Origin of the sequence: Chelatococcus caeni (assembly GCF_014196925.1) — a bacterium.
In the GTDB taxonomy this organism is placed as follows: Bacteria; Pseudomonadota; Alphaproteobacteria; order Rhizobiales; family Beijerinckiaceae; genus Chelatococcus_A; species Chelatococcus_A caeni.
In genome coordinates this window covers 279662-503078 of the sequence record NZ_JACIEN010000002.1, presented here as the reverse complement: position 1 = coordinate 503078, position 223417 = coordinate 279662, and the positions used below count along the sequence as shown (strand labels likewise).

Sequence of the window (223417 nt, the reverse complement as noted above, 5' to 3'; positions counted from 1 at the left end):
AGGGCCTGCGCCAGGCGGACAGGATCGGTGAAATGGTGCGCGGCCATGCCCACGGCACGGGCCGCCGCCACGTTGGCGGGGCTGTCGTCGATGAACAGGCACTCCGCGGCATTGAGGCCGTAGCGGTCGACGAGCAGGCGATAGATCGCCTCGTCCGGCTTCACCAGCCGCTCGTGCGCCGAGACGACCGTGCCCAGGAAGCCGTCGAGGAAGGGAAAGCGCGCCCGTGCCAGCGCGAATTTCTCGGCGGAGAAATTGGTGATGGCATAGGTCGGCACGCCCGCGGCGCGCAGCTCCTCCAGGATGCGTACCGTGCCCTCGATGGCACCCGGCACCATCTCGTGCCAGTGCCGGTCATAAGCCTCGATCTCGGCCCGCCATTGCGGGAAGGCCGCCACGCGTTCGGCAATTGCCTCGGCGAAGGAGCGGCCGCGATCCTGCTCGAGGTTCCATTCCGGCGTGCAGACCTCCGCCAGGAAGCGCTCGACCCGCTCCTCGTCGCCGTCGAAGATGCGGCGGTAGAGGTGGCGCGGATCCCAGGAAATGAGAACGTTGCCGACGTCGAAGACGACGGTGGTGATGCGCGTCCTGGTTGCGGCCTCTTGGTCGATCATGGTGCGGCGCGGGCTCCCTCGGGATGGCTCGTCGGCCGCAATCTGCGCCACGGCGGCGGTGCGCACAAGCCGCCGGCGCGGGTCCGCGTTCAGCTCACCTTGCAGGTCGACTGGCCGTCGCGCGCGACCTGCGCCACCGAGCGCGGGCGCATGTAGGTCGTCTCGCTCATGCGCAGGACGCCGTTGTCGAAGACATTGCCGAACAGGCCGAGCATCTCGAAGACGCCGGCAAGGCCGGTGGAATAGGGATAGGTCACCTGGCCGATGATGACGGAGGAGCTGACGTTGCTGGCAAGGTCCGCCGCCGAGGCCGGGAAGGTGTAGACCGACCCCGCCGCCGGCGCGATGCCGGCCCTGTTGGCGTCGGACCAGCACACGCGCGCCGCACCCTTGCTGTCGATATAGACGCTGAACAGGGCAAGCTCCGCCCCGGCCGGCGAATAGGGCGCCATCACCGCCGCCGCCGCCGCGAAGATATTGTCCTTCTCGCTGTCGCTGATGCGGCTGCGCTGGGCGGTGAGGTCGGCCAGCGCCCGCGAGGCGATGGTCAGCTTGCGGTCGATGCTGATGCCGATCGTCGTCACCGCCATGCCGAGATACATGACGAGCATGAGCGGCAGCACGAGGGCGAACTCGACGGCGGCGACGCCGCGCCGGTCACGCCCGAAGGCGCCGAGCCCCGCCGCCAGCCACCGGCTCGAGACCATCAGGAATTTGCCGGCAACGCTCATGCGCTCATGCCCCCGAGGCCTGCGGCTGCGGGAAGGGCTCGTTGCGGAAGGCCGCCGAGGACATGATCAGCCGGTTGCCATTGGCAAGATTGCCGAGGCCCGGGTTGAGCAGCGGCACGAAGATCGGCACCTCGAGCGCGACGCGCACCACGACGATATCGCCCGCCTGCCCCGGGGAAAAGGTGAAGTTGCGCGTATCGACCTCGCCCCGGTTGTTGATGGGCAGCGAGGTATCGGCCCCGGAAAAACCGGAGAAGGTGCGCACGTCGATGGCGACGCGGGCGCGGCAGTCCTCGGCGCTGACCAGCACGAAGGGGCCCTGTGCGCACACGTCTTCCTTGAACTTCTTGAGCTTTTCCTCGGTCGATCCGCCGTAGCCCCCCGCCTGCACCTGGCCGGTGAGGATGAGCCGCGCCGAATTCTGCACCGCCGTCTCGAGCGACTGTTCGGTGAAGAAGACGAGCGCCGTCTCGATCAACGTGAACATCAGGGCGATGAAGGGGATGACGACGATGGCGAATTCGACCGCCGTCGCGCCCTCCTTGTCGCGGCGGAACAGCCGCAACAGCGACACGAAACGGCTGGAAGCTCGCCTCTTCGCAGCCATCGCGGTTGCCCCCTTGCACATCATCATCGCCATTGCCCGGCGTCACATCGCCGGTGCTGCCAAGGTGCAAGATAATTGTCATGCACTCCCGCGCGCCAGCGAAAGATCAGGTTTTGGTTACGACAACTATTCGCCGGTCGCGAGCTTGTTGCGCTGCTTCGCCTGTTCCGTCCGTTCGGAGAAGTAGTTCATGTCGTCGCCCAGCGTCAGCATGGGCTGGCAATTCGGCGTGCACGACAGCGACTCCCGCCCGGTGCCGCGCATGACGGTGACGACCGTCGCCGCCGGCGCCTCCACCTGGATCAGGGCTTCGGCAACGACATTGCCGCCCGCGTCGATCGCGATGAGATTGGTGGTGCCGTAGCTCTTGCCGGTGACGACGAGGACGCCGTTGCGCTGCAGGTTCACGTCCGCGATGGCCGGATTGCCGACGACGACCGTCTGCGCGCCGGCCGGCAGGCGCACGAGCCGCGCCTGGTCGGCCGTGACCGTGACGGTCTCGCCCGCCGTCAGGGCCGGTGCCGGCGAGGCAGCCGCAAGACAGGCAAGCGCTGCGGCGACCGCGGCAAGTCCGGCCCGGCCACTGGCCGAGCCCATGTTCCGGCGCCCCATCATGCCCGCCAACCCCTCACCTTCCCACGAATATTGCCGACAACTTGCCGGAGAATGGTGAAACTTTGCCTAACGCACGTCATCCCCGTGTCCGCCGATGCAAACGGTGCAACAGCGCGGCGCTGGGGTGTGCAACTGCCCCCGCCGTCATGCCCGCGCTTGTCGCGGGCAGCCACTCCCGGAAAGTCGCGCAACGTCAAGGCGTGGATGGCCGGGACGCGCCCGGCCATGACGGGAAGGGTCTGCCCAGCGCCGCCGAAACGCTCGCATGCGGAACAACTTCGGAAAACCCGGCGCGGGACTGGACTGGACCTCCCTGCCGGACACCCCTCCTCCTGAACGGGCAGTTACTATTTGTCGACAATTGTAATAACAGCCGTTTAACTATATTGCGCAAGTCATCGCCATGTGCCACTTTCTCTGATCACTTTAACTTTGCCGAAAGAAGCAGGCGATAACGTCGGCGTCAGTTCCGAGCGGTGCAGCGAAAACAACCGGCGGACAGTGCAGCAGTGATAGCAGGAGTTCATCCATGAAGACGCTGTTTTCCCGTTTTGTCAGCGACGAGTCCGGCGCCACCGCCATCGAGTACGGCCTGATTGCCGCGCTCGTGGCTGTTGCGATCATCACTGCGCTCGGCATTCTCGGCGACGGGCTAACCGACATTTTCGAAGGCGTCGGCAAGAAGCTGTCGGCTGAAGCCGCCAAGACCCAATAACCAGCAGTCCCACGCAGGGCATCTTCTTGCGACGGCCCTGGCGGTCCCGGGCCGTCGCACCGCATCCGCATGGAGAACATATCGTCTCCAGATGTCTCCCGAGTACAGTGCAAGACAGCCAAGAATGACCGACATCGCCATCCTCACGCTCTTTCCCGCCCTCATGGCCTTTGCCGCGGCGAGCGACATTGCGACGATGACGATCTCGAACAAGGTGAGCCTTGCGCTCGTCGCCGGCTTCTTCCTCGTCGCCTTCGCCGCTGGCCTGCCGCTTCCGGTGATCGGCTTGCACCTCGCGGCCGGGGTCCTCGTCCTGGCGATCACCTTCGCCCTCTTCGCCGCCGGCTGGATCGGCGGCGGCGATGCCAAGCTCACGGCGGCGACCGCGCTCTGGTTCGGCTTCGGCCACCTCATGCCCTATCTTCTCGTCGCCTCCCTCCTCGGCGGTCTGCTCACCCTCGTCGTCCTCAGGCTGCGCAAGATGCCGCTGCCGGCCTTCGCCCTCGGCTGGGGCTGGGCGCAGCGCCTGCACGCCGCCAACCGCGGCATCCCTTACGGCGTCGCCCTCGCCGGCGCCGCGCTCTTCGTCTATCCGCAGACGGACATCTGGCAGGCGGCGCTCATGGTCCGCTGACGGACCCGCGAAAGTGTGCCATTCGAGCGGTCGGGCATACGTTCTGTTAACCATAATTTGACGATTGGCTGATCAGATTCCCGTCAATGGGGGAGTGACCCTCGTCGGGGTCTCTGATCGACATGAAGCCAGCCCGTCTCGTCATCCTCGGCGTCGCGCTCGTCGCGGGCGTGGCCGCGGCCTATCTTGCCACCGGCCGCAAGCCGCCGCCGGCACCGGCGCCCGTCGCGGCCGCCCCGGCGCAGAAGACCGAGGACGTGCTCGTCGCCGCCGTCGACGTGCCCATGGGCAACGGCCTCAAGGCGGCGGACCTGCGCTGGCAGGCCTGGCCGGAGGACGGCGTGCCCAAGGGCGCCGTCACCCGCGCGGCAAGCCCGAATGCGATGGAAGACGTCTCGGGCGCCATCGCCCGCACCGCTATCCTGGCGGGTGAGCCTGTCCGGCACGAGCGGCTGATCAAGGCCGACGGCTCCGGCTTCATGTCCGCCATCCTGCCCACCGGCAAGCGCGCCATCGCCATCAGCATCGACAACCGCGGCGCCTCCTCCGCCGGCGGCTTCATCCTGCCCAACGACCATGTCGACGTCATCCGCACCTATCGCGACGAGGAGGCCTCGAAGCAGCAGGGCGTGGACGTGACGGTGGCCGAGACCGTCCTCACCAACATCCGCGTGCTCGCCATCGGCCAGACGGTGCAGGAGAAGGACGGGGAGAAGGTCGTCACGGGCGAGACGGCGACGCTCGAGGTCGATCCCGGCCAGGCCGAGGTGCTGACGCTCGCCCAGAAGGTGGGGCAGATCTCGCTCGCCCTGCGCTCCCTTGCCGATGCCAACGATACCGGCTCGATCACCCGCGGCGACGATGGCTCCCTCACCATCGTGCGCTTCGGCGTGCCGGTGCAGACCCCGAGACGCTGAGCCATGGCGGCCCCGATGCACGAGACAGCACAGACGGCGGCGCCAGGGCCGCGAGCCACCAGAACCGCCGGGCCAGGGAGCCTGCGGCTTCTCCTGCTCGCCGGCCTCGCCGCCGCGGCGCTCGCCCTGCCGGCGGCGGCTTCCGCGCAGGGAACGATGGCCGCCCCGACGCTCGCCGTCGGCGGCGACGAGCACGCCATCGCCCGCCGCATCGACCTGTCCATCGGCCGCTCCATCGTGGTCGACCTGCCGCGCGACGCCAAGGAGGTCTTCGTCGCCGATCCCAAGGTGGCCAATGCGGTGGTGCGCTCGACGCGCAAGGTCTTCCTCATCGGCGTCGCGGACGGCGCCACCTCCATCTTTGTCATGGACGCCGCCGGCCGGCAGATCGCGGCCTTCGAGATCACGGTTGGCCGCGACCTCAACATCCTGCGCCAGACGCTGCGCACGGCGATGCCGCATGCCCAGATCGAGGTGAAGCCGGCGGGCGAATCCGTGCTCCTCATCGGCTCCGTCGCCAATACGGGTGAAGCCCAGCAGGCAAGCGACATCGCCAGCGCCTTCCTCGGCGGCGACATCGGCGGAAGCAATGGAGGCGGGGGGCCGGGCGGCGCCAGTTCCAGCCGCGTCATCAACGCACTGACCATCCGCGGCAAGGACCAGGTGATGCTCCGCGTCACCGTGGCGGAGATCAAGCGCAACGTCGTCAAGCAGCTCGGCATCGACACGACCGGCGAATGGCGCCTCGGCGACATGACGCTGACGGGCGCGATCACCAATGCCTTCGGCCTCGGCAACGAGTCGCCGTCGAGCAACATCAGCGTCAGCGGCGGCGGCAATTCCGCCACCCTGCGCGCCCTCGAACAGGCCGGCGTCGCCCGCACCCTCGCCGAGCCGACGCTGACCGCCGTGTCGGGCGAGACGGCCACCTTCCTCGTCGGCGGCGAGGTGCCGATCCCGACCGGCTACGCCTGTCAGGGCCCGAGCGGCGGTTGCACGACCACCATCGAGTTCAAGAAGTTCGGCGTCGCCCTCACCTTCACGCCGGTCGTCCAATCGGAAGCGCGGATGAGCCTGCGCGTCGCGACCGAGGTGTCGGAGATCGACAACCAGAACACCTATCGCAGCAACACGCTCATCATCCCGGGCTTCAACGTGCGCCGGTCGGAGACGACCGTCGAGCTGCCCTCCGGCGGCACGCTCGTCACGGCCGGCCTCATCCAGCAGAAGTCGCGCCAGGCCATCAACGGCTTCCCGGGCCTGCTCAACATCCCGATCCTCGGCACGCTCTTCCGCTCGCGCGACTACCAGCGCGACGAGAGCGAGCTGATGATCGCCGTCACGCCCTATATCGCCAAGCCCATGAGCGCCAATGCCGTCACCCGGCCGGATGCCGGCTTCGCCGACGCCATGGACCCGCAGACGGTCTTCCTCGGCCGCCTCAACCGCGTCTACGGCAAGGGCGGCAACGCACCGCAGCCCGCCGTGGCGCGCGGTATCTTCGGTTTCATCAATGACTGACGGGCCCAGCCTCACGCGCGGAGACGCCGCCATGCCCCGCACCCGCAGAACAGCCGTCCCCCGCCTCGCCGCGGCGCTCGTTGCCCTGCCGCTCGCCGCCTGCGGGGCCGACCGCTACGTCACCAACGCGACCTATCCGGCGGATTTCCGCGAGCGCCATCCGATCACGCTCGTCGACGCGCCCGAGACGCTGGACGTCTTCGTGACGTCGGCCCGCGGCATCGATGCCCGGCAGCGCACCGACATCCTCGCCTACGCCGCCGAATACCGCCGCCACGGCAAGAGCCTCGTCACCGCCTACATGCCAGCCGGCACCGGGCAGGAGCGCGCCCTTCACGGGGCGCTGCAGGCGGTGCGGCAGGTCTTTTCCGAGGCAGGCGTGCCGGCCTCCGCCCTGACCGTGGCGCGCTACAATCCGACCGAGCCGATGCTCACGGCGCCCATCCGCCTGAGCTATGCCAAGCTCAGCGCCCGCGTCGACAGCAAGTGCGGCGAGTGGCCTCAGGACCTCGCCAGCGGCAGCAGCGTCGACGGCTGGAAGAACCGGCCCTACTGGAACCTCGGCTGCGCCTACCAGGCGAATTTCGCGGCCCAGGTCGCCGACCCGCTCGACCTCGCCCGGTCGCGGCCGGAGGGGCGCATCGACACCGTCAAGCGCCTCAACGCCAACGAGAAGCTGCGTCGGGGGGAGGACCCCTCGACGGAATACAAAATCGACGCCACCAAGATCAGCGACGCGGCCGGAGGCAACTGATGGCAAGCGCTCAGGACCTTACGCGCAGCGAGACCGGCGAGCGCCTCATTGCGCCGGTGCCGCGCATCACCATCGAGGCCTTCTGCGAGACACCGGCCGTCGCCGCGGTGATGGAGATCGTTGCCGCCGACCGGCGCCTCGCCCGCGCCCAGACGAAGCTCGCCATGGGCGGCGCCTCGGCGGCGGTCGAGGCCTTCCGCCACGCGCCGACGCCGAACGTCATCATCCTCGAGACGAACAGCGACCGCGAGGCGATCCTCACCCATCTCGACAGCCTGTCGGAGGTCTGCGACGTCGGCACCCGGGTGCTCGTCGTCGGCCATGTCAACGACGTTCAGCTCTACCGCGAGCTCGTGCGCCGCGGCGTCAGCGACTATCTCATCGCGCCGCTCTCCGTCGTCGACACCATCGCCGCCATTTCGGAGCTGTTCGCAACGCCCGGCGCGGAGCCGCTCGGGCGCACCATCGCCGTCGTGGGCGCCAAGGGCGGCGTCGGCGCCTCCACCGTGGCGCACAACCTCGGCTGGTCCATCGCCCGCTCGGCGCATCTTGCCACCGTCATCGCCGATCTCGACATCGCCTTCGGCACCGCCGGCCTCGACTTCAACCAGGACCCACCCCAGGGCATCGCCGAGGCTGTGTTCTCGCCGGACCGGATCGACGCCAATCTCGTCGACCGCCTGCTGTCGCGCTGCAGCGACAACCTCAGCCTGCTGGCCGCCCCGGCCGTGCTAGACCGCACCTGCGACCTCAACGAAAGCGCCTTCGACCAGCTGGTCGACGTCCTGCGCGCCTCGATCCCGGCTATCGTCCTCGACTTGCCGCACGTCTGGACGGCCTGGCTGCGCCGGGTGCTGATCGCCGCCGACGAGGTCGTCATCGTCGCCGAGCCAGATCTCGCCAACCTGCGCAACGCCAAGAACCTCGCCGACCTGCTGCGCCAGACGCGGCCGAACGACCGCAAGCCGCGCCTCGTCCTCAACCGGGTAGGCGTGCCAAAGCGGCCGGAGATCGCGGCTGCCGACTTCCTGAAGGCGTTCGACGCCGAGCTCGCCGCCACCATCCCCTTCGATGCGCAGCTCTTCGGCACGGCGGCGAACGGCGGGCAGATGCTGTCCGAGGTGCAGCCCTCCGGCAAGGTGCCCGCCGTGTTCGACGAGCTCGCCGCGGCCATCACCGGGCGCGCGGAGCAGCGGCGGGCGCGGGCCGGCGCCTTCCTCTCGCCCATCATCGCCCGGCTCGCCCGACGCAAATCGTAACGGCGACACGGAAACGGAACTGGACGCGAACATGTTCGGCAAGCGGACGAGCCAGAATGGCCCCCTCGGCGGGGCGGCACCGGCCCCCCAGCCGGCGCGGCTCGGCCCGGCCGCCGCGCCGGCGAGGATCGATCCGCCGCCGCGCGCCGCGCCGCCGCCGTCCGCCCCGCAGCCCGAGCCGCCGCGGCCGGAAAAGCGCCATTCGGAGGAATATTACCAGACGAAGAGCATGATCTTCGGCGCCCTCATCGAGGCGATCGACCTGTCGCAGCTCGTCAAGCTCGACACCGAGACGGCGCACGACGAGATCCGCGACATCGTCACCGAGATCATCGCCCTCAAGAACGTCGTCATGTCGATCGCTGAGCAGGAGGAGCTGCTCGACGACATCTGCAACGACGTGCTCGGCTACGGCCCGCTCGAGCCGCTGCTCGCCCGCGACGACATCGCCGACATCATGGTCAACGGCGCGGGCTACACCTACATCGAGGTCGCCGGCAAGATCCAGCGCTCCAACGTGCGCTTCCGCGACAACCAGCAGCTGATGAACATCTGCCAGCGCATCGTCAGCCAGGTCGGCCGGCGCGTGGACGAGGCCTCCCCCATCTGCGACGCACGCCTGCCGGACGGCTCGCGCGTCAACGTCATCGTGCCGCCGCTCGCCATCGACGGGCCGGCGCTCACCATCCGCAAGTTCAAGAAGGACAAGCTGACGCTCGACCAGCTGGTGACCTACGGCTCCGTCTCGCAGGAGGGCGCCGAGGTCCTGCGCATCGTCGGCCGCGTCCGCTGCAACACCATCATCTCGGGCGGCACCGGCTCGGGCAAGACGACGCTGCTCAACTGCCTCACCCGCTACATCGACCACGACGAGCGCATCATCACCTGCGAGGACGCGGCCGAGCTGCAACTGCAGCAGCCGCACGTGGTGCGCCTCGAGACGCGCCCGCCCAACCTCGAGGGCCAGGGCCAGGTGACGATGCGCGACCTCGTGCGCAACTGCCTGCGCATGCGTCCCGAGCGCATCATCGTCGGCGAGGTGCGCGGCGCGGAGGCCTTCGATCTCCTGCAGGCCATGAACACCGGCCACGACGGCTCCATGGGCACACTCCACGCCAACTCGCCGCGCGAGGCGCTGTCGCGTCTCGAATCCATGATCACCATGGGCGGCTTCGCTTTGCCCTCGCGCACCATCCGCGAGATGATCTGCGCCTCCGTCGACGTCATCATCCAGGCCGCGCGCCTGCGCGACGGCTCGCGCCGCATCACCCACATCACCGAGATCATGGGCATGGAGGGTGACGTCATCATCACCCAGGACGTCATGACCTACGACATCACCGGCGAGGACGCGAACGGGCGCCTCCTCGGCCAGCACCGCTCGACGGGCATCGGCCGGCCCCGCTTCTGGGAGCGGGCGCGCTATTTCGGCGAGGACCAACGCCTCGCCACCGCGCTCGACGCCATGGAGCGCGCGGGCGGCGAAGCCGTGGCGTGAGGGCCGCACCATGGACGAGATGCTCCTCACCCTCTTCGGCTCCCTCGCCCCCGCGAACCTCGCCGTCGCGGCGCTGGTGACGGTCGCGGTCGGCGGCATCGCCTATGTGCTCGTCTATCCCTGGCTGTCGGGCGAGAAGCGGGCGGAGGAGCGGCAGAAGGCGCTCGTCGGCACCTCCGCCCAGCGCGCTGCAGAGCGCCTCAACGCCGCCACCGCCAGCAAGCGCGAGCAGGTGGCGCAGAGCCTCAAGGAGATCGAGGCCCGCGAGAAGCGGCGCAACAAGCTCTCCCTCGAGATGCGCATCACCCAGGCCGGCCTCGCCTGGACGAAGCCGCGCTTCTTCCTCGTCAGCGCCGGGCTCGGCCTTGCCACCGCGCTCCTGCTCTTCCTCATGACGCACCGGCCCGTCATGGCGCTCGCCGGCCTCTTCGTCGGCGGCCTCGGCCTGCCGCGCTGGCTGCTCGCCCACCTGCGCAACAAGCGCATGAAGCGCTTCGTCGAGGAGTTGCCGAACGCCCTCGACGTCGTGGTGCGCGGCGTGCGTGCCGGCCTGCCGCTCGGCGACTGCCTGAAGATCATCGCCTCGGAGGCGGCCGAACCGGTGCGCTCCGAATTCCGCGCCATCGTCGAGGCGCAGGCGCTCGGCCTGTCCGTGACGGACGCTTGCGCACGCCTGCCCGAGCGCATGCCCATCCCCGAGGCGAACTTCTTCGCCATCGTCATCGCCATCCAGCAGAAGGCGGGCGGCAACCTGTCCGAGGCGCTCGGCAACCTCTCGCGCGTCCTGCGCGAGCGCAAGAAGATGAAGGGCAAGATCCAGGCGATGAGCATGGAGGCGAAGGCCTCGGCCGGCATCATCGCCTCCCTGCCCTTCGTCGTCGCCATCCTCGTCTACATCACGAGCCCGAGCTACATCGAGCTCCTGTGGCTCAAGGACACGGGCAAGATCGCCCTCGCCGTCTCGGGGGGCTGGATGCTGGTCGGCATCATGGTCATGCGCAACATGATCAATTTCGACTTCTGAGGAGGCGCGGGTGGCGATCGTCGAGGCCCTCACCGACCGGTTGCTCGACAGCCAGTTCATGCTGGCGCTCCTCGCGGCCATCGCGGCCGCCGGCACGGTGCTGACGCTCGCCCTGCCGCTCGCCGAGCGCAACGCGCTCGACAAGCGCATGAAGGCGGTGGCGCTGGAGCGGGACAAGATCCGCGCCCGCGAGCGCGAGCGCATGATGGGCCAGCAGCGCGCCTCCCTGCGCCAGCAGCCCAAGGCCTACATGAAGCAGGTGGTCGACCGCTTCAACCTCGGCCACTGGCTCGGCACCGACACGGCCCGGGCGCGCCTGACCATGGCCGGCTACCGCGGCCAGCAGGCGGAGATCGCCTTCCTCTTCTTCCGCATGGTGCTGCCCATCGGCCTGTGCCTGTTCACGGCCTTCTACGTCTTCGTGCTCCTCAAGCTGCAGCAGCCGCTCGCCATCAGGCTCGGCATCGTCATCTTCGCCGCCTATGCCGGCATCAAGCTGCCGGAGCTCTTCGTCTCCAACGCCATCCAGAAGCGGCAGGTCTCGATCCGCCGCGCCTGGCCGGATGCGCTCGACCTTCTGCTCATCTGCGTCGAATCCGGCATGTCGATCGAGCAGGCCTTCCGCAAGGTGGCTCAGGAGATCGGCCCCCAGTCCGTGCCGCTGGCCGAGGAGCTGACGCTCGCCACGGCGGAGCTCTCCTACCTGCCGGACCGGCGCGCCGCCTTCGAGAACCTCGGCACCCGCACGGGCCTCGACATCGTCAAGAACGTCGCGACCGCGCTCATCCAGGCCGAGCGCTACGGCACCTCGCTCGGCCAGGCGCTGCGGGTCCTCGCACAGGAGAGCCGCGACCAGCGCATGAACGAGGCCGAGAAGAAGGCGGCGGCCCTGCCGCCCAAACTCACCGTGCCGATGATCCTCTTCTTCCTGCCGGTGCTCTTCGTCGTCATCATCACCCCGGCCCTCATCCAGGTCTTCGGCTGGAAGTGATGGACCGGCCTGCCGGGGAAAGGCCTTTCACGACGCGGCCTTGAGCATGGCGTAGCAGGTCTCCCCACCGGCGGAGAACGGCTCGTAGGCCTTCTGCGCCTGCTGCAGCCATTCGCGGTGCGAATTGTAGCGCGCCTCGACCGCCTCGATCGGCTTCAGCGCGAGGAACTGCCGGCCGTGGCCCAGGAAGCGGCAGGCGCGCGCGACGAGGCGCCGGCTGCGGTCGCGCAGCCAGGCGTAGTCCCACAGCACGTCCAGCACCTCGCGCTTGACGTTGGCGGCCAGCTCGGGGTCGGTGACGATCTCGTCGGGCTGGCGATTTGCGAGGACGCGCCGCAGGTCGCCATAGTCCTCCCGCAGCTGCTTGACCGCATATTGGAGATCCGCCTCGTCCTTGACCAGGCCGAACCACAGGTTCGGATCGAGCCGATGGACCAGGGGTGACGACTGGAAGTCGCTCGAGAACTGCATGGCCGCGAATTCATCGAGGTCGACCTCCCGCTCGATGAGCCTTATGGCCGCGACCTGGGCGGCAAGATCGGCGCCGGCTGCCGTCACCGCCCGGTTCGAGCCGCCATCCTCGGGATCGACATAGGCGCCGCCGTCGTCCAGCACCGGATCGATCTCGGCCACGAACTCGAGCAGCGGCGCCGCGCGGCTCAATCTCACCGCCAGTTTCGCCAGGAGCTCCTGCGCCTGCGCGTCCTGTCGCTGACGCTCCAGATAGTTCTGCTGAAAGAAGAAGATGAACAGCGATATGCCGATCCCCAGGAGGATCACGCCGAGCTGTGAAAATGTGTTCCTGTAATACTCAAGCTGCTTCTCCTTGTGCCGCTCGTCGCGCGCCGTATAGTGAACAACCTGGTTATTGATGAACAGCGACACGATCAGCAGCAAGGCGCCGAGCAGCCCGAGCATGGCGATGAGTGCATGGCTGCCACCGAATGTCCAATCGAACTCCATCGCCGGTACCTTTCGAATGCTTCGCCGGCTGCCCCGGATCACCGGAACTGCCGGCTCGCTCGTTGAAGCATCGAACCCGTCTCATAAAACCGGACCGCCGGCTTTGGGCCTCGTCCCCCTCTCAGCCGACGGCCTTGCCTGCTCAATCACCGGCGCGCTTCAGCACGCCGAGCCCCAGATCGTTGAGGTGCTCGATCTCGACCTCATAGGCCTTCCCATCGGGCCCGATCGCGAAGGTGATGGCGAGGAGCATGGCCGGCATCTCCGCATAGGGGCGATAGGTAAACAGGTCGCGGTCGAAATGGCTGAGCGGGACGACCCGGTTGCCGTCTGGACCGAGCCGGATTTCGAGCCCCCCGTCCTTCTCGGCGACCACGGCCCGTCCGACGTAAGGATTGGCATAGGTACCGGCGTAGGACGAGAGCGGGAGGGCCGGCCTCGGCGACGCGGGCGGCGTGCCGTAGCGCTTGACTGCCGCCTCGATCGCCGGCCCGAAGAGCTGATCGTAGAGCCTGCCCCAGTCCGCACTCCAGTCGCGGGTGGCTTCGCCCCGCATCACCAGATCGAAGAACGTATCGGCAAGGCCTTCCGGCACGCCGGTGGGGAAGGCGTTGGCTAGGACCGCGATGCCGAGCTCTTCGTCGGGAAGCAGGCTGACGAGCGTGCGGGCGCCGTCGCTGAACGCGCCGGCATGTCCCCAGACCTCGCCGTAACGGCCATACTCCAGGTTCCAACCGAGACCGTAGAAGACCGGGCTGCCGGTGATGGGATGCCTGCCGAGCGACATGTGCGGCAGGTGCGTCTGGCCGATCGCATCCGCATCGATCAGCTGCTGGCCGTTGTACTTGCCCTTGCCGAGATGAAGCCGCATCCACTGCGCGACATCGCGCGCATTGGAGCTGACCCCGCCGGCCGGCGATTGCGCATCGGGATCGCGCCTGGCAAGCGCCTGCCATCGGCCGTCGTGCCGCGCGTGGAGCGTGGCGCGATTGGCGCGCGCGAGGAAATCGGCATGGCGCGAACTGGTCGAGACCATGCCGAGCGGCTTGTAGAGCTTGCCCTCGGCTGCCTCCTCCCAGCTCATGCCAATGGCCGCGGCCGCGGCGACGGCCCCCGCAGTGAGCCCGAAGTTGCTGTAGGAATAGCCCGAGCGGAAGCTGCTCGACGGCTTGACCTGGCGAAGCCGGTGGAGGATCGCATCGCGCCCGTAGCCGAGCTCCTCCAGCTCGTTGCCGGCGCCGCCCGGAAGGCCGCTGCGGTGGCAGAAGAGATCGCGGACGGTCACCTGCGCGGTGGGATAGGCCTCATGGAGCTGGAAGCCCGGGTCGATGTCCGCGATGCGCGCATCCCAGCTCGTTCCGGCCTCGCCTACGATCGCCGCAACCACGGTCGAAGCAAGCGGTTTCGACAGCGAGGCGAGCTGAAAGACGGTATCGGCGTCGACCGGCGCGCCGCCGCCCTCTGCCCTGACGCCGAACCCTTTCAGGAAGACGACCTCGTCCCGGTAGACGATCGCGATCGACAGGCCTGGAACCTCGTCCTTGTCCACGATCTGCCGGGCCATCTCCTCCAGCCTGGGCAGGGCGGCCATCACCCTGTCCCTGGTCGCGTGCTCGAAGGACTGTGCGCGGCCAGTGAGTGGCGCGCTGATCAACGGCACCATGAAGAGAAGGCGCAGAGCGAGGAAGCGGATGCGCGTGACGGGGTGCTCCACTGGATGGGTCATGATGCCCCTCGCGGTGCGGCGTTTGCGCGAACTATACATGACATGAATGAGGCACGTCCTGCTTGCCGGCACACCGGCTTTGGCAGACATCCCGCCGTTTATGTCATTTCCGCTAGCGCACCGCGCCCCTAGGCTGCCGTCCGAACATCAGGACGAGAGGTGGCCCCATGAAGGCGCTGATCGCCGGTGGCGGCATCGGCGGGCTGACCACGGCCCTGTTCCTGCATGCGATCGGGATCGAGGTCGAGATCTTCGAGCGCGCCGGCGAGATCCGCGAGCTCGGCGTCGGCATCAACGTCCTGCCGCATGCCGCAAGGGAACTGGCGGGCCTCGGGCTTCAGCCGGAGCTGGACGCCCAAGGCATCCGCACGCGCGAGCTCATCTATGCCAACCGGCTCGGCCACGTGGTGTGGCGGGACCTGCGCGGCATCGAGGCGGGGCACGACCATCCGCAATACAGCATCCATCGCGGCAGGCTCCTGAAGCTGATCCACGCGGCGGTGATCGACCGGCTGGGCCGCGACGCCATCCGCACCGGCTGCCAGGTTGACGGATTTCGCCAGACGGCGGACGGCGTGGCCGTCGCGCTGTCGGGCCCCGGCGGACGCACCCGCGCCTCCGGCGACCTGCTCGTCGGCGCGGACGGCATACACTCCACGGTGCGCGCCCGGTTGTTCCCCGATGAAGGTCCGCCGATCTGGAACGGCGTGATGCTGTGGCGCGGCTGCACCCGCTGGCCGACCTGGCGCGACGGCCGCACGATGGCGATCGCCGGCGGCAATTTCGCGAAATTCGTGTTCTATCCGATCGAGGCCGATGCGGCAGAGCCGCAGACGCGCCTCACCAACTGGGCGGTGATGGCGCGAACGGGAGCCTCGGGCGCCGCGCCTCCGCGCCGGGAGGATTGGACCCGACAAGGCCGGCTGAAGGAGGTGGTGCCCTTCGTGCGCGACCGCTTCCGGCTGGATTTCGTCGATCCCGCAGAGATCATCCGGGCGACCGGGACGTTCTACGAATACCCCAATTGCGACCGCGATCCGCTCGACCGCTGGTCTTTCGGACGCGTGACGCTGCTGGGCGACGCCGCCCACCCGATGTACCCGGTCGGCTCCAACGGGGCGAGCCAGGCGATCCTCGATGCGCGCAGCCTCGCCGGCCACCTCGCCTCGGCCGGGTCGGTCGAAGCGGCGCTCGCGGCCTATGACGCGGAACGCCGGCCCGCGACATCGGCCATCGTGCTCGCCAACCGCCAGGGCGGCCCCGAAGGCGTCATCGACATGGTCGAGGCAAGGGCGCCGGACGGTTTCGACGATATCGAGGCGATCGCGTCCCACGACGAGCGGGAAGCCGTCGTGCGCGGCTACGCCCGCCTGGCCGGCTTCGCCAGCCGCGCCGGCGCAAAGCCGGCCTGACACCTGCGGGCCTTACAGCACGGCATGCATGTCGCGGAAGAGCCGCGGCGCGACGCCGAAGCGGCGCTCGAAGGCTTCCGCCAGCCGCGCGGGCGGAAAGAGGCCGACCTGCGCCGCGACCGCTTTCAGCGAGAGCCCCCGCGACAGCAGCATGCGCGCCGCATCGAGCCGCGCGGCCTCCACGAAGCGGGCGGGCGTCTCGCCCGTCGCGGCCACGAACCGACGGTGGAAGGTGCGCTCGGTCATTCCGGCGCGGGCGGCGAGCGACGGCACGTCGAGCGGTGCATCGAGGTTGGCCTGCATCCATCCGATCAGGTCCGCGAACGGGCTGTCGCCCTTGACCTGCGCCTTGAGGACCGGGCTGAACTGGGACTGGTAGCCGGGGCGGCGGGCATAGAGGATGAGCCGCTTCGCGACCTCGCCGGCGATCGTTGCGTCAAGGTCGTGCGCGATCATCGCCAGCGCCATGTCGATGCCGGTCGTCACCCCCGCCGAGGTCCAGAGCCGCCCGTCGACGACATAGAGCGCGTCCGAATCCACCGCGACCTTCGCAAAGGCGTCGGCAAATGGCCGGCAGGCGTCCCAGTGGGTCGCGACGCGATGGCCGTCGAAGAGACCGAGCGCCGCCAGCACGAAGCCGCCGGTGCAGACGGAGCCGAAGCGCTCGGCCTGCCGTACAAGCGGCGGCAGCGCGGCCCGCAACGCCGGGTCCGCCACCGCCGGCAGGAGGTGCTCCCGTTCCGCGCCGACGACCAGCACGGTCTGGACGTCCCCGGGGCGCACATCGGTAATGGACCGCGTCTCGACCGCGACCCCGCTGCTGCTCTCCACGGCCCCGCCTTCGGCCGACAGCAGCGTGACCCGGTAGAACGCGGGCTTCCCGCTCTGGCCGAGAGCACGATTGGCGCCGGTGAAGACGGAAGCCGGCCCCGAGGGGTCGAGCAGCTCGAAACCGGGATAGACCACGAAGGCGACGTGATGCATTGGCAGAAATTATCAGCTGTTTGTCATTCCTGCCAGGGCTCGCGACATCTAATGTTGCTCTGGAGGCGCTGAGAGGCGCTGGATGCCGGAGAAGCTCCGCATGTCGAAAGTGCACCTCTTGTCAGGCGTTCTGGTGGTCCTCGTCCTCTGCCTCGGGGGTTTCGGCGGCTGGATCCTCAGCCTGCCGGCCGCAACGGCGGCTGTCGAGGCGCCGCCGGTGCCACGGGAGGAGGCGGATGCCATGCTCGCTGCACTGAAACCCGTAAAACGCGAGCGTCCGCTCATAGCCGTCATCGCCCTCAACGAGGCCACGGAGACGACCGACTATCTGGTGCCGGCCGGCATCCTGAGGCGGGCCGATGTCGCCGATGTCGTGATGCTGGCGTCCGGCCCGGGGCCGGTGACGCTCTATCCGGCCCTCCGGGTCATCCCCGATGCGACGCTCGCGCAGTTCGACGCCGCGCATCCCGAAGGGGCGGACTATGTCATCGTGCCCGCCATGAGCCGCGACGACGACCCGGCCGTGCTCACCTGGCTGACGTCCCAGGCAGCGAAGAAGGCGCGGATCATCGGCATCTGCGCCGGCGCCAAGGTGGTCGCTGCCTCGGGCCTGCTCGACGGCAGGCGCGCGACGACCCACTGGTATTACCTGCGCGAGATGCTGGGCCGGAGCCCGACGACCACCCATGTCGCCGACCGGCGCATGGTGAGCGACGAGGCCGTCACGACCACCACGGGCATCTCCGCCTCCATGCCGATGATGCTGACGCTGATCGAAGCGATCGCCGGCCGGACCAAGGCAGAAGCGGTGGCCCGCGACCTCGGCATGGGAGAATGGGACGCCGGGCACGCGAGCGGCGCGTTCAGGCTCACGCGCCCCTTCGCGGTGACCGTGCTCGCGAACAGGATGGCCTTCTGGAACCGGGACGAGTTCGGCCTCCGCCTCGAGCCGGGCGTGGACGAGGTGTCGCTGGCGCTGGTGGCCGATGCCTGGTCGCGCACCTACAGGTCGCGCGTCACGAGTTTCGCCGCTTCGGCGGATGCGATCGAGACCCGCAGCGGCCTTCGGCTCATCCCCGACAGCCTTGCCCATGACTGGCCGGAAACCCGGCGCATCCTGCCCTTGCCGGCCGAGCGGCCGGCCAATGCGCTCGACCGGACGCTCGACTCGATCGCCGCGCGCTACGGAGGCGCCACCGCCGACGTGGTCGCCATGCAGCTCGAATACCCCCGCGTGACGGCAGGCCGTTAGGCCGAACAAGCGGCTCCCCCACGGCCTCCGCCTCGCGGGTCCGGCAGTGAACACCAGCAGGAGCAACCGACATGAGAAGGATCATCGCAACCGCCTATGTGTCACTCGACGGCGTCATGCAGGCTCCGGGGGGCCCGGAAGAGGATCCCACGGGCGGCTTCGCTCTTGGCGGATGGCTCGTGCCCTATTGGGACGACATGATGAACAAGCGCATCATCGACAGCATGGCCGAGCCCTTCGACCTTCTTCTGGGGCGCCGGACATACGAGATCTTCGCCGCCTACTGGCCGCACGCCGGTGACAACCCGATCGCCAACCGTTTCAACGCGGCGACCAAATACGTCGCCACGCGCAGCCTCGACCATCTCGACTGGGCCGGTTCCATCCGCATCGGCGGCGACGTGGCAGCCGAGATCACGCGGCTGAAATCGGGCGACGGCCCGGACATCCAGACCTGGGGCAGCAGCGATCTGTTGCAGACGCTGACAACCGCCGGGCTGATCGACGAATACCGCGTCTGGATCTTTCCGCTTATCCTGGGGCGCGGAAAGCGCCTGTTCGAGGACCGCCTCCCGGCACGGGCGCTCGCGCTCGCCGACACGACGACCTCATCGACCGGCGTGGTGATCAACACCTACCGGCCGGCGGGGGAGGTGAAACCGGGATCGTTCGTCGCCGACGCGCCATCCGACGCGGAACTGGCGCGGCGCAGGAAGCTGGCGGACGAAGCCCGCGCATCGTGAGCCCGGGCGGTGGCGGCGAAACGGCCTCGCCGAGGCGCCGGGCACCCGACGAAGAGGAGCACCAGCCATGTCGCTCGCCCGCGTTCAGAACTTCTCCGTCTCGCTCGATGGTTTCGGCACCGGCGAAGGCCTGAGCCGTGACGAGCCGTTCGGCCACGCCGGCGAGCGGCTGCACGAATGGATGTTCGCCACCCGGTGGGGCCGCGAGATGTTCGGTCTGCCGCCCGGCGGCACCGGCGGCGTCGACGACGCCTTCGCGCGGCAGTTCTATCCCGGCATCGGCGCCGAGATCATGGGCGCCGGGAAGTTCGGCCCTCCCGGCTGGCAAGGGAACCCGGAGTGGACGGGCTGGTGGGGGTCGAACCCGCCGTTTCACACGCCGGTCTTCGTCCTCACCCATCACCCGCGCCCGTCGATCGCGATGGAAGGCGGCACGATCTTCCATTTCATCGACGCCCCGCCGGCCGAAGCGCTGAAGGTCGCCCGCGAGGCGGCAGGGGGCAAGGACGTGCGCATCGGCGGAGGGTCGATCGTCGTTCGGGACTTCCTGGCCGCCCGGCTCATCGACCACGCGCATGTCGCCGTGGTCCCGATCCTGCTCGGCCGGGGCGTACGCCTGTGGGAGGGGCTCGAGGGCCTCGAGAGCGACTACCAGATCGAAGCCACCTCCTCGCCCGGCGGCGTGACGCACATGACCTTCACGCGGAAGGATGCGTGAAATGCCGCGGGCCCTTTCATCTCAAAGAAACGGCCTTGCGAGCATCTCCGCGCCGAGGAGGAGAAGGCACATCAGGAAGCCGCGCCGGAAGGTCGCTGGATCGATGCGGCGGCGGATCGCCTGTCCGGCCCACATCCCGGCGAGCGCTGGAACAACCGCGAGCGCCGACAACGCGACGTCGTCGACCTGGAAGACGCCCCGCGAGGCGAGCCCGGCCGCAAGCGCCACGGTGGACATGGTGAAGGACAGGCCGAGCGCCTGGACGAGATCATCCTTCGTGAGGCCGAGTGCCTGAAGATAGGGCACGGCCGGAATGACGAAGACGCCCGTGCCGCCGGTGACGAGGCCGGTCGTCACGCCGACCATCGGTGCCAGCCACGCCTCCAGCCTCCACGGCACGTGCAGCTGTTGCGCAAGAAGCGTATAGCCGGCATAGGCGACGAGCGCGGCCCCGAGCAGGGCCGTCGTCGCGCTGGTATCGCCGCCCGCCAGCAGCGGCGACGAGCACGAACGAAGGATCCATCATGGCATCCGGATAGCGGATCGTTCACCCGCCGCAATGCGGATCCGCCGCAGCCTGCCTTCGGCTAGCCCGAAGGCACGGCACCGCCTATGCTCACACCCATGCGCTTCGACCTGACGGACCTTCGCCTGTTCCTCGCCGTGCTCGATGCCGGCAGCATCACCCATGGCGCGGCCGAGGCCGGCCTGTCGCTCGCCGCAGCCAGCGAGCGGCTGCGCGACATGGAAGCGGCCGGCAAGGTCGCGCTTCTCGAACGGGGCCGCCGCGGCGTCACGGCGACGGCGGCCGGTGAGGCGCTGGCGCATCATGCCAGGATCATCCTGCGCCAGATGGCGCAGATGCGCGGCGAGCTCGGCGAGCACGCGAGCGGCCTGCGCGCGACCGTGCAGGTGGCTGCGAACACTGCCGCCCTCAGCGAATTCCTGCCGCAACGGCTCGGCCCCTGGATGGCGGCCAATCCGCGCATCGACGTGGCGCTGAAGGAGCGGCAGAGCGCCGAGGTCGCGAGAGCCGTCACGTCCGGGCTGGCGGAGATCGGCATTCTCTCGGACGCCGTCGACACCTCCGGCCTCGTGCTGCGGCCCTTTGCCGTCGACCGCCTCGTCGCGGTTGCCCCACATGGTCATCCGCTGACGGCGAGCAAACGCATCGCCTTTGCCGAGATCCTGCACGAGCAGGTCGTCGGTCTGGCCGGCGGCGCATTGCAGGAGCACATCGATGCGCAGGCCGCGCGGATGGGCGCCCGGCTCAAGATGCGGGTGCGCATGCCCAGCTTCGACGGCATCTGCCACATGGTGGCCGCGGGCGTCGGTCTCGGCGTCGTGCCCGAGATGGCGGCGCGCCGCTGCGGACGGTCCATGAAGCTCATGCGGCTTCGGCTCACCGATGCCTGGACCACGCGCCGCCTGGCGGTCTGCGTCCAGCATGAAGAGGAGCTCACGCCTCCGGCGCGCGCGCTCTTCGCGTTCCTCGCATCCGACGGTTGCGCTCCGGCCTCTCCGGGCAACTGAATGCGGCGGTTTCGGAACCCGATCGCGGAGCAGCTGTTTCAGGGACGCATTCACTCCACTTTTCGCCCGTAGGGGTCTTCCACCACGACCAGACCAAGGAGGCCGGCCGATGCTCGTGCAGATCGGAACTCTCATCGCTGCGACGAGCCTTGTTCAGCTGGCCAACGGCTTCTTCAACACCTTCCTCTCGCTGCGCCTGACCATGGAGGATTTCGGCCCGACCGGCACCGGTGTCGTCCTCAGCGCCTATTTCATCGGCTTCACCGCCGGCGCCGTCGGGTCGGGACGGCTGATCCGGCGCATCGGCCACATCCGTGCCTATGCGGCCTTCGCCGGCATGGTCGTGGCCGCGACGGCCGCCATGCCGCTCTCCGTCTCGCCCGCCGTCTGGATCGCCTGCCGGGCCGCCATCGGCCTCGGCTGCGTCGGCCTCTTCATCACCACCGAGAGCTGGCTCAACGCCAAGGCGGAGGCGAGCCAGCGCGGCCGCGTCTTCTCGGTCTACATGGTCGGCACCTTCACGGCCCTCGCCGTCGGGCAGCTGCTGATCGGGCAATTGACGATCCAGTCGGCCGCCCCGTTCTACGTCATCATCGTGCTCTTCGCCCTCGCGCTCGTCATGGTCACCCTGACGCGGGCCGAGGCGCCCGGGATCATGCCGGAGGCGACGCTGCCCTACGGCGATCTCACCCGCCAGGCGCCGGTCGCCGTGATGGGCTGCGTCATCGGCGGCATGATCACCAGCGCCTTCTATGCCTTGGTGCCGGCCTGGATGCTGCGCGACGGCATCACGCAGGACACCATCGCCATCTTCATGCTGGTGGCCGTGCTCGGCGGGCTTGCGCTGCAGGTGCCCGTGGGGCGCCTGTCCGACCGCAACGACCGCCGCCTGGTCCTCGCCGGCCTTGCGGTCGGCTTTGCGGCTTCGGCGCTGCTGCTCGCGGTGCTGCCCCCCAGCCCGGCCACGGTCCTGCCGGTCGCGGCGCTGCTTGGCGGCTTCATGTCGACCCTCTATCCCGTCAGCGTCGCCCACGCGCTCGACCGCATGCCCGCCGACCGCGTGGTGGCGGTCAGCGGCCGGCTGGTGCTCGTCAGCGGCTTCGGCTCGGCCCTCGGCCCGATGATCGGCTCCGGCGTGATGGCACGGCTCGATATCGACGGCCTTCTGTACTTCATGGCCTCGATCGCGCTCCTCCTCGCTGCCGTGGCCCGGATGCGCATCGCCTCGCGGCCGCCGCCGGCCGTGCGCGCCGAGCGCCCGTTCGACATCATCGATCCCACGACAGCCCCCATCTCGCAGGAGCCCGAGGCGACCGATCCCGACGGCTCCCCACGCGCTGTGCCTGCCTGAGCGGCCCGGCCGCCCGCTATTTCGGCACCGCCCCGTGCACTTCGCGTCAGGGGTGCGATTGACGGCGTGAAGGGCGAGTGCTTTCCTTCGCCCGGCAAAGTCGACGCGCCGGAAAGACTTGGATTCGCTCAACTTTAAATCAAATGCCGGCGCGATCCAGAAGCGGGAGGCAGATGTGAGCCGTATTCGAACGTTCCTCTGCGCCGTCGCTGCGCTGTTTGCGATCACGACCCTGGCGCAGGCCGAAACCGTCTATCACCGCGGCAACGCCGGCGACCCGAAGACGCTCGACGCGCATCAGACCTCGATCGACGTCGAGGCCAACGTCCTGTGGGACCTGCTCGAGGGTCTCGTCGCCTATGACGAGGCCGGCAAGGTCGCTCCCGGCGCCGCCGAGAGCTGGACCATGTCGCAGGACGGGACGGTCTACACCTTCAAACTTCGCGACAACGGCAAGTGGTCAAACGGCGATCCGGTGAAGGCCTCCGACTTCGTCTTCTCCTTCCGCCGCATCATGGATCCGCAGACGGCGGCGAAATACGCCTCGCTGCACTACCCCATCAGGAACGCCGAAAAGATCAACAAAGGCGAGATGAAGCCCGAGGAACTCGGCGTGAAGGCCGTCGACGACCTGACGCTGGAGATCGCGCTCGAGCGGCCGACGCCCTATTTCCTTGAATTGCTCACGCACCAGACGGCGCTGCCGATGCATCAGGCGAGCGTCGAGCAATTCGGCAAGGACTTCGTGCGGCCGGGCAACTTCGTCTCCAACGGCGCCTACAGCCTCGCCGAGAACGTGCCGGGCGACCACATCAAGGTGGTCAAGAACCCGCACTACTGGGATGCGGCCAACGTCAAAGTCGACGTGGTCATGTTCTATCCGACCGAGGACAACGCCGCCGCGGTGCGCCGCTTCATGGCCGGCGAGCTCGACACCAACTACCAGTTCCCCATCGACCAGCTGCCCTTCCTCAAGGAAAAGCTGGGCGGCCAGGTGAAGACCTCGCCCTATCTCGCCATCGAATATTACGCCATCAACAACAAGAAGGAGCCGTTCAGCGACCCGCGCGTGCGCCGCGCCCTCGCCATGGCCATCGACCGCGACTTCCTCGCCGACAAGATCTGGAGCGGGGCCGCCGTGCCCGCCTACAGCCTCGTGCCGCCCGGCATCAACGGCTACACGCCGGCCGAGGCCGAATTCGCCGCGCTGTCGCAGCTCGACCGCGAGGACGAGGCCAAGAAGCTGATCGAGGAGGCCGGCTACGGCCCGGGCGGCAAGCCGCTCAAGATCGAGATCCGCTACAACACCAACGACGCGCACAAGAAGGTGGCGACCGCCATCGCCGACATGTGGAAGCAGGTGTTCGGCGCCGAGGTCACGCTGCTCAACACCGACATCAAGACGCACTACGCCCATCTGCAGAACAGGGGCGACTTCGACGTCGCACGCGCCGGCTGGGTCGGCGACTATGCCGATGCGCAGAACTTCCTCTACCTCGGTGTCACCGGCAATGCCGTCGGCAACTATTCGCAGTTCAGCAATGCGAAGTTCGACGAGCTCGTGAAGACCTCCGACGCGACGCTCGATCCCGCGGAGCGGGCGAAGATCATGGTTGAGGCCGAGGCCATCCTGCTCGCCGAGATGGGGCTCATCCCCATCCTCAACCGCACGTCGCTCCACCTCGTGTCCGACAAGGTGAAGGGCTGGGCCGACAACGTGCGCAACGTGCATCGCAGCCGCTACATCAGCATCGATCGTTGATGACCACGGGCGGCCCCGCCGGGGCCGCCCCTCGCTGCGGAAGAGGTCATGCTCTCCTACACCCTGCGCCGCCTCCTCAGCGCCATCCCCACCCTCTTCGTCATCGTCACCGTCGCCTTCTTCCTGGTGCGCTTCGCCCCGGGCGGGCCCTTCGACCTCGAGCAGCCGCTCGCCCCGCAGGTGCTCGACAACCTGCGGCGGGCCTACAGCCTCGACCAGCCGCTCCACGTCCAGTACCTCGACTATCTCGGCAAGCTGGTGCGCGGCGACTTCGGCCCGAGCTATGTCGCGATCGACTTCACGGTCGGCGAGATGCTGCGCCGCGCCCTGCCCTATTCCATCACGCTCGGCCTCAGCGCCCTTGCGCTCGCGATCTTCGGCGGTGTCGCGGCCGGCGTCTTCGCCGCCCTGCGCCAGAACAGCGCCGCGGACTATTCCGTCATGACCGTCGCGACGGTTGGCGTCACGGTGCCCAACTTCGTCGTCGCCCCCGTCCTGCAGCTCGTCTTCGGCCTCATGCTCGGGCTGCTGCCCATCGGCGGCTGGGGCGACGGCGGCCTCGCCCACCGGCTGATGCCGACGGTTGCGCTCGCCCTGCCGCAGATGGCGGTGATCGCGCGGCTCACCCGCTCGTCCATGATCGAGGCCCTGCGCGCCGATCATATCCGTACGCTCAGGGCGAGCGGCCTGCCCGGCTATGTCATCATCCGCCATGCCCTCAAGGGGGCGCTCTTGCCGGTGATCTCCTATCTCGGGCCGGCCGCCGCCGCCCTCGTCACCGGCTCGGTGGTCATCGAGAAGATCTTCGCCATTCCCGGCATCGGCGCCTATTTCGTCGAGGGCGCGCTCAACCGGGACTACACGCTCGTCATGGGCACGGTCGTGACGCTGGCCGGCTTCGTCGTCGTCTTCAACCTCCTTGTCGACCTCGCCTATGCGGCGCTCGACCCGCGGGTGCGCTATGACTGACGGTACGCTCGCCACCGACGCCGCCGCGGCGAAGCCCGCCCCCGCCGGCCGCAGCCTCTTCGCGCTCGCCATGCGGCGCCTCCTGCGCAACCGCGCCGCCGTCGCAGGCAGCATCGTCCTTGCCCTCATCACCCTCTTCTGCGTCGCCGGCCCCTGGCTGTCGCCGCACCCCTACGACCGCGTCTACCGCTCCTATGTCGCGATGCCGCCGAGCCTCGAGCTTTATCCGAAGGAATCGGCGCTCGCCGGCGCCATGGGCGAGGCGCTGGAGCGGGCGCGCCTCGCCATGGCCAACTTCTCGGTCGACGGCGACAGCTTCCGCGTCACGCTCCGCTCGGACCGGCCGATCGACCCGCGCAACACGCGCTACATCGAAAGGCTCGATGAATTCGCCGATCCGCGCGTGGTCGAGACGCTGGATGACGGACGCACGCTCGTTGTCGCGGGTCGCGTCAACCGCCAGCTCTTCCTGATGGGGACCGACCGCAGCGGTCGGGACCTGATGACGCGCATTATGGTCGGCGGCCGCATCTCCCTGCTCGTCGGCCTGCTCGCCACCTTCGTCAGCCTCGTCATCGGCGTCGCCTACGGCGCCATCGCGGGTTTTGCCGGCGGGCGCATCGACAATCTCATGATGCGCTTCGTCGACGTGCTCTATTCCCTGCCCTTCGTCTTCTTCGTCATCCTGCTCGTTGTCTATTTCGGCCGCGACTTCGTGCTCATCTTCGTCGCCATCGGCGCCGTCGAATGGCTCGACATGGCACGCATCGTGCGCGGCCAGACGCTGGCGCTGAAGCGCCGCGAATTCGTGCAGGCGGCGGAGGCGCTCGGCGTCGGCACGGGCGGCATCCTGAGGCGCCACGTCGTGCCGAACCTGCTCGGGCCCGTCGTCGTCTTCGTGACGCTGATGGTGCCCAAGATCATCCTGCTCGAGAGCTTCCTTTCCTTCCTCGGCCTCGGCGTGCAGGCGCCGCTGACGAGCTGGGGCGTGCTCATCTCGGAAGGCGCGGCCAACATCCAGAGCGCGCCCTATCTCATCATCTTCCCGTCCATCTTCTTCGTCGCCACGCTCTTCGCCCTCAACTTCATCGGCGATGGCCTGCGCGACGCGCTCGACCCAAGGGACCGCTGATGGCCGATACCGTGCTCAGCGTCCGCGGGCTCAGCGTCCGCTTCGAGACCGAGAGCGGTGCGGTCGAGGCCGTGAAGGGCATCGACCTCGACGTCGACGCCGGCGAGACGGTGGCCATCGTCGGCGAATCCGGCTCCGGCAAGAGCCAGACCATGATGGCGGTCATGGGCCTTCTTGCCCGCAACGGCCGCGCCGACGGCTCCGTCCGCTACCGCGGCGAGGAGATCCTCGGCTTGCCGGCGCGCGCGCTCAACCGCTACCGCGGGCGCAAGATCACCATGATCTTCCAGGAGCCGATGACCTCGCTCGACCCGCTCTACCGCATCGGCGAGCAGATCGCGGAGCCGCTGATGCGCCACGCCGGGCTCTCCCGCACGGCGGCCCGTCGGCGCGCCGTCGAGCTGCTCGACCTCGTGCACATCCCCGATCCGGAGCGGCGGCTTGCCGCCTATCCGCACGAACTGTCCGGCGGCCAGCGCCAGCGCGTGATGATCGCCATGGCGCTTGCCAACGATCCCGACATCCTCATCGCCGACGAGCCGACGACGGCGCTCGACGTCACCGTGCAGGCGCGCATCCTCGAGCTCCTGTCCGAGCTCAAGGCGCGGCTCGGCATGGCCATCGTCTTCATCACCCATGACCTCGGCATCGTCCGCCGCTTCGCCGACCGCACCTATGTCATGAAGAGCGGCGAGGTGGTGGAGAGCGGCGCGACCGGCACGCTTTTCGAGCGGCCGCGGCACGACTACACGCGCATGCTGATCGAGGCGGAGCCGACCGGCCGCAAGTCCCCGCCGCCGCCGGACAGCCCGACCGTGCTCACGGCCGAGGACGTGCGCGTCGTCTTTACCCAACACGAGGGCCTGTTCGGCCGCAGGCGGCACGACCTGCGCGCGGTCGACGGCGTCGATCTCACCGTGCGCCGCGGCGAGACCGTCGGCGTCGTGGGTGAATCGGGCTCCGGCAAGTCGACGCTCGGCCGCGCCCTGCTGCGCCTGATGCCGGCGGCCGGCCTCGTGCGCTACGAGGACCGCGCGCTGATGCCGCTCGACCGGGCCGCCATGCGGCCGCTGCGCCGGCACATGCAGCTCGTCTTCCAGGATCCCTTCGGCTCCCTGTCGCCGCGGCTGACCGCGGGCGAGATCGTCACCGAGGGCCTCCTCGTGCACGAGCCGGGCCTGACCCGCGCCGAGCGTGACCGCCGCGCCGCATCCGCCTTCGAGGAGGTGTGGCTCGACCCGGCCACCCGCCATCGTTTCCCGCACGAATTCTCGGGCGGGCAGCGCCAGCGCATCGCCATCGCGCGCGCCATGATCCTCAAGCCGGCGCTCGTCGTGCTCGACGAGCCCACATCAGCCTTGGACCGTTCGGTGCAGAAGAGCATCGTGGAGTTGCTGCGCCACCTGCAGGAGAAGCACGGCCTCGCCTATATCTTCATCAGCCACGACCTCGCCGTGGTGCGGGCGCTCTCCGACGAGATCATGGTGATGAAATCGGGCAAGGTGGTCGAACGCGGCTCGGTCGAGGCGATCTTCGACAAGCCGCGCGAGGCCTACACGCGTGAATTGATCGCCGCCGCCTTCCTCGACGGGCGCGGCGTGCACATGGAGGCCGCCGCCGGACCAGGGCTCTGAGGCCAGCGGAGGAAGTCTTCCCCGTCCGTCCGAAGGCGGCGCCGCGCCTCAGACCCGGCGGCCGTCCTCGCCGAAGACATGGGCCCGCTCGACGTCGAAGCCAAGCGGCAGCCTCTCGCCGGCGCGGATGTGGCGCTGGCCGTCGAGCAGCAGCGTCGCGTTCTGGCCGTCGGCGGTGCTGGTGTAGACCACCGTCGAGCCGCCGAGATGCTCGACGAGCTGCACCGAGGCTTCACCGAGGCTCGCGCCGTTGTCGCGCGCTTCCACGTGCTCGGGCCTGAGGCCGAAGACGAGCGGCTCGCCCGTCCGCGCCGCGAGCGGCCGCTCCAGGGTGAGCGCGCGCCCGGCTACCTCGATGGTGCGGTGCGAGGGATCGCCGTCGGCGAGGCGGGCCTTCAGAAAGTTCATCTTCGGCGAGCCGATGAAACCGGCCACGAACTGGTTGGCCGGGTTGTTGTAGAGGTCGAGCGGCCGGCCCACCTGCATGATGCGTCCGTCGCGCAGCACCACGATCTTGTCGGCCATGGTCATGGCCTCCACCTGGTCGTGCGTCACGTAGATCATGGTGCTGCCGAGCGTCTGGTGCAGCTTGGCGATCTCGACGCGCATCTGCACCCTGAGCTCGGCGTCGAGGTTCGACAGCGGCTCGTCGAAGAGGAAGATCTTGGGCTCGCGCACGATGGCGCGGCCGATGGCGACGCGCTGGCGCTGGCCGCCGGAGAGCGCCTTGGGCCGGCGCTGCAACAGATGGCCGATCTGCAGGATGTCGGCCGCCTTCTTCACCCGCGCCTCGATCTCCGCCTTCGGATAGCCCGCCGTCTGCAGGCCGAAGGCGAGGTTCTTGTAGACGTTCATGTGCGGGTAGAGCGCGTAGGACTGGAACACCATGGCGATGCCGCGCTTGGAGGCCGGCACCTCGTTGACGCGCTCCCCGTCGATGCTCAACTCCCCCGCCGAGATGTCCTCGAGCCCGGCGATCATGCGCAGAAGCGTGGACTTGCCGCAGCCGGACGGGCCGACGAAGACCGTGAACTCGCCCGGCTCGATGGCAAGGTCGATGCCGTGGATGACCTCGACGGAACCGAACCTCTTCTCGATCTTCGCGAGATTGATGCTGCTCGCCATGGTTCTCGTCCTCCCGTTCAGGCGGCGGGCCGCCAGCTCAGGTATTTGGGATGCGCCGCATCGAGCGGCAGGGCGACGTCCTCGCCCGTCGCGTCGGAATGGTAGAAGGCCGTCACCAGTTCGAGCGCCCGGCGCGCATCAAGGCTCGTCACCGGCGGCGGATCGCCGGCGAGGAGCGCCCGGTGGAAGGCCTCCATCTGGCCGTTGAAGCGCCGGCCGACGGCCGGGAAGCCGGCCAAGAGCTCATCGATCTGCCGGCCCACCACCTCGTTCGCCGGGATGATGCGCCAGGGGCCGTCGCCGGGCGAATAGGGTGCGTGCGTGCTCTCGAAGGTGACGTTCTCGAAGGACAGCCGCAGCCGGCTGATCTCCTCGTGCGAGCCGAGGGTGGCGGTCGCGGAGACGAGGGCGCCCGAGGCCATCAGCCAGCTCGAGGAGACGCAGTCCTCCACCTCGATGGCGTTGACCCGCGTCGCCGTGCGGGCGAACAGCCGCTCCACCGGCCCCATGAGGAAGGTCATGAGGTCGTGGATGTGGATGGCGTGAGTCATCAGGACGCCGCCGAGTTCGGTCGCCCAGCGGCCCCGCCAGGGATTGTCGTAATAGTCGGGCCCCCGCTTCCACAGGGTCTCGCAGGTGCCGACATAGGGCTTGCCGGCAAGGCCGCTGTCGATGATGCGGCGGGTCTGCATGGCGCCGTCGCCGTAGCGGTACTGGAAGATCGGCATCAGCCGGCCTTTGGCCTTCGCCTCCGCCGCGATGATCTCGTCGACCTCGGCGAGCGAGCCGACGAGCGGCTTTTCGCAGACGACGTGCTTGCCGGCGGCGAGCGCCTTCAGGACCATCGGCCGGTGCGTCGCCGGCGGCGTCGAGATGTCGATGATGTCGACATCGTCCATGGCGAGGAGCTGGTCGAAGTCGCGGCAGCGCCGCGGCACGTCGAATTCCTCGGCGACGGACGAAAGGCGCGTCTCGTCGAGATCGCAGACGGCGAGGACGCGGTACTTGTCGCCGTGCGGCTCATAGCCCTCGACGATGTGCGAGCGGCCGATGTTGCAGCCGACGACGGCGACGTTGAAACGCTTGGTCATGATTGCGCCTCCGCGAGGGCCTGGGCCTTGAGGGCGATCTCCATGGCGGCGAAGCAGCGTGCCTGCGGCATCGCCGTCTCGGTGCGGTTGCGGATGTCGGACACGAGCTGATCGCCATAGGGCAGCGGCGTGTCCGAGCAGTCGATGTATGTCACGCCCTTCCGGTCGGTGAGGAAGAGGTGGTCGGTGCCCGGCCGCCCGGCGACGTCGATATATTTGCGCAGCTCGATCATGCCGTCCGTACCGGTGAGGAAGAGGCGCCCGTCGCCCCAGGTCGACAGGCCGTCGGGCGTGAACCAGTCGACGCGGATGAAGCCGCTGGCGTCCTTCGTGGCGAGATGGATGTCGCCCTGGTCCTGCAGGCCCGGCCGGTGCGGATGGGCGCGGTTGGCGACGCTCGCCGACAGCACCTCAGCCGTCTCGGCCCCCGTGAAGAACAGGAACTGCTCGCACTGGTGCGAGGCGATGTCGACGAGGATGCCGCCGTAGCGTCGCCGCTCGAAGAACCAGGCCGGGCGCGTCGCCTCGCGCAGCCGGTGCGGGCCGAAGCCGGTGACCGAGACGACCTTGCCGATGGCCCCGGCCGCGACGAGCTCGCCCGCCTTCACCGTGGCGCGGTTCTCGAAATGCTCGGAATAGAGGATGGAGAGGATGCGCCCGGTCTCGGCCTGCACCGCCTTGACCTCGGCGAGTTCCTTCAGCGTCACCATGCCCGGCTTGTCGAGCATCACGTCCTTGCCGGCGCGCATGGCGGCGATGGCGAGCCCCGCCCGCTCGTCGGGAATGGCCGCTGTGACGATGAGGTCGATGGCTGGATCCTCCAGCGCCCGGCGCCGGTCGTCGAGCCGCGGCGCGCCGGGATAGCGCGCGCCGAAGGCCGCCGCGAGGTCGTCCTCCCCGGCGAAGTAGCCGGCAAGCTCGGCTCCTGCCCTCAGGAGGCAGTTCACCTGCCCGTAGATGTGATCGTGGTTGAGGCCGACGGCGGCGAAGCGAACGGGTTTCATGGGACGCGGGGCCTCAGCGTTTCATGCCGGTGGTGGCGATGCCCTCGATGAGCAGTCGCTGGAAGAAGAGGAAGAAGAGGAAGACCGGCACGAGCGACAGGTTCGACATCGCGAACAGCGCCGACCAGTCGGAGGTGCCGGTCGAGTCGACGAAGGAGCGCAGGCCGAGCTGCACCGTGTAGGTGTTGATGTCGTTGAGATAGATGAGCGGGCCGAAGAAATCGTCCCACGTCCAGATGAAGGAGAAGATCGCCGCCGTCGCCAGCACGGGCAGCGAGAGCGGCAGCATGATGCGGAAATAGATGCGGAAGGGGCCGCAGCCGTCCATCACCGCCGCCTCGTCCAGTTCGCGCGGGATGCCGCGGAAGAACTGCACCATCAGGAAGATGAAGAAGGCGTCCGTGGCGAGATATTTCGGCACGATGAGCGGCAGCGGCGTGTTTACCCAGCCGAGCTCGAGGAACAGGATGTACTGCGGGATGAGCACCACGTGATAGGGCAGCATCAGGGTGCCCAGCATCAGCGCGAACCAGAAGTTGCGCCCGCCGAAGCGCAGCCGCGCGAAGGCGAAGGCGGCGAGCGAGCAGCCGAGGACGTTGCCGATGGTCGCCAGCACCGAGATGACGAGCGAGTTCCAGAAGAACTGGCCGAAGCTCACCTGCAGCCCCATCCAGCCGCGCAGGTAGCTGCCGAAATCGACGCTCGAGGGAATGAGCGAGGTCGTGCCGAAGAGCTCGTCCTGCGGCCTGACCGAGCCCGAGACCATCCACAGGATGGGATAGAGCATGGCGATGGACGCGGCGATGAGCGCCCCGTGGATCAGCAAGGAGCGTGTGCGGGAGCGCCGGCCGCGTGACGGCGGGGCGGCCGTGACGGTGGCGTCAGTCATCGTAGTGCACCCAGTAGCGCGCGCTGAGGAACGAGAAGGCCGTGAACAGCGCGATGATGACGAGCAGGATCCAGGCGAGCGCCGCGGCATAGCCCATGCGGAAGAAGCCGAAGGCCTCCTGGTAGAGGTAGAGCGTGTAGAACAGCGTCGAGTTGATCGGCCCGCCCGTGCCCTCGCTGATGATGAAGGCCGGGGTGAAGGCCTTGAACGCCTCGATGGTCTGGATGACCGCGTTGAAGAAGACGACCGGCGTCAGGAGCGGCAGCGTGATCTTGAAGAACTGGCGCGCCTTGCCCGCCCCGTCGATCTCCGCCGCCTCGTACATGTCGGTCGGGATCTGCCGGAGGCCGGCGAGGAAGATGATCATCGGCGAGCCGAACTGCCAGATGGAGAGGACGACGAGCGTATAGAGCGAATAGTCGGGATTGGAGACCCAGCTCGGCCCCTCGATGCCGAAGGCCTTCCAGAGCAGCATGTTGACGAGGCCGTCGGAGGCGAAGAGCTGGCGCCACAGCACCGCAATGGCGACCGATCCGCCGAGCAGCGACGGCAGGTAGAAGATGGCGCGGTAGACGGTGAGCCCGCGGATGCCGCGGTTGAAGGCCATGGCCACGGCGAGCGCGAAGACGAGCTTCAGCGGCACCGACAGGACGACATAGATGAAGGTGACCCGCATCGCGGCGGCGAATTTCGGATCGTCCGTCGCGATGCGCACGTAATTGGCGGCTCCCACCCAGTCCGGCGCCCGCAGGAGGTCGTAGTTCGTGAAGGACAGGTAGAGCGAGACGAGCGCCGGCCCCAGCGTCAGGCCGAAGAAGCCGATGAGCCAGGGGGCGAGGAAGAGATAGCCCGGCGCATTGCGGGCCAGCATCCGCCTCAGGGCGCCCCGTCGCGGTGCGGCGGCGGGGCGGGCCTCGTCCACCCAGACGGTGGGATGAACCGTCATGGCCGGCGCCTCAGCCGCGCTTCAGGATGGTCTGGGCTTCGCGCACCAGCTTCTCGCCGCCGGCCTCCGGCGTCGCCCGGCCGAAGCCGACCTCCTCGGCGACGCGCTTCAGCGCGAAAGCGAGCTCACCCGCGCCGGGCGGGGGCGGCGGCGGCAGCGCGCCGACACCGGGCGTGATGTCGGCGATGTATTTCACCATCACCGAATCGAGGTCGTTGAGCTTGGGCGCCAGCCCGTTGCGCATCGATTCGGAGGCCGGCACGCCGCGCTCGACGCCGAGGATCTCGACACCGGTCGGATTCGCGACGAGGAAATTGGCGAAGGCCACCGCCGCATCCGCATGGGCGGAGCCGTTCGCCACGCTGATGAGCATGGAGGGCTTCAGATAGTGGCCCGACGGCGACTCGGCGCTCACCTTCGGATAGGAGCTGACGCCGAGGCGCGACTTGTTGAGCTTCTGATAGCCGATGTACTGGTTGGAATGGGCGAAGGCGGTGGCCGCCTTGCCGGTCGTCAGCGGGTTGGTCTCGATGTTGAGCTGGTCGAGCGCCTGCACGTCGGCGGGCACGCAGGCGCCGCTCTTGCGCATCTCGGCCCACATGGCGAACCACTTCCCCGCATCCGCCGGCTCGAAGCCGAGCGCTCCGTCCGCCGTGAACAGCGCCTTGCCCTGCTGCCTCAGCCAGTTCTCGAGCGCGGGCTCGACGCCGCTCGCATCGGCCGAGGCATAGAAGCCGGGCTTCGTCTTCTTGGCGCTCAGCGCCGCGCCCTTCTCGGCGAATTCCTCCCAGGTCGTTCCCGGCTTCGGCGGCTCGATGCCGGCCTTCTCCCACGCCGCCTCGTCGTAGAGGACGATGCTCGAGTTGACCCCGAGATTGACGCCGTAAAGCTTGCCGTCGACCCGCCCGGAATCGATGTTCATCTGCCCGAAGTCGGCGATGTTCAGGGACTTGTCGAGATAATCGTCGAGCGGCTTCAGCGCCCCGCGCCGGGCGTATTCGAAGATGTAGCGGTAGTCCATCTGGATGAGGTCCGGCGCGTTGCGCCCGGCGACCTGGGTGGCGAGGCGCGGCCAGTAGTCGCTCCAGCCGGCGAACTCGCCGGTGATCGACACGTCGGAGGCGACGCCCTTGTAGGCCTCGATCGCCTTGAAGGTGCGGTCCGCCCGCTCCTGCGAGCCCCACCACAGGAAGCGCAGGCGCGCCGACTGGGCCCATGCCGGACCGCCGCCGAACGCCGCGAGCGACAGGGCCGCCGCGCCACCGGAAAGTACACTTCGCCTGCTGAGCGTGATCGACATTCGCGTGTCCTCCCTCAGGACATCCCCGCCGGAAGCGGGACGGGATATCGGCTTTTTCGCCGTTTTATAACCGTTCAGTTACAAACGTGACCGTGGCGGGGCGCTTTGTCAAGCGCCGATCGCACCCGGCGCAAAATGCCCGCTCCGGCCATTGGAGCATCCTGCGGCCGACGAGGTCCATCATGGCCGGGCTCTTGCCCTTCCGAGCCCCTGTGAAGCGGCCACGCGGGACGGTACATGGCCAAGCCCGACCGTTTGCCTGCTTTTTGAGCGGTGCGGGCATCCGGCACCGCGGGAATCGCGCGTGCCTGCGCCGCGCCCGGTGCCGCGCCGCGGCGGGAGCGCCCTTTCGCCTCTTGACAGGGAACGCTTTCGGCTTCCACAAATCACCAACCAGTTACAAAATGCCGCTGCGAACCGGCGCCCGGGAACCGCGGCGCGGATGCTGCCCCGGATGGCGTCTGCGCCTCCGGCGGAGGAGGAAACGGTCATGGCTGAGGGTTCCAACCGCACCCGTTACGCGCTCGTCGGCGTGGGCAATCGCGGCACCACCATGTGGGGCCGCGAACTGCTCGCGGGCTGGGGCGACTATGTCGAACTCGTCGGCATCTGCGATCTCAACCCGATGCGGGCGGAGCGGGCCCGGGCCATGATCGGCTCGGCCGCGCCGCTCTATGCGGACTTCCAGCAGATGATGGCCGAGCTGAAGCCCGAGCTCGTCGTCGTCTGCACGCCGGACGACACCCATGACGACATCATCGTCAAGGCGCTCGAGGCGGGCGCCGACGTCATCAGCGAGAAGCCCCTGACGACGACGGCCGAGAAGATCGAGCGCATCCGCGCGGCGGAGCAGCGCACCGGTCGGCGGGTGGACGTGTCCTTCAACTACCGCTTCGCGCCCACCGCCGCCCGCATCAAGGAGCTGATCGACGCCGGCGCCATCGGCGAGGTCGCCTCGGTCGACTTCCACTGGTACCTCGACAACCAGCACGGAGCCGACTACTTCCGCCGCTGGCACGCCTTCCGCGCCCGCTCGGGCAGCCTCTTCGTGCACAAGGCGACGCACCATTTCGACCTGCTGAACTGGTACCTCGATTCCGACCCCGTCGAGGTGAAGGCCCACGGCGAGCTGCTGCATTACGGCCGCAAGGGGCCGTTCCGCGGCGAGCGCTGCCGGACCTGCCCGCACAAGGCAAGGTGCGACTATTATCTCGACCTCTCGGCCGATCCCTTCCTCGACACGCTCTACGAGGAGCCCTCCGCGGTCGACGGCTATTTCCGCGACGCCTGCGTCTATCGCGAGGAGATCGACATCCCCGACACGATGACGGCGACGATCCGCTACGCCAGCGGCGTGCAGGTGTCCTATTCGCTCAACACCTACATGCCGGTGGAAGGCCACCACATCGCCTTCAACGGCCACCGCGGCCGCATCGAGCTGCGGCAATACGAGAAGCAGCCGTGGGAAGCGCCGGCGGTCGACGAGATCCTGCTGATCCGCAGCTTCGGCGGCGGTGTCGAGCGCATCCGCGTGCCGCACGAGCCGGGCGGCCATTACGGCGGCGACAACCGCATGCGCGACATGATCTTCAGGCCGGGCGCGGACGACAGGCTGCGCCAGCGCGCCGGATCCCGCGCGGGTGCCATGTCGGTGCTGTGCGGCATCGCCGCGCTCGAGAGCGCGACGAAGGGTGGCGCCTGCGCCGTGCCGCCCCTGCCCGCCTGAGGTCAGCTGCGCCGACCGGCCGCCTGGCGCAGATAGGCCATGTTGGCGGCGACCTCGGACGGCGGCAGGCTCTGGGCCAATACCTGCTCGGCCTCGCCCATCTTGCCCTGCAGCCCCAGCACCAGCGCCAGGTTCTGCTTCACGCGCCCGTCCGCCTGCGGATGGGCGGTCGCCTGCCGCAGCACGCGCTCGGCCTCGGCGGGCTGCTTCGACAGGGCGTAGGACAGGCCGAGGTTGGACAGCACGCTCGGCTCGCCCGGCACGATCTTGAGGGCGGTGAGGTAGTAGCGCTGGGCCGCCGCATGGTCGCCGAGCTGGTCGGCCACCGTGCCCTGCGCCGACAGGACGCGCCAGTCGGGCTTGTCCGGCGTATGGGCGCGGGCGAGCACCCCTTCCGCCTCCTTGAAGCGCCCGACGTCGATGAGCGCCTTGCCGTAGGCGGCGAGCACCTCGTGGTCCTTGGGGCTGTGCAGCGCCGCCTGCTGCAGCACCGCGACGGCCTGCGAGCGCTGGTCGAGCGCACGCAGCGCCTGCGCGTAATTGAGCGCAGCCTGTTTGTCCGTCGGCCGCGCCTCGTAGCGCTTGCCCCAGTCCTGCGCGGCGGCGCGCCACTCGGCCTCGCCACGCGCCGTCGGCGCCTGCGGCTCGGCCGCACGCGAGCCGATCAGGCCGATGGAACCGGTGACGTCCCCGCGCGACAGGCAGCCGCCGAGCGAAAGCGCAAGGACCGCCATCGCCACCGAGCGCCCGAGAACGACCGACGCACGCCGCCGAGCCGCAGTCGGCCTGCAGGATTGAGCCGCCATGATCGCCCCCATACTGACATCGCATCAATGCGCCCGATGCCATTGATAGATCGTTAACCCTAACGAGGCGTTAACCGGGGCCGGCGGGGGGAAGAACCGCGCCTCGGTCGTCGCTTCGGCTGCCCGGCGGCAGGTCGGCAGCGCCCTATGCCTATTGCGCAGGCACCCCTGCTCATTCTTCGGGCTTCCAGATTCCAATATGCGAGAACATCATTCTCATATGATGGAACAGCCGCTCACGGACGACGATATCGCCAGGGCGCTCGGGCGCAGGCTCAAGGGGCTGCGCCGCAAGGCGGGGCTGACGCTCGACGCACTCGCGGAGCAGGCAGGCATCAGCCGTGCCATGATCTCCCGCATCGAGCGCGGGGAATCGAGCCCCACCGCCGTACTGCTCGGCCGGCTCTGCGCCGGGCTCGGCGTGAGCCTCGCCTCGCTCTTTGCACGCGAGGCGCCTGTGGCGAGCCCCCTGCAGCGGGCCGGGGAGCAGCCCGTCTGGCAGGATCCCGAAACCGGCTACGTGCGGCGCGCCGTCTCGCCCTCCGGCACCGGCTCGCCGGTCGAGATCGTCGACGTGACGCTGCCGCCCGGGGCGCGGGTCGCCTTCGACCACCCGTGGCTGTCGCGCGGCATCGACCAGCATGTCTGGGTGCTCGACGGCACGCTGGAGAAGACCGTCGGCGACGAGGTCTTCCTGCTCCACACGGGCGACTGCCTGCACATGCGGCTCGACCGCCCCAACGTCTACCGCAACCCGGGCACGCGGCCGGTGCGCTACGCCGTCGTGCTCGCCCCCGTCGATGAGCGCAAGGGCTGAGACGCCATGAACGAAGCCGCCACCGTCGCCGAAGGATCACCTACTGACTCCGCCGCCATCCGCCCGCTGACGGCCGGCGAGGCGATCGCCCGCCTGGGCGAGCTCGCCGCCGTACTCGTCGATGCCGTGGTGCACGGCGCCTCGGTCAACTTCCTCGCCGGTCTGACGGCGCAGGAGGCTGCCGCCTTCTGGCGCGGCCAGCTGCCGGGCATCAGTGACGGCAGCCGCGTGCTCTTCGTTGCGGAGGAGGACGGCCGCATCGTCGGCACCGTCATCCTCACCTATGCCCACCAGCCCAATGCGCCGCACCGGGCCGAGATCGGCAAGATGCTGGTGCTCGCGAGCCACCGCCGCCGCGGCATCGGCAAGCGCCTGCTGAGGGCGGCGGAGGAGACGGCTCGCGCCGCCGGTCGCACGCTCCTCCTCCTCGATACGCAGACGGGCAGCGCGGGCGAAGCCCTCTACCGCGCCTGCGGCTGGCACGCGTTCGGGGTGGTGCCGGACCATGCGCTCGCGACCGACGGCGTGCCCGCGGCCACCACCTTCTTCTACAAGAAGCTCTGATCCATGCCGACCATTCGTCCTGCGCGCGAGGCGGACATTCCCGCCATCCTCGCCCTGCACAACCACCACATCCTCAACAGCCTCGCCATCTGGCGCTACGAGCCCGCCGATCTCGACGAGCGGCTCGGCTGGTTTCGCGAGCGCACGCAAAAGGGCTTTCCGATCCTCGTCGCGGACCTGCCCTCGGCGGAGGTCGCCGGCTTCGCCACCTACGGGCCGTTTCGCACCGGCGCTGGCTATGACGGCACGGTCGAGAATTCCATCTATGTGCGCGACGACGTCCAGCGCCGAGGCGTCGCGGCCGCCCTGATGGAGGCGCTCATTGCGGAAGCGAGGCGCGACGGGCGCGCCGTGATGGTGGCCGCCATCGGCCTGCCGAACGATCCCTCGCGGGCCCTCCACACCCGCTTCGGCTTCCGCGAGGTCGGTTGCCTCGAGGGGATCGGCCGCAAGTTCGGCCGCGCGCTCGACCTGCTCATGATGCAGAAGGATCTGTGATCCTGCGCCACGCGGCAGCGCAGATGGACGGCCGCCTCGCATGAATCTCCCCCTGCCGCAGCGATGCACACCCGTCCCGCTCGTCCGCCCCGCCGCCCTCGCGGCGGCACCGCGCCCGTGCTATCGACGACAAGTTCATCGAGGAGGACCCGTGACCGTGCACGCGCTCGTCGCCGCCATCGACACCCCTTCCATCGCCGTTCACCTCGTGCAGCCGGAGAGCTGGCCGGGCGTGCGCGACAGCCTGCCGGCGAGCGCCCGCGCCTTCGCCGAGGCGCACGGCTTCGAGCCGAAGCCGGGACGCTACCTCGCGCTGCCCGATGCCGAGGGCGCCATCGCGGCCGTGCTGTTCGGCATGGATACGGCGGACAGCCGCCGGGCGGACCCCTTCCTGGCCGGCAAGCTGCCCGGCCTCCTGCCCGAGGGCACCTATCATTTCGCCACGCTGCCGCCCGGCACCGCCGAGACGGCCACGCTCGCCTTCCTCCTCGGCGCCTATCGCTTCGAGCGCTACCGCGACAAGAAGGACGGCGGCTGCCGCATCGTCCTGCCCGAGGGCGTCGACGGCGACGAGCTGGCGCGGATCGCCGAGGCGGTGACGCTCGGGCGCGACCTCGTCAACACGCCGACCAACGACCTCGGCCCGGACGGCATCGAGGAGGCGATCCGGGCGCTCGGCACGCGCTTCGGCGCCGAGGTGCGAACAATCGTCGGCGACGAGCTCCTGAAGCAGAACCTGCCGATGATCCATGCGGTCGGCCGCGCCTCGGCGGTGCCGCCGCGCCTCGTCGACCTCACCTGGGGCGCGGCCGATGCGCCGAAGATCACCCTCGTCGGCAAGGGCGTCGCCTTCGACACCGGCGGGCTCGACATCAAGCCCTCCAGCGCCATGCTGCTGATGAAGAAGGACATGGGCGGGGCGGCGGCCGCCATCGCGCTCGCCCAGATGATCATGGACGCGCGCCTGCCCGTGCGTCTGCGCCTTCTCGTCCCGGCGGTCGAGAACGCCATTTCCGGCGCCGCCTTCCGGCCCGGCGACATCCTTCAGAGCCGCAAGGGCATCACGGTCGAGATCGGCAATACCGACGCCGAGGGCCGGCTCATCCTCGCCGATGCACTCGCCCTCGCCGACGAGGAGGCGCCTGAGCTCATCGTCGATTTCGCCACGCTGACCGGCGCCGCGCGCGTCGCCCTCGGCCCGGACCTGCCGCCGCTCTTCACCCGCGACGAGGGCCTCGCCGGCGACCTGCAGCGCCTCGGCCTCGCCGTCAACGACCCGCTGTGGCGCCTGCCGCTGTGGGGCGCCTACGATTCCATGCTGGAATCGAAGGTCGCGCAGGTGAACAACGTCTCGAGCGGCGGCTTCGCCGGCGCCATCACCGCCGCGCTCTTCCTCCAGCGCTTCGTCGAGAAGGCGACGGCCTACGCCCATCTCGACATCTATGCCTGGAACCCCTCGACGAAGCCCGGGCGGCCGGAGGGCGGCGAGGTCCAGGGCGCGCGGGCGCTCTACGCCTATCTCAGGGAGCGCTACGGCTCGCTCGGCTGACCTTCGCCGGCCTGCGCATGGCGCCGCAGGCCCTCGACGACACGCTCGGCCGCCCGTGACAGCGGGCGGTCGACGAGCGTGATGATGCCGACCGCCCCGAGGTCGAGCGTCAGCTCCACCGGCAGGACGGCGAGAAAGCCGCGCTCGATCCACGGCGCCACGGTGTTGCGCGGCAGCACGGCGAGGAAGTCGCCCGCCAGCAGCAGGTTGATGGTGATGTCGACGGAATCGGTCTCGATCGCCTGCACCGGCGAGGGCAGGCCGGCCCGGCGCAGCATGTCCTCGAAACGCGCATGCAGCACGCTGCCCGGCGGGTGCACCACCCAGGGCCCGTCCATGAGACGGCGCAGCTCGAGGTTGCGCAGCGCAAGGTCCGCCGCCCGCGCGGCGATGGGGTGATCGGCCCGGCAGACCACCACCTGCCGCTCGTCGACGAGGAATTCGAACGACAGGTCGTGCCGCTCGCTCGTCACCGGGATGCGCCCGACGACGAGGTCGAGCCGCCGCTCGCGCAGCGCCGCGAGCAGCGTGCCGCTCGTGCCGAGAACGAGCGACAGCGCGATCGGATCGCTCGCACGGTGCAGCGACACGGCCGTGGCGCTGATGAGGCCCGGCACGGCGCCGACGATGGAGCCGAGGCGCACGCGCCCGCCGCGGCCGCTGGCGATGGCCGCCAGCTCCTCGCCCGCCGCCGACAGCTCGGCGACGATGTTGCCGGCCCGGCGCAGCAGCGCGTCCCCGGCCGCAGTCGGCCTGAGACCGCGCGGCAGGCGCTCGAAGAGGCTGGTGCCCACCGCCTCCTCCACCTGGGCGAGCAGCTTGGACGCCGCCGGCTGGCTGATGTGCACCGCCTCCGCCGCGCGATGCAGGTTCGCGTGTTCGCCGATGGCGACGAGCAGTTGCAGCTGGCGCAGCTTGAACCGCCGCACGGCCGCCTCCAGCGCCGGTGACGCGGCGGCCCTCGCCCGTTCCCCTGTCGCCATGTCGATATCCATTTTCATATCGATTGATCGAAGAAAGCGATTAGGCGGTTATCGATCTTTCGTCTAGAGCCATTCTCAAGAGCTGCGCCGCCTAGAGCCCGTTCCGATCAGATTGCATCGCAATCCAGTCGGTAAAACGGTCTCTTCTTAGAGTTCAGAGCCGGCCGGATGCATCGGAGGAATGTTCGAGGATGGATCGATGACCGACTATAAGCCGACCGTCGCCTTTCTCGGCCTCGGCCTCATGGGCGCGCGCCAGGCGCGCCGCCTGATCGAGGCCGGCTGGCCGCTCGTCCTGTGGAACCGCTCGCGCGAGAAGGCCGAGGCGCTCGCCCCGCTCGGCGCCCGTGTCGCGGCGAGCGCCGCCGAGGCGGTGGCGGAGGCCGACATCGTCATCACCATGCTGGAGAACGGCCCCATCGTCGAGGACGTCGTCTTCGCCCAGGGCGTCGCCGGCGCGATGCGGCCCGGCGCCGTTCTCATCGACATGAGCTCGATCAAGCCCGCCGAGGCCCAGGACCATGCGGCGCGCCTCGCCGAAAAGGGCATCGCCTATCTCGATGCGCCCGTCTCCGGCGGCACGGTGGGCGCCGAAGGGGGCACGCTCGCCATCATGGTGGGCGGCGACGAGGCGGTCTTCGACCGCATCGCTCCCGTCTTCGCGCCCATGGGCCGGGCGACGCGCGTCGGCCCGCACGGCGCCGGCCAGCTCGCCAAGCTCGCCAACCAGATCATCGTCGGCGTCACCATCGGCGCCGTGGCCGAGGCGCTGATGCTCGCCGCGCGCGGCGGCGCCGATCCGGCCAAGGTGCGCGAGGCCCTGCGCGGCGGCTTCGCCGAGAGCCGTGTGCTCGACCTGCACGGCGCCCGCATGGTGGAGCGCGACTTCACGACCAAGGGCCGCTCCGTCACGCATCTCAAGGACATCGACAACGCCCTCGATGCCGCCGAGCGCCTCGGCCTGGCGGCGACGCCCTTCACGGCCGCGACCGCCGACCTCTTCCGCGGCCTCCTCGCCAATGCCGGCGATCTCGACCACTCGGGCCTCCTCGTGGAGCTCGAGCGCCGCAACCCCGCCAACTGATCGACGCCGGGACAAGGACCCTCACCCCATGAGCAACGGCACCAAGAAGAAGCTCCGCAGCCAGGAGTGGTTCGGCAAGCAGGACAAGCACGGCTTCCTCTACCGCTCGTGGATGAAGAACCGCGGCTTCCCGCAGGACCAGTTCGACGGCCGCCCGGTCATCGGCATCTGCAACACCTGGTCCGAGCTCACCCCCTGCAACTCGCATTTCAAGACCATCGCCGAGCACGTGCGCTGGGGCATCCTGGAGGCCGGCGGCTTTCCGCTCGAGTTCCCGGTGATGTCGCTGGGCGAGACGCTGCTGCGCCCGACGGCGATGCTCTACCGCAACCTCGCCTCGATGGACGTGGAGGAATCGATCCGCGCCAACCCGCTCGACGGCGTCGTGCTGCTCATGGGCTGCGACAAGACCACGCCCTCGCTCCTCATGGGCGCGGCGAGCGTCGACCTGCCCACCATCGGCATCTCCGGCGGCCCCATGCTGCGCGGCATCTACCGCGGCAAGCACATCGGCTCGGGCACCAACACCTGGTCGATGAGCGAAGACGTGCGCGCCGGCAAGATGACGATCGAGGAGTTCCACGAGGCCGAGGCCTGCATGCACCGCTCGCACGGTCACTGCATGACCATGGGCACGGCCTCGACCATGGCCTGCATGGTGGAGGCGCTCGGCGTCGGCATGCCGGGCAACGCCGCCATCCCCGCCGTCGACGCGCGCCGCAATCACCTCGCGCGCGAGGCCGGCCGGCGTATCGTCGAGATGGTCAACCAGGATGTCGTCCTGTCGCAGATCCTGACGCGCGAAGCGTTCGAGAATGCCATCCGCGCCAATGCCGGCATCGGCGGCTCGACCAATGCCGTCATCCATCTCATCGCCATGGCGCGCCGCATCGGCGTCGAGCTCGACCTCGACGACTGGGATGAGCTCGGCCGCGACGTGCACTGCCTGGTCGACCTGATGCCGTCGGGCCGCTTCTTGATGGAGGACTTCTACGAGGCCGGCGGCCTGCCGGCGGTGCTGCGCGAGCTCGGCGAGCGCGGCCTCCTCAACAAGGATGCGCTCACCGTCAACGGCCGCACCATCTGGGAGAACAACGAGAACGCGCCCTGCTGGAACCGCGAGGTGATCCACAGCTTCGATGCGCCGTTCAAGCCGGACGCGGGCATCGCCGTGCTGCGCGGCAACCTCGCTCCCGACGGCGCCATCATCAAGCCTTCGGCGGCCTCCCCGCACCTCATGAAGCACACCGGCCGGGCCGTCGTCTTCGAGGACATCGAGGACTTCCACGCCCGCATCGACGACGAGAACCTCGACATCGACGAGACCTGTGTCATGGTGCTCAAGAATTGCGGGCCCAAGGGCTATCCCGGCATGGCCGAGGTCGGCAACATGCCGCTGCCGCCCAAGATCCTCAAGAAGGGCATCACCGACATGATCCGCATCTCCGACGCGCGCATGTCGGGCACGGCCTATGGCACGGTGGTGCTGCACACGGCACCCGAGGCCGCCGCCGGCGGGCCGCTCGCGCTTGTTCAGAACGGCGACATGATTACGCTCGACGTCGCCGCGCGCAGCCTCACCCTGCACGTCTCCGACGAGGAGCTCGCCAGCCGCCGCGCCGCCTGGCAGCCGCCGGCGCCGCACACCGACCGCGGCTACGTCAAGCTCTACGTCGACCACGTGCTGCAGGCCAACGACGGTGCCGACCTCGACTTCCTCGTCGGCAAGAGCGGCTCGGCCGTGCCGCGCGACAACCATTGATGACGGGAGGAATGCCGATGTCCCTTCGCCTCGTTCAGTTCTTCGATGAAGCCGGCATGCGGCGCGTCGGCGTGCCTTCCGACGACGGCCGCCGCCTTGCCGTGCTCAACGATACGCAGAGCGTCTATGCGCTGGCGCTCGACGCGGTGGCTGCGAACACGCCGCTCGTCGAGCTCGTGCGCAAGCGGCTCGGCGACAAGAGCGTCGACTACGACGCCGTCATCGCCGACCGCCGCCTGCTGCCGCCCATCGACCATCCGGACGAGACCCGCTGCCACGTCACCGGCACGGGTCTCACCCATCTCGGCAGCGCCGACACGCGCGACAAGATGCACAAGTCGACGGTGGAGGCCGACGAGGCGGCGCTGACCGATTCCATGAAGATGTTCCGCTGGGGCATCGAGGGCGGCCGTCCGGCCGCGGGCGCCGTCGGCGTCCAGCCCGAATGGTTCTACAAGGGCAACGGCCGCTTCATCGTGCCGCCGGGCGCCCCTCTCGTCTCCCCGGCCTTCGCCGAGGATGCGGGCGAGGAGCCGGAGCTCGCCGGCCTCTACGTCATCGCCCCGGACGGCACGCCCGTGCGCGTCGGCTTTGCCCTCGGCAACGAGTTCTCCGACCACGTCACCGAGCGCAAGAACTACCTCTTCCTCGCCCATTCCAAGCTGCGCCAGAGCACCTTCGGCCCCGAGGTGCTCATCGGCCCGCCGCCCGCCGACATCCGTGGTACCAGCCGCATCCGCCGCGACGGCGCGGTGCTGTGGGAGAAGCCCTTCGTGACGGGCGAGGCCAACATGTCGCACAGCTTCGCCAACCTCGAGCATCACCACTTCAAATATGCCGAGCACCGGGTGCCCGGCGACGTGCACGTCCATTACTTCGGCACGGCGACCCTGAGCGTTGCCGACGGGGTGCGCACGCAGGAGGGTGACATCTTCGAGATCGAGGCCGAAGGCTTCGGTCGCCCGCTGCGCAACCCGCTCGCCATCGCCCGCGAGCCAAAGGGCCTCGTCGCCGTCCGCGAGGCCTGAGAGCCCATTTTCCGGGGCGGACCGCGTCCGCCCCCGGCGCACCACGTGCACAAGCTGCCTTCAACTCGACTGCCCGGCCCGCGCCCGTGGGCCGGGCAGTCGACTAGCAATCGACACGACGTTTGATGTGCGGCCCTGCCATGCGCCGCACGTGTCGATTGCGGGAGGGGTTGCATGGGTCACCGGCTTGGATCAGCGGCGACGGCCGCATTCCTCGCGATCTGGTTCGCCGGCTGCATGACGGCCGGCCCGGGCACGCAGGCGACCGCGACCATCGCGGCTGAGACGTCGCAGGCCGGACGCCTCATCTTCCTCGCCGAGGATATCGCCGGCCGCGGCGAGACGCAGACCGCGCTCGCGCTCTATGACCGCGCCGGCGAGATCGCCGGCGACGATGCGGCGCTCCACGCCCGCCTCGGCGACGCCTACCTGCGGCTTGGCGAGAACGAACGTGCCGAGCGCGCCTATTCCACCGCCCTCAGGCTGAAGCCGGCGGATGCCGCGGTCCTGCTCGGCCTCGGCTCGGCCAAGTTGCGCAAGGGCGAGACGGCGCAGGCCCTGGCGCTCATCGCCAAGGCGGCGCCCCAGGTTGGCAGCGCCGCCGCCTACAACCGCCTCGGCGTCGCCCACACTCTCGCCGGCGGTTTCGCCGAGGCCGAGGCGGCCTATCGCAAGGCCCTCGCGCTCGATGGCAGGGACCTCGACATCAAGACCAATCTCGCCCTCGTCGCCGCCCTCGCCCGCCGCGACGGCGAAGCACAGGCGCTCATCGCCGAGGTCGTCGCCCAGCCGACGGCGGAGGAGCGGCACGTCCGCGCCCGGGTGCTCGTGCTCGCCCTGACCGGCAAGGGCCCCGAGGCGCGGAAGACGGCCCATCGCGGCCTCGACCAGGGCGACGTCGACAAGCTGCTGTCCCAGGCGAGGACAATCGCGACCTCGGGCGATGCCAGGGCCAAGGGCGCGGCCCTCGGCGCCGTGATGATCTGAGACGTGAGGCACGGCCCGTCACTTGTCGGCCGACACGCTCTTGCCGGGGTCGCGCTCGCCGCCGGTCAGGTACTGCTGCGCCGCGCGGAAGGTCGGCAGGCCGGGCGCGCGGCCCATGCGGCGGCCGTAGACGAGGTCGCGCTGGCGCTCCGTCATGCGCATCAGGTTGTAGGCATTGGCGCAGCCCGGCGGCAGGAAGGGCCCGAGGTCGCTCGTCTCCGTGGGATCGGGGGTCATGCACGCCTCCGGGACGAGGCCGTTGACCGGCACGGTGACCGCGGAGCGCCCGGCGCGCCCGGCCGCATTGCCGTAATGGGGCGAGTAGTCGGGCGGCGTCCGCGCGCAGCCGGCAATGGCAAGGGCAGCAACAAGGGCAGCAGCAAGGGCGGCCGCAACGGCGCAGTGCCGCGAAATCATCGTCATCGTCCTTCTCCGCCGTTATTTGAAGATGAGGCCGGAGGACGGCCCCTTGACCACCCGCGCGGCGGCCTGCTGGCCGAGCGCCTGGCGCGGCCGGTCGAGCGGCGTCGCCAGGCGCTTGTCGCCGACCGGGGACACGATGTAGGGCGTGATGAGGATGACGAGCTCGCTCTCGTCCCGGCGAAAGCTCTGCGAGCGGAAGAGCGCCCCCAGGACCGGCAGATCGCCGATCATCGGGATCTTCTCCAGCGACTGGGCGAGGTTGCGCTGGAAGAGGCCGGCGATGGCGAAGGTCTGGCCGCTCGCCACCTCCACCGTCGTTTCCGCCCGGCGCACGGAAAGGGCGGGAATTTCGAGCCCGCGCAGCTGGACGGCACCGGCCGCGGACAGCGTGCTGACCTCCGGCCGCACGCGCAGCGCGATGCGGTCCTCCTGCAGGAGGATCGGCGTGAAGGCCAGGGAGACGCCGAACGGCTTGTAGCTGATGGAGAGCGCCTGGTTCTGGCCCGGCACCGGGATGGGAATCTCCCCGCCTGCGAGGAAGGTCGCCTCCTGCCCCGTCACGGCCGTCAGGTTGGGCTCGGCCAGCACGGTCATGATGCCGTTGCGCTGCAGGGCCTGCACCAGCACGTCGACATTGACGGAACCGAAGCCGCCACTCCCGCCGCCCCCCTTGTTGACCGTGCCGAGCGAGAAGAAGCCGGCGCGGAAGGCGAGGTTCCAGTCGATGCCGAGCACCGTGAGATCGTTGCGCGAGATCTCGGCGAAGCGGACGCGGATGTTGACCTGCTGGGATCCGGCGACGGTCATCCTGTTGTAGGGCGTCTGCCCGTCCGGCGAATAGGCGTTGGCCACCTCGCCGACATCGATCGCCTCGGCCACGGAGCCCGTGTTCCCGCGCGCGACGAGGCGCTTGCCGAACAGCGAGACGTCGACGTTCGACTGCGGCTGAAGCGCGCCGACGGCCTCGTTCGGCGGCGTACTGTCGACGACGACGCGCAGCCTCACCTCGGCCTGCAGCTCGTTGTTGGGGGACAGGGCGATGAGATTGGTGACGCCCGGCTTCTTGCCGAACACGTAGACCGCATTGGGCGTGACGACCTTGAGGTCGGCGATGTCCGGATCGGCCACGAAGACCGAGGCGGCCGGCCTGTCGAGATGCAGCATCCGTCCCTGGCTCACGGAGAGGTCGAGAACCCGCGGGGGCGCCGCCTGCAGGCTCCGCGCTCCGATCGTGATTGCGAAAAACACGCCGGAAACCACGACGACGAGGCGCAGCAGCACATATGTCATCGTCTGCCGGTCTATGCGCGCCGGCCCGACGCAAAGCCGGTCCCTGCGCTGCCACCATCTGGTCAGAAACATGATGATCCCCTGCTGATGTCGCAGCCCGAAGGGCCGCAGCCGGCCCGATTGCGCCAGCCGGGCATGCATCACCGATCGGCGGCGGTCCCGCTCGGCGTCCGCCCCGGTGTGCCTGTTACCTGCTGACAGGGAGCGGGAGCATCGGACCCGCCCGGCATGCGCCGGTCGGCGGCTGCTCCCTCGCGCCGGGACTGGCCCGACAACCGTGCGCAATTGGCATACAGATGCGGACGCCCGTCATGGCGGCACCCGGCGGGCAGCTTGCAGATGCTGTCACGGCGCCGGTCGTCCACAATAAACCCAGTCATCCACAGGCGGGACCGCGGAATCGCCGGTCATAGCGCGCCGGCGCGGACGAGCATCATGGCGACGGGGCGGAAGAGATTTTCCCGCAGCGGCTCGCCGAGGCCATGGGTGGCGAGGCCCGCGACGACATCGGCTTCGGCATCGGCCTCGATGCGCAGGCCGCGCTGCTGCGCCTCCTCGAGGGCCTGGGCGACCCGCGCGCCCTGGGCCTTGAAGACGACGGACGGGATCCCCTCCTCCGGCGTGTATCGGAGGCCGATGAGATGCTTGCCGTCGGTGACCACCAGCGACGTGGCGGCGAGGCCGAGCCGCACCGGCATGCGCGCCTGCTCCTGCCGCAGGCGCCGCCGCTCGGCCTGCATGTGCGGATCGCCTTCCTGGTTCTTGCGCTCCTGCTTCATCTCCGTCTTGGTCATGCGCATCTCATGCAGGAAAAGGCGGCGCTGCAGGAGGATGTCGGCGATGCCGACGGCGGCGAACACGCCCACCGCGACATAGGCCGTCGCCTTCAGCATCGCGACGAGCATCGGGCCGAAACAGGCAAGGCCGCAGGCCGGTATCTCCATCAGCGGCGAAAGCCACAGCCGGAGGACGGAGACGAAGGCGGCCGCCAGCACGACCACCTTGACGAGGCTCTTGCCGATCTCGACCCAGGCGCGCATCCCGAAGATGCGCTTGAGGGCGCTCGCGGGGCTGAAGGTTTCCGGCTTCGGCTTGATGGCTTCCATGGCGAAGAGCGGCCCGCCCGTCGCCGCCATGCCCGCCGCCAGGGCAAGGACGAAGGCGACCGCCAGGGCAGGCAGGACCAGGGAGATCCAGGCAGCCCCCGCCTCGATGAGCGCCGGCACGAGATCGTGCGGCGTGGCGGTGGCCCGCACCATGGCATCCGTAAGCGCCAGCAGCCGTTCGGCCCAGTTTTGCCAGAGGCCGCTGACGAGCAGCACGATCCCTGCCACGGTGGCGGCAGATACGAGATCGCCGGCCTTGGCGACCTGGCCTTTCTTGCGCGCATCCTGCAGTTTCTTGTCGGATGCCGGGAGTGTCTTCTCTTCGGATGAATCTGCCATTGCGCGGTACCGTTGCTCTGCAGGCCGCTGCTTTGCGGCGGAAGCCCGGTGGCAAGAGACGAGGCGGCTGCAGGGACGGGCCGCCCCGGCCGTGACGATCGATCAATACGCCGCCGCCAAATTCATTATTCACGAATATATTCAACGTATTTATTGATATAAACACCTTGAACGTTATGTTATCTACGCTCGGATGAGCGCAATGAATGATATATCACTCTCGCTCAACGCCGAGACGTAAGCTATTCACGATGGTATGTATTACCTTTGAAAGGATTTACTGATGACCATAAGCGCCCCTCCCATGACAACCCAGAGCGCGTCGTCCAGCGCTTCGGAGCTGGAGCAGTTCAGCACGCAGATGCGGCAGCTGCAGAAGGACCAGATGGCCTTCCAGCTCAAGGAAGCGCAGCGCACGATGATCGACAAGCAGATCCAGACTGTGATCGATAACAACAAGGACCGCGCGAACGCCGCCATCCAGGGCGCCCGCGTTCAGTAAGAACGGACAGTTTGCCTGCCCGCAGCATTTTATACGGTGCCGACTTCATGCCGGCACCGCGCCATTGCGATGCGCCCCTTGCCTTCACGTCATGATTTTTCGAGAGCCGCCATGCAGCTTCGAACCGCCACATCCAGCGGCCGGGCGAATGTCATCGACGCCGGACGGGCCGTCGCCACCCGCCTCGTGGCGGGCGGCGGGAAGCCGCAGGAGATGGCTGGCCAGCCTCCGGCCGGCCCCGCGCTCGCCGTCGTCAGCGGCTGCCATGCCGGCGCCTCGTTCCAGCTTCTGGACAAGGTCTACCGCATCGGCTCCACGGCGGAGGCGGACATCGTCCTCGCCGATCCCGGCATCGCGCCCGACCATGCCACCATCCGCATCGGCCGCGGCTCGATGAAGGTGGAGGCCCGCGGCGGTGACGTCGACGTCGCCGGCCATGGCCTCCTGCCCGGCGGCTACGGCCGCCTCGTGCGCCTGCCGGCGGAGATCACGCTTGGTGGCGCCACGCTGCGCATCACCGACGACCGCATGCCGCCGCTGCCGCGCGCCGTGCACCTCGCCCGCCGCGCCGCGCGCAGGCCCCTGCCTGTTGCCGGCCTCGCCCTCGGCCTCATCCTCGCGCTGTCGCTGCCGGTCATCCTGATGGAGCGGGGCCGCGGCGCCGGCGCGGATGCGGCGGGGCAGGCGGCCGGCACCGCGCCGCAGATGCGCCCGACGACACATGAAGCCGCGGAACAGCTGAAGTCGCGCATCGCTGCCGCCGATCTCGCCGGTCTCCAGGTGACGGCCGTCGACGACAGCCGGATTGTGGTCGCCGGCGTAGTCCCGGAAAGGAAGATGCCGGCCTGGACCGAGACGCGGAGCTGGTTCGACGCCACCTACGCGCAGAACCCGCTCCTGGTGTCCCAGGTGACGGCATCGGATTCCTTCCCCATCCAGGGCCTGCGCCTGCGCGCCGTCTGGTTCGGCGACACGCCCTATGTCGTGACGGGTGACGGGCGCAAGCACCACGAAGGCGCGGTGATCGAAGGCGGCTGGCGCGTCGAGCGCATCGACCGCGAGGCCGTCACCTTCGCTCGGGACGGCAATGTCGTGAGGCTCACCTACTGAAGCCCCCGCCCGACCGGGACTGAGGAACGAACGACGATGACGACGAGCAACATCGATCGGACGCGGCGCACCGTCCAGCCCGTCTCCCGGCCGGCGCCTGCGCCGCCCGCGAACCGCGACGTCGCCTCCTCCCCGGGTCGCGAGGCGCGGTCTCAGGCGAGCGGCGAGGTCCGGTCGCATCCCCTTGCCCCGGTCGGCCGCCGCCAATCCTCGACGCGAAGCAGGGCCGGCGTCGGCACGCCGCTGCCGAACACCGCCGAGGGGCTCGTCGAAAGCTATGTGCGCCCGCCGCCGGAGGACATGTCCCTGGTCGCCGGGCCGGCCTGCCTCGGGCTGCTCGATGCCATCGTGGCGGAGATCGTGCCCGTCCTCGAGGACATCCCCGGCGACGCCGCCGCCATCCTCGCGGCCGAGCGCGACCAGCGGCGCGATCTTCTCACCCGCCTCTACGCCATAGGGGGCGTCGCCTGAACGAGAAGCGGCATGAAGCGGCGCGCCTCCTGCGCGCCCTCGGACATTTCTACAGCCGCTACGGCCAGCACGGCCGGGGGCTGGAGCTGCTGCGGCTCGCCGAGCATCTCCTGCCCGACGACGTGGGCGTGCAGCGCAGCCTCGCGCAGGCGCTGCTCCTCGCCGGCCAGCCCGAAGGCGCGCTTGCCGCGATCGAGCGCCTCAAGCAGCTGGAGCCGGCCGTGCCGCCGGCCCTCAGGCTCCTCGAAAGCCGCGCTCTCTGGATGCTCGGGCGAGCGGGCCAGGCGCGCCGCGCCTTCATGGATTACGTCGAGCAACGCGGACCGCCCTGATGCCGGCAAGCTTCCTCAAGAAGATCCTCCTGGCCGCCTCCCAGCGGGGCGACATCGCCTTCGCGCTCCTGGTGGTGGTCGCGGTGATGATGATGATCATCCCGCTGCCGACGGGGCTCGTCGACGTGCTCATCGCCTGCAACATCGCTGCGAGCACGCTCATCCTCCTCGTCGCCTTCTACATCAAGCGGGCGACGGACCTGTCCTCGCTGCCGACCATCGTGCTGATGGCGGTGCTGTTCCGCATCGCGCTCGCCATCACGACGACGCGGCTCATCCTGCTGCAGGGCGATGCCGGCGAGACGGTGGAGGCCTTCGGCACCTTCGTCATCGGCGGCAATGTCGCGGTGGGCCTCATCGTCTTCCTGATCATCACCGTGGCCCAGTTCGTCGTCATCACCAAGGGCGCCGAGCGCGTGGCCGAAGTCGGCGCGCGCTTCACCCTCGATGCCCTGCCCGGCAAGCAGATGAACATCGACAACGACCTGCGCAGCGGCGCCATCGACCAGGCGGAGGCGCAGCGGCGGCGCAGCCTGCTGGAGCGCGAGAGCCAGTTTTACGGCGCGATGGACGGATCGATGAAATTCGTCAAGGGCGATGCCATCGCCGGCCTCGTCGTCATCATCATCAACCTGCTCGGCGGCCTGACCATCGGCGTCCTCCAGCGCGGCATGACCCTCGGCGACGCGGCGCTGCGCTATTCGCTGCTGACCGTCGGCGACGGCCTCATCGCGCAGATTCCCGCCCTTCTCGTGTCGATGGCCGCCGGCACGGTGGTGACGCGCGTCGGCAGCGACGGCGATCAGGACGTCGGCTCCGCCATCTTCAGCCAGCTCTCGCGCGACCCGCGCGCCTTCGGCCTCGTCGCCGCCGTGCTCGCCGCCCTCGCCCTTCTCCCCGGCTTTCCCACCCTGGTGTTCCTCGTGCTGGCGGCGGTCTTCGCCGGCGGCACATGGCTCATGCTGCGCGGCACGGCGCGCACGGCCGCGGCCGCCGAGGGCCTCCGGGCCGCCACCCGGGCGCTCGAGCCGCGCCTCGTGCTGCGGCTCGGACCGGATCTCGCCGCCGCCATCCCGCCCGCTCCCCTTGCGATCGAGATCGACCGCATCCGCGCAGGGCTCCTCACGAGGATCGGACTGCGCCTGCCGAACCTCGCCGTGCGCACGGACGCGGCCCTGCCTGGCGATGCCTTCAGCCTCGACCTCGACGGCACGCCGGAGGAAAGAGGGACCCTGCCGGCGGGCCATCTCGCCGTCTCGGCCGGCGCGATGGACCTCGATCTCGCCGGCCTGCCCTACGAGGAGGAGGGCGCGACGCAGCACCACGCCGAAACCGTCTGGGTGCCTGAGGCGCATCGGGATGCCCTGGAAGCCGCCGGCTTCACGGCCCGCGAGCGTCGCGAGGTCCTGCTGAAGCGGGTGGAGGAGACGCTCGGCAACACGGCCATGCACTTCCTCGGGCTGCAGGAGACGCGCAACCTCCTGGCGCAGATCGAGGGCGAGTACGGCGAGCTCGTCGGCGAGGTGCAGAAGCTCATTCCGCTGCAGACGCTGGCCGAGCTGCTGCGCGGCCTCGTCGCCGAGCAGGTGCCGATCCGCAACCTGCGCCTCATCCTCGAGGCCATCGTGGAATGGGCGCAGTATCACCGCGAGGTGATCACGCTCGAGGGCTTCGTGCGCAGCACGCTGCGCCGTCAGATCTGCTTCCGCTGGGCGGACGAGAACCGCGTCATCGCCGCCTACGTCCTGGAGCGCGAGATCGAGGAGCTCGTGCGTGTGGTGCTGCAGCAGGGCTTCGGCAGCGCCGGCGCCCGCGATTCGCTCGCGCTGCTCGCCGCGCGGATCCGCGAGCACCTGCAGGATCCGCCGCCCGCGCCCCTGCCGGTCGTCCTCGCCCAGCGCGACGTTCGCCTCGGCTTGCGCCAGATCCTGCTGCAGGAAGGCTTGCGGCTGCCGGTGCTCGCCTATGACGAGATCGCGCCGGACTATTTCGTCCAGACGGTCGCCACCGTCACCGTCACGCCCGACGGTCTCCTCGTCCTGCAGGCCGCCGCGCAGGAAGCGGCACGGGAGCCGCCACAGGAGGCCGGGATCGAGGCCGCCGGCGCCTGACGGCCGGATCGGCCGGACCATCATCGCCGCGGCGCGAGTTCGCCGAGCACCTGGGCGCTGTTGAGGCCATAGGCGAGGCCGTCGCGCATGTAGGTGACGAGAAAGGTGCAGTAGACGACCAGCAGCAGCATGAAGACGAGGTTCTTCAGCGCCAGCGACAGGCTGAAGGCGTTGAGCTGCGGCGCGGCCCGCGCGACGAAGGCCAGCACCACGTCGGTGATCAGCATGGCGGCCATGATCGGCGCCGCCATCAGCACGCCGAGGAAGGTGACGTCGTTGAGCAGCCGCAGCACGATGAAGGCATGCGCGACCTCGAACTGCGGCCACAGCCGGTCGAGCGGCCACAGGAGATAGCTGTCGTAGACGGCGGCGACCATCACGTCCACGCCGTTGGCGCTGAAGAACATCGCGAGCATGGCGAGCGTCAGCAGCGTGCCGGTGACGCCCGCGTCGGTGCCCGAGCTCGGATCGATGAGCGTGGCCGAGGTCGAGCCACGCTGCAGGTCCATGATGTCGCCGGCGGCCTGCGCCGCCCAGAAGGGTATCCCGAAGATGAAGCCGATGATGAACCCGACCGTCGCCTCCTTCAGGGCAAGTCCCACGCCGGCGAACATCGTCGGCAGGCTGCCATCGAGCATCGGCGGCGGCGCCACCGCGACCATGGGCGCAGCGAAGGCCATGGCGGCGGCGCCGCGCATCGTGTTGGTCAGGCCGAGCCGCTCGAAGGCCGGCGCGATGGCCATGACGCCCAGAAGGCGCGCCGAAACGAGAGCGAGCGTCAGAACGAGGGCGTGAAGCGCGTCGAGCGCCTGCGACACGAGCGCCAGGCTCACGGCCGCCCTCCGCGCCGCAAGCGGCGCACGGGGCAAGCCGTCGCCGGGCCGGGTCCACGCCCTGGAGGACATTCCGATCCAGCCGGATCGGAACGAGCGTCCACCATCTTGAGAAGGGAGCGTTTTCGCCGAACCGTTATCCCCTTCGGCGGACAAGGCTCTACGGCACCACGAAGGGAAACTCGTCGAGGATCGTGCTCGTCTCCGCAAGGAGCAGGGCCGAGAATGCCGGCCCGAGGGTGATGACGAGCACCACAACGACCACGAGCTTCACGGCCTGCGGCAGGGTCTGGTCCTGGATCTGCGTCACGGCCTGGAGAAAGCCGACGACCACGCCGAGCACCACGGCCGCCGCCAGCGGCGGCCCCGAGAGGATCAGCATGGTCACGAGCGTATTGGCCATCTTGGTGGCGAGATAGTCCTGGCCCACGGGCACCTCCGGACACGACGGCGCGCAGCGATACGGCGGAAGCGGCCCCCATCGTTCAGGCGTAGCTCAGGATGAGGCCGTGCATGAGCCGCGACCATCCGTCGACGGCGACGAACAGGAAGAGCTTCAGCGGCACCGAGATCAGCATGGGTGACACCATCATCATCCCCATCGCCATGAGGATGTTCGAGACGACGAGGTCGATGACGAGAAAGGGCAGGTAGAGCAGGAAGCCGATCTGGAAGGCGCGCGTCAGCTCGGAGCTGATATAGGCCGGCAGCAGGATGACGAGATCGTCCTCGCTCAAACCCGCCTGGGCCTGCTGCGGCCAGATGCGCTGCGTCGCCGACAGGAAGAACTGTCGCTCGCGCGGCGTCGCGAAACGCGCGAGATGCTCCCGCAGCGGGCCGGCGACCTCGCGGCCCACGCCCACGAGCCCCTGGACCGTGCGGACATTGAGGTCCTGCTCGCTCAGCTTCTGGTGGATCGTGGTGAGCAGCGGGGCCGACACGTAGACGGTGAGGACGATGGCGACGGCATAGAGCACCACGTTGGGCGGCGTCTGCTGCACGCCCAGCGCGTTGCGCACGATCATCAGCACGATCGCGATTTTCAGGAAGCCGGTCGTCAGCACGGCGAAGAAGGGCAGCAGGCCGAGAGCGACCGAAACGGCGGCGATGCCGAGGACGTTGACCTCGCCACTACCCATGGCCGGCGAGCCTGACGATCCGAACGCCGATGCTCTCGCCGATCCGCACCATCACGCCGCGGCCGATGCGCCGGCCGTTGGCGAGAATGTCGACCTCGCCGGCAACGGGTACGGCGAGCGGCAGGGTGACCCCCGGCGCCAGCCGCTGCACCTCGGCGAGCGGCAGATCGAGCCGCCCGAGCTCGAAGACGAGGTGGACCGGCACCATGGCGAGCGCCGTATCCTCCGCATCGGCTCCGGATCCCTCATCCTGCCCCGCTGTCGTCATGCACCACTCCAGCATCGATCCGGCCGCCGGCCACGGAAAGTCCTCGAGACGGATGCCGGCCTCCTCCACCACGACCGGCGCGGCGAGACAGTCCGCGATCACAACCACGGCCGCATCGGCCCCGGCCACGCAATCGACAAGCACCGCATCGCCGACCCGCAGCGAGGCGACATCCGCCACCGGAAGCGTCGTGGCGCCGATGCGGACCGCTACGGAACACGGCAGTTCGTCGTGCCCGCCCGGCGGGGGCCCGTCGCCGAGCGCGGCGATGATCTCCTCGCCCGTCTCCGGCGGCAGCAGCAGCCGGGCGGGAACCTCCTCCCGTCCGTTCCGGATGATCCTGACATCGACCCAGGGGCCCCGCGTCTCATCGGGGGCCTGCGATTGCAGCGAAACCAGCACGATCGCGGCCCCGAGCCGGTCCTCCAACGCGCGAAGCCCGGGCAGCATGGCGAATTCGGCAAGCATGGCGAGGTGTTGCGGCGACAGACGCGCAGGATCGAACTGCGGCGGCAGCACCTCCAGCACCTCCTCGGCGAAGGCGGCTGGCACCCAGGCCGTCGCCGGCCGCCCTCCGATCGTCAGATCAAGGGTGACACCAGGCACGACCGGCACCGGGCGGGGAGCGAACACGACGTGCGCCGGAACGCCGGCGAGGCTCACCTGCCAGGGCCTGCGCAGGCGATAGGCCACGTTCCACAGGTGCATGGCCTCGACGTCGAGCGCCGCCGGCACGAAGGGCAGGGGCGACGGCAGCGACGCCGCCTCCGCCGCAGCGGCGACCGGCCGCTTGCGCGGGGCGGCCCTCTTGCGCGGCGCCGGCGCTTCAGCTGCGGGGGAACGGCGTGCCATGGCTGCTCCCGGCCAGTGCGACCGCGCGATCCTCGGCCTCCGCCTCCACGAGTGCCTCGTCCCGCCGCAGCTGTTGCATCTTCCGCTCGTCGAGCAGCAGGTCGAGCTTGGCGAGCTTGCGCCGGCGCCGCTGCAGCTCCTGCCGCGCTGCGGCAAGCGTCGCCGCCTGGGCCTCCCGTTCCTCGCCCGCCGCGGCAGCGCCGGCCCGGCGACGCCCGGCTTCGGCGGCGACCCCATCGAGCACCGCCTGCTGGCGCGCAATGTCGGAAGCACCGGCGAGGCGCACGGCCATGCGGCCGAGCAACGTCTTCTCCTCCTGCCGGGCCGTCGCCGCGTGTTGTTCAACCGCCGCCTGCGCTGCGCGCACAGCGGCCTCGGCCTCCCGCAGCCCGCGTTCGGCGCGCATGATGCCTTCCTCCGCGCGCGTGAGGCCGCGCTGCCGCAGGCGTCGCAGCAGCATGAGCGTCCGCTCCTGCGTCATGGCACGAGCGTCCGCATGCGCTGCTGGACCTCGGCGAGGGTCGACCGCTCGGCCTGCCCCTGGCGCAGGAGGGCATTGATGGCATCGATGCGGTCGATGGCCTCGTCGGCCCGTGGATCGCTGCCGCGCTGGTATTCGCCCACCCGCACCAGCAGCTCGACCTCGGCGTAGCGCGCCATCAGGTCGCGCACGCGGCCGGCGAGGCGGGAATGCTCCGGCGCGACCACCGCATCCATCAGGCGGCTGCGGCTCTTCAGGACGTCGATGGCTGGGAAATGATTGCGATGGGCGAGCTCCGCCGACAAAACCACGTGGCCGTCGAGGATGGAGCGCACCTCCTCCGCGATGGGGTCCTGCGTGCCGTCGCCTTCCATGAGGACCGTGTAGAGGCCGGTGATGGCGCCGCCCTGCCCCGGGCCGCTGCGCTCGAGCAGCTGCGGCAGCACCGCAAAGAGCGACGAGGGAAAGCCACGCCGCGTCGGCGGCTCGCCGGCGGCGAGGCCGATCTCGCGCTGGGCGCGGGCGAAGCGCGTGACGCTGTCCATCAGCAGCAGCACGCTGCGGCCCTGGTCTCGGAAATATTCGGCGATCGCCGTCGCCACATAGGCCGCCTTGACGCGCTCGATGGCCGGACGGTCCGAGGTGGCGACCACCGTCACCGACCGGCGCCGCCCCTCCTCGCCGAGCTCGCGCTCCAGGAATTCGCGCACCTCGCGGCCGCGCTCGCCGATGAGGCCGATGACGACCACGTCGGCTTCGGTGCCCTTGACGATCTGGGCGAGCAGCGTCGACTTGCCGACGCCCGGTTCGCCGAAGATGCCGATGCGCTGCCCCCGCGCGCAGGTCACGAGCCCGTCGAGAGAGCGGATGCCGAGCTGCAGCGGCTCCTTGATGATGTCGCGCGCCATCGGCTGCGGCGGCGGCGCCTGCAGCGGATAGGTGCCAGCCATGTCAGGCGGCGGCCAGGCGCCGCCGTCGAGCGGCTCGCCGAGCGCGTTGAGCACGCGGCCGAGCAGGCCCGGTCCCACGGGCACGCGCAATTCGCTGCCGGTCGGAATGACCTCGGTGGCGCTGGAGAGGCCCGACACGTCGCCGAGCGGCGTCAGGACCGCCGCGTCCTCCAGGAGGCCGACGACCTCGCCCAGGACCTCGACTCCTGAAACGGGGTCGCAGAGCCGGCAAACCTCCCCCAGCCGCACCTCGGCCACGCTGGCATGGATCGTGACGCCGACGGCCCGCAGGATGCGTCCCTTGACGACGCGCGGGCTGACGGTTTCCGCCTGCCGCCGCAGCTTCGGGAGGATGCCCGCGATGCGCGCATCGATGTCGAGGGCGTCGCCCCGCATCACCCCCGTCCCTCCCGCCGCGGCAGGGCCCCGGCCAAGGCCGAGAGCTGCGTCTCGAGATCCGCGTCAACGATGGCGAATTCGCTCGCGAGCCGGCAATCCGTGGGGCCCATCGTCGGATCGCCCGCAACCGCGATGGTAACCGCGAGGCCTTCCCGCTCCACCCGTGCGTTGACCTCGTCGCGCACCTTGGCGCAGGCGTCGGGGTGCACCGTGATCTTGAGGTGTTTCGCCCGGCGGAAATTGGCCAGGGCCTCGCCGGCGAGCCGCGCCACGAGATCGGCGTTCTCGAAGGTGCCCAGCACCTGGCGCACGATACCCATGGCGAGATCGGCCACCTCGCTCTCGAGCGAGCCGAGATAGCGATCGACGGCCGTGACCGTCTGCGCCAGCTGCTCGGCCGCCGCGGCGTTCTTTTCCTTCACGCTGGCGAGGCCGTCCCGGACGCCCTTCTCGTGACCTTCGGTGTATCCCCGGCTCATTTCCGACGACGCGAGATCCTCCGCCTTGCGGAGGGTCATCGCCGCCTTCTGCCAGATGTCCACCTCCGGGCCACGCACGATCCGGCCGCCGCCACCCAGGGTCGATAAGCGATCCGTACTGTTCATGTTCATCCCGCTGCCTGACGATAGAGCCCCGGTCCGATCTCGCCGAACGGAGCCGGGATGGGCCCGGGCGTGATCGTCCCGTCCTCGAATTTGAGCATCAGCCGCGCCGTCACCGCTGCCGGAAGTTGCGCAACCCATGCCAGAAAGCTGTACCAGCCGTCGCGAGCCACCACCTCCGCCGCGCCGGCGAGAACGTCGAAGCGCATGCCCTGCGGCCCTGCGGCCCGATTGGCGAGGCCGAAGGCGATGAGGTCGGCGTCGAGCGACCCGCGCAGGACTTCCACGTCCGGGGCGAGAACCACGTTGGCGATGGCGTCCGCCCAATAGAGCGCGCCCGCACGAAGGGCGGCAGCCATCAGCTCCTCCGGCGCGCGCACGACGATCGACCGGTCGATCTCGGCGCAGTCCATCCCGGCGCCGACCGGCGGCACGAGACCGGCGGCCTCGAGCAGGGCCGTCAACCGCGTGGCGAAGCGCGGCTCCGCCTGCAGCGCGGCGCAGAGGTCCGGCGTCATGGCGCCGCCGAGCGTGTCGGCCAGGCGCCGCGGATGCGCATAGCCGCCGGGCAGGCGCAGGAAGGCGCGCCAGCGGCTCTCGTCGGCAGTGGCGGCGAGCGGCGTCATTCAGGCCGCCTCCCGCTGCTGGTAGGCGGGCGCCGGACCGGCCTCGTCCGGCCCGTCGGCATCCCGCCGCGTCGCTCCCAACGCGTAGACCCCGGACCGGCCCCGCCAGGCGAGATAGCCGAGCCCGGCCGCAAGCGCCACGATGGTGAGCGCGGACAGCCCCATCAGCAGGCGCGCCCAGCCGAGGCTGTCGGGGCGCAGCCACATGCCGAGGAAGGAAACGGGCGCGGACTCGGCGGGCGTTTCCGGCCGGTCCGGCGCGGGCACGAGCACGACGGACACGCCGTCATAGGTGAGCCCGGAGATACCGTTGGCCACCAGCGTCTTGATCTGCGGCACGTAGTCAGCGAGCGGCGCGCCGGTCTTGTGCCGGATGAGGACGGAGGCGGAGGCCGGCGTGGACGCATGCTGCAGCGGCGCGTATTCGGGCAGGACGATGTGCACCCGCGCCGAGAGGACGCCGTCGATCTCGCCCACCGACCGGGACAGCTCCTCGCTGAGGGCATAGGTCATGCGTGCCCGCTCCTGCAGCGGCGAGGCCACCAGCCCTTCCGGCTTGAAGACCTCGCCGAGCGTGGCGTGCGCCCGCCGGGGCAGGCCGTTGTTCCTGAGAATGTCGAACGCGCGCGCGAAATCGTTGCCGCCGACCGAGACGGTGATGCGGCCCTCCTTGTCGGTGGCCCGGCTGGCGCCGATGCCGTGGTGCTGCAGCGCCGCGATGATCTCGTTCGCCTGGCGCTCGTCCAGGTTGCCGTAGAGCTCGGCCTTGCAGGCCGCGACGGCGAGCGCAAGCGCGATGACCGCTGCAAGACGGAGCCGGCGCGGGCGAGACGATGACGCGGGCACGACCGGCATGGCTCATCCCCTCAGCAGCATCTTCAACGTGCTGATCATGCCCGAGAACGCCGCGATGATGAGTTGCATCGCCAGGTGGTGCTTCTGCTCCCCGCTGGCACGCTCCTTGATCTGCCCGAAGAAGGCTTCGGCATCCTCCTCGGGGCGCCCCGTATTCATCTCGGCCGACAGGTCGGCATCGTCCTGTCTGCGCTCGAAGAAGGGCAGGATGCCGTCGCGCACCGCCCCGGCGATGGCCGGCAGCCCGTCTCCGGCGTCGAGCGATCCCGCTTCAGCCGCCCACTGCGCTCTGGCGTCGTTCAGCGACCATTGGAATTCCTGCACCGACTGGGTCGGCTCGATGGGATCGACGGGCTTCACGCCGTTGTCCAGAAGGCCGCTTATGGCTGTGATGGCGTTCATGACCAGTTCCATGGCGAAAACGGACGCGCCACCGGCTGCGGGAGGCACGAAGAAGAGGTGGATCGGCGAGGCTTCAGCCTTTTGCGTCACCAGGCTCGGCGGCCGGCCCGGCGGGGCGAAGCAGGGCGAGCGGAGAGCTGTCCGCGACCGCATCGGCCGGCCCGGCGTGACCCTGCTTCGCCTGCTCGATGAAGGCCTGCATCTTGTCCAGAAGCTCCTGATCGAGCCCGCCGGGCCGTCGCCGCTCCAGGTTGTCGATCCCGCGCACCTCGTTCATGCTGCCTCGCTTGCCGCAATTTAAGCTAATGACTACAATCGATTACGCAAATTATACATGCGAAGCACCGCCGGACGACAGTCGCTGCGGGCTGAACTCTCTCTACACGCACCATGAACAATCGCGGGATCAGGACGAACTCTCGGCGCCCGCGCGAAAGACCCGCACCCGCGCCTCGGGAGTGCCACCCTTCATCAGCGACGCCAGCGTCTGGCGCACGAGGGTGCGGTAGACCGGCGGCCCGGAAATCGACAGGACGCTGCGGCCTTGCGCGAGCCGGACGGGATAGCGCGCATCCGCCACGCCCAGTTCGCGAAGCGCCTTCAGCAGCTCCTCCGGCGAGGCCGAGCCGTATTCGACGATCTCCGTCCGCTGCTCGTCGCTCGAGGAAATGTGCAGCGTCGTGCCGTCGTAGTACCAGGAGAGCCCGAAACGGCCGCAGAGGTCGTCGAGATACGTCCGCGGCGCAGCGGGCAGGATGCCGCCGCGCACGCGGCCCCGGACGCGGTCGCTGAGCTTGACCGGAATGCGCATGTGATTGCCGAACTCCGTCAGCACGTCGCGGAGATCCTCGTCGAGGGCGATGTAGTCATAGGACAGGGTAGGCCACGCAGGCTCGGTGGCCCACGCGCCCGGTGCCGCAAGCCCCGCAATCACCGCGGCGAAGGCCGCCAGCCGGTAGCGGCGCATGTGCGACATCAGCACGCCTGCACTCCATCCACGTAAGGTCATGGTCGTTCCTTCCCGATCGCGCCCAGGCGATCGATGATCGTGGCGCACCACGCTCGCGCGAGATGTCCCGCGCCCGTGGCGGCGAGCCGCACTGCATGCAGCTCATATAATTCGATGCAGGATATCTACGATCGAAGAACGGATGTGAGAATAGAGACGCTGCGAAATTGATTATTCAGGGCGTCAGGCAAAGGTAATTACCAGGATAGACTTGCAGCGAGTGCCGATCAGAAGGCATCGGGCGCCGGCCGGCGCCTCTCACCGCTCGTCGCGCGTCGCGAGGAAAGCCCGCAGCAGCCGCCGCAGCGTCACGGCCGCGAGGGTTGCGACGTCCTTCGTCTCGCCGTGGCTCGGGGTCGCGCCCTCGAGACCGGCCGCCAGGTTGGTGACGACCGACAAGGCCGCGACGCGCAGGCCGAAGCGGCGGGCGAGGATGACCTCGGGCACGGTCGACATGCCGACGAGATCGGCGCCGAACATGCGGGCCATGCGGATCTCCGCCGGCGTCTCGAAGCTCGGTCCGGAAAACCACATGTAGATGCCGGAGTTGAGCGTGATGCCGGCCGTCTTCGCCGCCAGCATCATCCGCTTGCGCAGCATCTCGTCGTAGGCCAGCGTCATCGGCACGAAGCGCCCGTCGCCGGTGTCGCCGATGAGCGGGTTGAGCCCGGAATAGTTGATGTGGTCCGTGATCAGGGCGAGGCTGCCGGGGCGGATGTCCGCCCTGAGCGAGCCGGCGGCATTGGTGAGCACCAGCGGCGGGCTGCCGAGCCCGGTCAGGAGGTTGATGGGCGCGCGCATGACGGCCGCATTGCCGGTCTCGTAATAATGCGCCCGCCCGCCGTAGATGAGGATACGGCGCCCCTCGATGCGGCCGGCGATGAGCCGCCCCGCATGGCCCGAGACGCCGCTGACCGGGAAGCCGGGGATGTCGGCATAGGGCACCTCGCGCGCCTCCTCGACATCCTCGACGATGTTGCCGAGACCGGTGCCGAGCACCAGCGCGGCATCGAAGGGCCCCGCGATGCCGCGCTCCGCGAGCAGGCCGAGGGCCTCGTCCCGCAGCTTCGCGTCCGTCCCAGCCGCTCCGGTCATGGCTTCACCCGTCGTTCGTCAGATTGTCCGGACCGAAGGAGACCGGCAGCAGCTCCCCGAGCGTGAAGCTGCGCCGCAACCCCTCCGGCCCGCAGACATGGACCGGCGTATCCTCGCGCGCGAATTCGCGCAAGCGCTGCCGGCAGGCGCCGCAGGGCGTGACGAGCGCCGCGCCCTCCCCCACCACGAGAGCCGCTGCGATGCGCCGCCCGCCCGCCGCGACCATGGCGACGATGGCGCCGGCCTCGGCGCAGGAACCGACCGGGTAGGACGCGTTCTCCACGTTGCAGCCGGCGAAGATCCGCCCGTCCGGGGTCGCCACGGCGGCTCCGACGCTGAAGCGCGAATAGGGCGCATAGGCCTTCTCGCGCGCCGCGCTCGCCGCGCGGAAGAGGTCGTCGAGGAGGCTCATCTCACCGTTCCTTGACATAGGGGATGCCGGAGGCTCGCGGCGGCACCGCCCGGCCGATGAAGCCCGCGAGCAGGACGACCGTCATGAGATAGGGCAGCGCCTGGATGGCCTGCACTGGCACCCGGCCGATGACGGGCAGGGGCACGCCCTCGATGCGGATGGCGACGGCCTCGAGCAGGCCGAAGAGCAGGCAGGCGCCGAGCGCCGGCCAGGCCCGCCACTTGGCGAAGATGAGGGCGGCGAGCGCGATGAAGCCCTTGCCCGCCGTCATGTGCGGCAGGAAGCCGGCCGCCTGCGCCAGCGCGAGATAGGTGCCGCCTAGTCCGCACAGGAGGCCGGCGAGAACCACCGCCGCATAGCGCAGCCCGGCGACGGAAATGCCGGCGGTGTCGACCGCCGCCGGGTTCTCGCCGACCGCCCGGAGGCGCAGGCCGAAGCGCGTGCGCGCCAGCGTCCACCACGTGGCGATAACGGCAAGGAGCGCGAGATAGACGAGCAGCGAATGGCCGGACACGACCTCGCGGTAGAGCGGCCCGAGCAGCGGGATGCCGGACAGCGCCTCGGCCCCCGGCAACGTGATCTCGCCGAAGCGCGCCGCCCCGTCCACCGGCGGGGTGCGCCCGCCCTGATGGTACCAGGCATTGCCGACGATCGCCGTCAGGCCGGCCGCCAGCATGTTGATGGCGACGCCCGAGACGATCTGGTTGCCGCGCTGGCTGATGGCCGAGAAGCCGTGCACCAGCGCGAAGGCGACCGACGCCGCAAGGCCGGCGAAAAGCCCGACGAGGGCCGAGCCGCTCGCATAGGCGGCGGCGCCCGCCGCAAAGGCGGCGACCAGCATCTTGCCCTCGAGCCCGATGTCGACGACGCCGGAGCGCTCGGACCAGAGGCCGGCGAGGCAGGCGCACAGGAGCGGGATGGACAGCCGCACGGCCGAATCGAGCACGGCAAGGAGCGAGGCGAGGTCCATGCTTACCCCTCCTCGGCCGTGCGCACGCGCCGCGCCGCCGCGAAGCCGGTGCCGAGTGCGACGAGCCGCGCCGCGAGGCGCCGGAACAGCCCCTCGAGCGCCCCGGCGAAGAGGACGATCACACCGCCGATGACGACGACCATGTCGCGGGTGATGGCCGGCATGTCGAAGGCCAGCTCCGCCCCGCCCTGGTAGAGCACGCCGAAGAGGAGCGCCGCGAAGATGACGCCCGCCGGATGCGCCCGGCCCATCAGCGCCACGGCGATGCCGACGAAGCCGTAGCCGGAGGTGAACTCGAGCAGCAGCCGGTGCTGCACGCCCATGATCTCGTTCACCGCGAGCCCGCCGGCGAGCGCACCCGACAGGGCCATGGCCACCATGATCATGCGCGCCGGGGACAGGCCGGCATAGACGGCGGCGGAGGGATTGGCGCCGACGGTGCGGATGGCGTAGCCGAGGCGCGAGCGGTAGACGAGCGCCCACACCCCCGCCGCCGCGGCGAGGGCAAGGAGGAAGGTGAAGTTGAGCGGCGAGGTCGGCGCCGCGATGCCGAGCGCCCGCAGCGCCTCGTGCACATAGGGGATGACGGCGTGGCGCGCGAAGGCGCGCGTCTCCGTGACGCCCCGCTCGCCGATGACGTTGACGACGAGATAGACGATGAGCGTCGCGGCGAGGAAGTTGAACATGATCGTCGTGATGACGATGTGGCTGCCCCGCCGCGCCTGGAGGTAGCCGGGCACGAAGCCCCACAGCGCGCCGAAGGCCGCCGCGCCGAGGATGCCGGCAGGGATGAGGAGGACGCCGGGCAGGAAATCGGCGTAGAGGCAGACGAGGGCCGCGCCGATGCCGGCGACCGTCGCCTGCCCCTCGCCGCCGATGTTGAAGAGGCCGGCGTGATAGGCGAGCGCCACGGCAAGGCCGGTGAAGATGAAGTTCGTCGTGTAGTAGAGCGTGAAGCCGACGCCCTCGGCCGAGCCGAGGCTGCCGGCGATCAGGAGGCGCGTCGCCATGAAAGGGTCTTCCCCGATGCCGGCGACGACGAGGCCGGCGACCGCGAAGGCCGCGGCGACGCTGAGCGCCGGCACGAGGATGACGTCCGCCCAGCGCGGCAGGTCGATCGGCGCGCTCATACCTGCCCCTCCACGCCCGCCATCAGGAGGCCGAGGTCGCGCTCGTCCGTCGCCTCGGGCCGCCGCTCTCCGGTGATGCGCCCGCCGCACATGACGAGGATCCGGTCGGCGAGGCTCATGATCTCTTCGAGCTCCACGGAAACGAGGAGGACGGCGACCCCGGCGTCGCGCAGCGCGATCAGCCGGCGATGGATGAACTCGATGGCCCCGATGTCGACCCCGCGTGTCGGCTGGCCGACGATCAGCACCTTCGGCGCCCGCTCGATCTCCCGCGCCAGCACGATCTTCTGCTGGTTGCCGCCGGAGAATTTCGAGGTCTTCAGCAGCGGGTCGGGTGGGCGCACGTCATAGGCGGCCATCTTGTCGGCGAGGTCGGCGATCATGCGGCCGCGCTCCAGCAACGGGCCGCGGCCGTAGGCCGGATCGTCGGTGAAGCCGAGCGCGGCGCTCTCGTAGGCCGAAAAGGCCGGCACGAGGCCGGTGCGCAGCCGGTCCTCCGGCACGTGCAGGAGGCCGAGCCGGCGCAGGTTGTGCGGCGTATGCGCCTCGCGCGTCAGCACCGTGCCGTCGAGCGCAATGGTGCCGAGCGTCGGCCGCCGCATGCCGGCGATGGCCTCCATGAGCTCGCTCTGGCCATTGCCGGCAACCCCGGCGATGCCGACGATCTCGCCGGCCCGGACGCTGAAGGACACATCCGCCACGCGCAGGCAGTCCCGCTCGTCGACGACGGAGAGGTTCTCGACCGTCAGCCGCGGCTCACCAGCGGCGTGCGGGCGCTTTTCCACGCGCAGCAGCACCTTGCGGCCGACCATGAGCTCGGCGAGCTCGGGCGGGGAGGTCGCGGCGGTGTCGAGCGTGGCGACCATCTGCCCGCGGCGCATCACCGAGACGCGGTCGGTCACCGCCATGATCTCCTCGAGCTTGTGCGTGATGAGGAGCACGGTCTTGCCCGCCTCGCGCAGCGTCCGCAAGAGGCCGAAGAGCGCCTTCGCCTCCGGCGGCGTCAGCACCGCCGTCGGTTCGTCGAGGATGAGCACGTCGGCGCCGCGATAGAGCGCCTTCAGGATTTCGACGCGCTGCTGCAGGCCGACCGGCAGGTCGCCGACGAGCGCATCGACGTCGACGGCAAGGCCGTGGTCGGCGGCGAGGCGCTCGAGCTCCGCCCGCGCCCGGGCGAGGCCCCGGTCGAGAAGCGGCCCGCCCTCGGCGCCGAGCATGACGTTCTCGACGACGGAAAGGCTGTCCACCAGCATGAAGTGCTGGTGGACCATGCCGATGCCGAGGCGGATCGCATCGGCCGAGCTGCGGATGCGGACCGGCGTGCCGCCGACGCGGATCTCGCCGCCATCGGCCTCGTAGAAGCCGTAGAGGATCGACATCAGCGTCGACTTGCCGGCGCCGTTCTCGCCGACGATGCCGTGCACCGTGCCCCGCGCCACCGAGAGGTTGACGCGATCGTTCGCCCGCACGGGCCCGAAGCGCTTGTCGATGTCGACGAGTTCGATCGCCGGAGGCTCGACCGCGTCCCTCATCACGCGTGACGACCCTGGCTGCTCAGACGGGGCATTTGTTGTCGGAGCGGTAGTCGTGCACCTTGATGGTACCGGCCTTGATCTCCTCGGCGGCCTTGTCGACCGCTTCCTTCATCTCCGGAGTGATGAGCGAGCGGTTGTTGTCGTCGAGCGCCCAGGCCACGCCCTCCTCGGCGAGCCCCAGGTTGACGACGCCGGGCTGCCATTGGCCGTCCTTGGCATCCATGAAGGTCTTGTGGGTCGCCGTGTCGACGCGCTTCAGCATCGAGGTCAGCACCTTGCCCGGATGCAGGCCGTTCTGGTTGGAATCGACGCCGATGCCGAGCTTGCCGGCATCCGCCGCCGCGCGCAGCACGCCGATGCCGGTGCCGCCGGCCGCGTGGTAGACGACATCGGCCCCGCGGTCGATCTGGCTCTTGGCCAGCTCGCCGCCCTTGACCGGGTCGTTCCAGGCTGCGCCCGTGGTGCCGGTCATGTTCTGGAAGATCTCGGCCTGCGGGTTGGCGTGCTTGACGCCCTGCACGTAGCCGCAGGCGAAGGCACGGATGAGCGGCACGTCCATGCCGCCGACGAAGCCGACCTTGCCGGATTGCGACGCCATGGCGGCGAGCATGCCGACGAGGAAGGAGCCTTCCTGCTCCTTGAAGAGGATGGACTGCACGTTCGGCCGTTCGACCACCATGTCGATGATCGTGAACTTGAGGTCGGGGAATTCGCCGGCCACCTTCTCGACCGCGCTCGCCTGGCTGAAGCCGACGGCGACGATGGGAGAATAGCCGTCGCGCGCGAAGCGGCGCAGCGCCTGCTCGCGCTGGGCATCGTTCTGCGGCTCGAAGTCGCGATAGGCGACACCGGTCTCGGCCTTGAACTTCTCGGCGCCGTCATAGACGCCTTCGTTGAAGGACTTGTCGAACTTGCCGCCGAGGTCATAGACGATGGCGGGCTTGAAATCCTGCGCGAGCGCGGCTGCGGCGCTGGCGGCGAGACCGGCGAGCGCGAGGCCGAGGGTCCTGAGACGCATGGAGGCTTCCCCTTCGTGGCATGCGGGCGTCGGCTTCCTGGCCGCGCCCGCTTGGCATCTACGATGGCACGGCTCGGCAGCGGATTCCAAGAGCCGCCCGACCCGCCCGGCAGGCACCGTGCACAGCCATCGCAGCGCCGCCTTCCGGCCAGTCGCGCCCGGGGCTATTGTCGCGCCATGACGAATGCCATGACGAACGCCGCCAGCCTGTCCCACGACGAGATCGAGCGCTATGCCCGCCACATCGTGCTGCGCGATGTCGGCGGCCCCGGGCAACTGAAGCTGAAGAAGGCGCGCGTCCTCGCCATCGGCGCCGGCGGGCTCGGCGCGCCGCTGCTGCAATATCTCGCCGCGGCCGGCGTCGGCACGCTCGGCATCGTCGACGACGACGTCGTCTCCCTGTCCAACCTCCAGCGCCAGATCATCCACGGCACGCCGGACGTCGGCACGCCGAAGGTCGACAGCGCCGCCGCGGCCATCGCCCGGCTCAATCCCCATGTCACCGTCGCGTGCCACTCGCTGCGCGTGAATGCCGAGAACGTGCGCGCCCTCGTCGCGGCCTATGACGTCATCGCCGACGGCTCGGACAATTTCGCCACACGCTATGCCGTGGCCGACGCCTGCTATTACGAGAAAAAGCCGCTCGTCACGGCGGCGCTCGGCACCTTCGACGCTTCGCTGACGACGCTGCGCCCCTTCGAGCGTGGTCCGGACGGCACGCCGAACCCCACCTACCGCTGCCTCTTTCCGAGCCCGCCGCCGCCCGGCACGGTGCCGACCTGCGAGGAGGCCGGCATCCTCGGGGCGCTCGCCGGCGTCATGGGCTCGCTGATGGCGCTCGAGGTCATCCGCGCCATCGTCGGCTTCGGCGAGCCGCTCGTCGGCCGGCTGCTGATGGTCGACGCGCGCTCCATGCGCTTCGAAACCCTGACCTATGGCTGGGACCCGGAGAACCCGCTGAGCGGCACGGCGGCCGTCGCCGCCGAAGGCTGAGCCTCAGCGCTTGCCGGGCGTCACGTCGAAGATGACGAAGGACTTGCCGTCCTTGCGCCGGCCGGACGAGACGGCGCCTTTCATGCCGCGCGCCGGCGCCGCCCGCCCCGCGCCCTCCGCCGCGGCGTCTCCCGCCGGCACGAAATTGCGCTGCCCCTGCCGGGGGCCGAAGGAGGCAAGACAGGCGTTATAGGCGAGCGGCTCGTCGATCCGCTCGCAGTCCTCGATCATGCGCGGCTTGCCCTGGGCCAGCGCGGCGCAGGGAAGGCAGACGAGGGCGAGGACGGCGAGAAAGCGCAAGGCGTTTGGCTCCGGCGACGGCCCTTTATACAGGCCCCAGCAGCCGGAGCGCCACACCTCCCTCCCCCCGCTTGCGGCGGGGAGGGGGACAGGTCGCTCTGCTCCGGAGACTTGATCGAGCCTATCCGGCACAGCGAGAGACGCGGGGCCAACGATGCCGCCCTACCCCCTGAGCGCCGCCCCGGTCTTCTTCGCCACCTGCTCGACGATCTTCGCCGAGACGGCCTCGATCTCCGCATCGGTCAGCGTCTTGTCGGTCGGCTGCAGCGTCACGGCGATGGCGATGGACTTCTTGCCCTCGCCGACGTGCGGCCCCTCGTAGACGTCGAAGACCGTGACCTCGGTGACGAGGTTGCGGTCCGCCGCGCCGGCCGACTTGACGATCTCCGCCGCTGCGACCTCGCGGTCGACGACGAAGGCGAAGTCGCGCGTCAGCGGCTGGAAGTCGGACAGCGCCAGCTTCGGCTTCATCTTCGTGGGCTTCGCCTTGGGCGCCGGCAGCGCATCGAGCGTCAGCTCGAAGGCGACGAGCGGACCCTTGACGTCGAGCGCCTTGAGGATGCGCGGATGCAACTCGCCAAAGGCGCCGAGGACCGCCCGCGGGCCGAACTGCAGCGTCGCCGAGCGCCCCGGGTGGTACCAGCTCGGCCCGCCGGGCACGATCTGCAGCCCGCCTGTCGGGATGCCGAGCGCGGTGAGCAGCGCCATGGCGTCGGCCTTGGCGTCGAAGACGTCGACGGGCTTCGCCTCGCCGTCCCAGCGGCGGCCGACACCCTCGGCCCGCGCCGTGCCGCGGCGCAGGGCGCAGGCGACGATCGTCTGCCCCTCCGGCTCGTCCGAGGCGAAGACCTGGCCGACCTCGAACAGCGCGACATCCGGATGGCCGCGGTCGGCGTTCTTCTGCGCCGCCTTGGCGAGGCCGGGCACGAGGCTCGGCCGCATGTCGGAGAGCTCGGACGCGATCGGGTTGGCGAGCGCGAGGCGCGGATCGCCGCCGCCGAACAGCTCCGCCTCCGCCTTGCCGATGAAGGACCAGGTGACGGCCTCCACGAGACCGCGTGCGGCGAGCGTGCGCTTGGCGAGGCGCGTGCGCTTCTGCAGCAAGGTCAGCACGGGCTTGGCCACCGCCGCCTCGAGCCGGGGGAAGGGCACGGCCGGCACGTTGTCGAGCCCGGTGATGCGCATCACCTCTTCAACGAGGTCGGCCTTGCCCTCGATGTCCGCCCGCCACGACGGCGGCATCACCTCGACCACCTCGCCCGTGCCGGCGACGAGGAAGCCGAGGGCCTCCAGCGTGCCGCGCATGGTCCCGGCCGGCAGGTCGAGGCCGGTGAGGCGCTTGACCTCGGCATAGGGGAAAGCGAGCGCCCGCCGGGTGTCGGGGATGGAACCGGCGAGCGTCGCCTCGCTCGCCTCGCCGCCGCACAGGTCGAGCACCATCTGCGTCGCGAGCTCGAGGCCCGGCTCGCAAAAGGCGGGATCGACCCCGCGCTCGAAGCGGTAGCGCGCGTCGGAGACGATGCCGAGCTTGCGCCCCGTCTGGGCGATGTTGAGCGGGTCCCACAGCGCCGATTCGATCAGCACGTCGGTGGTCGTCTCGTCGCAGCCCGAGTGTTCGCCACCCATGATGCCGCCGATCGATTCAACACCGTTGTCGTCGGCGATGACGACCATCGACGGGTCGAGCGCATAGCTGCGCCCGTCGAGCGCCAGCACCTCCTCACCGTCGCGCGCATGACGCACGACGAGATTGCCCGCGACCTTCTTCGCGTCGAAGACGTGCAGCGGCCGCCCACGGTCGAAGGTGATGTAGTTCGTGATGTCGACAAGGGTGTTGATGGGCCTGAGGCCGATGGCCTTGAGGCGCCGCTGCAGCCACGCGGGCGACGGCCCGTTCTTCACGCCGCGCACGAGGCGCAGCGCGAAGGCGGGGCACAGGTGCGCATCTTCGCCCGTGAAGGCGAGCGAGACGGAGACGGGGCACGGGCCGTTGCCGGGAACGGCCGTGACCGCCGGCGTCTTCAACCGGCCGAGGCCCGCGGCGGCGAGATCGCGCGCGATGCCGGCGATGCCGAGCGCATCGGCGCGGTTCGGCGTCACCGCGATCTCGATCACGGGATCGTCGATCCCCGCATAGGCCGCGAAGGGCTGGCCGACCGGCGCATCCTCGGGCAGGTCGATGATGCCCTCGTGGTCGTCCGACAATTCGAGCTCGAAGGCCGAGCACAGCATGCCACGGCTCTCGACACCGCGGATGGTGCCGACCGTGAGCGTGATGCCCTTGCCGGGAATGTAGGTGCCGGCCGGGGCGAAGACGCTCTTCATGCCCGTGCGCGCGTTCGGCGCGCCGCAGACGACCTGCACCGGCGGCTCGCCGCGGCCGGTGTCAACCATGCAGACGCGGAGCCGGTCGGCATTGGGGTGCTGCTCGGCCGAAACGACATGCGCGATGACATAGGGCGCGAAGAGCGCCGCCTTGTCCTCCACCGCCTCGACCTCGAGGCCGATGCGGTTGAGCGTGTCGGCGACGTCCTGGACGGTCGCGTCGGTGTCGAGGTGGTCCTTGAGCCAGGAGAGGGTGAACTTCATGAGACAGCTCCACCAGAACCGCTCTCGATGAGGCGGGACACGGAGGAAGGATAGCGGTGAGCGACGGCAGCCAGGACGGTATCGAGGACGCTGTCGAGTTCGTTCAGCACCTGCCCATTCCAGAAACGCAGGACACGGTAGCCCTGCTGTTCGAGCCAGGTGTCACGGGCGGCATCCGCAGCGCTGCGGGCCTCGAAACCATGCTGTGCACCGTCCACTTCGATGACGAGACGGGCCTCATGGCAAACGAAATCCACGATATAGCGACCGACCGGCGCCTGCCGGCGGACATGCAGGCCGTGGAAGCGATGGGCCTTCAACGCATGCCAGAGCTTTCGCTCGGCAGGCGTGAGTTCCCGGCGCAGACGCCTTGCCCTGTCGCGTTGCCCGTTGCGCACGCCGATGTCCTCCCGCGGATCCCCTCCCCCCACGTGGGGGAGGGTTAGGGAGGGGGGGAAGCTGGGCGCCATCCGGGCAGAAATCTTCCGACGGCGGCACCGCCCCCCCTCTCCAGCTCTCCCCCACGAGGGGGGAGAGGGCAGCACCGCCCCGGCCTCGGCCATCACGATCACGACGACAGCCCTCCGGCCAGCGTCGGCAGGTCGAGCGGGCGGAAGCCGTAGTGCGACAGCCAGCGCACGTCCGCCTCGAAGAAGGGGCGCAGGTCCGGCATGCCGTATTTCAGCATCGCGATGCGGTCGATGCCCATGCCCCAGGCGAAGCCCTGGTACTCGTCCGGGTCGAGCCCGCAGTTGCGGAGCACGTTGGGGTGCACCATGCCGCAGCCGAGGATCTCCAGCCAGTCCTCGCCCTCGCCGAAGCGGATCTCGCCGCCCTTGCGCGCGCACTGGATGTCGACCTCCGCCGATGGCTCGGTGAAGGGGAAGAAGGACGGGCGGAAGCGCATCTTCACCTGGTCGACCTCGAAGAAGGCCTTGCAGAACTCCTCGAGGATCCACTTCAGGTGGCCGATGTGGGAGGACTTGTCGATGACGAGCCCCTCCACCTGGTGGAACATCGGCGTGTGTGTCTGGTCCGAGTCGCAGCGGTAGGTGCGGCCCGGGATGATGACGCGGATCGGCGGCTTCTGGCCGAGCATGGTGCGGATCTGCACCGGGCTCGTGTGCGTACGCAGCACCTTGCGCTCGCCCTTGTCGTCGGGCGGCAGGAAGAAGGTGTCGTGCATGTCCCGCGCCGGATGGCCGGCGGGGAAGTTGAGCGCCGTGAAGTTGTAGAAGTCGGTCTCGATATCCGGCCCCTCGGCGATGGAGAAGCCCATGTCGGCGAAGATCGCCGTCAGTTCGTCGATGACCTGCGAGATGGGGTGGATGCGCCCGCGCGTCTGCGGCCCCTCCTGGAGCGGCAGCGTGACGTCGACGCGCTCGGCGGCGAGGCGGGCGGCGAGCGCCGTCTCCTCGAGCGCCGCCTTGCGCTCGGCGATGGCGGCGTTGACGCGGTCGCGCAGGCCGTTGATGAGCGGGCCCTTTTCGCGCCGCTCGTCCGGCGTCATGGCGCCGAGCGTCTTCAGGAGCTCGGAAACGCTGCCCTTCTTGCCGAGCGCGGAGACGCGCACGGCTTCGAGCGCGGCCTCGTCCGCGGCGGCGGCGACGGCGCCGATGAGCGTGCGTTCGAGAGTGGGAATATCGGTCATCGGTCCCTCGGGATGGTTACCGCTTGTCGGCAACGGCCGAAGGACCGTCAAGCCCTCAGGCCGCGATGAGGCGAGCGGCGCAGGGCGCCGCTCATCGCTTCCAGGGCCTCGGTAGGGCGGATGCGCTGCTGCGGCACGGCCGCGGGGCGGGATCGGATGACCCTGCCCCGGCAGGCGCCACAGGCGTCAGACTGCAGGCAGTGCAGCCTTGGCTTTCTCGCAGATCGACTTGAAGCTCTCCGGCTCGCGGATGGCGATGTCCGACAGAACCTTGCGGTCGATCTCGATCCCGGCCTTGCCGAGGCCGTCGATAAATCGGCTGTAGGTCAGGCCGTGCTCGCGCACCGCGGCGTTGAGGCGCTGAATCCACAGGGCGCGGAACGTGCGCTTCTTGTTCTTGCGGTCGCGATAGGCGTACTGCATCGCGCGATCGACAGCCGCCTTGGCGGTGCGGATCGTATTCTTGCGGCGGCCGTAGAAACCCTTGGCAGCCTTGAGGACCTTCTTGTGTTTGGCGTGAGCGGTCACGCCGCGCTTGACGCGGGCCATGAGCTAATCTCCTGGAACTGGGACGTTTGGGTTCAGCCGTTGGGCAGGAAGAACTTCTTGACGTTCTTCGCGTCGCCCTCGAAGAGCACGGTGGTGCCCCGCTGGTTGCGGATGAACTTGTTGGTCCGCTTGATCATGCCGTGGCGCTTGCCGGCCTGCGCGGCGATGACCTTGCCGGTCCCGGAGATCTTGAAGCGCTTCTTGGCGCTCGACTTCGTCTTAAGCTTGGGCATTTTGCTTCCCTTGTCCGCCGCTGCCGGCCCTTTCACGAAGCCTTGCCCCTCACGGAAAATCCCGCGGAGCCCGCTCCCCGAACGGCGCCGATCAACGGCCCATGTGCTCGAAAGCGCTGCAGACCGCCACGGCAGCCCGTAACGAGCCGGGCGATCTGAACGAGGCCGGGCTTATGCCAGAGATGGGCGAGAAAGGCAATGGGGTGGGAAATGTGCGGGAAGGCCGCGGCGCCAGATCCACGCCTGGCGAAAGAGAGCGCTGGGCCGGCCGAAGTCCGACGCCCAAGCCCGCCCGCATAGTCTCTAGTCCACGAACGTCACCACCGCGCCCCTCTCGGTCATGCGGGCGAGCGCCTCGGCGTCCCAATTGGTCAAGCGGACGCATCCGTTCGAAGCCGTCTTCCCGATCTTGTCAGGATCCGGCGTGCCGTGGATGCCGTAGGTGTCCTTCGAGAGGCCGATCCACACGGACCCGACCGGATTGTTCGGCCCGGGCGCGATCTTGAGCTTCCGTTTCCGGCTGACGCCCTTGAGCTGCACGCGGGACGGATCGTAGCGATAGACGGGGTTGTGAACCACGGCGCGCACCTTGTGGGTGCCGCTCGGCGCCGGGCTTTCCTCGCTGCCGATGCTCGCCGGATAGAATGCGATGAGGCCGCCATCCTTGTCGAAGGCGCGCACCGCCTTCTCCCGCTTGTGGACCTCGATCGTCTTCACCTTCCCCTCGGGCGGCTCCGTTGCGATGGCGGCGACGACGATCGACGTGCCGGCCTCGTCGATGTTCCGGCCGGGATTGAGAGCCTTGAGCAAGTTCTCGTTCATGTGGAACTTCTCGGCCAGAAGCTCCGCCGGGCTGGTGTAGCCAAGCCGCGCCAGCTTCGCCCGCCGTTCAAACTTCGCTGGAATGTTCTTGACGAAGGGGCCTTTCACATCCTCCTCCGCAATCGTGTATTCCTTCAGGACCGGCTCGCCCGAAACTTCCTTCAGCTTCGCCCAGCTCGTCTCGTCGAGCTTGCCGTCGCCGTCGAGCTGATGATGCTTCTCGAACGCCGCCAGGGCGTGCTCGAAATTCTCCCCGGCACGGCCATCGATCACTCCCGGCGAGAAGCGCGCTCGGTCAAGCAGGATCTGCGCCTTGATCACAACGGGATCCGGCCCCTTCACCTTTGCGGCTGATAAAGGCAACTCCGCCTTGTTCACCACATCGAGGCTCAGCGGCTCGGCAGCTGCCGCCGTGAAGGGAGCCAGAACGATCAGAACGACGAGCCTCGGCAGGTCCATGATGGACGCCTCTTCGTGAGCCGACTTCGCGCAATGGATAAAGCGCGGCCCGCCTCGTCGGGTTCCGTCACTGGCAGAGCCTCAGACCGCCCCGGCGCACGCGCAGGTCGAGGTGGAGGTGATCGGCATGGGCCTCATCGGCACCCGGCCCCAGCACGGTGGTGAAATAGGCGCAGGCTTGTGCCCGGATCGCCGCGCCGAACAGGGCTTCGGGCGTGTCCTCGGTCGCCTGGTGCGCAATCAGCAGGTTAGGCCGGCCCGAAAAGGCGAACCCAATGACATCAAGCGCGTTTGCGAAGGCATGCTCGCTGAGCTGCCCGCCCTCCTGCCGGTTCCGGTTCCGGCACTCGTAGGAGGTGCCGATCAGGATTTTTGTCGGTGGGCGCTCCATATGATGCTGCGCGGCCGGAGTGACGGCCTCCTCTGTCCAGAGCGCCAGAGCCTCGGCAACGGGGCAGACCATGGTCGCGGCAGGACTGAGCTCGACGCCCCCAGGAAGCCGCGATACGAGAAGGGGTTCGGCCGCGCCGCATGCTCCGTTCCGCAACGGAGACGCCGCCTCGAAGACGACCCCCTTGGCCGCGAGGCGATCGCGGCAGCTCGATGCGCCCGGAGGAGCGACCTCGGCCGGCGGCTGCGGAACCGGTGCCGGTGCCGGTGCCGGTGCCGGTGCTGGCACGAGATCGGCAGGACGCGGCGGCGGCAACGGCGAATTCGCGCCCTTCATCGCAGAAGCGGCGGCTGCTGGCCCGGTCGCAACCGCCATCAGCGTTGCGGAAGCGCATAGGAAGCGTAGCTTGGTATTCACAAGAAGACGAACGTCATGCGCCCGGCTCCGTTCCAAAATCGCCCTGAATTCGGGAGCTGTACCCTTGCCGGGCCCGGTGGTCGAAACGGACTCAACGTCACCGTCAGGCCGCCCCGGACCACAAGCGGCCCTCAACCGACCGTCAACCCAATCTTGGACACAAGAAAGCCGCCGGACAACGCCGGCGGCCTGAAATGCGTCCCGTGCGACCAGCGCGTCAGCGCGGCGCCATCACCATGATCATCTGGCGGCCTTCGAGCTGCGGCTCGCTCTCCACCTTGGCGATCTCGGCCATCTCTTCCTTGACGCGCAGGAGCAGCTTGTAGCCGAGGTCCTGGTGCGCCATCTCGCGGCCGCGGAAGCGCAGCGTCACCTTGACCTTGTCGCCCTCTTCGAAGAAGCGGCGCATGGCCTTCATCTTCACCTCGTAGTCATGGGTGTCGATGCCGGGCCGGAGCTTGATTTCCTTGACCTCGACGGTCTTCTGGCGCTTGCGCGCCTCGGCGGCCTTCTTCTGCTCGAGAAACTTGTAGCGCCCGTAGTCGAGCAGCTTGCAGACCGGCGGCGTCGAGTTCGGCGCGATCTCGACGAGATCGAGCCCCGCCTCCTCGGCGATCTTCAGCGCATCGAAGAACGACACGACGCCGCGGTTCTGCCCGGTCTCGTCGATGAGCTGGACCTCACGGACACCACGAATGTCCCGGTTGGCGCGCGGCCCCTCCTTCTGGGGCATCGCCATTGCTCTCATAGGCCTGCGAATGGTTCGTAACTCCTCGTTCGGTGCCGGTGCGGATGCATCCTGCGGCCTCGGACAGCGCGATGTGGCCCGACCCCTTCGGACCGATCCGCCGATGCCAAGCCGCGACGCTGCCGCGCCGGTACGCTCGTTCTGGCTGAAACGCCGACATTCTGCACAAAGGCAGGAAAAGTCAACAGATCAAGCACGCCGCCGCGGGGCGCGCGCCTCGATCAATGCGGCGTAGACGTCGAGCGTGTCGGAGACCATGCGCTCGAGCGAGAACATGTCCTCCACATGCGCCCGGGCCCTGAGGCGCAGCGCCTCCGCCTGCGTCGCGCCGAGCGACAGCACCTCGCCGAGGGCGGCGGCCAGCGCCGGCGCATCGCCCGCCGGCACGTGCCAGCCCGTGCGCGCTCCGGCGTCGACCTGCGGCGGCGCCAGCACCGTCTCCGGCACCGCGCCGAGGTCGCTCGTCACCACGGGCGTGCCCATGGCCTGCGCCTCCACGGCCACCCGGCCGAAGGCCTCCGGCTCCGTCGAGGGCACGGCGACGACGGAGGCGGCCAGCATGGCCGCCGGCATGTCGGCGCAATGGCCGACGCGGCGCACGATGCCCTGAATCCCGCGCTCGGCGATGAGGCCGTCGATCTCCCGCACATAGCCGTCGCGTCCCTGCGCGTCGCCGGCGAAGACGAAGACGACGTCGCGCAGGCCGCCATCGGCGAGACGGCGCGCCGCCTCGACGAGCACGCGGTGCCCCTTCCAGCCCGTCAGGCGCGCGGCGAGCAGCACGATGCGCTCGTGCGGCTCCACCTTCCATTGCCGGCGCAGCGCATCGACCCGGGCCGGCGAGACGGCCGAGGGCGAGAAGACGGAGAGATCCGTGCCGCGGTGGATCACCCTCATCCGGTCGCGGGCGAAGGGATGCATCGCGGAGATGAGCTCGGCCGTGTAGCGCGAATTGGCGATGACGACATCGCCGCGCGCCATCACCGAATTATAGGTGACCTTCACCTTGGAGCTGCCGGAATAGCTGCCGTGATAGGTGGTGACGAAGGGCAGGCCGAGCGCCCGCGCCGCCGTCAGCGCCACCCAGGCCGGGGCGCGCGAGCGCGCATGCACCACGTCCACCCCCTCGTCGAGGCAGATCCGCATCAGCTTGCGGGCATTGACCAGCATGGCGAGCGGGTTCTTGCTCGCCGCCGGAAAGGGGATCCACACACCGCCCTTGGCCTGCAGCTCGCCGACGAGCCGGCCGCCGGCGGTTGCCACCAGCGCCCGCGCGCCGACGGCGGCGAGGCCGGCCGCGACATCGACCGCCGTGCGCTCCGCCCCCCCGATCTCGAGCTCGGGAACGATCTGCAGCACCGTGCGACCCGTCAGCGGGTGCTCGGTCGAAGTGGGGAAAGGTGCCGGCATGCCGGGTCGCGTCAAAACTGCCACCGGTGTATGAGGCCTCCGAAACGCTGAACTTGAGAACAGCCCCTCCGGAGTGTTTAGGATGAGCGCGCCCGAACCGCAATTTCTGAAACGTCAGGAAAATGGGGACGAGTACCGCCTCGCGCTGCGCAAGCGTGAAGGCGCGGCCCCCGCCGTCGTCTGGCTCGGCGGCTTCCGCTCCGACATGCTGGCGACCAAGGCCTCGGCGCTCGACGACTGGGCGGCCCGCACCGGCCATGCCTTCGTGCGCTTCGACTATGCCGGCCATGGCGAATCGGAGGGTGATTTCGAGAGAAGCTGCATCTCCACCTGGCTCGCCGACAGCCTCGTCGTGATCGAGGCCGAGGCCGGCGAAGCGCCGATCCTCGTCGGCTCTTCCATGGGCGGTTGGCTGGCGCTGCTCGCCACGCGCGTCCTGCGCGCGAAGAACTCGCCCGCCGCACCCGGCGGCCTCGTGCTGATCGCTCCGGCGGTCGATTTCACCGAGCGGCTGATGTGGGACGAGATGCCGGAGGCGGTGCGGGACGAGATCATGCGCGAGGGCCGCTACCTGCAGCCCTCGCAATATTCACCCGAGCCCTATGCCATCACGCGCCGCCTCATCGAGGACGGGCGCAACCACCTGATGCTCGGCAGCGCCATCGCCACCGGCTGTCCGGTCCACATCCTGCAGGGCATGCAGGACCCGGACGTGCCGTGGCAGCACGCGATGGAGCTCGTCGAGCATCTGCCGGGGGACGAGGCCGTCGTCACGCTGGTGAAGGACGGCGACCACCGCCTGTCGCGGCCGCAGGATCTCGACCTGCTCGTCGCCGCGGTGGAAGGCCTCGCTGCCCAGAAGGTCAGTGGACGCTGACCGTCTCGAGGTCGTTCTCCCAGGCGTTGGCGATGGCGGCATCCTTCGAATCGGTCAGAAGGATGGGCGTGCCGTCGGCCGCCAGCAGGGCGAAGAGGTCGAGACCCGGCTGGATGTCCGGCGCCTGGGGAAAGAGCTCGCGCACCTGCTCGGAGCGGATCGGCCGCACATAGGCGACCTTGCCGCCGCCGGCCTCGGCCAGCGCCGCGACGTCATGGACGTCGCCATGGAATTCGAAAGCGTCGTTGTCGTTCATCGCACCCTCCTCATGAAGCGGTGTCGGTGGTCGGCCGCGGCTCATCCGCGCGCCTGGATGTCGATCTTGCGGATGATCCGCTCCGGTTCCGGCCTTGCGAGATCGACGGACAGAAGGCCGTTCGAGAGGTCTGCACTGAGCACCTCCATTCCATCAGCCAGCAGAAAGGTTCGCTGGAACTGCCGCGCGGCGATGCCGCGATGCAGGAAGTGACGCGTCTTGTCGTCGCTCTGCCGCCCGCGGATGACCAGCTGGTTCTCCTCGACCGTGATCTCGAGCTGGTCGCGGGTGAAACCGGCGACGGCAAGCGTGATTCGCAGCCTGTCCGGCTCACTGTCCGTGCGCGGCAGCCGCTCGATGTTGTACGGCGGATAGCCGTCCGACGTCGCCTTGGCGACACGGTCGAGCGCTCGCTCGATCTCGTCGAAGCCGAGCAGGAACGGTGAGGACAGGGACGGTACACGCGACATTGCGAAGCCCTCTCAGGCACTTCGGAACCTTGGACCCGCCTGCGGCGGCATCCTCGTTGCCAAGCATATGGCGCTGCCCCGCCAACCGGTCAAGGGCGGCGCTGGCGCGTCGCGGCCGTGGCCGCGCGGCTGGGAGGCGGCACCGGCCGGACCCGACGGGAAAGCGGAGGAAGGGTCTGCGGATCGGGCGCCGATGCAGGCCGGAAGCGCCGGCCTTCGAGGCGGCCCATCGCGAGGAGGCGATATCCTCCCGCCAACCGGGCACGTCAGAAATCTACGATGCTTGGAGGGTTTGGTGGAGCCAGGCGGAATCGAACCGCCGACCTCTTGAATGCCATTCAAGCGCTCTCCCAACTGAGCTATGGCCCCATCCGAACCGGTGCGGCTTGGGTTCCGCACGGGGCCGCCGCGAGGGCGACGGCCGGGTCTATATCCTCAACGCGTCGTCGTATCAAGCCTCTTCATCGTCGTCGATGTCGCCGTCGATGAGATCGCTCACGTCGTCGTCCGAGGTTTCGTCTTCTTCCAGGAAAGTGTCGTCGTCGTCAATATCATCTTCGATATCGACGTCGTCATCCACAGCCCCTTCCTTGGCCTTCTCGCCGGCGGCGACCTCGTCGAGGGAGACGATTTCCGCACCCGTCTCGAGCTCGGGCTCCTCGCCCTCCTCGGCCCGCGCCACCTCGGCGCGGCCGCGCAGGGTCTGGGCGACAAAGACCGTGCTGCACTTCGGGCAGACGATCGGATCCTTGTTGAGGTCGTAGAACTTGGCGCCGCAGCTCAGGCATTGGCGCTTCGTGCCGAGTTCCGGTTTCGCCACGGTGATGCTCTCTTCCGGGGTTGAAGTCGAGCGCTCCCGTTAGTCATGTGTCCGCCGCCTGTCAAACCCTAATCGCAGTTTTTTTCGCCGGCCGGCCCGGCGATTTCATCCGGCGGCGAAATGCGCTAGGGAGCGGATGCCTGCCCTTTCAACCGGAACCGAGCGCCCGTGTCTTCCCATTCCGCAACACCGCAACCGCTCACCGCCCGCCGCGGGGCCAGCCTCACCGGCCGCCTGCGCGTCCCCGGCGACAAGTCCATCTCCCACCGCTCGCTGATCTTCGGCCTCCTGAGCGCCGGCGAGACGGCCATCAGCGGGCTTCTCGAGGGCGAGGACGTGCTGCGCACGGCGGATGCCGCCCGCGCGCTCGGCGCGGATGTCGAGCGTCTCGGCGAAGGGCGCTGGCGCGTGCGGGGCGTCGGCATCGGCGGGCTCGCGAGCCCGGCCGGCGTGCTCGACTTCGGCAATGCCGGCACCGGCTCGCGCCTGATGATGGGCGTCGTCGGCGGCCATCCGATCACCGCGACCTTCGACGGCGACGCCTCCCTGCGCAAGCGGCCCATGCGCCGCATCCTCGACCCGCTCGTGAAGATGGGCGCGCGCGTCGTCTCCGAGGCCGAGGGCGGCCGCTGCCCCATCACGCTCGAGGGCGCGCGCGAGGCCGTGCCGATCGTCTACGAGACGCCGGTCGCCTCGGCGCAGATCAAGTCGGCCGTGCTGCTCGCCGGCCTCAACGCGCCCGGCCGCACCACCGTCGTCGAGAACGAGGCCTCGCGCGATCACACCGAGCGCATGCTGCGCCACTTCGGCGCCGAGGTGAGCGTCGAGCCGCACGGCAGCCACGGCCGGCGCATCACCCTCGTCGGCCAGCCGGAGCTGACCGCCAGGCCCGTCGTCGTGCCGGCCGATCCTTCCTCCGCCGCCTTCCCGCTGGTCGCCGCGCTCATCGTGCCGGGCTCCGACATCGTCCTCGAAGGCGTCATGATGAACCCGCTGCGCACGGGCCTCATCACCACGCTCATGGAGATGGGCGCAGACATCGCCGTGCTCGACCGGCGCGAGGAGGGCGGCGAGGACGTGGCGGACCTGCGCGTGCGCGCCGGCACGCTGAAGGGTGTCGACGTGCCGGCCGAGCGCGCGCCGTCGATGATCGACGAATATCCCATCCTCGCCGTCGCCGCCGCCTTCGCCGAGGGCGAGACGGTGATGCGCGGCCTGCACGAGCTGCGCGTCAAGGAATCGGACCGGCTCGAGGCCGTGCTGGCCGGCCTCCTCGCGGCCGGGGTCGATGCCGAGATCGCCGGCGACGACCTCATCGTGCGCGGCGGGCGCGTTGCGGGCGGCGGCACGGCCGCGACGCACCTCGACCATCGCATCGCCATGTCCTTCCTGGTGCTGGGCCTCGCCAGCGAAAAGCCGATGCAGGTGGACGACGGCACGATGATCGCGACGAGCTTCCCGACCTTCGTGCCGCTGATGCACGGCCTCGGCGCCGACATCGGCTGACGGGCGGGGATGGCCATGATCATCGCCATCGACGGCCCCGCCGCCTCCGGCAAGGGCACGCTCGGGCGCCGGCTCGCCGCTCACTTCGGCCTGCCGCATCTCGACACGGGCCTGCTCTACCGGGCCGTGGCCCACCGCCTCCTCGCCGCGGGCGAAGCCCTCGACGACGTCACGGCGGCGACGGCGGCGGCCCGGGAGCTCGACCTCGAGCGCCTCGACGAGAGCGCTCTTCGCGGCCGCGCGATGGGCGAGGCGGCCTCCATCGTCGCCGCCATGCCGAGCGTGCGCGAGGCGCTCATTGCCCTGCAGCGCACCTTCGCCGGCCAGCCCGGCGGGGCGGTGCTCGACGGGCGCGACATCGGCACGGTGATCTGCCCCGGAGCCGACGTGAAGCTCTTCGTCACGGCGAGCGCCGAGGAGCGGGCCCGCCGCCGCTGGCGCGAGCTCGTCGCGCGCGGCGAGCCGGCCGACGAGGCCGCGATCCTCGAGGACATCCACCGCCGCGACCGGCGCGACGCCGAGCGCCCCACCGCCCCGCTCGCCGCGGCCACCGATGCGCATCAGCTCGACACCACCCGGCTCGATGCCGACGGCGCTTTTGCGGCGGCGCTCGGCATCGTCTCGACCGTGATGGCCTCGCGCACGAAATCGTGAGCCCGCGCAGACGAGCCGTTCCATCGTTTCGCCGGGAGTGGCACACTTGATGGTCCCCCTCGCCTACCGGGAGAGAGGAGACGCGAGATGGGCCATCCGGCAATTGGGACGCTGCCGTGGGGATCGTTCGCCGGGGCAGCACTCGCCTGCCTCATGATGCTGCCGGCAGGAGCGCTCGCGCAGGCAGGGCCGCAGGAGGTCGATGTCGCGCTCGTCATCGCCGTCGACATCTCTTATTCCATGGACGAGGACGAGCAGCGCCTGCAGCGCAAGGGCTATGTCGAGGCGCTGCGCTCGACGCCCGTGCTCGACGCCATCGCGCGCGGCCCCGTCGGCCGCATCGCCGCCACCTATGTCGAATGGGCGGGTTCGAACTCCCAGGACATCATCGTTCCCTGGCAGGTCATCGAGGGGCCCGAGAGCGCCGATGCCTTCGTCGAGCGCATCGCCGCCGCGCCCATCCGGCGCGCCTACCGCACCTCGATTTCCGGCGCCATCGATTTCTCCGCCAACCTGTTCGGCGGCAGCGGCTTCACGGCCATGCGGCAGGTCATCGACATCTCCGGCGACGGGCCGAACAACCAGGGTCGGCCGGTCACCGATGCCCGGGACGAGGCCGTCGCCCGCAACATCACGATCAACGGCCTGCCGCTGCTCTACAAGCGCTCGAGCTACATGGATATCGCCGATCTCGACATCTACTACCGTGACTGCGTCATCGGCGGCCTCGGCGCCTTCGTGGTGCCCGTGCGCGAGCTCGAGCAGTTCCCGGACACCATCCGCAAGAAGCTCGTCATGGAGATCGCCGGCATCGGCGAGCCCACGCCGCAGGTCGAGCGCACGGCCGCGGAAAAGAAGGCCTCCTGCCTCGTCGGCGAATGGCGCTGGAACGAACGCATGGGGAACTGAGGCATCGGGCAGGGAGCCCTCAGCTCCGCCGGCTGAGCCAGCGGAAGCCGATGAGCGTCCCTGCCGTCGCCGCGACGCACAGCGCCAGCGCCCACCAGGTGCCGCCCCGCGTCTCGAGGAACGGCAGGTCGGCCGTGTTCATGCCGAAGATGCCGGCGACGAAGGCCGGCGGCAGGAAGAAGGTCGTGATCAGCGACAGCACGTAGAGATTGCGGTTCGCCGCCACCGCGAGGCGCGCCGAGATCTCGTCCTGCAGCAGGCGCGCCCGTTCCTGCGCCGCCGCCACGTCGTGGGCCGCAGCGTCGATGCGCTCGATGAGCGGACCGCACAGGGCGACGAGCCCGAGCGGCAGGCCGCGCCCGCCCTCGTGCGAGAGCCGCTGGAACAGCGCCCGCAGCCCCGTCAGCCGGCGGTGGCAGGCGGAGAGCTCCCGCCGCAGCGGCCCGAGCGCCCGCATCTCCTCGTCGACGTGGTCGGCGAGCACCCGGTCCTCGACGCGGTCGACGGCATCGGCGAGGCGGTCGCCGGCATCCTCCAGGTGCCCCAGCACGCGGCCGACGATGGTTGCGAGAAGATCGCCGACCGCCGGGCACGGATGGCCGTGCGACACGCGCTCGTGCGCCTCGGCCACGGCGCAAAGCTTGTTGCGGCGGCCGCTGATCAGCAGGCGTTCGCCCACGATGCAGCGCAACTGGCCGAGATCGTCGCTGCGATGGTCGAATTCGAGGATGTTGTCGCTCACCACGATGCCGACGAAGGCACCGATGGCGAGCACGCGCTGGTGGTCCTCGGCGTCGAGCATCAGCCGCCTGAGCGGTTCGGGCACGGCGGACAGGCCGGCGAGCCACTGGCGGGCACGCACGTCGACGAGATCGATGTGCAGCCAGAGGAAGCCTTCCGCAGGCAGCGCCATCGCCGCCGCCGCGTGCTCATCCACGGGGCGGGCGTTTCCCTCCGCGTCGAAGACGTGGCCCCAGACGAGGCCGGGAAAGGCGGGAAAGACGTGGCGCGGCAGCGCGACGGTCAAGGCATGCACCCCGAAGAGCGGAACGGCCTTCACCCATGGCGTGCGCCCGTGACACTTGCGTGACAGCCGGGAAGAAGGACGGGCACGGCGGCGGAAAAGGCCGATTGCGCGAAGGCCGCAGCTTTCCTAAGACCATTGCAGCGCCGCGAAAGCGGGCCTTTTTCCGGCCTCCAGCGAAAGCCGCCATGACTGAGACGACCGAGACACCCGCCGCCCCGCTCACCATCGCGCTCGTCGCCCACGACGCGAAGAAGGCGGAGATGGCCGCCTTCGCCGAGGCGCACCGCAACGAGCTCGCGGGCACGAAGCTCTATGCCACCGGCACGACCGGCGCGCGCGTCATGGAGCGCTGCCCGGAGCTCAGCGTGACGCGGCTGAAGAGCGGCCCCCTCGGCGGCGACCAGCAGATCGGCGCCCTGATCGCCGAGGGGCGCATCGACATGCTGATCTTCTTCGTCGATCCCCTGTCGCCACATCCGCACGATGTCGACGTGAAGGCCCTGATGCGCCTCGCCCTCGTCTACGACATCCCGATGGCCCTCAACCCCGCCACCGCCGCCCTGCTCCTGCCCGTCACGGCGCCGGCCTGACGGCTCACAGGCTGCAGTCGCTAGGTGCCGCGGGGCTTGGCGCGCGTCGTCGGCGCGGCGCTGACCGGATCCTCCGGCCAGGGGTGCTTGGGGTAGCGGCCGCGCAGATCGGCGCGCACGCCGGCCCAAGAGCCGCGCCAGAAGCCCGGCAGGTCGCGCGTGATCTGGATCGGCCGGTGGGCCGGCGACAGGAGCTCGAGGATGAGCGGCACGCGCCCGCCGGCGAGCGTCGGATGCCGGTCGAGCCCGAACAGCTCCTGCACCCGAAGCGCGATGGACGGTCCCTCCTCCCCGCCGTAGTCGACCGGGATGCGCGAGCCCGTGGGCGCCTCGAAATGGGTCGGCGCCTCGGCATCGAGCCGGCGCATCAGCTCCCAGGGCACGAGGCTGCGCAGCGCCGCGTCGAGATGGCCGGCGTCGATCCCGGCAAGGCCGGTCACGCCGACGATGTGGGGGGCGAGCCAGTCCTCGACGTTTCGCGCCAGGGCCTCGTCCGTGAGATCGGGCCAGGGCTCGCCCTCGGCCCGGCGCAGGAAGGCGACCCGCCCGCGCAGCTGCTGCTGGCCCTTCGTCCAGGGCAGGCCATCGATGCCGACGGCCGCGACGCCACGCGCCAGTACCGCGGCGGAGACCTCGTCCGGCGGCACGGCGAGCGGCTGCTGCGCGAGGACGAGGGCGCCGAGACGGCGCAGCTTGCGGGCGCGCAGGGCCCGGGCCGCCCGGTCGAACACCACCTCTTCCACATCCTCGATGTGATGGCCGGCGACGGCCTCGATGCCGGTCGGCGTGATCGGCGCGGCGAGCACGATGCGGGCGCACGCGCCGCCGCCGGCGATCTCGGCGACGGCAAGGAAGGGTTCGCGCGCCAGCCGATCGGCAGGTTCGACGAAGGCGCCGCGTCCGTTGGCGAGGAGGAACTCGCCCGCCTTGCCGCGCGCGCGGGCGATGCGGTCAGGATAGGCGAGCGCGACGAGGGCGCCGGGCTCGTCCTCCGCCACCTCCGCCGGCAGCCCCGCAGCAGCGGCCTGCCGCGCCCAGCCCGCCGCCGCGCGGCGCATGTCGGACGCCCGGCGCGAGCGGTCGGCCCGGAAACGCTCCAGCCGCTCGACGAGATCCGTGCCGCTGCCGCCGAGCCCGCGCTCCACGAGGACGGCGGCGATCTCCGCCGCCGTGCCGGCCGCGGCGCCTGCGGCGAGGACCATGCGCGCGAGGCGCGGCGGCAGCGGCAGGTCGTGCAGGTGCCGGCCCGTCGGCGTGAGCCGGCCGCCGCCGTCGAGCGCGTCGATCTCGACGAGGAGGCGCCGCGCCTCGGCGAGCGCGGCCGAAGGCGGCGGGTCGATGAGGCGCAGCCGCGTCGGGTCGCTGAGGCCCCAGGCCGCGCAGTCGAGCAGCAGCGGCGCAAGATCCGCGGTCAGGATCTCGGGCCTCGCGAAAGGCTCGAGCGCGCCGTTGCCCGCCTCCTCCCATAGCCGGTAGCAGACGCCCGGCTCCGTCCTGCCGGCGCGGCCGCGCCGCTGGTCGGCGGAGGCGCGCGACACGCGCACCGTCTCAAGCCGCGTCAGGCCGATGTCGGGCTCGTAGCGCGGCACGCGCGCGAGGCCCGAATCGATGACGACCCGGACACCGGCGATCGTCAGCGAGGTCTCGGCGATGGACGTGGCCAGCACCACCTTGCGCCGTCCGGCCGGCGCGGGGGCGATGGCCCGGTCCTGCTCGGCACGCTCCAGGGTGCCGTAGAGGGCCGCGACGTCGACCCGGGGGTCCCGGATGCGCGCGTCGAGCATCTCCGCCACGCGGCGGATCTCGCCCTGCCCGGGCAGGAAGACGAGGAGCGAGCCGGCCTCCGCGCCAAGCGCCGCGACCACCGCGTCGGCCACCTCGTCCTCGATGCGCCGGCCCGGCGTGCGGCCGAGATAGCGCGTCTCGACCGGAAAGGCCCGGCCCTCGCTCTCGATCACCGGCGCATCCCCGAGAAGCGCCGCGACCCGCGCGCCGTCGAGCGTCGCCGACATGACGAGGAGCCTTAAGTCCTCGCGCAGGCCTTCCTGCGCCTCGATGGCGAGGGCGAGGCCGAGATCGGCATCGAGCGAGCGCTCGTGGAACTCGTCGAACAGGACCGCCGATACGCCCTCGAGCGCCGGATCGTCGAGGATCATGCGCGTGAACACGCCTTCGGTGACCACCTCGATGCGCGTCTTGCGCGAAACGCGCGTCTCGAGGCGGACCCGAAGGCCGACCGTCTCGCCGACCGATTCGCCCAGCGTGTCCGCCATGCGGGCGGCCGCCGCGCGCGCCGCGAGACGCCGTGGCTCGAGCACGATGATGCGCCCCCCGCACCAGGCCTCGTCGCGCAGGACGAGCGGCACGCGCGTCGTCTTGCCGGCGCCGGGCGGCGCCACGAGGACGGCGGCGCTGCGGGCCGCGAGCGCGGCGCACAGGGCCGGCAACGCGGCATCGACGGGCAGAGGCTCGGTGAAAGGCGGGTGCGTCATGCCGCCCTTGATGGCGAAGAAGAATGCGCCCCGCAAGCGAAGTCGAACGGTCCGGCCGCGGATCGCCACGGAAGATGACGCGGGAACGTGAACGACGGGAGCGGCGGGGCAGGGCTTTGTTTACGCTCCGGGCGTAGTCTCGCTGCCCAGCCGCCATCAAAGCGACGACTGGAATGCCCTCGTTCAACTACTTTCTTCCGTTCGTCGAGAGCGCATCGTTTCTCGTCCTCTCCGCCGTGCTGCTCGCGGTCCTCGCGCCGTCGCTCGCGCGATGGCCGCTCGTCTGGCAGGTGGCCGTCGGCGTCGTCTTCGGCTTCGTCGCGCTGGTCAGCATGCACCGCCCGGTGATGCCGGCGCCGGGCCTGTTCTTCGATGCCCGCAACGTGATGGTGATGCTGGCCGGCCCGGTCGGCGGCATCGTCAGTGCGGTGATCACCGCCGGCATCGCCATGGCGGTGCGGTGGGAGGCGGCGGGGACCGGCCTTGCCGCAGGGCTCATCGGCATCGGCCTCAGCGCCCTGGCCGGCTCGGCCTACCACCTCTTCCTGCGTCGCAGGCAGCGCGGGCTCGACCGGCGCGACCTCCACGTCCTCGGGGCCATGGCCGGCATCCTGCCGCTGTTCAGCCTCGCCGCCCTGCCGACCTGGGAGGCGGCCGCCGATGCCCTCAAGACCATTGCCGCTCCGCATATCGTCGTGAACTGGCTCGGCATCGAGTTCGCCGGGCTGCTCCTGCTGTGGGACCGGGAGCGGCGCTCGGCCGTCCTTGCCCTCGACGAGACCGCGCTGCTGCGGCGGGGCATCGTCGACAATGCGCCGGGCGTGCTGTTCCAGCGCGTGCTGCATCCGGACGGCCGCATTTCCTTCCCCTTCGTCTCCAAGGGTGCCATCGAGATCTTCGGCATCGAGGCGGCCGAGATCATGAAGAGCGCGGACAACGTCCACCGCCTCGTCCACCCGGAGGATCTCCCGTCCTATCGCGAGGCGCTCGACCTCTCCGCCCGCGACGGCGTGCCGTGCAACGTGCAGATCCGCGTCATCCGGCCCGATGACGGCCGCACCGTCTGGCTGCGCACCCAGGCGACGCCGCGCACCGGCAACAGGGGCGAGATCATCTGGGACGGCTTCGTCATCGACGTGACCGACCGCATCACCGCCGAGGAACTGAAGGCCGAGAACGAGCGCTCGCGCCAGCGTACGCTGCGCGAGCTCGCCGACCGCTTCGAGCACGGCGTGGGGCAGGCGCTGCGCCAGCTCTCGCGCGCCGCCGACGACATGCGGGCGGCCGCCGGCAATCTCGCCACCACGGCGCAGGGCACCAGCCGCAAGGCCACCGAGGTCGCCGCCGACGCGGAGGCGACCTCCGCCCACGTGCGCACCGTGGCCGGCGCGGCCGAGCAGATCCACGCCTCCATCGACGAGCTCACCCGTCAGTCCATGGTCACGGTGGACAAGGCACGCGAGACCTCCGAACACGTCGCGATGACCCGCGCCGACGTCGACGGCCTCGTCGATGCGGTGCAGAAGATCGGCACCATCGTCGAGTTCATCGAGGACATCGCCAACCAGACCAACCTCCTCGCCCTCAACGCCACCATCGAGGCCGCACGCGCCGGCGCCGCCGGCCGGGGCTTTGCGGTCGTGGCGGGAGAGGTCAAGAGCCTCGCCGTGCAGACGAGCAAGGCGACCGCCGAGATCGCCGCCAATATCGAGACCATCCGCAGCGCTTCCGTGGCAGCCGTGCGGGCCGTCGCCTCCATGGACGGCACGGTGGCCGACATCGGCCAGGCCGTTTCCATCGTCGCCGACGTCGCCAAGGCCCAGTCCCGCGCCGCCGAGGAGATCGCCGTCAGCGCCCGCCAGGCCGCCACGAGCACCCAGGCGGTCTCGGGCAATATCGGCGACGTGCGGCTCGACGCCCAGAGCGCCGGCGTCGCCGCCGAGCAGGTGCTGCAGGCGGCGACGGAACTCGACGAGCAGGCGCTCGCCCTCAACGAGGCCGTCGACGCCTTCGTGCGCCAGGTCCGCTCCGCTTAGCGCCAATTCCGCTCCGCCCTGGCGTCACGTCCCTGTCGCTCTTCGCCTCGACAAATTATTTGACTCAGTCAAATAACAGCGGGATGCTGCCGCCATTCGGGAGGATCGAACCCATGGCAACCGCAGCGCTGCGCCAAGACGAAACGGGCGTCGACACGGGCAACACAGTCGAGGATCGCATCGCGGCAGTGCGGCGCTTCAATCGCTTCTACACGCGCGAGATCGGCTTCCTGCACGAGCATCTGCACGACAGCGGCTTCGTGCTCAGCGAGGCGCGCGTGCTCTACGAACTCGCCCATTGCGGGGAGACGACGGCCACGGAGCTGCGCCGCGAGACCGGGCTCGACGCCGGCTATCTCAGCCGCCTGCTGCGCCGCTTCGAGGACAAGGGCCTGCTCGCGCGCCGCCCCTCGCCGGAGGACGGCCGCCAGTCCCTCCTGTCGCTGACGCCGGAGGGGCAGAAGACCTTCGCCCGTCTCGATGCCGCGGCCCGCCGCGAGGTCGGGGCCCTCGTCGCGCCGCTGCCGGAGGACGCGCAGGAGAAACTCGTTGCAGCCATGGCCGCGCTCGAAGGTGTCCTGGGAACCGGCCGCCTCGACCCAGCGCGCCTTGTCCTCAGGCGCCACCGCCCGGGCGACCTCGGCTGGATCGTCGCCCGCCACGGCGCGCTCTACGCCGAGGAATACGGCTGGGACGCAAGCTTCGAGGGGCTCGCCGCCAAGGTCGTCGGCGAGATCGCCGAAAATTTCGATCCCGTGCGCGAGCGCATCTGGATCGCCGAGCACGACGGCGTCAGGCTCGGCTCCATCTGCCTCGTGCGCCAGTCGGACGAGGTGGCGAAGCTGCGGCTGCTCCTCGTCGAGCCGGCGGCGCGCGGCCTCGGCCTCGGCCGGCGGCTCGTGGCGGAATGCATCGCCTTCGCCCGCGCGGCGGGCTATGCCCGCATCACGCTCTGGACCAACGACGTCCTGACCACGGCCCGCGCCATCTATGCCAAGGCCGGCTTCCGCCTCGTCGCCTCCGAGCCGCACCGGAGCTTCGGGCAGGACCTCGTCGGCGAGACCTGGGAACTCGACCTGTAGGCCGGCCGCGCCCCTCAGCCGCCGACGTTGAAGGCCGCGAGCGCCGCCATGTTGACGATGTCGGTGTCCTTGGCGCCGAGCGGCACGATCTGCACCGGCTTGTCGAGCCCGACGATGAGCGGGCCGATGACCGTGGAGCCGCCGAGCTCCTGCAGCATCTTCGTCGAGATCGAGGCCGAGTGGAACGCCGGCATGACGAGCACGTTCGCCGGCCCGGACAGGCGGCAGAACGGATAGACGCTCATCACGTCGCGGTTGAGCGCGACATCCGCCGCCATCTCGCCGTCGTACTCGAAGTCGCAGCGCCGCCCGTCGAGGATGCGCACCGCCTCCTGCACGCGCTCGGAGCGCTCGCCCGTCGGATGGCCGAAGGTGGAGAAGGCGAGCATGGCGACCCGCGGCTCGTAGCCGAGGCGGCGGGCGACGCCCGCGGCCTCCACCGCGATCTCCGCGAGATCCTTCGCGCCCGGCATCTCCGTGATGGCCGTGTCGGCGACGAGGACGGTGCGCCCGCGCGCCAGCACGATGGAGACGCCGATGACCCGGTGGCCCGGCTTCACGTCGATGACGCGGCGCACGTCCTCGAGCGCGATCGAATAGTTGCGCGTCGTGCCCGTCACCATCGCGTCGGCGTCGCCGAGCGCAACCATGGCGGCCGCGAAGTGGTTGCGGTCCTGGTTGATGAGGCGCTGGCAGTCGCGGAAGAGATAGCCCTTGCGCTGCAGCCGGTCGTAGAGGAACTGCGCATAGGTGGCATTGCGGTGCGACAGGCGGGCGTTGTGCACCTCGATGCCGTCCTTGGCCTCGAGGTCGATGCCTGCGAGCCGCGCCGTCTCGTAGACGCGCTCCTCGCGCCCGACGAGGATGGCCGTGCCGAGCCCCTGGTTGACGAAGGAGACGGCGGCGCGGATGACCTGCTCCTCCTCGCCCTCGGCGAAGACGACGCGCTTCGGGAAGCGCCTGACGCGCTCGAAGATGCGGTTGAGCGTGCCGGCCACCGGATCGCGCCGGGCCGAGAGCTGCGCCTTGTAGCCGCGCATGTCGACGATCGGCCGCTGCGCCACGCCCGTATCCATCGCCGCCCGGGCGACGGCGGAAGGCACCACGTGGATGAGGCGCGGATCGAACGGCACGGGAATGATGTAGTCGCGCCCGAAGCGCGGACGCGCGCCCTGGTAGGCGGCCGCCACCTCGTCCGGCACGTCCTCGCGCGCAAGGTCGGCGAGCGCCTGGGCCGCGGCGATCTTCATCTCCATGTTGATGGTCGTCGCCTGCACGTCGAGCGCGCCGCGGAAGATATAGGGAAAGCCGAGGACGTTGTTGACCTGGTTGGGATAGTCCGAGCGGCCCGTCGCCATGATGGCGTCGTCGCGGATGGCCGCGACCTCCTCCGGCAGGATCTCTGGGTCCGGGTTCGCCATGGCGAAGATGATGGGGTTCGGCGCCATGGAGGCGATCATCTCCGCCGTCAGCGCCCCCTTGGCGGAAAGGCCGAAGACGACGTCGGCGCCGTCGAGCGCGTCGGCGAGGCTGCGCGCCTTCGTCTCGGCGGCATGGGCCGACTTCCACTGGTTCATGCCCTCCTGGCGGCCCTTGTAGACGACGCCCTTGGTGTCGCACAGGATGACGTTGTTGGGCGCGAAGCCCATGGCCTTGATGAGCTCCGCGCAGGCGATGCCGGCGGAGCCGGCGCCGTTGATCACGAGCCGCGTCGATTTCACGTCCCGGCCGGTCAGGTGCAGCGCGTTGATGAGCCCCGCGGCGGCGATGATGGCCGTGCCGTGCTGGTCGTCGTGGAAGACCGGGATGTCCATCAGTTCGCGCAGGCGCTCCTCGATGATGAAGCAGTCCGGCGCCTTGATGTCCTCGAGGTTGATGCCGCCGAAGGAGGGTCCGAGATAGCGCACCGCGTTGATGAAGGCGTCCGGGTCCTCGGTGTCGACCTCGAGGTCGATCGAATCGACGTCGGCGAAGCGCTTGAAGAGGACCGACTTGCCTTCCATCACCGGCTTGGAGGCGAGCGCCCCGAGGTTGCCGAGGCCGAGGATGGCGGTGCCGTTGGAGATGACGGCGACGAGGTTGCCCTTGGTCGTATAGTCGTAGGCGACGCTCGGGTCCTCGTGGATCGCCTTCACCGGCACGGCGACGCCCGGCGAATAGGCGAGCGAGAGGTCCCGCTGGGTCGCCATGGGCTTGGTGGGCACCACCTCGAGCTTGCCGGGCCGCCCCTGCGAATGGAATTGCAGGGCTTCCTGGTCGGTGAAGGTCGGGCGGGAGCGGCGCTTGGCAGTGTCCATCGTTTTCTTGTCTCGGGCGTTTCCTGTCGGGGCGAGACCTTACGGCAGTCGCGCGATGCCCCTCAAGCGAAGTTCTCCACGATTTCTGCAAAACATCCATGCAACGGTGGATGAAACACCCGTGCGGCTCTGCTAGCGTCCCCGCCCATGAGCCGGGAAGTCAGCGCCGCGACGGATGATCTGGAGCAGACGGGCGGCAGCGCCGCCGCGCCTGCCGCCACGCGCGAGGCTGCGCGCTCCGAGGCCGAGCCCCAGCGCATGACGCCGATGATGGCGCAGTATGTGGAGATCAAGGCCGCGCATGCGGACTGCCTCCTCTTCTACCGCATGGGCGATTTCTACGAGCTCTTCTTCGAGGATGCCGAGATCGCCTCGCGCACCCTCGGGATCGTCCTGACGAAGCGCGGCAAGCACCTCGGCGAGGACATCCCCATGTGCGGCGTGCCGGTGGAGCGCGCCGAGGACTACCTGCAGCGCCTCATCGCCGCCGGCCACCGCGTCGCCGTCTGCGAGCAGACGGAGGACCCCGCCGAGGCGAGGAAGCGCGGCGGCAAGTCCGTCGTGCAGCGCGGCGTCGTGCGCCTCGTCACGCCCGGCACCATCACCGAGGACAGCCTGCTCGACCCGGCGCGGGCCAACCTCCTCGTCGCCCTCGCCCGCCGCCGCACCGGCGAGGACAGCTACGCCTACGGCCTCGCCGCCATCGACATCTCCACCGGCCGCTTCACCGTGACGGAGACCGCCGCCGCCGGGCTGTCGGCCGAGATCGCGCGGCTCGACCCGCGCGAGATCGTGGTGCCGGACACGATCTACGACGAGCCGACGCTGCGTGACCTGTGGCGCGAGCAGCGCGCCGCCGTCACGCCCCTGGCGCGCGACGGGCTCGATCCGGCCTCCGCCGAGCGGCGGCTGAAGGATTTCTTCGGCGTCGCCAGCCTCGACGCCTTCGGCGCCTTCTCGCGCGCCGAGATCGCCGCGGCCGCCGCCGCCCTCGCCTATGTCGAGCGCACGCAGCTTGCCGCCCGCCCGCCCCTGTCGCCGCCACGCAGCGAGGATGTCTCCGGCACGCTCTCCATCGATGCGGCGACGCGCGCCAATCTCGAACTGATGCGCACCCTCTCGGGGGAGCGGAGCGGCAGCCTCGTTTCGACCATCGACCGCACGGTGACGCCGGGCGGCGGGCGCCTCCTCGCCGAGCGGCTCGCGAGCCCGCTGACGAGCGTCGCCGCGATCCGCGCCCGCCACGACGCCGTGGCCTTCCTCCTCGGCGAGCGGCCGCTGCGCGAGCGCCTGCGCCAGGCGCTCTCCGCGGTGCCAGACATCGCCCGTGCCCTGTCGCGCCTGACGCTCGGCCGCGGCGGCCCGCGCGACCTCGCCGCCGTGCGCGACGGGCTCGTGGCGGCGGAGGCGATCGCCTCCCTCCTCGCCAACGCCGCCCCGCCCGCGGAACTGGCGGCCGCCGCCGAAGCGATGCGCGGCGTCGCGCCGGGCCTCGCCGAAAACCTCTCCGCCGCCCTCGCCGACGAGCTGCCGCTCCTGAAGCGCGACGGCGGCTTCGTGCGCGAGGGCTATGACGGGACGCTCGACGAGGCGCGCGTGCTGCAGGTCGATTCGCGCCGCTTCATCGCCGCCCTGCAGGCCCGCTATGTCAACGAGACCGGCTGCCGGACGCTCAAGGTCAAGCACAACAACGTCATCGGCTATTTCGTCGAGGTGCCGCCGGCCGTCGGCGAGGACCTCGTCAAGCCGCCGCACAACGCCACTTTCGTGCACCGCCAGACCATGGCGGGGGCCATGCGCTTCTCCACGGTCGAGCTCGGCGAGCTCGAAGCCCGCATCGCCTCGGCGGCGGAACGCGCGCTCGGCATCGAGCTTGCCGTCTTCGAGCGGCTCGGCGATGCCGTCATCGCGGCGGGCGAAGCCATCAAGCGTGCTGCCGAGGCGCTCTCCATCGTCGATGTTACGGCGGCGCTCGCGCTTCTTGCCGACGACCTCGGCTGGACGCGCCCCACCGTCGACGACAGCCTCGCCTTCTCCATCGCCGCCGGGCGCCATCCGGTGGTCGAGGCGGCGCTCAAGCGCGCGGGCCAGACCTTCGTCGCCAACGACTGCGCGCTCTCGCCGCCCGAGGGCGAGAAGGCCGGGCGCATCACCCTGGTCACCGGCCCCAACATGGCCGGCAAGTCGACCTTCCTGCGCCAGAACGCGCTCATCGTCGTGCTCGCCCAGATGGGCGCCTTCGTGCCGGCGGCGCGGGCCCATATCGGCATCGTCGACAAGCTGTTCTCGCGCGTCGGCGCCGCCGACGACCTCGCCCGCGGGCGCTCGACCTTCATGGTCGAGATGATCGAGACCGCCGCCATCCTCAACCAGGCGGGCGAGCGCGCGCTCGTCATCCTCGACGAGATCGGCCGCGGCACGGCGACCTTCGATGGCCTGTCCATCGCCTGGGCGGCGATCGAGCACCTGCACGAGATCAACCGCTGCCGCTCGCTCTTCGCGACCCACTATCACGAGCTCACCGCGCTCGCCGAGCGCATGGCCCGCGTCGAGAACGCAACCGTCCGGGTGAGCGAGTGGAAGGGCGACGTCGTCTTCCTGCACGAGGTCATCCCCGGCGCGGCCGACCGTTCCTATGGGATCCAGGTGGCGAAGCTCGCCGGCCTGCCGCCCCCGGTCATCGCGCGCGCCCGCGCCATCCTCGACGAGCTGGAGAAGACCGAGCGCGAGAAGCCCGTCGCCACCCTCGTCGACGACCTGCCGCTCTTCGCCGCCGTGCCGGCACGCCCCGCCGCCGCCGCGGCGCAGAAGGACGAGCTCGGCGAAGCGCTCGACGGCGTCGATCCGGACGAGATGTCACCCCGCGAGGCGCTCGAGGCGCTCTATCGCCTTAAGGCGCTGCGGGCCGAACGCGACCGTCACTAGTCAGGCCGCCGCTGCGACCCGGCGCAACCGCCTCAGCCGCAGCGTGAAGAGCATGCCGTTCCAGGCAACGCAGATGGCGAGGCCGATCAGCAGCGCAGCGGTCGATCCGAGCGGCACGGCGGCAAGGTGCACCGCCGTCAGCGCGGCGGCGAAGCCGGCAAGTCCGTAGACGCTGCTCGCCGCGACGGCACCGGCCGCCGGCCCGCCGATGGCCCGGTGCGTGACGACGAGAATGCTCGAGATGACGATGGGGAAGAGGGCGAGAATGCCCGAGGCGACCGCCCCGATATGCCAGCTGACGACGCTGAGAACGCCCACGAGCGTCGCGACGGCGAGCGCGCGCAGCATCAGGTCGACCGGACGGGGACCATCCGAGGCCGGAATCACGACCCGCGAGAAGCGCCGTGCCAGCGGCACCCCCACGGCAAGGGCCGCGGCATTGACGAGCAGGCCGAACCACAGCGGCGGCGTCATCGTGCGGATGGCGAGGGCGGCGAGGAGCCACACGCCGATCGCCCCGGCGATGCTGCCGAGCCCGCCCGCGCCACGCCGGGCGAGCACCGCATAGGTCATGGCGAAGATCACCGTGACGACGTTGATGCTGACGCTGCCGACCGCGCTCTCGGCGATGAAGGCCGGGCCGTGGTCCATGGCGAGCACGACATAGGCCGGGCCGGCGGAGATCGGCAGCGTCGCGATCAGGCCGCCGACGAAGGGCCCCGCCTTCTGCGCCGCGAGCGAGCCGGAGACCACGATCGCGGCGACGAGCACCATCTTGACCGGCAGCGCCAGGAGCGCGGCATCGAATTCCATGTCCCGGACCTTCATCCCCGACGGCGCGCAGCAGCCGCCGGACAAGGGCATAGCGCGTTGGGGCGGGCGAAGCCCGCGACGTCTTTGCAACCCTGCCCTGCCGCCGCTGAAAGCGGATACCCGCCGCAATGGCGCCGGCTTTTGTTCTCTTCCTGTTCTTGAGCGGGACCGCGATCGCCGTTAAGGTGCGCCCGGGCCGGGGGATAGAGCATGGTGGCGAGGGTCGCGACGGTCGCGTTCGAGGGCATCGAGGCACGCGCGGTCGACGTGCAGGTGCAGATCGCGCCGGGCAATGTGGCCTTCACCATCGTCGGCCTGCCCGACAAGGCGGTGGCCGAAAGCCGCGAGCGCGTGCGCTCGGCCCTGATGGCGGCGGGGCTCGCTTTGCCGGCCAAGCGCATCACCGTCAACCTCGCCCCGGCCGACCTGCCCAAGGAGGGCTCGCACTACGACCTGCCCATCGCCCTCGCCGTGATGGCCGCCATCGGCGCGGTGCCTGCGGATGCCCTTGCCGGCTATACGGTGCTCGGCGAGCTCGCGCTCGATGCGTCCGTCACGGCCGTCGCCGGCGTGCTGCCGGCGGCCATCGCCGCCAATGCGCGCGGGCACGGCCTCATCTGCCCGGCCGCCTGCGGCCCCGAGGCGGCCTGGGCGAGCGGCGATCTCGACATCCTCGCCCCGCGCTCCCTCGTCCAGCTCGCCAATCATTTCAAGGGCACGCAGGTCATGGCCCGGCCCGAGCCCGCGGTGGCGCGCCCCGGCGCCGACCTGCCGAACCTGAGGGACATCAAGGGCCAGGAAAGCGCCAAGCGGGCGCTGGAGATCGCCGCCGCCGGCGGCCACAACCTGCTCATGAACGGCCCGCCCGGCGCCGGCAAGTCGATGCTGGCGCAGCGCCTGCCCTCCATCCTGCCGCCGCTCGCCCCGGCCGAGCTGCTCGAAGTCTCGATGATCCAGTCCGTCGCCGGCCTTCTCGCCGAGGGCGCCCTGACGGATCGCCGGCCCTTTCGCGCACCGCACCATTCCGCCTCCATGGCCGCGCTCGTCGGCGGCGGTCTGAGGGCGCGGCCCGGCGAGGTCTCGCTCGCCCACCATGGCGTGCTCTTCCTCGACGAATTGCCCGAGTTCCAGCCCCAGGTGCTCGACAGCCTGCGCCAGCCGCTGGAGAGCGGCGAGGTGCTGATCTCGCGCGCCAACCACCGCGTCAGCTATCCGGCCCGCTTCCAGCTCGTCGCCGCCATGAACCCCTGCCGCTGCGGCCGCGCCACGGAGCCTGGCTTCGCTTGCCGGCGCTCGCCCAACGAGCGCTGCATGGCGCAGTACCAGACGCGGCTGTCCGGCCCGCTGATCGACCGCATCGACCTCGTCATCGAGGTGCCGGCCGTCACGGCGGCGGATCTCATCCTGCCGCCGCCGGCCGAGGGTTCGGCGGAAGTGGCGCGGCGTGTCGCGCGCGCCCGTGCCGTGCAGAGCGCCCGCTATTCCGCGCTCGGCCTCGCCGAGGTCACCACCAATGCCCGCTGCCCCGTGCCGGTGCTCGAGGAGGTGGCGCGGCCGGACGATGCCGGCCTTGCCCTCATTCGCGAGGCGGCCGACGCCATGCGCCTCACCGCCCGCGGCTATCACCGGGTGCTGAAGGTGGCGCGCACCCTCGCCGATCTCGACGGCGAGGAACGGGTCGGGCGCCTGCATCTCGCCGAGGCCCTGTCCTACCGAACGGCGCTCGAGCGGCTCGCCGTGCCGGCCTGAACCGCTTAACGGGCGATTCAGCACGCCTGCCAACGCAATCTCAACGCCTCCATGGGAGTTTGCGCAGCAACGAAAAGCTGAGCTGATCCGCCCGATGGACCTTCTGACCACCTCTCATGACCTCGTGACTGGCGCCGCCGCGCTGATCGTGGTCGCGACCGTGGTGTGGCTCATCGCCCGGCGCCGCAGGACCCTTCTCGCCCAGATCGACCGGCTGGAAGCCGAGATCGAGACACTGCACGATTCGGTCTGGGAACTGTCCGAAAGTCGCGAGCACTACCGCAGCCTCGTCGAGGCGCAGGGCGACGTCATCGTCCGCCGCGCCCAGGACGGGCGCATCATCTACTGCAACGACGCCTTCGCGCGCCTCGCCGGCCGGTCGCGCGAGGAGCTCGTCGGCAGCCACTGGCAGCCGGTCGTGCGCGAGATCAGCGACGTGCGCCTGTCGACGACGGGCGCGCGCATCTTCGACGAGGCCATCGACTTCCGCAGCGGCATCGTCTGGATCTCGTGGATCGAGACCCTCGCCATCGGCGACAGCGGCGCCGAGCGCCAGCGCGTCGGCCGCGACGTGACGAGCCGCGTCGCCGCCGAGCACGACCTGCTCGACGCGCGCCACCGCGCCGAGGCGGCGAGCGAGGCCAAGTCCCGCTTCCTCGCCACCGTCAGCCACGAGGTGCGCACGCCGCTCAACGGCATCCTCGGCATGGCCGATCTCCTCGCCGACACGCGCCTCGATCCCGAACAGGCCACCTATGTGCGCGCCGTCAAGACCTCGGGCGAGGTGCTCCTGTCGCTCATCGACGACATCCTCGACTTCTCCAAGATCGAGGCCGGCAAGATCGCCCTCGTGCAGGAGCCGTTCGACCTGCGCAGCCTCGTCGAGAACGTCGTCGAGCTCCTGGCCCCGCGGGCGCAGGGCAAGGGCATCGAGATCGCGAGCTTCATCGCGCCCGACCTGCCGGCACTCGTCATGGGCGACCGCGACCGCCTGCGCCAGGTGCTGATGAACCTTGCCGGCAACGCAGTGAAGTTCACCGACCAGGGCGGCGTCGGCGTCAGCATCGAGGTTGAGGCCGACGGGCACATCGCCTTCAGCGTCGCCGACACCGGCCCCGGCATCCCCAAGAGCCGCCAGGATGCGGTCTTCCGCGAGTTCGAGCAGGTCGACGACACCGCGAGCCGCCGCCATGGCGGCACGGGGCTCGGCCTCGCCATCTGCCGCCATATCGTCGAGCGCATGGGCGGCACCATCACCGTCAAGAGCGAGGAGGGCCGCGGCGCCACCTTCCGCTTCGCCATCGCCCTCGCGAGCGTCGGCGGCGACAGCCGACCCGCGCTGCCTCCGCCGACGCAGGTCGACCTCTCCGGCAAGCGCGTGCTCATCATCGCCCATTCGCCCTTCGAGGCACCCTTCATCGCGCGCCGGCTCGCGGCGGCCGGGGCGGGCGCCGAGATTCGCGAAAGCGAAGAGGCCGCGAGCGCGGCGATGGCGGCGGGCGGCTACGACGTTGTCCTCACCGACTGCGCGCTCGGCGAGGAGGCGGCGCGGCGCCTCGCCACCCTCGCCCGGCGCTCCGGCGTGCGGCGCAGCCTCGTCCTCCTCTCGCCCTTCGAGCGGCGCGAGTTCGGCCCGCCGGCCGCCGCCGGCTTCGACGGCTATCTGGTAAAACCGGTGCGCGCCCTGTCCCTGATGCAGCAGATCGCGCACGAGCCCGCCGCGCTGCCGCCGCAGCAGACCCATTCGGCGCAGGCCCAGGCACTGCCCCGGGCGGGCGAGGGAGAGCCGCGCCGGCGACGCGTCCTCCTCGCCGAGGACAACGAGATCAACGCCCTGCTCGCCCTCAAGCTTCTCGAAGGGGCGGGGGCCGAGACGCTCTGGGTGCGCGACGGTGTCAAGGCCGTCGCTGCGATGCGGCGGGTGCTCGCCGGCCACGAGGAGCCCTTCGACCTCGTCCTGATGGACGCGCGAATGCCCGAGATGGACGGGCTCGAAGCGGTGCGCCGCATCCGCGCCGCGGAGGCCGCCCATCCCCGCCCGGTCCATGCGCGAATCGTCATGTTGACGGCTAACGCCTTCGCCGAGGACCGCGCCGCGGCCATGGCGGCGGGAGCGGACGGCTTTCTTGCCAAACCGTTTGAACGCCAGAAAATTCAAGAACTTGTCGAGGGCGCGGATGCCACCGGCGCGGCCCGGGCCTGAGCCTGTCGCCCCATCTCATCGTTGTCACAAAACTTTCCGAGGCTTATGGTTCCGTTAAGATATGCGGCGGAATGGCTGCGTCGGCAAACCGGCGCGCCGGGCTGACGACGCCGCTTTCGGGGCAGACGGTCTGGGGCTCATGGTTTACGATCCGACACAGGTGAAGACCTCGCAAGGGGCCGCGCAACCCGACATCATCCGGGTCGCGCCGCGCGGCTTTACGAACATGCTGCGCCCCAGCAACTGGGGGGCCGCGACGGCGAATGCGCTCCTGCCGTTCCGCGCGCCGGCCCCGGCCGATGCCGGCGGTTTGCCGACCATCCTCGGGCGCCTCGGCTCGCTCGAGGTGCGCCTCGCCCGCACCCGCAAGGAGATCAAGCAGGCGCAACGGCTGCGTTTCCGCGTCTTCTACGAGGAGATGTCGGCGCTGCCGAACGCGACGTCCATGCTGTCGCGGCGCGACATCGACGAGTACGACGCCATCTGCGACCACCTGCTCGTGCTCGATTACGACGTGCCGAAGAAGGCCTTCCGCAACCCCAAGCCGCAGGTGGTCGGCACCTACCGCCTTCTCCGGCAGGAGGTGGCCGACCGGCACTGGGGCTTCTACACGGCCGGCGAGTTCGACATCCAGCCGCTGATCGACGCCAATCCCGGCAAGCGCTTCCTGGAGCTCGGCCGTTCCTGCGTGCTGAAGCCCTATCGCAACAAGCGCACCGTCGAACTGCTGTGGCACGGCATCTGGACCTACGTGCTGCACCACCGCATCGACGTGATGCTGGGCTGCGCCAGCCTCGAAGGCACCAATCCCGACCAGATGGCCCTGCAGCTCAGCTTCCTGCACCATTTCGCCCGCGCGCCGGAGAACTGGCGGGCGAACGCGCTCACCGGCCGCGGCGTCGCCATGGACCGGCTGCCGAAGGAGGCGGTCGACCCCAAGGCCGCGTTGCATGCGCTGCCACCGCTCGTCAAGGGTTACCTGCGCCTTGGCGCCTCCATCGGCGAGGGGGCCGTGATCGACCATCAGTTCGGCACCACGGACGTGCTGGTAGTGCTGCCCGTCGAGGCGATCAACCCGCGCTACATCGGCCACTTCGGCCCGGCCGCGAACCGCCACGCCGCCTGACGGGGTTCAGCCCCGCCCGGCGAGCTCCGCCCGCGCCAGCTCCGCAATCCCCTCGCGATAGGTGGGATAGGCGAGCGACACGCCGAGTTCCTCGCGCAGGCGACGGTTGGAGACGCGGCGGTTGTCGGCATAGAAGCTGCGCGCCATCGGCGACAGCTCGGCCTCCGCGAAGGGCACCTCCGGCGGCGGCGCGATGCCGGCGAGTTCGGCCGCATAGGTGACGACGTCCTGCGGCGGCGCCGGCTCGTCATCGGCGACGTTGTAGATCGCCCCGGGCGACGGCCGCGCGAGCGAGGCGGCGAGCGCGGCGGCGATGTCCTCCACATGGATCCGGTTGAACACCTGGCCGGGCTTGATGATGCGCTGCGCCTCGCCGCGCAGGAGCTTGGCGAGCGGGCTGCGCCCCGGCCCGTAGATGCCGGCGAGCCGGAAGACCTGCACCGCCTTGCCCGTCTCGCGACCGAGCGCCAGCCACGCCTCTTCCGCAAGCACGCGCTGGCGCGTGCGCCCCATGGAGGCGTTGAGCGGCGCGCTCTCGTCCACCCAGGCGCCGCCGTGGTCGCCATAGACCCCGACGGTGGACAGATAGGCGATCCACCTGAGCCTCGGCGCCCGCGCGATCGCCTCGCGCGCGGCCGCCAGCACCACGTCCCCCTCCGGCCCCGGCGCGATGCTGACGATGAGGGCATCCGCCTCCGCGAGTGCCGCGGCCGCAGCCTCCGGCAGGTGCCCGTCCGCGAAGACGAAGGCCTCGACCCCGCCCGGCGCCGCATTGACCGCGGCCGCCTTCTCGGTGCTGCGCACCGTTCCCGAGACGCGGTCGAAGCGTTCGCGGTACCGGGCGACGAAATGGCCGGCGCTGTAGCCGAGACCGAAGACGAACAGGTTCACGTCAGCCCTCCCCGGCGCTCTCGCCGAGCGCCAAACGCCATTCCTCGCGCACGCCCATATCCTCCTCCCCGTCCATGCGGATCGCAGCGAGCGCCGTGAAATCCTCCGCCGGCAGCACCCGCGACAGGGCCCACACGGCCGTGCCGCGGACCAGCGCGGAGGGGTCGTCGAGGAGAGGGAAGGCCGATTCCGCGAGTTCCGGCAAGCCGGAATTGCCGATGGCGACGAGCACGTTGCGGATGAAGCGCTCGCGTCCCGTGCGCTTCACCGGCGAGCCGGCGAAGAGCTGGCGGAAGGCGGCATCGTCGAGCCGCGCGAGCGCGGCGAGCGACGGCGCCGTCAGCTCCGGCCGGGCGGCGAGGCGCGCCTCCCGCGCTTCCCGCGCGAACTTGTTCCACGGGCAGACGGCGAGGCAGTCGTCGCAGCCGAAGACGCGGTTGCCCATGAGGGGGCGCAGGTCGCGCGGGATCGGCCCCTTGTGCTCGATGGTGAGGTAGGAGATGCAGCGCCGCGCATCGAGCACGTAGGGCGCAGGGAAGGCCGCCGTCGGGCAGATGTCGAGGCAGCGCCGGCACGAGCCGCAATGGTCCTCTTCCGGCGCGTCGGCCGGCAGCTCGGCCGTCGTGAAGATGGCGCCGAGGAAGAGCCAGCTGCCGAAGGTGCGCGAGACGAGCACGGTGTGCTTGCCCTGCCAGCCGAGGCCGGCCGCCTCGGCGAGCGGCTTCTCCATCACCGGCGCGGTGTCGACGAAGACCTTGACGTCCGCCCCGCCCGCGGAAGCGAGGAGCGAGGCCACCTGCTTGAGCTTGCCCTTGATGATGTCGTGATAGTCGCGGTTGCGGGCATAGACCGAGATGGTCGCCCGTTCGGGCCGCGCGAGATTGGCCAGCGGATCCTCGGCGGGACCGTAGTTCATGCCGAGGAGGATGATGGAGCGCACCTCCGGCCAGAGCCGCGCCGGGTCGGCGCGCTCGTCGGCCCTGTCGGCCATCCAGGCCATGCTGCCCTGGCGCCCTTCGGCGAGCCACGCGCCGAGCCTTTCCGGCAGCTGCGGCACGGCGGCCGGATGCGTGACCTTGAGGACGTCGAAGCCCTCGGCCGCGGCCCGTGCGGCAACGGCGCGCCTGAGCGCCTCGCCCGTCAGAAATCGAGATCCGCGTAGTGGGCGGCCGGCGCCATGCCCGGCACCCTGTCGTTCAGCAGCGTCCGGAAGGACGGCCGCGATTTCACCCGTGCGTACCACGCCTTCGCCGTTTCGTCCTCGTCCCAGGGCACATCGCCCAGATAGTCGGCGCAGGACAGATGCGCCGCCGCCGCGAGGTCGGCATAGGTGAGCTGCGCGCCCGCCAGCCAGTTCCGCTTCGCGGCAAGGAAGCCGATGTATTTCAGATGATAGCGGACATTGCTGCGCGCCGCACGGATGGCGCTCATATCCGGCGGCCCGCCGCCGGCGTCCGCGCCCATGAAGCGCTTGTAGATCTTCTCGGTGACGAGATAGCCCGACACCTCCTCGAAGAACTTCTGGTGGAACCACTCCATCAGCCGCCGCACCTCGACCCGGTCGGCGACCGTCTGCGGCAGAAGGCGGCGCATGGCGTCGAGCCCGCCGCTCCGCGTCTCGTCGAGATATTCGGCGATGACGGAGGCGCCGGGCACCACGAGCCCCTGCTCCTCCACCAGCACGGGCACGAGCCCGGCGGGGTTGAGCACCAAGAATTCGGTGCGCCGCTCCCACGGCTTTTCCTCCACCACGGACGGTTCGGCGCCGATCTCGCCGAAGATGAGCCGGATGAAACGGGAGTGCGGACAGAAGGGATAGTGATGCAGGGTCGCCATGATACGCGCGGACTATGCTCACAGGCAGGCGGCAATAAGGCAGAAGCGGTCACCTGCCGGCATATCCGCGCGCCGCAGACCGGCTGGCACGATGGCCGCTCCCCGTATAGAACCGCTGCCGGGCTGACACAACTCGATTCGCTTTCCGGGGACGGGCCGTCCCCGCCCCGTCCCGCAACTCTTCACAGCCCGCCCACAACCTGCCGCAGGACCGCCGCATGACTCTCACGGACGCCCTCGAAGCACTCGTGCTCGGCCTCGTCGAAGGCCTGACGGAGTTCATTCCGGTGTCCTCGACGGGCCACCTGCTGCTGCTCGGCCATTTCATCGGCTTCGAATCGAACGGCAAGACCTTCGAGGTGCTGATCCAGCTCGGCGCCATCCTCGCCATCCTCTCGGTCTATTTCAGCAAGCTCCTCCTCATCGCCCGCGGCCTGCCGACGGACCCCGGCATGCGCCGCTTCGTCCTCGGCGTCCTCATCGGCTTCCTGCCGGCGGCGATCATCGGCGCCCTCCTGCACGGCTTCATCAAGGAAGTGCTGTTCGATCCGACGATCGTCTGCATCTCGCTCATCGTCGGCGGCGTGGTGCTGCTCGCCGTCGACGGGCTGACGCTGAAGGTCGAGCACCGGGACGCCATGCACTACCCGCTGCCGATGTATCTCAAGATCGGCATCTGCCAGTGCCTGGCCATGATCCCCGGCGTGTCGCGCTCGGGCGCCACCATCGTCAGCGCCATGCTGATGGGCGCCGACAAGCGCTCGGCGGCGGAGTTCTCCTTCTTCCTCGCCATGCCGACCATGGCGGGCGCCTTCGCCTACGACCTCCTGAAGAACTACAAGAATCTCAGCTTCAACGACGGCGCGCTCATCGTCGTCGGCTTCATCTCGGCCTTCGTCGCCGGCCTCTTCGTGGTGCGCTCGCTGCTCAACTTCGTCTCGCGGCACGGCTTCGCGGTCTTCGGCTGGTGGCGCATCGTCGTCGGCGCCGCGGGCCTCGCCGGGCTTCTCGTCTACGGCTGAGCCGTCGCATCGTTTGTCGCCTCAGATCGTCTTGGCCTCGTAGCGGCACAGGTCGTTGATGAGGCAGCGGCCGCAATCCGGCTTGCGCGCCTTGCAGACGTAGCGCCCGTGCAGGATGAGCCAATGATGGGCGTGGCGCCTGTAGGGCTCGGGCACGATTTTCTCGAGGCCGAGCTCCACCGCGAGCGGCGTCTTGCCCGGGGCGAGCGGGATGCGGTTGGCGACACGGAAGAGATGCGTATCGACGGCGATGGTCGGCGCGCCGAAGGCGATGTTCATGACCACGTTCGCCGTCTTGCGGCCGACACCCGGCAGGGTCTCGAGCTCCTCGCGCGAGCGCGGCACCTCGCCGCCGAAACGCTCGATGAGCTGGCGCGACAGGGCGATGACGTTCTTCGCCTTGTTGCGGTAGAGGCCGATGGTCTTGATGGCCTCGCGCAGCCGCTCCTCGCCGAGGGCGAGCATCTTTTCCGGCGTGTCGGCAATGGCGAAGAGCGGGCGCGTCGCCTTGTTGACGCCGACGTCCGTCGCCTGGGCCGACAGCGCGACTGCGACGAGCAAGGTGTAAGGATTGACGTATTCGAGCTCGCCCTTGGGCTCGGGATTGGCGTCGTGGAAGCGCCGGAAGATCTCGGCGACGGTCGCCGCATCCGGCACGGCCGGGCCCTTCCCGCCCTTGCCGCCCTTGCCGGCGCGGGCCGACGCCGTCTTGGCCGGCGCCTTTCTGGACGCACCGGCGGCCTTCGCCTGCCGGGGTTTGGAGACCGCCGGGCCGCCGGCGGGGGAAGAAGGGTGCTTCACGCGCATGCCGGTCCTATAATGGACGGCGATGACGAGCGACAAGCACTCTCTCCCGCCGGGTCCGGAAGCGGTGAGCGATCCCGCGGCCGAGCCGCTGTTCTGCGCGCTCATCACGCCGCACCGCTCGCTGGGGCAGAACGCCTTCCGGCTGGTCATGACGCTGATGTGCGTGGCGACCTTCGTCTCCAGCGTCCCCTTCATGCTCGCCGGCGCCTGGCCGGTCGCGGGCTTCTTCGGCCTCGACCTTCTCGCCATCTACCTCGCCTTCCGCGTCAATTTCCGCCGCGCCCGCAGCTTCGAGGAAGTCTTCCTGACACGGATCGAGCTTCTCCTGCGCAAGGTCGGCCATTGCGGCGACCGGCGCGAGTGGCGATTCAACCCGGCCTGGACCCGGCTCGAGCGCGTCAGCGACGAGGATTTCGGCCTGCAACGCCTGACGGTCGTGTCGCGCGGCGAGAGTGTTTCCGTGGGCAACGCCCTGTCGGCCGATGAGAAGGCGGACTTCGCCGATGCTTTCTCGGCCGCTCTCGCGACCGCAAAGCGCGGGTGAGCCTTCCGGAGCCATGCTTGGAATGGATCGGCTTTGCGGCTATATTGGAGAACGGAGTGGGGATCGGGTTTTCACCCGATCCCCGGTCCCTTAGCCTAGGAAGACCCGGAGAGAGACTTGCCAGCCCCTCCGGGTTTTCTTTATCGCCAGGAACAAGCCGAAGCCTGGAAAAATCCAGAACATGGCTTTCCTCCGGTCAGGAGGCGAGGCTGTCGCCGCAGCCGGGGGAGCCCATCTCCCCCGGTTGCATCGCTGGCCCGATGCTGCTGCTTTCGCCCCCGGCACCGCGAGCTTAGCCAACGGGATTTTCCTTGCCCAGAGAGGCCGAGCAGCTTTCGGGTGGCGCGGGCCGGCGCGATGCCTATGCTTGCCGCCGGAGGATTTGCCGGACCATGCTGGACAGCGCGATCAAGACCCTGCCCGTCTTCGACGACCTGCTCGCCGCGGAGAGCGCGGCGACGGCCGCCGGCGACTATGAACGCGTGCGGCGCATCATCGCCTTCATCTCCGAGCGCTGGCGCAGCCAGCCCTCGCTCGACGACATGGCCGCCCATGCCGGCCTGACGACGACGCAGGTGCACCATCTCTTCCGGCGCTGGTGCGGCCTCTCGCCCAAGGCCTTCCTGCAGGCGATCACGCTCGACCACGCGCGGGCCCTGCTCGATGCCTCCGCGAGCGTGCTCGAAACGGCCTACGAAGTGGGCCTGTCAGGCCCCGGCCGCCTGCACGATCTCTTCGTCACCCACGAGGCGATGACGCCGGGCGCCTACAAGGCCGGCGGCGCGGGCCTCGTCATGTCCTACGGCTTCCACCCCTCGCCCTTCGGCGAGGCCATCCTCGTCGCCACTGACCGCGGCCTCGCCGGCCTCGGCTTCGTGGATGGGGGCGACCGCGGAGCCGCCCTCGCCGACATGCGCCGGCGCTGGCCCCAGGCGCATTACGTGGAAGACGCGTCCGTGACCGGGCCACTCGCCGCGCGCATCTTCGATCCCGCCATGTGGCGGGCCGACCGGCCGCTCAACGTGGTCCTCATCGGCACGGACTTCGAAGTGCGCGTGTGGCGCACCCTGCTCAAGGTGCCGCTGGGCTGCGCCACCACCTATTCGCAGGTTGCAGAGCACATCGGCAAGCCGAGCGCGGCTCGCGCCGTCGGCGCTGCCGTCGGCAAGAATCCCATCTCCTTCGTCGTGCCGTGCCACCGTGTGCTCGGCCGTTCGGGCGCCCTCACCGGCTATCACTGGGGCCTCACGCGCAAGCAGGCCATCCTCGGCTGGGAGGCCGGGCAGGCAGGCGGCTGAAGCCGCCTCCCCGTTCAGGGGCAAGCCGCGGGCAGGTGCGGTCGCAAGCCTTGCGAAGCGCCACCCCCGCATCCATCTCATGGCAGAAGACAACGCCGCCGGCGCATGTGACAGTCGCCTTGCCTGCCGCAGGGCCTGTCCTTATATACGCGCCCGACGTGCGGATTGTCGGTTAGGGGCGCAGCGCGACAGCCAAGGCCGCGATGTGCCTGAGTTTGGTTAGAGTCAAGCCATGGGCCGGATCGCTTCGGGATCCGGCACGGCGGTCTGCTTGAAAGTGAGGGATCACATCCATGGGTAAGGTTATCGGTATCGACCTCGGCACCACCAATTCCTGCGTCGCCGTGATGGAAGGCACGACGCCCAAGGTGATCGAGAACGCGGAAGGCGCCCGCACGACGCCCTCCATCGTCGCCTTCACCGACGACGGCGAGCGCCTCGTCGGCCAGCCGGCCAAGCGCCAGGCGGTGACGAACCCCGAACGCACCTTCTTCGCCATCAAGCGCCTCATCGGCCGCACCTTCGATGATCCGATGACGAAGAAGGACATGGGCCTCGTGCCCTACAAGATCGTCAAGGGCGGCAACGGCGACGCCTGGGTCGCCGCCGACGGCAAGGAATATTCGCCGTCGCAGATCTCCGCCTTCACGCTGCAGAAGATGAAGGAAACGGCGGAAGCCTATCTCGGCCAGAAGGTCGAGCAGGCCGTCATCACCGTCCCGGCCTATTTCAACGACGCCCAGCGCCAGGCCACCAAGGACGCCGGCAAGATCGCCGGCCTCGAGGTGCTGCGCATCATCAACGAGCCGACGGCGGCCGCGCTCGCCTACGGCCTCGACAAGAAATCGACCGGCACGATCGCGGTCTACGACCTCGGCGGCGGCACCTTCGACATCTCGATCCTCGAGATCGGCGACGGCGTCTTCGAGGTGAAGTCGACCAACGGCGACACCTTCCTCGGCGGTGAAGACTTCGACATGCGCCTCGTCGAGTATCTCGCCGACGAGTTCAAGAAGGAGCAGGGCATCGACCTGCGCAAGGACAAGCTCGCCCTGCAGCGCCTCAAGGAAGCCGCCGAGAAGGCGAAGATCGAGCTCTCCTCGGCGCAGCAGACCGAGATCAACCTGCCCTACATCACCGCCGACGCCTCCGGGCCGAAGCATCTTGCGCTGAAGCTGACCCGCGCCAAGTTCGAGGCGCTGGTCGACGACCTCATCCAGCGCACCATCGAGCCGTGCCGCAAGGCGCTGAAGGATGCGGGCCTGTCCGCCGGCGCCATCGACGAGGTCGTCCTCGTCGGCGGCATGACGCGCATGCCCAAGGTGCAGGAGGTCGTGAAGCAGTTCTTCGGCAAGGAGCCGCACAAGGGCGTCAACCCGGACGAGGTGGTCGCCATCGGTGCCGCCATCCAGGCCGGCGTGCTGCAGGGCGACGTCAAGGACGTGCTGCTCCTCGACGTGACGCCGCTGTCGCTCGGCATCGAGACGCTGGGCGGCGTGTTCACGCGCCTCATCGACCGCAACACGACCATCCCGACCAAGAAGAGCCAGGTCTTCTCCACCGCCGAGGACAACCAGACCGCGGTCACCATCCGCGTCTTCCAGGGCGAGCGCGAGATGGCGGCCGACAACAAGCTGCTCGGCCAGTTCGACCTCGTCGGCCTGCCGCCGGCCCCGCGCGGCGTGCCCCAGGTGGAGGTGACCTTCGACATCGACGCCAACGGCATCGTCAACGTCTCGGCCAAGGACAAGGCGACCGGCAAGGAGCAGGCCATCCGCATCCAGGCCTCGGGCGGCCTGTCGGAGGCCGACATCGACAAGATGGTCAAGGACGCCGAGGCCCACGCCGCCGAGGACAAGAAGCGGCGCGAGCTGGTCGAGGCGAAGAACCAGGGCGAGAGCCTCATCCACGCCACCGAGAAGTCGCTCAAGGAGCATGGCGACAAGGTGGGGGCGGCCGAGAAGGGCGCCATCGAGGATGCGATCGCCGCGCTGAAGACCGCGCTCGAGGGCGAGGACGTCGCCGGCATCCAGGCCAAGACCAACGACCTGATGCAGGCCTCCATGAAGCTCGGCGAGGCCATCTACCAGGCCTCGCAGGCGGGCGAGGCCGGCGCCGAATCGGCTGAAGGCCAGGGTGAGGCGAAGGACGACGTGATCGACGCCGACTTCCAGGAAGTCGACGACGACAAGAAGAAGAGCGCGTAACCCACGCGCGACGGGACCCGGCGCTTGCGCCGGGTCCCGTCGTCATTGCATGTTGAATTCATCTCCCGCGCGCCGGCATGGCGCCCGCGCCGGGAAGGCCCAAGGGATCGGCCCGGTTCGATCTTCGAGGACGAGGTCGCATGGCCAAGGCGGATTATTACGAAATACTCGGCGTTGAGCGCAGCGCTTCCGACGGCGAGCTCAAGAGCGCCTTTCGCAAGCTCGCCATGCGCTACCACCCCGACCGCAATCCCGGCGACCATGCCGCCGAGGCGCGCTTCAAGGAAATCAACGAGGCCTACGAGGCGCTGAAGGACCCGCAGAAGCGCGCGGCCTACGACCGCTTCGGCCATGCCGCCTTCGAGCAGGGCGGCGGCATGAACGGCGCCCACGGCTTCGGCGCCGACTTCGCCTCCTCCATGGCGGACATCTTCGACGACCTGTTCGGCGATTTCATGGGTCGCGCCGGCACCCGTGGCCGCGGCAATGGCGGCGGTGGCCGCGAGCGCGGCGCCGACATGCGCTACAACCTCGAGATCACCCTCGAGGATGCCTACAAGGGCAAGACCGCGACCCTCACGCTGCCGACCTCGATCGTCTGCGAGGCCTGCGACGGCTCGGGCGCCAAGCCCGGCTCGCAGCCGCGGCAATGCCCGACCTGCGGCGGCTACGGCCGCGTACGCGCCTCCCAGGGCTTCTTCGCCATCGAGCGCACCTGCCCGGCCTGCCACGGCCGCGGCGAGGTCATCGACGACCCGTGCGCCGACTGTTCGGGCGCCGGACGCGTCACGCGCGAGCGCACGCTCTCCGTCAACATCCCGCCCGGCGTCGAGGACGGCACACGCATCCGCCTCGCCGGCGAAGGCGAGGCGGGCCTGCGCGGCGGACCGAGCGGCGATCTCTACATCTTCCTGTCGCTGAAGCCGCATCCCATCTACCAGCGCGACGGGGCGGACCTGTTCTGCCGCGTGCCGATCTCGATGGTCACGGCCGCGCTCGGCGGGGAATTCGACGTGCCGACGGTCGACGGCGGCGAAGCCCGCGTGAAGGTGCCCGAGGGCACCCAGACCGGCAAGCAGTTCCGCCTCAGGGGCAAGGGCATGCCGGTGCTGCGCTCGCGCGATTTCGGCGATCTCTACATCCAGGTGGTGGTCGAGACGCCGCAGAAGCTCACCAAGCGCCAGCGCGAGCTGCTCATGGAGTTCGAGGAAGAATCCTCGCGTGAGACGCACCCGGAAAGCACCGGCTTCTTCTCGCGCGTCAAGGACTTCTTCGAAGGCTTCGGCGGCGGCGTCAGCGGCAATGCCTGACCGGCAAGGGGCTTGACCGCGCCGGCTGGCTGTTTCAGCTATTGTTCGTCCCGAAAGACCGGAAAGTGTGGATCCGTGATTGAGCTGCGCCGCCGCGAGGAAAAGCCCCCGCTCGAAGACGAAGCCCGCTTCCTCAAGTCCTGGGTCGAGCGCCCGCTCGTCACGGGTGCGGTGAGCCCCTCCGGGCGGATGCTCGCCCGCACCATGGCAAGCTATGTCGACCCGCATCTCGACGGCCCGGTCATCGAGCTCGGCCCGGGCACGGGACCTGTCACCGAGGCGATCATCCGCCGCGGCGTGGCGCCCGAGCGCCTCATCCTCGTCGAGTTCAATCCCGATTTCTGCAAGCTGCTCAGGCGCCGCTTCCCGGCGGCCACCGTCGTCGAGGGCGACGCCTACGGCCTGGCGGAGACCCTCGGCGGTAGCGCCGCCCGTCCCGCCGCCGCCGTCGTCTCGAGCCTGCCGCTGTTCACGAAGCCGCTGCCCATGCGGCTCGCGCTGCTGAACGACGCCTTCGACCTGATGCGGAGCGGGGCGCCCTTCGTCCAGTTCACCTACGCGGTCGTGCCGCCCATCCCGAAGGACGCGGCGCATTATTCGGCGACCGCCTCCAACCGCGTGTGGTGGAACCTGCCGCCGGCACGCGTATGGGTCTATCGCGCCCGCCGGGCGTAGCGTGTCGACCGCCTTCTACGTGACCCATCCTGAGGTCGCGATCGACCCCGCCGTTCCCGTGCCGGACTGGGGCCTTTCCGACCGCGGCCGTGCGCGCACGCGCGAGGCCGCCGGCCTTGCCTGGACGCGCCGCATCGGCCGAATCGTCTCCTCCACCGAGCGCAAGGCCGTCGAGACCGCGACGATCCTTGCCGAGCACCTCGGCCTTGCCGTCGAGGTGCGCGAGGCCATGCACGAGAACGACCGCTCGGCCACCGGCTTCCTGCCGCCGCCGGAGTTCGAGGCGACGGCCGATCTCTTCTTCGCTCATCCGGACGAGAGCATCCGCGGCTGGGAACGGGCCCGCGACGCCCAGCGGCGCATCGTCGCCGCCGTCGAAGGCGCGCTCAAGGGCGAGGACGGCAGCCGCGATGTCTGCTTCGTCGGCCATGGCGGCGTCGGCACGCTGCTCTACTGCCACCTCGCGGGCGAGGCGATCGCACGGCGCTTCGACCAGGCGCCGGGCGGCGGCAACCTCTTCGCCTTCCCGATATTCGCCTTCGACAGCGGGCCGCGGAAGGTGCTACACGGCTGGCGCCCCTTCGACCAGCCGTAAAGGATACGTCCATGCAGACGAACGCTCGCGATCGCCTGATCACCGCGCTCGACATGCCGAGCGCCGACGAGGCCCTGGCGCTCGTCGACAGGCTCGGCGATGCCGTCAGCTTCTACAAGATCGGCATGGAGCTCGTTTACGGCGGGGGCGGCCTCGCCGTCGCCGAGCGGCTCGTGAAGGCGGGCAAGAAGGTCTTCCTCGACCTCAAGCTGCACGACATCCCCAACACGGTCGAGCGTGCGACGGCCCAGGTGGCACGGCTCGGCGTGCATCTCCTCACCGTCCACGGCTATCCGCAGACGATGCGCGCCGCCCATGCCGGGCGTGCCGGCACGGGTCTGAAGCTCCTCGCCGTGACCGTGATGACCTCCTACGACGACGACGATCTCATTGCCGCCGGCTATGCTGAGGGCGTCGGGCCGACCGTGCGCCGCCGCGCCGATCAGGCGAAGGACATCGGCATCGACGGCCTCATCATCTCGCCGCACGAAGCGGCCGCCCTGCGTGCCGCCCTCGGCCCGTCCATGCTGCTCGTCACGCCGGGCGTGCGCCCGGCCGGCAGCGCCGTCGGCGACCAGAAGCGCGTGATGACGCCGGGCGAGGCGATCCGCGCCGGGGCCGACCACCTCGTCGTCGGCCGGCCGGTGACGGCCGCGAGCGATCCACGCGCAGCGGCCGAGGCGATCGTCGCCGACATTTCCGCAAACCTAACCGCCTGAGGGAGGAGAGAATGGCAAAAGCCTATTGGATCGGCCGCGTCGACGTCGAGGACCCGGAGGCCTACAAGGCCTATGTCGCCGCCAACGGCGACGCCTTCCGCAAGTACGGGGCCCGCTTCCTCGTGCGCGGCGGCGCCTTCGAGGCAGTGGAAGGCGGCGCGCGCCAGCGCAATGTCGTCATCGAGTTCCCGGACCGCGAGGCCGCCGTCGCCTGCTGGCACTCGCCCGAGTACAAGGCCGCCAAGGCCAAGCGCGACGGCCATGCCATCGCCGACATCATCATCATCGAGGGCTATGACGGACCGCAGCCGTCGGACGGGTGAGCCCGGCGCGCCCGCCCCTTACCGCATAAGGCCGACGCAGGCGGCGGACCTCGCCCGCCTGCCGGACGTCGAGCGCTCGGCCGGCGAACGCTTCCGGGCGAGCGATCTTGCCTGGGTCGCCGATGAGCCGCCCGCTGCGGTCGAAAGCCATGCGCGCCACCTCGGCTGGCACTGGGTCGCGGCCGGCGCGGACGACGTGCCCGTCGCCTTCCTCTTCGCCCGGCCGTGCGGCGGCATGGTCCATATCGGCGAGATCTCGGTTGCCCTGCCGCACCAGGGGCGCGGCCTCGGCCGCGCGCTCATCGCCGCCGTCTGCGCCGAGGCGCGCCGGCAGGGTTTTGCCCGGGTCACGCTGACCACCTATCGCGACATTGCCTGGAACGGGCCCTATTACGCCTTGCTCGGCTTTCGCGAGATGGCGCCGGAGGAGCAGCCGCCCTTCCTGCGCGAGCAATTGGCCGAGGAGGCGCGGCACGGCCATGATGCCGCCCGCCGCGCCGCCATGGTGCTGGCGCTCGCCTGATCGCCGTGCAGGCGCGGTCCTTGCAGGCGCGGTCTTGGCGCAAGCCCCCCGCGCCGCTATACCACCGGCCACGGCCGGGCGCAGCGGCGCCGGCCAGCGCGGGAGAGACACCATGGCGGACATGCGACTCGTCGTCGTCGGAGCAGCCGGACGCATGGGGCGCATGCTCGTCAAAACCGTGCACGAGACACCCGGCACGGCGCTTGCCGCCGCCGTCGAGCGCGAGGGCTCGCCCTTCCTCGGCAAGGACGCGGGCGATCTTGCCGGCACCGGCAGCCTCGGCATCCCGGTGACGAGCGACGTCGCGTCCGCCTTCGCCGAGGCCGACGGCGTCATCGACTTCACCGCCCCCGCCGCGACGGTCACCTTCGCTCGCGCCGCGGCCGGGGCCGGCATTGTCCATGTCGTCGGCACGACCGGCCTGGCGGATGCTGACCTTGCCGTGCTTGCCGAGGCGGGACGCACGACGCGGATCGTCCAGTCCGGCAACATGAGCCTCGGCGTCAACCTGCTGACGGCGCTGGTGCGCCGCGTCGCGGCGACGCTCGGGCCGGAATTCGACATCGAGGTGCTGGAGATGCACCACCGCATGAAGGTGGACGCCCCCTCCGGCACGGCCCTCATGCTCGGCGAGGCCGCCGCGGAGGGCCGCGCGGTCGGCCTGCGCGAGCATGCCGTGCGGGTGCGCGACGGCCACACCGGCGCGCGCCGTGCCGGCGACATCGGCTTCGCCACCCTGCGGGGCGGCTCCGTCATCGGCGAGCACACCGTGGTCTTCGCCGGCGACGGCGAGCGCATCGAGCTCACCCACAAGGCCGACGACCGGGCGCTCTTCGCCCGCGGCGCGATGCGCGCGGCCCTGTGGGCGCGCGAGCGCCCGCCCGGCCTCTACACCATGACCGACGTGCTCGGCATCGCCGCGCTGTAAGCCCAACCCGATCCGGAGATCCCCATGGAGCGCCTTCTCGTCCTCGTCCGCCACGGCCAGAGCGACTGGAACCTGAAAAACCTCTTCACCGGCTGGAAGGACCCGGGCCTCACCGAGCAGGGCGTGGCCGAGGCGAAGGCCGCCGGCAAGCGCCTCAAGGCGCTCGGCCTTACCTTCGACATCGCCTTCACCTCGGACCTGAGCCGCGCGCAGCACACCTGCGACCTCATCCTGAAGGAACTCGGCCAGGAGAGCCTCGAGACCATCCGCGACCAGGCGCTCAACGAGCGCGACTACGGCGAGCTGTCGGGCCTCAACAAGGACGATGCGCGCAAGCGCTGGGGCGAGGAGCAGGTGCACGTCTGGCGCCGCTCCTACGACGTGCCGCCGCCCGGCGGCGAGAGCCTGAAGGACACGGCCGCCCGCGTGCTGCCCTATTACATCGGCGAGATCCTGCCGCGCGTGATGCGCGGCGAGAAGGTGCTCGTCGCCGCCCACGGCAACAGCCTGCGCGCCCTCGTGATGGTGCTCGACCGGCTGACGCCCGAGACGATCCCGACGATGGAGCTCGCCACGGGCGAGCCGCTCGTCTATCGCCTCAAGGCGGACACGACGGTGGAATCGAAGGACGTGCTCAAGGGCTGAGGCCCGGCCGCGAGGGCGATGACACAGGCGCTGGAACTGAGGCCGGGCGTCCTGCACTGGCCCGGCTATCTCGACCGTCCGGCGCAGGAGGCGCTGGCCGCCGCCCTGCGTGAGGTGGCGCGCGAGGCGCCGTTCTACACCCCGCGCATGCCGCGCACCGGCAAGCCCTTCTCGGTGCGCATGACGAATTGCGGCCCGCTCGGATGGGTCTCGGACGAGACCGGCTACCGCTACCAGCCGACCCACCCCGAGACCGGCCGGCCGTGGCCTCGGATCCCCGCCGCCCTCATGGAGGCCTGGCAGGCGCTCGCCGGCTATCCGCATCCGCCGGAGGCGTGCCTCGTCAACTTCTACGGCCCCGGCACGCGCATGGGCCTGCACCAGGACAGGGACGAGGAGGATTTCGACGCTCCCGTCCTCTCCTTGTCGCTCGGCGACACCGCCCTGTTCCGCATCGGCGGCACCGGCCGGCGCGATCCCACGGTCTCGCTGCGCCTCGCCTCGGGCGACGCCTTGCTCTTCGGCGGGCCGGCGCGGCTCGCCTTTCACGGCATCGACAGGATCATGCCGGGCACTTCGACCTTGCTCCGCGAGCCGGGCCGGATCAATCTGACCCTGCGCCGCGTCACGCGGCCCTGACAAACCATCATCGGACGGCGGCACCGCCACGCTGCCCGCCCCCCCGCAAGGAGAACGAGCGTATGGCATCCCTGCTGCCGCGTCTTGTCATGATGGCCCTGATGGTGGTCGCGGGCCTGAGCGCCGTGCCAGCCGTGCGCGCCGCCGAGCCGCCCTTCCTTCCGGGCCTCAGCATCGGCCTCGAGCCGCCCCCGTCCATGACGCCCGCCGGCCAGTTCTCCGGCTATGTCGACGAGAGCGCGGGCGCCAGCATCATCATCGTCGAGATGCCGGCCGAGGCCTATGCCGACATCGAGAAGGGCTTCAATGCCGAGGCGCTCAAGGGCCAGGGCGTCACGGTGCGCAAGCGCGCGCCCTTCGCGCTCGGCAAGGACGTCAAGGCCTTCCTCGTCGAGGGCACGCAGAAGCAGGGCGCCGCCGTCTTCGACAAGTGGATCCTGGTGGCGACCAACGGCAAGACCACCGCCCTCGTGACGGTGCAGGCGCCGGCCACGACCGCCGGCTACGACAGCGCGACGGTCGAGAAGAGCCTGAAGACGATCGCCTTCCGCGCGCCCCCGGGGGTCGACGAGCAACTCGCCTCCCTGCCCTTCCGCTTGGGCGAACTCGCCGGCTTCCGCATCGTGCGCGTCGCCACCGGCAACAGCGTGCTGATGACGCAGGGCCCCAAGGACGTGGTGCGCGAGGCCGAGCAGCCGCTCGTCATCGTCTCCTCGGGCGAAGCGGCCATTCCCGGCACGCTGGAGCAGGACCGTTTCGCCAAGCAGGCCTTCTCCACGCTGCCCGGCATCGCCAATCTCGCCATCCAGCGCATCGAGGGCAAGGACGAGAACGGCGTGCCGATGCACGAGATCGTCGCCACCGCCGACGACGTGCGCACCAAGCAGCGCCTGTTCCTGATGCAGATCGTGCGGTTCGAGCGCTCCAACTACCTGCGCCTCGTCGTCATGGCGCGCGAGAACCAGCGCGGCGACCTCGAGCAGCGCGCCCGCACCATCGCCGCCGGTCTGTCGGTCGGCTCGTAACGCTCAGCCGACAGGCGTCATCCAGCCGATCGGCGCCCCCTGCGGATCGCGCACGATGGCGACGCGCCCGACATTGGGGACGTCGACCGCCGCGCGCACGATGCTGCCGCCGAGGGCGAGGGCCCGCGCGACCGCTGCATCGACGTCGGCCACGCTGATGAAGGAGAACCAGTAGGGCTCACGGGCTTCCGGCAGGGCGCCGCAGGCAAGGCCCGTCACGCCGCCGGCGAAGGTCTCGCCGACCCTGGCGACGAAATAATCGCCGTCAGGAATGGCGAAGGGCTCGAAGCTCCAGCCGAGCGTCTCGGCATAGAAGGCCTTGGCCGCCTCGACGTCGTCCGTGGCCAGCTCGTTCCATACGAAGGTGCCGTGCATCGTCTCCTCCCGCTCGCGCCGCAGCGTCCCGCAAGGGGCGAGCAGACTAGCCCCCGCCGTCGGAGGCGGCCAGACCGGTGGAAGAAGCGGCGCCCGCTGGGCCGGGCGCCGGATGTCGCGATTTACTGGAGCTTCGTCTCGCCGGCGCCGTTGTCGCCGTTGCCGGGCTTCGGGCCGCCCTTGGAGACGCCCACGAGAGCAGGCCGCAGCACGCGCTCGCCGATGACGAAGCCGGCCTGCACCACCTGGACTACCGTGCCGTTCGGCACGCTCGGGTCCGGCACCTCGAACATCGCCTGATGCAGGTTGGGATCGAAGCGCTCGCCCTGAGGGGAGAGCTTCCGCACGCCGTGCCGCTCGAGCGTCTTGAGGAGGTCGCGCTCGGTCAGCTCCACGCCTTCCACGAAGGGCTTGGCGGCTTCGCTGCCGCGCACCTCCGGCGGCACGCTCTCGAGCGCGCGCTGGATGTTGTCGGCGACCGTCAGCATGTCGCGGGCGAAGCTGGTCATGCCATAGGCGCGCGCGTCCGCCACCTCGCGCTCGGTACGCCGGCGCAGGTTCTCCATCTCGGCGAGGGTGCGCAGCAGCTTGTCCTTGAGGTCGTCGCGCTCGCTGACGAGGGCCTCGAGCGCCTCGCTCGCGGCCTGCGCCGCCTCCGGCGCCGCATTCTCAGGAGCATCGGCCGCGGCAAGGGTCTCGTCGACCGGCTCGGGTCGGGTCGGCTTCTGGGTCATGCTGTTCCGTTGCTGGCTTGAACGATATTGAGGCCGATATCAGCCCTCGTGGCGGAAAAATCAAGGACTTGCCTTCGCGCGCGCCGCTTCGCCGCGCCCGGGCGGATGGCCGTCCTCCTCCTTGCGCAGCGCCTCCATCAGCGTGCGCCTGATGGCCGCCTGGCGGCTGCCGCTGACGATCTTGGCCCCGGTGAGATCCGTCACGTAGAACACGTCCACCGCCTTCTCGCCGAAGGTGGCGATATGGGCGGAGCCGATGTTGAGGTTGAGCTTGCCGAGCGCCGTCGTGAGGTCGTAGAGCAGCCCCGGCCGGTCGAGGCACGAGACCTCGATGACCGTGTGGCGCTGCGACAGCTTGTTGTCGAGCGCCACCTCCGGCGGCACGTGGAAGGCGCGCATGCGCTCGCGCGCCGACGAGGGCCGCTTCGAATCGACGAGATCGGCGATGCGCACCTCGCTCTTCAGTGCCCGCTCGATGGCGCGGGCGATGCGCTCGCCCCGGCGCAGCTCGTCCTCGTCCTCGACGAAGGCGCGCGAGACGAAGATGGTGTCGAGCGCCAGCCCGTCGGTGGTCGTGAAGATCTGCGCATCGACGATGTTGCCGCCGGCCGAGGCGCAGGCGCCGGTGACGATGGCGAGAAGGCGCGGATGGTCCGGGGCGAGCACGGTCAGTTCCGTCACGCCGCGGAAGCCGTCCGTCTCCACCGCCGTCGCCGTCGTGTCGCCGCGCGCTTCGGCTGCCGCGAGGAAGCGGGCGTGCTTCATGCGGCGTGGCAGCTCCACCTTGAGCCAGTAGGCGGGATAGTGCCGTCCGGCATAGGCCTCGAAGGCCGCGTCCGTCCAGTCCGGCAGGGCCTCGCGCAGGGCGGCCTGGGCGCGCCGGACGCGCTCCGCCTGGCCAACGCCGGAGTGGCCGCCGGACAGCACGAGCTCCGTCTCGTAATAGAGCGTGCGCAGCAGCTCGCCCTTCCACCCGTTCCACACCCCCGGCCCCACCGCCTTGATGTCGCAGACGGTGAGGATGAGGAGCAGCTTGAGCCGTTCCATCGTCTGCACGAGGGCGGCGAAATCGGCGATGGTGCGCGGGTCGGCGAGGTCGCGGCTCTGGGCGACCGTGGACATGACGAGATGGTTCTCGACGAGCCAGGCGAGAGTGTCGATCTCGCCCTCGTCGAGGCCGAAGCGCTTGCCGAGCCGGCGGGCGACGCGCGCCCCGGCGATGGAATGGTCCTCGTCGCGCCCCTTGGCGATGTCGTGCAGGAAGAGCGCCACATAGAGCACGCGCCGGTGCCGGATGCCGCCGATGATGCTGTTGGCGAGCGGATGCTCCGCCTCGAGCCGCCCGGCCTCGATCTCGGCGAGGACGCCGACGGAGCGCAGCAGGTGCTCGTCCACCGTGTAGTGGTGGTACATGTTGAACTGCATCATCGCGACGATGCGGCCGAAATCCGGCACGAAGCGGCCGAGCACGCCGACCTCGTTCATGCGCCTCAGCACGACCTCCGGGGCGTTGCGCGAGGTCAGGATGTCGAGGAAGAGACGGTTCGCCTCCTGGTCCTCGCGCACCGCCCGGTCGATGAGCTTGAGCGAGCGGGTGGCGAGGCGGCTCGCGTCGGGGTGGATGGCGCGGTTGTGCCGGTCGGCCAGCCAGAACAGGCGGATGAGGTTGACCGGATCGCGCAGGAACACCTCCTCGTCGACCACGGTGATGCGGTTGTTCTCGATGGCGAAGCCCGCCACCTCGAGGGCGCTGCGCCGGGATCCGCGCAGGCGGCGCACGAAGCGGTCGAGCATGGCGCGCGGCTTCTCCTGCCGCGCCTCGAGGGCCGCGCAGACGATCGCCGTCAGGTCGCCCACGTCCTTGGCGACGAGGAAATAGCGCTTCATGAAGCGCTCGACCGCCGAGAGCCCGCCGTGGGCGCCGTAGCCGATGCGCGCGGCGATGAGGCGCTGCAGGTCGAAGGACAGGCGCTCCTCCGCCCGGCCGGTGGCGAAATGCATGTGGCAGCGCACCCGCCAGAGGAATTCCTCGCAGCGGTGGAACAGCTTGTATTCGGCCTGGGTGAACAGCCCCGCCTTGACCAGCTGGCGCTGGTCGCGCACGCGATAGACGTATTTCGCGATCCAGAACAAGGTGTTGAGGTCGCGCAGGCCCCCCTTGCCCTCCTTGACGTTGGGCTCGACGAGATAACGCGAGGCGCCGCGCTGGGAGATGCGCGCGTCGCGCTCGGCGAGCTTGGCCTCGACGAAGGCCTGGGCCGTGCCCTCGACGATCTCGGCATCGAACCGCGTGAGGAAGTCCTCGTAGAGCGCCTTCTCGCCGGTGAGGTAGCGCGTCTCGAGCAGCGCGGTGCGGATCGTCATGTCCGCCCGCGCCTCGCGCAGGCAATCGTCCACCGAGCGCGTGGCGTGGCCCACCTTCAGCTTGAGGTCCCACAGGATGTAGAGCATCGCCTCGACGACGCTCTCGCTCCAGGCGGTCTGCTTGTAGGGCAGGAGGAAGAGGAGATCGACGTCCGAGCCCGGCGCCATCGTGCCGCGGCCGTAGCCGCCGGTGGCGACGACGGCGAGGCGCTCGCCGGTCGAGGGATTGTCCACCCGGTAGAAATGGCGCACCACGACGCCGTAGACGGCCCGCACGACGCCGTCCATGAGCGCGCAGAGCCGGCGGGCGCAGGCGAGCCCGTCCTGCTCGGCGAGGAGCTTCTCTTCCACCGCCGCCCGTCCCTTGACGAGCCCGGCCGAAAGGCAGGCGATGAGCTCGCGCCGCAGCTCATCGCGGTCACGGCCGTGGCGCGCCTCCAGCGCCGCGACCTCGGCCGCGATGTCGTCCGGCCCGTAGATCGGCCCCGTTCTGCGATCCATGCCCAATGGCTCCCCGCATCGTCGCCCGCGCACATAGCACAGGCCGCGCCAAAGGGCATGGCCTGCGAGCCGCCTTGACGCCCGCCGCCGCGCGGCGCACACGAGGGGCTGACCCCACGCAGGCCGGCAGCCACGGCAGCGCCCTATGACCGGCCAGAGGACACCCGAGGACACCCCATGGACGCCCAGTCCCTCCGCGCCCTCCAGGCGCCGCTCAAGAACGCCTACCGCGAAAACGCCGAAGCCGCCCTCGTCACGCTCAAGGCGCGCGGCGCCCTCGACGAGGCGAACATCGCCTGCAAGGTCGAGACCGGCCGCGCCCTCGCGGTGGCGGGCCTCCACCCGGCGACGGGCGGCACGGGGCTCGAGTTGTGTTCGGGCGACATGCTGCTGGAGGCCCTGGTGGCCTGCGCCGGCGTGACGCTAAAGGCCGTCGCGACGGCGCTCGAGATCCCGCTGCGCTCCGGCACGGTGGAGGCCGAGGGCGACCTCGATTTCCGCGGCACGCTCGGCGTCGACAAGGAGGCGCCGGTCGGCTTCCAGGCCATCCGCCTGTCCTTCACGGTCGATACCGATGCGCCGCAGGACAAGCTCGACCAGCTGATGAAGCTGACCGAGCGCTATTGCGTCGTCTACCAGACCTTGGCCAAGGGCCCCGCCCTGGAGACCCGCCTGCAGCGGGCCTGAGCACCGGAGACTGGCTCAGGCGCTCCGCCGCCGCTCGATCGCATCCCACACCGAGACGGCGAGGTCGGGCCCGCCGAGGCGCTTGATGGCGCGGATGCCGGTGGGTGACGTGACGTTGATCTCGGTGAGCAGCCCGTCGATCACGTCGATGCCGACGAGCACGAGGCCCCGCTCCTTGAGCGCCGGGCCGATCGTCTCGCAGATCTCGCGCTCGCGCGCCGTGAGATCGGTCGGCTTCGCCGCCCCGCCACGCACCATGTTGGAGCGGATGTCGTTCTCCGCCGGCACGCGGTTGACGGCGCCGGCCGCCTCGCCGTCGACGAGGATGATGCGCTTGTCGCCTTCCTTCACCTGCGGCAGGAAGCGCTGGATGACCCACGGCTCGCGGAAGGTCGCGGCGAAGAGGTCGTAGAGCGAGCCGAAATTCGGGTCCTCGCGCGTCACGCGCAGCACGGCCGCCCCGCCATGGCCGTAGAGCGGCTTCATGACGATCTCGCCCATCTCGCGGCGGAAGGCCTCGATGTCGTCCCTGTCGCGCGTGATCAGCGTCGGCGGCATCAGGTGCGGGAATTCGGTGACGAAGAGCTTCTCCGGCGCGTTGCGCACATGGGCGGGATCGTTGATGACCAGCGTCCTGGGATGCAGGCGCTCCAGCATGTGCGTCGTCGTGATATAGGCGAGGTCGAAGGGCGGATCCTGCCGGAGGAGGATGACGTCGATGCGCGAGAGGTCGATGCGCTCCGGCTCGCCGAGGCTCGCATGTTCCCCGGCGACGTCGCGCACGCGCACGGGATAGGCCTTCGCGGTGATCATCCCGTCACGCATCGAGAGGGTGTCGGGCGTGTAGTAGAGCAGGTCGTGCCCGCGCGCCTGCGCCTCGAGCATCAGGGCAAACGTCGTGTCGCCGGCGATGTTGATGCGCTCGATAGGGTCCATCTGCACGGCAACGGTGAGGCCCATGGTCGGTGTCCTTTCTCCAAACCATCCCTATATGGCGTGGCCCCGATCCATGCGCGAGGGCGCGGCCGAAGGCAAGCGCCCGCGCGAGCCGGCCGTTCAATCGATGGCGAGGGACAGGACCGCCGGCACGTGCCGCGGCAGGCTGCGCGGGGCGAGGAAGACGGCGTCGCAGCGCAGCGTCAGCCCCGCCGCCCAGGGATTGCGCGCCAGCCAGTGCCGCACGCAGCGGGCCATGCGCGCCGCCTTCTGCGCCGAGATGGCCCCGCGCGCATCGTCGAGCCGGGCGCGGGCCTTGACCTCGACGAAGGCGACGGTGTCGCCGCGGCGGGCGATGAGGTCGATCTCGCCGCCGGCGGCGGCATAGCGCCGGGCGACGATGCGGTAGCCCTTGAGGGTGAGGACGAGCGCGGCCAGCGCCTCGGCACGCAGCCCGGCCCGCTGCGCGCGGGCCTGTCGGCTCGGCTGGCGATCGCGGGCCGCCGCGCTCACGTGTCCGCCTCGCCGAGCCGGAGCGCGCGCTGGTAGACCTCGCGCTTCGGCAGGCCCGTGGCGCCGGCGACGAGGGCCACCGCGTCCTTGAGCGAATGGCCCGAGAGCGCCTCCTTGAGCATGTGCTCGACGTCGGCCTCGCTGTGGCGCTCCGCATCGACCGGCTGGGGCCCGATCAGGACCACGATCTCGCCCTTCGGCGGCGCCTCGGCCCCATATTCGGCCGCGAGCGCGGCAAGGGAGCCGCGCCGCACCGTCTCGTAGAGCTTGGTCAGCTCGCGCGCCACCGCCGCCGGCCGCTCGCCGAGCACCGCCGCCGCGTCAGCCAGCATCTCAGCGAGGCGCCGGGGCGATTCGAAGAACACCAGCGTGCCGGGAATGGCGCCGATCTCGGCCAGCCGCGCGCGCCGCGCGGCGCTCTTGGCCGGCAGGAAACCCTCGAAGAAGAAGCGGTCCGTCGGCAGGCCCGAGACGACGAGGGCCGTCAGCACGGCCGAGGGGCCGGGCACGGTGGTGACGGAGATGCCCTCGGCCAGCACCGCCTCGACCAGCTTGTAGCCGGGATCCGACACGAGCGGCGTGCCGGCATCGGACACGAGCGCGAGCGCTTCGCCGGCCTTCAGCCGGGCGAGGACGCGCGGACGCATCTGCGCCGCATTGTGCTCGTGATAGGCGAGGAGCGGCGTCGTGATTCCGTAGTGGGCGAGCAGCGTCTTCGTCACCCGCGTGTCCTCGGCGAGGATCGCGTCGGCCGCCGCGAGCGTGCCGAGCGCCCGGAAGGAGATGTCCTTCAGGTTGCCGATGGGCGTCGCGACGAGATGCAGCCCCGGCGCGAGCGGCTCGGCCTCGGCCGCGAGGCCGAAGGCGGTGAAGCGCGCTGCGGGCCGCCCGGTCGCGTCGCCCCGGCCTGCTGCATCCCGCCCCGCGATGTCCCTGATTCTGCTCGTCATGACCGTCCCTGTCGTCGCGACCCTGGCATGCCGCGCCCCTGTTCACGAGAATTTTGCCACGCGCCTTTCGCCTTCCATAGCAGACGCCGCCTCGCTCTGGGCAGATCATGCGCGCCGGCGGCCGGAAGGGGAGCGTTTACTTTTGGTTGCGATCCTTGCGCGACTTGCGAAGAATGCCGGCTCATTCGGCCCGCTGCCGGCCGCACCCCAGCCGAGAGGTGTTCAGGAGTCTGCCGTGACGCGCTTCCTTGCCCGCAATCTTGCCCGCCCGGACGCGACCCCCTCGCTCTGGCGTCGCCTCAAGCAGGCAGCCCTCGTCCTGGCGACGAGCGCGCTCGTCGCCTCGTGCAGCGGCGGCCTGTCGAACATGACGGGCACGGACGGCGCTGGAACCGAGCCCGCGGCGCCCAGCGTGCCGGGCACCACCATCGGCACCGGCAACGTCAAGGTGGCGCTGCTCCTGCCCCTGTCGGCCGGCGGCCAGGCCGGGGCGGCCGCCGTCTCCCTGCGCAATGCCGCCGAGCTCGCCATGAGCGAGTTCAGCCAGCCGGACATCCAGATCCTCGTCAAGGACGACCGCGGCACGGCCGACGGAGCACGCGCCGCGGCCCAGTCGGCCATCTCGGAGGGCGCCGAGCTGATCCTCGGGCCGCTCTTCGCCGATGCCGTGCGCGCCGCCGGCCAGGTCGCCCGCGGCGCCGGCCGGCCGGTCATCGCCTTCTCGACGGATGCGGGCGCCGCCGCGCCGGGCGTCTATCTCCTGAGCTTCATGCCCGAATCGGAGGTGGAGCGCGTCGTCGCCTATGCCGCGCGCCAGGGGCAGCGGTCCTTCGCCGCGCTCATCCCCAACACGGCCTATGGCCGCGTCGCACAGGCCGCCTTCCAGACCGCAGTGGCCCGCAACGGCGGGCGCATCGTCGCCATGGAGACCTTCGACCGCGCCAATGCCGCGGCCCAGGCCGCGAAGATCGCCGCCGTCGCGGGCGGCGCCTCGCCGCAGGTCAATGCCGTCTTCATCCCGGACAGCGGCGATTCGCTCATCGCCGTCGCCCAGGCGCTGCAGGGGGCCGGCGTCGACCCGCAGAAGGTGCGCATGCTCGGCACCGGCGTGTGGAACGAGGCGCGCGTCTTCTCCCAGGCCGGCCTGCAGGGCGGCTGGTTCGCCGCGCCCGAGACGGCCGGCTTCAATGCCTTCGCCCAGCGCTACCGCGCCAAATACGGCAGCGACCCGACGCGCATCGCCACGCTCGGCTATGACGCCGTCTCGCTCGCCGCCGCGCTCGTGCGCACGCAGGGTCAGCAGCGCTTCAGCGAGCCGGTGCTGACCAATGCCTCCGGCTTCGCCGGGGCGGACGGCGTCTTCCGCTTCAACCCGAACGGCACCAACGAGCGCGGCCTCGCCGTGCTCGAGATCCGCAACGGGACGGCTGCCTCGGTCTCCCCGGCGCCCCGCCAGCTCGGCGCCGGCGGCTGATCCTCAGGCCGCGAGGTCGGCCACCAGCGCGTCGAGAACGGGAAAGCCCGCCTCCGTCACGCGCAGCCGGCCCGCCGCATCGCGCGCGATGAGCCCGTCGGCGATCAGCGAATCGAGCCGGCCCGCATCGAGCGGCCGGCCGGCGAGCGCGGCAAAGCGCGCCGGATCGATGCCCTCGACGAGGCGCAGGCCCATCAGCAGGAATTCGTCCCCCTGCGCCTCTGCCGAAAGCGTCTCGCGGTTCTCGATGCCGTGGCCCTCGCGCTCCACCGCGGCGAGCCAGTCCTCCGGCCCACGGATGGTCGCGGTCGCAAGCCGCCCTTTGTCCGTCACGAGGCGCCCGTGCGCCCCCGGCCCGATGCCGGCATATTCGCCGTAGCGCCAGTAGACGAGGTTGTGCCGGCACTCCGCCCCCGGACGGGCGTGGTTGGAGATCTCGTAGACCGGCAGGCCGCGCCGGGCGCAGACCTCCTGCGTCACGTCGTAGAGCGCGCGCGCCGTCTCGCCGTCCGGCACGCTCAGCTTGCCGGCGGCGAACAGCCGCTCGAACCAGGTGCCCGGCTCGATGGTGAGCTGGTAGAGCGACAGGTGCTCGACGGCATAGCCGATCGCCTCCTCGAGCTCAGCCGCCCATTCGGCCGGCGTCTGGTGCGGGCGGGCATAGATGAGGTCGTAGGAATAGCGCTCGAACGTATCGGCCGCGATGCGCACGGCGGCGAGCGCCTCGGCCGCGGTGTGCATGCGCCCGAGGCGGCGCAGGTCCGCATCGTTGAGCGCCTGCACGCCGAGCGACACCCGGTTGATGCCGGCGGCGCGATAGCCGCGGAAGCGCTCGGCCTCGACGCTCGTCGGGTTCGCTTCCAGCGAGATCTCGGCGCCGGGCGCGATCGACCAATGCTTCGCCACCGCCTCGAGGATGGCCCCGACCGTCGCCGGCCGCATCAGCGAGGGCGTGCCGCCGCCGAAGAAGATGCTCGTCACCTCGCGCGGGCCGGTCAGCGCGGCATTGTGGGCGATCTCGCGCTCGAAGGCCGCGATGAAGCGCGGCTCGTCGACCGGCGTATGCCGCACATGGCTGTTGAAGTCGCAATAGGGGCACTTTGAGGCGCAGAACGGCCAGTGCAGATAGACGCCGAAGCCGGCATCGGCAGTGGGATGGGTCAAGGCTCGTCCTGCCGCTTTGGTCGACAATGGTGATTCATATGCAGTCACGCGCGTTTACAAGGAGCGCGCCGCAGTCCCCTTCCCCCGCTGCTGCGGGAACGGACCAGGGGTGGAGGGCGCCTCCATCGCGAATGCCCCACAACCCGGTCGGTGGCGGCGCCCCAACCCCGACCCCCTGCCACTTCGCGGGGTAGGGGAGCGGCAGGCACCGTCGCCGTTTCGCCCGGCCTATCCAGCCCCCGTGTCCTTTCGAAGGCAGGCGGCCGCGAGCTTCGAGAAGGCGCGCGCCCGGTGCGACAGGCCCTCGCCGTGGCCCCAGCCGTGCTTCTCGTCGCTCGCCATCTCGCCGAAGGTACGCTCGTGCCCGTCCGGCTGGAACATCGGGTCGTAGCCGAAGCCCCGGTCGCCGCGCGGCGGCCACGCCAGCGTGCCGAACACGCGGCCCTCGAACAGTTCCTCGTGCCCGTCCGGCCAGGCGACGACGAGGGCGGAGACGAAATGCGCCCGCCGCTCCTCGGCGCTCGTCGCCCCGCGGCGGGCGAGCTCCTCCTCCACCCGCCGCATGGCATGGGCGAAATCCTTGCCCGGCCCGGCCCAGCGGGCGGAGAAGATGCCCGGCGCGCCGTCGAGCGCGGCAACGCAGATGCCGGAATCGTCGGCGAGCGCCGGCAGGTCCGCCGCCTTCGCTGCCGCATGCGCCTTGAGCGCCGCGTTCTCGGCAAAGGTCATGCCGGTCTCCTCCGGCTCGGGCAGGTTAAGGTCGCCCGCCGAGACCGCCGAGACGCCGAAGGGCGCCATGAGCTCCTGCATCTCCCTGAGCTTGCCCGCATTATGCGTGGCGATGACGATCCTGCCTTCGAGCCTGCGCGCCATGGTCCCGCCCCCGCTCACATCACGGCCATCTTCTGCAGGTCGACGAGCTTGGCCGTGCCCGCCCGCGCAAGCTCGATGAGGGCCATCAGCTCCTCCACCGAGAAGGGCTTGCCCTCCGCCGTGCCCTGCACCTCGACGAGCCCGCCCGTGCCGGTGATGACGAAATTGGCATCGGTCTCGGCGGACGAATCCTCGGCATAGTCGAGGTCCAGCACCGGCGTCCCGGCATGGATGCCGCAGGAGACGGCGGCGACATGGTCCTTCAGGGCCTCGCCCTGCACCATGGAGCGCGCCTTCATCCAGGCGAGGCAATCGTGCAGGGCCACCCAGGCGCCGGTGATGGCGGCCGTGCGCGTGCCGCCGTCCGCCTGCAGCACGTCGCAGTCGACGACGATCTGCCGCTCGCCGATGGCGGAAAGATCGACCACGGCGCGCAGCGAGCGGCCGATGAGGCGCTGGATCTCGTGCGTGCGGCCGGAGGGGCGGCCGCTCGTCACCTCGCGGCGCGTGCGCTCCAGCGTGGCGCGCGGCAGCATCGAATATTCGGCCGTCACCCAGCCGCGGCCCGTGCCGCGCAGCCACGGCGGCCCCCGCTCCTCGAGCGAGGCGGTGCACAGGACGTGCGTGTCGCCGAACTTCACGAGACAGGAGCCCTCGGCATAGCGCGCCACCGCCCGCTCCAGCGAAACCTTGCGCAATTCGTCCGGCGCACGCTTGGATGGCCTCATCGCTTCTCTCCTCCGGCCCTCGGCCGCTCGTCCATGGTTTGCGATGCTTCTAAGCGGCTTTGGCGGACGTGGGAACCGCCTTTCGCGCATGGCGGCGAGACGGGCGATCGCCAGCGCGGGCCCCGCCTCCTATCCCCCGCCCGAAGGCTTGCCCAGCCTTGCCGCGAGGTTCACACTCGCGGCTTCCGTCCCGCGTCCCGCGCCCCCTTCCGCGGCGCTCGGCGGGGCACGATCCGGCACGGGACGGACTGGCCGGAATGAGCGCCGCGGCGGCCGAGAGCCGCCGGGAGGAGCGCCATGACGACCTATATCGTGCTCGCCAACTGGACGGATCAGGGCATTCGCAACATCAAGGAATCGCCGAGCCGGCTCGACGCGGTCAAGAAGATCCTGGCCGACATGTCCGGCAGCATGCAGGCCTTCTACCTGTGCATGGGCGATTTCGACATCGTACTCGTCATCGAGGCACCTGACGATGCGGTCGCGGCACGCTTCGCCCTGCAGGTGGGCCAGTTCGGCAATGTCCGCACGCGCACGCTGAAGGCCTTCCCCGAGGCCGCCTATCGCGAGATCATCGCCTCCCTGACCTGAGCGCCGACGCGCATCCCCGCCCCCGCGCGGGGATGCGCCACCTGACGAGGAGGATGAATGCGCCGATCGAAGATCAATGCGCTGATGCGCGACGCCGAGGCCTTTTTCGCCGCGCACCGTTTCGCGCTGCCGCCGTGGGCCGCCTGGTCGCCGGACGAGTGGCGCGCCCATCCGGCCGTGGCCCGTTACTGCGCCGAGCGGCAGATGGGCTGGGACATCACCGATTTCGGCTCCGGCGACTTCATGCGCCGCGGGCTCATCCTGTTCTGCCTGCGCAACGGCATCGCGGAGGCGCCGGGCGAGGTGCCCTATGCCGAGAAGCTGATGGTGGTGCGCGAGGGGCAGGAGACGCCCTGGCACTGGCACAAGGTGAAGATGGAGGACATCATCGTGCGCGGCGGCGGGCACCTCGCCGTCGAGGTCTTCGCCCACAATGCCGACGGCAAGCGCGGCGAAGGCCCGGTCGTCGTCCATTGCGACGGCATCGCCCGCGAGGTCGCGGCGGGCGAGCCCGTCCTGCTCGCGCCCGGCGAGAGCATCACCGTGCCGCGCGGCCTCGTGCACCGCTTCTACGGCGCGCCGGGCACCGGCACGGTGCTGGTCGGCGAGGTCTCGCAGGTCAATGACGACCGCGCCGACAACTTCTTCCTCGAGGAGCTGCCGCGCTTTGCCGCCATCGAGGAGGATGCGCCGGCGCTCCACCCGCTGTGGAACGAGGTCGAGGCCTGATCAGCGCCCGCCCGTCACCCGCACGAAGGCCCCCGTGACATAGGAGGCCGCATCCGACAGGAGGAAGAGGATGGTGCGCGCCACCTCCTCCGCCGAGCCGGTGCGGCCCATCGGGATGAGCGGCGTGAGCCGCGCCAGCCGCTCGGGCGCGTGGGAGCTCCTGGCGTGGATGTCGGTCTCGATGAGGCCGGGCTGCACGGCGTTGACGCGGATGTTCTCGCCCGCCAGCTCCTTCGACAGGCCGATGGTCAGGGCATCGATGGCTCCCTTGGAGGCCGCGTACCAGACATATTCGTTCGGCCCGCCGAGCAGCGAGGCGGCCGAGGAGACGTTGACGATGGCCCCGCCATGCCCGCCGTGCTTGGGCGACAGGCGGCGGATCGCCTCCTGCGCCGCGAAGATGGCCCCGGTCACGTTGAGGTCGATGCAGGCGCGGATGACCTCGCTCGACGCGGCATCGAGGCGGCTGACCTGGCCGGTGATGCCGGCATTGTTGACGAAATGGGTGAGCCGCCCGAGCCGCTCGTCGACCTCGGCGAAGAGGCGGCGGATGTCCTCCTCCTTGCCCATGTCCGCCTTGAAGGCTTCGGCGCGCACGCCCTTGGCGCGGCATTCGGCGACGAGCGCCTCGGCCGCGGCGGCGTCGCTGACATAGTTGACGGCGACGTGATAGCCCTCGGCGGCGGCGAGCCGGCAGGTCGCCGCGCCGATGCCGCGGCTGCCGCCGGTGACGAGAAGAATGCGGTCCATGGGTTCCCTCCGATGTCGTGTTTTACCGTCTTGTCCTTGCCGGCCATGGGAGCGCGGCGGGACCGTCCGCGTCAATGGCCGCGGCATCGGGGCGGCCATGCCCGGGACGGGAGGGTCGCGGCCATGGACAGGAGGCGGCGGACACGGCACAACGGCGCCGCCGCATCAGGCGGCGCCTGGTGGGTGGGAGCTTGAGACGCGATGCCCGAACTGCCCGAGGTCGAGACGGTAAGGCGGGGCCTCGAGCCGGCGATGGTCGGCGCCGGCATCACGGCCGTCGACCAGCGCCGGCCGGACCTGCGCTTCCCCTTCCCGGAGCGTTTCGCCGAGCGGCTGCAGGGCCGCGAGGTCGTCGCGCTTGGCCGGCGCGCCAAATATCTGATGGCGGATCTCTCCGGCGGCGACATCCTCGTCATGCATCTCGGCATGACGGGCCGCTTCATCGTCGAGGAGGCGGGCGGGGCGCTGCGCGAGCCGGGCGACTTCTACCAGGAGGCCGGCCACAACGCCGCCCACGACCATGTCGTGTTCCGGCTCTCCAATGGCGCCCGCATCACTTACAACGATGCCCGCCGCTTCGGCTTCATGACGCTCGTCCCCCGCGGCGAACTCGATGCCCATCCCCTCTTCCGCCACCTGGGGGTCGAGCCGCTGGGCAATTCCCTCGACGGCGCGCTCGTCGCCCGCCTCTTCGCCGGCAGGAAAACGCCGCTCAAGGCGGCGCTCATGGACCAGCGCCTCATCGCCGGGCTCGGCAATATATATGTGTGCGAGGCGCTGCACCGGGCCGGCCTGTCACCCCTGCGCGCCGCCGGCACGCTGGCGACGAAGGCCGGCCGACCGGCCGCGGCGGCCGAGCGGCTGGCGACGGCGATCCGCGACGTATTGACCGAGGCCGTCGCCGCCGGCGGCTCGACCCTGCGCGACTACATGAAGACCGACGGCTCGCTCGGCTATTTCCAGCACGCCTTCCGCGTCTACGACCGCGAGCATGCGCCCTGCCCGACCCCCGGCTGCCGCGGCACCGTCGCGCGGCTCGTCCAGTCCGGCCGCTCCACCTTCTGGTGCAGCCAGTGCCAGAGGTGAGCGCATGAGAAGGCGGTGGCGGCTTTGCGCGAATGCGTATGGACGCGGCCATCCGCCTTCGGGTAGCCCTTCAGCAACCCCATCGGAGGACTTCGCCCATGGCCTATGAAACCATCCTCGTGGAGACGCGCGGCAAGGTCGGCCTCGTCACGCTCAACCGTCCGCAGGCCCTCAACGCCCTCAACTCCCAGCTCATCAGCGAGCTCAACACGGCGCTCGACGGCTTCGAGAAGGATGCGGGCATCGGCGCGATCGTCATCACCGGCTCCGAGAAGGCCTTCGCGGCCGGCGCCGACATCAAGGAGATGCAGAACCTCTCCTATCCCGAGACCTACCTCGAGGATTTCATCACGAGCTGGGATCGCGTGGCCGGCCGGCGCAAGCCGATCATCGCCGCCGTGGCCGGCTTCGCTCTCGGCGGGGGCTGCGAGCTCGCCATGATGTGCGACATCATCATCGCCGCCGACACGGCGAAGTTCGGGCAGCCGGAGATCAAGCTGGGCGTCATGCCGGGCGCCGGCGGCACCCAGCGCATGACGCGCATCATCGGCAAGGCGAAGGCGATGGAGCTCTGCCTCACCGGCCGCATGATGGGCGCCGAGGAGGCGGAACGTTCCGGCCTCGTGGCGCGCATCGTTCCGGCGGCGGAACTTCTGGATGACGCGCTGAAGACGGCCGCGACCATCGCCGACATGTCGCTGCCCATCGTCATGATGACGAAGGAGAGCGTCAACCGCGCCTACGAGACGACGCTCGCCGAGGGCATCCGCTTCGAACGCCGCCTCTTCCACGCCATGTTCGCCACCGCCGACCAGAAGGAAGGCATGGCCGCCTTCGTGGACAAGCGCAAGGCGGACTTCAAGAACCGCTGACCGGCCTTTATAGAGGGCGCGCGTCTGCGGGAGTCGCGCGATTCTCATCCGGCGGGGAGGCCGGTCATCCATGGCCGGTCTCGAACTCGACATCGTCGCCCTGCTCGCGCTCGTGGCGGTCGTCGCCGGATTCGTCGACGCCATCGCCGGCGGCGGCGGCATGATCACGGTGCCGGCCCTGATGCTGGCCGGGCTCGACCCCGTCACCGCCGTCGCCACCAACAAGCTGCAGGGCACCTTCGGGGTGGCGGTCGCCACCCATCGCTTCGCCCGCGCCGGGATGATCGACTGGCGCGGGGCCGCGCCGCTCGCCGTCGTCGCGGGTATCGCGGCGGTCATCGGGGCTCTCGCCGTCAAGGTGCTGCCGGTCGCGCTCGTCGCCGCCGCAATGCCGATCCTCCTCATCGCCATCGCCGTCTATTTCGCTTTTTCCCGCAAGGTGCGCGACGAGGATGCGCGCGCCCGCATCGGCCGCCTGGCCTTCACCCTCGCCATCGTGGCCCCCGTCGGCTTCTACGACGGGCTGCTCGGCCCCGGCGCCGGCTCCTTCTACATGCTCGGCTTCGTCACGCTGCTCGGCTTCGGCGTGGTGCGGGCGACGGCCCATACCAAGCTGCTCAATTTCGCCAGCAATCTCGGCGGGCTCGTCCTCTTCGCCGCGACCGGGGCCGTCTTGTGGCCGCTCGGCCTCGCCATGGCGGCGGGGCAGCTCGTCGGCGCCCGCCTCGGTGCCGGCCTGGCCCTGCGCCACGGCGCCCGGCTCATCCGCCCGCTCATCGTCGCCGTCTGCTGCCTGATGGCGCTGCGCCTCCTTCTCGACGGCGCCAATCCGCTCGGCCAGTGGCTGCGGGGCCTCCTGCCCTGACACGCCGCCGACGATTCCCGGTCGCCGAATGCGACAGGCCGTTGACGCTCGGGCTGCGAGAGACTATAAGCCCGCGCTCATGGGCAGCGGCTTGATCGCTGTCATTTCCGTTCAACCGCCACCACCGATCCCGATCGCCCGGCCCTTTGCCGCGCGGCCAGATCGGGACGATACGAGGATCACCATGGCGAACACCCCGTCGGCCAAGAAGGCGACGCGCAAGATCGCCCGCCGCACCGCCGTGAACAAGGCGCGCCGCAGCCGCATGCGCACCTTCATCCGCAAGGTCGAGGAAGCGATCGCGACGGGCAACCAGCAGGCCGCGCTCGACGCCCTGCAGAGCGCCCAGCCGGAGCTGATGCGCGCCGCCCAGAAGGGCGTGCTGCACAAGAACACCGCCTCGCGCAAGGTCGCGCGCCTGACGCACCGCATCAAGGCGCTGCAGGCCTGAGGCCGCGCTGGCGGCATCTTGCCGCCGAACGCGTCTCCTACAGGGTCCGAAAGAGCCTGGCTTCGGCCGGGCTCTTTCTTTTTGCCGGCGGCAGAAGCGGCCGTTCTCGCGCGAACCGGGCGCCCGCCGGGCCGTTCGGCAACGCGCGGCGACGGCAGCATCGCGGGCGCGATTTCCGGCACCGGGCGGCTTGACAAAGCAGCGTTCTGTCGGGGTGGCGCGGCGGCAGTCGCGCCGCCATGACCGCGCAGACAAAATGCCGTGCTGACAAAACTTTAGGGGGCAAAGGGCTCGGCACGACCCGAATCCCCCCCGTTGGAAGCCCCCTGCAGGCCCCCTTCTGCAGACGGAAACAATGCCTTGAAACGGCTTCTCGGTTTCCGGCCACTCTTTTAAACTCGCTGGATCCACAAGGAGTTGCACGTAATTGCCACCACCTTGCGAGAGGCCGCGGAGCGGTTTGCGCGCTCTGCGAGGGCGACACAACCCATAGTCGTGTTGCGTCGGGCCGGCCCTTGGCGTAGGGTCATCCCACCTCGCCACCACGGCCGAGGTTCTCAATAGCAAGTCAAAAGCATTAAACCTCATTTCGGGGGAGGGGTTCGTGTTGTCTCGAAGACAAAGCGTCGCGCTACGCAGTTGCTTCAGCTCGAACCCATTGACTATTCCTCCCGGATTGCGGAAAAGCCTGTCCATACAGGCGAAGGATCAGGCGAGCGGCATAAGAACGAACCAATAACAACTTTTCCGACATAGCTGGTCCGAATTCGATTGCAGCAAGAGCGCCAGGATGCCGTTGCCCGAAAATGGCGGCGGCAGGCGGGGTTCTTTTTGCGAAACTCAATCGTCGGTAGCGGAATGCGTCCAGCGGCGCTGCAGGGTGGCCTGCATCGCAAGGGGCGTCTTCGGCACCAAACAAGAAGAACGAGGAGCTGGGGCGATGTACAAAGGCGAAGAGAGCGTGATCGAGGCCAAGGGCGCGGCTGTCCCGCACGGCCCCGTGCCCGATATCGATGACGCTCGCGGCGCCGCCGGCGGCAGCGAGGACCTGTCGGACGCCTGGGGGCGCGTGCGCCGCCGGCTGCGGGCCGAGCTCGGCGAAGACGTGTTCTCGAGCTGGTTCGGTCGGCTGGAATGCGACGGCCTTGCGGCCGGCACCGCCCGCCTGTCCGTGCCGACCCGCTTCCTCAAGAGCTGGATCGAGTCGCACTACGCCGATCGCGTCCTGGCGGTCTTCAAGGCCGAGCATGCGGCCGTCAGCCGCGTCGCCTTCTTCGTCCGCGGCGCGGTGACGCGCGAAATGCCCATGGCCGCCCGCCCGAGCGAGCCGGCCGCCGCCCCCGCGCGCGCTGCCGCCCCTGTCGTGGCGCGTCCTCGCGTCGCCGACGAGGCGCGCGAGAGCACGAGCGAGAAGGCCGCGGCCCCGGAGCTTGCCGACGACAGCGCCGCCAACGCGCTCGACCCGCGCCTCACCTTCTCCACCTTCATCGTCGGCCGCTCGAACGCCCTCGCCCATGCCGCCGCCGACCGCATCGCCCGCCATGAAGGCGGCGCGCCGCTCTACAACCCGCTCTATCTCCATGCCGGCGTCGGCCTCGGCAAGACGCATCTCATGCAGGCCATCGCCCACGAGGCGCAGGGCCGCGGCAAGCGCGTCATCTACCTGACGGCCGACCGTTTCATGTACGGCTTCGTCGCCTCGCTGAAGGCCCAGACGGCTCTGGCCTTCAAGGAGCGCCTGCGCGGCATCGACATGCTCGTCATCGACGACGTTCAGTTCCTCCAGGGCAAGTCGATCCAGCAGGAATTCGGCCACACCATCAATGCCCTGCTCGATGCCGGGCGGCAGATCGTCGTGGCGGCGGACCGTCCGCCGTCCGACCTCGAGGCCCTCGACGAGCGCGTGCGCTCGCGCCTCGCCGGCGGCCTCGTCGTCGAGATGTGCCCGCTCGACGAGGAGCTGCGCTCCCGCATCCTGTCGACGCGCATCGCCGCGGTGCAGGCCCTGCATCCCGCCTTCGAAGTGCCCGAGGCCGTCGTCGCCTATGTGGCGCGCGTCATCGCCACCAACGGGCGCGACCTCGACGGGGCCGTGAACCGCCTGCTCGCCCATGCGACGCTGACCGGCTCGCCTCTCACTGTCGAGACCGCCGAGGCGGCCGTGCGCGACCTGGTGCGCACCCGTGATCCCAAGCGCGTCAAGATCGAGGACATCCAGAAGCTCGTCGCCGGACGCTACAACGTCTCGCGCGCCGACCTCCTGTCCGAGCGCCGCACGGCGGCCGTCGTCAAGCCGCGGCAGATCGCCATGTATCTCTCCAAGGTGCTGACCCTGCGCTCGCTGCCCGAGATCGGCCGGCGCTTCGGCGGGCGCGACCACACCACCGTGCTGCATGCCGTGCGCAAGATCGAGAAGGCGGTGGGTGACGACCCGGCGCTGAACGAGGAGGTCGAGCTCCTCAAGCGCATGCTGCAGGAGTGAGCGGCCGCAGCCCGAGCTGCCGCGCCCGCCACTGTTGACACACCCGTTGCCGCCCTTGCACAAGGGCCGACAAGACGGCATTGTGCGTGCCCCGGTGGGCTACCAGCCAGCCGGGCAAGCGAGCCTCATGCGCCTTCGGGCGCCAAAGGGAAACGGGCGGTCATGAAGGTCACGGTCGAGCGGGCGGCGCTCCTCAAGTCGCTCGGGCATGTGCATCGCGTCGTCGAGCGGCGCAACACCATTCCGATCCTGTCGAACGTGCTGCTGCGCGCCGAGAGCGGCATGCTGCATCTCAAGGCGACGGACCTCGATCTCGAAGTCACCGAGGCGCTCGCCGCCGATGTGGAGATGGCGGGCGCGACCACCGTGCCCGCGCACGTGCTCTACGACATCGTGCGCAAGCTGCCCGACGGCTCCCAGGTCTCGCTCGAGACGGGCGGCGACACGAGCCAGATGCTGATCCGCTCGGGCCGCTCGCGCTTCACGCTGCAGGCCCTGCCCGAGAGCGACTTCCCCGACATCGCGGCCGGCGAGATGCCGCACCGCTTCACCCTGCCGGCGGGTGAGCTGAAGCGCCTCATCGACAAGACGCAGTTCGCGATCTCGACCGAGGAGACGCGCTACTACCTCAACGGCATCTATCTCCACACCATCGAGAGCAACGGCGTGCCGGTGCTGCGCGCCGTGGCCACCGACGGGCACCGCCTCGCCCGCGTCGAGACCGCCGCGCCCGAGGGCTCGGCCGGCATGCCCGGCGTCATCGTGCCGCGCAAGGCCGTGGCCGAGGTGCAGAAGCTGCTGGAAGACGCCGAGGCGCAGGCAAGCGTCGAACTGTCCCCGAGCAAGATCCGCCTGTCGATCGGCTCGGTCGTCCTCACCTCCAAGCTCATCGACGGCACCTTCCCCGATTATCAGCGGGTGATCCCGGCCGGCAACGACAAGCAGCTCGTCGTCGAGCGCGTGAGCTTCGCCGCCGCTGTCGACCGTGTCTCGACCATCTCCTCCGAGCGCGGCCGGGCCGTGAAGCTCGCTCTCGCCGACGGCCGGCTGACGCTCTCGGTCACCAACCCCGATTCGGGCAGCGCGACGGAGGAGATCGAGGTCGACTACGAGGCCGATGCGCTCGATATCGGCTTCAACGCCCGCTATCTCCTCGACATCACGGCCCAGCTCGACGGCGACACCGCGCTGTTCAAGCTCGCCGACCCCGGTTCGCCGACGCTGATCCAGGACCGCGAGGGCGCGAGCGCCCTCTACGTCCTGATGCCGATGCGGGTGTAAGCATCCGGACGGGACGGCGCGCACGCCTCGCCGGTCTGCGGCAAGAGGCGCGGCGGCGGTGCCGCGCCGCTGCGTGACGAGGCGATGACCGAGCAACCGCCATCCGCTGCATTGCCGCCGACAGGCGCGGCCGGGCCCTGCCGCGTGACGCGCCTCGGCCTGCGCGACTTCCGCAGCTATCGTGCCCTCGACGTCGACGTTGATGCGCCGCTCGTCGCCCTCGTCGGCGAGAATGGCGCCGGCAAGACCAACGTGCTCGAGGCGCTGTCGCTGTTCACGGCAGGCCGCGGCCTGCGGCGTGCCGACCTCGCCGCCATGGCGGCGCACGACGGGCCCGGCACCTTCTCCGTCTCCGTCACGCTCGACACCCGCTGGGGCGGCGTCCGGCTGGGCACGGGAACGGAGCGCGCGCCGGACGGCGGCCTTGCGCGCCGCTGCCGCATCGACGGCGAGACGGCGGGCTCCCCGGCCGCCTTCGCCGAGTATGTGCGCGTCGTCTGGCTGACGCCGGCGCTCGACGGCCTCTTCACCGGCACGCCCGGCGACCGGCGGCGCTTTCTCGACCGGCTCGTCCTCGCCGTCGACCCCACCCACGGCACGCGCGTCAATGCCTTCGAGCGCGCCCTGCGCAGCCGCAACCGGGTGCTCGAGGAGCATCCCCGCAACACAGCCTGGCTCGACGCCATCGAGACCGAGCTCGCCGAGCTCGCCGTCGCCGTCGCCGCCGCGCGGCGCGAGACCGTGACGCGGCTTGCCGCCCTCGTCCTCGCCGCACGCGACGACGCCTCCCCCTTCCCCTGGGGCGATCTCGCCCTCGCCGGCGAGTTCGAGGACATGGCCGCCGACCGGCCGGCCGTCGAGGTGGAGGACCTCTACCGCGCCCGCCTCGCCGAAGGCCGCCTGCGCGACCGGGCGGCCGGGCGCACGCTCGCCGGGCCGCAGGCGAGCGACCTCACCGTGCGCCACGGGCCGAAGGACACGCCGGCCGCCGAATGCTCCACCGGCGAGCAGAAGGCCCTCCTCATCGGGCTCGTGCTCGCCCATGCCCGCCTCGTCGCCGCCATGAGCGGCATGGCCCCGCTCGTGCTCCTGGACGAGATCGCCGCCCATCTCGACCCGCGCCGACGGGCCGCGCTCTACGGCACGCTCGCCGCGCTCGGCAGCCAGGTCTGGATGACCGGCGCCGACCCCGCCCTTTTCGCCGACCTGCCCGCGGACGCCGTGCGCTTCGCCGTGACGCCGGGCCGGCTCGCACCGGCGGCGCCCGCCGCATGACGCGAGCCCCGTCCCCGCTCGGCCATCCCGGCCGCTACGCCCCCTGGCTCGCCGGCGCCCACCAGCGCGCCCGCCGTCTCCTCGCACGCCTGCCGTGGCCGCTGCGCGAGTTCCTCGTCTTCGGCTTCAAGCAGGCCTGGGCCTCGCTCTTCGGCGCCATCATGCTGGCGCTGATCATCGTCACCAAGCTCGTCTGGTCGCCCGACTGGCCGGTCCATCGCTACGACGCGCTCTTCGCTGCGGCGATCCTCGTGCAGGTCGCCTTCGTCCTGCTGAAGCTCGAGGAGCTGGAAGAGGCCAAGATCATCTTCCTCTTCCACGTCGTCGGCACGGTCATGGAGATCTTCAAGACGCACGTCGGCAGCTGGACCTACCCCGAGGCGGCGGTGCTGCGCATCGGCGGCGTGCCGCTCTTCACCGGCTTCATGTATGCGAGCGTCGGCAGCTACATGGTGCGCGTCATCCGCCTGTTCGACATGCGCTTTGCGCACTACCCGCCCTTCTGGACGACGGCGCTGCTGGCGGGCCTCATCTACGTCAACTTCTTCACCCATCACTATGTCGTCGACGGCCGCTACGTCCTCTTCGTCGCCGCCTTCGTCATCTACGGGCGCAGCCGCATCTATTTCACGGTCGATGCGGTGCCGCGCTGGATGCCGCTGCTCCTCGCCTGTTTCCTCACGTCCTTCTTCATCTGGATCGCGGAGAACATCGGCACGGCGACCAACACCTGGCGCTATGCCGGGCAGGGGGACTGGCAGCTCGTCTCGCTTGCCAAGATGGGGTCCTGGTTCCTGCTGCTGATCATCAGCTTCGTCCTTGTCACCATCGTCCATCCGCCGCGACCGCCGGACGCGGCCGGAGGCAAGGTCCCGCCGGTGACGCCGGACTTCGCGGATGCGGGCATTTCTGCTAAGAACGGGGCGGTCGCCGGCGAGGAGCGCTGATCCGCCCGCGACGCATGGAGTTGCTGCTGTTCATGTCCGGTCTCGACCTCACGGGCCTTCTCGTCTTCGCCGGCGCGCTCACCGTGGCGGCCGCCTCGCCCGGCCCCGGCATCGCCGCGATCGTCGCGCGCGTGCTCGGCCGCGGCACCCAGGGAGCGGCCGCCTTCACGGCCGGCCTCGCCATCGGCGACGTCGTGTGGCTGACCTTCGCCGTGACGGGCCTCGCCGTCCTCGCCCAGACCTTCCACGGCGTCTTCCTCGTGGTGAAATACGCCGGCGCGGCCTATCTGCTCTATCTTGCCTGGAAACTGTGGAGCGCCCCGGCCGAAGCGCGCGAGATCGAGGCGGACCGCCGGCGCGAGCACCCGGTGAAGCTGTTCTTCGCCGGGCTCGCCGTCACCCTCGGCAACCCCAAGGTCATCGTGTTCTATCTCGCGCTCGTACCGAACATCGTCGACCTCGCCCGTCTCGACGCCGTGGGCTATGTCGAGCTCGTCGTCGTGACGCTGAGTATTCTCGCCGCGGTCTTCTCGGCCTATATCGTCCTTGCCGCCCGCGCGCGCCGCCTCTTCACGAGCGCTCAGGCGGTGCGCCTCGTCAACCGCGCCACCGGGACGGTAATGGCGGGCGCGGCCGTTGCGGTGGCGAGCCGTTGACGGGACGCATCGGAGCCAGGGCAAGGCTGCAAATGAGGCCGCGAAAGCGGCCGCAACACGTGCAATCGCCCGGTTGAGACACTAAATTTAACAGTCGAATCAAGCCTATCGCACGCCTCGCGTGCGGCTCAGGATCATTGACAGGATTATCGCCCCATGGCCGAACCCGCCCGCGACCTCAACCCCGACTCTTACGGCGCCGATTCCATCAAGGTGCTCAAGGGGCTCGATGCGGTGCGCAAGCGCCCGGGCATGTATATCGGCGACACCGACGACGGCTCGGGCCTGCACCATATGGTCTACGAGGTCGTCGACAACGCCATCGACGAAGCGCTCGCCGGCCATGCCACCGAGGTCACGGTGACGCTCAACGCCGACGGCTCCTGCACGGTGACCGACAACGGCCGTGGCATCCCGACGGACCTGCACGCCGAGGAGGGCATCTCGGCCGCCGAGGTCATCATGACCCAGCTGCACGCCGGCGGTAAGTTCGACCAGAACTCCTACAAGGTCTCGGGCGGCCTGCACGGCGTCGGCGTCTCCGTCGTCAACGCGCTGTCGAGCTGGCTGAAGCTGCGCATCTGGCGCAGCGGCAAGGAGCATTTCGTCGAATTCCACCACGGCGACGCCGTGGCCCCACTCACGGTCGTCGGCGAGGCGGGCGACAAGCGCGGCACGGAGGTGACCTTCCTGCCGAGCCCTCAGACCTTCTCCATCACCGAATTCGACTATGCGACGCTGGAGCACCGGCTGCGCGAGCTCGCCTTCCTGAATTCGGGCGTGCGCATCGTCCTCACCGACAACCGCCACGCCGAGCGCAAGCGCGAGGAGCTGTGCTACGAGGGCGGCGTCGAGGCCTTCGTGCGCTACCTCGACCGTACCAAGAGCCCGCTCATCACCAAGCCGGTGGTGCTGCGCGGCGAGCGCGACGGCATCGGCGCCGAGATCGCCCTGTGGTGGAACGACAGCTACCACGAGACGGTGCTCGCCTTCACCAACAACATCCCCCAGCGCGACGGCGGCACGCATCTGGCCGGTTTCCGCGCCGCGCTGACGCGCCAGATCACGGGCTATGCCGAGACGAGCGGCCTCACCAAGAAGGAGAAGGTCTCGCTCACCGGCGACGACTGCCGCGAAGGCCTCACCGCCATCATCTCGGTGAAGGTGCCCGATCCGAAGTTCTCCTCCCAGACCAAGGACAAGCTCGTCTCCTCGGAGGTGCGCCCCGTGGTCGAGGGCATCATGAACGAGGCCCTGTCGACCTGGCTCGAGGAGAACCCCTCCGACGGCAGGACGGTGGTGAGCAAGGTCGTCGAGGCCGCCGCGGCGCGCGAGGCGGCGCGCAAGGCGCGCGAGCTGACGCGGCGCAAGGGCGCACTCGACATCGCCTCCCTGCCCGGCAAGCTCGCCGACTGTCAGGAGCGCGACCCGGCCAAGGCCGAGCTCTTCATCGTGGAGGGCGATTCGGCCGGCGGCTCCGCCAAGCAGGGCCGCGCGCGCGAATATCAGGCCGTGCTGCCGCTGAGGGGCAAGATCCTCAACGTCGAGCGCGCGCGCTTCGACAAGATGCTGTCGAGCCAGGAGATCGGCACGCTGATCACCGCCCTCGGCACCGGCATCGGCCGCGAGGAATTCGCGCCCGACAAGCTGCGCTACCACAAGATCATCATCATGACGGACGCGGACGTGGACGGCTCCCACATCCGCACGCTGCTGCTCACCTTCTTCTTCCGCCAGATGCCGGAGCTGATCGAGCGCGGGCACCTCTACATCGCCCAGCCGCCGCTCTACAAGGTCACGCGCGGCAAGTCGCAGCAGTACCTGAAGGACGAGCGGGCGCTCGAGGACTATCTCATCGACGGCGGCCTCGAGGGCTCTCTCCTGCGGCTCGGCAACGGCGAGGAACGCGCCGGCGCCGACCTGCGCTCCCTCATCGAGGAGGCGCGCTTCGTGCGCCAGATGCTGGGCAGCCTGCACACGCGCTACAACCGCACCGTGGTCGAGCAGGCCGCGATCGCCGGGGCGCTGCGCCCGCAGGTGGCGGAGGAGCCGGCGGAGGCCGAAGCGGCGGCGAGCTACATCGCCCGGCGCCTCGACGCCATCGCCGAGGAGACCGAGCGCGGCTGGGAAGGCCGGGCGGAAGCCGGCGGCTTCGTCTTCGCCCGCACCGTGCGCGGCGTGCGCCAGGCGGTGAGCCTCGACGCGGCGCTCCTCGCCTCCTCCGAGGCGCGCAAGCTCGACGAGCGCGCCGCGAGCCTGCAGGACGTCTATGCCAAGCCCGCCACCTTCGTGCGCCGCGGCGACGAGAAGGCGATCGACGGGCCCGTGGGCCTCTTCGACGCCGTCATGGCCGCCGGCCGCAAGGGCATCCAGCTGCAGCGCTACAAGGGCCTCGGCGAGATGAACCCGGACCAGCTCTGGGAGACGACGCTCGACCGCGAGAACCGCTCGCTCCTGCAGGTGAAGATCCGCGAGGTCGACGAGGCCGACGACATCTTCGTCAAGCTGATGGGCGACATCGTCGAGCCGCGGCGTGAGTTCATCCAGGAAAACGCCCTGTCGGTGGCAAACCTCGACGTGTGACTTTGGCGGCGGCTTGCGGGCGGCGCACGCCCGCAAGCCGGTCCCGCCTGCCGACCGTCAGCGGGCGACTTCGACCAGCGGCCCGACGACGGCCGAGCCGCCGGCCCCGAGTTGGAAGTTCTTGCCGACATAGTCGAACGAGAACAGCTGAAGCTCCTTCCGGATCGGCACGCCCGAGGGCGAGTGCCGCCACACGTTTGGCGCCTCGATCGTGGTGTGGATCGCCGTCACGCCGCGCGGCCCGACGCCCCCGCCGATCGACGAGACCGTGCTCAGGCTGTCGCCCAATTCGTCCCAGGTGACGGGCAGCGGGGAAGTCAGCGGCTCGAAATCCATGTTGGTCCCGGCCGGGGAGGTCAGCAGCGTCTGCACCGCCTGCATCACCGGCCCGCCCTTCAGGCTCAGCGACTGGCCGAACCCGGCGCTCGGCGCGATATAGGCCCGCTGCTCGCCGGTCGTCCTGTTGCGGAAGACGAAGACGTTGAAGCCGATGACGACGCCCGGCAGGATGTTCGACACCGCGCCGCCCGGCGAGGCGACCGCCCAGTCCGAATAGCGCTGCCCGCCCGGCAGGGGCGGCAGGGGCCGCGGATTGGGCTTGATGTCCGGAGGCGGCGGCGGCGGCGGGATATCGCCGATGAAGATGTGGACCTCCACCGCGCGCATGTCGGCCGAATTGTCGCTTTCGGCCGCCTTGTAGCCTTCCTCGCCGCGCGCTTCCCAGAGCTCGATGGCGTTGAGGGCGCGATCGTCGAGGTCGCCGATGAACTTGAGGACCGCATTGGTCCGGTCGTTCGACAGGCGCTTGTTGTAGTTGGCGTCCCCGATCTTCGAGGCGAAGCCGATCAGCCACATGTGGAAGCCGGACTGGCTCTTCACATAGGCCATCTTCTCCGACAGCCAGCGCTTGTGCTGTCCCTCGAGCGCCGCGCTCCCCGTGTCGAAATCGATCAGCCGACCCTTGATATAGGCGTTCGATCGTACATAAGGCCCGACAACCTGTTCCCTGACCGGTGGCGTTTTCCTGGCCATGATGGTCCTCCCCTCCGGAGATGGCCGAAAGCAGGAACAGCTTAGCATCTGCCGCGACGGACGACGTGATCTCCCGCACCGGACGGCGGGGCCCGCCTGTGGCCCCGATGCCACGCCTTGCCGCTACTTGCGCTACTTCTGCCGGAGCGGACTTGCCCAAAAACTGATCACGCATTACAAAGGGCGCCCTTAACTCACCCCGCAGGAGGGCGGACATGACAGTTATCCGTCATACGCAGATGCCCTTTGCCATGCTGCGGGCGGGCGCCGGCATTTCTCCCGGCGGGCGCAAGCGCCGTTAGGTCGCGAGCGGCTTAGGCCGCCGACCCCACTTTCCACCTCCTATCCATTTCGGGACCGGGCCTTGGCCCGCGGGCCGTCGTGCGCGCGTCGCCGGCGCCTGCTTCCCTCATAAGGGCCGCCCGCGCCGCGCGGGCGTGATCGAACCGTGACCGCCGAACAGAACCGGCGCACGGGGGCTTTTCGCCCCGTGCTCGCCTTCCTCTGGCGCCGATGGCGATGCCATCCCGCCCTGCTCGCCGCCCTCATCGGCGGCCTCGTCGTCGCCACCGTCGCCGACGTGCTGGTGCCCGTCTTCGCCGGCCAGATCGTCGACGCCATCGCCCGCAGCGGCGAGACCGGACGCGAGGAGGCGCTCGGGGCCGCGCTCGTCGCGCTCGGCCTGCTCGCGCTCATGGGGCTCCTCGTGCTCGCCGGCCGCATGACGGGCATCCTCGCCATCATCGAGCTGACACTGAAGGTCATGAGCCGCACCGGCTCGGACGCCTTCGAGCGCGTGCAGCGCTTCTCGTCGGACTGGCACGCCAACAGCTTCGCCGGCTCGACGGTGCGCCGCATCAGCCGCGGCATGTGGGCCATCGACCTCGTCGGCGACACCATCTTCATCGCGCTCCTGCCCTCGGCCATGGTGCTCCTGGGCGCGACGCTGCTGCTGGGCTGGCGCTGGCCGCAGATGGGCCTCCTCGTCGCCGCCGGCGGCATACTCTACGTGGTGCTCACCATGCTCCTGTCGCTGCGCTGGGTGGCGCCGGCGGCCCGGCTGTCGAACAGCTGGGACACCAAGCTCGGCGGTGCCATGGCCGACGCCATCGGCGCCAATGCCGTGGTGAAGGCCTTCGGCGCGGAGACGCGGGAAGACGCACGCCTCGCCGCCCTGATCGACAAGTGGCGTCGCCGCACGCGGCGCACCTGGCTGCGCAGCTCCGGCTCGGAGGCGCTGCAGATCGTCACCCTCCTCGCCCTGCGCATCGGCATCGTCGCCGTCGCCCTGTGGCTGTGGTGGCGCGACGAGGCGAGCGCCGGCGACCTCGCCACGGTACTCACCATGTTCTTCATGGTGCAGGGCTACCTGCGCGACGTCGGCTACCACATCTCCAACCTGCAGCGCGGCGTCAACGAGATGGAGGAGCTGGTCGCCATGCACGACACGCCGCTCGGCGTGGAGGACATGGCCGATGCGAGGCCGCTGTCGGTCAAGCGCGGCGAGATCGTGTTCGAGCACGTCGATTTCCGCTACGGCGGCCATCCGACGCCGCTCTACCGCGACCTCAACCTCACGATAGCGCCGGGCGAGAGCCTCGGCCTCGTCGGCCCGTCCGGCTCGGGCAAGACGACGCTCGTCAAGCTCATCCAGCGCCTGCACGACGTCACCGGCGGCCGCGTGCTGATCGACGGGCAGGACGTGCGCCATGCGACGCAGGCCTCGCTGCGCGCCCAGATCGCCATCGTGCAGCAGGAGCCGGTGCTGTTCCACCGCTCGCTCGCCGAGAACATCGCCTATGCGAAGCCGGGGGCGACGATGGAGGAGATCCGGCGCGCGGCGGCGCTCGCCAATGCGGACGCGTTCATCGACCGCCTGCCGCGCGGCTATGCGACGCTGGTCGGCGAGCGGGGCGTCAAGCTCTCGGGCGGCGAGCGCCAGCGCGTCGCCCTGGCGCGAGCCTTCCTCGCGGATGCGCCGATCCTCATCCTCGACGAGGCGACCTCGGCCCTCGATTCGGAGAGCGAGGCGGCGATCCAGCAGGCCATGGCGCGGCTGCTCAAGGGCCGTACGGCGCTCATCATCGCCCACCGCCTGTCGACGGTGCGCGCCGTCGACCGCATCCTCGTCTTCGACCACGGCGTCGTCGTCGAGGAGGGCAGCCACGAGGAGCTCGTGGCGCGCACCGGTGGCCTCTACCGCCGCCTGTTCGAGCGGCAGGCGCTGGAACTGACGGACGGCTGGCGGCCATGAGGCCGCCAGCCTGCGGAGCGGTGGCTTGATCTCAACCTTGGTCGAGGTCCTATAACGCCGCTCCGCCATGAACCACCCGCCTTCCGGCCATGCCGAACGGCGGGCGTGCAACGAAGCGCAGGAGCTACCATATGCCCTTGGCCATGCTCATCCCCGCCGCCTGAGGAAGCGGCAAGCAAGACCCCTTCCCGCTGCGGCGCGCGACCCTGCCAGCCGCAGCTCCACCGATTTCAGTCTGGACGCCATGTTCCGCTTCTTCGAAACCCTCGTGGATCCGTTCCCCAGGGCCGAGGCCGTCGCGCCGCCGCGCCGGCTGGTGCCGTTCGTGATGCACTATTCGCGCCCGGTGCTGCCCTGGCTGATCGTCATGGCGGTGCTGACGGCAGTGATCTCGATCATCGAGATCAGCTTCGTCGGCTTCATGGGCTCGCTGGTCGACTGGCTGGCCAAGGCGGACCGCGCCACCTTCTTCGAGACGCACGGATGGGCGCTCATCGGCATGGCGCTGCTCGTCGTCGTCGGCTTTCCGCTCGTCGTCCTCGCGCAGTCGCTCGTCACCCACCAGACCATCTTCGGCAATTATCCGATGATCGCGCGCTGGCTGACGCACCGCTACATCCTCGACCAGAGCATGGCCTTCTTCCAGGACGAGTTCGCCGGCCGCGTCTCGCAGAAGGTGATGCAGACGGCGCTCGCCGTGCGCGAGACGGTGATGAAGCTCATGGACGTCGCGGTCTATGTCGTCACCTATTTCCTCGGCGCGCTGTTCCTCCTCGCCAGCGCCGACCTGCTCCTGATGCTGCCGCTCGTCCTGTGGCTCCTCGCCTATGCCGGGCTCATGGTCTTCTTCGTCCCGCGGCTCAGGGCCATCTCGATGCAGCAGGCCAACGCCCGGGCCGAGATGACCGGCCGGGTGGTCGACAGCTACACCAACATCCAGACCATCAAGCTCTTCGCCCACACCCGGCGCGAGCTCGACTACGCGCGCGACGCCATGGGCGGCTTCATGGACACGGTCTACCGGCAGATGCGGCTGGTGACCTGGCTCACGGTCGGGCTGCACACCACCAACGCGCTCCTGCTCGCCGGCGTCGCCGGCCTGTCGATCTACGCCTGGCACCAGTCGGCGCTGTCGATGGGCGCGATCGCCGTCGGCATCGCCATCGTGCTGCGCCTGCGCGGCATGTCCGACTGGTTCCTGTGGGAGGTCGCGGGGCTCTTCGAGCAGATCGGCACCGTGCAGGACGGCATGAACACCATCGCCCGGCCGACCGCCATCAAGGACCGGCCGGACGCGCGCGAGCTCGTCGTCTCCAGGGGCGAGATCCGCTTCGAGCACGTGCGCTTCAACTACGGGCGCGAGTCCGGCGTCATCGACGATTTGTCGCTCGTCGTGAGGCCCGGCGAGAAGGTCGGCCTCGTCGGCCGCTCGGGCGCTGGCAAGTCGACGCTCGTCAACCTGCTGCTGCGCTTCTACGATGCCGAGAGCGGGCGCATCCTCATCGACGGCGAGGACATCGCCGCCGTCACCCAGGCGTCGCTGCGCCGGCAGATCGGCATGGTGACGCAGGACACCTCGCTGCTGCACCGCTCGATCCGCGACAACATCGCCTACGGCCGGCCGGAGGCGAGCGAGGAGGAGATCCGGGCGGCGGCACGCATGGCCCATGCCGACGCGTTCATCGATGACCTCACCGATCCGTCGGGCCGCCGCGGCTACGACGCCCATGTGGGCGAGCGCGGCGTCAAGCTGTCGGGCGGCCAGCGCCAGCGCATCGCCATCGCCCGCGCGCTCCTGAAGGACGCGCCGATCCTCGTGCTGGACGAGGCGACCTCCGCCCTCGATTCGGAGATCGAGGCGGCCATCCAGGAGCAGCTCTATGCCCTGATGGAGGGCAAGACGGTGATCGCCATCGCCCATCGCCTGTCGACCATCGCGGTGCTCGACCGGCTCGTCGTCATGGACGGCGGCCGCATCGTCGAGACCGGCACGCACGAGGAGCTCTTGGCCCGCGGCGGCCTCTACGCCGCCCTGTGGCATCGCCAGTCCGGCGGCTTCCTCGGCATCGAGACGGACGAGGCGAGCGAGACGGCACCGGCCTGAGGCGTCACCGGCCTGAGGCGCTTCACCGGGGCGCGAACAGCTCCGGCCGCCGCAGGCGCAGCGTCTGCAAGAGGGCGAAGGTCTTGAGGTCGGTCAGCCTGCCCTCGTCGGCCATCACGGCGAGGGTGGCGAGCGGCAGCTCGTGGACGGTGATGCGCTCGCCGTCCTCGTCGAGCCCGCCGCCGTCCTCGACCCGGTCGGCCTCGCGGTATTCGGCGAGGAAGAGCGAGCAGCGCTCGGTGGAGAGGCCCGGCATCGTCCAGGCACGCACCACATTGACGAGCCGGTCGAGCCGGACGCCCGTCTCCTCCAGCACCTCGCGCCGGGCGCAGGCCGCGGGCTCCTCTCCCTCCTCGAGCCCGGCCGGCACCTCGAGCACCCTATCGCCGCCCTCACGCAGGATGGGCGCGCGGCATTGGCTCGTGAGCAGCGCCACGCCGCGCTCCGGGTCGAAGGCGAGCACCGCCACGGCCGTGCCGTGATTCTCCACTTCGCGGTGGATGACGAAACCGTCCTCGAAACGGATCGTGGCGACCTCCACCGTCGTCCAGCCGTCATAGACGATATGCGTTTCCTCGATACGTGCCGTCATGTCGCCTTCCCTGAGCCATCCTGCGACCGCCGCCGGGCCACGGCGATCATCGTTCACCACGACTTTGACGCGAACGCGACAGGAATCGCGTCTCATTACGACATGTTGCGCCTGCCTCCCACCAGCTTCGGCCCTTTGGCAGGCGCTGCCGGTCTTGGCGCGCCTTGCCTCAGGCAGCTATTGATGGGCCGCGCGCTCGCGGGTGCGAATCGCACGGGACCGGTCGCCGGATGGCCGGGAGCCGAAACGAGGAGTGGGATGAAGGTCGGGATCGACATGGGGGTGACGCAGGCGGGCACATCCGCCCTGCTCGATCTCGAGGAGCTGCTCGCGACGCGCCTGCTCGTGCAGGGCAATTCCGGCTCCGGCAAGTCGCACCTCCTGCGCCGCCTGCTGGAGCAGAGCGCCCAGTGGGTGCAGCAGGCCGTGATCGATCCCGAGGGCGACTTCGTCACCCTGGCCGACCGCTTCGGCCATGTGGTCGTCGATGCGAGCCGCAGCGAGAACGACCTCACCCGCATCGCCGCACGCGTGCGCCAGCACCGCGTCTCCGTCGTCCTCAACCTCGAGGGCCTCGACTCCGAGATGCAGATGCGCTGCGCCGCCGCCTTCCTCGGCGGCCTCTTCGACGCCGAGCGCGACTATTGGTATCCGATGCTCGTCATCGTCGACGAGGCGCAGCTCTTCGCCCCGGCGGCGGCCGGCGAGGTGTCGGACGAGGCGCGCAAGGTCTCGCTCGGCGCCATGACCAACCTGATGTGCCGCGGCAGGAAGCGCGGCCTCGCCGGCGTCATCGCCACCCAGCGCCTCGCCAAGCTCGCCAAGAACGTGGCGGCGGAAGCCTCGAACTTCCTCATGGGGCGCACCTTCCTCGACATCGACATGGCGCGCGCCGCCGACCTCCTCGGCATGGAACGCCGCCAGGCCGAGATGTTCCGCGACCTCGACCGCGGCCGCTTCGTCGCCCTCGGTCCGGCCCTGTCGCGCCGGCCGCTGCCGGTGACCATCGGCGCCGTCGAGACGAGCGCCCGCAGCGGCAGCCCGCGGCTCCTGCCCCTGCCCGAGCAGCCGCCCGAGGATGCGCACGAGCTCATCTTCACGCCCGCAGAGCCCGAGCCCATTCGCCCGCCGCCGCGCCGGCCCGTCGCACCGCCGCCGCCCTCGACCAACGACATCCTCGCCCAGCTCGTGCGTGCAAGGCCCGAGCCGCCGGCACCGAGCGAGCCGACCGAGCCGCCGATGCCGCCCGCCGAACGCGACGCGCTGATCGACGCCGTGCTCGCGGAAGTGCTCGCCGACCCCGATTCGGCCTTCCGCTCCATCGCCGTGCTCTACCAGGACTTCCTCGTGCGCTGCCGCATCCGCCGGGTGCCGGGCGCACCGCCGGACCTGCCGGCCTTCCGTCGCCGCCTCGCCATGGCGCGCGCCGGCATCGACGCGCAGAGCGCCGCCGAGGAAGGTCCCTGGCATGCGGCGGTCTCGCTGGCGGCGACCTTGCCGGAGGACATGCACGGCGTCTTCCTGATGCTCGCCCGCGCCGCGCACGACGGCGCCCCCTGCCCCTCGGACGCCGCGGTCGCCCGCGCCTACGGCACGCATTCGGCCGGCCGGGCGCGCCGCCTCATCGCCTATATGGAGGAGCGCGGCGTCATCGTCTGCCGCAACGACTTCCGCAACAACCGCGTCATGGCCTTTCCCGATCTCGGCTGGGAGACGGCCCCCGGCGATCCGAACGGGCCCGATGCAGCCTTTGGCAGCGAGACGAGCGTGGAGGCCGGCCCCGAAGAAACCTCAGCCGCCGGCGCCGCATAGTTAACGGAAAGTCAACGGGATCGGGCGCACCCTCGCCATCATTGCTGCTATGCTGGCCGTGGCCGGCGGTCGCCGCTGTCCGGCGGACAGCGAGCGACGAGACACCGGAATGATGCCGTGACGAAGACCGAGCGCCCCCGCCTCAGCCTCGCCGCCCTCCTCTCGGACGGGCGCCTCGCCATCATGCTGGCGCTCGGCTTCAGCGCCGGCCTGCCCTTCCTCCTCGTCTTCAGCACCCTGTCGGCCTGGCTGCGCGAGGCGGGCATCTCGCGCACCGACATCGGCCTCCTGAGCTACGTCGCCCTCGCCTACAGCTTCAAGTTCGTCTGGGCACCGGTGATCGACCGGCTCGACGTGCCGGTGCTGTCGGGCCTCGTCGGCCGGCGCCGGGCCTGGATGCTGACGGCCCAGGGCGGCATCGCGCTCGGCCTCGTCGGCATCGCCATGAGCGATCCGGGAACGAGCCTCGGCTTCACCGTCGTCTGCGCGCTCGTCGTCGCCTTCTTCTCGGCCACGCAGGACGTCGTCATCGACGGCTGGCGCATCGACGCCGCCCCCACCGAGCGGCAGGGCATGATGTCGGCCGCGTACCAGCTCGGTTATCGGCTCGCCCTCATCTGCGCCGGCGCGGGCGCGCTCTACATCGCCGATTTCGTCGACTGGCGCAGCGCCTACCTCGCCATGGCCGCGGTCATGGCCGTTGGCGTCGGCGCGAGCCTCCTCGCCCCCAATCTCGACATCGGCCGCGAGCGCGCCGCGCCGAAGGGCACCTCCTTCCTGGCGCGCGCCCAGGAGATGGTGGTCGAGCCCTTCGCCGACCTTGCTCGCCGCAAGGGCCCGATGATCGTCGCCATCCTCGTCCTCGTCGCGCTCTTCCGCCTGCCGGATTTCGTCGCCGGCGTGATGGCCAACCCGCTCTACATCGACCTCGGCTTCTCCAAGTCCGAGATCGCCAGCGTCTCCAAGCTCTACGGCGTGTGGATCGGCATCCTCGGCGCCTTTGCCGGCGGCATCGCGGCGACCCGCCTCGGCCTGTGGACCACCCTGCTCATCGGCGCCGTCAGCGCCGCTGCCTCGAACCTGATGTTCGCCTGGCTGGCGCTCGAGGGGCACAACCTCAATCTCCTGATGCTCAGCATCAGCCTCGACAACTTCGCCGGCGGCTTTGCCGGAACGGCGCTGATCGCCTACATGTCGAGCCTGACCTCGCCCGCCTTCGCCGCGACCCAATATGCGCTGCTGAGCTCGCTCTACGCCCTGCCCGGCAAGGTCGTCGGCGGCCTCTCCGGCTACATGGTGGACAGCTTCGGCTACCCGACCTTCTTCATCCTCACCGCCGCCATCGGCATCCCGACGACGCTGCTGTGCATCGCCCTCAGGGGCAGCATGGCGGAGGAGAAGGAGGACGAGGAGGCGACCGCCGTGCCGTCCGGTGCCCCGGCCCCCACACCCGCGGCGCGCGGCTGAGGCGCGTCAGCCGAGAAGCGCGAGCCCCGCGACCGAGACGGCGAGGATGACGAGCGTCACGCCGGTGACGATGACGACATGTCGCCAGCCGAGGCTCGCCAGCGCCCGCGGCGACGTGCCGAGGCCGAGCGCGGCGATGGCAAGCAGCAGCCCGGCGCGCGAGGCCTCGTTGAGCACCGCCGTGACCGGGCCGGGCAGCAGGCCGTAGCTGTTGACGAGGACGAGCGCCAGGAAGACGAGCGCGAAGACCGGCACGGGCACGCGCGCCCGCGCCGTGCTGCCGCCCTGGCTCGCGAAATAGAAGGCGACGGCGAGGACGACCGGCAGCAGCAGGAAGACGCGGAAGAGCTTGACCACCACCGCCGTATTGCCCGCCGCCTCCGACACCGCATAGCCCGCGCCGGCGACCTGGGCGACATCGTGGATCGCCGCCCCGAGGAGGGCGCCGGTCATGCGGTCGTCGAAACCGAGGAAGGCCGCGAGCGGCGGGTAGAGCAGCATGGCGAGCGTCGCCAGGGCGTTCACCGCCACGACGACGAAGGCGACGTCGGCTTCCCTTTCCTTGTAGTCGGGCAGCACGCTGACCGTGGCGAGGGCCGCCGAGGCGCCGCAGACGGCCGTGGCGCTGCCGACGAGCGCGCCATAGGCGTCGCTGCGGCCGAAGAGACGCGCCAGCCACACGCCCGAGACGAGCGTCGCCGCCATGCCGGCGACGACCACAACCATGACCTGCCAGCCGAGGCCGAGGACGTCGCCGACGGCGATCTTCAGGCCGAGCAGGGCGACGGCCCAGCGCAGCACCTTCTTGACGCAGAAGGTGAGGCCCGGCCTGAAGACCGACCGCTGCGCCACAGGATTGAGCAGGATGCCGACGACGAGCGCCAGCACCATCGCCGGCAGCCCGGCCGTGGCGCCGAAGAGGGCGGCGGCAAGGCGCGCCGCGATGGGCTCGAGCAGCGTCGCGACGACGGCGACCGCCGCCGCGAGCAGGATCCCCGGCAAGACATCGGCGAGGCCGCCCATGCGCCCGTTCAGGCGCCCGCGCGCGGGGCGCGACGAAGCTTCGGCGGTCGATCCGGAGGTGGAGGCGGTCATGAACGGGGCACCGGCTGCAATCGGCCCTCTCTAGCGCTGCCCGCCGCCGCCGGGAACGGCGGAAGGCGGGCAACGCCCATGCGCCAGCCGCGTATCATGCGCCAGCCGCGCATCGCGCTCAGCGCACCGGCCGGCGGAACAGCGGCTCCGGCAGGCCGGGCACCGGCACGCGCATGGAGAAGATGCCGCCGGACTGCGGCAGGCGCGCGAGTTCCTCCTCCGGCCGCCCGTCCCGCGCCGAGGTGACGAAGATCGTCTGCAGGTCCGCCCCGCCGAAGGCGATCATGGTCGGGCACTGGGCGGGCACCGGATATTCGGCGAGGAGCTCGCCCTGCGGCGAATAGCGCTGGATGCGACCGCCCTCGAAGAGGGCCGTCCAGTAGCACCCCTCGATGTCCACCGCCGCGCCGTCGGGCCGGCCCCGGTCGGCCTCCGTCGGCGTCAGGCGCACCCATTCCTCGCGGTCGGCGAATTCCCCGGTCTCGATGTCGTAGCGCTGGCGATAGACGGTGAAGGCGGGCGTGTCGGAATGATAGAGCCAGGTTCCGTCGGGGCTGAAGGCGAGGCCGTTCGAGGTGAGCAGGCCGCCGACGAGGGGCACGAGGCCGCCCTCGTCGAAGCGGTAGAGATGCGCCTTGCCGCCGGCCTTGGGCTCGTCGATGGTGCCGACGAGGAAACGCCCCGCAGGGTCCGTGCGCCCGTCGTTGAAGCGGCTCACGGCATGGTCCTCGGGATTGGCGGCGAGGCACTCGCGCACCGTCCCGTCCGCCTCGACGAAGAAGAGCCCCGTGCGCAGCGCCGCGATGAAGCCGCCGCCCTCGACGAGCACCACCGAACCGATGTCCTCGGGCATCGCCATGGCCTCGTCCACGCCCGTCGCGGGGTCGAAGCGATGCAGGGCCCGGCCCTTGATGTCCACCCAGTAGAGAGCCTGCTCCGCCACGGACCAGACCGGGCTTTCGCCGAGGCGGGCGCGTGCGTCGAGCACGCAGGTGAAGGGTGAACCCTCGCTCATGTGGTTTCGCTCCTTTTCGTTGATCTTCTCAATAGGGCAGTCGCCGCCCCCGCGCACCGTTTTTCGCCGCGCTTTTCACTTTGCGCATAGCAGCGACGCATTCAGCGCCGAGGTGAAGCCGCTTGCTGCAAAACGGCGCTTGGCAATAAGAAGTCCTCCGTAATTCATCTCGCTCTCTCCTTCTTTGGAATTATTTTAATTTAGATTTTTCGATTTTTACTTGCCATCTACCGTCTGTCTATTGCAGCAAAGCACATATGCATGCCTGTCCCCTGGCGACCGCGGCAGGCGAAAACAGACCGACAGCGAACGAGGCCGGACATGACAGCAACTCAGCCGCATGCTGGGCGCGAGGCACGCCGATGGATCGCCTCGCACACGGCCGGCGCCGCGATGCGTCGCCTCGCCATCGTTTTTGTTTTCGGCGCGCTCTCGATCGCAGCCGCCGAGGCGCAGCAGGAAGCGACGCAGCCCGGCGCTGCTGCCCCCGCGCAACAGGAAACCGCGCCGCAGGCGACTGCCCCTCGTGCGGAAGCGGCTCCCCCCACCGAGGCTGCGCCGCAGGCCGGGCCGGCGGCGGATCAGCCTGCCGCGACCGAAGGAGCGGAACCTGCGGCAACGCCCCCGGCGATCCCCCCCGCCGGGGCGAGTACTGCTGTGAACGAGGCCACGACCATGGGGGCGACGGCCCTCTTGCCGCACGACCTGTCGCCCTGGGGCATGTTCATGGCGGCCGACTGGGTCGTCAAAGCGGTCATGATCGGCCTTGCCTTCGCCTCGGTCGTCACCTGGACCGTGTGGCTCGCCAAGACGCTCGAACTGGCGGCCGCCCGGCGCGCCGCCCGGCGGGTCAATGCCGCGCTCGCCCGGGCCGCGACGCTGGACGACGCCCTGGAGGCGGTCTTCGACCGCGACCGCGTCGCCGCGCGCAGCCCGGCGGCGAACCTGCCGCGGGCGGCGCAGGGCGAGGTGGAGCGCTCCGGCGCCATGCCGGCCGACGGCATCAAGGAGCGCGTCGCCATCTCCATCGCCCGCATCGAGGCCAATGCGGCCCGGCGCATGACGCGCGGCACCGGCCTCCTCGCCACCATCGGCGCTACCGCCCCCTTCGTCGGCCTCTTCGGCACCGTCTGGGGCATCATGAATTCCTTCATCGGCATCTCGCAGGCGCAGACGACCAATCTCGCCGTGGTGGCGCCAGGCATCGCCGAGGCGCTGCTCGCCACGGCCATCGGCCTCGTCGCCGCCATCCCGGCCGTCATCATCTACAACGCCTTCACGCGGTCCATCGGCGGCTACAAGGCCCTCCTCGCCGATGCCGGCAGCGAGGTGATGCGCCTCCTCTCGCGTGATCTCGACCGTCGCGACCTTGCCGCCCAGGGACGGCGCACGAACCTGCGCGCCGTCTCCGGCCTGCCCGCCGCGGCGGAATGAACAGGCATCACCATGGCCGTCCAGCTCAACCACGGGGATGACGATCTCGCCGAGACGCACGAGATCAACGTCACGCCGTTCATCGACGTCATCCTCGTCCTGCTCATCATCTTCATGGTGGCGGCGCCGCTCGCCACCGTCGACGTGCCGGTGGACCTGCCGGTGTCGAACGCCGCCCAGCAGCCGCGCCCCGACCGGCCGCTCTATCTCACCATCAAAGCGGACCTCGGCCTCACCCTCGGCGAGGAGACGGTGACGCGCGAGGGCCTCGCCGCCGCGCTCGATGGGGCGACGGACCGCAACCGCGAGGAGCGCATCTTCCTGCGCGCCGACCAGGCCGTCGCCTACGGCGACGTCATGCAGGTGATGAACGCGCTGCGCGCCGCCGGCTATCTCAAGGTGGCGCTCGTCGGGCTGGAGCAGGCGGCCGCCGCGGCGCCCACGGCGAGCCCCTGACGGATGCGCCACCCCGGCTTCACCGCTGCGGAACATCCGGGCCGGCTGGCGTTGCGCTGGACGCTTGCCGGCACCGTGGTGCTGGCCGTGCACGGCCTCGTCGCCATCGGCCTGCTGCGCTCGGCCATGCCGTTCCAGGATCCCGGCGAGCCGCCGGCGGCCGTGATGGTCGACCTTGCGCCGCTGGCCGCCGCCCCGCCGAGCGAGGCGAGCACCGAGGACACGACGCCAGGCGAGGAAGCCGACACGCAGCCGACGGAGACCGAGGAGGAGCAGCCGGAGCCGCCCGAGCCCGAGCCTGTGCCGGAAGAGCCCCGGCCGGAAGAACCGGCCGAGCAGCCGCCGCCGGAGCCCCTGCCCGATCCCGTCGTCGAGCTGCCGGAGCAGGCGCCGACGCCCGATTTCGCCGAGCTGGTGACGCCAGCCGAGGTTGCGACGCTCGATGTGCCGCCACCGCCCGATGTGCCGACGCCGCAGGTGACGCTGCCGGCCCCCACGCCGCCGCAGCGCCCTCCGGAGCTGACCCCGCCCGAGCAAGCGAAGACCGCGGCCGTCCAGCCCAGGGTCGAGCGCCGCCCCCCGCCGCCGCAGCAGCGGCGCACGCGCGGCAGCCTGGCGCCGCAGGAGAACGAGGCCGCCGCGCCGGCCGCGCCCCGCGAAGGCTCGGCCCCCGTGTCGGGCCAGACGAAGATGGAATGGGCCGGCAAGGTCGTGGCGCACCTGCGCCGTCACATGCGCTATCCCGACCGCGCCCGCGCCGGCACCGTGACCGGCTCCGCCCAGGTGCTGCTGCGGCTCGACGCGGCGGGCAACGTGCTCGGCGTGCGCATCGCGGCGAGCAGCGGCTCGCCCATCCTCGACGCGGCCATCATCGACGGCGCCAGGAACGCGAGCCCCGTGCCCTCCCCGCCGCCGGCCATGATGCGGCAGGCGACGCTCAACGTGCGCGTGCCGATCAACTTCACCCTGCGCTGACCGGCGCGCAGGTCAGACCATCCGGATCAGACCATCACCTCGCGCAGTAGCGCCATGTAGTCGTCGCCGGTCGCCGCGCGCGGATTGGTGGCATTGCTGTGGTCGGCGAGGGCCTTCTCGACGATGCCCGGCAGCATGGCCTCCGTGACGCCGAGCGTCCTCAAGCCCGCCGGGATTTTGAGGCGCCGGTTGAGCGCATCGAGCTCGGCGGCGAGATCCGCCTCCGCCGGCAGGCCGAGCGCCGCCTTGATGCGCGCAAGCTTGTCGCCGACATGGCCGGCGTTGAAGCGCACCACCGGCGGCATCAGGATGGCGTTGAGCGTGCCGTGATGCAGCGACGGCTCCTTGAGGCTGCCGAGCGCATGGCTCAGCGCATGCACGGCGCCGAGACCCTTCTGGAAGGTGAGGCCACCCTCGAGCGCGCCCATCATCAGTTCGGTGCGCGCCGCAAGGTCGGAGCCGTCGGCGACGGCCCGCTCCAGGTTGCGCCAGATGCGGCCGGCGCCGTCGAGGGCGATGGCCTCGGCCGGCGGATTGTCGCGCGGCGACAGGAAAGTCTCGATGCAATGCGACAGCGCGTCGAGCCCCGTCGCCGCCGTCAGACCCGGCGGCAGGCCGAGCGTCAGCTCCGGATCGCACAGGGCGAGCCGCGGGATGAGATGCTGGCTGATGATGCCCACCTTGCGCCCGTCGGCCAGCGTCATCAGGCTGGCGCGGCCCACCTCCGCACCGGTGCCGGCCGTCGTCGGGACGGCGACGAGCGGCGCGACCGCCGCCGTGATATGGGCCATGCCGCCGTCGATGGCGGCATAGCGCGCGAGCGGCGCCGGATGCGTGGCGAGCAGCCCCACCGCCTTGGCGAGGTCGATGGGCGAGCCGCCGCCGAGCGCCACGAGTCCGTCGCAGCCTTCCGCCTTGTAGAGCGCGAGCGCGGCGAGCGCCGCCTCCTCGGTCGGGTTGGTCGGCACGTCGAGGAAGACCGGCGTGCCGGCCGGGCAGAGCGCCCCGACGCGCTCGACGAGCGGCGTCGCCGCAAGGCCGCGGTCGCTGACGAGGAGCGGACGCCGGATGCCGAGGGCGGCGAGGCTGTCCGCCAGCCTGGCGAGGCTGCCCGGCCCGAATTCCGTCGTCGTCAGATAAGAGATGATGCCCACTATTTTCCCCGTTTCCTCTTGTGTCTTGCCGTGCGGGCCCGCCGGTCAGCCCGGATCAGCCGCCGCATCGGCCGCGAGGTCGAGCCGCCCCTCGACGACGGCCCGCCCCTTGATGGTGACGCCGGGATCGAGCCCGGCGCACAGGAACCAGAACGCATGGTCGCCGGCCGGCACGGCAAGATCGAGGTCGATCCGCAGCCGGTCGCTGACCACCGCGGCGGCATGCACCACCCGGTCGTCATTCCAGACGATGGCATAGCCGATCTGCCGGCGCGGCATCGGTTCGTCGAGCTCCAGCGTCAGCCGCTCGTAACGCAGGGGCAGCAAGGAATAGTCGACACATTCGTGCGCAATGCGCCCGTATTCGTCGACCTCCACGGAGAACGAAGCCTCGAAACGCATACCGACACCACGACCCGACTGAACGCCACATGACGCAACATACAATTCTACCAGCGAAACATGATTCGTGCCGCTGGCGCAGAGCCGCCAATGCATGGCAGCCATCGCGTGACGTCTCTTAAACAGGAATGTCGCGGATCGCGCCGCCGTTCAGCCTGCCGCGACCTCGGCAGGCGTTGCCGCGAAGCGGATCGCCGCACCGCCCGCGGCCTTGGCGGCATAGAGCGCGGCATCGGCATCGCGCATCAGATCATCGACGACCGCGCCGGCAATCGGACAGACGGCGACGCCGACGGCCGCGGAAACGGCATGGCGCGTGCCGTCGAGCACGATCGGTTCCGCAATGACCTCGACGAGCCGCCGGGCGATGGCCTCGGCATCCTCGCGACCGGCGATATGCGGGCAGAGCACGGCGAACTCGTCCCCGCCGAGCCGGCTGAGGGTGGCCTCCCGCGGCAGCGCGCCGCCGAGGCGCTGCGCCACGACGACGAGCAGCCGGTCGCCGACCGGGTGGCCGTGCCGGTCGTTGATCGCCTTGAAGCCGTTGAGGTCGATCAGCATGAAGGCGAGGGTGGCGCCGCCCCGCTCCGGCCGCTGCCGCACCTCCTCGAAGGCCCGGCTCAGCACGCGCCGGTTGGGAAGCCCGGTCAGCGGGTCGAGCATGGCGAGATGCTCGGCCTGCCGTGCCCGCTCCTCCGCCGCGACCCGCCGCGCCTCTTCACGGCGTTGTTCGGCGAGCCGGCGCAGCGAGAACAGGAAGAGCACGATGCTGAGGATGAGGCCGAGCAGCAGCGCCTCGTCGATCTCGATCTTCTTCTCCACCGGATCGGTGACATAGCCGCTCGTGAAGATGTCGAAGTGCCAGGCGACCAGCACCGCGAGCGCCATGGCCGACACGAGCAGGAAGAGATCCTGCAGCGTGCTGCGCAGATGCCAGTCCGACGGCCTGATGCCGCCGTGGATCGCGGGCGTGCTCACGGGGGTCGCTACCTCATGCGGCGGGATCGCTGTCCCTGCACTTCGTCACTACAGCAGAGTGCAGCGCTTGCCAAAGAGGCGTGCGCGGAAATCGGGCGGCCGCGACAGCCGGCCGCGCCTGCCCCCTCTCCATCCCCCCGTTGATTTCCGCCGCGGCCCGATGCTTGCTTGGGAGCGGCGCGGCGTCTCGCGCCGCCCCTCCCGCCGCTATCTCCGGAGCCTTCGCCATGACGAGCCCCTATCCCCGCGACATGATCGGCTACGGACGCTATGCGCCCGATCCCGTCTGGCCGAACGGGGCGGCGATCGCGGTGCAGTTCGTCCTCAACTACGAGGAGGGCGGCGAGAACAGCATCCTGCACGGCGACGCCGCCTCGGAGGCCTTCCTGTCCGAGATCGTCGGCGCCCAGCCCTGGCCCGGCCAGCGCCACATGAACATGGAGTCGATCTACGAATACGGCTCGCGCGCCGGCTTCTGGCGCCTGTGGCGCATGTTCACCCGCCGCGGCCTGCCGGTGACGGTCTATGGCGTCGCCACCGCGCTGGCCCGCAACCCCGAGGCCGTCGCAGCCATGCACGAGGCGGATTGGGAGATCGCCAGCCACGGCCTCAAGTGGATCGAGTACAAGGATTTTTCCAAGGAGGAGGAGCGCGCTCACCTTCTCCAGGCGCTCGAGCTGCACGAGGAGGTGACGGGCGCGCGCCCGCTCGGCTGGTACACCGGCCGCTGCTCGGCCTTCACCACCGACCTCGTCATGGAGGAGGGCGGCTTCCTCTATTCGTCCGATTCCTACGCCGACGACCTGCCGTACTGGGTCGAGGGGCCGCACGGGCCGCACCTCGTCATCCCCTATACGCTCGATGCCAACGACATGCGCTTTGCCGCCGTGCAGGGCTTCAATTCCGGCGACCAGTTCTTCGCTTACCTCAAGGACAGCTTCGACACCCTCTATGCCGAAGGCCTCGAGGGCGCGCCGAAGATGCTCAACATCGGCCTGCACTGCCGCCTCGTCGGCCGGCCGGGTCGGGCCGCGGCGCTCGCCCGCTTCCTCGACTATGTCGCCGCGCATCCGCGCGTGTGGGTGCCGCGCCGCATCGACATCGCCCGCCACTGGTACGTCCAACACCGCCCGGCCGGCCTCGTGCCGAGCCGCCTCTCCGCCCCGCGCTTCACCGCGCTCTACGGCGACGTCTTCGAACATTCCCCCTGGATCGCCGAGGAGACGCACAGGCGCGGCCTCACCGCCGCCCAGGACACCGCCGAGGGCCTGCACGCGGCCATGTGCACCGTCCTGGCGCATGCCCCGCGCGAGAAAAAACTCGCCCTCATCAAGGCCCACCCGGACCTCGCCGGCCGCCTGAAAACCGCCGAGCTCGCCCCCGATTCCCGCCGCGAACAGGCCGGCGCCGGCCTCGACCGCCTGACGGCCGAGGAGAAGACGACCTTTCTCGCCCTCAACGACGCCTACAAGGCCCGCTTCGGCTTCCCCTTCATCATGGCCGTGAAGGGCAGGACCAAGGAGGAGATTCTGGAGGCTTTTCAGGCGCGGCTCGCGAACACGCCCGAAGCGGAGTTCTCGACGGCGATGGCGGAGATCGAGCGGATCGCGTTGTTGCGGTTGAGGGAGAGAGTGGGGTTATCGTTCGAATAGGACATCAACAGTGCTCAGGACGGGACAAGGTGATCCCGGCAAAGCCGATTGAATGAGGCTCTCTGCCTTTGAGGCTTATCAGCTCTGTTTAGCAATATCCTCAGCAAGTCCCGACGGTGTTACAACTCGCCATGAATAATATCATAAATCATCCTGCCAAATATTCTCCAGCTTTAACTTTTGATGTAACTCAACAGACCATCCGATACACTGGCGGCATTGTTAGAGCCCTGCCGCGTGGCGTCGCCTACGAAGTTGATGGCTTTTTTATTGGGATGTTTGCAGATGATGTTGGCTTGCGAGCTATCACACCAGGTTATGCGATGACGCAGGCCGTGACCGGGGTAGAATTGCATTCTTGGGTTGAGAACGTATTTGGCGCAAAAAATATCATCGAAATGCTGAATCGACCAGGGGAGTGCTACCGGCGAAAGTGGAGGCCGGGATCAGATGGAGCGCGGCACTCTCAGCTATATCTTGCACCTTCCGCGCATGCAATCACCCAAATCGGAATATATGGAGCTCCTATTTGACAGGCTTGAGGATATAGCAGCATTTACTGAATTTAACACAAGCAACCTAAAGTCATTCGGACATCGCACAAGAGAATTGCTCGCCCTCGCGTGCATGGAAGTTGAGGCATCGCTTCGCGCCGTACTCAGGGCCTCGGGCAGTTTCTCTGGGCGCGACCGCTTCAACATGAACGACTACGTCCGGGCATGTGAGCCGCTCTGCCTTCGGGAATTTCAGGTAACGCTTAGACGGCATCCAAACGTCGGCCCTCTGAGACCATTTCAAAGTTGGGACATAAAACAGCCGACGGCATCGCTCCCTTGGTATGATGCTTACAATGCAACAAAACACGACCGAGAGACTGCACTTGATCGAGCAACGCTAGAAGCGTGCCTACAAGCAATGGCTGCTGTTACAATACTATTCTGCGCGCAGTTTAGCCCGCCGGTCACCGCCGACTGGACACATGAGCCAGCGTATGCGTTGAACCGCTGGTTCACCGTGGAACTTATCGATCCAGATCCCGCCTCGTTCTATGTGCCGCCAGTAAGAGTCGAACTTGGACGGACTCCAGAGCTTTGGCTTTTCGATGGAAGGGGGACAGGGACTTGGAATGTCATGGATCTTTGCGTTCCGTAGGCCCGATGTTTGGTTCAGAAACACGCGCCCGTTCGAGCTCCCGTTGCCCACAAAAAGTTCGGGCTTGAACGGGACAAGCTAGGACGTGCCGGGACGGCGATTTAGAGATTTCCGAGGATTATCAGCGGCTTCCACCGCCCGCATGGGACGGGCTGAGACATCCTGAAACTGTCGCGGGACAGTGAAATGGTGCCCAGGAGAGGCGCAGGGAAAGAGCCGACAAGTCAAGGCGTTAGGAAAATGGGGTGCGGGAACGCTTCCCGATACAACCCGCTGCTTCCCGTACAGTTTCCCTAACCGCAAAGGACGATAGGCAGGGGCCGGCGCGCAATATGCGCCCGGCCCTTTCTGTTGCTACCTTTTGGATTTCCAAATCTGGGAATAAAGCAAGGCGGAATTGCTCGCCGTTTCGAAGCATTCATTGATTTCGGCTATTGCGCTTTGTTTCTATTTAGCCCCTAATCTCGAACTATCGGCCTGAGGCCTGATGGATGAATGCGCACATCGCGCCTCGAATTCTTCAATTCGGCATCCACTGGAGCATGACATGGCCGAAGATCACACCTCGAAGGATGCGCCGCGCCGTCCGCGCGCCCTGACCATCGACGACGCCTGCCGCGAATTGAGCGTATCTCGGAACTCGATCTATCGCGCCGTCGAGCGCGGGCAGCTCACGATGATCAAGGTCTGCGGTCGCAGCCTCATCACGGCCGCCTCCATCGACCGCCTTCTCGGCGAAGGCGGCGAGGAATGAGCCGCCTCGACCACAGCCGCACCAACGCGCGCGACCGGATGCGGCGCCAGGGCGTCGATGCGATCGACGACTACGGCGCGCCGGCCGGCCTCGCGCCGCCCAAGCGGCGGGCGGCCAAGGCTGAGCTGCGCGCCGAGGCCGAAGCGGCCGTCGCGAAAGTCTCTCGCATCGTGAGGTGCGCGGGCTGCGGTCATTCCGCCGCCGTCGCGATCCCGGCTGCGAAGCTCGGCAAGCGGTTTCGCTGCTCGCGCTGCGGCGCGGTCGCAAATGAAACGCCCGCCGCGCGGTGACGCGGCGGGCGCAAGGAACTTGCACATCGAGGAGCCAGAACGATGAGCAAAAAATCGTTCGCAGTCAATGACAAATCGTTCCGGGATCGGAACGATTGTGAGCCCGGCGCCGAGGATGGCGGCGGGGGCGGTCGCGCGAGGAAGGCCCAGGCAGCGCGGCAGGGTACGGCTGTCGCCGTCGGTTTGAGCCATGGCGAGCGGGCCAGGTGGCGCATGGGGCTGGCGGCTCAGCCGCACGAGGCCGTGCATTCGTCGGCCTATAGGCTCGCAACCGTCATCGAAGACTTCATGCACCGAGAGACCGGGGAGGCCTTCCCCGCGCAGGACGAGCTTGCGGCCCGGTCGGGCCTGTCGGGCAGGCAGGTCCGCGAGCACCTTGCGGCTCTCGCCAAGGCGGGTTGGGTCGCGATCCTGTCCGGGAAAGAGCGCACGCGGCCGAGGTCGAAGCGCGGCCTGCACTACCGGCCCATGTGGCCCGACGAGGCCACGCGAGCGCGGTGCATGGGCCAGAAATATGCCCCGGATGCGGTGGACGACAGCGCTCTCAAAACCGGAAGCGCAGCGCCGGTTCTGAATGGCGATGAAACCGGAAGCCGGCCGCCGGTTTTGGAGGGCGCTGAAACCGGAACTCCGGCGTCGCAAAACCGGAAGTACAGCGTCGCAAAACCGGAAGCCGGGCGCCGCTTTCATAGTACCGACCTAACCGACCTAGGGGCTTCCGCCTCAGCGGAAGCCCCTGAAGGTAACGATATAGGTAACAGTACTGTTGATGGGGGAACGCGCTTGAGCGCGTCCCCCATCCCGGCGGACGATAGAGATTGCCCCTCGACGGCCGACCTCGAATTGGCCGCGCTGGGGGCGCTTGAGGCGCCCCGCGCGGCCTTCGGCGGCGCGACGATCCCTCCGCCGGTCGATGATCCGTGCCGCGGGTGGGTGCCTGAGTACGCCCCCGCTGGCAGTGAAGATTACGCCGACGCGAACGCGCTTGCGGCGACCGCCTCGGCGCGCCCGATGCTCGACGAGGCTGAAGAATTCGAGTTCGACGACGAGGGGCGCGAGCGTCGGATAGGCGGCAACGATCGCGACCGCCGATACGAGCCGGACGACGTCGACGCCACCGAAATCGACGAGGACGGCCGAGAGCGGCCGATCCGCGACAGCGGCGACGGCGACGGGGCGGCGGACGGCTGGCTCTCCGACTGGCCGGATGACGAGGCCGAGAACGAGAGCGCCAAAACGGAGGAAGTGTGATGCGCCAGATGGAATTCACGTTCAGCGATGCCGCCCAGACCGAGGCGCCGCCGCGGGAGCCGCGCCGGCTCGCCATCGTGCCGCCTAGCGCTGACGTTTTGCCGTTCCCGCTTGCCCGGCGGGTGCATTATCTGCGCCGCGTCGTCGACCGCCTTGGCAGCCTGCCGAAAGACGACGCTGAAGCGTGGTGGCAAGAGCATCTTCGCCGCCTCCGTCGCCGCCGCCGCGAGATCGGCATGGATGAGGCCGCCATCAAAGCCGACCTTCTGGCCTTCGCGGCGGCCGTGCGAAACCTCAGAGCCTATGTGGCTCCCCGCGGGCGTCGCCCTGCGCCTCCCGCACCGCCGCCCGGCGGCGAGCCCGATCATCCGCCGCATCGGCGCGGCGCATAGGAGGCTGCCCGATGAGCCCAATTTCGATCCTCCGCCTCGCGCTCGTCTTCATCGCCGCCGCGACGGGCATCAGGCCGGCGCGTCGCAGCAGGAGGGCCGGATGACCGATCATGAAATCGACGACATCCTCGCCCGTCTCGACGGCCAGCGCGCCGACCCCGCCGAGGCGCAGCGGCTTGCCGAGGCGATCGTGCGGAGCGAGCTGCCGCACGCGCCGAAATGGTTGGTCGGCATCCTCGCCCGGCCCGTCATGCGCGAGATCCTGGCCGCTCGCGAGGCGACCCGCGCCACGTTCCGAGAGCGGGCGCGCGCCATCCTTCGGATCACACCCCGCGAGCACGTCGACCATGCGATGCCGCTCGCCGGCGACCCGACGATCTCGGCCGAAGAGGCGATAAGGCGGGCGAAGACGCTCGCCGCTGCCGCGCCCGGAGCCGGCGACGACCGGCGCGGCGACCTGCCGCCGACGCCGAGCCTTCAGCAGGCCGTCGCGGATCATGCCCAAGAAGTCACCTCCGGCAGTTGGCCGCTGGCTGTGCGGCTGGCGGTTATCGAGCAGGCCATCGAGCGGACGACAAAGCGGCTCGGCTATCGCGACGAAATCCTCGTCGAACGGGTTCGTCGCTGCCTTCTCCACGACGCTGCTGAGGCTCACTTCCACGCCGCCCGCGACCTCGCCCTCGATGAGACCGTGCCCCTCGCCTCGGCCCTCGCTGTCCTCGACGCGCTCGCTGCCAAGTCCGGCGGCGGGCGTCCGAATTGAACCTGCGCGGCGCCGAAGTGCCCGCGCCAACAATGGAGCTGCACCATGACTGATCTGCACACTGACGCCCGTCGCCTCGCTCGTGGGCACGCCCTCGAAGGGGACGAGCATTTCCTTGCCGCCGTTGCCGCCGCCTTGGAAGTCCTCGGGCCGAACGCGCGCCGCGACGATGTTCTCGGCGAGGCTGCGGCCCGACGCATCCGCGAAGAGCGAGCCCAGCGCGACGAGGCCGTCGACGCGGCGCGGCGCGACGGCGCCGCGGCCGAGCGGGAGCGCATTCGGGCGATCATGACAAGCGCCGAAGCCGAGGGCCGGCGAGCCGTAGCCGAGGCGCTGGCGTTCTCGTCCGACATGCCGGCCGCTGCCGCGATCGAGGCGCTGCGCTCAGCCCCGAAGGTGTCGGCGGCCGGTTGGTCGGAGCCGCCCCTCACCGACGAGCAGCGCGCCCGCGCCGAGGCCGCGCTCGCCGGCCGCCGCGCTCGCGACGCGGACGGCGGGCTCGTCGCCTACGACAGCGCGACGGGCGAGCAGGTCGCGGGTGCCGTCGTCTCCGGCCCCGACGAGCCGCCGAAGCCCGGCGCGTCGAAGACGAAGGCGCTCTGGAAGGACGCGATCGCCGAAGTCAACCGCGCTGGCACGTAGCGCTAGACGGCGCAGCGGGCCTCAAGCCCGCCGCCGCCATATTCGACCGAGGATCGCCGATGCCCGACCAACGAGAGCCCTGGCCGCCGCCCGACCTCGACCTCAACGATCCGCGCTGGCTTACCCCGAAGGAGGCGGCCCACATCGCCCGCGTTGACGAGCGAACGGTGCGCGAGTGGGCGCGCACGAAGGACATCGCGGTCTGGACGCCGGGCGGCCGCTGCTGGATCGATCGCCGGCGCCTTTTCCGTCCAAAACCTCCGGAAACGTCCGCAGACTTCAAATCCCCTGCGCCGCTGCTGCCGGGCATACTCGACCCCGGATAGGAGGTTGTCATGCCTGCATTCAATGAGCGCCGGCATCCCGGCGAAATTCTTTTGAGCGAAGCGGCCGGCAAGCGGTCGCGCCGGGGCGTCACGGTCGCGCCGTCGCAGTCCTTCGCGGCCGGCGCGGTCCTCGCGCTGCTCGCGCAGGTCGAAAGTGCGCCCGTGGACGTCTCGACTGGTTCTGAGAATGCCGGCGACGGCACGCTGACGCTCGCCGATCCGCCCTTGACGACGAAGGCCCGGCGCGGCGTCTATCGCGCGATCGCGACCGGCGCGACGACCTTCAGCGTCGAAGACCCCGCCGGCGTCGTCATCGGCATCGCCGCGGTCGGCGAGCCGTTCGGCGGCGAGCTGATGTTCGTGATCGCGGCCGGCTCGACGCCCTTCGAGGCCGGTGACATCTTCGAGATCACGGTCGGCGTCGAGTATGAGGCCGCCGCCTTCGATCCGTCTGCGACGGACGGCCGCGAGCGGCCCGGCGCCGTCGCCCTCACCGGCGTGACGGCCGGGGAAGACGAGACGGTGCGCATCGCTGCCCTTGTCGCGCATTGCGAGGTCAACGGCGCCGCGCTCGTCTGGCCGGATGGCATCAGCGCGCATCAGCGCGCGGTCGCGATCGGGCAGCTCCGCGCCCGCGGCATCATCGTGCGATAGGGGGGCGAAATGGACATTTCCGAAACTGCCCTCGCCCTGCTGCCGGCCAAGAGCCGCGCGAAGCTCGAAGCGCTCATGATTGAGCGGCAGGCCGCGGTCGGCGCCTATCGCGCCGCGAGCGACCGCGAGCAAGAGGCCCGACGCGACGCCGCGCTGATCGAAGCGCGAGCCCGCGAGCGGCTTGCCATGCCGCCGGGCGTCGAGATCGATGCCCACCCCGCCACCGCCGTCGTCGCAGCGCGGAAGCACGCGCAGCAGCGCAGCGAGACCGAGGAGCGGCTCATGCAGCCCGTCGAGGCTGCGCGACGTCGCCTGGCGATCGCGTCCGACGCCCGCGAACGGGCGGCGGCGAGGCAGGAGGCCTTCGCCTTCCTCGAAGGCATCGAGACGTGGCTGGGCCGAGCCGCGAGCTTCGGCATTGGTCGCCTCGATCATTTCGCCCCCAAGCCGCCCAAGACCCGCGATTTCCCGGCCGAGAGCGAGCGCATCCGCCGCGAGCTCGCCGCGCTGGACGACGCATGGCAGGCCGCCGAAGGCGCCCCGGCGCCGGTCTCCGATCTTCGCGACCGCTTCCTCGCCGAGCTTGACGCCATAGCGGCGCAAGGGGAGCCGCGCGTCCATGCGACCGCCCGCGCCGGATCGCCCGTCGAGCTGGCCCGGATGACGCGGATCGCGACTATGCCGGTCGTCGCCGGCGGCGAGGCGCCCAGCCTCGCCCTCTCAGGCGATGCCGGCGCTTCGTTCTTCGTCTGGCTGATGCGCGACCAGATCGCCGCGAAGATCGGCGCGATGATCGACGCAGCGCCGCAGGCCGGCGCCCTGTCCGATACAGAGCGCGAAGCCCGCTTCGCCGAGACTTCTGCCCGGCGGCTTGAACTTGAGCGCATCGAAGAGGCCGCGATTGTCGCCGCCGAGGCGGAGGGCCGGATCATTGCCCGGCGCCGCGATGCCGATCCGCGCGCCGTTTTGGAGGTTCGGGAAGTCTGAGAGTTGCCGCCTTTGCTGCCGGATTTGGTCCTTCCCCGGCGGCGAGGCAGGCAGGGCGGCCGGCGCGCCTCTCCTCGCGCCGGTCGCCGCGGCCTCCCCTGCGGCCTCGGGCATGCTGCGTGGGGGGGCAGGCGGCCGGCGGAAGGAACCCGCCGGCCGCCGACCATCCGCAGGGCGGGGGGCAGGGCTCAACGCCGAACAGCGCCGAAACGGCCAGAAACCGCCCGAGAACGGCCGTGACGCTCGGGCCGGCCGGTTGAGCCGGGGATGGGCAGAATGGCCGTCTCGGGCCGCGAGAGGGCGCGACGTGCGCTTTAGGTACCTTTTGGGGGGAGCGCGGCCTGCGGCGGCGCGGCGGCCCCGAATTCGCGTGTTTTTCAGCTAGGAATTTTCGGCCTTCGCTTCGCCTTTTCGGAGCCTGACCGGAACGATCGGCCGCGACTGCAATAGCGCGGGCCGTGACGCTCATCGAATGCTTTGCGACGGCATGTCTGCTCGGCGATACAATTTTCGACCGCGCTGCGATGCCTGCGGTTCCAGCTGTGACGATCAGCCGACCGTGTCGAAGCGGTCGACGAGTGCATTGACGGCATCGACCCCGCCGTCAAGGACGCGCCGGCCGATCAGCGCCAGCAGCTCCTCGGGATCGCGATCGAGCCGGTCAGCGATGTCGTTGAGGCGCTGGCGATCGCTGCGCTTCCAGCGAAGCGTCAGGATGTCCTCGTTCGGCCGGCCGGGACGCCGAAGGTTCAGAAGGCCGAAGGACCGCAGCACTTGGCCAACATACGCGGCTGAGGTGCCGCCGACGAGCGCCGCGATCTCGGCGGGCGTCGCACCCGTCCCCGCCAGATAGGCCGCATAGACGCGATCCTGCTCCGTCCACATCCGCTGCGTCGTCATCTTCGGCGCCGCCGTCACGCTGCCCTCGCCGTCGACTGCCCCAGCGCAATGGCAACACGGGCGGCCAGGACGCGGGCGCGCTGTCCGCGCCGCTCAGCAAGTTCGTCGCGCAAGATGCGAAGGCGGGCCGTGTCCCGCTGCGCGTGTGCCTCGGCAAAGAACAACTCAAGGCGTTCGATCTGCAATCGCTGAAGCGGACGCATAGGCGATCCTCCGTTTCTCTCGATATCGGGTAGCCTGCCGCCATTTTCGCGTCAATGAAAGTGTGCGTTTTCCAAATCCATCGTTTTTATTCGCTCCAAAATTTCCAATTCCGAATATCGATCGGCTTTCGCCTTTGAATTGTCCTCGCAAATAGAATGAAGATCGCCGATTTGGTATGATCTACTCGATTATCAATTGATTTCTCGATGCGGCGAAGTGCTCGAAACTCGGGAAATCGCAAGTCGAGGCAATTTCAATGGCGAGCAAAACCAGCACTTTGACGGTGCGCCTGATCGATGCCGTCACCGGGCCGGCGCGGGCTGCGGCCCGCGCGATCAAGGGCATCGGGGCAGCGGTCGACCAGACCAATTCGCGGCGCCTCCTGATCGGCGCTGCCGTGGCCGATATGCGGAAGAACGTCGGCCGCGCCGCGCGCGACATCAAGCGCAACGTCGACACGCTGACGTCGAGCATGGCGATCCCGATGACGCTCGTCGGCGGCTTCGGCGCGAAGTCGGTCTATGAATTCGAGAAGATGTCGAACGCCGTCAAGGCGGTCACGAACATCACGGACGAGCAGAAGAAGTCCCTTCAGAGCTATGCGCAGGAGCTGAACAAGCTCTTCCCGTTCAAGAACCGGGACATCATGTCGGCCGCCTTCGAGCTTGGCCGCGCCGGCTTCAAGTATGAGCAGATCATGGGCTCGCTGCGCGGGACGCTCAATCTCGCGCTCGCCGGCGATATCGAGTTGCAGCGCAGCGCCGATATCGCGACCAACATCCTGACGGCGATGCGCCTCCCGGCGCAGACCGCCGAGGAGGCTGCGTCCTCGCTTCAGCGCGTCAACGACGTGATCGCCTATGTCGCAGCGTCGAGTAATACCGACGTGGGGCTGATGGGCGACACGCTGAAGTATGTCGCGCCGATCGCCAGCGCGGCGGGCGTCTCGCTTGAGGAGCTTGGCGCGGCGGGCATCGTGCTCGCCAAGGGCGGCATCCGCGGCGCCGAGGCCGGCGTGGCCCTCCGATCGGCCCTGACGCGCATGGTCAAGCCCTCCCTCGATGCGCGGCAGGCAATGGCCGAGCTGGGGCTTTCCTTCGAGGACTTCGCGACGTCGTTCCGCGCCTTCTCGATCGACGAGCTTGCGGCCGGCATGAAGAACGTCGGCTTCGACATCAAGCCCGTCATGGGCGAGCTGCGGCGCAAGCTCGAAGGCAAGACGCTCGAAGAGAACCGGGGCGAAATCTACGAGGTCATTCTTGAGACGCTGATCGGCGGGCTCAAGATCGACAAGGTCGTCGACCAGCGCAAGGTCGCCAAGTCGCTGTCGCGCTTCATTTCCAGCCAGGCCAATGAGCTGGACATGATCGGCCTCTTCGAGGCGCTCGTCGAGAAGGGCGCGACGACGGGGCAGATGGCCCGCATCTTCGATCAGCGGCAGGGCGCGAGGCTGACGAACCTCCTGCGCGACACCTTCGGCACGCCCGAGCTGACGACGGCGCTCGAAGATATCGAGAAGAACGCCGCGGGCGCGACCGACCGCATGGCGGCCACCCGCATGGAAGGCATTGTCGGCGTCGTGGCCGCGCATGTCGCCGCCTGGGAGAACCTTTTCATCGCCATCGCGAGGTCCGGCGTCCTCGAAGCCGTGACGAACATGCTCAACAGCATCACCGGCGTGCTTGAGCGGGCGGCGAAGGCAAGCCCGGAGCTGCTGAAATTCGGCACCTATGCCTTCCTGAGCGTCGCGGCGCTGGGGCCGCTGACGCTCCTCCTCGGCGGCTTTCTCGCAATCCTGCGGGCGATCTACGCGACTATGGTTCTCATCTCGGGAAGCGCGGCCGGGACCATCGCTGTCTTCCGGGCAGCGGCCGGCGTGGGCGCTGCCTCGGGCGCGGCCGGCGCGGCGGGCGCCGCCGCCGGCGCCGCGGGCAAGCGGGGCCTCCTGAGCCGCGTCCTGCGCTGGGGCGGGATGGCCGGCGTTGCCTGGGGCGTGAAAGACCTGCTCGGCCTCATCGACCCGAACGGCAACCTGTGGGGCGCGACGAGCGGGATCGATGCCTGGACGAAGCGCCACCTCGGCTTTGATCCGTCGAACATCGGCGGGGACGGCTCGACGATGCCGGGCGAGACGCAGGGCGAAGCGCGCGCCGAGCTGCGCTCGCGGCTCGAAGAGATCGACCGCAAGATCAGCGCGATCGAGGCGCGGACGCATCCCGCGATGCGCGACGCGCCGAACCCCGAGCTGGATCGCCTGCGCATGGAGCGGGCCGGCCTCGCAAACGAGCTGGATGCGTCGGCCGCGGCGCGGGCCGCTGCTGAAGCGACCGGCGATGCGTTCGACGCGGCCTTGGACGAGCGGCTGAGGAAGACGGCGGAGATGGTCCGCCAGCGCGCGAGCCAGATGATGAACGACCTGAGCTTTACCGCGAGCCCGACCATCCAGCCGAAGATCAGCGGCGCGACGCTGCGCGGTGTGCATGCCGATACGGGGGTTGATTGAGCGGCTGCCGCAGGGCGCCGTTAACGAATAGCTAAATAGGATGAGGCGGGCACTTCTGCTCTGCCGATCGAAGAAGGAATTAGCGATGAGAAAGCCATTCGAACACGACGGACAGACCTATGACGCGCGTGCCGAGACAGTCGGGGAAAGCGTACAGATAGCCATCTTCTATGGGGGGCGGCGTCTCTACACTCTTGAAATCGCAATCGAAACGCTAGCCGACATGCAAACGCAGCCAGCGACCGAGGGCACTACGATCGCCAGCTTGACCGACTACGTCATTTCCGACTTCAAGCGGCTGATTGATGCTGGTCTGTTGAAGATTTAGGCTTCTCCAGCCCTATCGCGCGCCCGGCGGGCCGGCGCAATGGAAGGCCGTTTCCTTGCGAAAAACCCTCGGTCTCGCGCCTCTTCGCCGCCAAGTTGGCGTGCCCCGGTAGGTGGGTAGCCGCCCGCCTCTTCCCGTCCGTTCCAGGCCGAATATTCGCCCCTTTTAAGATTGTCGCGGCATCGGGGCGGCGGTCCATCCGCCGCCCCTCCCCGGCCCGGAGTTGCTCTTTTCACGTCTCCCGATAACGGACCAGTCGGCTCAATCACGGGAGGCTCCCCATGCCAAAGCAGCATCCGGCCGATGCGGCCGACATCGCGAAGATCGCGCAGGCGACGCACTTCAACGTGCATCTCCGCACCGGGCCGCACGAGAAGGTCAATCGCCGGGCGAAGACGCTCGCCGCTGCGATCAAGGTCGCGGATCGGCTCGGCAAGACGGCCGGCGGACGGCAGCCGATGATCTACGCCATCGCAGCGGATGGCGCGACCGTCCACGTCCCCGTCGCCATGATCGCCCAGGCGCGCCGAGAAGCCGCCGCAGCGCCGCGGAGGGCCGCCGGCGCGCGCAGCGGCGCCGGGCAGCCGGCGAAGGCCTCGCGGCCGAAGGGCCGGCGCGCTGAGATAGCCGAGAGCGCCGCCAAGGGCATCCTGCCGCCGGCCCCCGACTTCTCGGCCCCGACGCACGCCCGCTTCAGGAAGAAGCTCGACGCGGTCGTCGAGATGGTCAAGGCCGGCGATCTCGAAGGGCTGCGCGCCTTCCATATCAATCCGGTCTCATCGAGCCCGAAGGCGATCGCGAAGTATCGCGACCTCGCGGTCATCGCCCTTAAGGCGAAGCGGGGGGCGGGGTAGGCCCGCGCTTGTGCCGGCGTCCGCGGACGGCTAGTTGTTTCTGATCGTTCAGGGTATCAGAACCCCTGAGCAGCAGCCCCTCGTCAATCTTCGTTGGGGTCTGGTATTCCGGGTGAGTTAGGAGCACATCAAGGGCGAAGCGAAGCAGGTCGGAAGCAATCAAGCGTTCCCCGGCGTGTTTAGTGTCAGCCGGTTCGGAGGCCTTCTTTGAGGTTTTTCTGGTTCGCCCATGGACGATGGCTGATCTTGCCTCATACAGTCGCTTGACCTTCGAGGTGACCTCGATCGCGGGGTATGCGGGGTCTGCACGGAGAAGCGCAAGAGCTCCTGCGCGAAGCCGAAGTTTATATGCGAGCGACTGGTTCTGATCGTCGCCCAGGAGCAGTTCGAGGCCAATTGTTCCGTCGAGTATCGCGTCGGCCGCGTCCGTGCGGGTGAGGCACCCATTAAGTCGCCGCACCGCCAATCGCACTGCCTCACTCTTATTATCAATGACGGCTCGATAGATGCGGCGGGTCTCGTTGAGTTGGCTGACCGTGACCGTTGATCCCTTGCGGATCCAGCCATAGTTGTCGTACTCGCTCGGATACTGGCGCAAGGTCGTGCCATAGACAGGCGTGAGGTCGCAGAAGTAGCTTAAGGCCCACCCCCTCGGTACCCACAAGATTTGCGCATACCCGGTGCTGATCCCTGTGGCTACTCTCAGCGCTCCAAAGAAGCTATCGATTGCGTCTACGACGTTTGCGGAGGACTGACCCAGCGATTTGGGCACCTCCTGAATGGTGTCAACCTCAAGGGTCCAGTCTTTGGATACGAAGGCATGGGTCGCCGCGCCAACCACCATCGGCACTGCCCCTGAACCGAGCGTGCTTATTCGGGCACGTGCCAACTGCATTTTCTTGGGTAAGCGGGTGATGTAGGCCGTCTCCGTGAGGGGAAAATGGTCGACCTCAAAATGCGTCATGGCAATTGGAACGACCAGCCGCAGGCCAAGACTGCGCCGGAGGGAACCCAATACGAGTGGGAAGATAACTGCACTTCGCCTTTCTGCTTCGATGGGAGCATCCAGTCCGTGGAGATGTAGGTATCTCTCCACAGCGTCGCCGACTAGGTGGTCGACAAGCCAATCTGACACAGTGTCTTTGTCAACAGAGCTCGCCAAGTCAAACCGTTTGCCAATCTCGTGGCTTCGGAGAAAGGCTGCGAGTTCCGCACCCTTAGGAAAGCCGTCAACAGGTCGGGAATAGCCAATCAGAAGTCCAGCGAGGCCGCGAGGTCGCATCGTGGATACGTAGTCCTTCGGCGCCTCGTCTCTGTAGAACCCCATTTCTTTGAACGACGGAAAGCCGCTGTCCAGAATGGACATGATAGGATAATCGTGGTGCGGGCCGACGTATTGGCCGGGTGCCCTCACCTGCTTCACAACTGCGGCGTGCAGTTCATCGAAAGCTGCCTCGAACAAGTCGATGTAGCGGAGAAACTCCTCATGACGCTTCTTCACCGCCTCCAAGCGTTTCGTCTCTGCGGCATTTGAGGGCATCGCTATCGGGTTCCTTTGGTGAAGCGAGCGGCCGAAGAACCTATAGCGGTCATCAGGCGCCAGACAAGCGAAGCACCACCCAACCTATCATTTCCGCCGCGGACGACTGACGGACGGGCGCGGCTGGCGAGCCACATCGCTTCCCCGTGAAGGCACGAGACCTCACGGGGGCTATTAGAATGAAGATCGATGGCGCCGCCGCCGACCGCCGTGACGTTCTTCCTCGATCGCTGCCGCCGCGCGGCGTCAACCGCGTCGAGGCGGCCCGATACATCGGCGTATCTCCAACCACCTTTGACGAGATGGTCAAGGACGGCCGGATGCCGAAGCCCAAGAGGGTCGGCTCCCGGACGATCTGGGATGTCCGCGCGCTGGACTTCGCTTTCGACGCATTGCCAACTGACGGCGCGCCCGCCGACGTGTGGGCGCGCTTCGAAGTCTGAACGCAAGAATGAAGGACTGATCGGAAATGAAGATCAAGCTGAAGCACGTCTACCGTGAGGTAGACCGGCACGGGAAGGAGCGGTTCTATTACCGCCATGAAGGCAGGGGCTCCCGCAGCCCGCTTCCCCATCCCGAGAGCCAGGAATTCCCCGACGCCCTTGCGGTCGCCCGGACGAAATGCGGCGCGCCGGCCGTCAAGCCGGCGCAACCCGAGAAGCAGAAGCTCGGCCGCAAGCCGAAGCCCGCGCCGAAGATGGGAAAGCCTGCGCCGGGCACGCTGCACGAGCTTTGCGTCCGCTACTTCAAGTCTCCTGACTTCATGCGGCTTGATGAGCGGACGCGGTATGTGCGCCGTCAGATCATCGAGCACTGCCTTCAGGAGCCCATCGCGCCCGGCGCGAAGGAGACCTTTGCGGAAATCCCGCTTGATCGGCTGACGCCGAAGGCGATCCGCGTGTTGCGGGATCGCAAGGCGGACTTCCCCGAGGCTGGGAACAACCGCGTCAAGGCGTTCCGCCAGCTCTTCAAGTGGGGACTTGAGGATGAGGCCGAAGGGCTGGACCGAAACCATGCCCGCGATGTCGCCTATTTCCCTTCGTCGGGAGATGGCTTCCATGCTTGGACGGTTCACGAGGTCGCGCAATTCGAGAAGCGGCATCCGATCGGGACGAAGGCCCGCCTTGCGCTCGCGCTCCTGCTCTATACCGGGCAGCGCCGGTCAGACGTTGTGCTGATGGGTCGGCAGCACGTCCGCGATGGCTGGATGCGCCTGACGCAGTTCAAGGGCCGGAAGCGCAAGCCGGTGACGCTTGAAATCCCGATCCTGCCGGAGCTTGCCGAGATCATCGAAGCCAGCCCGACCGGCGACCTGACCTATCTCGTGACCGAATACGGCCGGCCCTTCACGAGCAACGGCTTCGGGAACTGGTTCCGGGATCGCTGCAACGAGGCCGGCTTGCCGCAATGCTCCGCACACGGGCTTAGGAAGGCGGCAGCCGCGCGGCTCGCGGAAAGCGGCTGCACGATCCACGAGATCATGTCGATCACGGGCCACATGACGATCAAGGAGGTCGAGCGCTATACGCGCGGTGTCCGTCAGCGGGCGCTTGCCGGCGCTGCGGCCGACAAGGTCAGGAACATCCGGGAAACGCATTCTCCCGAACCTGCCCGGTTAGGGAAGGAAAGTTAGGGAATAATCTCACCTAACGCTTTGATTTTATTGATACTCTTTCAGAAAATGGTGCCCAGGAGAGGACTCGAACCTCCACGGCTTTCACCACTGGTACCTGAAACCAGCGCGTCTACCAATTCCGCCACCTGGGCCCATGTCAGGGCAGGCGTCTGTCTAAGCATGCGCCCCGGGCTTGTCAACGGCGCTTTTGCGCGGGCGCCCGCCGGCGCGGTGGACAATCGGCCGCAGCGGGGCGGGGGGCGCGGGCGCGCGGCCGCAGGGATCCACTGCAAGGTGCCGGCCGTTGCTTGAAAAGCGGCTGATCGGGCCCATAATCCCAAGGAAGACAGGAGCATGACGGCCATGAACGTGACGCCACGCGGTGCCTTGCCCCCCGGCGGCGCCTCGCCGGGCACGGGCGCGCATTCCGGCACGGCCTCCGGCACGACCGCAGGCCCGGTGGCGGAAGGGCCGCGCCCGCTCGTCGAGCTCAACGAGCGCTCGCGCGAGATCTTCCGCCAGATCGTCGAGAGCTATCTCGCCACGGGTGAGCCGGTGGGCTCGCGCAACCTCTCGCGCATGCTGCCGCTGCAGCTCTCGCCCGCCTCGATCCGCAACGTGATGGCCGATCTCGAGCAGACCGGCCTCATCTACGCGCCCCACACCAGCGCCGGGCGCCTGCCGACGGAGCTCGGCCTGCGCTTCTTCGTCGATGCGCTGCTCGAGATCGGCGACCTCACGGCGGCCGACCGGGCCAATATCGAGAGCCAGGTGCGCGCCGGCACCGGCAGCGCCTCGCTCGACGGCGTGCTCGCCCAGGCGACGACGCTCCTGTCCGGCCTGTCGCGCGGGGCCGGCGTCGTCGTCACCACCAAGCAGAACCTGCGCCTCAAGCACATCGAGTTCGTGCGGCTCGACCCCGGCCGCGCCCTCGTCGTGCTCGTGGCCGAGGACGGCTCGGTGGAGAACCGCCTGCTCGACCTGCCGCAGGGCCTGCCCGCCTCGGCGCTGACCGAGGCGACGAACTTCCTCAACGCCTGCATTCGCGGCCGCACCCTGGGCGAGGTGCGCGAGGAGATCGACCGCCGGCGCGAGGAGATCGCCCGCGAGCTCGACGCGCTGACGGCGCGGCTCGTCGAGGCCGGCGTCGCCATGAGCGTTGGCCCGGCCGAGGAGCGCCAGCTCATCGTGCGCGGCCAGGCGAACCTGCTCGAAGACCTCCGGGCCGCCGAGGACCTCGAGCGCATCCGCCTGCTCTTCGCCGACCTCGAGACCCAGAAGGACGTGATCGACCTCCTCTCCCGCGCCGAGGAGGGCGAGGGCGTGCGCATCTACATCGGCTCGGAGAACAAGCTGTTCTCCATGTCCGGCTCGTCGATGATCGCCGCCCCCTTCCGCGACGGCACCCAGCACATCGTCGGCGTCGTCGGCGTCATCGGCCCGACGCGGCTCAACTATGCCCGCATCGTGCCGATGGTGGACTATACGGCGCGCGTGGTGTCGCGGCTGCTGGAGGGGCGGTAGGCGCCCCCCTCACGGGAACAGCATCATCGCCGCCTCGGCTCCGGACGCCTCGTCGAGGGCGATGAGCTCCACCGCCATGTCTGCGGCGACGCCCGCACGCCAGCGGGCGAGCGCCGCCTGCGCCGCCGTCAGCGTCGCGAAGCGCACGGCGACGACCTCCTCCGGCCGGGCGGCGCCCGTCGCCAGCCGCCCGATGAAGAGGAGGCCGCCCTCGCCCCGGAGCGCGAGCCCCGCCGCATGGGCGAGGATCGCGTCGCGCACATGGGGCGCGTCCGCGCTATAGCGGCACAGCGCGATGGCGGGCGAGGAAGCGGCCGGTTGCGCGGCCATGGCGCCGCCCTCAGCCGTTGCGGAAGGTGTAGCTGTAGCCGTTGATCGCCGGCACGCCGCCGAGATGCGCGTAGAGCACCTTCGACCCGGCCGGGAAGAAGCCGCGCTCGACGAGGTCGATCATGCCCTGCATGGATTTTCCCTCGTAGACCGGGTCGGTCATCATGCCTTCGAGGCGGGCCGACAGGCGGATGGCGTCGAGCGTCTCCTTCGAGGGCACGCCATAGGCCGGATAGGCGTAGTCCTCCTTCAGCACGATGTCCTCTTCGGTGATGTCCTTGCCGCCGACGAGGGCCGAGGTCTTCTGCGCGATGTCGAGCACCTGGGCGCGGGTCTTTTCCGGCGTGCCCGAGCCGTCGATGCCGATGACGCGGCGCTGGCGCCCGTCCTTGGCGAAGCCCACCACCATGCCGGCGTGGGTGGAGCCGGTGACGGTGCACACCACGATGAAATCGAAGGAAAAGCCGAGCGCCGCCTCCTGCGCCCTCACCTCCTCGGCGAAGCCCACATAGCCGAGGCCGCCGTATTTGTGCACGGAGGCGCCGGCCGGGATGGGATAGGGCTTGCCGCCCCGGGCGCGGACGTCTTCGAGCGCCCGCTCCCAGCTTTCGCGGATGCCGATGTCGAAGCCCTCGTCGACGAGTTCGACCTCCGCCCCCATGACGCGCGAGAGAAGGATGTTGCCGACCCGGTCGTAGACGGCGTCGTCGTGCGGCACCCAGCTCTCCTGCACGAGCCGGCACTTCATGCCGATCTTGGCCGCGGTCGCCGCCACCATGCGCGTGTGGTTGGACTGCACGCCACCGATGGAGACGAGCGTGTCGGCGCCGCTCCTGATCGCATCCGGCACGATATATTCGAGCTTGCGCAGCTTGTTGCCGCCGAAGGCGAGGCCCGAGTTGCAGTCCTCGCGCTTGGCATAGAGCTCCACCTTGCCGCCGAGGTGTTTGCTGAGACGCTCCAGCTTCTCGATCGGCGTCGGGCCGAAGGTGAGCGGATAGCGGTCGAATTTTTCGAGCATGGCGTGGTCTTCCCCTTGGAAATGGATGGGAAAAGCCTAGCAACAGCGCCCTGAAGCGTCCTCCCGAAGTGTATGCCATTTATGCTTTGTTCTTCCAGCTTGTCCGCATAGCATCGCCTTCATGTTTCATCAGAAGGCCATTTGATGAAAGAATCCGCCACGCACGAACTCGACCGTACCGACCTGCGCATCCTCAGGCTGCTGCAGGCGGACGGGCGCATGGGCAATGCTGAGATCGCCAAGCGGGTCAACACCAGCGCGGCGACGTGCCACCGGCGCATCCAGCGCCTCCTCGCCGAGGGCTATGTGTCGGGCGTGCGGGCGCTCGTCGCGCCCGAGCGGGTCGAGCGCGGCACGCTCGTCTTCGTCGGCGTGGTGCTGGACCGTTCGACGCCCGAGAGCTTCGCCGCCTTCGAGGAGGCGGTGCGCGCCATGCCCGTGGTGCTCGACTGTCACGTGGTCGCCGGCGATTTCGATTATTTCCTGAAGATCCGCGTGCGCGACATGGTCGATTTCAACCGCCTGCACGGCGAAAAGCTCATCGCCCTGCCCGGCGTGCGCCAGACGCGGACCTTCTTCGTCCTCAAGGAGGTGGTCGACAACGCGCCGCTCGCGTTCTGAAGCGCCTCCCGCGCGAGGCACTTTGCCCGCCCCTGCGCCGTGCACCCCTTGGCGGATGGCCCGCACGCTGCTATTCCCGCGGCTTGACGATCACGGCCGCGCTCCCGCCCCCGCCTGCGCAGGAAGGCCGTCACAGCCGCGGGGACAGGCGGGCGAGCGAAACGACGTTCCGACATGACAACGAAGCCCATCGAGACCATCCGCAACTTCTCCATCGTCGCGCATATCGACCATGGCAAGTCGACGCTCGCCGACAGGCTCATCCAGAAGACGGGCGCGCTGTCGGACCGCGAGATGCAGGAGCAGGTGCTCGATTCCATGGACATCGAGCGCGAGCGCGGCATCACCATCAAGGCGCAGACCGTGCGCCTCGAATATCCGGCCAAGGACGGCAAGACCTACGTCCTCAACCTCATGGACACGCCCGGCCACGTCGACTTCGCCTATGAGGTCTCGCGCTCGCTGGCGGCCTGCGAGGGCTCGCTCCTCGTCGTCGACGCCTCCCAGGGCGTCGAGGCGCAGACGCTCGCCAATGTCTACCAGGCGCTCGACGCCAACCACGAGATCGTGCCCGTCCTCAACAAGATCGACCTGCCGGCGGCCGAGCCCGACCGCGTCAAGGAGCAGATCGAGGAGGTGATCGGCCTCGACGCGTCCGATGCCGTGCCGATCTCGGCCAAGACCGGCCTCGGCATCGAGGACGTGCTGGAGGCCATCGTCACCCGCCTGCCCCCGCCCAAGGGCGATGCCGGGGCGCCGCTGAAGGCGATGCTCGTCGATAGTTGGTACGACGCCTATCTCGGCGTCGTCGTCCTCGTGCGCATCATCGACGGGACGCTGAAGAAGGGCACGACCATCCGCATGATGCGCACCGGCGCGACCTATCCGGTGGACCGCGTCGGCGTCTTCCGGCCGAAGATGACCAATGTGGACACGCTCGGCCCCGGCGAGGTCGGCTTCCTCACCGCCTCGATCAAGGAGGTGGCGGACACCGCCGTCGGCGACACCATCACCGACGACAGGAAGCCCTGCGCCGAGCCGCTGCCCGGCTTCAAGCCCGTGCAGCCCGTCGTCTTCTGCGGCCTCTTCCCGGTCGATGCCGCCGATTTCGAGGACCTGCGCGCGGCCATGGGCAAGCTCCGGCTGAACGACGCCAGCTTCTCCTACGAGATGGAGACCTCTGCGGCGCTCGGCTTCGGCTTCCGCTGCGGCTTCCTCGGCCTCCTCCACCTCGAGATTATCCAGGAGCGGCTGGAGCGCGAGTTCAACCTCGATCTCATCTCCACCGCCCCCTCGGTGGTCTACCGCCTCAAGATGAGCGACGGCAGCGAGCGCGAATTGCACAACCCGGCCGACATGCCGGAGGTGATGAAGGTCGCCGAGATCGCCGAGCCGTGGATCCGCGCCACCATCATGACGCCGGACGACTATCTCGGCGCCATCCTCAAGCTGTGCCAGGACCGGCGCGGCGAGCAGGTGGACCTCAACTACGTCGGCAAGCGCGCCATGGTCGTCTACGACCTGCCGCTCAACGAGGTGGTGTTCGACTTCTACGACCGCCTGAAGTCGATCTCGAAGGGCTACGCCTCCTTCGACTACCAGATCACCGACTATCGCCCCGGCGACCTCGTCAAGATGTCGATCCTCGTCAACGGCGAGCCGGTGGATGCGCTCTCCATGCTCGTGCATCGCACCCGCGCCGAGATGCGCGGCCGCGCCATGTGCGAGAAGCTGAAGGACCTCATCCCGCAGCACCTCTTCCAGATCCCGATCCAGGCCGCGATCGGCGCCAAGATCATCGCCCGCGAGACCATCCGCGCCCTGCGCAAGGACGTGACGGCGAAGTGCTATGGCGGCGACGTCTCGCGCAAGCGCAAGCTCCTCGAGAAGCAGAAGGAGGGCAAGAAGCGCATGCGCCAGTTCGGCAAGGTGGAGATCCCGCAGGAAGCCTTCATCGCCGCGCTGAAGATGGACAGCTGAGGCACTTGGCCTCAGCCCCCGCCGCCTTTCGTCGCGGCGGATTCCACTTCCCTCAAAAATGCTCTAAGGAAGCCGCGACCCTTCCGACGGCCGGCAACGCCGGGCCAGCACTCGTGGAGACAACCATGGCGGCGCAAGCGCTCGATCCCCTCTCCAAGCTCGTCACGGTCTTCGGCGGCTCGGGCTTCCTCGGCCGCCACGTGGTGCGGGCCCTCGCCCGGCGCGGCTACCGCATCCGCGTCGCCGTGCGCCGGCCCGATCTTGCCGGGCACCTGCAGCCCCTCGGCCGCGTCGGCCAGATCCACGCCGTCCAGGCCAACCTGCGCTTCAAGAACTCGGTCGAGACCGCCGTCATCGGCGCGGACGCCGTCGTCAACCTCGTCGGCATCATGCAGGAGACGGGGCGCCAGCGCTTCGACGCCGTACAGGCCTTCGGCGCCCGCGTCGTCGCCCAGGCGGCCGCCGGCGTCGGCGCGTCGCTCGTGCACGTCTCCGCGCTCGGGGCGGACGCCCGCTCGCAGTCGCTCTATGCCCGCAGCAAGGCTGCCGGCGAGGAGGCGGTGTTCTCCGCCGTGCCGGGTGCGGTCGTCTTCCGCCCCTCGGTCGTCTTCGGCCCGGAGGACGCCTTCTTCAACCGCTTCGCCGCGCTCGCCCGCATGCTGCCGGTCGTCCCGCTCGTCGGCGCCGACACGCGCTTCCAGCCGGTCTTCGCCGGCGACGTCGCCGAGGCCATCGCCCGCGCCGTCGACGGCACCGTGGCCGGCGGGCGCGTCTACGAGCTCGGCGGGCCGCAGGCGCGGAGCCTGCGCGAGATCCTGGACTACATCCTCAAGGTCACGGGCCGGCGCAGGCTGGTGCTGCCGCTGTCCTTCGGCCTCGGCCGCGCCCAGGCGGCGGTGCTGGAGACGCTCGACAAGCTCACCCTCGGCCTCATGCCCGACGAATTCGTGCTGACGCGCGACCAGGTGACGCTGCTGAGGACCGACAACGTGGTCTCCGAGGCCGCCATCGCCGAAGGCCGCACGCTCGAGGGCCTCGGCATCCAGCCGGAAGCCGTCGAGGCCATCGTGCCGACCTATCTCTGGCGCTTCCGCGAACGCGGCCAGTTCGAGCAGACGCACCTCGCCTGATCAGCCGCCCCGCACCGTGGCAGTCGCCATCGCCCGCGCCTCGCGGGCGGCCAGCTTCTTGTGCACGTGCACCATGTAGGCCACGCCGAACAGCGGCGTCATCAGGTTGATGACGGGGATGGCGACGAAACCGGCGATGACGAGGCCGGCGAGCAACACCGTGCCGCGATTGCGGTGGCGCATGGCCGCCGCCTGGGGCATCGGGTGGAAGCGCCCGGCGGCGAGCTCGAAATATTCCCGGCCCAGCAGATAGGCGTTCGCCCCGAAGAAGGCGACGAGATTGATGCCGGGGACGAAGAGCAGCACCAGCGCGATGGCATTGACCATCAGCGACAGGCCGGCAAAGCGCAGCCCGTAGAGAATGGAGCGGCCGAAGGACAGCGGCCGGCCCGGCGGATCTGCCGGATAGTGGGCCCCTTCCACCATCTCCGCCGCATCGTCGAGGAAATAGCCGGCGACGAGCGCCGAGATCGGCGGGATGAGGAAGGCGAGCGCGATGAAGATGCCGATGCCGGCGAAGACGAGCGCGAAGCTGTCGATCAGCGGATAGTCCACCAGCAGCGCATAGCGGTCCATCAGCAGGGCGACCCCGCGCGTCAGCGCCAGCCAGACGAGCACGATCAGCGCCAGCGTCAGGGCCAGCGAGCGCCACAGGATGCGGCGGAACGGCGGCGAGACGATCTGCCGCCACGCCTTCAGGATGGCATCGGGATACATGGCTCTCCCAGGAAAAGAGCGGGGGCTTACGCCCCCAGCCCGGTCTCGCGCATGGAATAGATCGCCCCGTCCATCACCTTGCCGTAGGTCATCGCCTTGGCCCGGAAGGCGGTGAAGGAGGCATAGACCTCGCCCGCGAGCGGCGAGGTCTTGGAGAGATCCGACAGGACCGCCTCGGACTCGCGCCCGAGCGCCTTGACGATATCGTCGTTGAAGGCGCGCACTTCCACCCCCTTGTCGAGGAGCGGCTGGTAGCTCTCGACGTTGTGGAAGGTGAAGTCGGCGAGCGTCTCGTAGGAGGTCGCCTGCGTCGCGCGGCGCACGATCTCCCGCAGGTCTTCGGGCAGCGCCTCGTAGGCCTTCTTGTTGACCAGCATCTCGAGCGCGGGGCCGAACTCGTGGAAGGCCGGCAGGTAGTAGTACTTCGCCACCCGGTAGAGGCCGAAGGCGAGGTCGTTCCACGGGCCGACCCACTCCGCGGCATCGATGGTGCCGGCCTGCATGGCCTGGAAGATCTCGCCCGGCGGCGTCAGCAGCGTGTTGACGCCGAGCCGGCGCAGCACCTCGGCCCCGAGGCCGGCGATGCGCATCTTGAGGCCCTTGAGGTCGTCGAGGCTGTTGATCTCCTTGCGGAACCAGCCGCCCGCCTGGGCGCCGGAGGAGCCCGTGTAGAAGGGCAGCACGCCGAAGGGCTCGTAGGCCTTCTCCCACAGGGCCTGGCCGCCGCCGAAGGCGATCCAGCCCGCGTGCTCGTTGGCCGACAGCCCGAAGGGCACGCCGGTGAAGAAATGGAAGGCAGGGCTCTTGCCCTGCCAGTAATAGGGCGTGGCATGGCCGCATTCGACGGCGCCGGAGGAGACCGCGTCGAAGACCTCGAAGGGCGGCACCAGCTCGCCTGCGGCGAAGAGCTGCACCCTGAGCCGCCCGCCGGACATGGCGGTGATCATGTCCGCGAGGCGCTGGGCGTTGACGCCGACGCCGGGCGTGTTCTTCGGCCAGGACGTCGCCATGCGCCAGGTGATCGTGTCCTGCGCCCGCGCCACATGCGGTGCGGCGAGCCCCGCGGCGCCCGCCGCCAGCGCCCCGATGACGCCCCGGCGCGCCACCATCGATCGTCCTGCCTCGTGTCCCTTGGTCATGGCGTTCCTCATCCCCATACGGCCTCTGCCGCGATCGGTCGCGGACTTTAGAGCATCATCGGAGACAGGTGAAACCGGCTTTTCATCCAGCGGCGCGCCGAGCGCGCCGCGAGGTCGCCGGTTCGTGAACGGAACAATCGAACTTTTCACCACGTTTCAAGTCTGGTGCCTCATTTCGACCACAGGCAGCGGAAAAATTCCGGCGCACAGACGAATCGGGCTGACAATGGCTAAGTCCAGATCAAATCAGAGAATAGACTCGATCGACTTCTGGCGCGGAATCGTGCTGCTGTCGATCTTTATCAACCACGTTCCCGGCAACGTGTTTGAATACCTGACCCATAAGAACATCGGACTTTCCGATGCGGCCGAAGCATTCGTCTTCCTGTCCGGTGTTTCGGTGGCGCTCGCCTATGGCCGGCGCTTCCTGAGCGGCGAACTGGGCACGCCGACCCGCGCCCTGGGGCGGCGCGCGCTCACGATCTACGGCGTCCAGGTGGCGTTGTCGCTCGTCGCCGTCGCCCTCTTCGTCACGGCCGCCATCGTGTTCGACGACGACGGGCTTCTGGCCGAGCACGGACGCGACATCGTCGTGGCGGATCCCGTGCGGGCGCTCCTCGCCATCGTCGGACTGAGCCACCAGCTCGGCTATTTCAACATCCTGCCGCTCTACATCGTGCTCCTGCTCGGGACGCCCGCGATCCTGGCACTCGCCCGCGTCAACAGCTTCCTGATGCTGCTCGTGTCGGCGCTCGTCTATGTCGGCGCCCGCACGGTCGGCCTCAACCTGCCGACCTGGCCGGTGGAGGGCGAGTGGTTCTTCAACCCCTTCGCCTGGCAGTTCCTGTTCTGCATCGGCCTGTTCATCGGCCTTCACATGCGCGACGTGATGATGACGCGCGACAACCTGCTGTTCGCCGTCTGCCTAGTCATCCTCGCCGCCTCGTTCTTCCTGGTGACGAACGGCTTCCACCTCGTGCCCGGCCTGTGGGACAGCGTGCGCGAGGGGCTCGACGTCAGCAAGACCAACCTCGGCCTCGCGCGGCTGCTGCACTTCCTCGCGCTCGCCTATGTCGTCAGCCACCTCGGCCTGTCGAAGGTCTTCGCCCGCACGCCGGTCTACGCCCCGCTCTGCCTCATCGGCCGCCACAGCCTGCCGGTCTTTGCCGCCGGCTCGCTCCTGAGCGCGCTCGGCCAGATCATCCAGCACGTGCACCCGCCGGCCTTCCTCGACGAGATCGTGCTCGTGGGCGTCGGCATCGTCCTGCACTATCTCGTGGCACGGGCCTTCGCGGAGCGCACCGCGCGCCGCCGCGCCGAGCTCCGTCAGGCCTGAGCCGCACCGGCCGGCGGGTGAAGCGCTACCGGCCGGTCCTCGCCCCACAGGAAGCGCTTGTAGTCGAAGCCGGTCTCGATGGTCGGTTTGACGATGGCGAAATAGGGCGAGATGTCGAAATCCCGCGGCGCGTAGAGCGAATGGTGGCGGATGTGGAGGATCTCCTCCCGCCCGTAGGCCGACTTGACCCGCCGGTCGTCGTCCCAGTTCTTGACCCGCGGCAGGATCGGGTAGCGTACGCTCTGGAAGGCCTGGGCGATCAGCGTCGAGCAGATGGTGCGCGTCGGTTCGCCGGAGCCGAGTTCCAGCATGCGGCGGCGAAAGCGCACCGGCACCGGCGGCGTCGGCAGGAGGTAGCGCGCAAGGTCGACGATGTTGCGCACGTCGTAGCCGTAGCCGATGCGATCGACCATGAAGCGGATGACCGCCTCGCGGTCCGCCGGCGTCAGCGCCACGGGCCGGCACAGGCGCACGTGCATGTCGCGATACTTGGTGAGCGGCGCCGTCGTCACGCCGGCCTCCGCGGTCGCCTCCACGAGCAGGTGCGGCTCCCCGTCAGGCTCGCTGAGGCCGAGCCGGTCGCCGACGCACAGCGCCGCATGCGACCAGGTGGACTGCGTCAGGTACTTGATGGCGACGGCGATGCGCGTGTTGCCCTCGACGAGGAGCACGTCACCCGGCTGGATGACGCGCGCCAGGGCGTCGAGATCCGGCGGGAAGGCCGGCGCATAGCCCTTGATGGGCCGCGTCAGGAAGCTGACGAGCCCGCGGCCGATGCCGGTGAGAATGCTCGAGACCATGGCCCTCCCCTCCCCGCGCGGCGACCGCTCGCGGCCTCAGAGCATGGACGGCAGCACCCTGTCCGGCGGGCGATGGCCGTCGAGGAAGGTCTTGATGTTGACGATGACCTTCTCGCCCATGTCGACGCGCCCCTCGATGGTGGCCGAGCCCATGTGCGGCAGCAGCACCACCCGGTTCTGCCGCGCGAGCTTGAGCAGGCGCGGGTTCACCGACGGCTCGTGCTCGAAGACGTCGAGCCCCGCCCCGGCGAGGTCCCCCGCCTCGAGCATGCGCGCCAGCGCCACCTCGTCGACGATCTCGCCGCGCGCCGTGTTGACGAGCACGGCCTCGCGCTTCATCAGCTTGAGCCGCCGGGCTGACAGGAGGTGGTAGGTCGCCGGCGTGTGCGGGCAGTGGATGGAGACGATGTCCATCCGCGCCAGCATCTGGTCGAGCGAATCCCAGTAGGTCGCCTCGAGCTCCTCCTCGACCGCGGCGCTGACCCGGCGGCGGTTGTGGTAGTGGATGGAGAGGCCGAAGGCCTTGGCGCGGCGCGCCAGCGCCTGGCCGATGCGCCCCATGCCGACGATGCCGAGGCGCTTGCCGGTGATGCGCCGGCCCAGCATCCAGGTGGGCGACCAGCCCTGCCAGTCCCCGTCCACCAGCGTGCGGGCGCCCTCGGGCAGGCGCCGGGCGACCGCGAGCAGCAGCGCCATCGTCATGTCGGCGGTGTCCTGCGTCAGCACGCCGGGCGTGTTCGTCACGGTGATGCCGCGCGACAGGGCCGTCTCGACGTCGATGTGGTCGAAGCCGTTGCCGAAATTGGCGATGAGCTTGAGGTTCTCGCCCGCCTGGGCGAGCAGGGCGGCGTCGACCCTGTCCGTGATGGTCGGCACCAGCACGTCCGCGGTGCGCACAGCCTCGACCAGCTGCTGCGCCGTCAGGGGAGTGTCGTCGACATTGAGGTGCGCATCGAACAATTCGCGCATGCGCGTCTCGATGACGTCCGGCAGGCGACGCGTGACGACGACGAGCGGCTTCTTTTTCATGAGGGAGGCCTCGCATCCGGGGCGGCGTGTTCACCCCACGTTAAGCACAATCGGCAAGACATTGGATTGAACACGGGTTGCGCTCAGCCCCCTGCCGCCGGCCCTTCACTCCAGTTCTACACGTGGCCTCTGTAGCAAAGGAAGTCTGAAAGACAACCGGTAGAGAAGTCTAAGGCCGCTCCGGCCGCTCCCCGACGCCCCTCACGATGCTCCCACCCCGCAGCGAGCCCCCGCAAAGTAGAGCGATGCCCCACCTCGCCCGCCTCGTCCTCGCCCTTCTCTTCGTCGCCATCGCCCCCTCCGGGCGGGTCGCGGCCCAGGCCGCAGACGCGCCGATGGCGCGCGGCACGGTGAGCGGCCTGCCGCTGCCGCGCTACGTCAGCCTCAAGTCGGACCGCGTCAACCTGCGCGAGGGGCCGTCGAAGGATCATCGCGTCACCTGGGTCTTCACGCGCGCCGGCCTGCCGGTGGAGATCATCGCCGAGTTCGAGACGTGGCGGCGCATCCGCGATTCGGAGGGCAGCGACGGCTGGGTGCTGCACAGCCTCCTGTCCGGCCGGCGCACGGCGCTCGTCTCCCCCTGGAGCAAGGGCCAGGTCTTCACCATGCGCGAGCGCGCCGCGGAGGAGGCGGCGGTGGTGGCCCGCCTCGAGGCGGGCGTCGTGGTCGACGTGCGCCGCTGCACCGGCACGTGGTGCGAGGTCGCCGTCTCCAACCGCCGCGGCTTCATGGAGCAGGACAAGCTCTGGGGCGTCTACCCCAACGAACGCATCGAGTGACCCGGCCGCGCCGCGGCCGCCGTGTCAGGCGTGCACGGTGCCGTTGCTGTGCGGGAAGCCGCGATACGGCCGGTCGCGGTCGACCTCCTCGAGATCGGAGAGGAAGCGGTCCGCCCAGCCGCCGATGTCCGTGTTGGCGAGCCCCTGCCACATCCGCCGCCACCGCGCCCGGCGCTCCTCGAGGGGCATCATCAGCGCCTTCACATAGGCCGCCGCCGTTCCGTCGATGTCGTAGGGATTGACGATCAGCGCGCCGTCGAGGACCGAGGCGGCGCCGGCAAAACGCGAGATGACGAGCACGCCCGGATCGTCCGGATCCTGCGAGGCGACATATTCCTTGGCGACGAGGTTCATGCCGTCGCGCAAAGGCGTGACGACGCCGACGCGGGCGAGCCGGTAGAGCCCGGCGAGCTCGTTGCGGTTGTAGGAGCGGTTGATGTAGCGGATCGGCGTCCAGCTCACCTCGCCGTACTGGCCGTTGATGCGCCCGGCCGCCTCGCCCAGCGCCCGCTGCATCGCCGCATATTCGGGAATGTCGGCCCGGCTCTTGGGCGTGATCTGCAGGAAGGTGACGTGGGTGCGCCAGTCCGGCGCCGTCTGGAGCATGCGCTCGAAGGCGTCGAGGCGCTGCGTCAGGCCCTTGGAATAGTCGAGCCGGTCGACGCCGATCATCATCGTGCGGCCGCCGAGGCTCTCGCCCACCTCCTGGATGAAGCGCGAGCGGGCCGCGCGCGCCGCCGTGCGGGCAAAGCCGAGGCGGTCGATCCCGACGGGATAGACCCCGGTGCGCAGCGCCCGCCCGCCGACGGCGAACAGGCGCTTGCCGCTGGCGAAGGCACCCGCCTCCTCGACGAGGTAGGAGCCGAAGTTGTCGGCGTCCTTGCGCGTCTGGAAACCGACGAGGTCGCAGGCCGTCAGCGCGCGGCCGATCTCGGCATGGTTCGGCAGGGCGAGGAAGATGTCGAGCGAGGGCCAGGGGATGTGCTGGAAATAGCCGATGCGGTTGTTGACGCCGCGCTCGCGCAGCGCCTCGGCGAGCGGGATGAGATGATAGTCGTGGATCCAGATGAGATCGTCGGGCGCGACATGCTCGACGAGGAGGTCCGCGAAATAGCTGTTGACGCTGCGGTAGCCGGCCAGGTCCTTGCGGGCGAACTCGGTCAGGTCGAGCCGGTAGTGCAGCAGGGGCCACAGCGCCCGGTTGGCGAAGCCGTTGTAGTATTCCTGGTGGTCGTCCTGCGACAGGTCGCAGACGGCATAGGTGACATTGCCCTGCGGAACGAGGCTCGCCGTCTGCTGGCGCTCGCCGATGCGCCCGCTCCAGCCGAACCACAGGCCGCCGCGGTGGGCGAGAACGTCGTTGAGGGCGACCGCGAGGCCGCCGGCGGTGGCCCCGCCCTTGCGCGAGGGCACCGCGACACGGTTTGAAACGACGATGAGCCTGCTCAAAACGCGTCCTCCCAGGATGCTGACAGCGAGAGGGCCGCGTGGATGAGGCCCACCATCGAATAGGTCTGCGGGAAATTGCCCCACAGCTCGCCGCTTTCGACGTGGATGCCTTCGGACAGGAGGCCGAGACCGTTGCGCCGCCCGAGCACGTCCTCGAAGAGGACGCGCGCCTCCTCGCGTCGGCCTACCTTGGCGAGGGCCTCGATGTACCAGAGCGTGCAGATGGTGAAGGCCGTCTCCGGCTCGCCGAAGTCGTCCTCCCCGGCATAGCGGAAGAGATGCGCCCCGTGCCGCAGCCGCTGTCCGATGAAATCGACCGTGGAGACGAAGCGCGGGTCCTCGGCATCGACGAGGCCGATGTCGGCGAGCAGCAGGAGGCTGGCGTCGACGTCGTCGCCGCCGAAGCGGCTCACGAAGGTGCCGAGCTCCGCATTCCACCCGCGGGCGAAGATGCCGTCGCGGATGAGATCGGCCTTCTCGCGCCAGGAGACGGCCCGGTCGGGCAGGCCGAGCCGCCCGGCGATGCGCGCCAGCCGGTCGCAGGCGGCCCAGCACATGGCCGAGGAGTGGGTGTGGACATTGGCGAGCGTGCGGTATTCCCACAGGCCCGCATCAGGCTCCGCCCACAGCCGGGCGGCGTGCTCGCCGAGGCCCTCGAGCCGCTCGAACAGCGCCACGTCGCCCTTGCGGATCAGCCGCTCGTCGAAGAAGCACTGGGAGATGGCGAGGACGACGGAGCCGTAGCCGTCGTTCTGGCGCTGACGGAAGGCGTCGTTGCCGCGCCGGACCGGACCGAAGCCGCGATAGCCCGGCAGCGCCGGCACGATCTCCTCGTGCAGCTGCGCCTCGAACTGCAGGCCGAACAGCGGCTGCAGCTCCCGCTCGCCGTTGCGCGCGACGACGTTGGAGACGTAGCTGATGTAGTCCTCCATGGTGCGGGTCGCCCCGAGCCGGTTGAGGGCCCGCACCGTGAAGAAGGAATCGCGCAGCCAGCAGTAGCGGTAGTCCCACGTGCGCCCGCTCGCGCCGTATTCCGGCACCGAGGTCGTGAGGGCCGCGACGATGCCGCCCGTCTCCTCGTAGGCGCAGAGCTTGAGCGTGATGGCGGCGCGGATGACGACGTCCTGCCACTCGAAGGGAATGGCGAGGTAGCGCACCCACTCGCGCCAGTAGTCCTCCGTGTTCTCGCAGAACTTGCCGAACAACGTGGCCGGAGCCTCCGGTAGGGTCTCGTCGGGACCGAGGATCAGCGTCAGCGGCCGTTCGAGGATGAAGGGCACCTCGTCCCGGATGAGGCCCGGCGAGCCGTCGGTCGTCAGGCGCAGCGTCTGCTCGCCGAGGTGGTAGCGGATGGTGTTGGAGCCGCGCGTCGTCTCGGCGCGCTCGCGGCCGTAATCATGGGACGGCCTGATGCGGACCCTGATCATGGGCGAGCCGACGAGGGGCTCGACCGAGCGCATGAGCATCCCCGGCCGGAACAGCCGGCCGTACATCTTGAAGCGCGGAACGAAGTCGACGATGCGCACCTTGGAGCCGTCCTCGGATTCGAGGATGGTCTCGAGGATGGCGGTGTTGGGCCAGTAGCGCCGCTCGCTGCGCTTGAAGCCCTGCAGGTCGATCTCGAAGACGCCTTCGTCGCCCTGGGCCGACGCGCCGAGCAGGCTGTGGAAGACGGGATCGCCGTCGAGCCTCGGAAAGCAGGACCACACGATCCGTCCTCGTCCGTCGATCAGCGCAGCGATGGCGCTGTTGCCGACGACGCCGAGATCGAGATCGGTCATGCCCTTCCCCCCTGCCTCCCGCCCGCGGCCGCGTCTGCGAGAAAGGCGCGCACGGCGGGCGGATCATCCAGATACAAATCTGCGCCGACCTCTTCAGGTTCCCGGCCCACCGCGACGGCGATGCCGTTGAGGGCCCGCGCCGCGGCGAAGGCGTCCTCGTCCGTCCGGTCGTCGCCGAAGAAGACGGGCCGCCGGCCGAGGAACGGCTCCTCCAGCATGAAGGCGTCGAGCGCCGAGCCCTTGTGCGCACCGACCGTGCGCAGCTCCATCACGCACTTGCCCGGCAGGGCGGCGAGCGTGCCGCCGCTCTCGTGCGCAAGTTCCTCCGCGAGCACCTTGACGGCCTCGGCCGCCTCGGGAGCGGCACGATAATGCACGGCGATCGACAGGCCCTTGTCCTCGATGAGGATGCCCGGGTTCGCGGCAAGGGCGGTCACGATGGCTTGCCGCGCCGCAGCGAGCGCCGGCGGGGCTGGAAAATGCTGGCACGCGCCGCCGGCGCTGCGCCGCTCGAGCCCGTGCAGGGCGCCGACGGCGGCGACCGCATCGCCGAAGCGCGTCTCGATCCAGGCGAGGGAGCGCCCGCTCAGCAGCGCCAGCGCCCCGTCATAGCGCAGCCGCGCGCGCACGAGGTCGCGGCACAGCTCATCCGACACGACGACGTCGTCCGGCCGGGGCGCGATGTCGACGAGCGTGCCGTCGATGTCGAAGAAGAGGGCGAAGGCGTCCGTGCGGGCGATGATCTCGTCGAATGCGTGCATCGTCGGGCGAGCGCGCGGCGCTCAGTCCTTGCGCCGCAGACGGACCACGACGTCGACGCGGGCGATCTCCATGCCCTCCGGCGGCGTCGGCAGGTCCCCCACCGTGATGGAGGGGCCGGGAATGTCCATCATCTTGTCCTCGCCCTCGACGAAGAAGTGATGGTGGTCCGAGAGGTTGGTGTCGAAATAGGTCTTGGAGCCGTCCACCGCGAGCTCGCGCAGGAGGCCGGCCTGCGTGAACTGGTGCAGCGTGTTGTAGACGGTGGCGAGGGAGACGGGCACGCGCGCCCGCGTCGCCTCCTCGTAAAGCATCTCGGCGGAGACGTGCCGGTCACCCTTGGCGAAGAGGAGCCAGCCGAGCGAGACGCGCTGGCGCGTCGGCCTCAGGCCGACCCGGCGCAGCTTCTCGCGCAATTCGTGGAAGGGGCACCCCCGACGCTCGCCCTGGACGGTCGCAGGCGCCTGCGCCGGGGCCCTGGAGCCCTCCTGCAGGCGTGCGGGAAGGTCCGTCTCCCGGCGGGAATGCACTTGCTCGCTCATGTCTGCCAATGGCCCGGAAATTGCTATCTGTTATCATTATCATATGGATTGGATCGTGCGATCGCAACCCGCCGGCGGCAACGCGAAGGGCGCCGCCACGGCTCCGCAGCCGCAAAAGCGCCGTTCCCCGCTTTCGGCCACGCGGTCACTATGTTAGGAGAGCCCGGTGCATCGGGCTCATAGCGCCCGGTTCGTGACAATCGAATGAAGGGATCGTCCGAGGATTATGGAGCGGCAGTCGAACTTCAGCTACGAGGAACTTCTCGCCTGCGGCCGCGGCGAGTTGTTCGGCGCCGGCAACGCGCAACTGCCGCTGCCCCCCATGCTCATGTTCGACCGGATCACCGCGATCGCCGAGGAGGGTGGCGCCCACGGCAAGGGCCTGGTGCGCGCCGAGCTCGACGTGCGCCCGGACCTCTGGTTCTTCGGCTGCCATTTCAAGGGCGATCCGGTCATGCCGGGCTGCCTCGGCCTCGACGCCCTATGGCAGATGGTCGGCTTCTTCCTCGGCTGGCTCGGCTCCCCCGGGCGCGGCCGCGCGCTCGGCGTCGGCGAGGTCAAGTTCGTCGATCAGGTGCTGCCGACCGTCAAGCAGGTGGTCTACGGCGTCGACCTGAAGCGCGTCTTCCGCTCCAAGCTCGTGCTCGGCATCGCCGACGGCTGGGTGGAGGCCGACGGCAAGCGCATCTACGAGGCCAAGGATCTCAGGGTCGGCCTGTTCCAGGCCGAGGCAGGCAGCGCGGCCTGATCGCACCGGCATGGTAGACAGCCCCGTTCGGGCCCCCCACATAGGGCACTGAGCCCGTTTGGTTGATCTGAGGAAAGGATACGGCTGCCATGAGGCGCGTCGTCGTCACCGGGATGGGCATCGTCTCGTCCATCGGCAACAACACGCAGGAGGTGCTCGCCTCCCTGCGCGAAGCGCGGTCGGGCATCGTCTTCGCCGAGGACTATGCCAAGCTCGGTTTCCGCTGCCAGGTCCACGGCGCGCCCGCGCTGAACCCGGAGGAGGTCGTCGACCGGCGCGCCATGCGCTTCCTCGGCACCGGGGCGGCGTGGAACCACGTCGCCATGGAGCAGGCGATCCAGGACGCCGGGCTCGAGGCCGGCGAGGTCAGCCACGAGCGCACCGGCATCATCATGGGCTCGGGCGGCCCCTCCACCCGCACCCTCGTCGAGGCCGCCGACATCGCCCGCAGCAAGGGGCCGAAGCGCATCGGCCCCTTCGCCGTGCCGAAGGCCATGTCCTCCACCGCCTCCGCGACGCTCGCCACCTGGTTCAAGATCAAGGGCGTCAACTATTCCATCTCCTCGGCCTGCGCGACGTCCAACCATTGCATCGGCAATGCCTATGAGACGATCCAATACGGCAAGCAGGACGTGATCTTCGCCGGCGGCTGCGAGGAGCTGGACTGGACGCTGTCCATGCTCTTCGACGCCATGGGCGCCATGTCGACAAAGTACAACGAGCAGCCGCGCACGGCCTCGCGCGCCTATGACAGGAACCGCGACGGCTTCGTCATCGCCGGCGGCGCGGGCGTCCTCGTCCTCGAGGAGCTGGAGCACGCCAAGGCGCGCGGCGCCAAGATCTACGGCGAGATCGTCGGCTACGGCGCCACCTCCGACGGCTACGACATGGTCGCCCCCTCCGGTGAGGGCGCCGTGCGCTGCATGCGCATGGCCCTCGAGAGCGTGAAGGTGCCGGTCGACTACATCAACCCGCACGCCACCTCGACGCCCGTGGGCGACGAGAAGGAGATCGAGGCCATCCGCGAGGTCTTCGGCGACAAGTGCCCGCCGATCTCGGCGACCAAGTCGCTGACCGGCCACTCGCTCGGCGCCACCGGCGTGCAGGAGGCGATCTACTCGCTGCTGATGCTGAACAACGGCTTCATCTGCGAGAGCGCCAACATCGAGGAGCTCGATCCGATCTTCGCCGACATGCCCATCGTGCGCGAGCGCATCGACAACGCCAAGCTCGGCTGCGTGCTGTCCAATTCCTTCGGCTTCGGCGGCACCAACGCAACCATCGTCATGAAGCAGCTCGACGCGTAAGCGGCGGGCATATCCGGGAGTGCCTCCTTGACAGGGCTCATGCACGGAAAGCGCGGCCTCATCATGGGCGTCGCGAACGATCACTCGATTGCCTGGGGCATTGCCAAGACACTTCGCCAGCACGGCGCCGAGCTCGCCTTCACCTACCAGGGCGAAGCGCTGAAGAAGCGCGTGGCGCCGCTCGCCGAATCGCTCGATTCGACGCTGGTGATGCCCTGCGACGTGGAGGACATCGCCACCGTCGACGCCGTCTGCGACGAATTGAAGGACGCCTGGGGCAGCCTCGATTTCGTGGTCCACGCCATCGGCTTCTCGGACAAGAACGAGCTCAAGGGCCGCTACGCCGACACGAGCCGCGCCAATTTCTCGCGCACCATGGTCATCTCCTGCTTCTCCTTCACGGAGATCGCCAAGCGCGCCGCGGCGCTGATGCCGAACGGCGGCTCCCTGCTGACGCTGACCTATGGCGGCTCGACGCGGGTGATGCCGAACTACAACGTCATGGGCGTCGCCAAGGCCGCGCTCGAGGCGAGCGTGCGCTATCTCGCCGCCGATTTCGGCGCCGAGGGCATCCGCGTCAACGCCATCTCGGCGGGGCCCGTGCGCACGCTGGCCGGCGCCGGCGTCGCCGACGCGCGCCTCATGTTCAACTACCAGAAGGCCCATGCGCCCCTGCGCCGCACGGTGACGATCGAGGAGGTCGGCGGCTCCGCCCTCTACCTCCTGTCCGACCTGTCGAGCGGGGTGACCGGCGAGATCCACTACGTCGATTCCGGCTATAATATCATCTCGATGCCGCGGCCGGACGTGCTCAAGGCCCAGGAGAAGGCCGAGGCCGTGAGCGAGCGGCTCGCCGACCCGGCGACGGCCTGAACGGACGAGTTCACCGGCTCGTGAGACCGCGGCGATTGACGCGGCCCGCGGGCCGGTGCACCCAGAGGCCCATGTTCCAGCCTTCACGCCGCACGATCATCCAGGGCCTCGCCGGCGCGCTCGTCGCCGGCGGTTCCGCGCAGGCGCTCGCCGCCGCCATCACGGCGCCGCACAACCGCGTGCCCAGCGAGCTCGTCAACGAGATCGCGCTCCTGCCCATCCGCATCGCGGTGGGCAGCGCCCAGCCCGACATCACGATCGTCGAGTTCTTCGACTACAACTGCCCCTGGTGCAGGCAGTCGTGCCGGGACGCGGCCGCCCTTCTCAAGAGCGAGCAGGACCTCGCCTATGTTCTCGTCAACTATCCGATCCTGAGCGAGCAATCGGTCGAAGCGGCACGCATCGCCCTCGCCTTTGCCGAGATGCGGCCGGCGGCGGATTATTTCGAGCTGCACCAGCGCATCTTCGCCCTCAAGGGCCGCATCGATGCGCAGCGCACCTTCGACATCGCCGCCACCTTCCCGCTCGACAAGCACGAGCTCCTGAAGCGGGCCGATTCGGAGGCGGTGACGAACGCCATGGGCCAGGCCGTGACGCTCGGCTCCGACCTCGGCTTCAACGCCACCCCCTCCTACACGGTGATGACGGAGGCCTTCCACGGCTTCGTGCCCCTCGCCGACAAGCGCGCCGTCATCGCCAACCTGCGCGCCTGCGACGCCGTCACCTGCTGAGCGGCGTCAGAACCGGTAGCTGACGCCCGCCCGCACGAGGTGGTTGGTCAGGTCGCCCTTCACCCTGACACCGTCGCCGAGCACGATCTTCTGGCCGCCGTAGCGCACGAAGTCGTATTCCGCCCGCAGGGCCAGGCGATCGGTCATCGCATATTCGACGCCGCCGCCGAGGAGATAGCCGCCGCGCCAGCCATCGCGCGTATGGCCGTCCTTGACGTCGATGTTGGTACGGGCATAGCCGGCGGTGGTGAAGACGAGGAGCCGGCCGACGGCGACACCCGCGCGGAGCTTGGCCGCGAGCATCCAGCTCTGGTCGATGCGCGCCCCGCCGAGCGCCGGCCCCGAGCCGCTCTTGCCGCCGAGATAGGCCGCCTCGAGCTCGCCGCCGAGCGCGAACAGGCCGAGCTGCGTGAGATAGCCGGCGTGCACGCCGCCGGTAAAGCCGCCTTCGGACTTGGCGCCGCGGCCGAAGCTCGCCCGCCGGTAGCCGCCGTTGACGCCGATGTAGCCGCCGCGCCAGGTGAAGGCGGGCGGCGCGGCGTAAGTCGGCGCCGTGTCGTAGATGCGCGGGGCGGGGTCCGCGGCAAGGGCCCCGGCAGTGCCGGCGAGGACGAGGACCGGGACGGCGAGTAGACGCAGATGCATGAAACGTTGCTCCAGTGGGAGGAATGCGGCGGCCATGGCCTGCCGGTGCGCCGCCCGTCCAGGACGCGCCGCGACCGGCCATTGCGTTGCGGGCGGCGGCGGGGATGGGGGCCCCGCATGCCGCGCCGGCCGCGGCGCGCGTCAGACCGTCGGGACGGCGCTGACGGGCGCTTCTCTCGCCCGCGGGCATTGCCGCTCCATTACGGAATGGGCGCTTCCTTCGGAAAAAGCAGCGCGACGCGTGCGCCGCCCTCTTCGGCCTCGCCGATGGTGACGGAGCCGCCGTGCAGGGCCATGACCTGCGCGACGATGGCGAGGCCGAGCCCGGCGCCCGCGCCCGCCCCGGCCCTCGCGAAGGGCTTCATCACCTCCGCCCTGAGGGTCTCGGGCACGCCCGCTCCGCGGTCCGTGACGGCGATCTCACCGGGGGCCACGCCGACCGTGACGAGCCCGCCGCCGTGGCGGACGGCATTCTCGACGAGGTTCGTCAGCGCCAGCCTCAGCGCCATCTCGCTGCCGGTGACGACGACCGGCCGCGGCGCCTCGAGCGCCAGCTCCGTGCCCGCGGCGAGCGCCGCCGGCGCCTGCTCGGCCACCACCATGCGCGCCAGCGCCACGAGATCGACGCGCGCCTGCGCCAGAGGCTGGCCCGACAGGCGCGCCAGGTGCAGCAAAGTCGCCACGATGCCCGACAGGCGCTGCACGTCCGCGATGAGCTCGGCCCGCAGGCCGACGTCCCGCACGCGCTCGAGGCGCATGCGCATCCTGGTCAGCGGCGTGCGCAGCTCGTGAGCGGCATTCGACAGGAAGTTGCGCTGCGCCTGCGCGGCGGCGTCGATCCGCTCGAGCGCGCGGTTGAAGGCGCCGGCGAGCGGCCTGAGCTCCGCCGGGGCCTGCGCCGCCGGCAGGCGCCGGCCGGCCGGCAGCCCGTCGATGGCTTCGGCCGCGCCGGCCATGGCGCGGACCGGCCGGGCGATCAGCCGCGGGATGGCCCAGACGGCGGCGATCATGACGAGGAGGACGAAGACGCCATAGGAGACGATCAGCGGCGTATTGTGGCCGAAGCCGAACAGCAGCTCCTCGGCCAGCGAGAAGGTGACGCCGCCGAGCTCGATCATCACCGGGCCGGCGCGTGTCTCCTCGGTCGAGGCATAGCCGAGCAGGCGCTTCTCGCCGACGACATACTCGAATTCCGCGTGTTCGATCCGCCCGGCCCAGCCCTGCAGCCAGGCCCCGGCCGGCGGCTGCGTCGGCCCGCCCGAGACGGTCTCGTCGCCCGCGCGCACCACGTACCAGAAGAACGGCCGGTCCGCCTCCAGCGCGGCGAGCGCCTTGCTCGCCTTCAGGACGAGGCGGCCGTCCGCGTCCCGGTCGACGGCCTCGCGCAGGATGCGCGCGGCATATTTCGAGCCTTCGGGCGACTTGTCGGGATCGCCGATGGTGACGAGCACCGAGATGAGCAGGACGGTGACGCCCACGAGGAGGACGGCCGTGAGGCATGCCACGGCCACGCTCGCGCGGAAGGTGATGGAGCGGGGCAGCCTCACGGCGCGCTCAGCATGTAGCCGACGCCGCGCACGGACCGGATGACGACGTCGCAATCGGCCTCGCGCAGCCGCCGGCGCAGCCGCGAGACGTGCGAATCGAGCGCGTTCGACTGGATGTCGTCGTCGAAGCAATAGACGGCCCCCTCCAGCGCCTCGCGCATGACGACGCGGCCGGCCCGGCGGGCCAGCAGCTCGAGCAGCGCGAGCTCGCGCCGCGGCAGGACGACGGGCACGTCGTCCCGGTGCACCGAACGCTGCACGCTGTCGAAGCGCAGGTTGCCGACGCGGATGACGGTGTCGCGCGCCGCCGACAGGCGCCGCAGGACGGCCCGCATGCGCGCGATCAGCTCCGCCGGCTCGAAGGGCTTGCCGACATAATCGTCGGCGCCGCCGTCGAGGGCGCTCGCGATCTCCTCGGGATCGTCGAGGGCGGTGAGGAGGATGGTGCCCGGCTGCGGGCGGAGCGCCCGCAGCTCCGCGATGAGGCTCATGCCCTCGCCGTCCGGCAGCTGCCGGTCGATGACGACGAGATCGAAGGCGGCGACGGCGAGCGCCGCCCGCGCCTCATCGAGCGAGGTCACGAGGTCGCACGGCCCGAGCGCCTGCATCACGGCGGTGCGCAGCCACCCCCCGAGGTCGGGATCGTCTTCGATGACGAGGACACGCATGATCAGCCCCCAAAGATCCGCCCCAAGATCCGCCCGGCCCGCCTTGGCCGGACAACATTACGCCAGCATGACCGGCCACCCGCCGCGCGCGCCGGGAAGCCCAGCAATGCACGGGCGGACTGGCCATTCGCGGCCGTTCGTCCTATTGGCTGAATGCACAAAAAAACGGCTTTCCGATACGGTGCGCCGCAACGGAAGCGGAGGAAACATGACGCAGCAGGCGAGTGCCCTGCCGCAGCGCGACGTCCGCATCATCGGCCTCGTCGGCGCGGCCCATTTTGCGAGCCACTTCTTCCAGCTGGTGCTGCCGCCGCTGTTCCCCTTCATTCGTGACGGGCTCGGGGTCAGCTACACGCAGCTCGGCGTCGCGATGGCGGTGTTCTATGCCGTCTCCGGCATCGGCCAGGTGGCCGCCGGCTTCCTCGTCGACCGCTACGGCCCGCAGCGCATCCTGCCCGTGGGCATCGCGCTCTTCGGCCTTGCGACGATCCTCGCCGGCCTCGCACCTGCCTATTGGATGCTGATCGTCGTCGCGATCGTCGCCGGCCTCGGCAACTGCGTCTTCCATCCGGCCGACTTCTCGGTGATGACGGCGCGCGTGACACCCTCGCGCCTTGCCCGCGCCTACAGCATCCACACGGTCTCGGGCACGCTCGGCTGGGCGGCGGCGCCGGTGACGCTGCTTCTCCTCAACGACCTCCTCGACTGGCGCATGGCGCTCATCGTCACCGGCGCGGCCGGCATCGTCTTCGCGCTCTATGTCGCCACGCAGCACCTGTTCCTGCGCGTCGCACCCCATGAGCCTCATGCCGCCGACTCGGCAAGGCCGCCACAGGGCTCCCCCAGTACGGCGCAACTGCTCTTCGCCGCGCCGGTCGTGCTGTGCTTCGTCTATTTCACTTTGCTGTCGATCGCGCAGACCGGCATGCAGAGCTTCCTGCCGAGCCTGATGCCGCACGTACAGGCGATCACCTTCGCCCTCGCCACCACCGCGACGACGGTCTATCTCGTCGCCAGCGCCACCGGCTCGCTCATCGGCGGCTTCCTCGCCGACCGGACGAGCAACCACGAGCGCATCGTCGGCGGCGGCCTCGTCGGCGCCGGCGTGCTCACGCTCGCGCTCGGCTATATCCCGCTGGCGCTCGCCACCGCCTTCGCGACGGTGGCCGTGGCGGGCTTCCTCACCGGCATCACCATTCCCTCGCGCGACATGCTGGTGCGCTCGGCGACGCCGGCCGGCTCGACCGGCAAGATCTTCGGCTTCGTCTATTCCGGCCTCGACCTCGGGGCGATGCTGGCCCCGGTCGCGATCGGCCTTTTCCTCGACGGAGGGCAGGCGCATCTTGCCTTCGCCTTCATGGCGGCGGCGCTGATCGGCACCATCACCGCGGCCTTCCTCGTCAAGTGGGGCACGCGCCGGGCCGCCGTGCGGGCGACGAACATATAAAGACTTCTTTATGTCTTTATTGCCTGCGGGCGGCGCGGCTGCTATAGGTCGCGCCGAACCTAACGCCGTATCGCAATCACGGATCGTCGCGCCATGACCCAGGACTACATCGTCAAGGACATTTCGCTGGCCGAGTGGGGCCGCAAGGAGATCGCCATCGCCGAAAGCGAGATGCCCGGCCTCATGGCCGTGCGCGAGGAGTTCGGCCCGAGCCAGCCGCTCAAGGGCGCCCGCATCGCCGGCTCCCTGCACATGACCATCCAGACCGCCGTGCTGATCGAGACGCTGAAGGCGCTCGGCGCCGACATCCGCTGGGTGTCGTGCAACATCTATTCGACGCAGGACCATGCCGCCGCGGCGATCGCCGCCGCCGGCATCCCCGTCTTCGCCGTCAAGGGCGAGACGCTGAAGGACTACTGGGACTACACCGCCAGGCTGTTTGACTGGCACGGCGGCGGCGTGCCCAACATGATCCTCGACGACGGCGGCGACGCCACCATGTTCGTCCATGCCGGCGTGCGCGCCGAGGCGGGCGACACCGCCTTCCTCGACAAGCCCGGCTCCGAGGAGGAGGAGATCTTCTTCGCCCTCATCAAGCGCATGCTCGCCGAGAAGCCGAAGGGTTGGTTCGGCGAGGTCGCCCGCTCCATCAAGGGCGTGTCCGAGGAGACGACGACGGGCGTGCACCGCCTCTACATGCTGGCCAAGGAGGGCAAGCTCCTCTTCCCGGCCATCAACGTCAACGACTCCGTGACGAAGTCGAAGTTCGACAACCTCTATGGCTGCCGCGAGTCGCTCGTCGACGGCATCCGCCGCGGCACGGACGTGATGATGGCCGGCAAGGTCGCCATGGTCGCCGGCTTCGGCGACGTGGGCAAGGGCTCGGCCGCCTCGCTGCGCAACGCCGGCTGCCGCGTCATGGTGTCGGAGGTCGACCCCATCTGCGCCCTGCAGGCGGCGATGGAGGGCTACGAGGTGACGACGATGGAGGACGCCGCCCCGCGCGCCGACATCTTCGTGACGGCCACCGGCAACAAGGACGTCATCACCGTCGACCACATGCGCGCCATGAAGGACCGCGCCATCGTCTGCAACATCGGCCACTTCGACAACGAGATCCAGGTCGCCGGCCTCAAGAACTTCAAGTGGCACAACGTCAAGCCGCAGGTCGACGAGATCGAGTTCCCCGACGGCAAGCGCATCATCCTCCTGTCGGAGGGCCGCCTCGTGAACCTCGGCAACGCCACGGGCCACCCCTCCTTCGTGATGAGCGCCTCCTTCACCAACCAGACGCTGGCGCAGATCGAACTCTTCACCAAGCAGGGCGAGTACGAGAAGACGGTCTACACGCTGCCCAAGCACCTCGACGAGAAGGTCGCGATGCTGCACCTCGCCAAGATCGGCGTGAAGCTGTCGAAGCTCTCGCAGGAGCAGGCGGCCTATATCGGCGTGACGCCGCAGGGCCCGTTCAAGCCCGAGCACTACCGCTACTGAGGCGGCGTTCTCCACACGCATCCACATCGATCGCCCGGTGGCCTCCACCGGGCGATTTGCCTTTTGTTAACCACTTCCTGCAGAAGTCGTTGAAACGCTACAGTGGCTCGATTCGCGGCCTGGGCGAGCGCGTGCGCGCGGCGGCGGAAGCGAGGATCGGACGATGCAGGGAGCAACGAGGGCTGGCGAACGGCGGGGGATGCGTTCCTCCCGTGCGATCCCCGCGCTCTCGTCCACGGCCCTCGCCGTCAGCCTCGCCGGCCTTCCCGCACCCGCCGCGGCTCAGGGACTCGCGCCGCTCATCAGCCGGGCCGCACCGCAGGATTTCGCCGGCCTTGCCCTCGTGCTCGGCCTCATCGCCTTCGCCACCACCACCGCCCTCGTGCACCTCAGGGAGCGCCGCCGCTGGGCGCGGCAGGAGGCGCTGCTCGCCGGCGAGAACGAGGAGCTGCGTGCCCGCGCCGACCGCGTCGCCCTGCTCGTCGCCACCGAGCCGCAGCTGCTCGTGAGCTGGCACGGGCGCGATGCCGAGCCGCAGATCGAGGGCGACGTCGGCATCTTCGGCGAAGGCGTCTCGGGCCGGCGGGTGCTGGCCTTCGGCTCCTGGCTGCCCGCGGCGGGGGCGCAGGCGCTGGAACGGGCGCTGGAACGCCTGAAGGAGCGCGGCGAGCGCTTCCAGATGAATCTGAGGGCCACCAGCGGCGCCTATTACGAGGCCGAGGGCCGCGCCATCGGCGGCCGTGCCGTGCTGCGCCTGCGCGAGGTCACCGGCGACCGGCTCGACCTGCTGCGCCACCGCGACGCCCTCGCCGAGGCGCAGGCGGAGAGCCGCGCGCTCGCCGGCGTGCTCGACGGCCTGCCCGAGCCCGCCTGGCGCCGGGACGCCGAGGGCCGGCTCACCTGGGCCAACCGCGCCTATGCCAAGGCCGTCGAGGCGGGCGATGCCGCCGAGGCGGTGAGCCGCGGGCTCGAGCTGCTCGATGCGCCGACGCGCAAGGCCATGGACCGCCAGCGCACGGCGGGCGCGACCTATCGCGACCGCGTCACCGCGGTCGTCGCCGGGGCGCGAAAGGTGCTGGACGTGACCGAGACGCCGAGCGGCGACGGCACCGCCGGCGTCGCCATCGACGTGTCCGAGCTCGAAGCCGTCCGCTCCGACCTCGAGCGGCAGATGGCGGCGCATGTGCGCACGCTCGACCAGCTGCCGACCGCCGTCGCCATCTTCGACGCCGGCCAGCGCCTCGCTTTCTGCAACGCCGCCTACCGCGAGCTGTGGCAGCTCGACGCCGCGTTCCTCGAAGCCGGCCCGACGGACGGCGAGGTGCTCGACGAATTGCGCGCCCGCCGCCGGCTCCCCGAACAGGCCGACTACCGCGCCTGGAAGGCCGACGTCCTCGCCGCGCACCGCTCGGTCGAGCCGCAGGAGCACTGGTGGTACCTGCCGGACGGTCGCACCCTGCGCGTCCTCGCCAATCCCAATCCCAAGGGCGGCGTCACCTATCTGTTCGACGACGTCAGCGAGCGCTTCAACCTCGAATCGCGCTTCAACGCCCTGCTCAGCGCCCAGGGCGAGACCCTGAACTCCCTGCGCGAGGGCGTCGCGGTCTTCGGCTCGAACGGCCATCTCAAGCTCTGCAACCCGGCCTTCGGCCACCTGTGGCAGCTCTCGGAGGACGTGCTGGCCGAACTGCCGCACATCGACGAGGTGATCCGCCTGTGCGGCCTCATGGCCCCGCAGCAGGAGGCCTGGGACGTCATCCGCGGCGCCGTCGCCGGTGTGCACGACACGCGCACCGGCTTCGCCGCGCGCATGGACCGGCACGACGGCACCGTCATCGATTGCGTCACCGCGCCGCTGCCGGACGGCTCGACCCTCCTCACCTTCACCGACGTGACGGCGAGCGTGGAGGTGGAGCGGGCGCTGAAGGAGAAGAACCAGGCGCTCGAACAGGCCTCGCGCCTGCGCGAGGACTTCGTCCACCACGTCTCCTACGAGCTGCGCTCGCCGCTGACCAACATCATCGGCTTCGTGCAGCTGCTCGATGCCGAGACGGTCGGCCCGCTGAACGACAAGCAGCGCGAATACGCCTCGCACATCACCAAGTCCTCGGCGGCGCTGCTCGCCATCATCAACGACATCCTCGACCTCGCCACCATCGACAACGGCGCCATCGCGCTCGCCTGCGAGGAAATCGACATCCGCGAGACGATCGACGCCGCGCTCGCCGGCCTGCAGGATCGGCTGGCGGAGCACGACATCAGGGTCGTCATCGACGTTCCGGCCGACATCGGCCGCTTCGTCGCCGACGCCAAGCGCGTGCGCCAGGTGCTGTTCAACCTGATGTCGAACGCCATCGGCTTCTCCGATCCCGGCCAGACCGTCACCGTCACGGCGCGTCGCGAGGGCGAGGAGGTCGTGTTCACGGTCAGCGACGCCGGGCGGGGCATCGCGCCGGAGGTCCGGGCCCGCGTCTTCGACCGCTTCGAGAGCCACACCCTCGGCTCCGGTCACCGCGGCGTCGGGCTCGGCCTGTCCATCGTGCGCTCCTTCGTCGAGCTGCACGGCGGCACGGTGGCGCTCGATTCGGCACCCGGCCGCGGCACCACGGTGACCTGCCGCTTTCCCCGCGTGCCGAGCCGCGCTGCAGCGGAGTAACGAGTTGGCTTTCGAGTGGACGAGGCGATGGTGAGTTCTCCCTTCCCGGCCGGGCAGGCTGCGGCTTACGGCACGCGCGGCGGCGGCGAGGCGGCGACGGCCACCTGGCAGCTCGACCTGCCGAACGAGGCGGCGACGCTGCGCCTTGCCGAGGTCTTGTGCGAGGAGCTGAAGGCGGGCGATCTCGTCACGTTGTCGGGGGATCTCGGCGCCGGCAAGACCACTTTCGCCCGCAGCCTCATCCGCACCCTCGCGGGCGATGCCGGCCTCGAGGTGCCGAGCCCGACCTTCACCCTGATGCAGCTCTACGACACCGCGCGCCCGCCGGTGGTGCATGCCGATTTCTACCGGCTCGGCGGCGCGGACGAGCTCATCGACCTAGGCTGGGAGGAGGCCTGCGAAGGCGCGCTCGTCCTCGTCGAATGGCCGCAGAAGGCCGAGGAGGCCCTGTCGCCGGACCGGCTGGACATCGCCTTCCACCTCCTGCCGCACGAGCATCCCGGGCGCCGCCGGGTCGTCATGACCGGACACGGCCGATTCGCGCCGCGGCTCTTCCGCCTGCGCGCCATCCGCACCTTGCTCGACGCCGCCGGCTGGGGCGACGCCGAGCGCCAGCACATCCAGGGCGATGCCTCCTATCGCGAATACGAGCGCCTCACCCGGCCCGACGGCGCAACCGCCGTGCTGATGATCTCGCCGCCCCGGCCGCCGGGCCCCGTGCTGCGCGGTACCAAGCCCTATCCGATCGCGGCGAAGCTCGCGCTCACGGTCCATCCTTTCGTCGCCGTCGACAAGGGCCTCAGGGCGCTCGGCTTCAGCGCGCCGGACATCTATGCCGCCGACCTCGACACCGGCCTCCTGCTGCTCGAAGACCTCGGCAGCGAGCCGGTCATCGCGGACGGCGCCCCCATCCCCGAGCGCTACCGCGAGGCGGCGCTGCTGCTCGCCAAACTCCACGGCACGACCCTGCCGGATGTCCTGCCCGTGGCCGACGGCATCGACCACGTCATCCCGCCCTATGATCTCGAGGCGCTGCTGACCGAGGTCGAGCTCATCATCGACTGGTATGCCCCGCACATCGGCGGCAAGGCCCTGTCCGCCGTCGCCCGGGCCCAGTTCAACACCCTGTGGACGCGCCTGCTGGCGGATGTCGTGACCGGCCCGGCGACCTGGACGCTGCGCGACTTCCACTCGCCGAACCTCATCTGGCTGCCGGAGCGCCGGGGGCTCGCCCGGCTCGGCGTCCTCGACTTCCAGGACGCCGTCCTCGGCCATCCGGCCTACGACCTCGCGGCCTTGCTGCAAGATGCGCGTGTTACCGTGCCGGCCGAGCTCGAATTGTCCCTGCTCGGCGCCTACGCCCGGGCCCGCCAGGGGCAGGACCCCGACTTCGACGTCGGAAGCTTCGCCGCCGCCTATGCCGTCCTCGCCGCCCAGCGTGGCACCAAGCTGTTCGGCACCTTCGCGCGCCTTGCCAAGCGCGACGGCAAGAGCATCTATCTCAACCACCTGCCGCGGCTCAGGACCTATCTGGTGCGCAACCTCGCCCATCCGGTGTTGTCCGAGCTGCGGCTCTGGTATGAGACGCACCTGCCGGCGCTCGTCGCCGACACCTGAGCTTTCGCGATGCCGAACACGATGAGCCGCCCCGCCGCCATGCCTCGCCGCACCATGCCCCGCCGCGCCATGATTCTCGCCGCCGGCCTCGGCAAGCGCATGCGCCCGATCACCGCCACGACGCCGAAGCCACTCGTGCGCGTGGCGGGGCGCTCCCTGCTCGACCGGGCGCTCGACAGGCTCGCGGCCGCCGGCGTCGAGGATGTCGTCGTCAACGTCCATTATCTCGCCGACCTCGTCGAGCAGCACGCCCGCCGGCGCAAGGGCGGGCCGAAGGTGCACATCTCCGACGAACGGCAGAAGCTCCTCGACACCGGCGGCGGCATCCGCAAGGCGCTGCCGCTCCTCGGCGAGGAGCCGTTCTTCCTCGTCAACAGCGACACCTTGTGGCTCGAGGGCCCGCTGCCGAACCTCGACCTCCTCGCCGACGAATGGGACGCAGAGCGGATGGACATCCTGCTGCTGATGGCCCCGACCGCGACGAGCCTCGGCTATGACGGGCGTGGCGACTTCTCCATGGATGCCTCCGGGCGCCTGACGCGCCGGCCGGAACGCGAGGTCGTGCCGTTTGCCTATGCGGGCGTCGCCATCGTCAAGCCCCAGCTCTTCGCCGACGCGCCGGAGGGCCCCTTCTCGCTCAACCGCATCTTCGACGAGGTGGCGGAGCGGGGCCGGCTCCACGGCGCGCGCATCGAGGGCCAGTGGCTGCATGTCGGCACGCCCGAAGCCCTGCGCGCGGCCGAGGCCCGCTTCGCCACGACGGACTGACCATGGCAAGGCAGGCGCCGGCACGGGTCTTCACCATCCCCCCGGGGGCGCCCTTCCTCGCAACCTTCGCCGATGCGCTGCTCGCCGGCCGCATCGTGCCCGGTTTCCCGGACGCCGACGATCCCCTCGCGCTCGCCTCGGCCACCATCTACCTGCCGACCCGGCGCGCCGCCCGCGCGCTCGCCGCCACCCTCGCCGAGCGGCTGCCGCAGCGCAGCGTGCTCCTGCCCGACATCCAGCCGCTCGGCGACCTCGACGCCGCGGAGCTCGCCCTCGCCGGCGAGGCGGAGCGGGCCTTCGGCGATGCCGCCGTGCATCTGCCGCCGGCGCTGGCGCCGATCGAGCGGCGCCTCATCCTCACCCGCCTCGTGCTGCAATGGGCCCGCGCCCTCGACGGCGCCATCCTGCCGGCCGAGGCGCACGAGCCCCTGCTCGTGCCCGCATCGCCGGCCGACGCCCTTGCCCTCGCCGACGATCTCGCCGCCCTCATGGACGGGCTCGCGACCGAGGACATCCCTTGGACGGCGCTCGCCGGCCTCGTCGAGGAGCGTTACTCGCGCTACTATGGCATCACGCTCGACTTCGTGAAGATCGCCGCCGAGATGTGGCCGGCCATCCTCGCCGAGCGGCAGGCGAGCGACCCGGCCCGGCGCCGCTCGGCCCTCGTCGATGCCCGGGCCGCGGGCCTCGCGGCGGCGCCGCCGCAACGGCCGGTGATCGTCGCCGGCTCGACCGGCTCCATCCCCGCCACGGCCCGGCTCATCGCCGCCATCGCACGCCTGCCCAAGGGCGCCGTGGTGCTGCCGGGGCTCGACACCGGGCTCGACGACGACACCTTCGCGCTCATCGGCGCGGGCGCCGACCTGACGGTGCACAACCACCCGCAGGCGATGCTCGCCCGCCTCCTCGCCACCATCGGCATCCCGCGCGCCGACGTCGCCGTCCTCGGCGCGCCCCCGCCCCGCCTTGCCGCCCGCTCGCGCTTCCTCTCCGAGGCCATGCGGCCGGCGGAGACCACGGACCTGTGGGCCGAGCCCGCCCACCGCCCGCCCGAGGCCGATCTCCACGCCGCCTTCGACGGCCTCTCCCTCGTCGAGGCGGCGGACGAGCGGGAGGAGGCGCTGTGCGCGGCCATTGCCCTGCGCGAGGCGCTGGAGGATCCGGCAGCGACGGCGGCCCTCGTGACGCCGGACCGGGCGCTCGCCGAGCGCGTGGCCGCCGAGCTCGCCCGCTGGGACATCGCCGCCGAGGATTCGGCCGGCCTGCCGCTGCGGCGCAGTCCCCACGGCACGCTCGCCTGCCTCGTCGCCGATGCGGCTGCCGCCGACCATGAGCCCGCGATCCTCGCGAGTCTCGTCGCCCATCCCCTCGCCCGCTTCGGCTGGCCGCGGGCGACGATGGAGCGCGCCGCCCGCGCGCTCGAGATCGGCGTGCTGCGCGGCCCCGCGCCGCCGCCGGGCCTTGCCGGCATCGCCGCCGTGCTCGCCGAGCGGCGGGCGGAAGCACGCGACCACCGCGCGCCGCGTCCGCTGCGCCGCTTGACCGACACGGACTGGGACCTCGCCGAGACGCTCCTCACGCGCCTTAGCGAAGCCTTCTCCGGCTTTCGCGCCGAGGACGGCGATGGGCTCGACCTCGTCGCCCTCGTCGGCGCCCATCGCGCCGCGCTCGATGCGGTGGCGCGTCCCGGCGCCGGCGAACCGCCCCCCCTCGTCGCGGGCGAGGCGGGAGAGGCCCTGGCCGAGGTCTTCGACGCGGCGACGAGCGCGAAGGTCGACGGCCTCACCGGCCGTTTCGCCGATTATCCGGCCTTCTTCGCCACCCTGATGGCCGACGCGGTGGTGCGCCGGCCGATGTCCGGCCACCGGCGCGTCAAGATCCTCGGCCTGCTCGAGGCACGCCTCGTCGAGGCCGATCGCCTCGTCCTCGGCGGGCTCGACGAGGAGGTGTGGCCGCCGACGGCACGCACCGATGCCTTCCTCAACCGGCCGATGCGCACGACGCTCGGCCTCGCCCCGCCCGAGCGGCGCATCGGCCAGACGGCGCATGATTTCGTGCAGGCGCTCGGCACGCGCGACGTGGTGCTGACCCGGGCCCTGAAGCGCGGCGATGCGCCGACCGTCCCGTCACGTTTCCTGCAGCGCATGCAGGCGCTGGCGGGCGACGGGCTGTGGGCGGAGCTCAGGCGACGGGGCGAGCGCCTGCGCCGCTATGCCGGGGCGCTGACGCGCCTGCCGGCGCTCAGGCCCATCGAGCGGCCGCGGCCGAAGCCCGACCCGGAGCTGATCCCGCGCCGCCTCAGCGTCACCGAGGTCGAGACGCTGGTGCGCGACCCCTATGCCATCTTCGCCCGCCACGTGCTGAAGCTCGATCCGCTCGACCCCATCGCCGTGCCGCCGGGCGCCGCCGACCGCGGCACCATCGTGCACGAGGCGCTCGGCGCCTTCACCGCCCGCCATCCCGTGACGCTGCCGGCCGATGCGCGCGAGGAGCTGGTCGCCCTCGGCCGACAGGCCTTCGCCCCCATCGCCGCCTATCCGGACGTCGCCGCGCTGTGGTGGCCCCGCTTCCTGCGCCTCGCCGAGGCCTTCGTCGCCTGGGAGACGGCGCGGCGCGCGGACATCGACGTCGTTCAGGCCGAGGTGGCGGGCGCCCTCGCGCTGGCGCTGGCCGACGGCAGCCCCTTCCGCATCACGGCACGCGCCGACCGCATCGAGCGCCTGCGCGACGGCCGGGCGGTGATCGTCGATTTCAAGACCGGCCGGCCGCCGAGCCCCAAGCAGGTCTTCGCCGGCTTTTCGCCGCAGCTCACCCTCGAGGCCGCCATCCTCGCCGCAAGCGGCTTTCGCGAGGTCGCGCATGTGCCGCCCGATCTCTGCGAGCTTCTTTACATGCATGCCGGCGGCGCCCGCGAGCCGCTGGTCGCCTGCCCGGTGAAGCCGCCGCGCGACGAGACGCGCTCCGTTGCCGAGGTCGTCGTCGAGCACGAGAGAAAGCTGACGAGCCTCCTGTCGCGCTATGTCGCCGGCGAGATCGGCTTCGCGTCGCGGCCCTTCCCGCAATTCGCCGGCCGCTTCGGCGCCTATGACCATCTCGCCCGCGTGCGCGAATGGTCGCTCGCCGGCGACGAGGCCGATCTTGGCGAACTCGGAGGCGAGGCATGAGCGGCCCGGCGCCCGGCGGGCTCAAGGTCCCGACGAAGACGATCCTCGACCAGCAGCGCGCCGCCCGGCCGGACGCCTCGGCCTGGGTGTCGGCCAATGCCGGCTCGGGCAAGACCAAGGTGCTCGCCGACCGCGTCATGCGGCTCCTGCTCGCCGGCACGGAGCCCTCGCGCATCCTCTGCCTCACCTTCACCAAGGCGGCGGCGGCGAACATGGAGAACCGCATCTTCGCCGAGCTCGGCAAGTGGGTGCGTCTCGACGACGAGGCGCTCGCCGCCGCGCTCGAGAAGCTCGAGGGACGGCGGCCGGACCGCGCCCGCCTCGCCCGCGCGCGCCGGCTCTTCGCCCATGCCGTCGAGACGCCCGGCGGCCTCAAGATCGAGACCATTCACGCCTTCTGCGAGCGCCTGCTGCACATGTTCCCCTTCGAGGCGAACGTGCCGGCGCGCTTCACGGTGCTCGACGACAACGAGAGCGCCGTGCTGCTCGCCGAGGCGCTATCCACGGTCATGGCCCGGGCCGCCCTCGGCCGCGACCCCGCCCTGCGCGACGCCCTGACGCTGCTCGCCGAGAACCATTCGGACACGGCCATCGCCGAGACGATCCGCGAGGCGCTGCGCCACCGCGCGGCGCTTCTCGCCTACGCGCGCGAGCCCGCCGCCTTCGCCGACGCGATGGCGGGCCTTGCCGCTGCGCTCGGCCTGGACGAGGGCGAGACGCCGCAGACCATCGCCCGCGCCATGTGCGAGGACGGCATCGCCCCGGCCGAATGGCCGGCCATCGCCGAGGTGTTGCGCGGCGGCAAGAAGACCGACCAGACGAATGCCGAAGCGCTGTCGCAGGCGGCGCAGGCGGACGATCCGTGGGAGCGGCTGGCGCATTACCGCTCGCTGTTCTTCACCCAGAAGGGCACGCCCGCGGCCAACCGCAGCGTGGCGACAGGGAGCGTCCCGCCCGATCTCGCCGAGCGTCTCTTCGCCGAGCGCGATCGCCTTGCCGCCCTCGACGAGCGGATGAAGGGCGCCCGCACGCTGGAGCGGACGCAGGCCCTGCTCACCCTCGCGCAGGCGGTCCTCGCGCGCATCGAGGCGGTGAAGCGGGCACGCGGGGCGCTCGATTTCGACGATCTCGTCGAGCGCACGCTGACCCTGCTCGAGCGCGCCGATGCGGCCTGGGTGCTCTACAAGCTCGATGCCGGCATCGACCACCTCCTCGTCGACGAGGCGCAGGACACGAGCCCGACGCAATGGGCCATCCTGAAGCGGCTGACGGAGGAGCTCTTCGCCGGCGACGGCGCCGTCGCGAAGACGCGTACGCTCTTTGCCGTGGGCGATCCCAAGCAGTCGATCTACGGCTTCCAGGGCGCCGCCCCGCAGGAATTCGAGGGCTCCGGCCGCTATTTCCAGACGCGGGCGCGGCAGGCGGACCTCCTGTTCGAGCCGGTGGAGCTCACCGTCTCCTTCCGCTCCGCGCCGGCGGTGCTGAGCGCCGTCGATGCGGTCTTCGCCGTCGAGACGCATTACCGCGGGCTCAGCTTCGCCGATGTCGCGGTCGGCACCGCGCACGAGAGCGCGCGCCCCGATGCCCCGGGCCTCGTCGAGGTGTGGGAGACGGAGCGGCCAGCCGACCGCGAGGAGCCGGAAGCCTGGGTGCTGCCGCTCGACGAGCTCGCCGATAGTGCGCCCGCCATCCGCGTGGCCGAGCGCATCGCCCGCACCGTCGAGCGCCTGACGACGCACGGCGACGACACCGGCCAGCGCTTCGCGCCGGGCGACATCCTCATCCTCGTGCGCAGCCGCGGCGCCTTTTTCGAAGCCGTGATCCGGGCCCTGAAGCGGCGCGGCGTGCCGGTCGCCGGCGCCGACCGTCTCGACGTCGGCCAGCATATCGCCGTGCGCGACCTCGTCGCCGCCGGCCGCGCCGCGCTCCTGCCCGACGACGACCTGACGCTGGCCGCCGCCCTCAAGAGCCCCCTCGTCGGCCTCACCGACGACGACCTCATGCGCATCGCCGCAAGGCGGGAGGACAGCGAGAGCCTCGCCGATGCCCTCGCGCGGGCCGGGACGGCCGGCGATGCGGCCGCCGCGCGGGCGGGGGAGGCGCTCGGGCGCTGGCGCAATGCCGCCGCACGCCGCGGTCCCTTCGCCTTCTATGCCGGGCTGATCGGCCCGGAAGGCGGCCGCGAGCAGCTCGTCGCTCGGCTCGGCCAGGAGGCTGGCGACGCCATCGACGCCTTTCTCGCCATGGCGCTCGATTTCGAGCACCGCCACGCACCCTCGCTGAAAGCCTTCCTCCTCTCCTTCGAGAGCGACGGCCGCGAGGTGAAGCGCGAGATCAAGCGCGACCTCGATGCCGGGCGCGACGAGGTCCGCGTCATGACGGTGCACGGCGCCAAGGGGCTGGAGGCGCCCTTCGTCATCCTCGCCGACGACTGCAGCCAGCCCAACGGCCGCCATGATCCCAAGCTCTTCGCGCTGCCCCTGCAGCGCTCCGGCCACACCGGCCCGGCGACGGTGCCGGTGTGGTCGCCGAAGCGCGACGAGGACGCCCCCGCCGTCGCGCGGCTCAGGGAGGCAGTGCGCACCCGCGAGGCCGAGGAGCACAACCGCCTCCTCTATGTCGCCATGACCCGGGCGAAAGACCGGCTCGTCGTCGCCTCCTACAGCAACGGCAAGCGCGGCAAGGACGGCAACTGGCCCGAGCTGCCCGCCATGTGCTGGACCGGCATGATCCGCCGCGGCCTGGAGGGCCGGCTGGAAGAGGTCGAGGTAGACGGCCTGAGGGTCCAGCGCTGGCAAAGCGGCCCCCTCGGCGCTGCCGCAGCCGCGCCGCCCCCCGCCGAGGATGGCGCCGGCATCGCCATGCCCGATTGGCTCGATCGGCCGGCGCCCGCGGAGCCGGAGGCGCCGCCGCCGCTCAGCCCCTCGAGCGCGCTTGCCGCTGCCGACAGGCCGCACCGTCCGGGCGACGGGCCCTTCGCGGCCGACGCGCGCCTTGCCGGCACGCTCGTGCACCAGCTCGTCGAGCATCTGCCCGGCCTGCCCGCCGCGGCGCGCCCGACGGCCGCCGAGCGATTCGTCGCCGTGCGGGCCGGGCGCCTCGACGAGGCGAAGCGGGCCGGCGTCGTCGCCCAGGCCCTCGCCCTTCTCGACGAGCCGGCCCTCGCGCCCCTCTTCGGCCCTGACGCGCGTGCCGAGGTCGCCGTCGCCGGCGAGATCGCCGTCGGCAGCACGAGGCGCGCCGTCTCGGGGCAGATCGACCGGCTCGTGGTGAGCGACGAGGCCGTCGTCTTCGCCGATTTCAAGACGAGCGCCCGCCCGCCGGCGGATCTCGCCGCGGTGCCCGAGGCGCATGTCGCTCAGCTCGCCGTCTATGGGGCGCTGCTTGCGGACATCTTCCCCGGACGCAGCCTCAGGGCCCTTCTCGTCTACACCGCCGGGCCGCGTGTGCTGGAGGTTCCCGGCGAGGCGCTCGCCGCCGCGCTCGACCGGATCCCGGTGTTGTGAACGGCCAGGGTGCCACCAGATCTAGCGTCAACGTGTGGGCACGCACACAAGTTACCTTGACCGGAACGGGGGGCCTTCCTACGTTCGGATCGACTTGCTGCGCAGACTGCGCCGCGCATATGGAAAGGAACTCATCATGGCGACTGCGAAGGTGACAGATGCGAGCTTCGAGGCCGATGTCCTGAAGTCCGCAGAGCCCGTCGTCGTCGATTTCTGGGCCGAATGGTGCGGACCCTGCCGCATGATTGCGCCCGCGCTCGAGGAAATCGCCACCGAGATGGCCGGCAAGGTCAAGGTCGTCAAGCTCAACGTCGACGAGAACCCGAACACGGCCGCCCAGTTCGGCATCCGCTCGATCCCGACCCTCATGATGTTCAAGGACGGCAAGCTCGCCGGCCAGAAGGTTGGCGCCCTGCCGAAGAGCGAACTGTCGAAGTGGATCTCGACCGCCGTCTGACGGACGCCGCATCGACGCCGGAAGAAGGGCCCGCCGGGCCCTTTTTTCTTGGCCCTCATGATTACTAGCGTCTTTCGCTAGCATTAGAATGAGCCTGTCTTCCGCCGGAGCACATGAGGCGTCCATGAAGACCACGATCACGGTCCGGGACATCGATCCCGGCGACAAATCCTGGCTCTAGCACGAGGCCGGCCGGCTGGGCATCTCCATGGAGGAGTTCGTGCGCCGGTTGATTCGCGAGAAGCGGACCAAGGCATCTGCACAGACAAAGCCCTCGGAGGCGTTCAGGCACTACTTCGGCGCCCTGCACGGGGTTGAGCTGCCGCCGCGCGCGGCAGGTTCGGCTATTCGCCCGTCCGTTTCGAAGCGGGCGGCGACGAATGACGGCGGGGGTCGGCTACCTGCTCGACGCCAACGTTCTTTCCGAGATGATGCGGCCCGCCCCCGACGGCAAGGTCGCCGATTTCCTTGATTCCATTGCCGGTCAAGGCCTGGGACTCGCCTCGATCACAGCCTGGGAAATACTCAACGGCATAGGGCTCCTGCCGCCCGGACGCCGCCGGATACGCTGCGGCAGCAGTTCCTCTTGCTGGTCTCGGACCTCTTCGAGGATCGGGTGCTCGACTGGACCTTCCAGGATGCTGCCTCCACGGCGCGCATCATGGAAGAGAAGCGGCGGCGCGGCGAGGCCCTGGACGACCATCTGCCCGATGCGATGCTGGCCGGCACGGCGGCAAGCCGCGACGTGACGATCCTCACCCGTAACGAGGCCGAGTTCCGCAACACGGGCGTGCGCTTCGTCAATCCCTGGACGGCACCCATCGTCTGACGCCGTTGCGCCGGAGCGGGCACCGGCTGCGCAATGCTCCGTCTCCAGATGCGCTCTTTTCGAGCGACCGGACTGGCAGGAGCCTTGGAACGCGCGCTTGCCGCCGCCGTGCCGCCGTGGCATGCCGGAGCCATGCAGGACACGGCCCTCCCCATCGCCCATCTCGTCCTCGGCGGCGCCCGCTCGGGCAAGAGCCGCCATGCCGAGGCGCTGGTCAGGGCGATGCCGGGACCGTGGATCTATATCGCCACCGCCGAGGCGCACGACGCCGAGATGGCGGAGCGCATCGCCCGCCACCGGCACGACCGGGGCCCCGGATGGCGGACGGTGGAGGCGCCCCGCGCGCTCGCCGCGGCCATCGCGGCGGCGCCGGAGGGCGCGCCCGTCCTCGTCGACTGCCTGACGCTCTGGCTCACCAATGTCATGCTCGCGGGCGAGGATGTGGAGGCCGCCTGCCGGCAGCTGACGGAGGCGGTGGCCCGCCGGCGCCGGCCGCTCGTCCTCGTCGCCAACGAGGTCGGCTTCGGCATCGTGCCGGACAATGCGCTCGCCCGCCGCTTCCGCGACCATGCCGGCCTCCTCAACCAGCGCCTTGCCGCCGTCGTCGACCAGGTCACCCTCGTGGTCGCCGGCCTGCCGCTCACCGTGAAGGGACGCGACCGATGACCGCCATCTCCCCCGAGGAAGCCGCCCGCCATCGCGAGAAGATGGTGAAGCGCAAGGCCGTGCAGGATGCGGAGGTGGCGGAGAAGACGCGCGAGAAGGGCCTCCTCATCGTCAACACCGGCCCCGGCAAGGGCAAGTCGACCGCCGCCTTCGGCCTCATGCTGCGCGCCCTCGGCCACGGCTGGAAGGTGGGCGTCGTCCAGTTCATCAAGGGCAACTGGGAGACGGGCGAGCGCCGCGCCATGGAGCGCTTTTCCGACCTCGTCGAATGGCACGCCATGGGCGAGGGCTTCACCTGGGAGACGCAGGACAAGGCGCGCGACATCGCCGCCGCATCGCGCGCGTGGGACAAGGCGAAGGAGCTGATGGCGCGGGACGACATCCGCCTCGTCATTCTCGACGAACTCAACATCGCCCTGCGCTATGATTACCTGCCGCTCGACGCGGTGGTGGCGACGCTCGCGGCGCGGCGGCCGGACCTGCACGTGGTCGTGACCGGTCGCAACGCCAAGCCCGAGATGGTCGCCGCCGCCGATCTCGTCACGGAGGCGGGGCTCGTCAAGCACCACTTCGCCGCCGGGGTGAAGGCACAGGAAGGCATCGAATTCTGATGGCAACGCCCGCGGTGATGCTCCAGGGCACCGGCTCCAACGTCGGCAAGTCGCTGATCGTCGCGGGCCTGTGCCGCCTCTTCGCCCGCCGCGGGCTCACCGTGCGCCCCTTCAAGGCGCAGAACATGTCGAACAACGCCGCGGCGGTGGCCGGCGGCGAGATCGGCCGTGCCCAGGCGCTGCAGGCGCGCGCCGCCCGCGCCGAGCCCACCGTGCACATGAACCCGGTGCTGCTGAAGCCCGAGAGCGACCGCGGCGCCCAGCTCATCGTGCAGGGCCGGCGTCACGGCCATCTCGACGCGCGCGACTTCACCGGCCGGCGCAAGGCGCTGATGCCCTTCGTGCTCGGCAGCTTCGCCAAGGTCTGCGAGGGGGCCGACCTCGTCATTGTCGAGGGCGCCGGCAGCCCGGCCGAGATCAACCTGCGCGCCGGCGACATCGCCAACATGGGCTTCGCCACCGAGGCCGGCGTGCCGGTGGTGCTCGTCGGCGACATCGACCGCGGCGGCGTCATCGCCAGCCTCGTCGGCACCCATGCCGTGCTCGACGAGGCCGACCGGGCCATGGTGCGCGGCTTCCTCGTCAACAAGTTCCGCGGCGATCCCGCCCTCTTCGCCGCGGGCATGACGGCGATCGCCGAGCGCACCGGCTGGCAGCCGCTCGGCCTGCTGCCCTGGCTTCCGGAGGCGAGCCGGCTGCCCGCGGAAGATGCGCTCGACCTCACCGGCACCGGCCGCAAGCCGGGCGACACCTTCATCGTCGCCGCCCCCGTCCTGCCACGCATCGCCAATTTCGACGATCTCGACCCGCTCAGGCTGGAGGAGGGCGTCTCCCTCGTCCTCGTGCCGCCCGGCCGGCCGATCCCGTCCGATGCCGACCTCATCGTCCTGCCGGGCTCGAAGGCGACCATCGCCGACCTCGCCCATCTCAGGGACGAGGGCTGGGACATCGACATCCTCGCCCACGTGCGCCGTGGCCGGCCCGTCGTCGGCCTGTGCGGCGGCTACCAGATGCTCGGCCGCACCATCGCCGATCCCGAGGGCATCGAGGGCGCGGCCGGCATCGTGCCGGGGCTCGGCCTCCTCGACATCGACACGATCCTGACAGGCGACAAGGCGGTGCAGCCGGTCGAGGCCGTCCATGCCGGGACGGGCTATGCCGTCACCGCCTACGAGATCCACCTCGGCCGCAGCGAGGGGCCCGATTGCGTGCGCGCGCCCTTCCGCGTCGCCGGCGAGCGCGAGGGGGCCATGTCGCCGGACGGGCTCGTCATGGGCACCTATCTGCACGGCATGTTCGCCGCCGACGACTTCCGCCGGGCCTTCCTCGCCCAGGCGAGCGGCGGCACCTTCCGCGCCAGCCTCGCCTACGAGCGCAGCATCGAGGAAGCGCTCGACAGGCTCGCCGCCCACGTCGGCCGGCACATGGACGTCGACGCGCTCCTCGCCATCGCGAAGGAGCGAGGCGGGGGCCAGGCTAGAGATTTATGAGTTTAAGTCGACGCGGAAGACTTGGCTTGATCCCTCCCTTTCGCAAGTCGGGTGTTCCCGACTTGCGCATATAAGTGCGGACCTCGGGCAAGCCCGAGGTCCGTGGGAGGGTGGATCGCGCCGTCCGAAGTCGGATTTATCCGACTTCGGCTTTTTAGGTGCCGAACTCGGGCAAGCCCGAGTTCGGAGGCGCGAGACGGGTGGGGTCAAGACCGGGTACGGCGCTCCTGATGTCACTCGCGTGCCCCCTCCGTCACCGCCATCGAACTCGGGCTTGCCCGACTTCGACATTTGGAAACCGAAGTCGGGCGAGCCCGACTTCGCGGCGCCACCTCCCCCGTACGGGGGAGGATCAACGCGTGCGCCGATCTTAAAGTCATCATGCTTCAACGCTCCCGGTTCACCTTGGCGCGCACCTCGGCGGCGAGTGCATCGATGGCCGCCGGCGTCGAGGGCCCACCGCAGATGGTGAGCCGGTCCGGGAGGAACAGGCGCCGCTCGGGCGGCAGCACGCCGGCGAGCGCCGGGTGGACGAGGAAGGCCGTGCCGTTGTCGATGGCGCGAGCATCGGCCTCGTCCATCACTACGAAGTCCGGCGGGCCCATGACGAGTTGCTCGAGGCGCACGAGGCCGCCCTGCGGCAGGCCGAGGCGGGCCTGCATCGGCTGAAGGCCCATGTGGCTTAGAAGCTCGGCGACGAGCGAGCGCTCCCCCGGCACGTAGCCGCGCCGGTAGAGGACGAGGACGGTGGCCGGGCGCCGGGCGAGGCCTTTGGTGCGCGCGAGCGCCGCCTCGATCTCGGCGGCAAGCGCCGCGCCGCGCTCCGGATGGCCCAGCCGGGCCGCGACGGCCGTCAGCTGCTCGCGCCCCCCGGCGATGTCGCGCCAGGGGTCGAGCACCATCAGCGGCACGCCGTGGCGCTCCAAAAGCTCGCGCTTGACGCGCGTGCCATAGCGGCCGCTGAGCACGAGACCCGCCTCGCCGACCAGGATCTCCTCGCCCGTGCCGCCATTGACCGGAAGGTCGCCCACCCGGCCCGCGAGGAAGGAATAATCCGCATCGCGCGACAGGGGACTGAGGGAGGCGATCTGTCCGCGATCGGCCAGCGCCAGCAGGAGCTGGTCGGCGCACAGGTTGAGCGAAACGACCCGCGCCGGAGGCGCTTCGGCGTAGCGGGCAACGGACGGCGCGGTTTCCGATCGGCCGGCCGCGGCGAGGCGCACCATATCCCCCTCCCCCCGCTTGCGGCGGGGAGGGGTTAGGGGTGGGGGGCCGGCGGGTGCAGGCCGGAAGCCTTCCGGGCCGACGGACACGCCACCTGCAATCGTCGAACGCCCGCCGGCGGAACCGCCCCCCACCCCGGCCCTCCCCACCACTGCGTGGGGGGAGGGAGGAGAGAGGCGCTCCGGCTCGCTGCTGCCGGCAGCCGGCGCAAGGCCGAGCCCCGTTGCAAGCACGATCGCGAACGCGACAGCCGTCCTCATATCCCTCATGTCCTTGCCCGCCCTTTCGGGCGCAATCTCGGCCGCAGCCTTACGGCGCTCCTTGCGCCGGCGCAAATGCACAGGCGGTGCATCCGTTCCGCATGCTTGCGGCCGAGCCGCGGTCTGCGTAAAGAGGCCCTGCGTTGGTGCCCCGCCGCAGCGGGGTGAAACGGGAACACGGTGCAAGACCGTGGCTGCCCCCGCAACTGTGAGCGGCGAGCGGCGATTCGACGAAGCCACTGGGGCCATCGGGCACCGGGAAGGCCGAATCGCAGCAGGGACCCGCAAGCCAGGAGACCGGCCAGCGCGCGAGGCAACCCTGACATCCGCCGGAGGGGCGGAATGGAGGTTTTCATGGCCGGTTCCGCCGGCCGTCGGACGCTCTCCGGCGGTATGTTCCTTTTGTCTTCCCTCACCCTTGCCGCCACCGGCGCCGCCGGCGACGAGATCACCCTGCGCGAGATCGTCGTCACGGCGACGCGCGGCCCGCAGGCCATCGCCCGCAGCGGCAGCGCCGTCACCGTCATTACCGCCGAGGAGATCGCCCGCTCCGGCGCCCGCACGCTCAACGACGCCCTGCGCCGCGTGCCCGGCCTCGACCTCACCGAGAGCGGCGGCACCGGCGCCACCACCTCCGTGCGCCTGCGCGGCGGCGAGCCGGGCCAGACCCTGGTGCTGATCGACGGCGTGCGCGTCAACGACCCGTCCACCGGCAACGGCCAGTTCGACTTCTCGCTGCTGGTGCCGACCGGCATCGAGCGCATCGAGGTGCTGCGCGGCCCCCAATCGGCCCTCTACGGCTCGGACGCGATGGGCGGCGTCGTCAACATCATCACCCGCAAGGGCCACGGCGAGCCGCGCGCAGCGGTCGCCGCCGAGGGCGGCAGCTACGGCAGCAGGGGCGTGCAGGCCGCCGTGTCCGGCGGCGATGCGCGCTTCAACTATGCCGTCTCGCTCAACGGCTACGACACCGCCGGCTTCTCGCGCTGGGGCTACCGCATCGGCCGCCTCCGCGCCCAGCACCCGTGGCCGCTGGAGAGCGACGGCACACGCCGCTTCGGCCTCTCCGCGCGCTTCGGGTTCTCGCCGAGCGAGGATGTCGCCTTCGACGTCGGCGGCTCGGCCTATGTCAATGCCACGCAATATGACGCGGCCTTCGGCGCCTTTCCCGACACCCCGTCGTCGAGCGTCCAGCGCCTCGGGCAGATCCATGCCCGGGCCACCGTCCACGCCTTCGACCGGCGGCTGAAGAACACCTTCCTCGTCTATGCCAACCGCACCGAGCGCGACTATCGCTCCATCAGCTATTACGGCAGCACGGCAGCGCCGGTGACGGACTGGTCGAAGGACGGCTACGTCGGCGGGCGCGTCGGCGTCTCCTATCAGGGCGACCTCTCGCTTGATGCCTTCGGCCTCCTCACCTTCGGCGGCCAGGTGGAGCGCGAGAAGCTGACGAGCACGAGCGAGGC

210 protein-coding genes, 2 tRNA genes, 1 pseudogene and 1 riboswitch (2 of these 214 cut by a window edge) are annotated in these 223417 nt (G+C 69.7%); of the genes and pseudogenes, 118 read left to right on the top strand and 95 right to left on the bottom strand.

The window, feature by feature from the left end; translation table 11 throughout:
- The 4 genes from GGR16_RS11065 to GGR16_RS11050 all read right to left on the bottom strand — a co-directional run.
- Positions 1-614, bottom strand: partial view of an HAD family hydrolase gene (locus tag GGR16_RS11065; protein ID WP_019403698.1) — the 5' portion only. It extends 25 nt beyond the left edge of the window; 614 of the gene's 639 nt are visible here — the first part of the coding sequence; the start codon lies at positions 612-614; its stop codon lies off the left edge, out of view.
- A gap of 89 nt (positions 615-703) precedes the next feature.
- Positions 704-1345, bottom strand: a complete 642-nt coding sequence (locus GGR16_RS11060; protein ID WP_183316628.1) for a TadE/TadG family type IV pilus assembly protein — start codon at positions 1343-1345, stop codon at positions 704-706.
- Positions 1346-1349: 4 nt separating this feature from the next.
- Positions 1350-1952 carry a TadE/TadG family type IV pilus assembly protein gene (locus GGR16_RS11055; RefSeq protein WP_183316627.1) on the bottom strand — a complete coding sequence of 201 codons (603 nt, stop codon included), beginning with the start codon at positions 1950-1952 and terminating at the stop codon, positions 1350-1352.
- 126 nt (positions 1953-2078) lie between these two features.
- Positions 2079-2567 carry a pilus assembly protein N-terminal domain-containing protein gene (locus GGR16_RS11050; protein ID WP_183316626.1) on the bottom strand — a complete coding sequence of 163 codons (489 nt, stop codon included), beginning with the start codon at positions 2565-2567 and terminating at the stop codon, positions 2079-2081.
- A gap of 529 nt (positions 2568-3096) precedes the next feature.
- Between GGR16_RS11050 and GGR16_RS11045 the strand changes: the two genes are divergently transcribed.
- The 9 genes from GGR16_RS11045 to GGR16_RS11005 all read left to right on the top strand — a co-directional run bounded on the left by GGR16_RS11045 (position 3097) and on the right by GGR16_RS11005 (position 11880).
- A complete protein-coding gene (locus GGR16_RS11045) occupies positions 3097-3282 on the top strand; it encodes a Flp family type IVb pilin (RefSeq protein ID WP_183316625.1) in 186 nt (61 codons plus the stop codon).
- A 124-nt stretch (positions 3283-3406) separates the two neighbouring features.
- On the top strand, positions 3407-3916 hold the full coding sequence (locus GGR16_RS11040; RefSeq protein WP_183316624.1) for an A24 family peptidase: 510 nt from the start codon (positions 3407-3409) through the stop codon (positions 3914-3916).
- 122 nt (positions 3917-4038) lie between these two features.
- The gene (gene cpaB / locus GGR16_RS11035; RefSeq protein WP_019403704.1) at positions 4039-4833 is read left to right on the top strand and encodes a Flp pilus assembly protein CpaB; all 795 of its coding nucleotides are present in this window, start codon (positions 4039-4041) and stop codon (positions 4831-4833) included.
- Between the two features lie 15 nt (positions 4834-4848).
- The gene (locus GGR16_RS11030) at positions 4849-6354 is read left to right on the top strand and encodes a type II and III secretion system protein family protein (RefSeq protein WP_246372987.1); all 1506 of its coding nucleotides are present in this window, start codon (positions 4849-4851) and stop codon (positions 6352-6354) included.
- 31 nt (positions 6355-6385) lie between these two features.
- The gene (locus tag GGR16_RS11025) at positions 6386-7108 is read left to right on the top strand and encodes a CpaD family pilus assembly protein (RefSeq protein ID WP_183316622.1); all 723 of its coding nucleotides are present in this window, start codon (positions 6386-6388) and stop codon (positions 7106-7108) included.
- Positions 7108-8367 (top strand): CpaE/TadZ family protein, encoded by a 1260-nt coding sequence (locus GGR16_RS11020; protein ID WP_183316621.1) that lies wholly within the window; start codon positions 7108-7110, stop codon positions 8365-8367. The genes GGR16_RS11025 and GGR16_RS11020 overlap by 1 nt, the downstream gene beginning before the upstream one ends.
- Positions 8368-8398: 31 nt before the next feature.
- Positions 8399-9865 carry a TadA family conjugal transfer-associated ATPase gene (locus GGR16_RS11015; RefSeq protein WP_183316620.1) on the top strand — a complete coding sequence of 489 codons (1467 nt, stop codon included), beginning with the start codon at positions 8399-8401 and terminating at the stop codon, positions 9863-9865.
- Between the two features lie 19 nt (positions 9866-9884).
- Positions 9885-10889: a type II secretion system F family protein gene (locus GGR16_RS11010; protein WP_183316865.1), complete on the top strand. Its 1005-nt coding sequence runs from the start codon at positions 9885-9887 to the stop codon at positions 10887-10889.
- A gap of 16 nt (positions 10890-10905) precedes the next feature.
- Complete coding sequence (locus tag GGR16_RS11005; protein ID WP_026015402.1) at positions 10906-11880, top strand: type II secretion system F family protein; 975 nt, start codon at positions 10906-10908, stop codon at positions 11878-11880.
- A 27-nt stretch (positions 11881-11907) separates the two neighbouring features.
- Here the strand turns inward: GGR16_RS11005 and GGR16_RS11000 are convergent, their stop codons facing one another.
- A complete protein-coding gene (locus GGR16_RS11000) occupies positions 11908-12843 on the bottom strand; it encodes a hypothetical protein (RefSeq protein WP_183316619.1) in 936 nt (311 codons plus the stop codon).
- Positions 12844-12985: 142 nt separating this feature from the next.
- The gene (locus tag GGR16_RS10995; protein WP_246372986.1) at positions 12986-14569 is read right to left on the bottom strand and encodes a serine hydrolase; all 1584 of its coding nucleotides are present in this window, start codon (positions 14567-14569) and stop codon (positions 12986-12988) included.
- 167 nt (positions 14570-14736) lie between these two features.
- Here GGR16_RS10995 and GGR16_RS10990 point away from each other — a divergent pair, with 167 nt between their 5' ends.
- Positions 14737-15981, top strand: a complete 1245-nt coding sequence (locus GGR16_RS10990; protein ID WP_183316618.1) for a flavin-dependent oxidoreductase — start codon at positions 14737-14739, stop codon at positions 15979-15981.
- A gap of 12 nt (positions 15982-15993) precedes the next feature.
- On the opposite strand, the gene GGR16_RS10985 is transcribed toward GGR16_RS10990, so the two are convergent.
- Entirely contained in the window at positions 15994-16965 is a 972-nt protein-coding gene (locus GGR16_RS10985; RefSeq protein ID WP_183316617.1) for a GlxA family transcriptional regulator, read from the bottom strand.
- 100 nt (positions 16966-17065) lie between these two features.
- On the opposite strand from GGR16_RS10985, the gene GGR16_RS10980 reads away from it, so the two are divergent.
- The 3 genes from GGR16_RS10980 to GGR16_RS10970 all read left to right on the top strand — a co-directional run bounded on the left by GGR16_RS10980 (position 17066) and on the right by GGR16_RS10970 (position 19678).
- A complete protein-coding gene (locus tag GGR16_RS10980) occupies positions 17066-18217 on the top strand; it encodes a DJ-1/PfpI family protein (RefSeq protein WP_183316616.1) in 1152 nt (383 codons plus the stop codon).
- A gap of 71 nt (positions 18218-18288) precedes the next feature.
- Positions 18289-18960 (top strand): dihydrofolate reductase family protein, encoded by a 672-nt coding sequence (locus GGR16_RS10975; protein ID WP_183316615.1) that lies wholly within the window; start codon positions 18289-18291, stop codon positions 18958-18960.
- A 67-nt stretch (positions 18961-19027) separates the two neighbouring features.
- Positions 19028-19678: a dihydrofolate reductase family protein gene (locus GGR16_RS10970; RefSeq protein WP_183316614.1), complete on the top strand. Its 651-nt coding sequence runs from the start codon at positions 19028-19030 to the stop codon at positions 19676-19678.
- A 21-nt stretch (positions 19679-19699) separates the two neighbouring features.
- Here GGR16_RS10970 and GGR16_RS10965 read toward each other — a convergent pair.
- Positions 19700-20179 (bottom strand): annotated as a pseudogene (locus GGR16_RS10965) (TSUP family transporter); the annotation flags it as partial.
- 123 nt (positions 20180-20302) lie between these two features.
- On the opposite strand from GGR16_RS10965, the gene GGR16_RS10960 reads away from it, so the two are divergent.
- From GGR16_RS10960 to GGR16_RS10935, 6 genes are all read left to right on the top strand, one after another.
- Positions 20303-21211: a LysR family transcriptional regulator gene (locus GGR16_RS10960; RefSeq protein WP_183316863.1), complete on the top strand. Its 909-nt coding sequence runs from the start codon at positions 20303-20305 to the stop codon at positions 21209-21211.
- Positions 21212-21320: 109 nt separating this feature from the next.
- Complete coding sequence (locus tag GGR16_RS10955) at positions 21321-22562, top strand: MFS transporter (RefSeq protein WP_183316613.1); 1242 nt, start codon at positions 21321-21323, stop codon at positions 22560-22562.
- A 175-nt stretch (positions 22563-22737) separates the two neighbouring features.
- The gene (locus GGR16_RS10950) at positions 22738-24324 is read left to right on the top strand and encodes a peptide ABC transporter substrate-binding protein (protein WP_343059661.1); all 1587 of its coding nucleotides are present in this window, start codon (positions 22738-22740) and stop codon (positions 24322-24324) included.
- A 48-nt stretch (positions 24325-24372) separates the two neighbouring features.
- On the top strand, positions 24373-25293 hold the full coding sequence (locus GGR16_RS10945; RefSeq protein ID WP_183316611.1) for an ABC transporter permease: 921 nt from the start codon (positions 24373-24375) through the stop codon (positions 25291-25293).
- A complete protein-coding gene (locus GGR16_RS10940; RefSeq protein WP_183316610.1) occupies positions 25286-26425 on the top strand; it encodes an ABC transporter permease in 1140 nt (379 codons plus the stop codon). Before GGR16_RS10945 ends, GGR16_RS10940 begins: the two co-directional genes overlap by 8 nt.
- Positions 26425-28059 (top strand): ABC transporter ATP-binding protein, encoded by a 1635-nt coding sequence (locus tag GGR16_RS10935; RefSeq protein ID WP_019403724.1) that lies wholly within the window; start codon positions 26425-26427, stop codon positions 28057-28059. Before GGR16_RS10940 ends, GGR16_RS10935 begins: the two co-directional genes overlap by 1 nt.
- Positions 28060-28107: 48 nt before the next feature.
- On the opposite strand, the gene GGR16_RS10930 is transcribed toward GGR16_RS10935, so the two are convergent.
- From GGR16_RS10930 to GGR16_RS10905, 6 genes are all read right to left on the bottom strand, one after another.
- Positions 28108-29184 carry an ABC transporter ATP-binding protein gene (locus tag GGR16_RS10930; RefSeq protein ID WP_019403725.1) on the bottom strand — a complete coding sequence of 359 codons (1077 nt, stop codon included), beginning with the start codon at positions 29182-29184 and terminating at the stop codon, positions 28108-28110.
- A 17-nt stretch (positions 29185-29201) separates the two neighbouring features.
- A complete protein-coding gene (locus tag GGR16_RS10925; RefSeq protein WP_019403726.1) occupies positions 29202-30275 on the bottom strand; it encodes a Gfo/Idh/MocA family protein in 1074 nt (357 codons plus the stop codon).
- Positions 30272-31279, bottom strand: coding sequence for a Gfo/Idh/MocA family protein (locus GGR16_RS10920; RefSeq protein WP_019403727.1), 1008 nt, complete (start codon positions 31277-31279; stop codon positions 30272-30274). The genes GGR16_RS10925 and GGR16_RS10920 overlap by 4 nt, the downstream gene beginning before the upstream one ends.
- A gap of 13 nt (positions 31280-31292) precedes the next feature.
- On the bottom strand, positions 31293-32168 hold the full coding sequence (locus GGR16_RS10915) for a carbohydrate ABC transporter permease (protein ID WP_026015408.1): 876 nt from the start codon (positions 32166-32168) through the stop codon (positions 31293-31295).
- On the bottom strand, positions 32161-33039 hold the full coding sequence (locus GGR16_RS10910) for a carbohydrate ABC transporter permease (protein ID WP_019403729.1): 879 nt from the start codon (positions 33037-33039) through the stop codon (positions 32161-32163). The genes GGR16_RS10915 and GGR16_RS10910 overlap by 8 nt, the downstream gene beginning before the upstream one ends.
- Positions 33040-33124: 85 nt before the next feature.
- The gene (locus tag GGR16_RS10905; protein WP_183316609.1) at positions 33125-34414 is read right to left on the bottom strand and encodes an ABC transporter substrate-binding protein; all 1290 of its coding nucleotides are present in this window, start codon (positions 34412-34414) and stop codon (positions 33125-33127) included.
- 490 nt (positions 34415-34904) lie between these two features.
- Between GGR16_RS10905 and GGR16_RS10900 the strand changes: the two genes are divergently transcribed.
- Positions 34905-36140: a Gfo/Idh/MocA family protein gene (locus tag GGR16_RS10900; RefSeq protein ID WP_026015410.1), complete on the top strand. Its 1236-nt coding sequence runs from the start codon at positions 34905-34907 to the stop codon at positions 36138-36140.
- A 2-nt stretch (positions 36141-36142) separates the two neighbouring features.
- On the opposite strand, the gene GGR16_RS10895 is transcribed toward GGR16_RS10900, so the two are convergent.
- On the bottom strand, positions 36143-36874 hold the full coding sequence (locus tag GGR16_RS10895) for a tetratricopeptide repeat protein (protein ID WP_053194034.1): 732 nt from the start codon (positions 36872-36874) through the stop codon (positions 36143-36145).
- A gap of 292 nt (positions 36875-37166) precedes the next feature.
- Between GGR16_RS10895 and GGR16_RS10890 the strand changes: the two genes are divergently transcribed.
- From GGR16_RS10890 to GGR16_RS10875, 4 genes are all read left to right on the top strand, one after another.
- Positions 37167-37763: a helix-turn-helix domain-containing protein gene (locus tag GGR16_RS10890; RefSeq protein ID WP_019403597.1), complete on the top strand. Its 597-nt coding sequence runs from the start codon at positions 37167-37169 to the stop codon at positions 37761-37763.
- Between the two features lie 6 nt (positions 37764-37769).
- On the top strand, positions 37770-38327 hold the full coding sequence (locus GGR16_RS10885) for a GNAT family N-acetyltransferase (protein WP_019403596.1): 558 nt from the start codon (positions 37770-37772) through the stop codon (positions 38325-38327).
- 3 nt (positions 38328-38330) lie between these two features.
- On the top strand, positions 38331-38825 hold the full coding sequence (locus GGR16_RS10880) for a GNAT family N-acetyltransferase (protein WP_019403595.1): 495 nt from the start codon (positions 38331-38333) through the stop codon (positions 38823-38825).
- 157 nt (positions 38826-38982) lie between these two features.
- Positions 38983-40374 (top strand): leucyl aminopeptidase family protein, encoded by a 1392-nt coding sequence (locus tag GGR16_RS10875; RefSeq protein WP_484483382.1) that lies wholly within the window; start codon positions 38983-38985, stop codon positions 40372-40374.
- On the opposite strand, the gene GGR16_RS10870 is transcribed toward GGR16_RS10875, so the two are convergent.
- On the bottom strand, positions 40356-41357 hold the full coding sequence (locus tag GGR16_RS10870; RefSeq protein ID WP_183316608.1) for a LysR substrate-binding domain-containing protein: 1002 nt from the start codon (positions 41355-41357) through the stop codon (positions 40356-40358). The genes GGR16_RS10875 and GGR16_RS10870 overlap by 19 nt on opposite strands.
- 199 nt (positions 41358-41556) lie before the next feature.
- Between GGR16_RS10870 and GGR16_RS10865 the strand changes: the two genes are divergently transcribed.
- From GGR16_RS10865 to GGR16_RS10850, 4 genes are all read left to right on the top strand, one after another.
- Positions 41557-42441, top strand: a complete 885-nt coding sequence (locus GGR16_RS10865) for an NAD(P)-dependent oxidoreductase (protein WP_019403592.1) — start codon at positions 41557-41559, stop codon at positions 42439-42441.
- A 28-nt stretch (positions 42442-42469) separates the two neighbouring features.
- The gene (locus GGR16_RS10860) at positions 42470-44203 is read left to right on the top strand and encodes an IlvD/Edd family dehydratase (RefSeq protein WP_183316607.1); all 1734 of its coding nucleotides are present in this window, start codon (positions 42470-42472) and stop codon (positions 44201-44203) included.
- Between the two features lie 17 nt (positions 44204-44220).
- A complete protein-coding gene (araD1, locus tag GGR16_RS10855) occupies positions 44221-45231 on the top strand; it encodes an AraD1 family protein (RefSeq protein ID WP_019403590.1) in 1011 nt (336 codons plus the stop codon).
- A 174-nt stretch (positions 45232-45405) separates the two neighbouring features.
- On the top strand, positions 45406-46218 hold the full coding sequence (locus tag GGR16_RS10850; protein ID WP_019403589.1) for a tetratricopeptide repeat protein: 813 nt from the start codon (positions 45406-45408) through the stop codon (positions 46216-46218).
- Positions 46219-46236: 18 nt separating this feature from the next.
- Here the strand turns inward: GGR16_RS10850 and GGR16_RS10845 are convergent, their stop codons facing one another.
- The 3 genes from GGR16_RS10845 to GGR16_RS10835 form a co-directional block, all read right to left on the bottom strand.
- Positions 46237-46641 carry a hypothetical protein gene (locus GGR16_RS10845; RefSeq protein WP_019403588.1) on the bottom strand — a complete coding sequence of 135 codons (405 nt, stop codon included), beginning with the start codon at positions 46639-46641 and terminating at the stop codon, positions 46237-46239.
- A 15-nt stretch (positions 46642-46656) separates the two neighbouring features.
- On the bottom strand, positions 46657-48003 hold the full coding sequence (locus tag GGR16_RS10840) for a type II and III secretion system protein family protein (RefSeq protein ID WP_246372984.1): 1347 nt from the start codon (positions 48001-48003) through the stop codon (positions 46657-46659).
- A gap of 335 nt (positions 48004-48338) precedes the next feature.
- Positions 48339-49376 (bottom strand): EscU/YscU/HrcU family type III secretion system export apparatus switch protein, encoded by a 1038-nt coding sequence (locus GGR16_RS10835; protein WP_019403586.1) that lies wholly within the window; start codon positions 49374-49376, stop codon positions 48339-48341.
- A 283-nt stretch (positions 49377-49659) separates the two neighbouring features.
- Between GGR16_RS10835 and GGR16_RS10830 the strand changes: the two genes are divergently transcribed.
- The 3 genes from GGR16_RS10830 to GGR16_RS10820 all read left to right on the top strand — a co-directional run bounded on the left by GGR16_RS10830 (position 49660) and on the right by GGR16_RS10820 (position 51459).
- Positions 49660-49878, top strand: coding sequence for a hypothetical protein (locus GGR16_RS10830; RefSeq protein ID WP_019403585.1), 219 nt, complete (start codon positions 49660-49662; stop codon positions 49876-49878).
- Positions 49879-49989: 111 nt separating this feature from the next.
- Positions 49990-50988, top strand: coding sequence for a SctD/MshK family protein (locus GGR16_RS10825; RefSeq protein WP_183316605.1), 999 nt, complete (start codon positions 49990-49992; stop codon positions 50986-50988).
- A gap of 36 nt (positions 50989-51024) precedes the next feature.
- Positions 51025-51459: a hypothetical protein gene (locus GGR16_RS10820; RefSeq protein WP_183316604.1), complete on the top strand. Its 435-nt coding sequence runs from the start codon at positions 51025-51027 to the stop codon at positions 51457-51459.
- Here GGR16_RS10820 and GGR16_RS10815 read toward each other — a convergent pair.
- Positions 51435-51776 (bottom strand): hypothetical protein, encoded by a 342-nt coding sequence (locus tag GGR16_RS10815; protein ID WP_183316603.1) that lies wholly within the window; start codon positions 51774-51776, stop codon positions 51435-51437. The genes GGR16_RS10820 and GGR16_RS10815 overlap by 25 nt on opposite strands.
- A 14-nt stretch (positions 51777-51790) precedes the next feature.
- Here GGR16_RS10815 and sctV point away from each other — a divergent pair, with 14 nt between their 5' ends.
- Positions 51791-53902, top strand: a complete 2112-nt coding sequence (sctV, locus tag GGR16_RS10810; RefSeq protein WP_183316602.1) for a type III secretion system export apparatus subunit SctV — start codon at positions 51791-51793, stop codon at positions 53900-53902.
- Positions 53903-53922: 20 nt separating this feature from the next.
- On the opposite strand, the gene sctT is transcribed toward sctV, so the two are convergent.
- The 18 genes from sctT to GGR16_RS10720 all read right to left on the bottom strand — a co-directional run bounded on the left by sctT (position 53923) and on the right by GGR16_RS10720 (position 68478).
- Positions 53923-54735, bottom strand: coding sequence for a type III secretion system export apparatus subunit SctT (sctT, locus tag GGR16_RS10805; RefSeq protein WP_019403913.1), 813 nt, complete (start codon positions 54733-54735; stop codon positions 53923-53925).
- Between the two features lie 160 nt (positions 54736-54895).
- Positions 54896-55165 carry a flagellar biosynthetic protein FliQ gene (locus GGR16_RS10800; protein WP_019403912.1) on the bottom strand — a complete coding sequence of 90 codons (270 nt, stop codon included), beginning with the start codon at positions 55163-55165 and terminating at the stop codon, positions 54896-54898.
- 55 nt (positions 55166-55220) lie between these two features.
- Entirely contained in the window at positions 55221-55874 is a 654-nt protein-coding gene (sctR, locus tag GGR16_RS10795) for a type III secretion system export apparatus subunit SctR (protein ID WP_019403911.1), read from the bottom strand.
- Positions 55867-56994: a type III secretion system cytoplasmic ring protein SctQ gene (sctQ, locus tag GGR16_RS10790; RefSeq protein WP_183316601.1), complete on the bottom strand. Its 1128-nt coding sequence runs from the start codon at positions 56992-56994 to the stop codon at positions 55867-55869. The genes sctR and sctQ overlap by 8 nt, the downstream gene beginning before the upstream one ends.
- Positions 56969-57475, bottom strand: coding sequence for a hypothetical protein (locus GGR16_RS10785; protein WP_019403909.1), 507 nt, complete (start codon positions 57473-57475; stop codon positions 56969-56971). Before GGR16_RS10785 ends, sctQ begins: the two co-directional genes overlap by 26 nt.
- Entirely contained in the window at positions 57472-58821 is a 1350-nt protein-coding gene (gene sctN, locus GGR16_RS10780) for a type III secretion system ATPase SctN (protein WP_183316600.1), read from the bottom strand. Before sctN ends, GGR16_RS10785 begins: the two co-directional genes overlap by 4 nt.
- Positions 58821-59429, bottom strand: a complete 609-nt coding sequence (locus GGR16_RS10775; RefSeq protein WP_183316599.1) for a FliH/SctL family protein — start codon at positions 59427-59429, stop codon at positions 58821-58823. The genes sctN and GGR16_RS10775 overlap by 1 nt, the downstream gene beginning before the upstream one ends.
- Positions 59430-59431: 2 nt before the next feature.
- Positions 59432-60052, bottom strand: coding sequence for a hypothetical protein (locus GGR16_RS10770; protein WP_019403906.1), 621 nt, complete (start codon positions 60050-60052; stop codon positions 59432-59434).
- Positions 60053-60907, bottom strand: a complete 855-nt coding sequence (gene sctJ, locus GGR16_RS10765; RefSeq protein WP_019403905.1) for a type III secretion system inner membrane ring lipoprotein SctJ — start codon at positions 60905-60907, stop codon at positions 60053-60055.
- A 3-nt stretch (positions 60908-60910) separates the two neighbouring features.
- On the bottom strand, positions 60911-61321 hold the full coding sequence (locus tag GGR16_RS10760) for a hypothetical protein (RefSeq protein WP_156332704.1): 411 nt from the start codon (positions 61319-61321) through the stop codon (positions 60911-60913).
- A 61-nt stretch (positions 61322-61382) separates the two neighbouring features.
- Positions 61383-61586 carry a hypothetical protein gene (locus GGR16_RS10755; protein ID WP_019403903.1) on the bottom strand — a complete coding sequence of 68 codons (204 nt, stop codon included), beginning with the start codon at positions 61584-61586 and terminating at the stop codon, positions 61383-61385.
- Positions 61587-61715: 129 nt separating this feature from the next.
- Positions 61716-62318 (bottom strand): type III secretion protein, encoded by a 603-nt coding sequence (locus GGR16_RS10750; protein WP_156332705.1) that lies wholly within the window; start codon positions 62316-62318, stop codon positions 61716-61718.
- A 258-nt stretch (positions 62319-62576) separates the two neighbouring features.
- Complete coding sequence (locus GGR16_RS10745; RefSeq protein ID WP_053193429.1) at positions 62577-63413, bottom strand: purine-nucleoside phosphorylase; 837 nt, start codon at positions 63411-63413, stop codon at positions 62577-62579.
- 4 nt (positions 63414-63417) lie between these two features.
- Positions 63418-63825 (bottom strand): cytidine deaminase, encoded by a 408-nt coding sequence (locus GGR16_RS10740; protein WP_019403900.1) that lies wholly within the window; start codon positions 63823-63825, stop codon positions 63418-63420.
- A gap of 1 nt (position 63826) precedes the next feature.
- Positions 63827-64795, bottom strand: a complete 969-nt coding sequence (locus tag GGR16_RS10735) for an ABC transporter permease (protein ID WP_019403899.1) — start codon at positions 64793-64795, stop codon at positions 63827-63829.
- 2 nt (positions 64796-64797) lie between these two features.
- Positions 64798-65925 (bottom strand): ABC transporter permease, encoded by a 1128-nt coding sequence (locus GGR16_RS10730; protein ID WP_019403898.1) that lies wholly within the window; start codon positions 65923-65925, stop codon positions 64798-64800.
- Positions 65922-67457 carry an ABC transporter ATP-binding protein gene (locus GGR16_RS10725; protein WP_019403897.1) on the bottom strand — a complete coding sequence of 512 codons (1536 nt, stop codon included), beginning with the start codon at positions 67455-67457 and terminating at the stop codon, positions 65922-65924. The genes GGR16_RS10730 and GGR16_RS10725 overlap by 4 nt, the downstream gene beginning before the upstream one ends.
- A gap of 22 nt (positions 67458-67479) precedes the next feature.
- The gene (locus GGR16_RS10720) at positions 67480-68478 is read right to left on the bottom strand and encodes a BMP family lipoprotein (protein ID WP_019403896.1); all 999 of its coding nucleotides are present in this window, start codon (positions 68476-68478) and stop codon (positions 67480-67482) included.
- A gap of 189 nt (positions 68479-68667) precedes the next feature.
- On the opposite strand from GGR16_RS10720, the gene moeB reads away from it, so the two are divergent.
- The gene (gene moeB, locus GGR16_RS10715; RefSeq protein WP_183316598.1) at positions 68668-69471 is read left to right on the top strand and encodes a molybdopterin-synthase adenylyltransferase MoeB; all 804 of its coding nucleotides are present in this window, start codon (positions 68668-68670) and stop codon (positions 69469-69471) included.
- A gap of 3 nt (positions 69472-69474) precedes the next feature.
- On the opposite strand, the gene GGR16_RS10710 is transcribed toward moeB, so the two are convergent.
- The 10 genes from GGR16_RS10710 to GGR16_RS10665 all read right to left on the bottom strand — a co-directional run bounded on the left by GGR16_RS10710 (position 69475) and on the right by GGR16_RS10665 (position 79040).
- The gene (locus tag GGR16_RS10710; protein WP_183316597.1) at positions 69475-69771 is read right to left on the bottom strand and encodes a hypothetical protein; all 297 of its coding nucleotides are present in this window, start codon (positions 69769-69771) and stop codon (positions 69475-69477) included.
- A 162-nt stretch (positions 69772-69933) separates the two neighbouring features.
- Complete coding sequence (gene pheT / locus GGR16_RS10705) at positions 69934-72360, bottom strand: phenylalanine--tRNA ligase subunit beta (protein WP_183316596.1); 2427 nt, start codon at positions 72358-72360, stop codon at positions 69934-69936.
- Entirely contained in the window at positions 72357-72758 is a 402-nt protein-coding gene (locus GGR16_RS10700) for an endonuclease domain-containing protein (RefSeq protein WP_343059654.1), read from the bottom strand. Before GGR16_RS10700 ends, pheT begins: the two co-directional genes overlap by 4 nt.
- A gap of 170 nt (positions 72759-72928) precedes the next feature.
- On the bottom strand, positions 72929-74011 hold the full coding sequence (gene pheS, locus GGR16_RS10695; RefSeq protein ID WP_183316594.1) for a phenylalanine--tRNA ligase subunit alpha: 1083 nt from the start codon (positions 74009-74011) through the stop codon (positions 72929-72931).
- Positions 74012-74197: 186 nt separating this feature from the next.
- Positions 74198-74560 carry a 50S ribosomal protein L20 gene (gene rplT / locus GGR16_RS10690; protein WP_183316593.1) on the bottom strand — a complete coding sequence of 121 codons (363 nt, stop codon included), beginning with the start codon at positions 74558-74560 and terminating at the stop codon, positions 74198-74200.
- Between the two features lie 32 nt (positions 74561-74592).
- Entirely contained in the window at positions 74593-74793 is a 201-nt protein-coding gene (gene rpmI / locus GGR16_RS10685) for a 50S ribosomal protein L35 (protein ID WP_019403889.1), read from the bottom strand.
- A 303-nt stretch (positions 74794-75096) separates the two neighbouring features.
- Complete coding sequence (locus GGR16_RS10680; RefSeq protein ID WP_183316592.1) at positions 75097-76074, bottom strand: L,D-transpeptidase family protein; 978 nt, start codon at positions 76072-76074, stop codon at positions 75097-75099.
- Positions 76075-76141: 67 nt separating this feature from the next.
- A complete protein-coding gene (locus GGR16_RS10675) occupies positions 76142-76840 on the bottom strand; it encodes an extensin-like domain-containing protein (RefSeq protein ID WP_183316591.1) in 699 nt (232 codons plus the stop codon).
- 259 nt (positions 76841-77099) lie between these two features.
- Entirely contained in the window at positions 77100-77621 is a 522-nt protein-coding gene (gene infC, locus GGR16_RS10670) for a translation initiation factor IF-3 (RefSeq protein ID WP_019403886.1), read from the bottom strand.
- A gap of 198 nt (positions 77622-77819) precedes the next feature.
- Positions 77820-79040 carry a glycosyltransferase family 4 protein gene (locus GGR16_RS10665; protein ID WP_040405258.1) on the bottom strand — a complete coding sequence of 407 codons (1221 nt, stop codon included), beginning with the start codon at positions 79038-79040 and terminating at the stop codon, positions 77820-77822.
- Positions 79041-79122: 82 nt separating this feature from the next.
- Here GGR16_RS10665 and GGR16_RS10660 point away from each other — a divergent pair, with 82 nt between their 5' ends.
- The gene (locus tag GGR16_RS10660) at positions 79123-79917 is read left to right on the top strand and encodes an alpha/beta hydrolase (RefSeq protein WP_183316590.1); all 795 of its coding nucleotides are present in this window, start codon (positions 79123-79125) and stop codon (positions 79915-79917) included.
- Here GGR16_RS10660 and GGR16_RS10655 read toward each other — a convergent pair.
- From GGR16_RS10655 to GGR16_RS10640, 4 genes are all read right to left on the bottom strand, one after another.
- Complete coding sequence (locus GGR16_RS10655; protein ID WP_019403883.1) at positions 79904-80173, bottom strand: BQ00720 family protein; 270 nt, start codon at positions 80171-80173, stop codon at positions 79904-79906. The genes GGR16_RS10660 and GGR16_RS10655 overlap by 14 nt on opposite strands.
- A gap of 41 nt (positions 80174-80214) precedes the next feature.
- Positions 80215-80643, bottom strand: coding sequence for an Hsp20 family protein (locus GGR16_RS10650; protein ID WP_026015432.1), 429 nt, complete (start codon positions 80641-80643; stop codon positions 80215-80217).
- A 293-nt stretch (positions 80644-80936) separates the two neighbouring features.
- Positions 80937-81012: transfer RNA gene (locus GGR16_RS10645), tRNA-Ala, on the bottom strand.
- Between the two features lie 82 nt (positions 81013-81094).
- Positions 81095-81463: a TIGR02300 family protein gene (locus GGR16_RS10640; protein WP_183316589.1), complete on the bottom strand. Its 369-nt coding sequence runs from the start codon at positions 81461-81463 to the stop codon at positions 81095-81097.
- Between the two features lie 168 nt (positions 81464-81631).
- On the opposite strand from GGR16_RS10640, the gene aroA reads away from it, so the two are divergent.
- From aroA to GGR16_RS10625, 3 genes are all read left to right on the top strand, one after another.
- Entirely contained in the window at positions 81632-82969 is a 1338-nt protein-coding gene (gene aroA / locus GGR16_RS10635) for a 3-phosphoshikimate 1-carboxyvinyltransferase (RefSeq protein WP_183316588.1), read from the top strand.
- Between the two features lie 15 nt (positions 82970-82984).
- Positions 82985-83623 (top strand): (d)CMP kinase, encoded by a 639-nt coding sequence (gene cmk, locus GGR16_RS10630; protein ID WP_183316587.1) that lies wholly within the window; start codon positions 82985-82987, stop codon positions 83621-83623.
- An 87-nt stretch (positions 83624-83710) separates the two neighbouring features.
- The gene (locus GGR16_RS10625) at positions 83711-84532 is read left to right on the top strand and encodes a DUF1194 domain-containing protein (RefSeq protein WP_183316586.1); all 822 of its coding nucleotides are present in this window, start codon (positions 83711-83713) and stop codon (positions 84530-84532) included.
- Positions 84533-84551: 19 nt separating this feature from the next.
- Here the strand turns inward: GGR16_RS10625 and GGR16_RS10620 are convergent, their stop codons facing one another.
- A complete protein-coding gene (locus tag GGR16_RS10620) occupies positions 84552-85559 on the bottom strand; it encodes a CorA family divalent cation transporter (RefSeq protein ID WP_183316585.1) in 1008 nt (335 codons plus the stop codon).
- Positions 85560-85744: 185 nt separating this feature from the next.
- On the opposite strand from GGR16_RS10620, the gene GGR16_RS10615 reads away from it, so the two are divergent.
- Positions 85745-86149 (top strand): methylglyoxal synthase, encoded by a 405-nt coding sequence (locus tag GGR16_RS10615; protein ID WP_183316584.1) that lies wholly within the window; start codon positions 85745-85747, stop codon positions 86147-86149.
- Between the two features lie 20 nt (positions 86150-86169).
- Here GGR16_RS10615 and hrpB read toward each other — a convergent pair whose 3' ends face one another.
- Complete coding sequence (gene hrpB, locus GGR16_RS10610) at positions 86170-88641, bottom strand: ATP-dependent helicase HrpB (protein WP_183316583.1); 2472 nt, start codon at positions 88639-88641, stop codon at positions 86170-86172.
- 173 nt (positions 88642-88814) lie between these two features.
- Between hrpB and GGR16_RS10605 the strand changes: the two genes are divergently transcribed.
- Both GGR16_RS10605 and GGR16_RS10600 read left to right on the top strand, forming a co-directional pair.
- The gene (locus GGR16_RS10605; protein WP_183316582.1) at positions 88815-90677 is read left to right on the top strand and encodes a methyl-accepting chemotaxis protein; all 1863 of its coding nucleotides are present in this window, start codon (positions 88815-88817) and stop codon (positions 90675-90677) included.
- Positions 90678-90790: 113 nt separating this feature from the next.
- A complete protein-coding gene (locus tag GGR16_RS10600; RefSeq protein ID WP_053193438.1) occupies positions 90791-91759 on the top strand; it encodes a bifunctional helix-turn-helix transcriptional regulator/GNAT family N-acetyltransferase in 969 nt (322 codons plus the stop codon).
- A gap of 14 nt (positions 91760-91773) precedes the next feature.
- Here GGR16_RS10600 and GGR16_RS10595 read toward each other — a convergent pair whose 3' ends face one another.
- A complete protein-coding gene (locus tag GGR16_RS10595) occupies positions 91774-94056 on the bottom strand; it encodes an NADP-dependent malic enzyme (protein ID WP_019403873.1) in 2283 nt (760 codons plus the stop codon).
- A 147-nt stretch (positions 94057-94203) separates the two neighbouring features.
- Between GGR16_RS10595 and mutS the strand changes: the two genes are divergently transcribed.
- Positions 94204-96981, top strand: a complete 2778-nt coding sequence (gene mutS, locus GGR16_RS10590; protein WP_183316581.1) for a DNA mismatch repair protein MutS — start codon at positions 94204-94206, stop codon at positions 96979-96981.
- Here the strand turns inward: mutS and GGR16_RS10585 are convergent, their stop codons facing one another.
- A complete protein-coding gene (locus tag GGR16_RS10585; protein WP_183316580.1) occupies positions 96982-97794 on the bottom strand; it encodes a hypothetical protein in 813 nt (270 codons plus the stop codon).
- Between the two features lie 210 nt (positions 97795-98004).
- Here GGR16_RS10585 and GGR16_RS10580 point away from each other — a divergent pair, with 210 nt between their 5' ends.
- From GGR16_RS10580 to olsB, 3 genes are all read left to right on the top strand, one after another.
- Positions 98005-99543 (top strand): YifB family Mg chelatase-like AAA ATPase, encoded by a 1539-nt coding sequence (locus GGR16_RS10580; protein ID WP_183316579.1) that lies wholly within the window; start codon positions 98005-98007, stop codon positions 99541-99543.
- Positions 99544-99637: 94 nt separating this feature from the next.
- A complete protein-coding gene (locus GGR16_RS10575) occupies positions 99638-101746 on the top strand; it encodes an ATP-binding protein (protein WP_183316578.1) in 2109 nt (702 codons plus the stop codon).
- Positions 101747-101885: 139 nt separating this feature from the next.
- The gene (gene olsB, locus GGR16_RS10570; protein WP_019403868.1) at positions 101886-102872 is read left to right on the top strand and encodes a l-ornithine N(alpha)-acyltransferase; all 987 of its coding nucleotides are present in this window, start codon (positions 101886-101888) and stop codon (positions 102870-102872) included.
- Positions 102873-102878: 6 nt separating this feature from the next.
- Here olsB and GGR16_RS10565 read toward each other — a convergent pair whose 3' ends face one another.
- From GGR16_RS10565 to GGR16_RS10555, 3 genes are read right to left on the bottom strand one after another with little or no spacing between them, the layout of a single operon-like run.
- The gene (locus tag GGR16_RS10565) at positions 102879-103763 is read right to left on the bottom strand and encodes an NAD-dependent epimerase/dehydratase family protein (RefSeq protein WP_183316577.1); all 885 of its coding nucleotides are present in this window, start codon (positions 103761-103763) and stop codon (positions 102879-102881) included.
- A 1-nt stretch (position 103764) separates the two neighbouring features.
- Complete coding sequence (gene queG / locus GGR16_RS10560) at positions 103765-104907, bottom strand: tRNA epoxyqueuosine(34) reductase QueG (protein WP_183316862.1); 1143 nt, start codon at positions 104905-104907, stop codon at positions 103765-103767.
- Entirely contained in the window at positions 104904-105599 is a 696-nt protein-coding gene (locus tag GGR16_RS10555; RefSeq protein ID WP_019403865.1) for a glutathione S-transferase family protein, read from the bottom strand. The genes queG and GGR16_RS10555 overlap by 4 nt, the downstream gene beginning before the upstream one ends.
- A gap of 218 nt (positions 105600-105817) precedes the next feature.
- Here GGR16_RS10555 and GGR16_RS10550 point away from each other — a divergent pair, with 218 nt between their 5' ends.
- Positions 105818-106621, top strand: coding sequence for an undecaprenyl-diphosphate phosphatase (locus GGR16_RS10550; RefSeq protein ID WP_019403864.1), 804 nt, complete (start codon positions 105818-105820; stop codon positions 106619-106621).
- A 21-nt stretch (positions 106622-106642) separates the two neighbouring features.
- On the opposite strand, the gene nth is transcribed toward GGR16_RS10550, so the two are convergent.
- Positions 106643-107428: an endonuclease III gene (gene nth / locus GGR16_RS10545; RefSeq protein WP_183316861.1), complete on the bottom strand. Its 786-nt coding sequence runs from the start codon at positions 107426-107428 to the stop codon at positions 106643-106645.
- 64 nt (positions 107429-107492) lie between these two features.
- On the opposite strand from nth, the gene GGR16_RS10540 reads away from it, so the two are divergent.
- The 13 genes from GGR16_RS10540 (at position 107493) to GGR16_RS10480 (ending at position 118859) form a co-directional block, all read left to right on the top strand.
- Positions 107493-107972: a DUF2244 domain-containing protein gene (locus tag GGR16_RS10540; RefSeq protein ID WP_183316576.1), complete on the top strand. Its 480-nt coding sequence runs from the start codon at positions 107493-107495 to the stop codon at positions 107970-107972.
- Between the two features lie 392 nt (positions 107973-108364).
- Positions 108365-109270 carry a bifunctional helix-turn-helix domain-containing protein/methylated-DNA--[protein]-cysteine S-methyltransferase gene (locus tag GGR16_RS10535; RefSeq protein WP_183316575.1) on the top strand — a complete coding sequence of 302 codons (906 nt, stop codon included), beginning with the start codon at positions 108365-108367 and terminating at the stop codon, positions 109268-109270.
- A gap of 293 nt (positions 109271-109563) precedes the next feature.
- Entirely contained in the window at positions 109564-111477 is a 1914-nt protein-coding gene (gene dnaK / locus GGR16_RS10530; RefSeq protein ID WP_019403859.1) for a molecular chaperone DnaK, read from the top strand.
- Between the two features lie 140 nt (positions 111478-111617).
- Positions 111618-112787 (top strand): molecular chaperone DnaJ, encoded by a 1170-nt coding sequence (dnaJ, locus tag GGR16_RS10525; RefSeq protein WP_183316574.1) that lies wholly within the window; start codon positions 111618-111620, stop codon positions 112785-112787.
- Between the two features lie 75 nt (positions 112788-112862).
- Complete coding sequence (locus GGR16_RS10520; protein ID WP_019403857.1) at positions 112863-113462, top strand: class I SAM-dependent methyltransferase; 600 nt, start codon at positions 112863-112865, stop codon at positions 113460-113462.
- A 1-nt stretch (position 113463) separates the two neighbouring features.
- Positions 113464-114057, top strand: a complete 594-nt coding sequence (locus tag GGR16_RS10515) for a histidine phosphatase family protein (RefSeq protein ID WP_183316573.1) — start codon at positions 113464-113466, stop codon at positions 114055-114057.
- An 11-nt stretch (positions 114058-114068) separates the two neighbouring features.
- Complete coding sequence (gene pyrF / locus GGR16_RS10510) at positions 114069-114776, top strand: orotidine-5'-phosphate decarboxylase (RefSeq protein WP_183316572.1); 708 nt, start codon at positions 114069-114071, stop codon at positions 114774-114776.
- Between the two features lie 11 nt (positions 114777-114787).
- Entirely contained in the window at positions 114788-115099 is a 312-nt protein-coding gene (locus GGR16_RS10505) for a DUF1330 domain-containing protein (protein ID WP_019403854.1), read from the top strand.
- Positions 115071-115622 (top strand): GNAT family N-acetyltransferase, encoded by a 552-nt coding sequence (locus GGR16_RS10500; protein ID WP_183316571.1) that lies wholly within the window; start codon positions 115071-115073, stop codon positions 115620-115622. Before GGR16_RS10505 ends, GGR16_RS10500 begins: the two co-directional genes overlap by 29 nt.
- Positions 115623-115743: 121 nt before the next feature.
- Entirely contained in the window at positions 115744-116550 is an 807-nt protein-coding gene (gene dapB, locus GGR16_RS10495) for a 4-hydroxy-tetrahydrodipicolinate reductase (protein ID WP_183316860.1), read from the top strand.
- Between the two features lie 24 nt (positions 116551-116574).
- Entirely contained in the window at positions 116575-117195 is a 621-nt protein-coding gene (locus GGR16_RS10490; protein ID WP_183316570.1) for a 2,3-bisphosphoglycerate-dependent phosphoglycerate mutase, read from the top strand.
- A gap of 18 nt (positions 117196-117213) precedes the next feature.
- Complete coding sequence (locus tag GGR16_RS10485; RefSeq protein ID WP_183316569.1) at positions 117214-117834, top strand: alpha-ketoglutarate-dependent dioxygenase AlkB family protein; 621 nt, start codon at positions 117214-117216, stop codon at positions 117832-117834.
- Positions 117835-117896: 62 nt separating this feature from the next.
- A complete protein-coding gene (locus GGR16_RS10480; protein WP_183316568.1) occupies positions 117897-118859 on the top strand; it encodes a hypothetical protein in 963 nt (320 codons plus the stop codon).
- A gap of 3 nt (positions 118860-118862) precedes the next feature.
- On the opposite strand, the gene GGR16_RS10475 is transcribed toward GGR16_RS10480, so the two are convergent.
- From GGR16_RS10475 to GGR16_RS10465, 3 genes are all read right to left on the bottom strand, one after another.
- On the bottom strand, positions 118863-119234 hold the full coding sequence (locus GGR16_RS10475; protein WP_183316567.1) for a VOC family protein: 372 nt from the start codon (positions 119232-119234) through the stop codon (positions 118863-118865).
- Between the two features lie 122 nt (positions 119235-119356).
- Positions 119357-119968 (bottom strand): nucleotide exchange factor GrpE, encoded by a 612-nt coding sequence (gene grpE, locus GGR16_RS10470; protein ID WP_183316566.1) that lies wholly within the window; start codon positions 119966-119968, stop codon positions 119357-119359.
- 60 nt (positions 119969-120028) lie between these two features.
- A complete protein-coding gene (locus GGR16_RS10465; RefSeq protein WP_183316565.1) occupies positions 120029-122833 on the bottom strand; it encodes a [protein-PII] uridylyltransferase in 2805 nt (934 codons plus the stop codon).
- Between the two features lie 177 nt (positions 122834-123010).
- Between GGR16_RS10465 and GGR16_RS10460 the strand changes: the two genes are divergently transcribed.
- The gene (locus GGR16_RS10460; RefSeq protein WP_183316564.1) at positions 123011-123520 is read left to right on the top strand and encodes an OsmC family protein; all 510 of its coding nucleotides are present in this window, start codon (positions 123011-123013) and stop codon (positions 123518-123520) included.
- A gap of 15 nt (positions 123521-123535) precedes the next feature.
- On the opposite strand, the gene gshB is transcribed toward GGR16_RS10460, so the two are convergent.
- The 3 genes from gshB to rsmI form a co-directional block, all read right to left on the bottom strand.
- Positions 123536-124480 carry a glutathione synthase gene (gene gshB, locus GGR16_RS10455; protein ID WP_183316563.1) on the bottom strand — a complete coding sequence of 315 codons (945 nt, stop codon included), beginning with the start codon at positions 124478-124480 and terminating at the stop codon, positions 123536-123538.
- Positions 124481-124576: 96 nt separating this feature from the next.
- On the bottom strand, positions 124577-124969 hold the full coding sequence (locus GGR16_RS10450) for a YraN family protein (RefSeq protein WP_019403843.1): 393 nt from the start codon (positions 124967-124969) through the stop codon (positions 124577-124579).
- Positions 124966-125919 (bottom strand): 16S rRNA (cytidine(1402)-2'-O)-methyltransferase, encoded by a 954-nt coding sequence (gene rsmI / locus GGR16_RS10445; protein ID WP_183316562.1) that lies wholly within the window; start codon positions 125917-125919, stop codon positions 124966-124968. The genes GGR16_RS10450 and rsmI overlap by 4 nt, the downstream gene beginning before the upstream one ends.
- Positions 125920-126154: 235 nt before the next feature.
- On the opposite strand from rsmI, the gene GGR16_RS10440 reads away from it, so the two are divergent.
- Entirely contained in the window at positions 126155-127393 is a 1239-nt protein-coding gene (locus GGR16_RS10440; protein ID WP_183316561.1) for a penicillin-binding protein activator, read from the top strand.
- A gap of 3 nt (positions 127394-127396) precedes the next feature.
- On the opposite strand, the gene hemW is transcribed toward GGR16_RS10440, so the two are convergent.
- The 3 genes from hemW to rph all read right to left on the bottom strand — a co-directional run bounded on the left by hemW (position 127397) and on the right by rph (position 130158).
- On the bottom strand, positions 127397-128557 hold the full coding sequence (gene hemW / locus GGR16_RS10435; protein WP_019403840.1) for a radical SAM family heme chaperone HemW: 1161 nt from the start codon (positions 128555-128557) through the stop codon (positions 127397-127399).
- Between the two features lie 228 nt (positions 128558-128785).
- Positions 128786-129430: an RdgB/HAM1 family non-canonical purine NTP pyrophosphatase gene (gene rdgB, locus GGR16_RS10430; RefSeq protein WP_019403839.1), complete on the bottom strand. Its 645-nt coding sequence runs from the start codon at positions 129428-129430 to the stop codon at positions 128786-128788.
- A gap of 14 nt (positions 129431-129444) precedes the next feature.
- Positions 129445-130158 carry a ribonuclease PH gene (rph, locus tag GGR16_RS10425; RefSeq protein WP_019403838.1) on the bottom strand — a complete coding sequence of 238 codons (714 nt, stop codon included), beginning with the start codon at positions 130156-130158 and terminating at the stop codon, positions 129445-129447.
- A 297-nt stretch (positions 130159-130455) separates the two neighbouring features.
- Here rph and GGR16_RS10420 point away from each other — a divergent pair, with 297 nt between their 5' ends.
- Positions 130456-130749 (top strand): GYD domain-containing protein, encoded by a 294-nt coding sequence (locus GGR16_RS10420; RefSeq protein WP_183316560.1) that lies wholly within the window; start codon positions 130456-130458, stop codon positions 130747-130749.
- Positions 130750-130806: 57 nt separating this feature from the next.
- Positions 130807-131478 (top strand): D-lyxose/D-mannose family sugar isomerase, encoded by a 672-nt coding sequence (locus tag GGR16_RS10415; protein ID WP_183316559.1) that lies wholly within the window; start codon positions 130807-130809, stop codon positions 131476-131478.
- Here the strand turns inward: GGR16_RS10415 and GGR16_RS10410 are convergent, their stop codons facing one another.
- The gene (locus GGR16_RS10410; RefSeq protein WP_019403835.1) at positions 131479-132228 is read right to left on the bottom strand and encodes an SDR family oxidoreductase; all 750 of its coding nucleotides are present in this window, start codon (positions 132226-132228) and stop codon (positions 131479-131481) included. It lies immediately after the preceding gene.
- Between the two features lie 201 nt (positions 132229-132429).
- On the opposite strand from GGR16_RS10410, the gene mutM reads away from it, so the two are divergent.
- The 10 genes from mutM to gyrB all read left to right on the top strand — a co-directional run bounded on the left by mutM (position 132430) and on the right by gyrB (position 144726).
- Entirely contained in the window at positions 132430-133314 is an 885-nt protein-coding gene (mutM, locus tag GGR16_RS10405) for a bifunctional DNA-formamidopyrimidine glycosylase/DNA-(apurinic or apyrimidinic site) lyase (RefSeq protein ID WP_019403834.1), read from the top strand.
- 98 nt (positions 133315-133412) lie between these two features.
- Entirely contained in the window at positions 133413-134186 is a 774-nt protein-coding gene (locus GGR16_RS10400; protein ID WP_019403833.1) for an enoyl-CoA hydratase, read from the top strand.
- 70 nt (positions 134187-134256) lie between these two features.
- Positions 134257-135051: a TSUP family transporter gene (locus GGR16_RS10395; RefSeq protein WP_183316558.1), complete on the top strand. Its 795-nt coding sequence runs from the start codon at positions 134257-134259 to the stop codon at positions 135049-135051.
- Between the two features lie 184 nt (positions 135052-135235).
- Complete coding sequence (rpsT, locus tag GGR16_RS10390; protein ID WP_019403831.1) at positions 135236-135502, top strand: 30S ribosomal protein S20; 267 nt, start codon at positions 135236-135238, stop codon at positions 135500-135502.
- A gap of 940 nt (positions 135503-136442) precedes the next feature.
- Positions 136443-137984, top strand: coding sequence for a chromosomal replication initiator protein DnaA (dnaA, locus tag GGR16_RS10385; RefSeq protein WP_019403830.1), 1542 nt, complete (start codon positions 136443-136445; stop codon positions 137982-137984).
- A 162-nt stretch (positions 137985-138146) separates the two neighbouring features.
- On the top strand, positions 138147-139265 hold the full coding sequence (gene dnaN / locus GGR16_RS10380; RefSeq protein WP_019403829.1) for a DNA polymerase III subunit beta: 1119 nt from the start codon (positions 138147-138149) through the stop codon (positions 139263-139265).
- A gap of 84 nt (positions 139266-139349) precedes the next feature.
- Complete coding sequence (gene recF / locus GGR16_RS10375; protein WP_183316557.1) at positions 139350-140540, top strand: DNA replication/repair protein RecF; 1191 nt, start codon at positions 139350-139352, stop codon at positions 140538-140540.
- On the top strand, positions 140537-141487 hold the full coding sequence (locus GGR16_RS10370; RefSeq protein ID WP_183316556.1) for a DUF817 domain-containing protein: 951 nt from the start codon (positions 140537-140539) through the stop codon (positions 141485-141487). The genes recF and GGR16_RS10370 overlap by 4 nt, the downstream gene beginning before the upstream one ends.
- Before the next feature lie 32 nt (positions 141488-141519).
- A complete protein-coding gene (locus GGR16_RS10365) occupies positions 141520-142143 on the top strand; it encodes a LysE family translocator (RefSeq protein WP_040405269.1) in 624 nt (207 codons plus the stop codon).
- Positions 142144-142299: 156 nt separating this feature from the next.
- Positions 142300-144726 (top strand): DNA topoisomerase (ATP-hydrolyzing) subunit B, encoded by a 2427-nt coding sequence (gene gyrB / locus GGR16_RS10360; protein ID WP_019403825.1) that lies wholly within the window; start codon positions 142300-142302, stop codon positions 144724-144726.
- A gap of 57 nt (positions 144727-144783) precedes the next feature.
- Here gyrB and GGR16_RS10355 read toward each other — a convergent pair whose 3' ends face one another.
- Positions 144784-145758, bottom strand: a complete 975-nt coding sequence (locus GGR16_RS10355) for an OmpA family protein (protein WP_183316555.1) — start codon at positions 145756-145758, stop codon at positions 144784-144786.
- A gap of 448 nt (positions 145759-146206) precedes the next feature.
- Here GGR16_RS10355 and GGR16_RS10350 point away from each other — a divergent pair, with 448 nt between their 5' ends.
- Both GGR16_RS10350 and GGR16_RS10345 read left to right on the top strand, forming a co-directional pair.
- The gene (locus tag GGR16_RS10350; protein WP_183316554.1) at positions 146207-148012 is read left to right on the top strand and encodes an ATP-binding cassette domain-containing protein; all 1806 of its coding nucleotides are present in this window, start codon (positions 146207-146209) and stop codon (positions 148010-148012) included.
- Between the two features lie 244 nt (positions 148013-148256).
- The gene (locus GGR16_RS10345; protein ID WP_183316553.1) at positions 148257-150116 is read left to right on the top strand and encodes an ABC transporter ATP-binding protein; all 1860 of its coding nucleotides are present in this window, start codon (positions 148257-148259) and stop codon (positions 150114-150116) included.
- 22 nt (positions 150117-150138) lie between these two features.
- Here the strand turns inward: GGR16_RS10345 and GGR16_RS10340 are convergent, their stop codons facing one another.
- On the bottom strand, positions 150139-150708 hold the full coding sequence (locus tag GGR16_RS10340) for an NUDIX domain-containing protein (RefSeq protein ID WP_019401225.1): 570 nt from the start codon (positions 150706-150708) through the stop codon (positions 150139-150141).
- 258 nt (positions 150709-150966) lie between these two features.
- On the opposite strand from GGR16_RS10340, the gene GGR16_RS10335 reads away from it, so the two are divergent.
- The gene (locus GGR16_RS10335; protein WP_183316552.1) at positions 150967-152520 is read left to right on the top strand and encodes a helicase HerA domain-containing protein; all 1554 of its coding nucleotides are present in this window, start codon (positions 150967-150969) and stop codon (positions 152518-152520) included.
- A 117-nt stretch (positions 152521-152637) separates the two neighbouring features.
- Entirely contained in the window at positions 152638-153987 is a 1350-nt protein-coding gene (locus tag GGR16_RS10330) for an AmpG family muropeptide MFS transporter (RefSeq protein ID WP_183316551.1), read from the top strand.
- 6 nt (positions 153988-153993) lie between these two features.
- Here the strand turns inward: GGR16_RS10330 and GGR16_RS10325 are convergent, their stop codons facing one another.
- Both GGR16_RS10325 and GGR16_RS10320 read right to left on the bottom strand, forming a co-directional pair.
- Entirely contained in the window at positions 153994-155082 is a 1089-nt protein-coding gene (locus GGR16_RS10325) for a YeiH family protein (RefSeq protein WP_246372982.1), read from the bottom strand.
- Between the two features lie 118 nt (positions 155083-155200).
- Entirely contained in the window at positions 155201-156097 is an 897-nt protein-coding gene (locus tag GGR16_RS10320) for an SMP-30/gluconolactonase/LRE family protein (protein WP_019401221.1), read from the bottom strand.
- Between the two features lie 657 nt (positions 156098-156754).
- Between GGR16_RS10320 and exbB the strand changes: the two genes are divergently transcribed.
- The 3 genes from exbB to GGR16_RS10305 are packed head-to-tail and all read left to right on the top strand — an operon-like array spanning position 156755 to position 158962.
- Entirely contained in the window at positions 156755-157531 is a 777-nt protein-coding gene (exbB, locus tag GGR16_RS10315; protein WP_425486572.1) for a tonB-system energizer ExbB, read from the top strand.
- Between the two features lie 12 nt (positions 157532-157543).
- Positions 157544-157987: a TonB system transport protein ExbD gene (gene exbD, locus GGR16_RS10310; RefSeq protein WP_183316550.1), complete on the top strand. Its 444-nt coding sequence runs from the start codon at positions 157544-157546 to the stop codon at positions 157985-157987.
- Between the two features lie 3 nt (positions 157988-157990).
- Positions 157991-158962 (top strand): TonB family protein, encoded by a 972-nt coding sequence (locus GGR16_RS10305; protein ID WP_183316549.1) that lies wholly within the window; start codon positions 157991-157993, stop codon positions 158960-158962.
- Positions 158963-158988: 26 nt separating this feature from the next.
- Here the strand turns inward: GGR16_RS10305 and GGR16_RS10300 are convergent, their stop codons facing one another.
- The 3 genes from GGR16_RS10300 to GGR16_RS26520 all read right to left on the bottom strand — a co-directional run bounded on the left by GGR16_RS10300 (position 158989) and on the right by GGR16_RS26520 (position 161496).
- The gene (locus GGR16_RS10300; RefSeq protein WP_019401217.1) at positions 158989-160116 is read right to left on the bottom strand and encodes an iron-containing alcohol dehydrogenase; all 1128 of its coding nucleotides are present in this window, start codon (positions 160114-160116) and stop codon (positions 158989-158991) included.
- Between the two features lie 45 nt (positions 160117-160161).
- Positions 160162-160518 (bottom strand): hypothetical protein, encoded by a 357-nt coding sequence (locus GGR16_RS10295; protein ID WP_019401216.1) that lies wholly within the window; start codon positions 160516-160518, stop codon positions 160162-160164.
- Positions 160519-160668: 150 nt separating this feature from the next.
- A complete protein-coding gene (locus GGR16_RS26520) occupies positions 160669-161496 on the bottom strand; it encodes a GGDEF domain-containing protein (RefSeq protein WP_019401215.1) in 828 nt (275 codons plus the stop codon).
- 227 nt (positions 161497-161723) lie between these two features.
- Between GGR16_RS26520 and puuE the strand changes: the two genes are divergently transcribed.
- The 11 genes from puuE to GGR16_RS10235 all read left to right on the top strand — a co-directional run bounded on the left by puuE (position 161724) and on the right by GGR16_RS10235 (position 170359).
- A complete protein-coding gene (gene puuE, locus GGR16_RS10285) occupies positions 161724-163148 on the top strand; it encodes an allantoinase PuuE (RefSeq protein WP_183316548.1) in 1425 nt (474 codons plus the stop codon).
- A gap of 116 nt (positions 163149-163264) precedes the next feature.
- Complete coding sequence (locus GGR16_RS10280) at positions 163265-163681, top strand: hypothetical protein (protein WP_183316547.1); 417 nt, start codon at positions 163265-163267, stop codon at positions 163679-163681.
- Positions 163682-164847: 1166 nt separating this feature from the next.
- Positions 164848-165054 (top strand): helix-turn-helix domain-containing protein, encoded by a 207-nt coding sequence (locus GGR16_RS10275; RefSeq protein WP_183316546.1) that lies wholly within the window; start codon positions 164848-164850, stop codon positions 165052-165054.
- Positions 165051-165344 (top strand): hypothetical protein, encoded by a 294-nt coding sequence (locus GGR16_RS10270; protein ID WP_183316545.1) that lies wholly within the window; start codon positions 165051-165053, stop codon positions 165342-165344. Before GGR16_RS10275 ends, GGR16_RS10270 begins: the two co-directional genes overlap by 4 nt.
- 42 nt (positions 165345-165386) lie before the next feature.
- On the top strand, positions 165387-166595 hold the full coding sequence (locus tag GGR16_RS10265; RefSeq protein ID WP_183316544.1) for a helix-turn-helix domain-containing protein: 1209 nt from the start codon (positions 165387-165389) through the stop codon (positions 166593-166595).
- Positions 166595-166987, top strand: a complete 393-nt coding sequence (locus GGR16_RS10260; RefSeq protein WP_183316543.1) for a DUF6074 family protein — start codon at positions 166595-166597, stop codon at positions 166985-166987. The genes GGR16_RS10265 and GGR16_RS10260 overlap by 1 nt, the downstream gene beginning before the upstream one ends.
- A 100-nt stretch (positions 166988-167087) precedes the next feature.
- On the top strand, positions 167088-167750 hold the full coding sequence (locus tag GGR16_RS10255; protein ID WP_183316542.1) for a hypothetical protein: 663 nt from the start codon (positions 167088-167090) through the stop codon (positions 167748-167750).
- A gap of 45 nt (positions 167751-167795) precedes the next feature.
- A complete protein-coding gene (locus tag GGR16_RS10250) occupies positions 167796-168392 on the top strand; it encodes a hypothetical protein (RefSeq protein ID WP_183316541.1) in 597 nt (198 codons plus the stop codon).
- 59 nt (positions 168393-168451) lie between these two features.
- Positions 168452-168718 (top strand): helix-turn-helix domain-containing protein, encoded by a 267-nt coding sequence (locus tag GGR16_RS10245; protein ID WP_183316540.1) that lies wholly within the window; start codon positions 168452-168454, stop codon positions 168716-168718.
- Between the two features lie 9 nt (positions 168719-168727).
- The gene (locus GGR16_RS10240) at positions 168728-169372 is read left to right on the top strand and encodes a head decoration protein (protein ID WP_183316539.1); all 645 of its coding nucleotides are present in this window, start codon (positions 168728-168730) and stop codon (positions 169370-169372) included.
- A 9-nt stretch (positions 169373-169381) separates the two neighbouring features.
- Positions 169382-170359, top strand: coding sequence for a hypothetical protein (locus GGR16_RS10235; protein ID WP_183316538.1), 978 nt, complete (start codon positions 169382-169384; stop codon positions 170357-170359).
- Between the two features lie 549 nt (positions 170360-170908).
- Here GGR16_RS10235 and GGR16_RS10230 read toward each other — a convergent pair.
- Together GGR16_RS10230 and GGR16_RS10225 are read right to left on the bottom strand one after the other, a co-directional pair.
- Entirely contained in the window at positions 170909-171277 is a 369-nt protein-coding gene (locus GGR16_RS10230; RefSeq protein WP_183316537.1) for a hypothetical protein, read from the bottom strand.
- The gene (locus GGR16_RS10225; RefSeq protein ID WP_183316536.1) at positions 171274-171462 is read right to left on the bottom strand and encodes a hypothetical protein; all 189 of its coding nucleotides are present in this window, start codon (positions 171460-171462) and stop codon (positions 171274-171276) included. Before GGR16_RS10225 ends, GGR16_RS10230 begins: the two co-directional genes overlap by 4 nt.
- A 257-nt stretch (positions 171463-171719) precedes the next feature.
- On the opposite strand from GGR16_RS10225, the gene GGR16_RS10220 reads away from it, so the two are divergent.
- From GGR16_RS10220 to GGR16_RS10210, 3 genes are all read left to right on the top strand, one after another.
- Positions 171720-173966 carry a phage tail tape measure protein gene (locus tag GGR16_RS10220; RefSeq protein ID WP_183316535.1) on the top strand — a complete coding sequence of 749 codons (2247 nt, stop codon included), beginning with the start codon at positions 171720-171722 and terminating at the stop codon, positions 173964-173966.
- An 85-nt stretch (positions 173967-174051) separates the two neighbouring features.
- Entirely contained in the window at positions 174052-174294 is a 243-nt protein-coding gene (locus GGR16_RS10215) for a hypothetical protein (protein WP_183316534.1), read from the top strand.
- A 281-nt stretch (positions 174295-174575) separates the two neighbouring features.
- Entirely contained in the window at positions 174576-175148 is a 573-nt protein-coding gene (locus GGR16_RS10210; RefSeq protein WP_183316533.1) for a hypothetical protein, read from the top strand.
- On the opposite strand, the gene GGR16_RS10205 is transcribed toward GGR16_RS10210, so the two are convergent.
- Positions 175123-176658: a HEPN domain-containing protein gene (locus GGR16_RS10205; RefSeq protein WP_183316532.1), complete on the bottom strand. Its 1536-nt coding sequence runs from the start codon at positions 176656-176658 to the stop codon at positions 175123-175125. The two genes, GGR16_RS10210 and GGR16_RS10205, sit on opposite strands and share 26 nt — an antisense overlap.
- 209 nt (positions 176659-176867) lie before the next feature.
- Here GGR16_RS10205 and GGR16_RS10200 point away from each other — a divergent pair, with 209 nt between their 5' ends.
- Entirely contained in the window at positions 176868-177131 is a 264-nt protein-coding gene (locus GGR16_RS10200) for a helix-turn-helix transcriptional regulator (RefSeq protein ID WP_183316531.1), read from the top strand.
- 26 nt (positions 177132-177157) lie between these two features.
- The gene (locus GGR16_RS10195; protein ID WP_183316530.1) at positions 177158-178321 is read left to right on the top strand and encodes a tyrosine-type recombinase/integrase; all 1164 of its coding nucleotides are present in this window, start codon (positions 177158-177160) and stop codon (positions 178319-178321) included.
- A gap of 49 nt (positions 178322-178370) precedes the next feature.
- Here GGR16_RS10195 and GGR16_RS10190 read toward each other — a convergent pair.
- Positions 178371-178455, bottom strand: a tRNA-Leu gene (locus GGR16_RS10190).
- Between the two features lie 202 nt (positions 178456-178657).
- Here GGR16_RS10190 and hrcA point away from each other — a divergent pair.
- On the top strand, positions 178658-179827 hold the full coding sequence (hrcA, locus tag GGR16_RS10185) for a heat-inducible transcriptional repressor HrcA (RefSeq protein WP_210289514.1): 1170 nt from the start codon (positions 178658-178660) through the stop codon (positions 179825-179827).
- Between the two features lie 9 nt (positions 179828-179836).
- Here the strand turns inward: hrcA and GGR16_RS10180 are convergent, their stop codons facing one another.
- Together GGR16_RS10180 and GGR16_RS10175 are read right to left on the bottom strand one after the other, a co-directional pair.
- Positions 179837-180157 (bottom strand): hypothetical protein, encoded by a 321-nt coding sequence (locus GGR16_RS10180; protein ID WP_183316529.1) that lies wholly within the window; start codon positions 180155-180157, stop codon positions 179837-179839.
- Between the two features lie 10 nt (positions 180158-180167).
- On the bottom strand, positions 180168-181178 hold the full coding sequence (locus GGR16_RS10175; protein WP_183316528.1) for a 1-aminocyclopropane-1-carboxylate deaminase: 1011 nt from the start codon (positions 181176-181178) through the stop codon (positions 180168-180170).
- A gap of 144 nt (positions 181179-181322) precedes the next feature.
- Between GGR16_RS10175 and GGR16_RS10170 the strand changes: the two genes are divergently transcribed.
- The 3 genes from GGR16_RS10170 to GGR16_RS10160 all read left to right on the top strand — a co-directional run bounded on the left by GGR16_RS10170 (position 181323) and on the right by GGR16_RS10160 (position 184909).
- Positions 181323-181799: an Lrp/AsnC family transcriptional regulator gene (locus GGR16_RS10170; protein ID WP_019402464.1), complete on the top strand. Its 477-nt coding sequence runs from the start codon at positions 181323-181325 to the stop codon at positions 181797-181799.
- A 174-nt stretch (positions 181800-181973) separates the two neighbouring features.
- Entirely contained in the window at positions 181974-183779 is a 1806-nt protein-coding gene (gene lepA, locus GGR16_RS10165) for a translation elongation factor 4 (protein WP_019402463.1), read from the top strand.
- Positions 183780-183904: 125 nt separating this feature from the next.
- On the top strand, positions 183905-184909 hold the full coding sequence (locus tag GGR16_RS10160; RefSeq protein ID WP_019402462.1) for a complex I NDUFA9 subunit family protein: 1005 nt from the start codon (positions 183905-183907) through the stop codon (positions 184907-184909).
- On the opposite strand, the gene GGR16_RS10155 is transcribed toward GGR16_RS10160, so the two are convergent.
- A complete protein-coding gene (locus GGR16_RS10155) occupies positions 184910-185626 on the bottom strand; it encodes a sulfate transporter family protein (RefSeq protein WP_183316527.1) in 717 nt (238 codons plus the stop codon).
- Between the two features lie 26 nt (positions 185627-185652).
- Positions 185653-186765, bottom strand: coding sequence for a TRAP transporter substrate-binding protein (locus GGR16_RS10150; RefSeq protein WP_245303228.1), 1113 nt, complete (start codon positions 186763-186765; stop codon positions 185653-185655).
- Here GGR16_RS10150 and GGR16_RS10145 point away from each other — a divergent pair.
- Positions 186713-188101: an OpgC family protein gene (locus tag GGR16_RS10145; RefSeq protein ID WP_343059645.1), complete on the top strand. Its 1389-nt coding sequence runs from the start codon at positions 186713-186715 to the stop codon at positions 188099-188101. The two genes, GGR16_RS10150 and GGR16_RS10145, sit on opposite strands and share 53 nt — an antisense overlap.
- Here GGR16_RS10145 and GGR16_RS10140 read toward each other — a convergent pair.
- A complete protein-coding gene (locus tag GGR16_RS10140) occupies positions 188092-188901 on the bottom strand; it encodes a C40 family peptidase (RefSeq protein ID WP_183316526.1) in 810 nt (269 codons plus the stop codon). The two genes, GGR16_RS10145 and GGR16_RS10140, sit on opposite strands and share 10 nt — an antisense overlap.
- 36 nt (positions 188902-188937) lie before the next feature.
- Positions 188938-189930, bottom strand: coding sequence for a 2-hydroxyacid dehydrogenase (locus GGR16_RS10135; protein ID WP_019402457.1), 993 nt, complete (start codon positions 189928-189930; stop codon positions 188938-188940).
- 245 nt (positions 189931-190175) lie between these two features.
- Between GGR16_RS10135 and GGR16_RS10130 the strand changes: the two genes are divergently transcribed.
- The gene (locus GGR16_RS10130) at positions 190176-190709 is read left to right on the top strand and encodes an SH3 domain-containing protein (RefSeq protein WP_019402456.1); all 534 of its coding nucleotides are present in this window, start codon (positions 190176-190178) and stop codon (positions 190707-190709) included.
- A gap of 24 nt (positions 190710-190733) precedes the next feature.
- On the opposite strand, the gene otsA is transcribed toward GGR16_RS10130, so the two are convergent.
- The 4 genes from otsA to irrA are packed head-to-tail and all read right to left on the bottom strand — an operon-like array spanning position 190734 to position 195240.
- Entirely contained in the window at positions 190734-192158 is a 1425-nt protein-coding gene (otsA, locus tag GGR16_RS10125) for an alpha,alpha-trehalose-phosphate synthase (UDP-forming) (RefSeq protein WP_019402455.1), read from the bottom strand.
- Positions 192155-193939, bottom strand: a complete 1785-nt coding sequence (locus GGR16_RS10120; protein ID WP_019402454.1) for a glycoside hydrolase family 15 protein — start codon at positions 193937-193939, stop codon at positions 192155-192157. Before GGR16_RS10120 ends, otsA begins: the two co-directional genes overlap by 4 nt.
- Positions 193936-194700 carry a trehalose-phosphatase gene (gene otsB / locus GGR16_RS10115; RefSeq protein ID WP_183316525.1) on the bottom strand — a complete coding sequence of 255 codons (765 nt, stop codon included), beginning with the start codon at positions 194698-194700 and terminating at the stop codon, positions 193936-193938. Before otsB ends, GGR16_RS10120 begins: the two co-directional genes overlap by 4 nt.
- 21 nt (positions 194701-194721) lie before the next feature.
- Positions 194722-195240 carry an iron response transcriptional regulator IrrA gene (irrA, locus tag GGR16_RS10110; protein WP_183316524.1) on the bottom strand — a complete coding sequence of 173 codons (519 nt, stop codon included), beginning with the start codon at positions 195238-195240 and terminating at the stop codon, positions 194722-194724.
- A 226-nt stretch (positions 195241-195466) separates the two neighbouring features.
- Between irrA and fabA the strand changes: the two genes are divergently transcribed.
- The 4 genes from fabA to GGR16_RS10090 all read left to right on the top strand — a co-directional run bounded on the left by fabA (position 195467) and on the right by GGR16_RS10090 (position 198899).
- On the top strand, positions 195467-195988 hold the full coding sequence (fabA, locus tag GGR16_RS10105) for a 3-hydroxyacyl-[acyl-carrier-protein] dehydratase FabA (RefSeq protein WP_019402451.1): 522 nt from the start codon (positions 195467-195469) through the stop codon (positions 195986-195988).
- An 89-nt stretch (positions 195989-196077) separates the two neighbouring features.
- Positions 196078-197295: a beta-ketoacyl-ACP synthase I gene (gene fabB, locus GGR16_RS10100; RefSeq protein ID WP_019402450.1), complete on the top strand. Its 1218-nt coding sequence runs from the start codon at positions 196078-196080 to the stop codon at positions 197293-197295.
- A gap of 27 nt (positions 197296-197322) precedes the next feature.
- Positions 197323-198168 carry an enoyl-ACP reductase FabI gene (gene fabI / locus GGR16_RS10095; protein ID WP_026015179.1) on the top strand — a complete coding sequence of 282 codons (846 nt, stop codon included), beginning with the start codon at positions 197323-197325 and terminating at the stop codon, positions 198166-198168.
- 71 nt (positions 198169-198239) lie between these two features.
- Positions 198240-198899 (top strand): DsbA family protein, encoded by a 660-nt coding sequence (locus GGR16_RS10090; protein WP_019402448.1) that lies wholly within the window; start codon positions 198240-198242, stop codon positions 198897-198899.
- A 6-nt stretch (positions 198900-198905) separates the two neighbouring features.
- Here the strand turns inward: GGR16_RS10090 and GGR16_RS10085 are convergent, their stop codons facing one another.
- The 3 genes from GGR16_RS10085 to GGR16_RS10075 form a co-directional block, all read right to left on the bottom strand.
- A complete protein-coding gene (locus tag GGR16_RS10085) occupies positions 198906-199544 on the bottom strand; it encodes an outer membrane protein (protein WP_019402447.1) in 639 nt (212 codons plus the stop codon).
- A gap of 200 nt (positions 199545-199744) precedes the next feature.
- Positions 199745-201091, bottom strand: coding sequence for a sensor histidine kinase (locus GGR16_RS10080; RefSeq protein ID WP_019402446.1), 1347 nt, complete (start codon positions 201089-201091; stop codon positions 199745-199747).
- Positions 201088-201759 (bottom strand): response regulator, encoded by a 672-nt coding sequence (locus tag GGR16_RS10075; protein WP_019402445.1) that lies wholly within the window; start codon positions 201757-201759, stop codon positions 201088-201090. The genes GGR16_RS10080 and GGR16_RS10075 overlap by 4 nt, the downstream gene beginning before the upstream one ends.
- Before the next feature lie 208 nt (positions 201760-201967).
- Here GGR16_RS10075 and GGR16_RS10070 point away from each other — a divergent pair, with 208 nt between their 5' ends.
- From GGR16_RS10070 to GGR16_RS10015, 12 genes are all read left to right on the top strand, one after another.
- Positions 201968-203206 (top strand): MFS transporter, encoded by a 1239-nt coding sequence (locus tag GGR16_RS10070; protein ID WP_183316523.1) that lies wholly within the window; start codon positions 201968-201970, stop codon positions 203204-203206.
- A 93-nt stretch (positions 203207-203299) separates the two neighbouring features.
- Positions 203300-204700 (top strand): adenosylhomocysteinase, encoded by a 1401-nt coding sequence (ahcY, locus tag GGR16_RS10065; RefSeq protein ID WP_019402443.1) that lies wholly within the window; start codon positions 203300-203302, stop codon positions 204698-204700.
- Between the two features lie 199 nt (positions 204701-204899).
- Entirely contained in the window at positions 204900-207356 is a 2457-nt protein-coding gene (locus GGR16_RS10060; RefSeq protein WP_019402442.1) for a sensor histidine kinase, read from the top strand.
- A 27-nt stretch (positions 207357-207383) separates the two neighbouring features.
- A complete protein-coding gene (gene tsaE / locus GGR16_RS10055; RefSeq protein ID WP_156332711.1) occupies positions 207384-208973 on the top strand; it encodes a tRNA (adenosine(37)-N6)-threonylcarbamoyltransferase complex ATPase subunit type 1 TsaE in 1590 nt (529 codons plus the stop codon).
- A gap of 21 nt (positions 208974-208994) precedes the next feature.
- Complete coding sequence (locus GGR16_RS10050; RefSeq protein ID WP_156332712.1) at positions 208995-209741, top strand: nucleotidyltransferase family protein; 747 nt, start codon at positions 208995-208997, stop codon at positions 209739-209741.
- Between the two features lie 2 nt (positions 209742-209743).
- Positions 209744-212905, top strand: coding sequence for a double-strand break repair protein AddB (gene addB / locus GGR16_RS10045; protein ID WP_053193459.1), 3162 nt, complete (start codon positions 209744-209746; stop codon positions 212903-212905).
- Positions 212902-216411 carry a double-strand break repair helicase AddA gene (addA, locus tag GGR16_RS10040; protein ID WP_183316522.1) on the top strand — a complete coding sequence of 1170 codons (3510 nt, stop codon included), beginning with the start codon at positions 212902-212904 and terminating at the stop codon, positions 216409-216411. The genes addB and addA overlap by 4 nt, the downstream gene beginning before the upstream one ends.
- A gap of 136 nt (positions 216412-216547) precedes the next feature.
- Positions 216548-216868, top strand: coding sequence for a thioredoxin (gene trxA / locus GGR16_RS10035; RefSeq protein WP_019403177.1), 321 nt, complete (start codon positions 216548-216550; stop codon positions 216866-216868).
- Positions 216869-217454: 586 nt separating this feature from the next.
- The gene (locus GGR16_RS10030; RefSeq protein ID WP_019403179.1) at positions 217455-217697 is read left to right on the top strand and encodes a PIN domain-containing protein; all 243 of its coding nucleotides are present in this window, start codon (positions 217455-217457) and stop codon (positions 217695-217697) included.
- A 132-nt stretch (positions 217698-217829) separates the two neighbouring features.
- Entirely contained in the window at positions 217830-218363 is a 534-nt protein-coding gene (gene cobU / locus GGR16_RS10025; protein ID WP_053194040.1) for a bifunctional adenosylcobinamide kinase/adenosylcobinamide-phosphate guanylyltransferase, read from the top strand.
- On the top strand, positions 218360-218974 hold the full coding sequence (gene cobO, locus GGR16_RS10020) for a cob(I)yrinic acid a,c-diamide adenosyltransferase (RefSeq protein WP_019403180.1): 615 nt from the start codon (positions 218360-218362) through the stop codon (positions 218972-218974). The genes cobU and cobO overlap by 4 nt, the downstream gene beginning before the upstream one ends.
- The gene (locus GGR16_RS10015) at positions 218974-220464 is read left to right on the top strand and encodes a cobyric acid synthase (protein WP_183316521.1); all 1491 of its coding nucleotides are present in this window, start codon (positions 218974-218976) and stop codon (positions 220462-220464) included. The genes cobO and GGR16_RS10015 overlap by 1 nt, the downstream gene beginning before the upstream one ends.
- A 386-nt stretch (positions 220465-220850) precedes the next feature.
- Here GGR16_RS10015 and GGR16_RS10010 read toward each other — a convergent pair whose 3' ends face one another.
- Complete coding sequence (locus GGR16_RS10010) at positions 220851-221690, bottom strand: ABC transporter substrate-binding protein (protein WP_183316520.1); 840 nt, start codon at positions 221688-221690, stop codon at positions 220851-220853.
- A gap of 385 nt (positions 221691-222075) precedes the next feature.
- A riboswitch (cobalamin riboswitch) is annotated at positions 222076-222268 on the top strand.
- A 34-nt stretch (positions 222269-222302) separates the two neighbouring features.
- Here GGR16_RS10010 and GGR16_RS10005 point away from each other — a divergent pair.
- Positions 222303-223417, top strand: the 5' portion of a protein-coding gene (locus GGR16_RS10005; RefSeq protein WP_183316519.1) for a TonB-dependent receptor plug domain-containing protein. 862 nt of this gene lie beyond the right edge of the window; only the first 1115 of its 1977 coding nucleotides appear in the window; the start codon lies at positions 222303-222305; its stop codon lies beyond the right edge, outside the window.

Excerpts from the sequence above, each read along its gene's own strand:
- GGR16_RS10145 (WP_343059645.1), top strand. The coding sequence starts at position 186,713 with ATGACGCCCCGGCGCGCCACCATCGATCGTCCTGCCTCGTGTCCCTTG.
- GGR16_RS11020 (WP_183316621.1), top strand. The coding sequence starts at position 7,108 with ATGGCAAGCGCTCAGGACCTTACGCGCAGCGAGACCGGCGAGCGCCTC.
- GGR16_RS10535 (WP_183316575.1), top strand. The coding sequence starts at position 108,365 with ATGCTGGACAGCGCGATCAAGACCCTGCCCGTCTTCGACGACCTGCTC.
- GGR16_RS10180 (WP_183316529.1), bottom strand. The coding sequence starts at position 180,157 with ATGGCCGCGCAACCGGCCGCTTCCTCGCCCGCCATCGCGCTGTGCCGC.
- GGR16_RS10955 (WP_183316613.1), top strand. The coding sequence starts at position 21,321 with ATGCTCGTGCAGATCGGAACTCTCATCGCTGCGACGAGCCTTGTTCAG.
- dnaN (WP_019403829.1), top strand. The coding sequence starts at position 138,147 with ATGAAGGTCACGGTCGAGCGGGCGGCGCTCCTCAAGTCGCTCGGGCAT.
- GGR16_RS10160 (WP_019402462.1), top strand. The coding sequence starts at position 183,905 with ATGGCGGCGCAAGCGCTCGATCCCCTCTCCAAGCTCGTCACGGTCTTC.
- GGR16_RS10370 (WP_183316556.1), top strand. The coding sequence starts at position 140,537 with ATGACGCGAGCCCCGTCCCCGCTCGGCCATCCCGGCCGCTACGCCCCC.
- GGR16_RS10720 (WP_019403896.1), bottom strand. The coding sequence starts at position 68,478 with ATGCGTCTCAGGACCCTCGGCCTCGCGCTCGCCGGTCTCGCCGCCAGC.
- pheS (WP_183316594.1), bottom strand. The coding sequence starts at position 74,011 with ATGACCGATATTCCCACTCTCGAACGCACGCTCATCGGCGCCGTCGCC.
- GGR16_RS10970 (WP_183316614.1), top strand. The coding sequence starts at position 19,028 with ATGTCGCTCGCCCGCGTTCAGAACTTCTCCGTCTCGCTCGATGGTTTC.
- GGR16_RS10220 (WP_183316535.1), top strand. The coding sequence starts at position 171,720 with ATGGCGAGCAAAACCAGCACTTTGACGGTGCGCCTGATCGATGCCGTC.
- GGR16_RS10885 (WP_019403596.1), top strand. The coding sequence starts at position 37,770 with ATGAACGAAGCCGCCACCGTCGCCGAAGGATCACCTACTGACTCCGCC.
- exbD (WP_183316550.1), top strand. The coding sequence starts at position 157,544 with ATGGCCGTCCAGCTCAACCACGGGGATGACGATCTCGCCGAGACGCAC.
- GGR16_RS10755 (WP_019403903.1), bottom strand. The coding sequence starts at position 61,586 with ATGAACGAGGTGCGCGGGATCGACAACCTGGAGCGGCGACGGCCCGGC.
- moeB (WP_183316598.1), top strand. The coding sequence starts at position 68,668 with ATGACGAACGCCGCCAGCCTGTCCCACGACGAGATCGAGCGCTATGCC.
- GGR16_RS10120 (WP_019402454.1), bottom strand. The coding sequence starts at position 193,939 with ATGACCGATCTCGATCTCGGCGTCGTCGGCAACAGCGCCATCGCTGCG.
- GGR16_RS10665 (WP_040405258.1), bottom strand. The coding sequence starts at position 79,040 with ATGCCGGCACCTTTCCCCACTTCGACCGAGCACCCGCTGACGGGTCGC.
- GGR16_RS10935 (WP_019403724.1), top strand. The coding sequence starts at position 26,425 with ATGGCCGATACCGTGCTCAGCGTCCGCGGGCTCAGCGTCCGCTTCGAG.
- GGR16_RS10825 (WP_183316605.1), top strand. The coding sequence starts at position 49,990 with ATGCAGCTTCGAACCGCCACATCCAGCGGCCGGGCGAATGTCATCGAC.
- fabB (WP_019402450.1), top strand. The coding sequence starts at position 196,078 with ATGAGGCGCGTCGTCGTCACCGGGATGGGCATCGTCTCGTCCATCGGC.
- GGR16_RS10255 (WP_183316542.1), top strand. The coding sequence starts at position 167,088 with ATGACCGATCATGAAATCGACGACATCCTCGCCCGTCTCGACGGCCAG.
- GGR16_RS10835 (WP_019403586.1), bottom strand. The coding sequence starts at position 49,376 with ATGGCAGATTCATCCGAAGAGAAGACACTCCCGGCATCCGACAAGAAA.
- GGR16_RS10740 (WP_019403900.1), bottom strand. The coding sequence starts at position 63,825 with ATGAGCCTCCTCGACGACCTCTTCCGCGCGGCGAGCGCGGCGCGCGAG.
- rplT (WP_183316593.1), bottom strand. The coding sequence starts at position 74,560 with ATGGCCCGCGTCAAGCGCGGCGTGACCGCTCACGCCAAACACAAGAAG.
- GGR16_RS10625 (WP_183316586.1), top strand. The coding sequence starts at position 83,711 with ATGGGCCATCCGGCAATTGGGACGCTGCCGTGGGGATCGTTCGCCGGG.
- pyrF (WP_183316572.1), top strand. The coding sequence starts at position 114,069 with ATGCAGACGAACGCTCGCGATCGCCTGATCACCGCGCTCGACATGCCG.
- GGR16_RS10195 (WP_183316530.1), top strand. The coding sequence starts at position 177,158 with ATGAAGATCAAGCTGAAGCACGTCTACCGTGAGGTAGACCGGCACGGG.
- GGR16_RS10870 (WP_183316608.1), bottom strand. The coding sequence starts at position 41,357 with ATGGCGACAGGGGAACGGGCGAGGGCCGCCGCGTCACCGGCGCTGGAG.
- GGR16_RS11025 (WP_183316622.1), top strand. The coding sequence starts at position 6,386 with ATGCCCCGCACCCGCAGAACAGCCGTCCCCCGCCTCGCCGCGGCGCTC.
- GGR16_RS10650 (WP_026015432.1), bottom strand. The coding sequence starts at position 80,643 with ATGTCGCGTGTACCGTCCCTGTCCTCACCGTTCCTGCTCGGCTTCGAC.
- GGR16_RS10275 (WP_183316546.1), top strand. The coding sequence starts at position 164,848 with ATGGCCGAAGATCACACCTCGAAGGATGCGCCGCGCCGTCCGCGCGCC.
- GGR16_RS10505 (WP_019403854.1), top strand. The coding sequence starts at position 114,788 with ATGGCAAAAGCCTATTGGATCGGCCGCGTCGACGTCGAGGACCCGGAG.
- nth (WP_183316861.1), bottom strand. The coding sequence starts at position 107,428 with ATGCGCGTGAAGCACCCTTCTTCCCCCGCCGGCGGCCCGGCGGTCTCC.
- sctQ (WP_183316601.1), bottom strand. The coding sequence starts at position 56,994 with ATGGCACGCCGTTCCCCCGCAGCTGAAGCGCCGGCGCCGCGCAAGAGG.
- GGR16_RS10595 (WP_019403873.1), bottom strand. The coding sequence starts at position 94,056 with ATGGACACTGCCAAGCGCCGCTCCCGCCCGACCTTCACCGACCAGGAA.
- GGR16_RS10770 (WP_019403906.1), bottom strand. The coding sequence starts at position 60,052 with ATGACGCCGCTCGCCGCCACTGCCGACGAGAGCCGCTGGCGCGCCTTC.
- GGR16_RS10060 (WP_019402442.1), top strand. The coding sequence starts at position 204,900 with ATGCGTTCCTCCCGTGCGATCCCCGCGCTCTCGTCCACGGCCCTCGCC.
- mutM (WP_019403834.1), top strand. The coding sequence starts at position 132,430 with ATGCCCGAACTGCCCGAGGTCGAGACGGTAAGGCGGGGCCTCGAGCCG.
- GGR16_RS10615 (WP_183316584.1), top strand. The coding sequence starts at position 85,745 with ATGACTGAGACGACCGAGACACCCGCCGCCCCGCTCACCATCGCGCTC.
- GGR16_RS10305 (WP_183316549.1), top strand. The coding sequence starts at position 157,991 with ATGCGCCACCCCGGCTTCACCGCTGCGGAACATCCGGGCCGGCTGGCG.
- GGR16_RS11060 (WP_183316628.1), bottom strand. The coding sequence starts at position 1,345 with ATGAGCGTTGCCGGCAAATTCCTGATGGTCTCGAGCCGGTGGCTGGCG.
- addA (WP_183316522.1), top strand. The coding sequence starts at position 212,902 with ATGAGCGGCCCGGCGCCCGGCGGGCTCAAGGTCCCGACGAAGACGATC.
- GGR16_RS10485 (WP_183316569.1), top strand. The coding sequence starts at position 117,214 with ATGACACAGGCGCTGGAACTGAGGCCGGGCGTCCTGCACTGGCCCGGC.
- dnaA (WP_019403830.1), top strand. The coding sequence starts at position 136,443 with ATGTACAAAGGCGAAGAGAGCGTGATCGAGGCCAAGGGCGCGGCTGTC.
- fabA (WP_019402451.1), top strand. The coding sequence starts at position 195,467 with ATGGAGCGGCAGTCGAACTTCAGCTACGAGGAACTTCTCGCCTGCGGC.
- GGR16_RS10850 (WP_019403589.1), top strand. The coding sequence starts at position 45,406 with ATGGGTCACCGGCTTGGATCAGCGGCGACGGCCGCATTCCTCGCGATC.
- GGR16_RS10050 (WP_156332712.1), top strand. The coding sequence starts at position 208,995 with ATGAGCCGCCCCGCCGCCATGCCTCGCCGCACCATGCCCCGCCGCGCC.
- GGR16_RS10500 (WP_183316571.1), top strand. The coding sequence starts at position 115,071 with ATGACGGACCGCAGCCGTCGGACGGGTGAGCCCGGCGCGCCCGCCCCT.
- GGR16_RS10975 (WP_183316615.1), top strand. The coding sequence starts at position 18,289 with ATGAGAAGGATCATCGCAACCGCCTATGTGTCACTCGACGGCGTCATG.
- GGR16_RS11055 (WP_183316627.1), bottom strand. The coding sequence starts at position 1,952 with ATGGCTGCGAAGAGGCGAGCTTCCAGCCGTTTCGTGTCGCTGTTGCGG.
- ahcY (WP_019402443.1), top strand. The coding sequence starts at position 203,300 with ATGACCCAGGACTACATCGTCAAGGACATTTCGCTGGCCGAGTGGGGC.
- olsB (WP_019403868.1), top strand. The coding sequence starts at position 101,886 with ATGGTTTACGATCCGACACAGGTGAAGACCTCGCAAGGGGCCGCGCAA.
- GGR16_RS10945 (WP_183316611.1), top strand. The coding sequence starts at position 24,373 with ATGCTCTCCTACACCCTGCGCCGCCTCCTCAGCGCCATCCCCACCCTC.
- rdgB (WP_019403839.1), bottom strand. The coding sequence starts at position 129,430 with ATGGCGCGCAGGCTCGAAGGCAGGATCGTCATCGCCACGCATAATGCG.
- GGR16_RS10345 (WP_183316553.1), top strand. The coding sequence starts at position 148,257 with ATGTTCCGCTTCTTCGAAACCCTCGTGGATCCGTTCCCCAGGGCCGAG.
- GGR16_RS10225 (WP_183316536.1), bottom strand. The coding sequence starts at position 171,462 with ATGCGTCCGCTTCAGCGATTGCAGATCGAACGCCTTGAGTTGTTCTTT.
- GGR16_RS10580 (WP_183316579.1), top strand. The coding sequence starts at position 98,005 with ATGGTGGCGAGGGTCGCGACGGTCGCGTTCGAGGGCATCGAGGCACGC.
- GGR16_RS10200 (WP_183316531.1), top strand. The coding sequence starts at position 176,868 with ATGAAGATCGATGGCGCCGCCGCCGACCGCCGTGACGTTCTTCCTCGA.
- GGR16_RS10995 (WP_246372986.1), bottom strand. The coding sequence starts at position 14,569 with ATGACCCATCCAGTGGAGCACCCCGTCACGCGCATCCGCTTCCTCGCT.
- GGR16_RS10960 (WP_183316863.1), top strand. The coding sequence starts at position 20,303 with ATGCGCTTCGACCTGACGGACCTTCGCCTGTTCCTCGCCGTGCTCGAT.
- hrpB (WP_183316583.1), bottom strand. The coding sequence starts at position 88,641 with ATGACGCACCCGCCTTTCACCGAGCCTCTGCCCGTCGATGCCGCGTTG.
- GGR16_RS10155 (WP_183316527.1), bottom strand. The coding sequence starts at position 185,626 with ATGTATCCCGATGCCATCCTGAAGGCGTGGCGGCAGATCGTCTCGCCG.
- GGR16_RS10865 (WP_019403592.1), top strand. The coding sequence starts at position 41,557 with ATGACCGACTATAAGCCGACCGTCGCCTTTCTCGGCCTCGGCCTCATG.
- araD1 (WP_019403590.1), top strand. The coding sequence starts at position 44,221 with ATGTCCCTTCGCCTCGTTCAGTTCTTCGATGAAGCCGGCATGCGGCGC.
- GGR16_RS10395 (WP_183316558.1), top strand. The coding sequence starts at position 134,257 with ATGGCCGGTCTCGAACTCGACATCGTCGCCCTGCTCGCGCTCGTGGCG.
- GGR16_RS10235 (WP_183316538.1), top strand. The coding sequence starts at position 169,382 with ATGGACATTTCCGAAACTGCCCTCGCCCTGCTGCCGGCCAAGAGCCGC.
- rpmI (WP_019403889.1), bottom strand. The coding sequence starts at position 74,793 with ATGCCCAAGCTTAAGACGAAGTCGAGCGCCAAGAAGCGCTTCAAGATC.
- GGR16_RS10915 (WP_026015408.1), bottom strand. The coding sequence starts at position 32,168 with ATGACTGACGCCACCGTCACGGCCGCCCCGCCGTCACGCGGCCGGCGC.
- GGR16_RS11045 (WP_183316625.1), top strand. The coding sequence starts at position 3,097 with ATGAAGACGCTGTTTTCCCGTTTTGTCAGCGACGAGTCCGGCGCCACC.
- rph (WP_019403838.1), bottom strand. The coding sequence starts at position 130,158 with ATGAGGCCATCCAAGCGTGCGCCGGACGAATTGCGCAAGGTTTCGCTG.
- puuE (WP_183316548.1), top strand. The coding sequence starts at position 161,724 with ATGACGAGCCCCTATCCCCGCGACATGATCGGCTACGGACGCTATGCG.
- GGR16_RS10355 (WP_183316555.1), bottom strand. The coding sequence starts at position 145,758 with ATGGCCAGGAAAACGCCACCGGTCAGGGAACAGGTTGTCGGGCCTTAT.
- GGR16_RS10475 (WP_183316567.1), bottom strand. The coding sequence starts at position 119,234 with ATGCACGGCACCTTCGTATGGAACGAGCTGGCCACGGACGACGTCGAG.
- GGR16_RS10925 (WP_019403726.1), bottom strand. The coding sequence starts at position 30,275 with ATGACCAAGCGTTTCAACGTCGCCGTCGTCGGCTGCAACATCGGCCGC.
- GGR16_RS10660 (WP_183316590.1), top strand. The coding sequence starts at position 79,123 with ATGAGCGCGCCCGAACCGCAATTTCTGAAACGTCAGGAAAATGGGGAC.
- GGR16_RS10920 (WP_019403727.1), bottom strand. The coding sequence starts at position 31,279 with ATGAAACCCGTTCGCTTCGCCGCCGTCGGCCTCAACCACGATCACATC.
- sctV (WP_183316602.1), top strand. The coding sequence starts at position 51,791 with ATGCCGGCAAGCTTCCTCAAGAAGATCCTCCTGGCCGCCTCCCAGCGG.
- hrcA (WP_210289514.1), top strand. The coding sequence starts at position 178,658 with ATGACGGCCATGAACGTGACGCCACGCGGTGCCTTGCCCCCCGGCGGC.
- GGR16_RS10215 (WP_183316534.1), top strand. The coding sequence starts at position 174,052 with ATGAGAAAGCCATTCGAACACGACGGACAGACCTATGACGCGCGTGCC.
- GGR16_RS10725 (WP_019403897.1), bottom strand. The coding sequence starts at position 67,457 with ATGAGGGACGCGGTCGAGCCTCCGGCGATCGAACTCGTCGACATCGAC.
- GGR16_RS10845 (WP_019403588.1), bottom strand. The coding sequence starts at position 46,641 with ATGACGATGATTTCGCGGCACTGCGCCGTTGCGGCCGCCCTTGCTGCT.
- GGR16_RS10460 (WP_183316564.1), top strand. The coding sequence starts at position 123,011 with ATGGACGCCCAGTCCCTCCGCGCCCTCCAGGCGCCGCTCAAGAACGCC.
- mutS (WP_183316581.1), top strand. The coding sequence starts at position 94,204 with ATGAGCCGGGAAGTCAGCGCCGCGACGGATGATCTGGAGCAGACGGGC.
- infC (WP_019403886.1), bottom strand. The coding sequence starts at position 77,621 with ATGGCGATGCCCCAGAAGGAGGGGCCGCGCGCCAACCGGGACATTCGT.
- GGR16_RS10600 (WP_053193438.1), top strand. The coding sequence starts at position 90,791 with ATGGCAACCGCAGCGCTGCGCCAAGACGAAACGGGCGTCGACACGGGC.
- GGR16_RS10415 (WP_183316559.1), top strand. The coding sequence starts at position 130,807 with ATGCGCCGATCGAAGATCAATGCGCTGATGCGCGACGCCGAGGCCTTT.
- GGR16_RS10830 (WP_019403585.1), top strand. The coding sequence starts at position 49,660 with ATGACCATAAGCGCCCCTCCCATGACAACCCAGAGCGCGTCGTCCAGC.
- GGR16_RS10490 (WP_183316570.1), top strand. The coding sequence starts at position 116,575 with ATGGAGCGCCTTCTCGTCCTCGTCCGCCACGGCCAGAGCGACTGGAAC.
- GGR16_RS10760 (WP_156332704.1), bottom strand. The coding sequence starts at position 61,321 with ATGGAACTGGTCATGAACGCCATCACAGCCATAAGCGGCCTTCTGGAC.
- GGR16_RS10930 (WP_019403725.1), bottom strand. The coding sequence starts at position 29,184 with ATGGCGAGCAGCATCAATCTCGCGAAGATCGAGAAGAGGTTCGGTTCC.
- pheT (WP_183316596.1), bottom strand. The coding sequence starts at position 72,360 with ATGAAGTTCACCCTCTCCTGGCTCAAGGACCACCTCGACACCGACGCG.
- GGR16_RS10135 (WP_019402457.1), bottom strand. The coding sequence starts at position 189,930 with ATGAAAAAGAAGCCGCTCGTCGTCGTCACGCGTCGCCTGCCGGACGTC.
- GGR16_RS10325 (WP_246372982.1), bottom strand. The coding sequence starts at position 155,082 with ATGACCGCCTCCACCTCCGGATCGACCGCCGAAGCTTCGTCGCGCCCC.
- GGR16_RS10090 (WP_019402448.1), top strand. The coding sequence starts at position 198,240 with ATGTTCCAGCCTTCACGCCGCACGATCATCCAGGGCCTCGCCGGCGCG.
- GGR16_RS10335 (WP_183316552.1), top strand. The coding sequence starts at position 150,967 with ATGAAGGTCGGGATCGACATGGGGGTGACGCAGGCGGGCACATCCGCC.
- dnaK (WP_019403859.1), top strand. The coding sequence starts at position 109,564 with ATGGGTAAGGTTATCGGTATCGACCTCGGCACCACCAATTCCTGCGTC.
- rpsT (WP_019403831.1), top strand. The coding sequence starts at position 135,236 with ATGGCGAACACCCCGTCGGCCAAGAAGGCGACGCGCAAGATCGCCCGC.
- cpaB (WP_019403704.1), top strand. The coding sequence starts at position 4,039 with ATGAAGCCAGCCCGTCTCGTCATCCTCGGCGTCGCGCTCGTCGCGGGC.
- GGR16_RS10910 (WP_019403729.1), bottom strand. The coding sequence starts at position 33,039 with ATGCTGGCCCGCAATGCGCCGGGCTATCTCTTCCTCGCCCCCTGGCTC.
- GGR16_RS10860 (WP_183316607.1), top strand. The coding sequence starts at position 42,470 with ATGAGCAACGGCACCAAGAAGAAGCTCCGCAGCCAGGAGTGGTTCGGC.
- GGR16_RS10365 (WP_040405269.1), top strand. The coding sequence starts at position 141,520 with ATGTCCGGTCTCGACCTCACGGGCCTTCTCGTCTTCGCCGGCGCGCTC.
- GGR16_RS10465 (WP_183316565.1), bottom strand. The coding sequence starts at position 122,833 with ATGGATCGCAGAACGGGGCCGATCTACGGGCCGGACGACATCGCGGCC.
- GGR16_RS10750 (WP_156332705.1), bottom strand. The coding sequence starts at position 62,318 with ATGACCTTACGTGGATGGAGTGCAGGCGTGCTGATGTCGCACATGCGC.
- GGR16_RS10010 (WP_183316520.1), bottom strand. The coding sequence starts at position 221,690 with ATGGTGCGCCTCGCCGCGGCCGGCCGATCGGAAACCGCGCCGTCCGTT.
- sctR (WP_019403911.1), bottom strand. The coding sequence starts at position 55,874 with ATGGGTAGTGGCGAGGTCAACGTCCTCGGCATCGCCGCCGTTTCGGTC.
- dapB (WP_183316860.1), top strand. The coding sequence starts at position 115,744 with ATGCGACTCGTCGTCGTCGGAGCAGCCGGACGCATGGGGCGCATGCTC.
- GGR16_RS10240 (WP_183316539.1), top strand. The coding sequence starts at position 168,728 with ATGCCTGCATTCAATGAGCGCCGGCATCCCGGCGAAATTCTTTTGAGC.
- GGR16_RS10890 (WP_019403597.1), top strand. The coding sequence starts at position 37,167 with ATGATGGAACAGCCGCTCACGGACGACGATATCGCCAGGGCGCTCGGG.
- trxA (WP_019403177.1), top strand. The coding sequence starts at position 216,548 with ATGGCGACTGCGAAGGTGACAGATGCGAGCTTCGAGGCCGATGTCCTG.
- GGR16_RS10070 (WP_183316523.1), top strand. The coding sequence starts at position 201,968 with ATGACGCAGCAGGCGAGTGCCCTGCCGCAGCGCGACGTCCGCATCATC.
- GGR16_RS10895 (WP_053194034.1), bottom strand. The coding sequence starts at position 36,874 with ATGGCGGTCCTTGCGCTTTCGCTCGGCGGCTGCCTGTCGCGCGGGGAC.
- cmk (WP_183316587.1), top strand. The coding sequence starts at position 82,985 with ATGATCATCGCCATCGACGGCCCCGCCGCCTCCGGCAAGGGCACGCTC.
- GGR16_RS10175 (WP_183316528.1), bottom strand. The coding sequence starts at position 181,178 with ATGCTCGAAAAATTCGACCGCTATCCGCTCACCTTCGGCCCGACGCCG.
- GGR16_RS10735 (WP_019403899.1), bottom strand. The coding sequence starts at position 64,795 with ATGGACCTCGCCTCGCTCCTTGCCGTGCTCGATTCGGCCGTGCGGCTG.
- GGR16_RS10260 (WP_183316543.1), top strand. The coding sequence starts at position 166,595 with ATGCGCCAGATGGAATTCACGTTCAGCGATGCCGCCCAGACCGAGGCG.
- GGR16_RS10680 (WP_183316592.1), bottom strand. The coding sequence starts at position 76,074 with ATGGACCTGCCGAGGCTCGTCGTTCTGATCGTTCTGGCTCCCTTCACG.
- GGR16_RS10730 (WP_019403898.1), bottom strand. The coding sequence starts at position 65,925 with ATGAGCGCGCCGATCGACCTGCCGCGCTGGGCGGACGTCATCCTCGTG.
- sctJ (WP_019403905.1), bottom strand. The coding sequence starts at position 60,907 with ATGCCGGTCGTGCCCGCGTCATCGTCTCGCCCGCGCCGGCTCCGTCTT.
- GGR16_RS11050 (WP_183316626.1), bottom strand. The coding sequence starts at position 2,567 with ATGATGGGGCGCCGGAACATGGGCTCGGCCAGTGGCCGGGCCGGACTT.
- GGR16_RS10550 (WP_019403864.1), top strand. The coding sequence starts at position 105,818 with ATGACTCTCACGGACGCCCTCGAAGCACTCGTGCTCGGCCTCGTCGAA.
- GGR16_RS10985 (WP_183316617.1), bottom strand. The coding sequence starts at position 16,965 with ATGCATCACGTCGCCTTCGTGGTCTATCCCGGTTTCGAGCTGCTCGAC.
- GGR16_RS10905 (WP_183316609.1), bottom strand. The coding sequence starts at position 34,414 with ATGTCGATCACGCTCAGCAGGCGAAGTGTACTTTCCGGTGGCGCGGCG.
- GGR16_RS10410 (WP_019403835.1), bottom strand. The coding sequence starts at position 132,228 with ATGGACCGCATTCTTCTCGTCACCGGCGGCAGCCGCGGCATCGGCGCG.
- GGR16_RS10555 (WP_019403865.1), bottom strand. The coding sequence starts at position 105,599 with ATGGCGACCCTGCATCACTATCCCTTCTGTCCGCACTCCCGTTTCATC.
- GGR16_RS10785 (WP_019403909.1), bottom strand. The coding sequence starts at position 57,475 with ATGACGCAGGAGCGGACGCTCATGCTGCTGCGACGCCTGCGGCAGCGC.
- gyrB (WP_019403825.1), top strand. The coding sequence starts at position 142,300 with ATGGCCGAACCCGCCCGCGACCTCAACCCCGACTCTTACGGCGCCGAT.
- recF (WP_183316557.1), top strand. The coding sequence starts at position 139,350 with ATGACCGAGCAACCGCCATCCGCTGCATTGCCGCCGACAGGCGCGGCC.
- grpE (WP_183316566.1), bottom strand. The coding sequence starts at position 119,968 with ATGACCCAGAAGCCGACCCGACCCGAGCCGGTCGACGAGACCCTTGCC.
- GGR16_RS10340 (WP_019401225.1), bottom strand. The coding sequence starts at position 150,708 with ATGACGGCACGTATCGAGGAAACGCATATCGTCTATGACGGCTGGACG.
- addB (WP_053193459.1), top strand. The coding sequence starts at position 209,744 with ATGGCAAGGCAGGCGCCGGCACGGGTCTTCACCATCCCCCCGGGGGCG.
- GGR16_RS10990 (WP_183316618.1), top strand. The coding sequence starts at position 14,737 with ATGAAGGCGCTGATCGCCGGTGGCGGCATCGGCGGGCTGACCACGGCC.
- GGR16_RS10940 (WP_183316610.1), top strand. The coding sequence starts at position 25,286 with ATGACTGACGGTACGCTCGCCACCGACGCCGCCGCGGCGAAGCCCGCC.
- GGR16_RS10840 (WP_246372984.1), bottom strand. The coding sequence starts at position 48,003 with ATGTTTCTGACCAGATGGTGGCAGCGCAGGGACCGGCTTTGCGTCGGG.
- GGR16_RS10170 (WP_019402464.1), top strand. The coding sequence starts at position 181,323 with ATGAAAGAATCCGCCACGCACGAACTCGACCGTACCGACCTGCGCATC.
- GGR16_RS10085 (WP_019402447.1), bottom strand. The coding sequence starts at position 199,544 with ATGCATCTGCGTCTACTCGCCGTCCCGGTCCTCGTCCTCGCCGGCACT.
- GGR16_RS10295 (WP_019401216.1), bottom strand. The coding sequence starts at position 160,518 with ATGCGTTTCGAGGCTTCGTTCTCCGTGGAGGTCGACGAATACGGGCGC.
- GGR16_RS10820 (WP_183316604.1), top strand. The coding sequence starts at position 51,025 with ATGACGACGAGCAACATCGATCGGACGCGGCGCACCGTCCAGCCCGTC.
- GGR16_RS10265 (WP_183316544.1), top strand. The coding sequence starts at position 165,387 with ATGAGCAAAAAATCGTTCGCAGTCAATGACAAATCGTTCCGGGATCGG.
- GGR16_RS10420 (WP_183316560.1), top strand. The coding sequence starts at position 130,456 with ATGACGACCTATATCGTGCTCGCCAACTGGACGGATCAGGGCATTCGC.
- GGR16_RS10775 (WP_183316599.1), bottom strand. The coding sequence starts at position 59,429 with ATGAACAGTACGGATCGCTTATCGACCCTGGGTGGCGGCGGCCGGATC.
- GGR16_RS10575 (WP_183316578.1), top strand. The coding sequence starts at position 99,638 with ATGGACCTTCTGACCACCTCTCATGACCTCGTGACTGGCGCCGCCGCG.
- gshB (WP_183316563.1), bottom strand. The coding sequence starts at position 124,480 with ATGGGCCTCACCGTTGCCGTGCAGATGGACCCTATCGAGCGCATCAAC.
- tsaE (WP_156332711.1), top strand. The coding sequence starts at position 207,384 with ATGGTGAGTTCTCCCTTCCCGGCCGGGCAGGCTGCGGCTTACGGCACG.
- GGR16_RS11000 (WP_183316619.1), bottom strand. The coding sequence starts at position 12,843 with ATGGAGTTCGATTGGACATTCGGTGGCAGCCATGCACTCATCGCCATG.
- GGR16_RS11015 (WP_183316620.1), top strand. The coding sequence starts at position 8,399 with ATGTTCGGCAAGCGGACGAGCCAGAATGGCCCCCTCGGCGGGGCGGCA.
- GGR16_RS10900 (WP_026015410.1), top strand. The coding sequence starts at position 34,905 with ATGGCTGAGGGTTCCAACCGCACCCGTTACGCGCTCGTCGGCGTGGGC.
- lepA (WP_019402463.1), top strand. The coding sequence starts at position 181,974 with ATGACAACGAAGCCCATCGAGACCATCCGCAACTTCTCCATCGTCGCG.
- GGR16_RS10605 (WP_183316582.1), top strand. The coding sequence starts at position 88,815 with ATGCCCTCGTTCAACTACTTTCTTCCGTTCGTCGAGAGCGCATCGTTT.
- rsmI (WP_183316562.1), bottom strand. The coding sequence starts at position 125,919 with ATGACGAGCAGAATCAGGGACATCGCGGGGCGGGATGCAGCAGGCCGG.
- irrA (WP_183316524.1), bottom strand. The coding sequence starts at position 195,240 with ATGAGCGAGCAAGTGCATTCCCGCCGGGAGACGGACCTTCCCGCACGC.
- sctN (WP_183316600.1), bottom strand. The coding sequence starts at position 58,821 with ATGCGGGGCGACGCCCTCGACATCGATGCGCGCATCGCGGGCATCCTC.
- GGR16_RS10250 (WP_183316541.1), top strand. The coding sequence starts at position 167,796 with ATGACTGATCTGCACACTGACGCCCGTCGCCTCGCTCGTGGGCACGCC.
- GGR16_RS11030 (WP_246372987.1), top strand. The coding sequence starts at position 4,849 with ATGCACGAGACAGCACAGACGGCGGCGCCAGGGCCGCGAGCCACCAGA.
- GGR16_RS10880 (WP_019403595.1), top strand. The coding sequence starts at position 38,331 with ATGCCGACCATTCGTCCTGCGCGCGAGGCGGACATTCCCGCCATCCTC.
- GGR16_RS11040 (WP_183316624.1), top strand. The coding sequence starts at position 3,407 with ATGACCGACATCGCCATCCTCACGCTCTTTCCCGCCCTCATGGCCTTT.
- GGR16_RS10130 (WP_019402456.1), top strand. The coding sequence starts at position 190,176 with ATGCCCCACCTCGCCCGCCTCGTCCTCGCCCTTCTCTTCGTCGCCATC.
- GGR16_RS10480 (WP_183316568.1), top strand. The coding sequence starts at position 117,897 with ATGGCATCCCTGCTGCCGCGTCTTGTCATGATGGCCCTGATGGTGGTC.
- GGR16_RS10245 (WP_183316540.1), top strand. The coding sequence starts at position 168,452 with ATGCCCGACCAACGAGAGCCCTGGCCGCCGCCCGACCTCGACCTCAAC.
- GGR16_RS10320 (WP_019401221.1), bottom strand. The coding sequence starts at position 156,097 with ATGAGCGAGGGTTCACCCTTCACCTGCGTGCTCGACGCACGCGCCCGC.
- GGR16_RS10745 (WP_053193429.1), bottom strand. The coding sequence starts at position 63,413 with ATGACCGGAGCGGCTGGGACGGACGCGAAGCTGCGGGACGAGGCCCTC.
- GGR16_RS10585 (WP_183316580.1), bottom strand. The coding sequence starts at position 97,794 with ATGGAATTCGATGCCGCGCTCCTGGCGCTGCCGGTCAAGATGGTGCTC.
- GGR16_RS10400 (WP_019403833.1), top strand. The coding sequence starts at position 133,413 with ATGGCCTATGAAACCATCCTCGTGGAGACGCGCGGCAAGGTCGGCCTC.
- GGR16_RS10150 (WP_245303228.1), bottom strand. The coding sequence starts at position 186,765 with ATGACCAAGGGACACGAGGCAGGACGATCGATGGTGGCGCGCCGGGGC.
- dnaJ (WP_183316574.1), top strand. The coding sequence starts at position 111,618 with ATGGCCAAGGCGGATTATTACGAAATACTCGGCGTTGAGCGCAGCGCT.
- GGR16_RS10675 (WP_183316591.1), bottom strand. The coding sequence starts at position 76,840 with ATGGCGGTTGCGACCGGGCCAGCAGCCGCCGCTTCTGCGATGAAGGGC.
- GGR16_RS10210 (WP_183316533.1), top strand. The coding sequence starts at position 174,576 with ATGCCAAAGCAGCATCCGGCCGATGCGGCCGACATCGCGAAGATCGCG.
- cobO (WP_019403180.1), top strand. The coding sequence starts at position 218,360 with ATGACCGCCATCTCCCCCGAGGAAGCCGCCCGCCATCGCGAGAAGATG.
- GGR16_RS11010 (WP_183316865.1), top strand. The coding sequence starts at position 9,885 with ATGCTCCTCACCCTCTTCGGCTCCCTCGCCCCCGCGAACCTCGCCGTC.
- GGR16_RS10140 (WP_183316526.1), bottom strand. The coding sequence starts at position 188,901 with ATGGTCTCGAGCATTCTCACCGGCATCGGCCGCGGGCTCGTCAGCTTC.
- GGR16_RS10270 (WP_183316545.1), top strand. The coding sequence starts at position 165,051 with ATGAGCCGCCTCGACCACAGCCGCACCAACGCGCGCGACCGGATGCGG.
- GGR16_RS10655 (WP_019403883.1), bottom strand. The coding sequence starts at position 80,173 with ATGAACGACAACGACGCTTTCGAATTCCATGGCGACGTCCATGACGTC.
- cobU (WP_053194040.1), top strand. The coding sequence starts at position 217,830 with ATGCAGGACACGGCCCTCCCCATCGCCCATCTCGTCCTCGGCGGCGCC.
- GGR16_RS10015 (WP_183316521.1), top strand. The coding sequence starts at position 218,974 with ATGGCAACGCCCGCGGTGATGCTCCAGGGCACCGGCTCCAACGTCGGC.
- otsB (WP_183316525.1), bottom strand. The coding sequence starts at position 194,700 with ATGCACGCATTCGACGAGATCATCGCCCGCACGGACGCCTTCGCCCTC.
- GGR16_RS10980 (WP_183316616.1), top strand. The coding sequence starts at position 17,066 with ATGTCGAAAGTGCACCTCTTGTCAGGCGTTCTGGTGGTCCTCGTCCTC.
- GGR16_RS10075 (WP_019402445.1), bottom strand. The coding sequence starts at position 201,759 with ATGCGTGTCCTCGTCATCGAAGACGATCCCGACCTCGGGGGGTGGCTG.